208 protein-coding genes, 6 tRNA genes, 3 pseudogenes and 1 riboswitch (1 of these 218 only partly in view) are annotated in these 221051 nt (G+C 69.6%); of the genes and pseudogenes, 96 read left to right on the top strand and 121 right to left on the bottom strand.

Going from position 1 to position 221051, the window contains the following annotated elements:
• The 5 genes from ftsH to dacB form a co-directional block, all read right to left on the bottom strand.
• Positions 1-1489 carry the 5' portion of an ATP-dependent zinc metalloprotease FtsH gene (gene ftsH, locus DQ384_RS21415; RefSeq protein ID WP_114030650.1) on the bottom strand. It extends 527 nt beyond the left edge of the window, so the window shows 1489 of its 2016 coding nt (coding positions 1-1489); the start codon lies at positions 1487-1489; its stop codon lies beyond the left edge, outside the window.
• Between the two features lie 294 nt (positions 1490-1783).
• Positions 1784-2341, bottom strand: coding sequence for a hypoxanthine phosphoribosyltransferase (hpt, locus tag DQ384_RS21420; protein WP_220183054.1), 558 nt, complete (start codon positions 2339-2341; stop codon positions 1784-1786).
• Positions 2342-2354: 13 nt separating this feature from the next.
• A complete protein-coding gene (gene tilS / locus DQ384_RS21425) occupies positions 2355-3332 on the bottom strand; it encodes a tRNA lysidine(34) synthetase TilS (RefSeq protein WP_114030652.1) in 978 nt (325 codons plus the stop codon).
• A gap of 143 nt (positions 3333-3475) precedes the next feature.
• Positions 3476-4573 carry a zinc-dependent metalloprotease gene (locus DQ384_RS21430; protein WP_181871323.1) on the bottom strand — a complete coding sequence of 366 codons (1098 nt, stop codon included), beginning with the start codon at positions 4571-4573 and terminating at the stop codon, positions 3476-3478.
• A gap of 28 nt (positions 4574-4601) precedes the next feature.
• Positions 4602-6011, bottom strand: a complete 1410-nt coding sequence (gene dacB / locus DQ384_RS21435) for a D-alanyl-D-alanine carboxypeptidase/D-alanyl-D-alanine endopeptidase (RefSeq protein WP_114030653.1) — start codon at positions 6009-6011, stop codon at positions 4602-4604.
• 98 nt (positions 6012-6109) lie between these two features.
• On the opposite strand from dacB, the gene DQ384_RS21440 reads away from it, so the two are divergent.
• Positions 6110-6640, top strand: coding sequence for an inorganic diphosphatase (locus DQ384_RS21440; RefSeq protein WP_114030654.1), 531 nt, complete (start codon positions 6110-6112; stop codon positions 6638-6640).
• On the opposite strand, the gene DQ384_RS21445 is transcribed toward DQ384_RS21440, so the two are convergent.
• The 7 genes from DQ384_RS21445 to DQ384_RS21485 all read right to left on the bottom strand — a co-directional run bounded on the left by DQ384_RS21445 (position 6586) and on the right by DQ384_RS21485 (position 14536).
• Entirely contained in the window at positions 6586-7227 is a 642-nt protein-coding gene (locus tag DQ384_RS21445) for a C40 family peptidase (RefSeq protein ID WP_114030655.1), read from the bottom strand. The two genes, DQ384_RS21440 and DQ384_RS21445, sit on opposite strands and share 55 nt — an antisense overlap.
• Positions 7228-7284: 57 nt before the next feature.
• Complete coding sequence (locus DQ384_RS21450) at positions 7285-7974, bottom strand: hypothetical protein (protein ID WP_114030656.1); 690 nt, start codon at positions 7972-7974, stop codon at positions 7285-7287.
• Positions 7952-9601 (bottom strand): RNA polymerase sigma factor, encoded by a 1650-nt coding sequence (locus tag DQ384_RS41380; RefSeq protein ID WP_181871324.1) that lies wholly within the window; start codon positions 9599-9601, stop codon positions 7952-7954. The genes DQ384_RS21450 and DQ384_RS41380 overlap by 23 nt, the downstream gene beginning before the upstream one ends.
• Before the next feature lie 423 nt (positions 9602-10024).
• Positions 10025-11131: a saccharopine dehydrogenase family protein gene (locus DQ384_RS21470; protein WP_114030659.1), complete on the bottom strand. Its 1107-nt coding sequence runs from the start codon at positions 11129-11131 to the stop codon at positions 10025-10027.
• Between the two features lie 98 nt (positions 11132-11229).
• Positions 11230-12000, bottom strand: a complete 771-nt coding sequence (locus tag DQ384_RS21475) for an FxLYD domain-containing protein (RefSeq protein WP_114030660.1) — start codon at positions 11998-12000, stop codon at positions 11230-11232.
• Positions 12001-12164: 164 nt separating this feature from the next.
• Positions 12165-13775 (bottom strand): ABC-F family ATP-binding cassette domain-containing protein, encoded by a 1611-nt coding sequence (locus tag DQ384_RS21480; protein ID WP_114030661.1) that lies wholly within the window; start codon positions 13773-13775, stop codon positions 12165-12167.
• A 143-nt stretch (positions 13776-13918) separates the two neighbouring features.
• The gene (locus DQ384_RS21485; protein WP_114030662.1) at positions 13919-14536 is read right to left on the bottom strand and encodes a TetR/AcrR family transcriptional regulator; all 618 of its coding nucleotides are present in this window, start codon (positions 14534-14536) and stop codon (positions 13919-13921) included.
• A gap of 111 nt (positions 14537-14647) precedes the next feature.
• Between DQ384_RS21485 and DQ384_RS21490 the strand changes: the two genes are divergently transcribed.
• Positions 14648-14902, top strand: a complete 255-nt coding sequence (locus tag DQ384_RS21490) for a hypothetical protein (protein WP_147268855.1) — start codon at positions 14648-14650, stop codon at positions 14900-14902.
• Here the strand turns inward: DQ384_RS21490 and metE are convergent.
• On the bottom strand, positions 14875-17238 hold the full coding sequence (metE, locus tag DQ384_RS21495) for a 5-methyltetrahydropteroyltriglutamate--homocysteine S-methyltransferase (protein WP_114030664.1): 2364 nt from the start codon (positions 17236-17238) through the stop codon (positions 14875-14877). The two genes, DQ384_RS21490 and metE, sit on opposite strands and share 28 nt — an antisense overlap.
• 176 nt (positions 17239-17414) lie before the next feature.
• Here metE and DQ384_RS21500 point away from each other — a divergent pair, with 176 nt between their 5' ends.
• Positions 17415-18362: a LysR family transcriptional regulator gene (locus tag DQ384_RS21500; RefSeq protein ID WP_220183055.1), complete on the top strand. Its 948-nt coding sequence runs from the start codon at positions 17415-17417 to the stop codon at positions 18360-18362.
• Positions 18363-18437: 75 nt separating this feature from the next.
• On the opposite strand, the gene DQ384_RS21505 is transcribed toward DQ384_RS21500, so the two are convergent.
• Positions 18438-20930 carry a terpene synthase family protein gene (locus tag DQ384_RS21505; protein WP_220183056.1) on the bottom strand — a complete coding sequence of 831 codons (2493 nt, stop codon included), beginning with the start codon at positions 20928-20930 and terminating at the stop codon, positions 18438-18440.
• A 424-nt stretch (positions 20931-21354) separates the two neighbouring features.
• On the opposite strand from DQ384_RS21505, the gene DQ384_RS21510 reads away from it, so the two are divergent.
• Positions 21355-21744 carry a hypothetical protein gene (locus tag DQ384_RS21510; protein ID WP_147268856.1) on the top strand — a complete coding sequence of 130 codons (390 nt, stop codon included), beginning with the start codon at positions 21355-21357 and terminating at the stop codon, positions 21742-21744.
• A gap of 128 nt (positions 21745-21872) precedes the next feature.
• On the opposite strand, the gene DQ384_RS21515 is transcribed toward DQ384_RS21510, so the two are convergent.
• Positions 21873-22400: a DUF1697 domain-containing protein gene (locus DQ384_RS21515; RefSeq protein WP_114030667.1), complete on the bottom strand. Its 528-nt coding sequence runs from the start codon at positions 22398-22400 to the stop codon at positions 21873-21875.
• 288 nt (positions 22401-22688) lie between these two features.
• Here DQ384_RS21515 and DQ384_RS43670 point away from each other — a divergent pair, with 288 nt between their 5' ends.
• The 4 genes and pseudogenes from DQ384_RS43670 to DQ384_RS42980 form a co-directional block, all read left to right on the top strand.
• Positions 22689-23387 (top strand): TetR/AcrR family transcriptional regulator, encoded by a 699-nt coding sequence (locus DQ384_RS43670; RefSeq protein ID WP_114030668.1) that lies wholly within the window; start codon positions 22689-22691, stop codon positions 23385-23387.
• Positions 23380-24291, top strand: a complete 912-nt coding sequence (locus DQ384_RS21525; protein ID WP_114030669.1) for an ABC transporter ATP-binding protein — start codon at positions 23380-23382, stop codon at positions 24289-24291. The genes DQ384_RS43670 and DQ384_RS21525 overlap by 8 nt, the downstream gene beginning before the upstream one ends.
• Positions 24288-25895: an ABC transporter permease gene (locus DQ384_RS21530; RefSeq protein WP_114030670.1), complete on the top strand. Its 1608-nt coding sequence runs from the start codon at positions 24288-24290 to the stop codon at positions 25893-25895. Before DQ384_RS21525 ends, DQ384_RS21530 begins: the two co-directional genes overlap by 4 nt.
• Before the next feature lie 120 nt (positions 25896-26015).
• Positions 26016-26171 (top strand): annotated as a pseudogene (locus DQ384_RS42980) (hypothetical protein); the annotation flags it as partial.
• Here DQ384_RS42980 and DQ384_RS42985 read toward each other — a convergent pair.
• From DQ384_RS42985 to DQ384_RS44365, 6 genes are all read right to left on the bottom strand, one after another.
• A complete protein-coding gene (locus DQ384_RS42985) occupies positions 26135-27226 on the bottom strand; it encodes a glycosyltransferase family 2 protein (RefSeq protein ID WP_245966670.1) in 1092 nt (363 codons plus the stop codon). The pseudogene DQ384_RS42980 and the gene DQ384_RS42985 sit on opposite strands and share 37 nt — an antisense overlap.
• On the bottom strand, positions 27223-28215 hold the full coding sequence (locus DQ384_RS21545; protein WP_114030672.1) for an iron-containing redox enzyme family protein: 993 nt from the start codon (positions 28213-28215) through the stop codon (positions 27223-27225). The genes DQ384_RS42985 and DQ384_RS21545 overlap by 4 nt, the downstream gene beginning before the upstream one ends.
• Positions 28216-28328: 113 nt before the next feature.
• Positions 28329-29084 carry a hypothetical protein gene (locus tag DQ384_RS21550; protein ID WP_114030673.1) on the bottom strand — a complete coding sequence of 252 codons (756 nt, stop codon included), beginning with the start codon at positions 29082-29084 and terminating at the stop codon, positions 28329-28331.
• Positions 29085-29289: 205 nt separating this feature from the next.
• Positions 29290-30237: a DUF2218 domain-containing protein gene (locus DQ384_RS21555; protein ID WP_114030674.1), complete on the bottom strand. Its 948-nt coding sequence runs from the start codon at positions 30235-30237 to the stop codon at positions 29290-29292.
• A gap of 281 nt (positions 30238-30518) precedes the next feature.
• Positions 30519-32132, bottom strand: a complete 1614-nt coding sequence (locus DQ384_RS21560; protein ID WP_114030675.1) for a choice-of-anchor I family protein — start codon at positions 32130-32132, stop codon at positions 30519-30521.
• A gap of 112 nt (positions 32133-32244) precedes the next feature.
• On the bottom strand, positions 32245-32484 hold the full coding sequence (locus tag DQ384_RS44365) for a sigma factor (RefSeq protein WP_484378258.1): 240 nt from the start codon (positions 32482-32484) through the stop codon (positions 32245-32247).
• Between the two features lie 12 nt (positions 32485-32496).
• Between DQ384_RS44365 and argG the strand changes: the two genes are divergently transcribed.
• The 3 genes from argG to DQ384_RS21580 all read left to right on the top strand — a co-directional run bounded on the left by argG (position 32497) and on the right by DQ384_RS21580 (position 35504).
• Complete coding sequence (gene argG / locus DQ384_RS21570) at positions 32497-33945, top strand: argininosuccinate synthase (protein WP_114030677.1); 1449 nt, start codon at positions 32497-32499, stop codon at positions 33943-33945.
• 154 nt (positions 33946-34099) lie between these two features.
• Positions 34100-34801: a helix-turn-helix domain-containing protein gene (locus DQ384_RS21575; RefSeq protein WP_114030678.1), complete on the top strand. Its 702-nt coding sequence runs from the start codon at positions 34100-34102 to the stop codon at positions 34799-34801.
• A gap of 481 nt (positions 34802-35282) precedes the next feature.
• Positions 35283-35504: a hypothetical protein gene (locus DQ384_RS21580; protein ID WP_114030679.1), complete on the top strand. Its 222-nt coding sequence runs from the start codon at positions 35283-35285 to the stop codon at positions 35502-35504.
• Between the two features lie 179 nt (positions 35505-35683).
• Here the strand turns inward: DQ384_RS21580 and DQ384_RS21585 are convergent, their stop codons facing one another.
• From DQ384_RS21585 to DQ384_RS21635, 11 genes are all read right to left on the bottom strand, one after another.
• Positions 35684-37075 carry an MDR family MFS transporter gene (locus DQ384_RS21585; protein ID WP_220183057.1) on the bottom strand — a complete coding sequence of 464 codons (1392 nt, stop codon included), beginning with the start codon at positions 37073-37075 and terminating at the stop codon, positions 35684-35686.
• A 298-nt stretch (positions 37076-37373) separates the two neighbouring features.
• On the bottom strand, positions 37374-38801 hold the full coding sequence (rox, locus tag DQ384_RS21590; protein WP_114030681.1) for a rifampin monooxygenase: 1428 nt from the start codon (positions 38799-38801) through the stop codon (positions 37374-37376).
• 301 nt (positions 38802-39102) lie between these two features.
• Positions 39103-39993 carry a fumarylacetoacetate hydrolase family protein gene (locus tag DQ384_RS21595; RefSeq protein ID WP_220183058.1) on the bottom strand — a complete coding sequence of 297 codons (891 nt, stop codon included), beginning with the start codon at positions 39991-39993 and terminating at the stop codon, positions 39103-39105.
• Positions 39990-40868, bottom strand: a complete 879-nt coding sequence (locus tag DQ384_RS21600) for a beta-keto acid cleavage family enzyme (RefSeq protein ID WP_181871326.1) — start codon at positions 40866-40868, stop codon at positions 39990-39992. The genes DQ384_RS21595 and DQ384_RS21600 overlap by 4 nt, the downstream gene beginning before the upstream one ends.
• A gap of 145 nt (positions 40869-41013) precedes the next feature.
• Positions 41014-42036: a Gfo/Idh/MocA family protein gene (locus DQ384_RS21605; protein WP_114030683.1), complete on the bottom strand. Its 1023-nt coding sequence runs from the start codon at positions 42034-42036 to the stop codon at positions 41014-41016.
• Positions 42033-42911 (bottom strand): sugar phosphate isomerase/epimerase family protein, encoded by an 879-nt coding sequence (locus tag DQ384_RS21610; RefSeq protein ID WP_181871327.1) that lies wholly within the window; start codon positions 42909-42911, stop codon positions 42033-42035. Before DQ384_RS21610 ends, DQ384_RS21605 begins: the two co-directional genes overlap by 4 nt.
• Before the next feature lie 73 nt (positions 42912-42984).
• Positions 42985-44097, bottom strand: coding sequence for an alcohol dehydrogenase catalytic domain-containing protein (locus tag DQ384_RS21615; RefSeq protein WP_147268857.1), 1113 nt, complete (start codon positions 44095-44097; stop codon positions 42985-42987).
• A complete protein-coding gene (locus tag DQ384_RS21620; RefSeq protein ID WP_114030686.1) occupies positions 44094-45155 on the bottom strand; it encodes an arginase family protein in 1062 nt (353 codons plus the stop codon). The genes DQ384_RS21615 and DQ384_RS21620 overlap by 4 nt, the downstream gene beginning before the upstream one ends.
• A complete protein-coding gene (locus DQ384_RS21625) occupies positions 45152-46978 on the bottom strand; it encodes an ABC transporter permease subunit (protein ID WP_114030687.1) in 1827 nt (608 codons plus the stop codon). Before DQ384_RS21625 ends, DQ384_RS21620 begins: the two co-directional genes overlap by 4 nt.
• A 45-nt stretch (positions 46979-47023) precedes the next feature.
• Positions 47024-48133 carry an ABC transporter substrate-binding protein gene (locus DQ384_RS21630; RefSeq protein ID WP_114030688.1) on the bottom strand — a complete coding sequence of 370 codons (1110 nt, stop codon included), beginning with the start codon at positions 48131-48133 and terminating at the stop codon, positions 47024-47026.
• Positions 48134-48215: 82 nt separating this feature from the next.
• A complete protein-coding gene (locus tag DQ384_RS21635; RefSeq protein ID WP_114030689.1) occupies positions 48216-49373 on the bottom strand; it encodes an ABC transporter ATP-binding protein in 1158 nt (385 codons plus the stop codon).
• Positions 49374-49653: 280 nt separating this feature from the next.
• Here DQ384_RS21635 and DQ384_RS21640 point away from each other — a divergent pair, with 280 nt between their 5' ends.
• Together DQ384_RS21640 and DQ384_RS21645 are read left to right on the top strand one after the other, a co-directional pair.
• Positions 49654-50418, top strand: a complete 765-nt coding sequence (locus DQ384_RS21640; protein ID WP_181871328.1) for an IclR family transcriptional regulator — start codon at positions 49654-49656, stop codon at positions 50416-50418.
• Positions 50419-50663: 245 nt separating this feature from the next.
• Positions 50664-50864, top strand: a complete 201-nt coding sequence (locus DQ384_RS21645) for a hypothetical protein (protein ID WP_425451481.1) — start codon at positions 50664-50666, stop codon at positions 50862-50864.
• Between the two features lie 271 nt (positions 50865-51135).
• Here the strand turns inward: DQ384_RS21645 and DQ384_RS21650 are convergent, their stop codons facing one another.
• Both DQ384_RS21650 and DQ384_RS40500 read right to left on the bottom strand, forming a co-directional pair.
• Positions 51136-51576: a GNAT family N-acetyltransferase gene (locus DQ384_RS21650; protein WP_181871329.1), complete on the bottom strand. Its 441-nt coding sequence runs from the start codon at positions 51574-51576 to the stop codon at positions 51136-51138.
• Between the two features lie 44 nt (positions 51577-51620).
• Positions 51621-53291, bottom strand: coding sequence for a tetratricopeptide repeat protein (locus tag DQ384_RS40500; RefSeq protein WP_147268858.1), 1671 nt, complete (start codon positions 53289-53291; stop codon positions 51621-51623).
• A 503-nt stretch (positions 53292-53794) separates the two neighbouring features.
• On the opposite strand from DQ384_RS40500, the gene DQ384_RS21655 reads away from it, so the two are divergent.
• The 3 genes from DQ384_RS21655 to DQ384_RS21660 all read left to right on the top strand — a co-directional run bounded on the left by DQ384_RS21655 (position 53795) and on the right by DQ384_RS21660 (position 56407).
• The gene (locus DQ384_RS21655; RefSeq protein ID WP_114030692.1) at positions 53795-54382 is read left to right on the top strand and encodes an ATP-binding protein; all 588 of its coding nucleotides are present in this window, start codon (positions 53795-53797) and stop codon (positions 54380-54382) included.
• A gap of 6 nt (positions 54383-54388) precedes the next feature.
• Positions 54389-54461: transfer RNA gene (locus DQ384_RS41385), tRNA-OTHER, on the top strand.
• 830 nt (positions 54462-55291) lie between these two features.
• Entirely contained in the window at positions 55292-56407 is a 1116-nt protein-coding gene (locus tag DQ384_RS21660; protein WP_245966671.1) for a methyltransferase domain-containing protein, read from the top strand.
• 509 nt (positions 56408-56916) lie between these two features.
• Here DQ384_RS21660 and DQ384_RS21665 read toward each other — a convergent pair.
• The gene (locus tag DQ384_RS21665; RefSeq protein ID WP_114030693.1) at positions 56917-57804 is read right to left on the bottom strand and encodes a GntR family transcriptional regulator; all 888 of its coding nucleotides are present in this window, start codon (positions 57802-57804) and stop codon (positions 56917-56919) included.
• A gap of 117 nt (positions 57805-57921) precedes the next feature.
• Between DQ384_RS21665 and DQ384_RS21670 the strand changes: the two genes are divergently transcribed.
• Positions 57922-59451, top strand: a complete 1530-nt coding sequence (locus tag DQ384_RS21670) for a replication initiator (protein ID WP_245966672.1) — start codon at positions 57922-57924, stop codon at positions 59449-59451.
• A gap of 507 nt (positions 59452-59958) precedes the next feature.
• On the opposite strand, the gene DQ384_RS21675 is transcribed toward DQ384_RS21670, so the two are convergent.
• The gene (locus DQ384_RS21675; protein ID WP_114030694.1) at positions 59959-61521 is read right to left on the bottom strand and encodes a recombinase family protein; all 1563 of its coding nucleotides are present in this window, start codon (positions 61519-61521) and stop codon (positions 59959-59961) included.
• Between DQ384_RS21675 and DQ384_RS21680 the strand changes: the two genes are divergently transcribed.
• Positions 61468-62421 carry an ATP-binding cassette domain-containing protein gene (locus DQ384_RS21680; protein ID WP_425451498.1) on the top strand — a complete coding sequence of 318 codons (954 nt, stop codon included), beginning with the start codon at positions 61468-61470 and terminating at the stop codon, positions 62419-62421. The two genes, DQ384_RS21675 and DQ384_RS21680, sit on opposite strands and share 54 nt — an antisense overlap.
• Positions 62418-63254: an ABC transporter permease gene (locus tag DQ384_RS21685; RefSeq protein ID WP_114030695.1), complete on the top strand. Its 837-nt coding sequence runs from the start codon at positions 62418-62420 to the stop codon at positions 63252-63254. Before DQ384_RS21680 ends, DQ384_RS21685 begins: the two co-directional genes overlap by 4 nt.
• Positions 63255-65297: 2043 nt before the next feature.
• Here DQ384_RS21685 and DQ384_RS42995 read toward each other — a convergent pair.
• Positions 65298-66233: pseudogene (locus DQ384_RS42995) on the bottom strand (BTAD domain-containing putative transcriptional regulator); the annotation flags it as partial.
• Between the two features lie 525 nt (positions 66234-66758).
• On the bottom strand, positions 66759-67781 hold the full coding sequence (locus DQ384_RS21700; protein WP_114030697.1) for an aldo/keto reductase: 1023 nt from the start codon (positions 67779-67781) through the stop codon (positions 66759-66761).
• 261 nt (positions 67782-68042) lie between these two features.
• Here DQ384_RS21700 and DQ384_RS21705 point away from each other — a divergent pair, with 261 nt between their 5' ends.
• The gene (locus tag DQ384_RS21705; RefSeq protein WP_114030698.1) at positions 68043-68885 is read left to right on the top strand and encodes a helix-turn-helix transcriptional regulator; all 843 of its coding nucleotides are present in this window, start codon (positions 68043-68045) and stop codon (positions 68883-68885) included.
• Between the two features lie 860 nt (positions 68886-69745).
• Here DQ384_RS21705 and DQ384_RS21710 read toward each other — a convergent pair.
• The 3 genes from DQ384_RS21710 to DQ384_RS41390 all read right to left on the bottom strand — a co-directional run bounded on the left by DQ384_RS21710 (position 69746) and on the right by DQ384_RS41390 (position 72526).
• Positions 69746-70996 (bottom strand): hypothetical protein, encoded by a 1251-nt coding sequence (locus tag DQ384_RS21710; protein ID WP_114030699.1) that lies wholly within the window; start codon positions 70994-70996, stop codon positions 69746-69748.
• Between the two features lie 581 nt (positions 70997-71577).
• Complete coding sequence (locus DQ384_RS21720) at positions 71578-72297, bottom strand: hypothetical protein (protein WP_147268859.1); 720 nt, start codon at positions 72295-72297, stop codon at positions 71578-71580.
• Positions 72298-72367: 70 nt separating this feature from the next.
• Complete coding sequence (locus DQ384_RS41390) at positions 72368-72526, bottom strand: hypothetical protein (protein ID WP_181871330.1); 159 nt, start codon at positions 72524-72526, stop codon at positions 72368-72370.
• A 62-nt stretch (positions 72527-72588) separates the two neighbouring features.
• Between DQ384_RS41390 and DQ384_RS21725 the strand changes: the two genes are divergently transcribed.
• Together DQ384_RS21725 and DQ384_RS21730 are read left to right on the top strand one after the other, a co-directional pair.
• Positions 72589-72936 carry a site-specific integrase gene (locus DQ384_RS21725; RefSeq protein ID WP_114030701.1) on the top strand — a complete coding sequence of 116 codons (348 nt, stop codon included), beginning with the start codon at positions 72589-72591 and terminating at the stop codon, positions 72934-72936.
• A gap of 431 nt (positions 72937-73367) precedes the next feature.
• Positions 73368-73919, top strand: a complete 552-nt coding sequence (locus tag DQ384_RS21730) for a hypothetical protein (protein WP_114030702.1) — start codon at positions 73368-73370, stop codon at positions 73917-73919.
• Between the two features lie 172 nt (positions 73920-74091).
• On the opposite strand, the gene DQ384_RS21735 is transcribed toward DQ384_RS21730, so the two are convergent.
• Both DQ384_RS21735 and DQ384_RS21740 read right to left on the bottom strand, forming a co-directional pair.
• Positions 74092-74167, bottom strand: a tRNA-Arg gene (locus DQ384_RS21735).
• A 159-nt stretch (positions 74168-74326) separates the two neighbouring features.
• The gene (locus tag DQ384_RS21740) at positions 74327-74560 is read right to left on the bottom strand and encodes an RNA-binding S4 domain-containing protein (protein WP_245966673.1); all 234 of its coding nucleotides are present in this window, start codon (positions 74558-74560) and stop codon (positions 74327-74329) included.
• A 565-nt stretch (positions 74561-75125) separates the two neighbouring features.
• Between DQ384_RS21740 and DQ384_RS21745 the strand changes: the two genes are divergently transcribed.
• On the top strand, positions 75126-75695 hold the full coding sequence (locus DQ384_RS21745; RefSeq protein ID WP_114030703.1) for a sensor histidine kinase: 570 nt from the start codon (positions 75126-75128) through the stop codon (positions 75693-75695).
• A gap of 175 nt (positions 75696-75870) precedes the next feature.
• Here DQ384_RS21745 and DQ384_RS21750 read toward each other — a convergent pair whose 3' ends face one another.
• Positions 75871-76425 (bottom strand): hypothetical protein, encoded by a 555-nt coding sequence (locus tag DQ384_RS21750; RefSeq protein ID WP_114030704.1) that lies wholly within the window; start codon positions 76423-76425, stop codon positions 75871-75873.
• A 132-nt stretch (positions 76426-76557) separates the two neighbouring features.
• Here DQ384_RS21750 and DQ384_RS21755 point away from each other — a divergent pair, with 132 nt between their 5' ends.
• Together DQ384_RS21755 and DQ384_RS21760 are read left to right on the top strand one after the other, a co-directional pair.
• Positions 76558-77784, top strand: coding sequence for a sensor histidine kinase (locus DQ384_RS21755; protein WP_245966674.1), 1227 nt, complete (start codon positions 76558-76560; stop codon positions 77782-77784).
• Positions 77781-78413 (top strand): response regulator, encoded by a 633-nt coding sequence (locus DQ384_RS21760; RefSeq protein WP_114030706.1) that lies wholly within the window; start codon positions 77781-77783, stop codon positions 78411-78413. Before DQ384_RS21755 ends, DQ384_RS21760 begins: the two co-directional genes overlap by 4 nt.
• On the opposite strand, the gene DQ384_RS21765 is transcribed toward DQ384_RS21760, so the two are convergent.
• The gene (locus tag DQ384_RS21765; RefSeq protein ID WP_114030707.1) at positions 78403-78858 is read right to left on the bottom strand and encodes a MaoC family dehydratase; all 456 of its coding nucleotides are present in this window, start codon (positions 78856-78858) and stop codon (positions 78403-78405) included. The two genes, DQ384_RS21760 and DQ384_RS21765, sit on opposite strands and share 11 nt — an antisense overlap.
• Before the next feature lie 80 nt (positions 78859-78938).
• A complete protein-coding gene (locus DQ384_RS21770; RefSeq protein WP_281274086.1) occupies positions 78939-79394 on the bottom strand; it encodes a TIGR03668 family PPOX class F420-dependent oxidoreductase in 456 nt (151 codons plus the stop codon).
• A 473-nt stretch (positions 79395-79867) separates the two neighbouring features.
• On the opposite strand from DQ384_RS21770, the gene DQ384_RS21775 reads away from it, so the two are divergent.
• Positions 79868-80614 (top strand): HAD family hydrolase, encoded by a 747-nt coding sequence (locus DQ384_RS21775; protein WP_114030709.1) that lies wholly within the window; start codon positions 79868-79870, stop codon positions 80612-80614.
• A 20-nt stretch (positions 80615-80634) separates the two neighbouring features.
• On the opposite strand, the gene DQ384_RS21780 is transcribed toward DQ384_RS21775, so the two are convergent.
• The 3 genes from DQ384_RS21780 to DQ384_RS21790 all read right to left on the bottom strand — a co-directional run bounded on the left by DQ384_RS21780 (position 80635) and on the right by DQ384_RS21790 (position 82555).
• A complete protein-coding gene (locus DQ384_RS21780; protein WP_147268860.1) occupies positions 80635-80925 on the bottom strand; it encodes a hypothetical protein in 291 nt (96 codons plus the stop codon).
• A gap of 143 nt (positions 80926-81068) precedes the next feature.
• A complete protein-coding gene (locus DQ384_RS21785) occupies positions 81069-81416 on the bottom strand; it encodes a hypothetical protein (RefSeq protein ID WP_114030711.1) in 348 nt (115 codons plus the stop codon).
• 53 nt (positions 81417-81469) lie between these two features.
• Positions 81470-82555: a DUF418 domain-containing protein gene (locus tag DQ384_RS21790; protein WP_114030712.1), complete on the bottom strand. Its 1086-nt coding sequence runs from the start codon at positions 82553-82555 to the stop codon at positions 81470-81472.
• Between the two features lie 184 nt (positions 82556-82739).
• Here DQ384_RS21790 and DQ384_RS21795 point away from each other — a divergent pair, with 184 nt between their 5' ends.
• From DQ384_RS21795 to DQ384_RS21805, 3 genes are all read left to right on the top strand, one after another.
• The gene (locus DQ384_RS21795) at positions 82740-83432 is read left to right on the top strand and encodes a formylglycine-generating enzyme family protein (RefSeq protein ID WP_114030713.1); all 693 of its coding nucleotides are present in this window, start codon (positions 82740-82742) and stop codon (positions 83430-83432) included.
• Positions 83433-83741: 309 nt separating this feature from the next.
• Positions 83742-84905, top strand: a complete 1164-nt coding sequence (locus tag DQ384_RS21800; protein ID WP_114030714.1) for a hypothetical protein — start codon at positions 83742-83744, stop codon at positions 84903-84905.
• The gene (locus DQ384_RS21805; RefSeq protein ID WP_147268861.1) at positions 84823-85299 is read left to right on the top strand and encodes a hypothetical protein; all 477 of its coding nucleotides are present in this window, start codon (positions 84823-84825) and stop codon (positions 85297-85299) included. The genes DQ384_RS21800 and DQ384_RS21805 overlap by 83 nt, the downstream gene beginning before the upstream one ends.
• A 377-nt stretch (positions 85300-85676) precedes the next feature.
• Here DQ384_RS21805 and DQ384_RS21815 read toward each other — a convergent pair whose 3' ends face one another.
• Positions 85677-87152 (bottom strand): SulP family inorganic anion transporter, encoded by a 1476-nt coding sequence (locus tag DQ384_RS21815; protein WP_220183066.1) that lies wholly within the window; start codon positions 87150-87152, stop codon positions 85677-85679.
• Positions 87153-87629: 477 nt separating this feature from the next.
• Between DQ384_RS21815 and DQ384_RS21820 the strand changes: the two genes are divergently transcribed.
• Positions 87630-88079, top strand: coding sequence for a MerR family transcriptional regulator (locus tag DQ384_RS21820; protein ID WP_245966696.1), 450 nt, complete (start codon positions 87630-87632; stop codon positions 88077-88079).
• Positions 88080-88679: 600 nt separating this feature from the next.
• Positions 88680-89213: an RICIN domain-containing protein gene (locus DQ384_RS21825; protein WP_114030716.1), complete on the top strand. Its 534-nt coding sequence runs from the start codon at positions 88680-88682 to the stop codon at positions 89211-89213.
• Between the two features lie 425 nt (positions 89214-89638).
• Here the strand turns inward: DQ384_RS21825 and DQ384_RS21830 are convergent, their stop codons facing one another.
• From DQ384_RS21830 to DQ384_RS21905, 19 genes are all read right to left on the bottom strand, one after another.
• Positions 89639-89974: a hypothetical protein gene (locus DQ384_RS21830; protein WP_147268862.1), complete on the bottom strand. Its 336-nt coding sequence runs from the start codon at positions 89972-89974 to the stop codon at positions 89639-89641.
• 5 nt (positions 89975-89979) lie between these two features.
• Positions 89980-90894 (bottom strand): hypothetical protein, encoded by a 915-nt coding sequence (locus DQ384_RS21835; protein WP_114030718.1) that lies wholly within the window; start codon positions 90892-90894, stop codon positions 89980-89982.
• Between the two features lie 5 nt (positions 90895-90899).
• Complete coding sequence (locus tag DQ384_RS21840) at positions 90900-91151, bottom strand: hypothetical protein (protein WP_147268863.1); 252 nt, start codon at positions 91149-91151, stop codon at positions 90900-90902.
• Between the two features lie 115 nt (positions 91152-91266).
• The gene (locus DQ384_RS21845) at positions 91267-91569 is read right to left on the bottom strand and encodes a hypothetical protein (RefSeq protein WP_114030720.1); all 303 of its coding nucleotides are present in this window, start codon (positions 91567-91569) and stop codon (positions 91267-91269) included.
• Between the two features lie 101 nt (positions 91570-91670).
• Complete coding sequence (locus DQ384_RS43000; protein WP_245966675.1) at positions 91671-91847, bottom strand: peptidoglycan-binding domain-containing protein; 177 nt, start codon at positions 91845-91847, stop codon at positions 91671-91673.
• On the bottom strand, positions 91823-92452 hold the full coding sequence (locus DQ384_RS21850) for a peptidoglycan recognition protein family protein (protein WP_245966676.1): 630 nt from the start codon (positions 92450-92452) through the stop codon (positions 91823-91825). The genes DQ384_RS43000 and DQ384_RS21850 overlap by 25 nt, the downstream gene beginning before the upstream one ends.
• Positions 92453-92473: 21 nt before the next feature.
• Positions 92474-92782, bottom strand: coding sequence for a hypothetical protein (locus DQ384_RS21855; protein WP_114030721.1), 309 nt, complete (start codon positions 92780-92782; stop codon positions 92474-92476).
• Positions 92779-93288: a hypothetical protein gene (locus DQ384_RS21860; RefSeq protein WP_114030722.1), complete on the bottom strand. Its 510-nt coding sequence runs from the start codon at positions 93286-93288 to the stop codon at positions 92779-92781. Before DQ384_RS21860 ends, DQ384_RS21855 begins: the two co-directional genes overlap by 4 nt.
• Before the next feature lie 37 nt (positions 93289-93325).
• Positions 93326-93844, bottom strand: coding sequence for a hypothetical protein (locus DQ384_RS21865; RefSeq protein ID WP_114030723.1), 519 nt, complete (start codon positions 93842-93844; stop codon positions 93326-93328).
• 8 nt (positions 93845-93852) lie between these two features.
• Entirely contained in the window at positions 93853-94011 is a 159-nt protein-coding gene (locus DQ384_RS41395; RefSeq protein WP_181871331.1) for a hypothetical protein, read from the bottom strand.
• Positions 94012-94211: 200 nt separating this feature from the next.
• On the bottom strand, positions 94212-94718 hold the full coding sequence (locus tag DQ384_RS21870) for a hypothetical protein (RefSeq protein ID WP_181871332.1): 507 nt from the start codon (positions 94716-94718) through the stop codon (positions 94212-94214).
• The gene (locus tag DQ384_RS21875; protein WP_114030725.1) at positions 94655-94978 is read right to left on the bottom strand and encodes a hypothetical protein; all 324 of its coding nucleotides are present in this window, start codon (positions 94976-94978) and stop codon (positions 94655-94657) included. The genes DQ384_RS21870 and DQ384_RS21875 overlap by 64 nt, the downstream gene beginning before the upstream one ends.
• Positions 94975-95601: a DUF4326 domain-containing protein gene (locus DQ384_RS42240; protein WP_220183060.1), complete on the bottom strand. Its 627-nt coding sequence runs from the start codon at positions 95599-95601 to the stop codon at positions 94975-94977. The genes DQ384_RS21875 and DQ384_RS42240 overlap by 4 nt, the downstream gene beginning before the upstream one ends.
• A gap of 80 nt (positions 95602-95681) precedes the next feature.
• The gene (locus tag DQ384_RS41400; protein WP_181871333.1) at positions 95682-95858 is read right to left on the bottom strand and encodes a hypothetical protein; all 177 of its coding nucleotides are present in this window, start codon (positions 95856-95858) and stop codon (positions 95682-95684) included.
• Positions 95855-96067 (bottom strand): hypothetical protein, encoded by a 213-nt coding sequence (locus DQ384_RS21885; protein WP_114030726.1) that lies wholly within the window; start codon positions 96065-96067, stop codon positions 95855-95857. Before DQ384_RS21885 ends, DQ384_RS41400 begins: the two co-directional genes overlap by 4 nt.
• An 84-nt stretch (positions 96068-96151) precedes the next feature.
• Positions 96152-96955, bottom strand: coding sequence for an ATP-binding protein (locus tag DQ384_RS21890; protein WP_114030727.1), 804 nt, complete (start codon positions 96953-96955; stop codon positions 96152-96154).
• On the bottom strand, positions 96955-97824 hold the full coding sequence (locus DQ384_RS42245) for a hypothetical protein (protein WP_220183061.1): 870 nt from the start codon (positions 97822-97824) through the stop codon (positions 96955-96957). The genes DQ384_RS21890 and DQ384_RS42245 overlap by 1 nt, the downstream gene beginning before the upstream one ends.
• A gap of 1 nt (position 97825) precedes the next feature.
• Positions 97826-98635: a phage antirepressor KilAC domain-containing protein gene (locus DQ384_RS21900; RefSeq protein WP_114030728.1), complete on the bottom strand. Its 810-nt coding sequence runs from the start codon at positions 98633-98635 to the stop codon at positions 97826-97828.
• On the bottom strand, positions 98635-98916 hold the full coding sequence (locus DQ384_RS21905; RefSeq protein WP_114030729.1) for a helix-turn-helix transcriptional regulator: 282 nt from the start codon (positions 98914-98916) through the stop codon (positions 98635-98637). Before DQ384_RS21905 ends, DQ384_RS21900 begins: the two co-directional genes overlap by 1 nt.
• Before the next feature lie 399 nt (positions 98917-99315).
• Between DQ384_RS21905 and DQ384_RS21910 the strand changes: the two genes are divergently transcribed.
• Entirely contained in the window at positions 99316-100410 is a 1095-nt protein-coding gene (locus DQ384_RS21910; protein ID WP_114030730.1) for a helix-turn-helix domain-containing protein, read from the top strand.
• 302 nt (positions 100411-100712) lie between these two features.
• Complete coding sequence (locus DQ384_RS21915; protein ID WP_281274087.1) at positions 100713-101852, top strand: tyrosine-type recombinase/integrase; 1140 nt, start codon at positions 100713-100715, stop codon at positions 101850-101852.
• Positions 101853-101948: 96 nt separating this feature from the next.
• On the opposite strand, the gene DQ384_RS21920 is transcribed toward DQ384_RS21915, so the two are convergent.
• A tRNA-Ser gene (locus DQ384_RS21920) sits at positions 101949-102038 on the bottom strand.
• Positions 102039-102853: 815 nt separating this feature from the next.
• Entirely contained in the window at positions 102854-103417 is a 564-nt protein-coding gene (locus DQ384_RS21930; RefSeq protein WP_114030733.1) for a YceI family protein, read from the bottom strand.
• A 104-nt stretch (positions 103418-103521) separates the two neighbouring features.
• Between DQ384_RS21930 and DQ384_RS21935 the strand changes: the two genes are divergently transcribed.
• A complete protein-coding gene (locus DQ384_RS21935) occupies positions 103522-104016 on the top strand; it encodes a MarR family winged helix-turn-helix transcriptional regulator (RefSeq protein ID WP_245966677.1) in 495 nt (164 codons plus the stop codon).
• An 84-nt stretch (positions 104017-104100) separates the two neighbouring features.
• The gene (locus tag DQ384_RS41405) at positions 104101-104355 is read left to right on the top strand and encodes a hypothetical protein (protein WP_181871334.1); all 255 of its coding nucleotides are present in this window, start codon (positions 104101-104103) and stop codon (positions 104353-104355) included.
• A 30-nt stretch (positions 104356-104385) separates the two neighbouring features.
• Here DQ384_RS41405 and DQ384_RS21945 read toward each other — a convergent pair whose 3' ends face one another.
• A complete protein-coding gene (locus tag DQ384_RS21945; protein ID WP_114030735.1) occupies positions 104386-104916 on the bottom strand; it encodes a SigE family RNA polymerase sigma factor in 531 nt (176 codons plus the stop codon).
• Positions 104917-105209: 293 nt separating this feature from the next.
• Between DQ384_RS21945 and DQ384_RS21950 the strand changes: the two genes are divergently transcribed.
• The gene (locus tag DQ384_RS21950; RefSeq protein WP_114030736.1) at positions 105210-106148 is read left to right on the top strand and encodes a hypothetical protein; all 939 of its coding nucleotides are present in this window, start codon (positions 105210-105212) and stop codon (positions 106146-106148) included.
• A gap of 3 nt (positions 106149-106151) precedes the next feature.
• A complete protein-coding gene (locus DQ384_RS21955) occupies positions 106152-106982 on the top strand; it encodes a MauE/DoxX family redox-associated membrane protein (RefSeq protein WP_114030737.1) in 831 nt (276 codons plus the stop codon).
• 180 nt (positions 106983-107162) lie between these two features.
• On the opposite strand, the gene DQ384_RS21960 is transcribed toward DQ384_RS21955, so the two are convergent.
• Positions 107163-108335 (bottom strand): ATP-binding protein, encoded by a 1173-nt coding sequence (locus DQ384_RS21960; RefSeq protein WP_425451482.1) that lies wholly within the window; start codon positions 108333-108335, stop codon positions 107163-107165.
• A gap of 484 nt (positions 108336-108819) precedes the next feature.
• Between DQ384_RS21960 and DQ384_RS21965 the strand changes: the two genes are divergently transcribed.
• Complete coding sequence (locus DQ384_RS21965; RefSeq protein ID WP_245966678.1) at positions 108820-109503, top strand: M15 family metallopeptidase; 684 nt, start codon at positions 108820-108822, stop codon at positions 109501-109503.
• A gap of 106 nt (positions 109504-109609) precedes the next feature.
• Entirely contained in the window at positions 109610-110644 is a 1035-nt protein-coding gene (locus DQ384_RS21970) for a sensor histidine kinase (protein WP_114030740.1), read from the top strand.
• A gap of 60 nt (positions 110645-110704) precedes the next feature.
• Here DQ384_RS21970 and DQ384_RS21975 read toward each other — a convergent pair whose 3' ends face one another.
• The gene (locus DQ384_RS21975; protein WP_181871335.1) at positions 110705-111094 is read right to left on the bottom strand and encodes a peptidase inhibitor family I36 protein; all 390 of its coding nucleotides are present in this window, start codon (positions 111092-111094) and stop codon (positions 110705-110707) included.
• Positions 111095-111243: 149 nt separating this feature from the next.
• Here DQ384_RS21975 and DQ384_RS21980 point away from each other — a divergent pair, with 149 nt between their 5' ends.
• The 5 genes from DQ384_RS21980 (at position 111244) to DQ384_RS22000 (ending at position 114543) form a co-directional block, all read left to right on the top strand.
• Positions 111244-111567, top strand: a complete 324-nt coding sequence (locus tag DQ384_RS21980; protein WP_114030742.1) for a MazG-like family protein — start codon at positions 111244-111246, stop codon at positions 111565-111567.
• A gap of 73 nt (positions 111568-111640) precedes the next feature.
• Positions 111641-112528, top strand: a complete 888-nt coding sequence (locus tag DQ384_RS21985; RefSeq protein WP_114030743.1) for an NUDIX hydrolase — start codon at positions 111641-111643, stop codon at positions 112526-112528.
• A gap of 75 nt (positions 112529-112603) precedes the next feature.
• Positions 112604-113632: a permease gene (locus tag DQ384_RS21990; protein ID WP_114030744.1), complete on the top strand. Its 1029-nt coding sequence runs from the start codon at positions 112604-112606 to the stop codon at positions 113630-113632.
• 5 nt (positions 113633-113637) lie between these two features.
• Positions 113638-114387, top strand: coding sequence for a TIGR03943 family putative permease subunit (locus DQ384_RS21995; protein ID WP_181871336.1), 750 nt, complete (start codon positions 113638-113640; stop codon positions 114385-114387).
• Between the two features lie 66 nt (positions 114388-114453).
• Positions 114454-114543: transfer RNA gene (locus DQ384_RS22000), tRNA-Ser, on the top strand.
• Between the two features lie 13 nt (positions 114544-114556).
• Here the strand turns inward: DQ384_RS22000 and DQ384_RS43005 are convergent.
• Complete coding sequence (locus tag DQ384_RS43005) at positions 114557-116941, bottom strand: MinD/ParA family ATP-binding protein (RefSeq protein ID WP_245966679.1); 2385 nt, start codon at positions 116939-116941, stop codon at positions 114557-114559.
• A 114-nt stretch (positions 116942-117055) separates the two neighbouring features.
• Between DQ384_RS43005 and DQ384_RS22010 the strand changes: the two genes are divergently transcribed.
• Both DQ384_RS22010 and DQ384_RS22015 read left to right on the top strand, forming a co-directional pair.
• The gene (locus tag DQ384_RS22010) at positions 117056-118012 is read left to right on the top strand and encodes an NAD(P)H-quinone oxidoreductase (RefSeq protein ID WP_114030746.1); all 957 of its coding nucleotides are present in this window, start codon (positions 117056-117058) and stop codon (positions 118010-118012) included.
• 15 nt (positions 118013-118027) lie between these two features.
• Complete coding sequence (locus DQ384_RS22015) at positions 118028-118543, top strand: bacterial proteasome activator family protein (protein WP_114030747.1); 516 nt, start codon at positions 118028-118030, stop codon at positions 118541-118543.
• A gap of 144 nt (positions 118544-118687) precedes the next feature.
• Here the strand turns inward: DQ384_RS22015 and DQ384_RS22020 are convergent, their stop codons facing one another.
• Positions 118688-119485, bottom strand: a complete 798-nt coding sequence (locus DQ384_RS22020; RefSeq protein ID WP_114030748.1) for an HAD family hydrolase — start codon at positions 119483-119485, stop codon at positions 118688-118690.
• Positions 119486-119720: 235 nt separating this feature from the next.
• Between DQ384_RS22020 and DQ384_RS22025 the strand changes: the two genes are divergently transcribed.
• Positions 119721-119924: a cold-shock protein gene (locus DQ384_RS22025; protein WP_114030749.1), complete on the top strand. Its 204-nt coding sequence runs from the start codon at positions 119721-119723 to the stop codon at positions 119922-119924.
• 158 nt (positions 119925-120082) lie between these two features.
• Here the strand turns inward: DQ384_RS22025 and serS are convergent, their stop codons facing one another.
• From serS to DQ384_RS22045, 4 genes are all read right to left on the bottom strand, one after another.
• A complete protein-coding gene (serS, locus tag DQ384_RS22030) occupies positions 120083-121345 on the bottom strand; it encodes a serine--tRNA ligase (protein WP_114030750.1) in 1263 nt (420 codons plus the stop codon).
• Positions 121346-121408: 63 nt separating this feature from the next.
• The gene (pheA, locus tag DQ384_RS22035) at positions 121409-122332 is read right to left on the bottom strand and encodes a prephenate dehydratase (protein WP_114030751.1); all 924 of its coding nucleotides are present in this window, start codon (positions 122330-122332) and stop codon (positions 121409-121411) included.
• 172 nt (positions 122333-122504) lie between these two features.
• Entirely contained in the window at positions 122505-122921 is a 417-nt protein-coding gene (locus tag DQ384_RS22040; RefSeq protein WP_114030752.1) for a DUF4446 family protein, read from the bottom strand.
• Positions 122922-122934: 13 nt separating this feature from the next.
• Positions 122935-124188 carry a glycosyltransferase 87 family protein gene (locus DQ384_RS22045; protein ID WP_245966680.1) on the bottom strand — a complete coding sequence of 418 codons (1254 nt, stop codon included), beginning with the start codon at positions 124186-124188 and terminating at the stop codon, positions 122935-122937.
• A 549-nt stretch (positions 124189-124737) separates the two neighbouring features.
• On the opposite strand from DQ384_RS22045, the gene DQ384_RS22050 reads away from it, so the two are divergent.
• On the top strand, positions 124738-127068 hold the full coding sequence (locus tag DQ384_RS22050; protein WP_114030754.1) for a hypothetical protein: 2331 nt from the start codon (positions 124738-124740) through the stop codon (positions 127066-127068).
• On the opposite strand, the gene mptB is transcribed toward DQ384_RS22050, so the two are convergent.
• The 5 genes from mptB to DQ384_RS22080 form a co-directional block, all read right to left on the bottom strand.
• The gene (mptB, locus tag DQ384_RS22055; protein ID WP_245966681.1) at positions 126959-128566 is read right to left on the bottom strand and encodes a polyprenol phosphomannose-dependent alpha 1,6 mannosyltransferase MptB; all 1608 of its coding nucleotides are present in this window, start codon (positions 128564-128566) and stop codon (positions 126959-126961) included. The genes DQ384_RS22050 and mptB overlap by 110 nt on opposite strands.
• 58 nt (positions 128567-128624) lie before the next feature.
• A complete protein-coding gene (locus tag DQ384_RS22060; RefSeq protein WP_114030756.1) occupies positions 128625-129527 on the bottom strand; it encodes a glycosyltransferase family 2 protein in 903 nt (300 codons plus the stop codon).
• A gap of 470 nt (positions 129528-129997) precedes the next feature.
• Entirely contained in the window at positions 129998-130348 is a 351-nt protein-coding gene (locus DQ384_RS22065) for an STAS domain-containing protein (RefSeq protein ID WP_114030757.1), read from the bottom strand.
• Positions 130349-131016: 668 nt separating this feature from the next.
• Positions 131017-132156, bottom strand: coding sequence for a sensor histidine kinase (locus DQ384_RS22075; protein WP_245966682.1), 1140 nt, complete (start codon positions 132154-132156; stop codon positions 131017-131019).
• The gene (locus DQ384_RS22080) at positions 132153-132872 is read right to left on the bottom strand and encodes a response regulator transcription factor (RefSeq protein ID WP_114030758.1); all 720 of its coding nucleotides are present in this window, start codon (positions 132870-132872) and stop codon (positions 132153-132155) included. The genes DQ384_RS22075 and DQ384_RS22080 overlap by 4 nt, the downstream gene beginning before the upstream one ends.
• 278 nt (positions 132873-133150) lie before the next feature.
• Between DQ384_RS22080 and DQ384_RS22085 the strand changes: the two genes are divergently transcribed.
• The 4 genes from DQ384_RS22085 (at position 133151) to DQ384_RS22100 (ending at position 135693) form a co-directional block, all read left to right on the top strand.
• Positions 133151-133369, top strand: coding sequence for a hypothetical protein (locus DQ384_RS22085; protein ID WP_114030759.1), 219 nt, complete (start codon positions 133151-133153; stop codon positions 133367-133369).
• Position 133370: 1 nt separating this feature from the next.
• On the top strand, positions 133371-133640 hold the full coding sequence (locus DQ384_RS22090; protein WP_114030760.1) for a DUF6412 domain-containing protein: 270 nt from the start codon (positions 133371-133373) through the stop codon (positions 133638-133640).
• Positions 133641-133737: 97 nt separating this feature from the next.
• On the top strand, positions 133738-134403 hold the full coding sequence (yidC, locus tag DQ384_RS22095) for a membrane protein insertase YidC (protein ID WP_114030761.1): 666 nt from the start codon (positions 133738-133740) through the stop codon (positions 134401-134403).
• A 90-nt stretch (positions 134404-134493) separates the two neighbouring features.
• Complete coding sequence (locus DQ384_RS22100; RefSeq protein ID WP_114030762.1) at positions 134494-135693, top strand: arginine deiminase; 1200 nt, start codon at positions 134494-134496, stop codon at positions 135691-135693.
• Here DQ384_RS22100 and DQ384_RS22105 read toward each other — a convergent pair.
• Both DQ384_RS22105 and DQ384_RS22110 read right to left on the bottom strand, forming a co-directional pair.
• A complete protein-coding gene (locus DQ384_RS22105) occupies positions 135676-136110 on the bottom strand; it encodes an ATP-binding protein (RefSeq protein ID WP_245966683.1) in 435 nt (144 codons plus the stop codon). The genes DQ384_RS22100 and DQ384_RS22105 overlap by 18 nt on opposite strands.
• A gap of 152 nt (positions 136111-136262) precedes the next feature.
• A complete protein-coding gene (locus tag DQ384_RS22110; protein ID WP_425451485.1) occupies positions 136263-138149 on the bottom strand; it encodes a sensor histidine kinase in 1887 nt (628 codons plus the stop codon).
• A gap of 304 nt (positions 138150-138453) precedes the next feature.
• Here DQ384_RS22110 and DQ384_RS44220 point away from each other — a divergent pair.
• A pseudogene (locus tag DQ384_RS44220) lies at positions 138454-138897 on the top strand (methylated-DNA--[protein]-cysteine S-methyltransferase); the annotation flags it as partial.
• Here the strand turns inward: DQ384_RS44220 and DQ384_RS22120 are convergent.
• The 4 genes from DQ384_RS22120 to DQ384_RS22135 all read right to left on the bottom strand — a co-directional run bounded on the left by DQ384_RS22120 (position 138857) and on the right by DQ384_RS22135 (position 143188).
• Positions 138857-140257, bottom strand: a complete 1401-nt coding sequence (locus DQ384_RS22120; protein WP_245966684.1) for a purine-cytosine permease family protein — start codon at positions 140255-140257, stop codon at positions 138857-138859. The pseudogene DQ384_RS44220 and the gene DQ384_RS22120 overlap by 41 nt on opposite strands.
• Positions 140248-140374: riboswitch (TPP riboswitch) on the bottom strand. It overlaps the preceding gene by 10 nt.
• Positions 140375-140398: 24 nt before the next feature.
• A complete protein-coding gene (locus DQ384_RS22125; protein WP_114030766.1) occupies positions 140399-140731 on the bottom strand; it encodes a rhodanese-like domain-containing protein in 333 nt (110 codons plus the stop codon).
• Between the two features lie 100 nt (positions 140732-140831).
• On the bottom strand, positions 140832-141710 hold the full coding sequence (locus DQ384_RS22130; RefSeq protein ID WP_114030767.1) for an Fpg/Nei family DNA glycosylase: 879 nt from the start codon (positions 141708-141710) through the stop codon (positions 140832-140834).
• Positions 141711-141934: 224 nt separating this feature from the next.
• Complete coding sequence (locus DQ384_RS22135; protein WP_114030768.1) at positions 141935-143188, bottom strand: LCP family protein; 1254 nt, start codon at positions 143186-143188, stop codon at positions 141935-141937.
• 343 nt (positions 143189-143531) lie between these two features.
• On the opposite strand from DQ384_RS22135, the gene DQ384_RS22140 reads away from it, so the two are divergent.
• Together DQ384_RS22140 and DQ384_RS22145 are read left to right on the top strand one after the other, a co-directional pair.
• Positions 143532-144896 carry a hemolysin family protein gene (locus DQ384_RS22140; RefSeq protein ID WP_114030769.1) on the top strand — a complete coding sequence of 455 codons (1365 nt, stop codon included), beginning with the start codon at positions 143532-143534 and terminating at the stop codon, positions 144894-144896.
• Complete coding sequence (locus DQ384_RS22145) at positions 144893-145945, top strand: hemolysin family protein (protein WP_114030770.1); 1053 nt, start codon at positions 144893-144895, stop codon at positions 145943-145945. The genes DQ384_RS22140 and DQ384_RS22145 overlap by 4 nt, the downstream gene beginning before the upstream one ends.
• 469 nt (positions 145946-146414) lie before the next feature.
• Here the strand turns inward: DQ384_RS22145 and DQ384_RS22150 are convergent.
• A tRNA-Leu gene (locus DQ384_RS22150) sits at positions 146415-146497 on the bottom strand.
• Positions 146498-146589: 92 nt separating this feature from the next.
• Between DQ384_RS22150 and DQ384_RS22155 the strand changes: the two genes are divergently transcribed.
• The 7 genes from DQ384_RS22155 (at position 146590) to pknB (ending at position 155361) form a co-directional block, all read left to right on the top strand.
• Positions 146590-147330, top strand: coding sequence for an FHA domain-containing protein (locus DQ384_RS22155; protein WP_114030853.1), 741 nt, complete (start codon positions 146590-146592; stop codon positions 147328-147330).
• 17 nt (positions 147331-147347) lie between these two features.
• Positions 147348-147815, top strand: coding sequence for an FHA domain-containing protein FhaB/FipA (locus DQ384_RS22160; protein WP_114030771.1), 468 nt, complete (start codon positions 147348-147350; stop codon positions 147813-147815).
• Positions 147812-149107 (top strand): Stp1/IreP family PP2C-type Ser/Thr phosphatase, encoded by a 1296-nt coding sequence (locus DQ384_RS22165; protein WP_114030772.1) that lies wholly within the window; start codon positions 147812-147814, stop codon positions 149105-149107. Before DQ384_RS22160 ends, DQ384_RS22165 begins: the two co-directional genes overlap by 4 nt.
• A 30-nt stretch (positions 149108-149137) precedes the next feature.
• Positions 149138-150487: an FtsW/RodA/SpoVE family cell cycle protein gene (locus DQ384_RS22170; RefSeq protein ID WP_114030854.1), complete on the top strand. Its 1350-nt coding sequence runs from the start codon at positions 149138-149140 to the stop codon at positions 150485-150487.
• On the top strand, positions 150484-151932 hold the full coding sequence (locus tag DQ384_RS22175) for a peptidoglycan D,D-transpeptidase FtsI family protein (RefSeq protein ID WP_114030773.1): 1449 nt from the start codon (positions 150484-150486) through the stop codon (positions 151930-151932). The genes DQ384_RS22170 and DQ384_RS22175 overlap by 4 nt, the downstream gene beginning before the upstream one ends.
• On the top strand, positions 151929-153431 hold the full coding sequence (locus DQ384_RS22180; protein WP_245966685.1) for a serine/threonine-protein kinase: 1503 nt from the start codon (positions 151929-151931) through the stop codon (positions 153429-153431). The genes DQ384_RS22175 and DQ384_RS22180 overlap by 4 nt, the downstream gene beginning before the upstream one ends.
• Positions 153432-153513: 82 nt before the next feature.
• The gene (gene pknB, locus DQ384_RS22185; RefSeq protein WP_114030774.1) at positions 153514-155361 is read left to right on the top strand and encodes a Stk1 family PASTA domain-containing Ser/Thr kinase; all 1848 of its coding nucleotides are present in this window, start codon (positions 153514-153516) and stop codon (positions 155359-155361) included.
• 183 nt (positions 155362-155544) lie between these two features.
• On the opposite strand, the gene DQ384_RS22190 is transcribed toward pknB, so the two are convergent.
• The 3 genes from DQ384_RS22190 to DQ384_RS22195 are packed head-to-tail and all read right to left on the bottom strand — an operon-like array spanning position 155545 to position 156939.
• Positions 155545-156117: an anthranilate synthase component II gene (locus DQ384_RS22190; protein WP_114030775.1), complete on the bottom strand. Its 573-nt coding sequence runs from the start codon at positions 156115-156117 to the stop codon at positions 155545-155547.
• On the bottom strand, positions 156114-156272 hold the full coding sequence (locus DQ384_RS41410; protein WP_181871337.1) for a hypothetical protein: 159 nt from the start codon (positions 156270-156272) through the stop codon (positions 156114-156116). The genes DQ384_RS22190 and DQ384_RS41410 overlap by 4 nt, the downstream gene beginning before the upstream one ends.
• A 43-nt stretch (positions 156273-156315) precedes the next feature.
• Positions 156316-156939 carry a class E sortase gene (locus DQ384_RS22195; RefSeq protein ID WP_114030776.1) on the bottom strand — a complete coding sequence of 208 codons (624 nt, stop codon included), beginning with the start codon at positions 156937-156939 and terminating at the stop codon, positions 156316-156318.
• Positions 156940-157249: 310 nt separating this feature from the next.
• On the opposite strand from DQ384_RS22195, the gene DQ384_RS22200 reads away from it, so the two are divergent.
• On the top strand, positions 157250-157495 hold the full coding sequence (locus tag DQ384_RS22200) for a cell division protein CrgA (protein ID WP_114030777.1): 246 nt from the start codon (positions 157250-157252) through the stop codon (positions 157493-157495).
• A gap of 88 nt (positions 157496-157583) precedes the next feature.
• Here the strand turns inward: DQ384_RS22200 and DQ384_RS22205 are convergent, their stop codons facing one another.
• On the bottom strand, positions 157584-158315 hold the full coding sequence (locus DQ384_RS22205) for a rhomboid family intramembrane serine protease (RefSeq protein WP_245966686.1): 732 nt from the start codon (positions 158313-158315) through the stop codon (positions 157584-157586).
• 349 nt (positions 158316-158664) lie between these two features.
• Positions 158665-159198 (bottom strand): peptidylprolyl isomerase, encoded by a 534-nt coding sequence (locus DQ384_RS22210; protein ID WP_114030779.1) that lies wholly within the window; start codon positions 159196-159198, stop codon positions 158665-158667.
• A gap of 216 nt (positions 159199-159414) precedes the next feature.
• Here DQ384_RS22210 and DQ384_RS22215 point away from each other — a divergent pair, with 216 nt between their 5' ends.
• Together DQ384_RS22215 and DQ384_RS22220 are read left to right on the top strand one after the other, a co-directional pair.
• Positions 159415-159864 carry a hypothetical protein gene (locus DQ384_RS22215; protein ID WP_147268865.1) on the top strand — a complete coding sequence of 150 codons (450 nt, stop codon included), beginning with the start codon at positions 159415-159417 and terminating at the stop codon, positions 159862-159864.
• A gap of 232 nt (positions 159865-160096) precedes the next feature.
• The gene (locus tag DQ384_RS22220) at positions 160097-161338 is read left to right on the top strand and encodes an AI-2E family transporter (RefSeq protein WP_245966687.1); all 1242 of its coding nucleotides are present in this window, start codon (positions 160097-160099) and stop codon (positions 161336-161338) included.
• Positions 161339-161614: 276 nt separating this feature from the next.
• Here DQ384_RS22220 and DQ384_RS40505 read toward each other — a convergent pair whose 3' ends face one another.
• The 4 genes from DQ384_RS40505 to lpdA form a co-directional block, all read right to left on the bottom strand.
• Positions 161615-161818: a DUF6203 family protein gene (locus tag DQ384_RS40505; RefSeq protein ID WP_147268866.1), complete on the bottom strand. Its 204-nt coding sequence runs from the start codon at positions 161816-161818 to the stop codon at positions 161615-161617.
• 105 nt (positions 161819-161923) lie between these two features.
• Positions 161924-162472: an RICIN domain-containing protein gene (locus DQ384_RS22225; RefSeq protein ID WP_114030782.1), complete on the bottom strand. Its 549-nt coding sequence runs from the start codon at positions 162470-162472 to the stop codon at positions 161924-161926.
• A 104-nt stretch (positions 162473-162576) separates the two neighbouring features.
• The gene (locus tag DQ384_RS22230; RefSeq protein WP_114030783.1) at positions 162577-163077 is read right to left on the bottom strand and encodes an RICIN domain-containing protein; all 501 of its coding nucleotides are present in this window, start codon (positions 163075-163077) and stop codon (positions 162577-162579) included.
• Between the two features lie 170 nt (positions 163078-163247).
• On the bottom strand, positions 163248-164648 hold the full coding sequence (lpdA, locus tag DQ384_RS22235; protein WP_114030856.1) for a dihydrolipoyl dehydrogenase: 1401 nt from the start codon (positions 164646-164648) through the stop codon (positions 163248-163250).
• Positions 164649-165253: 605 nt separating this feature from the next.
• Between lpdA and DQ384_RS22240 the strand changes: the two genes are divergently transcribed.
• From DQ384_RS22240 to DQ384_RS22250, 3 genes are all read left to right on the top strand, one after another.
• Positions 165254-165664, top strand: a complete 411-nt coding sequence (locus tag DQ384_RS22240; RefSeq protein ID WP_114030784.1) for a hypothetical protein — start codon at positions 165254-165256, stop codon at positions 165662-165664.
• Positions 165665-165822: 158 nt separating this feature from the next.
• Positions 165823-166368: a DinB family protein gene (locus DQ384_RS22245; protein WP_114030785.1), complete on the top strand. Its 546-nt coding sequence runs from the start codon at positions 165823-165825 to the stop codon at positions 166366-166368.
• Between the two features lie 32 nt (positions 166369-166400).
• On the top strand, positions 166401-166751 hold the full coding sequence (locus tag DQ384_RS22250; RefSeq protein WP_114030786.1) for a DUF1801 domain-containing protein: 351 nt from the start codon (positions 166401-166403) through the stop codon (positions 166749-166751).
• A gap of 56 nt (positions 166752-166807) precedes the next feature.
• Here the strand turns inward: DQ384_RS22250 and DQ384_RS22255 are convergent, their stop codons facing one another.
• Together DQ384_RS22255 and DQ384_RS22260 are read right to left on the bottom strand one after the other, a co-directional pair.
• Complete coding sequence (locus DQ384_RS22255; protein WP_245966688.1) at positions 166808-167809, bottom strand: RNA polymerase subunit sigma-70; 1002 nt, start codon at positions 167807-167809, stop codon at positions 166808-166810.
• A 9-nt stretch (positions 167810-167818) separates the two neighbouring features.
• On the bottom strand, positions 167819-168610 hold the full coding sequence (locus DQ384_RS22260; RefSeq protein ID WP_114030787.1) for an SDR family NAD(P)-dependent oxidoreductase: 792 nt from the start codon (positions 168608-168610) through the stop codon (positions 167819-167821).
• 344 nt (positions 168611-168954) lie between these two features.
• On the opposite strand from DQ384_RS22260, the gene DQ384_RS22265 reads away from it, so the two are divergent.
• The 4 genes from DQ384_RS22265 (at position 168955) to DQ384_RS22280 (ending at position 173124) form a co-directional block, all read left to right on the top strand.
• Positions 168955-170058 (top strand): zinc-binding dehydrogenase, encoded by a 1104-nt coding sequence (locus DQ384_RS22265; protein ID WP_114030788.1) that lies wholly within the window; start codon positions 168955-168957, stop codon positions 170056-170058.
• Between the two features lie 183 nt (positions 170059-170241).
• Positions 170242-171858, top strand: a complete 1617-nt coding sequence (locus tag DQ384_RS22270; protein WP_114030789.1) for a phosphodiester glycosidase family protein — start codon at positions 170242-170244, stop codon at positions 171856-171858.
• Positions 171859-171930: 72 nt separating this feature from the next.
• Positions 171931-172491, top strand: a complete 561-nt coding sequence (locus DQ384_RS22275; protein ID WP_114030790.1) for a GNAT family N-acetyltransferase — start codon at positions 171931-171933, stop codon at positions 172489-172491.
• A 111-nt stretch (positions 172492-172602) separates the two neighbouring features.
• The gene (locus DQ384_RS22280; protein ID WP_245966689.1) at positions 172603-173124 is read left to right on the top strand and encodes a hypothetical protein; all 522 of its coding nucleotides are present in this window, start codon (positions 172603-172605) and stop codon (positions 173122-173124) included.
• A 25-nt stretch (positions 173125-173149) separates the two neighbouring features.
• On the opposite strand, the gene DQ384_RS22285 is transcribed toward DQ384_RS22280, so the two are convergent.
• Positions 173150-174001 carry a DUF72 domain-containing protein gene (locus DQ384_RS22285; RefSeq protein ID WP_114030791.1) on the bottom strand — a complete coding sequence of 284 codons (852 nt, stop codon included), beginning with the start codon at positions 173999-174001 and terminating at the stop codon, positions 173150-173152.
• A gap of 267 nt (positions 174002-174268) precedes the next feature.
• On the opposite strand from DQ384_RS22285, the gene DQ384_RS22290 reads away from it, so the two are divergent.
• The 4 genes from DQ384_RS22290 (at position 174269) to DQ384_RS22305 (ending at position 179098) form a co-directional block, all read left to right on the top strand.
• Positions 174269-175276, top strand: a complete 1008-nt coding sequence (locus DQ384_RS22290) for a GNAT family N-acetyltransferase (protein ID WP_114030792.1) — start codon at positions 174269-174271, stop codon at positions 175274-175276.
• Between the two features lie 229 nt (positions 175277-175505).
• Positions 175506-176414: a polysaccharide pyruvyl transferase family protein gene (locus DQ384_RS22295; protein ID WP_114030793.1), complete on the top strand. Its 909-nt coding sequence runs from the start codon at positions 175506-175508 to the stop codon at positions 176412-176414.
• Positions 176415-176560: 146 nt separating this feature from the next.
• The gene (locus tag DQ384_RS22300; RefSeq protein ID WP_114030794.1) at positions 176561-177817 is read left to right on the top strand and encodes an epoxide hydrolase family protein; all 1257 of its coding nucleotides are present in this window, start codon (positions 176561-176563) and stop codon (positions 177815-177817) included.
• 123 nt (positions 177818-177940) lie between these two features.
• Positions 177941-179098, top strand: coding sequence for a baeRF10 domain-containing protein (locus DQ384_RS22305; protein ID WP_114030795.1), 1158 nt, complete (start codon positions 177941-177943; stop codon positions 179096-179098).
• 316 nt (positions 179099-179414) lie between these two features.
• Here the strand turns inward: DQ384_RS22305 and DQ384_RS22310 are convergent, their stop codons facing one another.
• From DQ384_RS22310 to DQ384_RS22330, 5 genes are all read right to left on the bottom strand, one after another.
• On the bottom strand, positions 179415-179960 hold the full coding sequence (locus DQ384_RS22310) for a dihydrofolate reductase family protein (RefSeq protein WP_114030796.1): 546 nt from the start codon (positions 179958-179960) through the stop codon (positions 179415-179417).
• A gap of 329 nt (positions 179961-180289) precedes the next feature.
• Positions 180290-181855, bottom strand: coding sequence for a hypothetical protein (locus tag DQ384_RS22315; RefSeq protein WP_147268867.1), 1566 nt, complete (start codon positions 181853-181855; stop codon positions 180290-180292).
• A 606-nt stretch (positions 181856-182461) separates the two neighbouring features.
• Positions 182462-185335: a bifunctional YncE family protein/alkaline phosphatase family protein gene (locus tag DQ384_RS22320; protein ID WP_114030798.1), complete on the bottom strand. Its 2874-nt coding sequence runs from the start codon at positions 185333-185335 to the stop codon at positions 182462-182464.
• Between the two features lie 3 nt (positions 185336-185338).
• A complete protein-coding gene (locus DQ384_RS22325; RefSeq protein WP_114030799.1) occupies positions 185339-186694 on the bottom strand; it encodes an ABC transporter permease in 1356 nt (451 codons plus the stop codon).
• Positions 186691-187677 (bottom strand): ABC transporter ATP-binding protein, encoded by a 987-nt coding sequence (locus DQ384_RS22330; RefSeq protein ID WP_114030859.1) that lies wholly within the window; start codon positions 187675-187677, stop codon positions 186691-186693. The genes DQ384_RS22325 and DQ384_RS22330 overlap by 4 nt, the downstream gene beginning before the upstream one ends.
• Before the next feature lie 364 nt (positions 187678-188041).
• On the opposite strand from DQ384_RS22330, the gene DQ384_RS22335 reads away from it, so the two are divergent.
• On the top strand, positions 188042-188368 hold the full coding sequence (locus DQ384_RS22335) for a GntR family transcriptional regulator (RefSeq protein WP_114030800.1): 327 nt from the start codon (positions 188042-188044) through the stop codon (positions 188366-188368).
• A gap of 234 nt (positions 188369-188602) precedes the next feature.
• Here DQ384_RS22335 and DQ384_RS22340 read toward each other — a convergent pair whose 3' ends face one another.
• A complete protein-coding gene (locus tag DQ384_RS22340) occupies positions 188603-189898 on the bottom strand; it encodes a hypothetical protein (protein ID WP_114030801.1) in 1296 nt (431 codons plus the stop codon).
• Between the two features lie 1026 nt (positions 189899-190924).
• Between DQ384_RS22340 and DQ384_RS22345 the strand changes: the two genes are divergently transcribed.
• Entirely contained in the window at positions 190925-192067 is a 1143-nt protein-coding gene (locus tag DQ384_RS22345) for a serine hydrolase domain-containing protein (RefSeq protein WP_181871338.1), read from the top strand.
• A gap of 318 nt (positions 192068-192385) precedes the next feature.
• Positions 192386-193024: a class I SAM-dependent methyltransferase gene (locus DQ384_RS22350; protein WP_114030803.1), complete on the top strand. Its 639-nt coding sequence runs from the start codon at positions 192386-192388 to the stop codon at positions 193022-193024.
• Between the two features lie 334 nt (positions 193025-193358).
• Here the strand turns inward: DQ384_RS22350 and DQ384_RS22355 are convergent, their stop codons facing one another.
• Together DQ384_RS22355 and DQ384_RS22360 are read right to left on the bottom strand one after the other, a co-directional pair.
• Positions 193359-193913 carry an SMI1/KNR4 family protein gene (locus DQ384_RS22355; RefSeq protein ID WP_114030804.1) on the bottom strand — a complete coding sequence of 185 codons (555 nt, stop codon included), beginning with the start codon at positions 193911-193913 and terminating at the stop codon, positions 193359-193361.
• Positions 193914-195619: 1706 nt separating this feature from the next.
• Positions 195620-196081, bottom strand: coding sequence for an NUDIX hydrolase (locus DQ384_RS22360; protein WP_114030805.1), 462 nt, complete (start codon positions 196079-196081; stop codon positions 195620-195622).
• A 76-nt stretch (positions 196082-196157) separates the two neighbouring features.
• On the opposite strand from DQ384_RS22360, the gene DQ384_RS22365 reads away from it, so the two are divergent.
• From DQ384_RS22365 to DQ384_RS22410, 11 genes are all read left to right on the top strand, one after another.
• Positions 196158-196943 (top strand): GntR family transcriptional regulator, encoded by a 786-nt coding sequence (locus DQ384_RS22365; protein WP_220183062.1) that lies wholly within the window; start codon positions 196158-196160, stop codon positions 196941-196943.
• A 594-nt stretch (positions 196944-197537) separates the two neighbouring features.
• Positions 197538-197918, top strand: a complete 381-nt coding sequence (locus DQ384_RS22370; protein WP_114030807.1) for a hypothetical protein — start codon at positions 197538-197540, stop codon at positions 197916-197918.
• Between the two features lie 348 nt (positions 197919-198266).
• Positions 198267-199007 (top strand): GntR family transcriptional regulator, encoded by a 741-nt coding sequence (locus tag DQ384_RS22375; protein WP_114030808.1) that lies wholly within the window; start codon positions 198267-198269, stop codon positions 199005-199007.
• 110 nt (positions 199008-199117) lie between these two features.
• The gene (locus tag DQ384_RS22380) at positions 199118-199534 is read left to right on the top strand and encodes a plasmid replication, integration and excision activator (protein WP_114030809.1); all 417 of its coding nucleotides are present in this window, start codon (positions 199118-199120) and stop codon (positions 199532-199534) included.
• On the top strand, positions 199534-199824 hold the full coding sequence (locus DQ384_RS22385) for a hypothetical protein (protein WP_114030810.1): 291 nt from the start codon (positions 199534-199536) through the stop codon (positions 199822-199824). Before DQ384_RS22380 ends, DQ384_RS22385 begins: the two co-directional genes overlap by 1 nt.
• Complete coding sequence (locus DQ384_RS22390) at positions 199821-200141, top strand: hypothetical protein (protein ID WP_114030811.1); 321 nt, start codon at positions 199821-199823, stop codon at positions 200139-200141. Before DQ384_RS22385 ends, DQ384_RS22390 begins: the two co-directional genes overlap by 4 nt.
• A gap of 98 nt (positions 200142-200239) precedes the next feature.
• Positions 200240-201664 carry an FtsK/SpoIIIE domain-containing protein gene (locus DQ384_RS22395; protein WP_114030812.1) on the top strand — a complete coding sequence of 475 codons (1425 nt, stop codon included), beginning with the start codon at positions 200240-200242 and terminating at the stop codon, positions 201662-201664.
• On the top strand, positions 201661-201819 hold the full coding sequence (locus DQ384_RS41415; RefSeq protein ID WP_181871339.1) for a hypothetical protein: 159 nt from the start codon (positions 201661-201663) through the stop codon (positions 201817-201819). Before DQ384_RS22395 ends, DQ384_RS41415 begins: the two co-directional genes overlap by 4 nt.
• Positions 201816-203501, top strand: a complete 1686-nt coding sequence (locus DQ384_RS22400) for a replication initiator (protein WP_114030813.1) — start codon at positions 201816-201818, stop codon at positions 203499-203501. The genes DQ384_RS41415 and DQ384_RS22400 overlap by 4 nt, the downstream gene beginning before the upstream one ends.
• The gene (locus tag DQ384_RS22405) at positions 203498-203749 is read left to right on the top strand and encodes a helix-turn-helix domain-containing protein (RefSeq protein WP_245966690.1); all 252 of its coding nucleotides are present in this window, start codon (positions 203498-203500) and stop codon (positions 203747-203749) included. The genes DQ384_RS22400 and DQ384_RS22405 overlap by 4 nt, the downstream gene beginning before the upstream one ends.
• Entirely contained in the window at positions 203746-204903 is a 1158-nt protein-coding gene (locus DQ384_RS22410) for a tyrosine-type recombinase/integrase (protein ID WP_114030815.1), read from the top strand. The genes DQ384_RS22405 and DQ384_RS22410 overlap by 4 nt, the downstream gene beginning before the upstream one ends.
• Before the next feature lie 51 nt (positions 204904-204954).
• Here DQ384_RS22410 and DQ384_RS22415 read toward each other — a convergent pair.
• The 4 genes from DQ384_RS22415 to DQ384_RS22425 all read right to left on the bottom strand — a co-directional run bounded on the left by DQ384_RS22415 (position 204955) and on the right by DQ384_RS22425 (position 206717).
• Positions 204955-205027, bottom strand: a tRNA-Ala gene (locus DQ384_RS22415).
• Positions 205028-205042: 15 nt separating this feature from the next.
• Positions 205043-205768 (bottom strand): HAD-IA family hydrolase, encoded by a 726-nt coding sequence (locus DQ384_RS22420; RefSeq protein WP_245966691.1) that lies wholly within the window; start codon positions 205766-205768, stop codon positions 205043-205045.
• A 61-nt stretch (positions 205769-205829) separates the two neighbouring features.
• Positions 205830-205949, bottom strand: a complete 120-nt coding sequence (locus tag DQ384_RS42250) for a DLW-39 family protein (RefSeq protein WP_211264163.1) — start codon at positions 205947-205949, stop codon at positions 205830-205832.
• 294 nt (positions 205950-206243) lie between these two features.
• The gene (locus DQ384_RS22425) at positions 206244-206717 is read right to left on the bottom strand and encodes a hypothetical protein (RefSeq protein WP_114030817.1); all 474 of its coding nucleotides are present in this window, start codon (positions 206715-206717) and stop codon (positions 206244-206246) included.
• A 44-nt stretch (positions 206718-206761) separates the two neighbouring features.
• Between DQ384_RS22425 and DQ384_RS22430 the strand changes: the two genes are divergently transcribed.
• Positions 206762-207763 carry a helix-turn-helix transcriptional regulator gene (locus DQ384_RS22430; RefSeq protein ID WP_114030818.1) on the top strand — a complete coding sequence of 334 codons (1002 nt, stop codon included), beginning with the start codon at positions 206762-206764 and terminating at the stop codon, positions 207761-207763.
• 6 nt (positions 207764-207769) lie between these two features.
• On the opposite strand, the gene DQ384_RS22435 is transcribed toward DQ384_RS22430, so the two are convergent.
• Positions 207770-208162, bottom strand: coding sequence for a DUF3224 domain-containing protein (locus DQ384_RS22435; protein WP_114030819.1), 393 nt, complete (start codon positions 208160-208162; stop codon positions 207770-207772).
• A 204-nt stretch (positions 208163-208366) separates the two neighbouring features.
• Here DQ384_RS22435 and DQ384_RS22440 point away from each other — a divergent pair, with 204 nt between their 5' ends.
• The 3 genes from DQ384_RS22440 to DQ384_RS22455 all read left to right on the top strand — a co-directional run bounded on the left by DQ384_RS22440 (position 208367) and on the right by DQ384_RS22455 (position 211419).
• Entirely contained in the window at positions 208367-209344 is a 978-nt protein-coding gene (locus DQ384_RS22440; protein WP_114030820.1) for an acetylxylan esterase, read from the top strand.
• A gap of 328 nt (positions 209345-209672) precedes the next feature.
• Positions 209673-210509 (top strand): MBL fold metallo-hydrolase, encoded by an 837-nt coding sequence (locus tag DQ384_RS22450; RefSeq protein WP_114030821.1) that lies wholly within the window; start codon positions 209673-209675, stop codon positions 210507-210509.
• A 4-nt stretch (positions 210510-210513) separates the two neighbouring features.
• On the top strand, positions 210514-211419 hold the full coding sequence (locus tag DQ384_RS22455) for a DUF72 domain-containing protein (RefSeq protein WP_114030822.1): 906 nt from the start codon (positions 210514-210516) through the stop codon (positions 211417-211419).
• A 30-nt stretch (positions 211420-211449) separates the two neighbouring features.
• Here DQ384_RS22455 and DQ384_RS22460 read toward each other — a convergent pair whose 3' ends face one another.
• Entirely contained in the window at positions 211450-212244 is a 795-nt protein-coding gene (locus tag DQ384_RS22460) for an arylamine N-acetyltransferase family protein (RefSeq protein WP_114030823.1), read from the bottom strand.
• Positions 212245-212409: 165 nt separating this feature from the next.
• Here DQ384_RS22460 and DQ384_RS22465 point away from each other — a divergent pair, with 165 nt between their 5' ends.
• Positions 212410-212985 (top strand): SigE family RNA polymerase sigma factor, encoded by a 576-nt coding sequence (locus tag DQ384_RS22465; RefSeq protein ID WP_114030824.1) that lies wholly within the window; start codon positions 212410-212412, stop codon positions 212983-212985.
• Positions 212982-214331: a hypothetical protein gene (locus DQ384_RS22470; RefSeq protein ID WP_114030825.1), complete on the top strand. Its 1350-nt coding sequence runs from the start codon at positions 212982-212984 to the stop codon at positions 214329-214331. The genes DQ384_RS22465 and DQ384_RS22470 overlap by 4 nt, the downstream gene beginning before the upstream one ends.
• Positions 214332-214461: 130 nt before the next feature.
• Here the strand turns inward: DQ384_RS22470 and DQ384_RS22475 are convergent, their stop codons facing one another.
• The 3 genes from DQ384_RS22475 to DQ384_RS42255 form a co-directional block, all read right to left on the bottom strand.
• Positions 214462-217977: a S8 family serine peptidase gene (locus tag DQ384_RS22475; protein ID WP_114030826.1), complete on the bottom strand. Its 3516-nt coding sequence runs from the start codon at positions 217975-217977 to the stop codon at positions 214462-214464.
• Between the two features lie 789 nt (positions 217978-218766).
• Positions 218767-220407 (bottom strand): fucose isomerase, encoded by a 1641-nt coding sequence (locus DQ384_RS22480; RefSeq protein WP_114030827.1) that lies wholly within the window; start codon positions 220405-220407, stop codon positions 218767-218769.
• On the bottom strand, positions 220404-221051 hold a 648-nt coding region (locus DQ384_RS42255; RefSeq protein ID WP_245966692.1), incomplete at its 5' end, for a xylulokinase. The genes DQ384_RS22480 and DQ384_RS42255, both read right to left, overlap by 4 nt.

The raw sequence follows: 221051 nt of genomic DNA on the forward strand, positions 1-221051 counted from the left end.
GGAAGACGAGCTCCTCGGCGGTGCGCCCGCCCAGCAGCATCGCGAGCTGGTCGTTCATCTCCGAGCGGGTGGCGAGGAACTTGTCCTCCATGGGAAGCGTCATCGTGTAGCCCAGGGCCCGGCCGCGGGACAGGATCGTGATCTTGTGCACCGGGTCGGAGTTCGGCAGGGCGTGCGCCACCAGGGCGTGGCCGCCCTCGTGGTAGGCGATGATCTTCTTCTCCTGGTCGGACATGACCCGGCTCTTGCGCTCGGGGCCCGCCATCACGCGGTCGATGGACTCCTCGAGGGTGTTCATCGAGATGAGCTTCTGGTCCTGCCGGGCGGTCAGCAGCGCGGCCTCGTTGATGACGTTGGCGAGGTCGGCGCCGGTGAAGCCGGGAGTCCTGCGGGCGATGACGTCCAGGTCGACGTCCTGCGCGAACGGCTTGCCGCGCCCGTGGACCCGCAGAATGCCCTTGCGGCCCTCCAGGTCGGGGCGGTCGATGACGACCTGGCGGTCGAACCGGCCGGGACGCAGCAGCGCCGGGTCGAGGATGTCGGGACGGTTGGTCGCCGCGATGAGGATCACGCCGCCCTTGACGTCGAAGCCGTCCATCTCGACCAGCAGCTGGTTGAGAGTCTGCTCGCGCTCGTCGTGCCCGCCGCCGAGGCCCGCGCCGCGGTGGCGGCCGACGGCGTCGATCTCGTCGATGAAGATGATCGCCGGGGCGTTCGCCTTGGCCTGCTCGAACAGGTCGCGGACGCGGGAGGCGCCGACGCCGACGAACATCTCGACGAAGTCGGAACCGGAGATCGAGTAGAACGGCACCCCGGCCTCGCCGGCCACCGCGCGGGCCAGCAGCGTCTTGCCGGTGCCGGGCGGGCCGTACAGCAGCACGCCCTTGGGGATCTTCGCGCCGATCGCCTGGAACTTGGCCGGGGCCTGCAGGAACTCCTTGATCTCCTGGAGCTCCTCGATGGCCTCGTCGGCGCCCGCGACGTCGGCGAAGGTGGTCTTCGGCGTGTCCTTGGTGATGAGCTTGGCCCGGGACTTCCCGAAGTTCATGACCCGGGAGCCGCCGCCCTGCATCTGGTTCATGATGAACAGGAAGATGAGGACGATGACGACGATCGGGAGGAAGCTCACCAGCAGGCCGACGAGGAAGTTCTCGGTCGGCACGGTGACCTTGTAGCCGTTGGGCAGCTTGCCCGCGTCCGCCTGGGCCTGGAGCTGCTTCTGGAGCTCGACGCCCTGGCCCTGGACCCAGGACGCATAGAAGCGATCCTCACCGCCGATCTTGGTGAGGGTCTTGATCTCGATGCGCTGGTCTTTGTCGACGATCACCGCGTTGTCGACATTGCCCTTTTCGATCTGGCTGACGACGAACGAAGTGTCTTTCTGGGCATAGTTGCTGTTGCCGCTCCAGAATGTGGAGGCGAGCAGGAGCAGCACGACGATGCCCAGGATCCACAGCAGTGGCCCACGTGTAAATCGCTTGAGATCCATCCGATGCGGAACCCCTGCGGGCCCGTCCCTTCCTGAACACGGCCTGACACCCCGGGCGGACCCGGGGCTAGCGGCATCCAACCGCTCCTACTGACAACCTGACAATCTGACAACCCGGAGAAAAGTGGCTCCCTCCGAGACATCCGAAGGTACACCGGGGCGCCGCGCAGGGTCACTGCTCCGGCGACACCGGCTTTGTCCTACCAACGTACGTCAGGCGGCCCGGTGTTCCCCACGGCGAGACCGAATAAGGGGGCGACTCACCGGTAATGGACCCGGAACTTCGCTCAGGGCTTACTCGGCGCCGTACACGTGACGCGCGAGGGTGCCGATGAAGGGGAGATTGCGGTACCGCTCGGCGTAGTCGAGGCCGTACCCGATCACGAACTCGTTGGGGATGTCGAAGCCGACGTACTTCACGTCGATCGGCACCTTCACCGCGTCCGGCTTGCGCAACAGGGTGCAGATCTCGACCGACGCGGGGTCGCGCGAGCGCAGGTTGTGCACGAGCCACGACAGCGTCAGCCCGGAGTCGATGATGTCCTCGACGACCAGGACGTGCCGCCCGGCGATGTCGGTGTCGAGGTCCTTCAGCGTGCGCACGACGCCCGAGGACTTGGTGCCCGCCCCGTAGGACGACACGGCCATCCAGTCCATCTCGACCTTGATGTGCAGCGCGCGCGCCAGATCGGCCATGACCATGACCGCACCCTTGAGCACCCCGACGATTAAGAGATCCTTGCCCGCGTAGTCCGCGTCGATCTGCCCGGCGAGCTCCTTGATCTTCGCCTGAAGTTCTTCCTCGGGAATGAGGACCCTTTCCAGGTCCTTGCCCATGTCAGCTGCGTCCACCTGGGGATTTCCTTCACAAGAGGGTGCTGGCGAACACCAGGGTGCCATACCGCCGGACCACTCCCACCCCCCCGGGCAGTTCGACCATCCGCTGCCCGCGCCACTGCGTGACCAGCCGGTCCACCTCCGCGATGTGGACGGCCGCGAGCGCCGACGCGTTCGCCCCCGCCGCCAGGGCCGCCCGCTGGATCACCCTGCGCCGCACGGCGGCGGGCAGGTCCTTGATGCCGTCCACGGTCAGCTCGACCCCGATGCCCCTGACCTGCCCGTACACCTCGTCGGCCCAGTCGTCCAGCGCGTCGGCGTCGTCCCTGCACAGGGCGGCGGTACGGGCGAGCGCCTCGGTGACACCGGGCCCTAGCGCGCCTTCCAGCACCGGCAGGACGTCGTGCCGGACGCGCGAGCGGGCGTAGGAGTGATCGGTGTTGTGCGGGTCCTCCCAGGGCGCCAGGTCCAGCGCGACGCAGGCCGCGCGGGCCGTCGCGCGGGAGACGCCCAGCATCGGCCTGCGGTAGAGGCCCGAGACCGCCGCCATCCCGGCGAGCGACCGGGTTCCGCTGCCCCGCGCGAGCCGCAGCAGGACCGTCTCGGCCTGGTCGTCGAGGGTGTGCCCCAGCAGCACGGCCGACGCGCCCAAGCGGCGCGCGGCGGCCGAGAGCGCCTCGTACCGGGCGTCGCGGGCCGCGGCCTCGGGACCGCCCTCGCGCCCCACCGTGACGGTCAGCACCTCGGCGGGCGCCAGCCCCAGAGTCCCCGCCAGGCCCGCGACGCCGAGCGCGCGCTCGGCCGAGCCCTCCTGCAGGCGGTGGTCGACGGTGAGCAGGCCCGCGCGCAGGCCCACGCGGGGCGCGGCGAAGCCCAGGCAGGCCGCGAGCGCGAGAGAGTCGCCCCCGCCGCTGCACGCGGCCAGAACGAGCGCCCCGGCCGGCAGGTCGCCCAGCGACAGGCGCACGGCACGCCGGATCTCGGCGACGGCGGGATGCGGACCCATGCTCCTAGTCTGTATTCATGGCCGCGCCTCCGGCACGGCGGTTCATGAGGCTGTGCCTATGGCCTCGCTCCGCTCGGCGTGTTCGGGGCGCCTATGAGCCTGCGCCCCGAACCTCGTTCACGGCCTCGCTCCGCTCGGCGGGTTCAGGAGGCTGTGTTTCCGTTGGACGCGGGCAGTTGGGGGGCGTTGATCACGCGGTTGATCCAGAGCTCGGGGTCCTTGATCTCGGCGTGGGAAGGCAGGGTCGCGGGCGAGCCCCACACGCGGTTGAAGCCGTCGATGCCGGTCTCGCCGACGACCTTGCGGACGAACGCGGCGCCCTCGGCGTACTGCTTCATCTTCAGGTCGACGCCGAGCAGCCGCCTCAGCGTCTTGTCGAAGCGCGAGCCGCCCTCGCGCCGGTGCTGGAACCTGGAGCGGATCTCGGCCACCGACGGCACCACGGCGGGCCCGACGGCGTCCATCACGTAGTCGCCGTGCCCCTCGACCAGCGTCATCACGGCCGTGAGCCGGTCCAGGATCTCCTTCTGCTCGGGAGTCTGGATGGCGTCGATCAGGTTGCCCTCGCCGCCCTTGATCGCGTCGGCGACGGCGTCGGAGGCGGCGCGCATGCGTTCGAGCAGCGTGCCGAGATCGAGGTCGGAGGCCAGCAGGAACTCGGTCATCTGCGACCGGACGTACTCGCGCAGCCAGGGCACGCCCGTGAACTGCACGCGGTGGGTCTCCTCGTGGAGGCACACCCACAGGCGGAAGTCACGGGGGTTGACGCCGAGCTCGCGCTCGGTGTTGACGATGTTGGGCGCGACCAGCGTGAGCCGGCCCGTGGGCGACTGCCCGCTCGGGTCGGGCGGGAGGAACAGCTCGTACTGCCCCAGCACGCGCGTCGCCAGGAACGCGAGCACCGCCCCCACCTCGACGCCGGTCACCCGCGACCCGACGACCCCGACGATCGCGGGGATCTGCGAGCGCCGCGCGTTCATACGCTCGGTCAGCGGTTCGAGGACCACCCGGAACCCGTCGACGTTGGCGCGGATCCACCCGGGGCGGTCCACGATCGTGGCGGCCTCCGGCTCGGCCGCCCCGTCGATGCGGGCGAACTCCTGTACGTGCCCCTCGGCCTCGCGCGACAGCCTCCGGAGCTCGGAGACGGCGTGCTTCGCTTCCTCCCGGCTCACCTGCGGGCCGGGGCGGACTAGACGGACACCGGTCGATACGGCCAGATCCCAGTCGATCACCTGCATGTTCACCACCGTACGTCGTCCGGGGTCGTCATGAGCACCCGCATCCGGAGACGAGGGCGGCCAGCCTGTCGAGCGCCGCCACGGCCCCGTCGGGATCGCGGACGTCGTCGGCCATGAACGCGAAGGCCACGAGCCGGCCGTCGGCGGTCCGCGCGAGACCTGTCAAGGTGTTCACCCCGTTCAACGTGCCCGTTTTGGCCCTTACCACTCCCGCCCCGGCCTTCGCCTCGCCCTTGGCGTAACGATGGCCGAGGGTTCCGGTGAATCCGGCGATGGGCAGGCCGCTTATCGCCGCCCGCAGGTGGGGGTTGGCGGGGGACGCCGCCAGCGAGACCAGGCGGGCGAGCGCGGCCGGGGTGATCCGGTTGCGGGTGGAGAGGCCGCTTCCGTCGTTGACGACGACCCCGGCGTCGGCGCCCAGCCGCTTCAGCGTGGCCCGCACGGCCTGGGAGGCGCCCGCGAAGCCGCCGGGCCGGCCTTCCTTGATCGCCACCAGGTGGGCCAGCGCCTCGGCGAGGTCGTTGTCGCTCTCGGTCAGCATGTGCTCGACCAGCTCGTACACCGCCGGGGACTCCACCCGGGCGACCTCCTTGGCGCCCGCCGCGGCCTTCGCCCGCTTGATCGACTTACCGACTCTGACGCCGTACCGCTGGAGCTGGGCCGCGAAGGCCTCGGCGGCCGTCCGCGGCGGGTCGGCGTACCGGGGCGAGTTCTCGTTGCGCGGGTCCTGGCGGCCCTCGTCGATGGTCAGGGCCGTGACCGGGGCCACGCTGCCCTCGGGGATGTACCCGGGCTTCCAGCCGGGCGCCGTGCGCGGGCCGGAGAACAGGGAGTCGTCATAGGTGAGCGAGACCGCGGTGACACCGGCCGCCTTGAGCGCCTGCGCCGTGCGGGACGCCAGGGTGGCCAGGGACGCGAACCGGGGGTACCCGGGCCCGCGGGCCGACCTCGGGCTCGCCAGCGTCGGATCGCCCCCGCCGACCAGCGTCAACGTGCCCGGCCTGCCCTGGAGCACGCGGGTCGCGATCTTGGTGTCGGGGCCGAGCTCGGTGAGCGCGGCGACGGCCGTCACGACCTTGGTGGTGGAGGCCGGCGTGATGCCGATGTCGGCCCTGCTGGCGAACAGCGTGGCTCCCCCGGAGACGTCGACGACCACGGCCCCCACGTTGCCGCCCAGCGCGGAGTCACCCATCGCGCGGGTGAGCTGGGCGGCCAAAGTACCCTTTCCCGGGAGAGATCCTTCAGGGGCCGGTGGCAGGACGGGACCCGAGGTGACGATGGCGACGGGAGCCCGCGTCGGCGTGGCGGCCTTGACCGGCGGGCTCGCGGTGGCACCGCTCAGCCCTCCGGACGCGAGGACGTACGCGCCCACGGCGCAGACGAACGCCTGCAGCAGGGCGAGAGTCGCCACCGCCGCCGCGCGCTCGTGTCGTACCACCTCGCCGGCCCCCTTCTCACATGCGTCATCCTGGAAATACGTCTACGAGACATTAACGCCCGTCCGGAGTGCCCGGACGGCTGAGCGGAGGAACCGCAGTGGAGTTCGACGTTGTCGTTGAGATTCCGAAAGGACAACGCAACAAGTACGAGGTTGATCACAAGACGGGCAGGATCCGCCTGGACCGCCTGCTTTTCACCTCCACGCAGTACCCCGCCGACTACGGCTTCATCGAGAACACCCTGGGCGAGGACGGCGACCCGCTCGACGCCCTCGTGCTCCTGCAGGAGCCGACGTTCCCCGGCTGCCTCATCAGCTGCCGCGCGGTCGGCATGTTCCGGATGAAGGACGAGAAGGGCGGGGACGACAAGGTCCTGTGCGTGCCGGCCACGGATCCCCGCATGGAACACATCCGTGACATTCATCACGTCCCCGAGTTCGACCGGCTGGAGATCCAGCACTTCTTCGAGGTCTACAAGGACCTGGAGCCCGGCAAGTCGGTCGAGGGGGCGAACTGGGTCGGCCGGGTGGAGGCCGAGCTGGAGATCCAGCGGTCGGCCAAGCGTCACCTCGATCACGAGGAGCACGCCGCCCCGGAGAACCCGCTGATCAACGGGGAGGAGCACTGACGCCGCCCACCCGCGAAGAAGACCGGCGGCCGGGGGCGCAGGCCCCGTGACGGCCGTGGTCTGACCACGCCCACCATGTGCGGGCGCCAGATGGACGCGACGCGCACCACGTCCCCGGTGCTGGGGGCGTGGACCATCTGGCCCGCGCCGATGTAGATCCCGACATGGCGGATCGTGCCCGGGTCGCGCGTCCGGCGTCCGAAGAACAGCAGGTCGCCGCGGCGCAGCGAGCTGAGCGCGATCTTCGGCCCCGACGTCCACTGCGTGCCCGTCCAGTGGGGAAGGGCGATCCCCGCCCGCTGCCAGGCGCGCATGGTCAGCCCCGAGCAGTCGTACGCGCGGGGGCCGGCGGCGGCCCAGACATAGGGCTTGCCGAGCTGGGTCAGCGCCCAGTTGGCCGCCAGGTCGCCGAGCCTGGCTGCGGCGCCGGGGGGCCCCGCCCACGCCCCCGCCCACCGGCCACCGCCCGTCGCGCCCAGGCCGGGCGTCCAGTGGTTGCCTCCGGCGGGCCGGGGACCGGCCAGGGCCGAGGAAGCGTACCCGAGGCCCATGACCAGGGCGCAGGCGAACACGATCACACGCCGCATAGCCTCCAGGTTTCCCACCGGTCACACGGCGCACACCCGCGCCGTCACTATCCGTGATCAGCCGAGGCGGAACAGGCGGGATATCCACGGACGAACCCCCGCCAACGTGGGCAGCGGTCCGCGCGGATACGTGAACACCGGTACCTCGTGCCCGTACGCGGCGCGCAGCTCGCCCGCCTTGCACCAGTCGGCGATCGTCCGGCCGACCGCCCAGGCGGCGCCGAGGGCCGGGCGCGCCTCCGCGTGCCGTTCCCAGATGCGCAGCAGCGTCACGGTGGCCTGCGCCGCCGCGTACCCGTCGTCGGGGTAGGCGGTGCCGGCCAGGTACGGCGCCGTCACCTGGCTGGCGAACCGCGTGTCGAGCACCCACGTCCAGTTCGCGACCACGAGCCCGAGCGCGGCTCCCGGGATCGCGCCCGCCGCGTCGTACATGAGCCGCTGCCTCGGGCCCGTGAGGCGGCGGCCGGACCACAGCCAGGCGATGTCCTCGGGAGCCCGTCCGGCGGCGAGCCAGGACAGCACCGCGAGGCCGCGCGAGGTCTGCAGGCGGCACAGCTCCCGCACGTCGCGCAGCAGGCGGGGGCCCGGGTCCAGCCAGACCGGCCAGTCGGCGCGCAGGACGCGGGGCACCAGGGCGGCCAGTTCGGGCGTCACCGGCTGCGGGAAGACGCGGCGGCCGAGGTGGGGGTCGTCACGGGCGGTGAACACCGGGGCGACGGGACCGCTACCGGCCGGCTCGTGCCCCATGACCCTCGCGTCCCTGGCGATCGCTACGCCACTGATCGCCTCCCCAGTGATCGCGGCCCCGGTGCCCCTCGTGCCGGGGACCCCGGGTCGTGCCCGGCTCGGACGGCGGCGGGGCCGAGGGGGGCGGGGCCGAGGGGGGCGGGGCCGAGGGGGGCGGGGCCGAGGGGGGCGGGGGCGCGGGGGGCGGGACGGACGGGTCCGCCGGCGGCGGGACGGAGGGCGCGGGCGTGGTGGCCGTGTGGGAGGGCCTGTGCTGGTGGCTGCTCGTCGGGGCGGGACGGACGGGCGGGCGGGGCCTGGGCGGCCGGGGGTGGCCCATCCACGGTGGGGCGGTCGGCGGGACCACCGTGGGCGCCGACGCGGGAGGGCGCGAGGGCGGCGCGGTGAGCGGCGGGGGCGGGAAGGGGATCGTGGACACCGACGGGCGGGGCGCGGGCGGCGGGACGGGCGCCGGACGCGAGGGGACGGGGGCCGGACGCGGTGACACGCCGCCCGCCGGGCGCACGGACACCCGCGCGTCCGGCCGCACCACGCCCACCGGAACCGCGGCCCCGGGTAACTCCGTACGCCCCCGCGCTTCCTCCTCGGCCTTCGGCCCCAAGGGCTTCGCCGATCCGGCGCGCCCCGGCACCACCCCCGCCGGGGGCGCGACGCCCGAGGCGGACGAGGACGGCGGGAACGCCCCGTACACCGCCTGGGCCAGCCGGTCGTCCCGGTCGTTCAGCGCGCTGACCAGCACTAGGGCGGCGAGGGCCATCGCGACCGCCGCCACAGCGCCCGCAAGAACCTGAGGCCGCCACCGAGACCCTTTGATCTCCTGTAAAGGAAACCCGTCCGCGTCGAGCAGCCCGGTGCGGCGCGCGACGAACTGGCGGTACGGGACGAGCTCGGGGTCGATGAAGCAGCTCATCACCCGGACACGGAGGGTCTGGGGCAGCACGGGACGGGGAAGCAGGTCGAAGACCTTCGTCGCCGACACCTGACGCTCGCGGTAGGGGCCGCAGACGGGGCAGTGGCCGGCGTGCTCGATCAGCCGCTCGCGGGTCTCGTCGTCCAGGACCTCGGTGAAATCGGCGAGAATGCCCCTCCTGTCCGGGCACTCCTGCGCAGGGTCGCGGGCGAGGACCTCGGTGGCGACGAGGTCCTGGAGACGGGAACAGGCGTCCCGGTGGAGCTCCCCGGCGCGGGCCGGCGTGGTGCCGAGTACGTGGGGAAGCTCCTCCTCGGGGATCGCGTGGCGGGTGAGAAGCTCCAGCACCTCGCGTTCGTCGTCCGGCAGCGCGGCGACGGCGTTGATCGCCACGCGCCGCAGATCGCCGTCGGACCGCTCGTCGGACGCGCCGGCCTCCGGATCGTCCTGGGCAGCCGGCGGCACCGAGCGCCGGCGCAGGGACTCCCCCCGGGCCAGGGCGTAGAGCCAGGCACGCAACCGCCCCGGATCGGCCAGGGCCTCGATGTGCGCCTCGGCCGCGATCAGGGTGTCGCGCAGCGCGACCTGCGCGCCGTCGGGGCTCCCGAGCATGAGCGAGGCGTACGCGTGGAGGCCTTCGGCGTAGTCGTCGTAGAGGGCAGCGAGGGCACCAGGATCGCGGGCGCGGAGTGCCTCGACCAGGACGCTGTCATTCATGTGACCGACAGTAAAGGATTCGTAACTGCCTGCCCCACCGTTTCGCGGACAATGACCTGCGTTGTATTAATACCGTAATGAAATCCAGCAAGATTGTTCGCGGCGCCGCGCATGGCATATGGCCATCAAATTCGACATATCACTAGATAGCCGAGCCAGGCGGACGCACAGGTGAGAGGCGCCCCGATCTCACGGCGCCGCCGCACAAGACGCCACCGGGAGGACCGTCGGCGGAAACTCATTTCATATATGAGTTCCGTTCACGCCCAGCGGGCTCGACAAATAACGCCCTCCGGCGGAAGCCGTCCCCCACGATGGCCGTCCCGGCGTCCACACCACGGCGTGCGGGCGACGGGCCGTCCGGCGGTCAGGCCAAGGTGTGCGGTGGTTCAGGCTGTGCGGTGGTTCAGGCTGTGCGGTGGTTCAGGCGACGGCGTGCAGGCCCGCCTGGGCACAGCCGCGCACGAGGGCTTCGAGACCGAAGCCCTCCGCCGGGCCCACGGCCCCCTGCGCGTCCACCCCGGAGGTGCCGGCGGTGATCGCCCCCCACGCCAGCAGGCGCGCGGTGAAGTCGTACGGGTCCCCGCCGTGCAGCTCGATCGCCGTGAGCCGCTCGCCGTCGCGGTCGAACGCCTCGGCGACGACCTGGATGCTGATCCCCTCGCCGGACGGCTCGGGGGACGCGTCCCGCCCCGCCGTGTGGATCACGCGGTCGGCGACGGCCTCGGTGACCCGCTTGGCGCCCGGGATCGCCGCGATGAAGGGCGTCGCCCTGGCAAGCGCCCCGGCCGCCTTGGTGAGCGCGCCGAACCAGCCCAGGTAGACGTTCACCTCGCGCAGCCCGGCGTGCGTCCTCGGCAGCGCGAAATGCTCCGAGGCCCCCACGGAAAGCGCGGGCCTGCGCCGGCCGTTCACGGAGAAAATACGCGTTCGCCCGTGTTCACGAAGAATGCGGCCTTCGCGAAAGCCGTACATCGGCTCCAGCACCATTCCCAGCGCGGACGCCCGCGTCCCCGCGCTCGCCCGCCGGAGCATATCGCCCTGCATGAAATACCCGACGTCCACGCGGACCGCCGCGGAACCGGCCTTGCGCAGCGCCAGATCCGCCGCCAGATTCCCCGGCACGTAGTCATATCCGAAGGCGGTCAGCAGCGTGGCCCCCGAGGCCGCCGCCGCCGGGCCGTACCGCTGGAAGATGCGCCTGATGAACGTCGGCTCGCCGGTCGAGTCCAGGTAGACGCCCCCGGCCTCGATCGCCGCCTCGACGGCGGGCTCCCCCCAGCGGGCGAACGGCCCCACCGTGGAGATCAGCACGCCGCCCGGCTCGACGATCCGCCGGAGCGTCGCGGGCCGGCTCACGTCGGCGACGGCCGTCGGCAGCTCCACCGGCAGCGAGGAGGCGAGCGCCTCCAGCCTGGCCGGGTCGCGTCCCGCCAGAACCGGGCGGGCGCCGCAGGCCAGAAGAGCTTCGGTGGTGAGCCGGCCCGTGAAGCCGGTGGCACCGAAGAGGACTATCCGGGGGGAAGTCATGTAAGTACCGTAACCCGCGGGTGATTTCAAGATCCATAGTGGGGCGGGCCGGTCGCCTTCGTGGGCGGGTCCGGATGCGGACGCGGATAGCCCGGCGCTCACGGCCGGCTGTCGACGGGCATCGCTTGATACCCGCGGTCTCTGGTGAACGGTGGGGTCTTCGGCTTGACCGTGCTCGGCGGCATCGCCCCGCTCATGGCCAGTTCCTCGTACGGCCGCGCGCTCGACCCCCACGTGCGCGCGGCGATGTCCGTGCGCGCCACCGGACCGCCGCTGCTCAGGCTGTCCACGGTGAGCACGAACCGGCGCGGCGAGCCCGCGCGCACGTCGTCCACGTACGTGCTGGCGCCGCCGATCAGCTTGCCGTCCTTGTCGCGCAGCAACGCGGTGATCACGAGGCTGGTCGCGGCCTTCTGGTACGGGTTGCCGACCGCGCCGGTCACCAGGTAGGAGCCGTTGCCGAGCTTCTCGGTGATGGGCGCCGTGATCGGGAACGGCACGAACGCCGACGGGATCCGCCCGGCCTGCCGCCAGCGGGCGGGGCGGAAGGACACCTTGACGTCGACGGGCGCGGCGGCGGCCGTGGCCTGGCCGGTGAACTTGAGCGACCCGGCCGGAGGCACGGCGTCCAGGGGCTGCTCCATGCGCACCACCTCCTTGCCGGAAGCGTCCTTGCCGACCACGGTGGCGGCGACGTTCTCGCCGAAGTGCCACCGGTTCGGGTTGCTGATGACGCCCGCCCAGGTCACCACGTAGCCGCCGGTCCCCTGGGCGACCGACGAGGTCTGCTCCTTCATCACGAGCGGTTTGAGCGCCTGCTCGCGCCGCGGCTCGTCGCCGCCGCACCCGGCGAGCGAGGCGGCCGCCATCCCGAGAGCGAGTCCTAGTGCTGTCGTGTTTCGACTACGCTGGGTCACAAGGCCGTCATAGCCCGGTTAGTCGGGGGTGATTCCTCCGACACGCGCAACCCGTACGAAGTCTTTAACGGCGGCACACCCGCGCCGCGCCTCCGCGCCCTCCCGCAGGCCGGGGCTCAGCGCTCGCGCGCCACCCGCGCCTCGTCCCAGACCGGCTCCGGCGGCTCGTACACCCGGCCGTCGGCGCCGAACACCAGATACCGGTCGAAGTCGGCGGCGAACCAGCGGTCGTGGGTGACCGCGAGCACCGTCCCGGCGAACTGGTTCAGTCCGTCCTGCAACGCCTCGGCGCTGGCCAGGTCGAGGTTGTCGGTCGGCTCGTCCAGCAACAGCAGCGTCGCGCCCGACAGCTCCAGCAGCAAGATTTGCAGCCGCGCCTGCTGGCCGCCGGAAAGCGTCTCGAACCGCTGCTCGGCGATGGCGCCCGCCAGCTCGTAGCGGGCCAGCGCCTTCATCGCCTCGTTCTTCAGCCGGGCGTGCTCGGTCATGACGATCTCGCAGGGTGACCTGCCCTGGAGCTCCGGCCGGGCGTGCGTCTGCGCGAAGTGCCCCGGCACGACCCGGGCGCCCAGCCGCGCCACACCCGTGTGCCGGATCTGCTCGCCCGCGACCAGCCGCAGGAAGTGGGACTTGCCCGAGCCGTTGGACCCGAGCACCGCCACCCGCTCGCCGTACCAGACCTCCAGGTCGAACGGCTTCATCAGGCCCGTGAGCTCCAGGTTCTCGCAGATCACGGCCCGCTTGCCCGTACGGCCGCCGCGCAGGCGCATCGAGATCGACTGGTCCTTCGGCGCCTCCTCGGGCGGCCCGGCCTCCTCGAACTTGCGCAGGCGCGTCTGGGCGGCATGGTAGGCCGCGGCCATGCCGTCGTTGTACTTGGCCTTCTGCTTGAGCATCACGACCAGGCGCTTGATCTTGTCGTGCTCCTCGTCCCAGCGGCGGCGCAGCTCGTCCAGGCGGGCGTTGCGGTCGCGGCGGGCCTCGGCGTACGTCGCGAAGCCGCCGCCGTGCACCCAGACGTTGCCGGACTCGACCGTGACGATGCGGTCGGCCGCGTTGGCGAGGAGCTGCCGGTCGTGCGAGACGAGCAGTACGGTCTTCGGCGTCTCCCTGAGCGCCTGTTCCAGCCACTGCTTGCCGGGCACGTCGAGGTAGTTGTCCGGCTCGTCGAGCAGCAGCGTCTGGTCCGGCCCGCGCAGCAGCGCCTCCAGCACCAGCCGCTTCTGCTCGCCGCCCGACAGGGTGTTGACCTCGCGGTACTTGACCCGGTCGTACGGCGCGCCGAGCGCGGCCATCGTGCAGGTGTCCCAGAGAACCTCGATCTCGTAGCCGCCCGCGTCGGTGTAGTCGGTGATGGCCTGCGCGTAGCGCATCTGCGTCTTCTCGTCGTCGCGCTCCATCATCGCCAGCTCGCTCGCGTCGAGCCTGCGCGCGGCCTCGCGGACGCGGTCCGGGGCCACCGACAGCAGCAGCTCGTGCACCGTGCGGCCGTCGCGGATGCTGCCGATGAACTGACGCATCACCCCGAGCCCGCCGGAGGAGGCCACGCTGCCCTCGACCGGCTTCACGTCGCCCGCGATCAGCCGCATCAGCGTGGTCTTACCCGCGCCGTTGGGCCCGACCAGCGCGGCCTTCAGGCCCTCGCCGACCCGAAAGGAAACCTCGTTCAGCAGCGGACGCCCGTCGGGCAGCACATACGTAAGTCGGCCTACCTCGACATGGCCCACGACGATCCCTCCCAGCCTTCCCGCGGAGGGTACCCAGTGGGGGCGTTTCCCCGCATCCGGATATCGGCCGTGGCCAGGCACGCACGGTGACCCGGTCCCAGGCCGCCGCCCGTGCTCCCAAGGTACCGGCGGGCCGCTCCCGGCTAGGGCCTTGGGCGGAGGCCGTCGAAGACGATGGCCAGGGCCTTGGCCCGCACCTCGCCGTCGGACGCGGCCCGCTCGGCGGCACGCGAGACGCCGGCCATCAGCGCCAGCAGCTCGGCGACCCCGACGTCCTCGCGCACGGCCCCGGCCCGCTGCGCGCGGGCGAGCAGCTCGGCGACGGCGGCCCGCACCCGCTTCCCGTACTCGGCGGTCGCGGCCGTGACGTCGACCCCCGCCTCGTGGAGCACGTCGGTGAAGGCGTTCTTCGTGCGCCCCTGCTCGACGACGCGGGCGAAGAACGCGAAGAACACGGCGCCCGGGTCGGCCGCGCCGGCCTGCGCTTCGGCGTCCTCGGCGAGCCTGCGCAGGCGGTCGACCAGAACGGCCGTCAGCAGCGCCTCCTTGGTGGGGAAGTGCCGGAACACCGTCCCGATGCCGACCCCGGCCTCGCGGGCGACCTCCTCGGTGGAGGCGCCGGTGCCCTTGGCCGCGAAGACCGCGTCGGCGGCCGCAAGGACGCGGGCGCGGTTGCGCCGGGCGTCGGCGCGCAACGGCCGCTCGGCCCCTGCCCCGGCCTCGGACGGGGCGCCGGGCCCGTCTGACGCGTCCGGAGTCACGGACCGATCCTATCGGCGGCGTCGCGGCCGATGCGGGGCCGCGAGCCCCGCGGCCCCGCGAGTGACCATAAAGTGGGTCCCCTACCTGCGGATTGCTTTGGAGTGGCGACGGTGGAAGACGATGACTACGTCTCTGTGGGCGAGGCCTTGTCGGGGCTCACTGTCTCGCCGCTCCCCGAGGGCTGGACGGCCCTGGGCGCGATCATCCTGGTCAAGTGCTTCGACGACGAGGGCCGCTCGTCCTGGGCCTTCCGGCGCACGGACGGGCTGAACGACGAGGAGCTGCTCGGCGCGCTGATGGTGCGCACCGACCTGCTGCGCCGCGAGCTGTTCGAGGCCTACACCGACGACGAGGAAGAGGGCTGAGCGAGCGTCTCGCGCAGCCGGCGCGCGGCCGTCACCACGTTGGCCAGCGCCGCCTCCACCTGCGCGTACGTGCGGGTCTTCAGCCCGCAGTCCGGGTTGACCCACACCCGCTCGGCGGGCAGCGCGCGCAGCACGGCGTCCAGCAGGTCGCCGACCTCCTCGGGGCCGGGCACGCGCGGTGAGTGGATGTCGTACACGCCCGGCCCGAGGCCCCGCGCGAAGTCCCGCACCATGGGCTCGCCGAGGATGCGCCCGCGCGACCTCGCCGACTCGACGCTGGTGACGTCCGCGTCCAGCGCGTCGATCGCGGCGAGGATCTGATCGGCGTCCGAATAGCACAAGTGTGTGTGGATCTGCGTGCGGTCGTCCACTCCCGAGGTCGCCCTCCGGTACGCGGCCACGGCCCAGTGCAGATAGGCGCCCTGCCCGGCGCGGCGCAGCGGCATCAGCTCGCGCAGCGCCGGCTCGTCGACCTGCACGATGGAGATCCCGGCGGCCTCCAGGTCGGCGATCTCGGCACGCACCGCGTCGGCGACCTGGAACGCCACCTCGCGCAGCGGCAGGTCGTCCCGGACGAACGACCACGCGACGATGGTCACAGGGCCGGTGAGGATGCCCTTCACCGGCCTGCCGGTCAGCGACCGCGCGTACTCGGCCCAGCGCACGGTGATCGGCGCGGGCCTGCCGACGTCGCCGTGCAGGATCGGCGGGCGCGTGCAGCGCGAGCCGTACGACTGCACCCACCCGTGGCGGGTCACGGCGAAGCCGTCGAGGTGCTCGGCGAAGTACTGCACCATGTCGTTGCGCTCCGGCTCGCCGTGCACGAGCACGTCCAGGCCGAGCCGCTCCTGGAGGCGGACGGCCCGCTCGATCTCGGCGCGGACGCGCTCCTCGTAGGCCCCCTCGTCCAGCTCGCCCGCCGCGAACGCCGCGCGGGCGGCGCGTAGCTCGCCGGTCTGCGGGAACGAGCCGATCGTGGTGACGGGGAGCGGGGGCAGTCCCAGGTGCTCCGCCTGCGCGGCGGCCCGCACCGCGTACGGCGAGCGGCTCTCCCACACCGGGGGCGTGACGGCGGGGGCGGGGTGTGCCTCAGCCGGAGGGACGGGCCCGGCCAGTACCTCCCCGCTCCCCCCGGTCCTCCTCGTCCCGCCGCTCTCCTCGGGCTCTCCGGGCTCCTCGGGGGCGCCGCTCTCCCCAGGCTCGCCACCGGCGACGGGCGGGGCCGTCGCGAGCAGGGCGGCCAGCTCGACGACCTCGGTGACCTTCTCGTCGGCGAACGCCATGCGCGCCACCAGCGCGGGGTCCAGTCCGGTCTCGGGCTCCAGACTGTGCGGGACGTGCTGCAGGGAGCACGAGGTGGAGACGACGACCCGCTCCACGCGCTCGCGCAGGACGCGCAGCCGGTCGAGGGCACGGTCGCGGTCGGTGCGCCAGACGTCCCGCCCGGACACCACCCCGGCGACGACGGTCTTGCCCGCCAGGGCGTCCCCGAGGGCCTCGACGGGCGTACGGCCGCGCACGAGGTCCACGCCGACGGCCTCGACCGGCGTGCCCGCGAGGACCGGCAGCGCCTCCCCCAGGTCGCCGAAGTACGAGGCGACGAACAGCCCGGGCCGGTCCGCGCGCGAGCCCAGCCGCTCGTACGCCTGCCGGACCGCGTCCAGCTCCGCGCCGGTGCGGTCGGCGACCAGGGCCGGCTCGTCGAGCTGCACCCAGGCGGCGCCCTCGGCGGCGAGCGCGGCGAGCAGCCGCTCGTAGGCGTCCAGCACGTCGCCCAGCCGGTCCAGCGGGGCGAACCGCTCCGGGGCTCCCGGCGCGGGCTGGGACAGCAGCAGGAAGGTCACCGGGCCGACCACCACGGGCCGCGTCTCGAACCCGAGCGCCCGCGCCTCGCGCAGCTCCGCGACGGGCTTGCCCGGATCCGGAGTGAACACGGTGTCCGGCCCGATTTCCGGGACGATGTAGTGATAATTCGTGTCAAACCACTTGGTCATCCGCAATGGGGGCACGTCGCGCGTGCCGCGCGCCATCGCGAAGTACGTGTCCAGCGCCGACGCGCCGCGGTGGCGCCCGGGAACGGCGCCGAGCATCACCGCCGTGTCGAGCACCTGGTCGTAGTACGAGAACGTGTTGCACGGCGCTGCGGCGAGACCGAGGGCGTCCAGGCGGCGCCAGGTCCGCTCGCGGATGCGCGCGCCGGCCGCCCGCAGCTCCTCGGCGGTCGAGCCGCCGTCCCAATACCGCTCCAGCGCCCGTTTCAGCTCCCGGTCCGGCCCGATCCTCGGGTAGCCGAGGATCGTCGAGGCGGGGAACGGCGTGGTGGGTACGGCGGGCATGCGGGCTCCTTCACAGGCGGACGAGTGGCCTGCCCATGGACGGCCGGCATGCGGGCACCTCACGGGCGGACGGGTCGGCCCCACCCTGCCCGCAGACGGGACACAAGGACGCGATCTATTGGTTTAGCTTATGGATGGAGGCGCCGCTCACCGCGCCGAGAGGGCCATACTTGAGCATGGATCACGGCCCGCACCCGCGCGACCTGCGCTGCTTCGTGAGCGTCGCCCGCCACCACGGCTTCTCGCCCGCGGCGGCCGAGCTCCGCATGTCGCAGCCGGCGGTCAGCCAGGCCATCGCCCGTCTCGAACGCGTCATCGGCGTCCGCCTCTTCGCCCGCACCAGCCGCGAGGTCCGCCTCCTCCCGGCCGGCGAGGCCCTCCTGCCGTACGCCGAGACCGCGCTGGACACGCTCGCCGCGCTCTCCTCCGAGGCCGCGCGGCTGGCCGTTCCCGAGCGACCGTCCATTCGATTCGCTTATCCACCACTTGTGGGAGCCCTCGCCGCACGCGCGGCCCGGCGGCTCGCCCGCCGCGTACCGCCGATCGGCGTGGACCTCAGCCCGATGGGACGACGGGCCGCGACGGCGCTGCTGGAGCGCGGCGAGGTGCCGGCGGCGATCCTCGCCTCGCCCTTCCCCCTGCGGATGACGACGGGCACCCGGTTCCACGTGACGGTCGGCCACCTCGCCGTCCCCGCCGGAGACCCGCTCGCCGCCCCCGCCCGGGCCCCCCTCGCCGCCCCGGCCGAAGACCCGGCCGCGGCCCGGGCGCCGCTGCGGCCCGAGCAGCTCGCCCGGCACAAGATCCTCATGCCCCGCCACCGCCCGCCCGGCGGCATGTGGGAACGGCTGGCCGCCCGGCTGCGCGGCCCCCACCAGCTCCACATCGTTGCCGACGAGATCGACGACTTCGCCGCCGCCCTCGACCTCGTGGCCGCAGGCGCCGGCCTGCTGCCCGTACCCCGCCTGCTCACCACGACCATCCGCCGGGACGACATTCGCTTCGTCCCCTTCGACGCGGGCGACCTGCGCATCACCTACGGCCTCGTGTGGTCCCGCGACCGCATGCCCCCCGAACTCATGCCCCTGGTCCAGGCCGTCCAGGAGGTGCTGTGGACCCGGTGAGCGCTCAAGGGACCGCCTGGTGCGACCCCTCCGCCACGCTGTCCGCCGGCGGCCGCGCCACCGGCAAGATCGTCCTCACCCCGTGACGGCCTCCGCCTCGGACGATCGCTCCCGGAGCAGCGCGGACAGGTCCGCTGACATCCCCGTCCACTGAGGAAGCGGCCCGGCACCGCCGTCGCCCTCACCGGCCTCCGTGGTTCTCGTGCCGGTTTCCGTGGTGGCCTCACTGGTCTCTGCCGTGTCGCGAAGTGCGAGGATTGCCGAGATCGAGGGGATCTCTCCGATCGGGGCCGTGACAGAGGGCGCGCCGACTCTGGCGGCCTGGGCGGTGGGCTCGACCGGTATGCCCGTGATGTGGGCGGCCGAGGTGCCGAGGCCGGTGGGCAGTAACGAGAAGCCGTGCGGGACGCTGGAGTTTCGGTGGTGCCGGAGCTCGGCCTCGGTGTAGCGGCCGCACCTGCGGTGCCATTCGAGGATGCCGGACATCCAGTTCTGCAGAGACTCGGCGTAGTCGCCGAGAGCCCGGCCGACGGGCTCCTCCAGCCCGAGGTCGTCGCACATGGCCGGCAGGTCGTTCTCGACGATGTGCGCGAACTGCTCGATGCGCGCCGCCATGAGGTCGGCCACGACGTCGCGGGCCCGGTGGCGGTCGACCCCGAGGAAGTTCTCGACGACGAGGACGAGGTTGTGCAGCTCGCCCTCGAACTCGATCTCCTTCTGGTAGGAGAACAGGTCGTTGGTGAAGCAGGCGTAGTCTTCGGCGGCGGTCTCCAGCTCGTGCATCACCCGGTTGTGGTAGATCTCGGCCGGGACGATGTCGGCGTGCGCCAGCCGCGCCAGGCTCTTGGTCAGCTCGGAGCCGAAGGTCTTACGGCGCATCTCGACGTAGTCGACCGGGTCGGGCACGCGGTTCTCGGTGTGGTTGATCAGCTCCCACAACCAGCTGGCGGTCATCTCTTCGACGGCGTCGCGCAGGTGGCGCCGGGCGTCGGGCGTCATGGGCCCGGCGGTGCGCCGCCAGAGGTCATCGAGCCCGCGCTCAAGCGTGTTCGCGGGCTCGGGCGTCTCGCCGGCGTCGAGCGGCATGAAGGCAGCGAGCCGGTCGTTGCAGAGCTTCGCCCCCGCGAGGTCGCGGGACGCGCCGAACACGGCCGGGTAGACATCGTCGGCGTACGTGCCCCAGGAGAGCCAGTCGGCCGACAGGTCGAGCTCGTCAGGGGTGGCGTCCGGGTGGATCATCGCGGCGCAGTGGGCGAGGTCGTAGACCCGGCACCGGCGCTCGTCCCACACACCCCCGAGCCCGACGCCCGGCGTCGCGTCCAGGAAGCCCATGCGCCGCGCCCACTCGACCGTGTGGTCGCGCGCCGCGTCGATGTGCGGGCTGGTGCGCAGGGCGTAGGGCATTGGGACATCGGGCAGGCGGAGGTGTCCCACCGGGGTGAACGGCACGTGGGAATGCTGCCGTGCCCGGCGCCGCACCCCCGGCGCGAGCGACGAGTGCGTCAGCGCGGCGGCGGAGGTGCCGAGCCCGGTGGGACCGCCGAGCACCCCGCCCTGCCGGGAGGTGGCGCCCTCGTTCATGTACCGGCTCGACCGGGCGTGCCACTCGTGGCCGCCGGACTGCCAGTCCTGCAGGCCCTTGACGTACGCGGCGACCGCGGCCTGTTCGTGCGGCGGGACGGCCTGCTCGGCGAACAGCGCCGGCACCTCCGTGAGCGCCGTGGTCTCGAACTGCTCCATGCGCGACGTCAGCAGGTCGTTGACCATTTCGGCGGCCTCCTGCGTGGAGCAGTCGAAGAACCGCTCGAAGACCAGGACGGCGTTGGAGTTCTCGCCTTCCTCGCGGACTTCGCGCTGGTAGGAGAACAGGTCGTTGCGCAGGTGGACCGCGTCGGAGAAGGCGTCGACCAGGACCTGCATCGGCCGGGTCGCGGCCAGGGCGTCCGGGACCTCGGCATGGGCGGCGTACTCGACCAGGCCGGCCGACCAGGGCGCCCCGCCGACCCTGCGCCGCATCTGCACGTACTCGATGGGGTTGGCGATGCGGCCGCGGTTGATGTTGTCAAGTTCCCACATCGACTCGACCATGAGGTTGTGCGTGCTGGCGATGAACCGCCGGCGCCATCCGTCGGACATCGCCGGCACCGTGCGTTCCCAAAGGTCTTTGAGCCCGGCCTCGGCCGCGTTCCGGGGCTCGGGCGGCGCCTCGCCGTCCGCGGTCATGAAGAGCTCCAGCCGGTCCAGGTGGGCCTTGGCGCCGGCGAGGTCGCGGGAGTGCTTGAACAGCTCCAGGAAGTTGTCGTCGAAGAAGAACACCCAGACGTACCAGTCGGTGATCAGGTCGAGCGTGGGGCCGTCGCAGTCGGGGTGGGTGTACGCGCACATCAGGGCGTAGTCCATGGCGGCGAGCGCCTCGGCGTCCCAGACCACCCCGCCGGACGGTTTGGGCGTGTCGAGCATGCCCATGCGCTCGGCCCATGCCGCGCTGTACGCCCGGGAGCGCTCCAGATGCGGGTTGAGCCTGGCGGGATAGGCCAGGTAGAAGTCCGGCAGCGTGAAAGCCTGCATGAGCGTGCCTACTCTCGTGAGCCGAGCCGACCGCGGGTCTCACCAACGGTGATTCCCCTGACACCTGGAGTAGTTTGCCGCAACTTTGACCGCAGCGATACCCCGCGAAATTCTGTTCCCCGCTGCCTGGCACGACGATTTCCGGCAAATTCGCCAACGCTTCTTCAGTCGGACATTCCGTCCATTCTTCGCCCTACACACGCCATCGGGTCAAATGCATATTTTATTCGGACGGCGTCGCGCTATCGGAAAGGACATCCGCGACGTCCCTCCTCAGCGGGACGACAAAAAGCCGGTAAGCATATGGGCCGTCGATCACTCGGAACGCGAGGCGCTCGTGGTCGGCGGGTATGGACGCGGTGTCGCCGAGGCGAGACGAACGTAAGGCGGCTTCCGGACGACCTGAAGGCAGGTGCGCGACGCAATGACTCGTCACCGCGCGGACAATCCGCTCCTATCCCTGGCCGGGACCGCGGCGCGGCTCACGACCGCCGTACTGGTGATCGGGCTGGCGGGCGCCGTCGTGTCGTCACCGGCGGCGGCGGCCGGCGTGCCCGAGACCCGCCACACCGTCCGGGCGGGCACCGACCCGGGCGATCCCTACCTGGCCAGGATGGGAAACGGCAAGCACAACTCGTTGTACCTTCAGGTGTCGAGCCCGACCTACATGTTCGGCGTACAGCACAAGTCCAACGCGTCCGTCCAGGGAAGCGCCCCCTCCCAGAGCGCTTTCTGCAAGAGGAAGCGCGTCTGCTATATCCGGGAGAGCCAGACGATATTTCACGGCCACGGCCGCGGGAAGAGGCGGCACTGATCTCCGCCGGTCGGCGATGACGCCGCCCCGCACCACGCCGGTCCGCGCGCGGGCTCGTCCGGGGCGGGGGTCACCGGTCCAGGACACACCCCCGATGGCCGGCCTTGACGTGGCCGATTCCCGGCGGCTCAGCCCTCCGCCAGCTCCAGCAGCCGCGTGACGGTGTTCCAGTTGCGCATCGTGGCCGGGGCGCTCGACCGCTTCTCCACCAGAGGCGGCAGCTTGGGGCGGCGCAGGCCGTCGGGGAAGTACATGTAGAGCTCCCGCCTGCCGACGGCCATCTCCTCCGGCGCGTACTCCGCCGGGTCGATGCCCTCCAGGACCGCCCTGTCGGGAGCCTCGGCCAGGAACACCACGACGAACTTCACCGGGTCCCGGACCTCCAGCGGGTTCTCCTCGACCACCGCGCGCAGCTCCGGCACCGTCCGGACGATCACCGCGGGGGACAGGCCCAGTTCTTCGGAGATCCGCCGCTCCACCTCGGCCGCGACCTGCTCCGCGGACCTGCCGTGGGCCGTGAGCAGGGCGTTCCCGCTCTGCAGATGCGTGCGGACCCCGGTGTACCCCAGCCCTTCCAGCACGGCGCGTAGATCGGCCATGGCGACCCTCGTGCGGGGGTTGATGTTGATTCCGCGCAGCAGCGCGACGTAGCGCATCGGATCACCTGTCCCATCGGCGATTACCAGGCGACGCTACCGCCCGTACCTGTCAGGGGATGTCGGCTTTCGCGCCCTGGACGGGCACCAGTGGGTCGTTCCTCCACCTGGGCTTCACCGCCACGGGTCTGGACGGGGAGCGGCCGGACGGGCACGCGTACACGCCCTCCCGCGTCAAGAAAGCGTATGGATTCATGACGCGGAATGGACAGTGACTACACACGCGTATAGCGTCCTTGTCCGCGCGAGTAGTGGGCTACACGCCCGGACAGGAACAGGAAAGTGGCGATGATCCAACCGGACCCTGAGGACCTCACCGCCCGTGCCCGCATCCGAGACGCGGCATTGCTGCAGTTCGGCGAGCACGGGTTCGAGCGGGCGACGATCCGCGAGATCGCCAAGGCCGCCGGGGTGTCCTCGGGGCTGGTACGCCACCACTTCGGCTCCAAGCAGGAGCTACGCGACGCCTGCGACGAGTTCATGTACCGGACGGTCCGCAAACTCAACGACCAGGCCCGCGCCGGTCTCATCAAGGGCGCGTTCGGCGACATGACCTACGTGGCCGCCGCACGCGCCGTGTTGCTCCCCTACCAGAAGTACCTGGCACGAGCTCTGGCCGACGGAACCGCCGCGGCGCTGTTCGACCAGATGGCCGACATGACCGAAGAGTGGCTCGCGATGGCCGACGAGAAACGCGCCGACCCCCCGGCGGCCGGCCTCAAGACCCGGGCGACGGTACTCACCGCGATGGCGCTGGCCGTCCCGGTCCTGCACCAGCACGTCTCCCGCGGCATCGGCGCCGACCTGTTCACGCCGGAGGGCGACCGTGAGGTCGCCTACGCCCTCCTCGACCTCTACTCGCACGCGCTGATGACTCCGGACGATGCCGCCACCGCGCGCGCCGCCCTCGACACCGTCTGGAGCAAACCACCCCCAGCGGATCGCGACGCCGTGATCCGCTCATTCGAGGAGCAAAACGATGACTGACGCCATCTCGGTGACAGGGCTCGTCAAGACGTTCGGCGCCACCCGGGCGCTGGACGGCCTCGATCTCTCTGTGCGCACCGGGGAGGTCCACGGCTTCCTGGGCCCGAACGGCGCGGGAAAGAGCACCACCATCCGCATCCTGCTCGGCATGATGCGCGCGGACTCGGGCGCCGCGCGGCTGCTCGGCGGCGACCCCTGGGCCGACGCGACCACGCTGCACAAGCAGCTCGCGTACGTGCCCGGCGACGTCACGCTGTGGCCGAACCTGTCCGGCGGCGAGGTGATCGACATGCTCGGGCGGATGCGGGGCGGGCTGGACAAGCGGCGCCGCGCCGACCTGCTGGAACGCTTCGACCTCGACCCCCGCAAGAAGGGACGCGCCTACTCCAAGGGCAACCGGCAGAAGGTCGCCCTGGTCGCCGCGCTCGCCTCCGACGTGCGGCTGCTGCTGCTCGACGAGCCGACATCCGGCCTGGACCCGCTGATGGAAGAGGTGTTCCGCGAGGCCGTCCGCGAGGAGCAGCGCCGCGGCGACCGCACCGTGCTGCTGTCCAGCCACATCCTCTCCGAGGTCGAGGCGTTGTGCGACCGGCTGACGATCATCCGTGACGGCCGCGCCGTCGAGAGCGGCACGCTCGCCGACCTGCGCCACCTGAGCCGCACCACCATCCAGGCCGAGCTGGCCGCCCCCGCGGACGGCCTGGCCCAGCTGCCCGGCGTCCACGACCTCCACGTGGAGGGGGGCCGGGTGCGCTTCGACGTCGACGCCGACGCCCTGGACCCGGCGCTGCGCCACCTCACCGCCGTCGGCGTGCGCAGCCTCGTCAGCAGGCCGCCGACGCTGGAGGAGCTGTTCCTCCAGCACTACGACCGCACCCAGCGGACCGCCGAGGTGCCGCGATGAACACCCTGACCGGCACGGTCCGGCTGGCCCGGCTGATCCTGCGCCGCGACCGCGTCCTGCTCCCGCTGTGGGTGCTGCTCCTCGGCCTCATCCCCCTGTCCTACGTCGCCTCCTTCAACGAGCTCTTCCCCACGGAGGCCGGGCGGCACGGCTACTTCGCGGCCAGCGAGCACAACGCCGCCTTCGTCGCGCTGTACGGCCGCCTGTTCGGCTCCAGCCTGGGCGAGCTGGTCGCCTGGCGCGCCGGCTTCCTCCCCGTCGCGGTCGGCCTGCTCAGCATCCTCACCGTCGTCAGGCACACCCGGACCGAGGAGGAGAGCGGCCGCCGCGAGCTGCTCGGCTCGACCGTCACCGGCCGGCACGCCGGCCTGGCGGCGGCGCTCGTCACGACCTTCGCCGCCACGCTGGCGCTCGGGGCGATCCTGGCCGTGGGCATGATCGCCCAGGGCCTCCCCGCCGCCGGCTCGTGGGCCTTCGGCATGGAGCTGACCGCCTCGGGGTGGGTGTTCGCGGCGGTCGGCGGCGTGGCCGCGCAGCTCACCAGCAGCGCGGGCGGCGCGCGGGGCATCGCGATCATCACGCTGGGCGCCGCCTACGTGCTGCGGGTCGTCGGCGACATCAGCGGCATCGGCGACGGCACGCTGGCCTGGCTGACGTGGCTGACACCGTTCGGGTGGGTCCAGCGGATGGTGCCCTACGGCGGCGACCACTGGTGGCCCGCCCTGCTCGCCGCCCTCGTCAGCGCGGTGCTCGCCGCGACGGCCGTCCTCCTCTCCGCGCGCCGCGACGTCGGCGCCGGCCTCCTGCCGCCCCGGCTCGGCCCCGCCTCGGCGACCCCCGGCCTGCGCTCGCCCCTGGCACTGGCCTGGCGGCTGCACCGCGGCCTGCTGGCCGGCTGGCTCGCCGGGTTCGCCGTCCTCGGAGTCGTGCTCGGCTACCTCGCCGCGGGCGTCGGCGACCTGGTGCGCGACAACCGGCAGCTCAACCAGGTGTTCGCCAACCTCGGCGGCGCGTCCGGGCTGATCGACAGCTACATCGCCTCGATCATGGGGCTTTTCGGGCTGATCGCAGGCGGTTACGCCATCCAGGCGACGCTGCGCGCGCGGGTCGAGGAGACGAACGGGCACGCCGAGCCGGTGCTCGGCACGGGGGTCGGCCGCGTCGCCTGGCTGGGCGGCCACCTGACCTTCTCGCTGCTCGGCCCGGCCGCCGTCCTGGCCGTCGCCGGAGCCGCCGTCGGGCTGACCCACGGCCTGAACACCGGGGACGTCGGCCGCGAACTGCCGAGAGCGGTGGCGGGCGCGCTCGTGCAACTGCCCGCGGTGTGGATCCTGTCCGCGGTCACGATCGTGATGTTCGGCCTGCTGCCGCGCCTCGCGGCCGTGAGCTGGGGCGCGCTGGTGATCTGCCTGCTGTTCGGCCTGGTCGGCAGCGCTCTCGGGCTGGACGACCGGGTTCTGGAGGTCTCGCCCTTCACCCACCTGCCGAAGATCCCCGGAGGCCAGGTCACCGTGGCCCCGCTGATCTGGCTGACGGCCATCGCCGCGGCCTTGACCGCGGCCGGCCTCACCGCCTTCCGCCGCAGGGACGTCCCGGTCACCTGACGTCTCCGACGGGTCCGGCCCTTTCTGAGGCCGGACCCGTCCGCGTGCCCGGCCTCGGCGTTTCGCGCCGCTCGGGGCGGCAAAGGGTCAGGGCGAGGGGTGTGACGGGAGGGGTTCCGCATGGAGGAGCAGGACACGGGGGCAGTTCCCGCGCCGCCAGGCCGCCCGGCGCCGGCGGTCACGGTGACGCCCTGCCGCGACGGGCCGCTGCTGGTGAGGGGACCGTTCACCATCGTCACTCAGGACGGCCGCACCATCGACCCCGGCCGGTCGACCGTGGCGCTGTGCCGGTGCGGGCGTTCGGCCGTCAAACCGTTCTGCGATGGTTCGCACAAGGTCGTGGGCTTCCGCGCCCCCAGCGAGCCCGAGACCCCGGCCTGACGCCGTCGCCTGAGCCGGCGGGCCGAGTGCGCGGACACACGGATCGTGCGTCCGGTGTAGCGGACGCCGCCGCGGGCGCGCCAGTACAGCGCCGCCCAGACGCACACGCCGCGTTCGAGGACCCAGACCGGGGCGAACAGCGAGCAGGACGCGGGGAAGACCCGGCGTCCCCCGGCCCGGCGCCGCCCCGCTTCCGCCAGGCCGACCGCCAGCCCGGCGCAGGCGAGAACCGGCCACGGACGCCGCCGCGCGAGCTGGGCGGCCAGACCTGGCACCACGGCGAGGAAGACGGCCAGGCGCGCGGGCTGCGCCAGGTCGTCGTACGCCTGGCGGACGCGCTGCGCCCAGAAGCGCCGCGCGTCGGGCGGCAGGCGGCGGACGTAGAGGTCGTGCGCGCGGCGCTCGCGACCGCCGTGCGCGCGGACGGTGCGGATGAGCTCCAGGTTCTCGAACATCACATCGCCGTCATAGCCGCCCATGGCCTCGAAGAACGACCTGCGCACGCCGAGCGTCCCGGGGTGGTCGGCGCCGATGGCCCGGTTGACGAGGGTGCGGGCGGTGTCCCAGCGGGCGTGCCAGGGAAGGGGCCTGAAGTGGTTCTGCGGCCGGACCAGCTCGGCGTCCGCGAGGAGGTCCCTGAGGCGGGCCAGGCCCACGGCGTCGTAGCGGACGTCGTCGTCAGCGATCACCACGTACTCCGACCTCGCCCGGCGGATGCCGGTGATCACCCCGGCGACCTTGCCGTTCGCCGCCATGACCTCGGGATCGGGCGGCAGGTGGAGGGCGATCCCACGCCAGGCGCGGGCGTGCCGGTCGAACAGCCCCGGCGGCGAGCCGTCGACCACGATGACGCGCGCCCACCGCGCCAGCCGGCGCAGGTAGGCGGTCAGCTCCTCCAGGCCGTGATCCCTCTCCCAGCGGAGAGGCAGCACGTAGTCGAGGTCGATCATCCGGCGCCGGCCCGCAGGGACGTCCGCCCCGAGCCCCAGAGGCGCATCACGTGCTCGGCGAAGAGCCGGTCCAGCGTCACCGCGCAGGCCGCCCCGTACAGGACGTCGCCGGCGAGGTCCGGGTGCGCGACCGCGAAGGCGCCGCACATGTCGTTCACGGCGATCTGCTCGTGGACGGCGTCGGCCTGCACGTGCTCGTCGTAGAAGCGCCGCGCCGCCGCGTCCCCGCCCAGCCTGCGCAGGCCCTGGCTGTAGCGGTGGTTGGGCAGCGATGACGTCAGCTCGAGGGCCGCCAGGTGACCGAGCAGCGCCCCGCGGTGCCGCCGGTGGAGGCCGAACATCGACATGGCGTTGCCGACGGCCAGGGTGATCGCGGGCACCCGGTCGGCGTAGGCGCCGTAGGAGTCGTCAAGGCCGAGCGAGCGCATGGTGGCGCGGAACAGCTCGGAGTGCATCCGGCACACGCGGCCGCCGCCGTACTCGTCCGCCTGGATCTCCACGAGCGCCGCCTTGGCGGGCCCGCGCAGCCGGGGGATCGCCCAGGTGTGGGGGTCGGCCTCCTTCAGGTGGTAGAGCGAGCGGTGGACGACGAACTCGCGGAACTGGTCCAGGTCGGCGGTCCTGTGGAGGAAGATCGCGATGGACGCGCCCTCGTCCTGGGAGGAGATGAGCTCGACCAGGGCCTGCGGCGTGTCCTCCACCGGCACGGCGGGCGGCGGGGGGATGACGTCGGCGAGGTGCGCCGCGAAGCGCTCCTCCAGCCGCGCCCGCAGCCCCAGCAGCGAGGCGTTCCACTCCCAAAGGTCGTCGACGTCCTCGAAGCCCTGGTAATGCAGCTCGTAGCAGGCGAACAAGGCGAGCTGGAGATCGTCGTCGGCCAGGGGGGATTCCGGCGAGAACGGCGGGGCCTCGTCCAGTGCGTGAGGCGCCGTCACCAGCTCCGCGAAGAGCCAGGTGGTGATCGGACCTCTCGGAGACGGCAACCACACCAGCCGAACAGCCTTTCTGTGGTGATTTGTCGTGCTCTATCTGTTTCTTCTCTACCCCTCAGGTCTGCGGGCATGCCCTGACCGGCCCGGTGAACCGGTTCCCGGTGGTCCCCTCAGCCCAGCACCACGCTGACGAGCTGCCCGATGCCCCCTGCCAGCACCACGGAGATGACGGACAGTCCGATCGAGATCAGGCAGCCGCTTCCGCCCTCCACCCGCTTTTCCGGCACCGGCACCTCGCCGAGGCCGCGCCACAGGGGTCTCGGTTCCAGGACGAAGTACAAGATCGCCCCAATCTGCCCGACCGTGAACATCCAGAACCACGCCCATCGGTTGGCCAGGCGAGGTGGGGGGCCCAGCAACATGACGACGAACGCGACCACCCAGGCGGTGGCCAGCCACCAGAGCTTCTCGCCCCCTAAGAACGTGAAGGGCCAGTCGGGGAAGATGCCTCCTCCGGAGTCGCGCCCGGAGTCGACCGTCAGGGACGGCCTGACAGGCGCACGGCCGACGTCCGCCCTGAGCAGATCGACCGTGTAGGCGACACCCCGAGTGTCGGTGATATCACCTGGCACCTCATGCCAGACCAGCGGCGACTCCGACCACTTCAGGGTCATCAGGTCATGCGGATCCTCCATTTGCACGACGTCATGAGAATCGTTTATCAGGGTGCCGACGCCGCCCGCCCGGTAGCTCACGCGATCGACCTCCCCGGCCGCCACGGCCGCACGGAACTGCTCGACCGTGCGCGCGGAGGGCACGCGGCTCGCGCAGGTGAGCAGGGCGCCCGCGAGCAGAAGAAGGAGAAGTGACAGCCGGAGGACGAAAGGGACCCAGCGCAGGACGTGCCTAACCAGCCCGGTATCCACCTCTCATTCCTACCGTATTACCAAAGACGGTGGTTATCCTTTTCGCTCGCGATTCCCGGCGGCGTGCCGCCTGAGAGTATTTCGGCGTTACGTGCAGTCGCCGAGGTGAACTCCTCCGTGAGGCGCGATACTCGAGAAAATGCCGGTCGCTCCTCATAAAGTGACCACCGGGGGCGAACGGCCCGGCCCGGCGGCCCGGGCCGAGTCAGCGTTTGCGGGCGAGGGTGACGCCGTCGCGTACGGGCAGCATGACCGACTCGACCCGCTCGTCCCGCACGATGAGGTCGTTCAGGCGGCGCATCTCGATGTGGTGTTCCTCCTGGAACGCCGGGTCGAACACCCGCCCGCCGAGGAACACGTTGTCCAGGACGACGAGCCCGCCGGGGCGCAGGCGCCGCACGATCTCCTCGTAGTACGCCGGGTAGTTCACCTTGTCGGCGTCGATGAAGGCGATGTCGATGGACGGCTCGTCCGGCAGCGCGCGCAACGTGTCGATCGCCGGGCCGATCTCCAGGTCGATGCGGTCGGCGACCCCGGCGCGCTCCCAGTACTCCCTGGCGATGGCGGTCCACTCGTCGCTCACGTCGCAGGCGAGCAGGCGGCCGCCCTCGGCGAGTCCCCGGGCGATGCAGATCGACGAGTAGCCGGTGAACACGCCCACCTCGACGGCGCGGCGCGCGCCGACCAACCGGACCAGCATGGTCAGCAGGGCGCCCTCGTCGTGCGAGACCTGCATGCCTGACGCGTCGCCGGTGGCCTCCCGGGTCCTGACGACCAGCTCCTGGAGCACGTCGTCGGCCGGGGTGCAGTGGGTGAGCAGGTAGTCGCTCGCGACGGGGGCGACGATGTCCATGCAATCGCCCGCGGCGGGTTCCGTCCACTCGACCTTGAGCTCGTCCTGCGTGGCGAAGCCCAGCAGGTGGCGGGTGACGACGTCCCGGACGGTCGCCAGCCCTTCTGCGTCCGCCGCCGTGATGATCATGTCGAGCCGGCCCCGGGAGGGCGTGAGCACACAGGTGCCCTGGCCGAACGTGAGGGTTCCCCGGCCGTCGCCGGCGAGCTCTGCGGTGACCCTGTTCCCCATGTGGGAGACGAGCTGCTTGATATAGCGGGACGGGCGGGCGGTTGCGACATGTGCCGTCGTGTAAGGCATGAAGGTCCTTCGGCTAGGCGCTACGACTCCAGACGAACCGGGCTACGGGCACGCCGAGGCCTGCCACGTGTCCAAAATAGTCAACCCTTCAAAAAGCGCCCTGTGAGGGCACCCGCCCCGACCCGCCCGGCGACGGTCTCGTCACCGCACGGCGTCCAGGCCCCCACCGCGCGGCATCCGCACGCCACCCGCCGAGGGCCCTCCCACACGCCCACGCTAGGCCCGCGTCGTTTCGGCGGCCGTCGAAACGACCGCCGAGAACGACGCCCGCATGCCCCGGGTCAGCGGATCTCGTAGATGGTGGTGGTGCCGCTCACCTCGTGGCCGACGACGAGGAGGGGCCGCCGGGTCGGGCTGTCCCCGGCGGGGACGAACAGCACGCCCTCGGGTCCCACGTCGCCCGCGGTGCCGTCCTCGACGGAGCCGGCGAAGTCGCGCGTGTTGAGGTAGTCCGCGAGGACGGGGCGCCGGGGGTCGCTGACGTCGTAGGCGACGATGCCGCCGACCCGCTCCAGCCCGGCGAAGGCGTACGTGCGCCCGCCCACCTCACCGACGGTGACCCCCTCGGGCTCGGGTCCCTTGTTGTCGCTACGGCTGTCGAACGAGCCGTTCTCCGCGTTGTCGGCGTTGAACTCGGCCGGCAGCTCGCGGGCCACGAGCTGCTCCAGCTCGTCGCCCGAGTCCCAGACCAGCTCGCCGGTCGCGGACCGGACGGAGATCGACCGGCCGCCGAAGCCGTAGAGCTCGGTGTACGCGCCGGAGGCGTCCTTGGGCGAGTCGACGGCCACGTTCAGACGGCCGAGCTGGTCGTCCTTCTTCAGCGCGGCGGCGTCGGGGAAGGCGGTCGCGGACAGGTTCAGGCTCTTGACCCGCACCTCGTCGGCGTGGCAGCCCCAGTCGCGCCCGTCGCCCTCGTTGGCGGTGACGAGGTAGGTCTGTCCCCGCGAGCGGAAGTGCGCGATGGCGTCGGGCATGTACAGGCCCTTCACGCCCGGACGCGGCCGGATGTCTATCTTGCCGTCCTTGTCCGAGGCGTCCATGCCGGCCTTGCCCCAGTCCTTCAGCCCCAGCGGCACGATCCGCTCGACCCGCGCGCGGTCGAGGTCGATGATCGCCACCGCGTTGTTCTCCTGGAGGGTCACCCAGGCGGTGTCGCCCTTGACGGTGATGTACTCCGGCTCCAGGTCCTGGGCCACGGTCGCGCCGGGACCGGAGATCCGCACGCCGGACGCGCGCAGCTTGTCGGCCTGGGCGTTGTACGCGCGGAAGTCGGCGGTGCGCACGCTACCCCGCGCGATGTCGATGACGCTGACCGATCCCTCCGGATCGTCGACGGCGCCCGCGCAGTAGGAATTGGGCTCGCCCTCGTTGGCGACCACGAGCCGGCGGCCGTCCGACGTGAAGGTCACCATGTCCGGCAGCGCGCCGACGGTGTACTCCTTGAGCTTCTTGCCGGTGCGCGCCTGGAACAGGGTCACCTTTCCGGGGGCGGTCTTGTTCTCCGCCTGCTGCGCCACGGCGACCAGCCCGTCGCTGACCGCGACGCTGTTGGCGCCGGGAGCCGCGAGGGACGTCACCCGCGCGGGGTTGCGTGGGTCCCGGATGTCCAGGACGTCGATGGTGCCGGCCTGCGCGTTCACGACGAAGACGCGCCTGGTGGCCGGGTCGTACGAGGTGATCTCCGAGGCTCCGGTGCCGACCGAGCCGGTCACGAACCGGCCGAGAAAGTTCAGGTGAATTCCCTTGTCGTGGCCGCCGTGCGGGTTCCCGCCGCGGGAATTGGCGCCGTCGCGGTCACCGTCGGACGTCGTGGCCTGCGAGGGAGTGGCGACGAGCACCATCGAGAGGGCCGTTGTGGTGGCCGCGGCCAGCCGGAGAAGATTTCTGGAGAGCATGCGGCAATCTTCAGGAAACCGTGCGACCACCCACCTTCGCCAAGATTACGAGCCAGTGAACAGCCCGTTATCCGAAACTGTCGGCTGTTTGTCGGGGTTCGCACCGAAAGCCTCATGCCGACGTACGACGTGCGAAGGACCGCCGACCTTGGACGCTCTCCCCGGACGCCGGCTCCCGAACCGACCCGCGGTCGTCGAACCGGGCCAGGCCACGCCAGGCCCGCACCAGCGCCGCCTGCATCGCGTCCTTGGCCTTCCAGGGGCACGCGGCACCGTCCGCGTTCGATGCCGGAGCTTGATCAGAGGACGGCGACCACCGACATGTATTGCATGCCCATGCACTGGTGTGTATATAGTTCTACTCGTGTCCAAGGTGCTCACCTCCCTGCCTGTCAGTCAACGTGTCGGGATCGCCTTCTCCGGAGGGCTCGACACCTCGGTAGCGGTCGCGTGGATGCGCGAGAAGGGTGCAGTGCCCTGTACCTACACCGCTGATATCGGGCAGTACGACGAGCCCGACATCGCCTCGGTGCCCGGGCGCGCCCAGGCGTACGGCGCCGAGATCGCCCGCCTGGTCGACTGCCGAGCGGCCCTCGTCGAGGAGGGGCTCGCGGCCCTGGCCTGCGGGGCCTTCCATATCAGATCCGGTGGCCGCACCTACTTCAACACCACCCCGCTCGGGCGGGCCGTCACGGGCACACTGCTCGTGCGCGCCATGCTGGAGGACGGCGTACAGGTGTGGGGGGACGGCTCCACCTTCAAGGGCAACGACATCGAGCGGTTCTATCGCTACGGCCTGCTCGCCAACCCCTCCCTGCGGATCTACAAGCCGTGGCTGGACGCCGACTTCGTCAGCGAGCTGGGCGGGCGCAGGGAGATGTCCGAGTGGCTGCTCGCCCGTAGCCTGCCCTATCGGGACAGCACGGAGAAGGCCTACTCCACCGACGCGAACATCTGGGGCGCGACCCACGAGGCCAAGGCGCTCGAGCACCTCGACACGGGTATCGAGATCGTCGAGCCGATCATGGGCGTGCGGTCCTGGGACCCCGCCGTCGAGATAGCCGCCGAGGACGTCACGATCGGCTTCGAGCAGGGACGCCCGGTCAAGATCAACGGTAAGGAGTTCCCCTCCCCCGTCGACCTGGTGCTGGAGGCCAACGCCATCGGCGGCCGGCACGGCATGGGCATGTCCGACCAGATCGAGAACCGGGTCATCGAGGCCAAGAGCCGGGGCATCTACGAGGCGCCGGGAATGGCGCTGCTGCACGCGGCGTACGAGCGGCTGGTCAACGCGATCCACAACGAGGACACTCTCGCCAGCTACCACAACGAGGGACGGCGACTGGGCAGGCTGCTGTACGAAGGCCGCTGGCTGGACCCCCAGGCGCTGATGCTGCGCGAGTCGCTGCAGCGCTGGGTCGGGATGGCCGTCACCGGCGAGGTGACCCTGCGGCTGCGTCGCGGTGAGGACTACTCCATCCTGGACACGTCCGGGCCGGCGTTCAGCTACCACCCGGACAAGCTCTCCATGGAACGGACCGAGGACTCCGCCTTCGGGCCGGTCGACCGCATCGGCCAGCTGACCATGCGCAACCTCGACATCGCCGACTCTCGCGCCAAGCTTGAGCAGTACGCCAGGCTCGGCATGGTCGGCAGCCCGCAGCCCATGCTCATCGGTGCCGCCCAGGCGGCCTCGACCGGGCTCATCGGCGCGATGCCCGAGGGAGGGGCCGAGGCCATCGCCTCCCGCGGAGAGGTCCCCGCCGACGACGAGCTGCTCGACCACGCCGCGATGGAGTCCGGCACCGACTGACCGGCTGGAACGTCGGGGGTTCGAGCTCTCCCGGCCGCACAGCGCCGAGCCCGCCCGGCGGCGCCGCCGGGTGGCATGAGACGCGCTGACCGCGGTTCAGAGCTGATGCCTCCCGCGGAAGGCGGGCCATGGTGAACCGCGAGGGGGAACTCGGATGGGCTTGCAGGTCGAGAGTCGCTCGTCCGATTCCCCGTACATCGAGCGGGTGTGGCGGAGCAGCAGCGATGACGTCGGCCGGATGACGTCGATCGCCACAGCGCATTGGGACCTGGTCTTCTGGGAGCACCGCGGCCGGGTCAACGTAGCCGTTCAGGGGCCGGAGTCGAAGGCGAGTCCGGCCCCCGTCCCCGAGGACGCCACCTTCTTCGGGATCATCTTCTCCCTCGGCACCTCGATGCCCCATCTTCCGGCCAGTCTGCTCGTCGACGCTTCCGTGGAGATCCCCGACGCGACGCGCCGATCGTTCCATCTGAAGGGCTCCGCCTGGCGCCTTCCCGATTACGACAACGCCGGGGCGTTCGTACGGCGGATGGTCCGTGAGGGTGTCCTGGTCCACGACCCGATCGTCGCCGCGGTGCTTCGGGGCGCGTCGCCGGACGTGTCCGAACGCACCATCCAGCGGCGCTTCGTGACCGCGACCGGACTCACCCGCGGCGCCGTCCGGCAGATCGACCGTGCGCGGCAGGCGGCGGTCCTGATCCAGGAGGGCGTACCGGCCCACGACGTGGTCCACCGGCTGGGCTACTTCGATCAGCCGCACCTGGCGCGGTCGCTGACCCGCTATATCGGGCGGACCGCCACGCAACTGAGCGATCGAAACCCGCCGGAGCCGCTGTCACTGCTGTACAAGACCTGAGCGCTGGTTCCTCCTGACCGTCCGGTCGCGGTTGCCGCCCCTGCCACAGGACTGGTCGGCTTACTGGTCGGCGCAGGGAAAGCCATGGCGAGCCCGCGACGGTTCCGCATGGGTACGGACGGTTCTCGGATCGACGTCACAAGTCAGTTTCCTTGCCTGTGATTTTCCGTCCTGGTGGCACCGCGGTGAAACCACCGGGGAAAGACCCGTCCAGGCTTACGTCGGCGGTGCGAATCCGCGGTGTGAAGGCTCGCAGCGGCCGGCTGGGGTACAGTGCCGCATTTCTCTGGTGAATGCGGATGATCCCATTTATGCAGTGAGGTGCCAGGAATAATCTTTTGCCGCTGGCTGGGAGATTTCGTCTTATGCCGCGATTAGTCTGGGTGATGTCGGCGCCGCAGCGGCGTGTCCCGGGACCCGAACCGACGCTCGTCATCCCCGTCAACCGGGGTTCGGTCCTCACCTCAGGGAGTGATCTCTGATGCTCAAGCGTTCGCTCTTCGCCGTCGCGCTGGCGGCCTCCACGCTCCTGGTCACCGGAACCGTCACCGGAACCGGGCATGCCTCCGCGCCGAGCGTCTGCTCATCGGCCCAGCCCAATCCCGGCCTGTGCAAGTGGCGGGATGACGGCTGCTACTACTGCTACAGCTACAAGACCGCGACGTGGGAGCAGCAGTATTGCAACGGCGGTTCGGGCGAGTAGCCACATCGGCTTCTAGCCCGATGGACAACGGCAGATACGGCGTCCACGGTGAGCGCCCACTGCGGCTGCCTGGTCTCCACGGCCGGCGCCCCGGCCTCGGCGGCGGCGACGCCCCCGAGCCGGGTGTCGGTGAGCCGCGCCGCCGTCGTCGCCCCCGCTCCACCGCCGTCACGCCGGTTTCATCGGCCCGGTCCCTCCAGCTCACCGGCGCTGTCCGCTCGGGCCGGTAGGAGCAGGGCGGTGACGACCACCGCCACGGACATCACCGCGCCGATGATGAAGGCCAGCCGCATGCCGCCAAGGTTGGCGACCGCCTCCGTGGCTCCTGCGGATCTCAGGACATCGGCTCGCGCGCTCATCACGGTGATCACGAGTGCGGTGCCGATGGCCGCGGAGACCTGCTGCAGCGTGCTCAGGATCGAGCTGCCGTGGGAGTAGAGCCGCGAGGGAACCGCTCCGAGCCCGATGGTGAACACCGGGGTGAAGGTCGCGGCCAGGCTCACCATCAGCAGCGCGTGCAGACCCAGGAGCTGCCAGAACGGCATGGTCATCGTGACCTGGGTGAAGCCGGCGAGCGCGAGCATGATCCCGACCGCGCCAGGGATGACCAGAACCCGGCCGCCGAACCGATCGAACTGGCGGCCGATGGTCGGACCGAGCAGCCCCATCGCGAGGCCGCCCGGCATCACGAGGAGTCCGGTCTGCAGGGCGCTCAGCTCGCGGACGTTCTGCAGGTACAACGGCAGCAGGATCATCGAGCCGAGCATCGCCATGAAGGCCACCGACATCAGGATCAACGCGACCGTGTAGGTGCGGTGGCGAAGGGTGCGCAGGTCCATCAGCGGCACGCCGCGCTTCTGCAGCGACAGCTGGCGGAAGACGAAGACGGCGATGGCCACCAGCCCGGCCACCACGATCACGACGGCAACGCGGACGTCGCCGCCCTCGAACCGGCTGAGCCCGTAGACCAAGCCGCCGAAGCCCGCGGCGGCGGTCACCACGCTCAACCAGTCGATGGTGCTGAACTGGGGCTCTCCGACGTTCTTGAGCTGCTTCAGGCCGCGCCAAGTGATGACGGCGGCGATGGGAAGCACCACGGCGAACAACAGCCGCCAAGACCCGAAATGGAGGATCACCCCCGAGACCGTCGGCCCCATCGCGGGCGCGACCGAGATGGCCAGAGTGACGTTGCCCATCACCCGGCCCCGGTCCGCCTCGGGCACCACCTGCATCAGCGTGGTCATCAGCAGTGGCATCATCACAGCCGTCCCGGACGCCTGGATGATGCGGGCGCCCAGCAGCACCTCGAACGACGGCGCGACGATGGCCAGCGCCGTGCCGAGCAGGAACAAACCCATCGCGGTGGCGTACGAGCGGCGGGTGGACACCCGCTGCAGGAACCACCCGGTGATCGGGATGACAGCGGCCATGGTCAGCATGAAGGCGGTCGAGAGCCACTGCGCCGTCTGCTCGGTGATGGCCAGCGCGCCCATCAGCCGCGGGATCGCATTGATCATGATCGTCTCGTTGAGGATGACCACGAACGTGGCGAGCACCAGCAGTCGGATCACGGCCGGGGTGCGACCTGGGACCGCGGTCGCGGGCTTGGCAGGTGAGTCGAGCTGTGGAATGGACACGGCACCTCGATCGGGGTTATCGGACATGACGTCGTGATTGCCGGCGTTCCGGCCACGGGACGCAGAAGAAGTCGCGGGCATGCTCATACTGACTGGCACCACCGACAAAACTCATCGCCTGTGCCCAGCCTTCCGGTAGGTGATGCGAAATGTCACCCGGTTTTCCCCGGCGGCGGACAAAGACCTCCAGGTCACGCGAGGGAGCACCCGTATCGCTCCATGGCCTGCGAACTCAGCGGACGGCGGCGCCGAACCACCGGGGCAGCTGGTCGAGCAGATCCTGCTGATCGTCACCGACCCACGCCACGTGGCCGTCCGGCCGTAGCAGCACGGCCGGCACGTCCAGCTCCTCGCTGACGTCGGCGACGTGATCGACCCGATCAGCCCACCCCGCGACCGAAAGCCGGCCGGTCTGGTCGAGCAGCAGTCCGCGGCCGCCGTGCGTCAGCTCGTAGAGGCGCCCCCGCTGCAGCCCCACGTCCCGCATCCGCCGGCCGAGCAGGTCATGCCCCTCGCCGAGGTCGTAGCGGACCCCGATCGCGGTGATCTTCTCGATCAGGTACCGGTTCACCTCCTCGAATTCCATCAGTTCCGCTACCAGCCGGCGCACTGACCGGGCGCCCGGCTCGAGGGACAGCAGCTCGGTCTGCGCGCGGGTGTTGTCCAGCACGGCGGCGGCCACCGGGTGCCGTTCGGTGTGGTAGCTGTCCAGCAGCCCCTCCGGTGCCCAGCCGCCGACCTCGGCGGCCAGTTTCCAGCCGAGGTTGAACGCGTCCTGGATGCCGAGGTTGAGACCCTGCCCACCGTTCGGCGGGTGGACGTGCGCCGCGTCGCCGGCCAGCAGCACGCGGCCGGTCCGGTAGCGCTCGGCCAGCCGGGTGGCGTCGCCGAAGCGGGACAGCCAGCGCGGTGAGTGCACGCCGAGGTCGGTGCCGGCGATCGCCCGCACCGCCTGCCTGAACTCGTCGAGGGCCGGCGGGACCGTGCGGTCCTCGGCCACCCCCTCGGCGGGCACGATGACGCGGTACACCCCGTCCCCGAGGGGCATCGCGCCGAACCGCAAATTGGTCTTGCGGACTTCGGCCACCACGGCGGCCACCGTCTCCGGTGGCACGGCCACCTCCACCTCGCCCAGCAGCGTCTCGACCCTGGTGGGCTCGCCGGGGAAGCCGACGCCGAGCAGCTTGCGCACCGTGCTGCGGCCGCCGTCGCAGCCGACGAGGTAGCGCGAGCGCAGGTGCGTGCCGTCGGCCAGCTCGGCGGTCACCCCGTGGTCGTCCTGGCTCAGCCCGACCAGCTCGCAGCCGCGCCGGATCTCGGCCCCGAGCTCGGTGGCACGCTCTGCCAGCAGACGCTCGGTGGTGCTCTGCGGGATGGCAAGGACGTAGGAATGCGCGGTGTCTAGCCGGTCGGGCCAGGACTTGACGATGCCGGCGAAGAAACCGCCGGCCACGATCTGCCGGCCGTGCGCGAGGAACCGGTCCAGCACGCCCCGCTGGTCCAGCACCTCGATGCTGCGCACGTGCAGGCCGAGCGCACGGACCTGCGCGGTCGGCGCCGCCTCCCTCTCCAGCACGAGCGCGTGCACGCCGTGCAGCCGCAACTCACCGGCCAGCATCAAGCCGGTCGGTCCGCCGCCGGCAATGATCACGTCGAACATGAACCGCCCATTCACCGAGGTTGCGTTTCGGCCAGCTGCCGCGCGCGGTCCGGCGGCCCACACCCGCGAGCACACGTACCTCGCGAGCCCCTTTTCCGCAGGTTCTGGCTTCGGCCGTAGATTCTGCGGCACGACCCGGGTCTTGCCGCAAGCCCCCCAGTGCGCTATAGGTTGAGAGTGGAAGGGGGTCGGCTTGTCCGGCGCGACGACGACCCGCCCTGCCGTGATCCGCGTCAGTCAAACGCACCGGCGTCGGAACTCGTCCGGTGCCACGACCACCGTTGGTCGGCTGCCGCTCATCTCATGCGACGAGCACCCGGTTGGCGACGCTGCCGATGCCCTCCACGGTCACCGTGACCACGTCGCCGTCCCGGATCAGTAGCGGGGGCTTGCGTGCGAAGCCCACACCTGGCGGAGTGCCCGTGAGGATCAGGTCCCCCGGTTCGAGCGTCATGTACCGAGAGGCGTAGGAGATGATCTCCGCCACGGAGAAGATCATCTCGGCCGTCGAGCAGTCCTGGACGACCTGGTCGTTGAGCCGGGTGGTGATGCGGAGTGCCTGAGGGTCTTCGACATCCTGGGCGAGCACCACGACCGGCCCGACCGGGCAGAAACCGTTGGCGGACTTGCCGCGGAACCATTGACCATCGGAGAACTGGGCGTCCCGCGCCGACAGGTCGTTCGCCGGGACATAACCGAGGACATGGTCGAGAGCCTCGTCCGCGTCCACATTGCTCGCCCGGCGCCCGATCACGACGGCCAGCTCACCCTCGTAGTCGAGCTCGCCGGAGAGGTCGCTTGGTACCTCGACGACAGCGCCGTCGGCTCGCAGCGTGTTGGGGAACTTGGCGAACAGGAGCGGCTTGGCGGGGGCCTGCACTCCTGACTCGTCCGCGTGGTCGCGGTAGTTGAGGCCGACGCACAGGATTTTCGAGGGGTTCGCGACCGGAGCGAGCAGTTCGAGGTCATCGACCGGAACCTTCGCGTCACCGACCTCATCGCGGTCCGCGCACCACGCACCGGTGTGCAGCGCCTCCCGCAGGACGTCGGCGGCGGGATGGTCGGACTCGGTCGCGAGCACCGTCGCGTGGCCCTGCGAGATCCGGACGAGCACGACGCGGCCGTAGAGGCGGGCGCGCGCCAGGCCTCCTACCGTGGGCGGGGTCGAGGCGCCCGGGGTCACCGAAGTCACCGGCTCACCCCGGCGATACGCCGAGCCTCGTCGACGTTCGCGATCGGGCGGCCGATCTGCTGGGCCATCTTGACCACGACCTCCACCAACTCGGCGTTGCTGCGCGAGGCCCCACCGCCGGGCAGGTAGGGGTTGTCCTCCCAGCCGACGCGGACGTGGCCGCCCAGCGCGATGGCCAGCGGCAGCAGCTTCCACTGCGCGACCGGGTCCATCACACTGATGTTCCAGTTCGTGTTCGGCGGGAGGTGCTTGACCATGTACATGAGCGCGTCCGGGGTCGGAGGCGTCCACGCGCCGCCCTGCCAGCCGAAGAACAAGGTCGCCCACGCCTTCTCCTTCAGCAGGCCCTGCCGTCGGACGAACTCAAGGTTCCAGAACGCTCCGGTGTAGAAGCACTCGATCTCCGGCTTCACACCGTTCGCCTCCGCCGCGGTGACGAACTCGATGAGCTCGTCCCGCGGATGCAGGGAGTACATCTCGTTGGCGGGGTAGGCCGGGTCGGGCTGGAAGTACTCGTCGTGCACGTTGAAGGCGTAAGACATCATGTCGGGCTTGAGTGACATCAGCTCGACCTTCTCCGGAAGCCGGGCACTGGCGATGCCGAACTGCATGATCGGATCGGTGCCCACGGTCCGGATCTTGTCAGTGAGATTCTTCCAGCCCTCAAAATCGATCTTGGACAACTTCTTGCCGTCGTCCTGGATGGCGTCCTCCAAGTAGTGAACACCGTGGTGGTGGCACAAGGTCGCACCCGCGTTCACCGAGTCGATGTACTCCTGGCCGACCTTGTCGGTGTCCTCGATGGCCGGCATGCCCTGGTAGCCGGGATAGGACATCGTGCTGTCGACCGTGACGGTGATGACGAGCGGATCCATGGGGTCTCCTTGTCGTTTTGTCTGCATGTTGGGGTGTTGCTCGGGAGTGACGGACGGCTGCGTCGTGGCGCGTTGACGCAAGCGGCCACGCGTTGCGCCACGCCCTGGGCGGCGGAGGAGCCTCCGGCGCCTGGGGTCGGACTGCTCAGACCGTGACGGGCAAGCCCGTGGCCACCGACTCGTAGGCGAGCTCGATGATTCGCACCGCGTACGCGCCGTCCTCGGGCGCGACGGCGGTCGGCTCGTCGTTCGCGATCGATCGGGCGAAGCTCTCGATCCCGGCTGCGATCGAGTTGTACTTCCAGGTTCCTGGCTCGTAGGTCGTGCCGGGCAGCGGCGATCCGGCATGGTCGCGCTTGCCGCGGAAAAGCGTGGCCGGAGGGTTCTGGTGCTGGTCGACGACGATGAGCCCTTCGGTTCCGTGCACCTCGAGGCGCTCGTTCCACGGCCCCCCGGAGGTGAAGGTGGACTCGATGGAGAACAGTGCGCCCGATCGCATTCGGCCGCACACGACCGACCAGTCCTCGACCTGGCTGGCGTCGACGAGCCGCTCGGAGAGAGCCCGCAACGAGGCGACCTCGCCGAACATCCACTTCAGCAGGTAGAAGGAGTGTGCGCCGGCGTCGATGATGGTGCCGCCGCCTGAGCCGTCCTGGCGTCCCTTCCACAGTTGCGCGTTGCCGAGCCGCTCGAACTCATTGCCGCTGATCAGGGTGCGGACGAGTGTCACGTCCCCCACCTCGCCGCTGTTGATCGCGTCGAGAGCCGCCTGATAGGCGGGGATGAACCGCGTGTTCTCGTTGACGGTGAACTTGAGACCCTTGCCGACCGCGAGGGCGACGAGTTCGCGCGCATCCGCGGCATCGACGGTCATGGGCTTCTCGATCAGAACGTGTTTGCCCGCTTCCAGGAACTCGCGCGCGACCTTGTAGTGCACGTTGTGGGGAAGCACGAGGTCGACGGCCTGGACCCGCTCGTCCTCGAGTAGCCGGCGGTAGTCGGTGCATGACTCCGCGCCGAGTGACCGCCCCGTCCGCGCGGCGACGGCCTGGTCGAGGTCGCAGACGACCACGGCCTCCAGGCCGTCCGCCCGTTGATAGGCGAGGTGGTGGGCGAGCTGGTAGATCTCCCCAAGGCCAACGACGCCGAAGCGTACCGATCCGGTCACTGGTCAACGCCCCCTTCGAGGCGTTCGCGAATGACACGCCGGTTGTGGGTGAGCGATTCCATCACCCGTGACTCGTGCCGGAAGACAGCCACCGATGCGACGCCGCCGAACCCGACCTCCCGTAGAGCGCCGAACACCTCGTCCCAGTCGATGTCGCCCTGGCCGATGTCGAGGTGCTGGTGGTTGCGCACCCCAGGACTCCCGGGATTGAGGAAGGTACGTCCAGGCAGCAGGGTGTCCGCCAGATGGATGTGGTCCATGGTGTCGCCCGCGTAGGTGATGATGTCGCGATTGACGGCTTTGAGCTGACCGCGTTCGTCCTCTACACCTGTGAGGTAGTAGGTGTGCGGCACGCAGTGCAGGTAGGTGACGTGATCGCTCTGCAGGCCCCGGATGAAGTTGACGGCCTCGATGCCGGACTCCACCCAGTCGCCCGGATGCGGCTCCAGCGCGATCGTGATGCCCTCCGACTCCGCCAGCGGCAGCACCTCCTCCAGGGAGCGACGCATCGCGGCCTCGCCGGCCTGTGGGGCGCTTGGGTGTCCGGTGAACTCGGAGTTGATCCGGTCGCAGCCCAGGTCGACGGCCAGCTGGATGGTCTGTTTCCAGTAGCCGACCGCCGCCCGCCGGATGTTCTCCTCCGAGCTTCCCCAGGCTTGCTCGATGAAGATGGACGCCACCTCGACGCCGTGGGTCTTCGACGCCTCCGCGATCTCGGCGATCGTCGCCTTCGCCGCCCGCCTGCCCCCGTAGCTCGGCATCACGTCGGGCCGTGGCGAGAGCTCCAGGTAATCGAAGCCTGCCGTCCGTACGGTCGAGAACACTGTGTCGATCGGCTGTGGACGCAGCATCCATGTGTCGGTCGCGATCTTCATCTCGCTCCTCACTGCTTGTCGTGCCTGTCTACGAAGGCTTGTCTGTCTCAGGGGTTTCACACGGCGCCGCTGGTCACCGGCCGGCCCCGCGACGCGCGTCGTCCTGCCGGTCGCCCTGGTGCCGGCGCAACGCCTCGTGCGTGATGAGGACCCGCCCGTGCGCTCGACCGCTTCGCAGGCGAGCGAGTGCTTCATTGGCGCACTCGAGGGGGTACTCCCGGTCCAGCGACGGAGTGACGACACCCTCGGCGAGCAGCCGCAGTGCGTCGTGCTGATCGCTTCGATCACCGTTGCGCGAGCCGACGATCTCCAGCTCACGCTGGGCGAGGGTCGTCGAGCTGATACCGGGAAAGTCTGGTTCCTCGCCGACCACGACGATCCGACCCCGACGGCGCACGTACTGCGCGGCGTCGGCCATCGTCGTCGACGATCCCACCAGGTCGATCACCAGATCCACGCCGTCGCCGGCGCTGGTGTCGTCGGCTAGGGACTCGGCCCAGGCACGAAGAGCCGGCACGCGGTCCGTCGCGGACGCCGGCGCGGTATGGCCGGCCCCGTTGCGGATCGCGAGGGCCAGGTTGTCCTCGCTCACGTCGACCGCCGCGGTGGACACGCCGTCGCCGGCCAAGAGCTGGACAAGGATCTGGCCGATACCGCCTGCGCCGATCACGACCGCGGTCCTCACCGGTGCCACTGTGCCGCGGCGGTAGGCGTGCACGGCCGTGACGACCGCGCAGCTGGACAGCCCGGCGATCCTGGGATCGAGCCCCGCGGGAACTTTCAGGAGGTTCCGAGCAGGTGCGCTGAAGTACTCCGCGAAGCCTCCCGGCAGCGTCACGCCAAGGATTCCTCGCAAGTGCAGTGCCTGTGCGTCGGCGCCGGCCCGGGTGAAGCGGCAGTCCCTGTCCGCGACGAACAGATGTGGCACGACCACCTCGCCGACCTCGACCTCTGACACCGCCAGGCCACGTTCGACCACGATGCCCGCGGGTTCGTGGCCCATGATGTGCGGCAGTTCGGGCACATAGGCCAAGCCGTCTTGGATGTGCAGGTCTGTTCGGCATACGCCGCTGGACAGCGTCCGGACCAGAACCTCATCAGGTCCGATCCGAGGCATGGGTACCTCGCGGATCTCCAGCGGCTGACCGATCCCGGTCAGGAGCGCGGCGCGCATGGTGGCACTCACCGCCACTGCTCCGCCCACCCCTCGAAGAAACGGGTCGCCGCTTCGGCGGTCGACTCGTAGTACCCGTAGCACCCCTCGGTGGTCACGAGTGTCGGCAGGCGCAGCCCGGCGATACGGCGACCGAGGACGCCGAAGTCCTCCAACTCCAGGCGGAGCAGGCCGAACCCCTGTTCCCGGTGGGCGTCGTAGCCCAGGGCGAGGACGAGGTACCTGGGTTCGAAGCGACCGATCGCGTCCAACGCGGTCTCAAGCGCGGGTGCGTAGGCGGCGAACCCCGCGCCGGTGGGCAGCGGGAGGTTGAGATTGGCATGGGGCGCGTTGGGGCCTCCGGTCTCCTCCGGGAACCCGGCGACGTGGGGCCAGCCCTCGGCATGGATCGAGATCGTCAGGACCGACGGGTCGTCGTAGAACACGGCCTGGGTGCCGTTGCCGTGGTCCTGGTCGATGTCGAGCACGGCGACCCGGCCGCTGCGGGAAAGCTCGCGTGCCGCGATGGCGGCGTTCGCGAACAGGCAGAGACCACCGCCCACGGAGGGCAGGGCGTGGTGACCCGGGGGACGGCTTGGCACGAGCACCAACGCCGGCGACGGCTGGTCGGCGTGCTCCGCGGTTCGCCCGGTGACGGTGTCAGCGAGCCAGCGAGCCCCTTGCCGGGAGGCCGCCGCGCTGCGCAGCGCTCCCTCGCACACCGCGGGTGTGGCGCGCGTGACCTCGTCGAAGAAGTACTGCGTGTGCCGGCCCTCGAAGGTACGCGGCTCGGAGACCCTCAGCTCGGGGAGCGCGACAACGTTCAGGGGGAACTTCGTGGCCCCCTCCGGTCGCCGGCTGCCCCCCCTGACGAAGTCGACGTAGTCGCGGCTGTGCACGCTCAGTGCCGCCGCACCGTCGTCCTGCTCCGGTACGAGCCGCCTCGCGGTCGGGAACGATCGCCGGAAGGCCGCCAACGTGGCCGTGACCGAGGTCGGATACACGACGTCAGGGAACTCCTGATGTTCGACATAGGGTGCGGTCATCTCGGCGATCATCGTGGTCGGGTCGTTCTTCGGTGTGGTGTTCACGAGTCCCCCAGTCGGCTCAGCGCCACCCGTACGGTGCGCACGAGCCAAGCCGTTACGAATCGGAGGAGTACCGCGGCTGCTCCTGCTCCAAGCAGGACGACGGCGACCACGGCTGTCCTCGGGCTCACTTCGAGTTTGATGTCCTGGAACATTCGCAGTGGCAACGTCACCGCCGTCGGCCCGGACATGAAGGTGGCGACGACGACGTCGTCGAACGCGGCGAGGAAGGAGAACACGAAGCCGCTGACCAGTGCCGGGCGTAGCGCGGGTAGCAGGACGTGCCGGAGCACTGAAAGCGACCCCGCGCCCAGGCTGCGCGCGGCGTTCTCCAGTCGCACGTCGAGGTTGCGCAGCGCCGCCGCCGTGATGGATACCGAGAAGGGCAGGCCCAGGACCACGTAGGGCAGGATCAGGCCCAGACGCGTGCCGACGAGGTTGTGCGGCGCCACGAGCACGAAGAATCCGAGGCTGTAGATCATCGGAGGGACGATCAACGGCATCGCGACCAGGATCGCGATCGGCAGCCGCGGCCGCCGCGGGCCTCGTACGAGACCGAAGGCCCCGAAGCCGCCGATGACGACGCTGACCACGGCGGCGGTGGAGGCGAGGCCCAGGCTGAGGAACGTGGAGTCGATCCACGCCTCATCGGTGAAATAGTCGGCGAACCACCGGGTGGAGTACTCCTCGGGCGGGAACGTCAGGTACGTCGCGTCGCTGAGGGACCAGATGGCCACTACGACCAGTGGCGTGACGAGCAGCACCGCGCCCAGGATCCAACTGCCCAGCAGGATGGGCAGGCGTAGCCGCCCGACGATGTCGAGACCGGTGTCCAGGATCCGCGCACGCAGGGTGCGCAGTTCCTCGTGCCGTTCGGTAGGGCCCGCGGTGCCGCGAGGAGGACGCCGACCAGGCCGTGCGGTGGTGGTCGCCGGCGTCGGCTCGGTGCCCCCGACGGAGAGTGAGGGCGCGAGGTGGCGGAAGAGGATGGCGAACAGCACCAGCACGATCAGCAGGAGCAGTGCGGCCTGCGCCGCGGCCCCGGCGGGATCGACGAGGTTCGAGAACTGCACGAGGATGGACTGTGCGATGAGCGTGTCACCGGGCCCCCCGAGCAACGCGGGCGTCACGTAGAAGCCGAGAGTGCTGATGAAGACGAGGGCGGCGGCCGCCATGACCGCTGATGACGTGGCAGGTCGGTACACATGCCAGTGCGCGACGGCGGGCGAGGCCCCCAGGCTCTGCGCGGCGCGCACCGGAGCGCGGTCGATGCCGCTCATCACGCTGTAGATCGGCAGCAGCGCCAGCGGCAGCAGGATCTGTACGGTCCCGATCAGCATGCCGGTCTGGTTGAACACCAGGTCGGGGGGAGTCTCGACACCGAGCAGTGCGAGCGCCTGGGCGACGAGCCCGTTCGGTGCAAGGATCGCGATCCACGCGTAGGAGCGGATCAGGATGCTCGTGAAGTACGGCACCAGAACCACGACCAGCAGCACGCCACGCACACGCTTGGGCATACGCGTGAGCGCGTATGCCATGCCGTACCCGAGCGCGACACAGATCCCGGTCGAGAGCGCGGCGACGACCAGGGTGCGGCGTATCGCGCGCCAGAAGACCGGCGAGCTCACCTGCTCGCGGTAGTTCTCCAGTGTGAATCCCTGCGCGCTGCGGAAGCTGTCGACCAGCAGCGAGCACAGCGGGACCACGAACAGCAGGATCAGGACCGCGAGGAGCGGCACGAGGGTGAGCCACCGGTGGTCTGGCCGGCGCCGTGGGCGGGTGGCCAGACCATCGGTGAACCGCTCTGGGGAGCTGTCGACCGACATGGATCTCCTAGATCGAGGTCGTCTTGATCGCAGACAGGTCGTGGGCTACTTCGAAGCCCACGCTTGCCAGCGCTCGATGGCGACTTCCTCGTTGGTCTTGTCCGTCCCCGCGGCGTTGGCGGTCCACCAGTCGTAGTTCTGGGTCACGGCGGACGCGACGTTCTCCGGCGAGGTCGGCAGCAAGGCCGCACGGTCGCCAGAGAGCAGGTCGAACGCCGCCGAGTTCGCCGGCGAGTAGGTGATCGCGTTCGCGAAGTCCGCCTGGGGCCGGGGCTCCATCATGAAGGCCAGGAGCTTCTGCGCGTTCTCAGCGTTCTTGGCGCCCTTGAGGATCGCCCAGTTGTCGTACTGGAGGATCGACTGGTTCCACGTGCCGGCCACCGGCGCGCCCTTGTCGTGGGCACCGGCGACGCGGCCGTTCCATGCGCTGGTGACCGTCACCTGACCACCGGTGAGCAGTTGGATGGGCTCGGCGCCGGTCTCCCAGAACTTCACCAGATTCGGCTTGAGCCGGTCCAGGCTCGCGAACACCCGGTCGTAGTCGATCGGGTAGAGGTCTTTCGGTGCCACGCCATCGGCCATTGCCGCGATCTCGAACGTCGCACCGCCGGCTCCCCATGAGCCCGGTGCGAGGGTTCGCTTCCCGGGGAACTTGCCGACGTTCCAGAAGTCCGCCCACGAGTTCAGCGCCTTGTCGCCGAGCTTGTCGGTGCTCCAGGCCGGAACGACGGAGATGTAGTAGGCCGGGACCGCGTCATCGGCGGCCTTCACCGGGGCGATCTTTTCGCGGTCACCGTCCTTCCAGAGCGTGTAGTCGATCGGCTGGAGCGCTGAGCTGCTGCGGAACCGTTGGAGCACCGCGCCGTTGATGTTCACCAGATCGAAGGCCGGGGCGCCGGCCTTGACGCCCGTGAGCACGACGGCGGCATCGAACTCACCCGAGCTGAGCACGACATCGATTCCCGTCTTCTTCTCGAACGGGTCGAAGAAGGCCTTCTTCATCGCCTTGCCCAGGTCACCGCCAGGATCGGGGACGACGACCGTACCGGCGGAAGAGGTCCCTTTCGAGTCGTCGCCGCTCCCGCAGGCGACAGTGGTGAGCAACGTGCTCACCGCCACCACCGTCCCCAGCACGGTCTTCCGAGAAAACTTCATCAGCCGAACCTTTCTGTCATGCGGATCTCTGACGCGGATTGGATTCCTGGTCGGCGACCTGGGCTGAGGTGCCGCCGCGACGTCACGACGATGGGGACGAACCCCGGCCCGCGACGTGGTAGCCGCGTGCCGCCCGGGCGTCCCAATGAACGGCGACCTGGTCACCGACGGCCCATCGGGTCTCTCGGAGGTTCTTGAGCGAGAGGCGCGCGTTCAGGTTCCCGATCGCCGTCTCGACGACATGCAAGGCAGTCGCGCCCTCGTACAGCACTTCACTCACCGTGCCGAGCACGGCCGTCCCGTCGGCGCATTCCACGGGGAGCAGCGAGACCTGCTCCGGGCGCACCCCGACATCGACATTGCGGTCGGGCTTGAGCGACGCCGCGTTCTCCACTTCTCGGCGGTGACCCAGCCGGTCGCCGTCGAGAACGACGCGGACCCGGCCGTCGGCGTCGAGAACGGCGCGGCCACGAAAGAAGTTGGTCTCCCCGACGAAGTCGGCCACGAAGGCACTCGCCGGCCTCTCGTACAAGTCGATAGGAGTACCGAGTTGCTCGACGGCGCCGTCGTTCATCACCGCGACGCGGTCGGCCATCGTGAGCGCCTCGCCCTGGTCGTGGGTCACGTAGATGACGGTCGCGCCGAGATTTCGCTGGAGGCGCTTGATCTCGATTCGCATGTGCTCGCGCAGGCGTTTGTCGAGCGCGCCAAGCGGCTCGTCCATGAGGAGCAGCGCCGGCCGGAACACGATGGCGCGGGCAAGCGCGACCCGCTGCTGCTGGCCACCGGACAGCTGGTCGGGGAACCGGGTCGCGTACCCCTCCAGCTTGACCAGCTCAAGGGCGTGCTGAATGTGGCTGCGCTGTTCCCGCGACGACATCCGTCGCATACGCAGCGGGAATCCCACGTTCTGGGCAACGGTCATGTGCTTGAACAGCGCGTAGTGCTGGAACACGACGCCGATCCCACGCTTGTGCGGCGCCAACCGCGCGACGTCCCGGCCGTTGATCCGGATCGCACCACTCGTGGGCGTCTCGAAGCCGGTCAGCATGTTGAGCAGCGTCGTCTTTCCCGCGCCGGAGGGACCCAGGATCGCCAAGAACTCACCGCGACGGATGCTCAGCGATACACCACATACCGCCTCGACGGTTCCGTACCTCTTCGACAGGCCGTCCAACTCAACCTCACCGCCCGTCGCGACCTGGTCGACGACCTGGACGCCCTCCGATACCTCGGACATCCTCTACTCCTCGGTAAAGTTGCAATCAATGCAACGCGTATGGCTGCCGAACATAGGGAGCACTGGAAGGCGTGTCAAGGGGGTCACCTGCGACGAAGCACAACGCACCTGGCCACTAAGGCCGGTTCGCCCAGAGATCCGAACGCGCCCTAGCCCCGAGCGAGGCATGATATGTTGCCCGGAGCGCAACACCTCTCAGCGCGTGGCACGTCCACGCCATGTTGAGAAGATTCCGAGAACACGGTCAGTCCAGGATCTTGGTAAGGAGAGAATCATCTCTATGCCAGACAAGCGATCAGAGGACAACAGCGACCTCGGGAGCATGTCGCACATCAGGCGCGGCCTCATGGTTCTCGAGCAACTGGCCACCAGGTCCGCTACGGCGGCCGAGGTGGGTCGGCTGGTCAACGTGAACCGCAGCAGCGCCCTGCGAATCCTCGGCGACCTCGTGGACGCCGGCTATGTCGCCCGCGACGACGCCACCAAGGAGTTCACCCTCCGCCCGGAGCGGTTCTACGGGCTGATCGTCAACCACCCCGCCCACGAGCAGCTGATCGAGAAGGTCGGGCCTCTGCTCAAGCGGTTGACCGGCGAGACCGGCGAGGCGTCGCTTTTCGCCGCCCCCGCCAACGACAACATGGTCTACGTCCAGTACCAACCCTCACCGGAGGTGCTCACACTTCGCGAGCGGGTCGGCACTGTGCGGCCCATCCACTGCTCCGCAGTCGGCAGGGCCTACCTGTCGACGCTTGACGGCAACGCCCTCGACGAGGTCCTCGGCACCCTGAACTACTCAGGTGGTACCGAGCATGCCCCCAAGGGGCCGCTGGAACTGCGCCAACGGGTCGAGAAAGCCCGCAGTGTCGGCTTCGCGCTCGATATCGACGAGACCCTCGTCGGCGCTTCCTGTGTCGCGGCACCCCTGAATCACAATGGCAGGTGCATCGGTTCGATCGCCCTGTCCGGACCGACCTCCCGCATGCCACAGAACCGTCTCGTCGAAATCGGAGCCTTCCTCCTCCACGAACTCACGCACACGTTGTGATCCGCATCCGAACTGCCCGTAAGCGCCTGAGGTGGATGCGGCTCTTTCTGAGGGACCGGTCGACCTGGAATGTCGAGGTCCGGCCGCAGTCGGGATCGTCCTTTGACGACCTCTCAACGCCCTGGTCGCCCCTGGTGAACTGACTTGCTTCGCCCGGTTGGTGGAGGGACGGATCCGCGGACTTCCGGCAACCGGTGAAACCGGGTCGAGGGTGCCGTGAAACCGGCGCCATCGAGAGTGAAGACATGAGCATCACTGAACTCGGACGTACCGGGGGCGGCCCGGCCCCCGACGGGGGCGCCGATCTGGCCGTACGTGCGGAAGGGCTTGTGAAGACGTTCGGCGAACACCGTGCCGTCGACGGGATCGACCTGAACGTACGCCCCGGTGAGATCTTCGGCGTCCTCGGCCCGAACGGCGCCGGCAAGCCGACTGTCAATCTATGACCCCTAAACGAGCGGGCTTCCCCTTCGCATGGGTGCCCCCTGCCTGGCCGTCCCGTATGCCGTCATCCCGCCTCGTAGAGGGAGCGGGCCGGGGGCTAGGGCACAAGATGCAGCGCCCCGCTGGACGAACGATCTTGTGCCCTAGCCCCCGGTCTGCTTGGCTCTGCCCGGGTGACGGCGTGCGGGACGGCCAGGCTTCCACAGCAACCCGCTACGGCCTTTCGGCAACGCGCCTTGCCGCTCCCGGAGCCGGATTCCCCCGCCGGAGGCGTCAGACACCGTGTAGCTCCTTGACCATATGGACACTTGGCATATCCATGATTATCTCGCGCTCGGTCACTGTGTAGCCGTGCTTGGCGTAGAGGTCTACCGCAGGATGCTGGTCTTCTCCCGTGAGGAGCCGGATACGTTGATAGCTCAGATCCGCAGCCTTCTCTTCGAGGAGAAGCAGTATGGCCTTGCCGTATCCCCGGCCCTGGAACTCGGGATACACGCGCATCCGTAGCAGCTCGCATATCTCGGTTGTCACGCGGCGAATGCCGCCCATGGCGATGACCTGCCCTGCCACCTCTCCCACTAACAATGCTCCCCCAGCCGCCCGACTGTATGTCCTTTCGATGTCGTCGAAGTCTTCACCGTCGTAGTAATCATCAGAGGGGTCGATGCCTGCCGCTCGCAATCCGTAGGCGTTGAGCTGGAGAATCTGCTCCATGTCATGCGGTCGGTACTCACGAATATTCAAAGCAACTTGGTACATCAATCTGTTTCTCCGCCTGGTGGAAGCGCAAGGGATTGCTGGAGGGATTTAACTTCAGGGGCCTGTCGATATCGAGGGGGAATTGCGGCCCGTATCTCAAGGGCGCGCGTAATGATGATCGGCGATCGACGTTCTGAAGGGAGTTCCGAGATCAGATCCGCCGTGTATCGCGCCGCCTCACCGGGACGACCCTCGCGGGCAAGGCAGAGAGCATGGTCAATGCGGATGAGACTCGGGTCGATGAATTCGCTCGGGTTATAGAGCTGGAGAGCGAGCGATTGGGCCTCATAAGCCGCTGAATAATCACCTGTATTTGTAAGAGTGTTACTACGATAAAAATGCAATTGAGCGGCCGTGTATCCGTAGGAGTGCTGCTCGGTGATCTGGCTGTGGAGCTGATCGAATGCCGCCTCGGCTGATGAGATAGCCGCGTATGCCGCTGCCCTGTCTCCGATCTGGGCTAGTGCGCGTGCTTGGACTGCGGGCGCCCAAAGGGCTGCGACGCATGGCGTTTTCGCTACCAGACCTATTGCTTGTTGGGCGAGGCGGATACTTCCATGCGGATCACCCCAATAGAGAGCACTTACCGCATGGCGAACGAGAACCCACGCCTGCAACGCTCGATCTTCGCTCTCCTGCGCGGCCTGGGTAGCGGTATAAAACCAGGCTCTCGCCTGCCGATGTTTGCCCAGATTGATAAGCGTTGTGGAGAGTAGCCCGGCCATTCTTGCGGCGGAGTGGAATAGGCCACGGCGTTGTCTCGTTAATAGTGGGCGTTCGAGGAGTCCGTGAAGCTCTGCTAGGTCTCCGCCAATGTTGAATAGAAATGCTACGGGGGGAGTGGTGCGGTATGTATATCCATAGCTGTCTGCCACGCTCCGCCAATGGTCGTCGGTTCCATCAGTGATGCTTGTATTAGCGAGAGTGCGATTTAACTCCTGGTGAAGGATTGAAACTGCGTCTACTATCTTTTGGGGGTCGGGCGAGAAACTGGTACTCGGTTCTGTGAATAGGTTTGTGATGCCGCCTATTTTGCGTCCAGCCGAGGAGTCCTTTACATCGGATTTCGGTGAGGGAATTATGTTGGGGGAGATGAAGCCGAGCGTATCGAGTGGCTGGTTGAGATAGCGTTCGATTACGGCGCGATTATCTTTGTGTGGCCAAGGGGTTTGGGCGGTTTCCCAGCGTCGGTATTGTCGGGTGCTGATTGAGATGCGGCGGCGAAGTTCGCCGTCTTGGTACATGCGTTCTGCTACTAGGCTGAGTTCGAGCGCCATGCCCTCTTGTGAGAGGTTGCGGGCAATGCGGGCCTCCCGTAATGGGTAGGTTTTCGCACCGCCTGATATAAGGATGTTGCGGGCGCCCGACTTGGTCGTTGATTCGCTTTGTTTTGTGGCGACGTCTCGTGATGTCATAGACGATGACTGTGGACGGTCGTCATCGTCACAGCTATCTGCCTGCTCGATTTGGGCTTGTGCGACCCGGTCATAGAGTGCGAATTCGTCGTCGGCGAGCAGGGCGCGCACACTGGTCTGGTAGATGCGCGCCATTATTTGCAAGTTGTAAGGAGTTGGCCGGCGTCCCCCCGTTGGCCAGACTTCAAATTGGTAGATTCGACCCTTGGCCATTGTCGGCTCGCCGGGATCAATTTCGTTCCAGCGGTTGGCCACTTCCTCATGTGTGAGGTTGTGTGCCCAGCGATAGGCGCGGCGGGGGGTGCTGTCAGGGTAATCGGCCATCCAAACCTGGGCAATTTGATCCCAGGTGAAACCGCGCTGTCGGAGCTGACTTGTGCGTTCTGCGCGCTGCCGCCGGGTTGGTCCTGGGTTCTGGCTCATGGGTGGCCCTGCCCGTGGGGTCGAGTGATGTGGTGACGGAGGTTGCCGTCTCTGACTGTACGTGTTCCCGAAGTGGGGGGGACTGGTGACTTTCGGGGGACCCGCGCCCTGTTGGTCCTGCTCAGGCGCCCTAGTCGCATGGTAACCAATGCGGTGGCCGTTTTTGGGCTCGATCCCCGTAATGCTTTGACTGCCGGTGGTGCGATGGGCGGGAGGAGGGGCGGGGTCGCACTACACGTGACCGGGTGCGTGACCGGCAGATCCAGTAATGACGGGACCCGCAGGCGCTGACGACGCCGTACGGGTCCCTGAACCGCACATCGGAGGTGCGATCTATGGGTGATCCTAGGACATTGGAGGTACGCCGCAAGTCGGTCATTGCGGGACGACTGTTAGGAGTCGTACAACTGCTCGCAAATCCGGAGAGCGTTGCTTTGGCGCGCGGCTTCGTGCGGCGGAAGCTCGGAGCTGATCACCCGGTGGCCGATGAGGCGACGCTGTTAGTGTCGGAGCTGTTCACGAATTCGGTCCTATATTCGGATTCCCGGCACGGTGGAAGCGTCATGGTCGCGCTCGCTGATTGCTGGGAGTTCATTCACATAGATGTTGTGGACGCGGGAGGAAGCTCCTTCCCGCATATCAAGCGGGAAACTACCACCGAGCTGGAAAGCGTGGCCGAGGGTGGGCGCGGACTCTCGCTCGTTGACCAACTGTCCACCAGATGGGGCATTGTCAACGATGCCGAAGGGCGGACGGTATGGTTCGAACTGATGTATCGGCGGGCCGATGTGGTCAACGAGAGTAATGCGATTCAGGCGACGGCTAGACGAGCTGCTTGCACGGTCGCGGAGAGCCTGGCACTAGAAGAGGCGTCGCATCCTCTCAAGCCTGACGGTCAGATGCGCTGGCTGGGGCGGTTCTAATTTTGTGGGGACGAATAGGCGGAAGCGTCAAGCTCTGCGCCTTGCCGGATTCTCGGAGGTTCGAGTCCTCCCGTCCCCGCGCAGTCCTCGGACTGCATGCTATCGCGGTCCATTGTTTGTACTGCGCCAAAGGGCCGCGAAGGTATCGGGGATCTCGGGGAATGTGATGTCGAGTGCGTGTGGCCTCTACTGGGGCGCCGGGAAATGGAGCCGCCTATCAGTGCGTAGTGGATGACATGGTCAATGATGTGTTCACCTGTGGTGGTCCCCGGCCGCCTGACCTTGCCGGGGACTATCCATTTAACGTACTCGGAAGGGTGATGAGGAAAAGTGGGCATCACAGGAGAGATCAAGTACATGTGTGCGAACAACAGTCATCACAACTGTGCGGGGAAGGAGTGTACGTGCCCGTGTCACACGTCCCAGAACGGCAGTAGTCCTGAGGCGGACGGGGAGGTCCGGGTTCTTGAGCCGCTGTTGATGGTCTGCGCTTGATCGTGACGCCGGGCTTCTCATGCGGGAAGCCCGGCGCGTCCTGCCCATGAGCTGGGCGGCGGCGCGGTGACCACTCCGACCCGTGCCGTCGCCCACCCCTGGAACTGGCATGCAGGGGACATGGCGTGAGTCGATTTTCGTTTGCGACAAATACCATCACTGGTGTCCATTTTCGGGCTCCGGCTTGTTGTTTGAAGGTCTACCCGGCTCGGCTTAACGGAGCTACGATGGCCGAGCAAGCTCCAACGAAAAATGATCGACTAAAGGGAAGGAGAGGCAGTCAATGGGTCAGCATGAGGGCGACAAGCCTTCGGACAAGCCGGTGGAGAAGCCGAAGCCGACGCCTGCGAGTCAGAACGGATCGAGCCCTAAGCCTCCGGGTCAGCATGGAGGAAAAGGGGACAAGGGCGGCAAGTGAACATTGGTGAGCGTATTGCCGCCCTCACCGGTCAGTTAGCGGATCTAGATGGCAGGTGGCGGGAGGCGATGCATGCCGTTCCCCGTCACCTGTTCATCCCGGACAGGGCATGGTGCCATCCCGAAGACGGATCTATGGGATATCTGATCGATCGAACGGCGGACCCAGAGGTGTGGCTGTCTGCTGTGTATTCCGATGCCGCGATTATCACGCAGATCGATGAGGGAACGGTCGATGTGGCGGCGGGGCAAGGTGAGTACACCTCCTCGTCGTCGGCTCCGGGTATCGTCGCGGCAGGCCTAAGCCTTCTCAACCCCTACGAGGGGGATGAGGTTCTGGAGATCGGCACGGGGACGGGATGGACGGCGGGACTGCTGGCGCATTGTCTCGGCGACGACAATGTGACGAGTATCGAAATCGATCAGGCCGTATTCGGTAGAGCCGTCGAGAATTTGAAGGCTTCCGGGCATGTGCCAAGACTGATTCTTGGCGACGGCGCGAAAGGATGCTCTGAGAGAGCGCCGTATGACCGGGTGCACGTCACTTGCGGAGTGAGCGAGGTGCCCTATGCCTGGGTGGAGCAGACCCGGGCCGGTGGGCTTCTCGTTGTTCCGTGGATGCCGTATTGGGAGGGCGGGCACTTGGCCCGGTTGACCGTGGTCGGGGACGGCACCGCTGTGGGGAGGTTTCATCGGGGCGTTGTCTTCATGCCGATGCGTTCACAGCGGTGGAGGGACGTCTCGTTAGAAGGGTCGTTCCGCGATTCGGCTACCGCTCTTGATCCGCGTCGTGTGGTGTGGTCTTCAACGGGGGCTGATGTCGCTGTGGCGGGACTGCTGCCGGATGTGCAAGGCGCGCACGCCGGGGAGGAAGGCGGCGGGTTCCGGTTGTGGCTGTCGTCTGGCGACTCAGAGGCGCAGGTGCACTATGCGCCCGGCTTCAGGCGGGTTTCAGTCTTCCAGCGGGGGCCTCGTGACCTGTGGGATGAGGTGGAGGCGGCTTACTTGCGGTGGGTTTCGTGGGGTGAGCCGGAGCGTGACCGGTTCGGGATGACCATCACGCCAGAAGGGCAACGCGTCTGGCTTGACTCCCCGGATAACCCGATCGGGTAGGTGGGCGCCCTTCTTGCGCTGTGCGATCGGGTGCCACTTGTGGATGGCCCTCACCGGGAGCGTTCCGGTTGAGGGCCTTCTGCATGCTTGCGTGTAGGTCGGCGTGGGCCGTGGAAGACAGGTCTGGGTACCTGCGGTTCTTTCGGCAAAGACGAACTTGGGCGGGGAGAGTTCCGGCAGTGTACGGACTCATGCGCCCCCCTCAGTGCCTAGGAGAGCGGTGGGGCCGGCGAAATGGCCGTAGGCCACCCGTAGGGCGACCGTGAGGGAGTTTGGCCGGCGCCACTGCGGCGGATGGTCGATCTTGGACTGTTCCGCGGCTTGATGCTGAATGATCTTGGTTGGTTCTGGGGTGTGCTGGTGTGTGCCGGGGCCGTCGCCTGAGGACGGCGCGCCCCCGGGACCGGCCTCCAGGCCGCATGCCCGGGGAGCGCTGGCCGCCCGCAGGGCGGCGGCCCCGGGCGGCGCGTCAGCGCCGCCCCTTGAACCAGTAAAGAAACTTTGAGCCGCTATATGACCAGGGCTATGCCTTCTTCGGCCAGTTCCTCGGGGGTGAACAGGCCGTTGGGGTCGTCGGCTATTTCTGCGCCGTGGGCGATCTCGTATCGGTTGGCCGCTGCTTTGACTTCGGTGACTTCTAGCGGGTGGCCTTGGTCGTCGGTCATGGTGCGGCGGATGATCAGGATGGCTTCGGCGTAGTCCATGCCGAGTGTGGTTCGTTCGTCTTCGTAGGCGATGCGGGCGGTGGTGAGGGTCACCCATCGGACCGGGCCTCGGTCGCGTTGAAGCTGCTCGTAGAAGAACTTGATCCGCTTGCGGTACTGGTGGTAGCGCTTCTGATCGTCCCAGTCCGGTACAAGGTCGGCGTTGGTGTAGCTGTTGATCTCGAAGCGGGGTGAGTAGCCCTGGCTCCATGTGGCGTGCCGGTGGATGACCGGGTGCCCGTTGCGCACGCCTAGCATGATCGCGATGTCGCGGTTGGCTGCGATCTTGCCGTCGTCGTAGGGCAGAGAGCCGCCCTCGCGCTTGGCGTCGCGGTGGAAGGTCTCCCAGCCGACTTTGCCGAACGGCCGGATCTCTGGGTGGTAGGCGGGGCAGGCAAGGTCGGGCCTGTCCTGGTTGGTGATCAGGATCACCTCACGCTCGGGGGCGGGCCGGACGAACGACCCTCGGCCACGCATGACGTAGATCAGCCCTTCGGTCACAAGGGTGTCGATGGCCTTGCGGACGGTGGGCCGGGACACCCCGTGCTTGCGAGTCAGTTCCGGCTCGCTCGGCAACGGGCCGCCGGGTGGGTATCGGCCGTCCAGGATGGCGGCGCGTAGCTCGGCGGCGATCACGCGCCACCGGACGTCTTTGTCCTCGGCCCGGTCTTCGGTCCTGTCGTCGGTCTCCATGGGAACCTCTCCCTCGCGCCATCCGTCCTACTACTTGTACTACAGGTTGCATAGACTGTCGATGTCGGGCAGCATGTACTACAGGTAGTGGTGACTGGCGGTGGGAGGTGGTTGGTCATGAGCAAGGGAGAACAGATCAGCGACAACACGGAGCGACAGGGACGGCAGGGGGTACCGGAGTGGATGGCCGAACTGGTGTCGGTGGTCAACGATCCGGGGTTTGAGCGGTGGCGGTCGATGGTGGCCGCGACGGGCGGGTGCTCGAATCCGATCCATCTGGCCGGGGAGTCGATGGTGCTGGATTCGGCAACCGGTGAGGTGCTGCACACCTACGACACGTCGGCCGAACCTTCGGGGTATCTGCTGGTCGCCTGCGGCAACCGGCGCTCGTCGGTCTGCCCGTCGTGTTCGGAGATCTACCGGGCCGACACCTTCCAGCTCATCCGGGCGGGCCTGTCGGGGGGTAAGGGCGTGCCCGGCAGTGTGAGCGCGCATCCTCGGGTGTTCGCCACGCTCACCGCCCCGTCGTTCGGGCCGGTGCATACCCGGCGGGAGAAGAACGGGCGGGTGCGGGCCTGCCGTCCACGTGCCCGCGACAAGGTGTGTGAGCACGGCCGCCCGGTCGGCTGCCACCAGGCGCACGACCCGCGTGACGAGCGGCTGGGGCAACCGCTGTGCCCGGAGTGTTACGACTATGCCGGGGCGGTGCTGTGGCAGGCGCACGCGGGGGTGCTGTGGCACCGGTTCACTCTGGCCATGCGTCAGGAACTCGCCGCGCTCGCGGGCATGAGCCGACGCGCGTTCAACAGCCGGGTCCGGGTGTCGTTCGCGAAGGTTGCCGAATACCAGCGGCGGGGCCTGGTGCACTTTCACGCGGTGATCCGGCTGGACGGTCCGGACGGGGCGAGCGAGCCTCCGCCGGACTGGGCTGATGTGCGGCTGCTGGTCGCGGCGATCCCGGCGGCGGCTTCTCGGGTGGAGGTGGACACCCCGGAAAGCGCCCTGGGGGTGCGGCGGCTGGTGTGGGGTGATCAGCTCGATATCCGGCCGATCATCTTGGGCACGACGTTGGAGGGGGTGAACGAGACGGCGGTGGCGGGTTACATCGCCAAGTACGCGACCAAGGGCGCGGAAGCGTCGGGGACGGTGGACTACCGGCTGTCCTGCGGGCCGTGTAAGGGGTCGGGTCGTACCGGGAGGCTGCGCGGGGTGTGCGGGCGGTGCGCCGGGACGGGGCTGAAGCCGGGGCTTCACCTGGATCTGTTGCCGGTGACCGAGCATGCCCGGCGGATGATCGCCGTGTGCTGGGAGCTGGGGGCGCGGCGGGAGTTCGCCGATCTGCGGCTGCGGCCGTGGGCGCACATGCTCGGGTTCCGGGGGCACTTCTCCACCAAGAGCCGCCATTACTCGACCACGCTGGGGGATCTTCGGGGGGCGCGCGGCGATCATCGGGCGCAGGAGGCGCGGGCTCGGCTGGGGCTGCCTGCTCCGGGGGATGACACGACGCTGGTGATGGGGCATTGGCGGTTCGCCGGGTCGGGGTACACGCCGGGTGAGGCGATCTTGGCCGAATCTATTCGGCAACGGGTGGCTACTGCTCGGGCGATCGAAAGTGAGCGGGCGGGGCGGGATGGGGAGGCTCGTTGATCGCTGACTTCTTACCGGGGATGGATGATGAGAGCCTTGGCTGCGAGACGGCGGGGCTGCTGCACGGTGAGGGTCGCGAGGACAAAGACAGCGCCGAAGGCTCCGATACAGGGGTTAAAGGCGCTGTGGCCTGTGGTTATGCTCCGACGCCGGCCACGACGGCCCCCCGGGTGGGTGGGCGGGCCGACGAGCGCAAGGGGCAGGCTCGGCTGTCTGGTGGGGATCGTGGGCAGGGGGGCCGATCTGGGGCCGGACAGCAGGGGAAGCGTAAGCGGCGCGCCCGTGCAACCCCCGGGGTCGGCCCGGCGGCGGAGTTGCTGGAGGCGGTGCGTAACCAGGCGCGGCGGGATGCTGCGGCGGCGTCTGCGGTTGATCGGGAGGAACGCAACCGGGCGTTGACGGCGTTGGTGCGTCACACGCGGCATGCCAGAGGGGCCGGATAGGTCATCTCTGGCCACAGCCCCGGATCATGCACGGGTCCGGGGCTGTCGTCTGCCTGATGCCGGTCTACCGGCCGATGATCGAAATGGAGTCGGCGGGGTACTTGTCCGGCGTCCACCGTCCCTTACGGGGAAGCGGATGAATGATCACCTGGTCCACGTAGCGGCGCGCAATGGTCGCGCGTGCCTCGGCCATAGAGGGCTCGATGTCCAGCCAGGTCGCGATCAGGTCCTCTTTGCTGGTGGTGACGGCCTGCTCCTTGGCGAACTCCTGGCCAAGTTCCCGCTTGAATCCGTCGATCTCCACGCGTAGATCACGCATGACCTTGCCCGCGTCGGCCACCGTCCATCCGCTGTCGGGGTCCTTGGCCGCGTCCCGCGCCTCGATGATCCGCTGTTCCCGAGAGCTGATCTCCTGCTTCAGGCGGGCGATCTCGGCCGGTGAGGTGGCCGCGACAGCGGTAGCGGCGTACTCCTCCTCGATGCGGGTGAGCACGTAGGTGCTGATCAGGTCGTCTACCCAGTCCTTGTTACGACCGATCTTGCCGCATCCCCCGATGCCCTTGGCGCACACGTACATGTCGGCGCGGGTACCGCCCGGCTTCTTGACCCGTAGCTTGGCCGCGCACAACCCGCACATCACCAGACCGGAGTTCGGGTACTTGCGCATGCCCTGCCCCGGCTTGGCCAACGCCGGGTCCGAATGCCGCCGCAACCCCCGGGCTGCCTGATTCTTCTCACGCGGGGTCTTCGGGAACCGCGTGATCAGCTTCTCCCACTTGGCCGGATCGATCACCGGCGGCCAATTCCCGGCCCCCACGATCTCATACCCATGCGCGACCAACCCGGCGCGCTTGGGCGCAAGGATCGTCGTCTTGACCTCATCCCGGGTCACCCACGGGGTGCCGTTCAACCGGGTGAACCCCTCGGCGTTCCAGTGGTCCATGATCGCGGTCCACCCCAGACCGTCAAGCGCCATGTCCGCGCCCGTGTCGAGATACCCCTGTGCCCGCTCGTCCACGTGGGTCATGTAGCCGATGCCCTTGTCCGGGTCGGGCGGCAGATAGCCCAGAATCGGGCTCCCGCCGTGCGGCAGACCGTTCTCCCGGCGCTCCTCGTGCTTGCGCTCGACACGTTCCCCGATGCGCTCGGACTCGGCCGCGTCGGCGGCGGCAAGGATGCGGCCGAGCATCCGCCCGTCTGCGGTGGTCAAGTCGATGTCACCCGACTTCACCGATACCAGACGAACCCCGGTCCGCTCCACAAGCGAGATGATCCGCTCATACTCGGCGGGCCTGCGGGTGAGCCGCGCATTGGTCACGTACCCGATCAGGTGAAGATGACCGGCCTCGGCATCGGCTATCAACTGCTCAAAGTCCGGCCGACGCTTCTTGCTGCGGGTCGACGCGCCGATGTCGTTGTCACAGTAGCGGCGTACCTCGGTCGCGCCCTTCTCGATGACCTTCGCTGTGGCGTCCATGTCCTGACGCTTGACCCCCAGCTCAAGCCCTTCGTCATCATCGGAGATCCGTAGATAGATGCCCGCGACCATGGGAGGAACGACAGGCGGCGGGGCCTGCCCCTCCTCCAACGGCCATACCTTGATGCCTCCGCCGATGATCTCGCTCACCTGGTCGCCCCTTCCTCCCGAACTGCCCTTAGGGGTCCTAGTCTAGTTGTCGGCAAGACCACCACGCTACGGATGCTGGCCACCCTGTTGAAGATCGACGCGGGCCGTGCCGAGATCTTCGGGGTCGACGTGGCCGGCAACCCGCACGTGATCCGCCAGCTCGTCGGCGTCACCGGACAGTACGCGTCGGTCGACGAGAACCTGACCGCCCGCGAGAACCTGTGGCTTTTCAGTCGCCTGCAGGGCATCGCCGCGCCGCGCGCCCGGCGCATCGCCACCGAGCTGCTGGGCCAGTTCGGCCTGGAGGAGGCCGCCGGCAAACCGATCGCGCAGTTCTCGGGCGGCATGCGCCGGCGCCTCGACCTGGCGGCCAGCCTGATCACCAGGCCACCGCTGATCTTCCTGGACGAGCCGACCACCGGTCTCGATCCGCGCACGCGCGGCCAGATGTGGGACACCATCCGCGGTCTGGTCGCCAACGGCTGCACGGTGCTGCTGACCACGCAATATCTGGACGAGGCCGACCAGCTCGCCGATCGCGTCGCCGTTATCGACCACGGCCGCAAGGTCGCCGAGGGCACCCCCGACGAGTTGAAGACCGCGGTCGGCAACTCCGCCCTCCAGTTGCTGCTCGCCGACCCGGGCGACGCACCCGCCGCCGTGGAGGTCGTGCGGCGCGTCCTCGGCTCCGACCCGATCGTCAGTCCGGAGCGAGGCCGCCTCAACGTCGCCCTCGACCAGGCCGACCTGGCCGCGGACGTACTGATCGCGCTTCGCACCGCCGGAGTGTCGATCTCCTCGGTGAGCGTGGCCAAGCCCAGCCTGGACGAGGTGTTCCTCGCCCTCACCGGCCGCGAAACCGGCAGGGACGACGAAACCGGCACGGAGGAGAACCGATGAGCACCATGATCGCACCCGCCCGCGAGGCGGTCCGGGCCGCCGACCGCGTGGCGGCCGCCCGGCAGCGCGTCTCCATTGGGGAGACGCTCGGCCAGACCCTGATGATGGCGTGGCGGGCGCTCAAGAAGATGCGCCGCAACCCGGAGCAGTTCTTCGACGTGGCGCTGCAGCCGATCCTGTTCACCGCGATGTTCGCCTTCATCTTCGGCGGCGCCATCGCCGGCGACGTGGAGAGCTACCTCCCCCAGATGATCCCCGGCATCCTCGCCCAGACCGTGCTGACGACGTGCATGGCCACGGGCACGCAACTCCGCGAGGACATGGAGAAGGGTGTCTTCGACCGGTTCAAGTCGTTGCCGATCGCCCGCATCGCGCCGCTCGCCGGCCCGATGGTGGCCGACCTGCTGCGCTACACGATCGCGGCCACTCTGACCTTCACCATGGGTCTGGTGCTGGGCTACCGTCCGGGCGGCGGAGCGGGCGGCGTGCTCGCCGCGATCCTGCTGGCGATCTTCACGGGCTGGTCGCTGGCGTGGGTCTTCACCTGGGTCGGCACGATCGCCCGGAGCGCCCAGGCGGTGCAGGGCATCTCCATGATGATCTTGTTCCCGCTGACGTTCCTGTCGAACGCGTTCGTCCCCGTCGAGACCCTGCCCGACTGGCTCGCCGCGTTCGTAAGGATCAACCCGGTCTCACACCTGGTCACGGCCGCCCGCGACCTCGCCAACAGCGCCCTCGTCAGCGGAGAGGTGGCCTGGACGCTCCTGGCGTGCCTGACCGTTATCGCGATCTTCGCGCCGCTGTCGGTACGCAGCTACAAGCGGCACATGTGACCTCCGTCCGTCACGGCCGGAGACCTGCTCGACGAGACTCCGCGCCTCGTCGAGCAGGTCGGAGCCGCGTCGATCGCCGTACTCGGCCCGCACGGCGGCGATCATCCCGGGCGCGGCCCGCTCCGCGTACGGTTCGATCCCCTCGAAGGTCATGCTGGGCATGATGCTGTTGTACGCGAACCGCTCGGCCAGCACCAGCAACCGGATCGAGTCGCGGGAAGCCATGGCACCCCGCAGCAACCCCCAGGCGCCGAGCGCGAAGAGCATGGAGCCGCACAGCGGGTAGTCGAGGACGGGGTTGTGGATGTCCAGCAGGTCGTAGCCCCGGACGGCGGAGAACAACTCCTCGCCGTACCGGACGTCCTCCGGCGGGGCGTGGTACGCGTACGCCGTCAAAGAGACCGAAATCGCGACGATCATCCATGGCGTGAACTCTGCGCGTGAGAACCCGGGCAGGCGCAGATCGCGTGCCCGCTGGACGGCCAGGCGGTACTCCGCGAGCGCGGCGGCCGTCTCGCCACGGGCGAGGGCGAGCTCGGCCGCGCACAACGAGACGATGGCCATCCCCCCGAGCACCGCCTCGCTCTCGTTGATCCGGCTGATCTCGGCGAGCTCGGCCTCCGCGGTGTCGAGGTCGCCGTCGGCGAGCGCGGAGGTCAGCAGCACCGCGCGTAGCTGGGTCTCGTCGTCGGTCGCGCCGACCCGGCTCAGCACCGGGATGGCGGTCCGCGCGTGTCCGACCGCACGCCGGCGGTCGCCGAGCCGCATGACCAGGTGGGCCAGCAAGGCGCGCATGATCGCGGCGAACCATGGCCCCTCATCCTCGCCGATCATCGTCAGGGTCCGCTCGGCGGCCTCGATCGCCCCCGTCACCTCACCCGCGTTCTCCAGGACGTGGACGCTCATCTGCGTCGCCGCCAGGGCGACGTCAGGGTCGGTGCTCCGGCACAACTCCGCCAGCCGGCGGTGTACCTCGGCGCCGTCGGCCGCGTCGCACGCGAGCATCACCGTGGCCATCGCCGCCAGGCGGGGATTCGTGGTGTCACCGGTGGGCAGCGTACGGAGGAGATCGCGCAACGGGTCGCCGCTGCGATCGGTGACGATGGCGTGGTTCATCAGAGCGATCACCAAGGCGGCCCTGGTCACCTCGACGAGGTGCGGCGGCGGCATCCAGCCGCTGATCACCTGGGCGATCGCCTCCCAGTGAACGAGGATCCGGACGTGGTCGCCGCGGATCGACCACAGCGCGCCGAGGCCGGCCAGCAACTGGACCGTCGTAACGGGATCGGACTCGCCGAGAGCCTGCCGGAACAGATCGGCGAGGTTGCCCTCCTCGACGCGCAACGCGTCCACCGCCGCGAACTGCGCCGGGCTGAACAGCTTGAAGGCGTGTTCGAGGGTGTACGCCGTCGCCCATGCCCGCTGCGCCGCCCGAGCGGGCGTCTCCTCGCCGGCCTCCTTCAACCGCATCCGCCCGAACTCCCTGACGGTCTCCAGCATCCGGTAGCGGAGGCCGTACGTCGTCTCGCGGACGCTCAGCATCGACTGCTCGGTCAGCGCGTCCACGACGTGCAGGGCGTCCGGCCCCAGTACGTGCTCGGCCGCTGCCAGCGTGAAACCGTCGCCGAACAGCGACAACCACCGCAACGCCTGTCGTTCTGGCTCGCCCAGCAGATTCCACGACCAGTCGATGACCGCGAGCAGCGTCTGGTGCCGATCGGGGGCCGTACGATTCCCGCCGCGCAGCAGGGCGAACCGGTCCGCCAGGCGCCGCGCGATCTCCTCCACCGACATCACCCGCACCTTGGCCGCGGCCAGCTCGATCGCGAGCGGCAGACCGTCGAGGCGGGCGACCACCTCCTCGACCACTCCCTCGACGATCCGCGCACCCGGGCGAGCGGCCGTGGCGCGCTGGCGGAACAACTCCACCGCGTCGCCCGTGGGCAGCTCGCCGAGCAGGTAGACGCGTTCGGCCGGGATCGACAAGGGGGCGCGCGAGGTGATGAGCACGCGCAGGTCGCGGGTCGTCACGGTCAGGAACGCCACCAGATCGGCGACGGCCTCGATCACGTGCTCGCAGTTGTCCAGGATCAGCAGTGCCGGAGCCTGGTCGAGATGCTGGGCGATCCGGGCGCGAACGTCGGAACGCTGCTCGGCGGTCAGGGTACGACGCCCGCTGACCGAGTCCCGGACCCCGAGCGCCGAACCCACCTCGCCCACCACGCCCTCCGGCGAGGAGACGCCGACGAGCTCGACGAAGTGGGCGATGGGCTGAGCGGCGTTCCTGCCGACCACATGAGCCAGCCGCGTCTTGCCCAGCCCGCCAGGGCCGATGATGGAGATCACCCGATTGGTCCGCAGCAAGGCGTGCACCGCCCGGAGGTCGCCGTCGCGACCGAGCAGCGAGGAACCGTCGAACAGGATGCCCTCACGCACCGGCCGATCGGCGACGAGGAGTTCGGCGTACACGCGGGCAAGCTCAGGCCCCGGTCCGGTACCGAGCCGCGCGGCCAGACCCGCGCGATACCGCTCGTAGCGCTCCAGAGCGGCGGCGGCACCTCGTACGGCGGCCTCGCTGCGCAGCAGGCAGGCGAGCAGTTCCTCGTCGTGCGGCCGGTCGGCCGCGGCCTCCTCCAGCAACGGCAGCGCGCCCTCGTGAGCGCCGCTCCGGCCCCGCGCGATCGCCGCCACCCGTCGCGCCTCGGCCACCCACCCTGCGGCGACGCCCCTCAGCTCAGCGAGCGGCCCCGTGGCACCATCCAGGTCAGCGAGAGGACCCCTGGCGCCATTCAACTCGACGAGAGGACCGCTGGCGTCATCCAAGCCGCCGGCCACAAGACTCATGGCCTCTTCAGCGCGGCGAACCGCGAGCGCCATGTCATCTTCTCCCAGCGCGGCCCGTGCCTGCTCCACCAGCGCGCCGACCAGCAGCGCGTCCACCTGACCGGCGGGCAGCCCGAGCCGATAACCACGCGGCATCCGCACCACGACGTCGGCGGAGGTCGCGGCCCTGGTCCGCGAGACGACCACCTGCAACGCCTTCGTCGGGTTGGCCGGCGCCTCGTCGGGCCACAACTCCTCGACCAGGCGCTCGTCACCGACCCCCGCACGCCCGTGCAGCGCGAGCACGGCCAGCAGGGTTTGCGCGCGATCGCCGACCACGCGCGCACCCTGCCAGCGAACGCCGTCGAGCAGGACCAATGCGGGGGACACACCTTCAGCTTACGGACGAGTCGCATTCGAGGAGCGTGACCGCGTGTGTCTCTACGAGCGGATCGAGGCCCACACGATCGAGATCAAGCCCCTCGGCGGTGCGGCCCTCGCCGGCTACACCAGCCCCGGCCGCGACCACACCGTGCGGTTCTTCTTTCCGCGTACGGGCCCAGGCCCGGCTGCGGCTGCCGAGCCTGCGGAACGACGCCTGGATGGCCGAGACGCTGCTGCAGCCCGCCTCCCGGCGCCCGTGGGCCCTCGAAGCCGTCCGGAACACTGTAGGGAGACGGGTCAGGCGGCGGCCCGTTCACTGACGGGCCGGCGTCGGAGGCGCGAACTCTGGAGGGCCGGGGGCACGTAAGCCTGGTCGAGCGTGCCGACGTCGGTGCCGGGCGGGACGATCTCGTCGATCCGGCCGAGGATCTCGTCGGTGAGTGTGACCTCGACACCGGCGAGAAGGTCGTCGAGGTGGCTCATCGTGCGTGGCCCGACGATCGCGCTGGTCACGCCAGGATGAGCGATCACGAACGCCATCGCGAGGTGGGTCAGCGGCAAGCCCGCCTCTTCGGCGAGCGAAATGAACTGCTCGACGACGTCGAGGCGGCGCTCGTCGTTGAGGTGTTTGAGAAGGCCCGCGCGGCGAAGTTCGTTCTGCCGACCCTTGCGGACGCGCCCGGTGAGCAGTCCCTGCCCGAGCGGGCCCCACACCAACGTGCCCATCCCAAAGCGTTGCGTGATCGGCAGCACCTCGCGTTCGACGCCGCGGTCGAGCAGCGAGTAAGGCGGCTGCTCGGTGCGGAACCTTTCCAGGCCGCGCCGCTCTGCGACCCACTGGGCGTCGATGATGTCGGACGCGGGCATCGTGGACGACCCGATCGCACGGACCTTTCCGCTGTGGATCAGGTCGGAGAGCGCGGAGAGCGTTTCCTCGATGTCAGTGGTGGGGTCCGGCCGATGAATTTGGTAAAGGTCGAGGTGGTCGGTCCGCAGACGGCGCAGCGAGTTCTCGACCGCGGTCATGATCCAGCGCCGCGAGGCGCCTTGCTGATTGGGGTCCTCACCCATCGGGCGGCTCACCTTGGTCGCGATGACGACGTTCTCACGCCGCCCCTTGAGCGCTTTGCCGACGACCTCTTCGGAGTCGCCGTAGGCGTCGGCGGTGTCGATGAAGTTGATCCCCGCGTCCAGCGCTTTGTGGATGACACGGGCCGAGTCGTCGGGGTCGGGGTTGCCGATTGACGTGGCGAACATCAATGTGCCGAGCGCGTAGGGGCTGACCTTGATACCGGTCCGGCCGAGCGTGCGGTACCGCATGCGATCCATACCTTTCTTCGGAGGGTTATCCGGATCATTCGAAAGCCCGGCACACCAGGGATTCCGGATGCGACTGTCATGTAGGTACCGCGTGGGGCACGTGGCCCCTCCCTGTGATCGTCTCGTCGCACCCGCGGGGTGCCGCCGGTCCGCCGGGGCGGCTTCCAGCGTGCGGCGGTGCGAGCGCCGGCGGGAGAGACGCCCTTATCCCGGGACCGGTCGTCCCTGGCTGCGTCCGGCGTCCCGGGGCATGGTAGAAGCGTGGACAGATCCGAGCTGGCCGACTTCCTGCGCCACTGCCGCACCCGCCTTGCCCCCGCCGCCGTGGGGCTACCGCACGGCCCCCGGCGCCGCACCCCGGGGCTGCGCCGCGAAGAGGTGGCACAACTGGCGGGCATGTCCACCGACCACTACACGCGGCTGGAGCAGGCCAGGGGCTCGCGCCCGTCCCGCCAGATGCTCGCCGCCGTCGCCCGCGCGCTGCGGCTGGCGGGCGACGAGCGGGACCACCTCTTCCATCTGGCCGGCGAAGAGCCCCCACGGGACCGGCCGGCCACGGAGCACGTCCGCCCCGGCCTCCTCCTCGTCCTCGACCGGCTCACCGACACTCCCGCCCAGGTGGTGAACGACCGCGGCGACATCCTCGCGCAGAACGCGATGGCCAAGGCGCTCAACGGCGACGCATCCGCCCGCCCCGAGGCGGAGCGCAACGTCGTCTGGCGCTACTTCACGGACCCGTCCGCGCGCGAGATCTTCCCGGCCGAGGACCGTGACGGCGGCGCTCGCGCGGCGGTGGCGGATCTACGCGCCACACTCGCCCGCCGCGCGGATGACGCGCGGCTGGCGGGGCTCGTCCGCAGGCTCCGCGCCAGGAGCGAGGAGTTCGCGGCGCTGTGGGACGCCCACAACGTCGCCGTACGCCGTTCCGACGTCAAACGCTTCCTGCACCCCGTCGTCGGCCTCCTGGAGCTGGACTGCGAGGTGCTGCTGAGCCCGGAGCACGATCAGCGGCTGGTCGTCTACACCGCCCGCCCGGGCAGCGAGTCCTACGAGCGACTCGAACTGCTCCGCGTGATCGGCCTACAGGACCTGACCCGCGCCTGAGCCCCTACCCCGGATCCGTCGGCACCCGCCACCTCCGGGACGACCTCGGCGGCGTCTGAACGACCCACCGGCCTCAGAGCCCTGGGTGGACGTCCTCGGCTCCCACGCAAGCTCGGAGCTCCGACGCGTGATGCCCGCAGACGATCATCTGTATGCGACCGCACGTTGCCGCACTTAGGAGGCTGATGTTTTCGCGTGGGGAAACTTGGTCCCTCCACTGGGACCGCGAAAAACTAGAATCTGGCACACGTGCTCCACTCGAGAGCGAAACCAGCCTCGAAGCCGGCCAGGTTGTGTGCCGGCACTCCACCATGATCACTGGAAGGCCGCTTAACACCAGCCACCTAGGGCGGCGACGCGTCCGCGCCGTGGTCGGCGCCCATAAGGTCACGGTCGATATTCGGGTTGCCGTGCCCCGGGGGGTCGCCGAGCGTCATGGGGCAAGGAGGGCCGGCCTGCAGTACGTCCAGCCGTACAGTTGGCCTTGGCCTTCTCGGAGCCGCAGCGCTCAAGACCATCACCGACGTACCCATGCGCGGGTACGCGCGCACTTCGCCTGCTGATCATCCTGTCTGCCGTCGACCCGCCCGCAGGGGAAGCTGGTCAAGGCCAGGGGGTCAAGGTGGAGCGCCCCACCGGACGAACGACCTTGACCCCCTAGCCTTGGCCGGCTCGGCTTGTCCCGGGCCGATGGCGGGCGGGATGATCAGCTTTCGCCTCAGCCACCTACGGCTCTGCTCTCAGCACAGCGATCATCCCGGAGCCGGGAGCGCCCCCGCCGGAGGCTTCTTGTCACCCATCAGTCGCCTAGCTATCTCCGACCCGGCCGCGCGGCCTCGCCGCGTGACGAGGCCCGGCACTCACCTCTCCCGGCTCCTGTAGGTGGCCCGCAGGTCGATCAGCTTCTCCCTGGCCACTTCGTCCAAGGCCCGGCGCTGATCCGGGTCCTCCTCCCAGGTGGCCTCCGCGCACAACACCCTGGCCGCCTCGTGCGGCTCGGCGTCGCGCACCACGTACCAGACGGTGTCGCCACAGCCGCGCCTGTCGTGATCGCGGCGCAGGACCGTGACGATGCCGGAGACGAGGATTTGCCTGGTCCACGGGTTCCTGGCCAGAATCTGCCGATCTACTGTCAACCCGTCGTCCATGAGCTCGCCGCCGAGCATGTCGTCCTCCCACCGCCACACGCGGCGGCTGACACCCGGTCGTACATATAGGGCGCCACGGCCTTCGACGGGCACCGAGAACGTCTGCGTGCCGCTGCGGCACAACTCCTTGGCGATGCGCTCGCTGTCGGCGTACTCGCGCAGCCGATCCTCGCCCAGGTCGCGCCTGGACAACAAGCCTCGCCGCGCCTGCTCGGCGTAGTAGCGGTCGATCAGCGGATCCTCGAACCGCCCCGCACGCGCCCTCGGCGGGGTGCAGGAGGCCGGGGTGAGGTCCACGCCGTCCTCGATGTCGACCCCGGCCCCGCGCAGCAACTCGTGAACGGTGACGCCCCTGCCCTCGGCCTTGCCGCGCAACATACGCAGCCAGCCGTCGAAGGTGTCCAGGTCCGGGTCCGCGCGCAGCGACGCCCAGTCCGCCACCCCCGAAACCGGCACCGGCACCTCCCGCCGCGCCGGCGGTTGCACGAGTTGTTCGGGCTCGAGGTCGATTGAGTAGTACAGCACCCCGCGCGCAATATAGGAGAACGGCGCCGCGTGCGTGATCGGGTCGAAGACATCCCGGATCGGCCAGAACCGCAGGAGCCACGCCTCCTCGCACTCACCCGTGGCATGCCCGTCGCCCGGCTCGGGCTCACGCAGGTACATGCGCACGCCGTACTCGAAACGCGGCGGCCCGATCAGGAAGTCGTGCCCCCTGCCGTCCATCATCGCGACGATCGCGACCACGCCACTCTCCGCGACGAACGTCGCCGAACTGACCGGCGTCCACGAGGCGTCCGCGGGTTCCGGCTCGGCGTCCCAGGACTCCAGCCGCACGCCCGCGACGAAGTGGTAGATCTCGTCGGTGGGGGAGCCCCACTGCGGCAGGTCGGTGCCGTCCAGCCCGAACGTGTTGTACTCGACGTAGATCTCGTCGTCGAGCCTCCGCAGCAACTGTGCCATGTCAACGCCTTCGCCTTGTTTGTGATCACCCTGGCTTGGCGGAGTATGGCCCACCGCACTGACAATCCGAGCCGCGCCGCACACATCTTGATCTTGAACGCTTCAGACCACGGAAAAGTGCGGCACCACCTCCGGGAAGGCAACCTCGATGGACGCGCTGCGCACGGCACTTCGCCGCATGGACCCGGCCAGGGTGCCGCACGGCCGGATCATGCACCGGATTCACGACTTCGGCGCCTTTCCCGACGATTGGCGCGGCGAGTCATCTTCCGGGCCACCGTCGATCCGGCGGGCACGGTGCGCTTCGTCCGGGCGGACCGATGAACAGCCGCACCCCCGTACGGGGGAAGACCTGTCTGGCCTGGCACATCCCCGCGTTCAGGGATGGGGGGATGGTGGTGCACTGGCAGGAGCCTGCCCACCGGTTCTCCAAGGTGAGGGCGACACTGACCGTCGAGGAAGCACCGCACGTGCACCCCCCAATGGATGGGCGAGGCCCGGCACAGCGGGGGCTGTGCGCCGGGCCTCGCGATCGTGGGGTGGGGTGGGGTGGGGTCAGTTCAGCGGCGAACCTCGCCCCGCTACGAGGCGAGCAAGTCGAAGTGGAATCCGGCCACGAGCAGCACCAGGCTGCCGGTGCGCCACCATTGCAGCGACCTTGGGTGTTCGAGCACGCGAGCGACGCCGTTCAGGGCTGCCTCGAACAGCTTGGCCCGGGTCAATGCCAATACCATCCAGGCGGCCCCGAGCAGCAGCAGACCTGTGAGTGCGATCAACGCGAGCCGAGCGCCGGTAGGGCCTGCGGCGATGTCGGTGGTCGCGCCTGCCAGCCCCGAGAGGAGCGCTACCGCCACGGTGGCCGCGCCGGCGAGACCGCTTCGTGTCCGCGAGTCGGAGAGCCTTCGGATGCGGCCTCCGTATTCTCGGATCCGTTCTGGGCCGAGGACGTCGAGGACTGCGGTCATTCCGCCGAGAAACGCGCCGATCTTTCCCAGGCGCCCCCACCACAGCATGTTCAGCCCGAAGAGGTCGGCGTCCCGCAGGGTGGGGTTCCCCGACAGCCACATCTGCCAGGCGTCAAGGTAGCCGATGTCCGCCATGATCGGAGCGTAAGCGGCGCCGACGGCACCGTCAGCGGCTATGCCGAATCGGCGTCGCCGTACATGCGGCAGCCCGGCGCGACGGCCGGGCTGGTTTGGGGAAAGCTCACCACGGCCGAGCGGATCACCCAGATCATCGGCCTCCTCGACGCCGTCGCCCCCATCGACGACCTCTCCGAGCACGTCAGCGACGAAGCCCACCGGATGCACCGCCAGGCCCGCCGAGGCCTCGGCGACACCGAACCCGTGCGCCGGGTCGACGAGCCCTTGGTCAGATCAGGCGGTAGTCGGGCCAGCCGGAGCCAACGCTGAGCAGGCAGGCCTGTACGCGGCCGTTGGCCAGGGTGCGCCTGAAGATCGGCAGGCCGGTCCCCTCGAAGGAGCGGCCCTGCTCCATGCATAGGCGGCACGGTTCGATGACCCCGGTCATGAGAGCTCGTCCCACGCGCCGGCCGGGCCGCCCCGAGGCCACACCCGACGCCGGCGGGGGCCGTGCTCGTCCAAGAGGAAGCGCGCAAGCGGGCAGGAGATCGGTGGCAGGAGTCCGATCTCGTCTTCACGACCCGCAATGGCACTCCGATTGAGCCGCGCAACTTCAACCGGGCCTTCGAGGCGCACTGCCGAAAGGCCGGCGTCCCGCGTATCCGCGTCCACGACACCCGACACACCTGCGCCTCGCTCCTGGCCGCACTCGACGTCCATCCTCGGGTCGCGATGCGCATCCTTCGCCACTCGCAGATCTCGATGACCATGGACGTCTACACCCAGATCCCTTCACCCGAGACCCGCAAGGCGCTCGACCGGCTGAATCAGAGCCTCGACGGTACAGCCGAGGCCTAGCTCATCGCCCCCGCCACAAAGGCCCTTTGGGATCACCCTAAAGGGCCTTATTCACATGCAAGAGCCTTTACCCATAGCCAAACAGCCATGCGTAACTGACTATCAGGACAATTTCACTGTCTGTTATTTGTGATTTAAAGAGTAGGTCTCCGGCGAGCCAACAAGTGCACCTTCGAGCCGAACGCAATGGAGGGCGAATGGCACACCCCGTGAGTTGCGAGCGCGCCAAGCGGCATCAGTGCCGATGTTCCGACTGCGGCGGAGCACAGCACGGCTGGCCCTACGGCATTACCTTGGCCCGGGACCCGTCTCCTACAGGGCGCCAGGAGGCGAGAGAGCGCAGCGACTCCGCGTGGGCAGCCACCCAGCCACCCAGGGGGCGCCGAGGGCCGTCCAAGCCCAGACAGGCGGCCGCCACCGATAGCGCAACGATGGATCTCATCGACTGGCTGTCCGAAAACCCGCGCACCATCGAACAAATTCAGGAAGTGGGCGACCTCCTCACCGGCCCTGTCATCGCAGAACTGGATAAAAGGTTCGGCGGCAGCAAGCCACGGGAAACCAGAAGAAGTCTCACCAATCATTTCTGGTGCGACCTCCTCGTCGCCCTGGCCGAGGGCATCGAGAAGTTATCGCAAGCGATGGACCAAGTGCCCGACCACGTGACCGCAGCCATCATCAAGTCCCGGAAGGTCGAGGGCCGCAGCTCTCTTCTAAGAGCACTCGTGGCTCTTGCGGTACGGACAGCGTGGGAGCCCATCAAAAGCATGATTCACATCAGTGGGGTTGAAGATCTGCAACGGACGTGCCGGATCCTCGCCGTCCTGATCTGTCCGGCGCCCGAGAACCACGCAGCAGTACAGAACGGCGCCCTCCTTCCCCTGGCGAAGGAGGGGCTGTTGGAGATCAGCAAAGAGCGACTGGAGCAGGTCTTCCCCGCCGACTGGGTTCGCCGCCTCCGAGATGACCTCGGCGGTGCCTGAGCGAGCGTCGGCCTTGGCCGCCCGAGGACCGTTCTCAGCTCCCACGAAAGTCACGCGTCTCAACGAGCGGCGTCTGCCGTCGGCCGTCTACGTGTGGCCGCGTTGCTTTACTTCGCTGCTGTACGCATAGCAAAAGGGCCACCTCCGATGATCGGAAGTGGCCCTTGAGCTGTGGCGCGGCCGAGAGGACTCGAACCCCTAACCTTCTGATCCGTAGTCAGATGCTCTATCCATTGAGCTACGGCCGCCTGCTTGCCTCGATAAGCATAGCGGGTCTTGGGCGGTGCGCTGTACCGGATTGTGGAGCCGGTGGGTCGTGTGGCCGGCGGACGGAGGGCAGGGCGGGCGCGGGGCGGCAGGCCCAAGGCGGGGGGGCAGGCCAGTCATGGGGTGGCTGCGGGGGTTGGTCAGGGGGCGGCTACTACGCGGATTTCGAAGTCCATGCCGCTGACCACCTGGCCGGCTCTGATCTTGCGGGTTTTGCGGAGTTCCACGTCGCCGTCTACCAGGACGTTGCCCTCGGCGATCAGGTGCTTGGCTTCGCCGCCGCTTTCGGTGATGGAGCAGTACTTCAGCAGGTCGCAGAGAGGGATGTACTCGTCGCGGAGCTGGAAGGTCTCCTCCAGGAAGGTTTCGTCCACGAGGCCAGCATAAGCAGGCGGTGAGCTGAGGGCGGACGCTGAGGCGGAGTGGGCGGAGCTGAGGCGGAGTAGGCGGTCAGGCGCAGGCAAGCGGTCAGGCGCAGGTACGCGGTCGCGCGGAGGTGGATGGTCGCGCGGAGGTGGATGGTCGGGCGGAGGTGGATGGTCGGGCGGACGTGGCGGTCAAGTCGGTGGGCGGGTTACTTTCGGCGGGAGGGCCACGCCTATGGGTCCCTCAGGTGGGCGTCCCTGCGGGTGGGCTACCCCTCTGGGCGGGACACCTGTCCGAGGAGGTTCCCGTCCAGGAAGGGGGGCTTCCGTCTAGGAAGGGGAGGCTTCCGTCCAGGGAGGCTTCCGTCCAGGGAGACCTGCGTCCAGGGAGGCTTCCTTCACGGAGGCGTCCTCCAGGGGGCTTCGCAGGGGATGTGGGTGGACTATTCGGGCGAGCGGTTCTATTGGGACAAAGGGTGTTTAAAGTTTCTCGCGTCCGGGCGTGGCGGGGGTGGGTGTCGGCAATGAACCTCGGCAACGTTTCCGCGCGTGGCGAGTAGTTCCGGATCGAGGCATGAACCAGCCATCCCTGTACGGCGTCGCCGGGCTTTCGACGCAGATCGTCGTGGGCATCGGGCTGGCATTGGTCGGCGTCGTGGTGATCGTGGCGGCGCTGCTGGCCAGGCGGCGGCACCGGGTGGTCGCCGCGGACGAGCACGCGCGTCACGTCACACAGCTCAGACGGCTGCTGCTGAGGACGCAGTACGACTACCCGCGTCCGACTTTGTCCGATCTGGTGCAGTGCTCCAGGCATGAGGGGCTGACGATACGGCTACATGTGGCCGGAACCCCCACGGAACTGCCCGATCCGGTTGATCTAGCGGGTATGCGGATCATCCAGGAGGCGCTGACCAACGTGCTGCAGCATGGGACGGCGCAGGCCACCGTCGTCCTCACCTACCGTCCGGACCGGCTCGTCCTCACCGTGGACAATCCCCTGAAGGGGAGGATTCCGGGCTCTCGGGGACGGCGTGAGGGGTTGGAGACGATGCAACGCCGGGCCGGCAAGCTGGGCGGGGCGGTGACGGCCGGGCTGTACCAGGGGGGCTGGCGGGTACACGCCGAACTCCCCTTCCGACCATAGGACGAGCAAGCACAGGGGGATGGACTCTCCCGTCCTACACGAGCTCGCCCCCTCGACACCCCTTCGCACCGTAGGCAGTAGTTCGTCCCTTGGGTGGCCGTTGCCCGTCGGAACCGCCGCCAAGCCGCCTGACAGCAGGACCAAGCGGGCAGCGGGGAGCTTAGGAGCGGACGCGTCACGTCCCCGACGCGGGCTGCTTCGTGGCCTTCTTGGGGAACAGCGTGTAGGACAGCGGCCACAGAACCGCGATCGCCGGCACGCGGGCCAGGCTGAGCATGAAGTCCGCGAGTGCCGCGGTGCGCGTGGCGTCACCGGTGATCCAGATCGCGAGGCCCAGCAGGCCGCACGCGATGCCGTACGCCAGGACGATGCGCAGCCAGATGCCCCATTCGTACCGAGCCCTGGCCATTCCGCCCGCAGGCGGCTTCCAGGGCGGCGGGCCGCCGGAGAGCCGGTGCGCGGCGACCTGGTCCGCCCAGCGGATCGTCCGGTGGCCGAACACGACGGAGTACGCGAGGTATGCCGCGGCGAGCCCGTGCGTCCACGCGGCCGTGCCGCCGCCGCGCAGGTCGATCACCGTGGCGACGAGCAGCACCACGTCGATGAGGGGGACGCACAGCAGGAGCGCGCCGCCCAGGCGCCGGCGGCGCAGCGTGTAGCGTGCCAGCAGGCCGAGTCCGAGCAGCACCCAGAACCCGATTTCACATCCGATGATGATGGCTACGATCACCCTTCCAGCCTGGACATGTCCGAGGCGGCCGTCGTCGTCGGCGATGATGAACCGGACTACACCGTTGTATGTACGAGCAGGTCATGACGGGGACGGTGTCGCGGGGAGTTCGGACATGATGCGATGAAGGGCATGAATCCGGTCCGGCAGGATGCCCTGATGGCGGGCGTCGTGTTCGCCGGCGGCCTCGCCCTGCTGGCCAGCGGCGCGTACGTCCAGCGGGGTCAGTATGTGCCGCTGCTCGCGGTCCCTCTGGCGGTGACGTGCCTCGGGGTGGTTCTACGGCGACGCCGGCCGGTGGTGACGCTGGCGCTCGGTGTGGCCGCGGTCGTGGGTGACGTCCTGCTGGGGCCGTCCCTGGGCACAATTCTCATATTCACCGACAACCTGTACGCGGCCACCCTGTACGGCCCGCGTCGCCTGGCCACGTGGCTCCTGGGGATCACCTCCGTCCTCGCGATCGTCATAGGCGTCATAGCCGGATTCGTCGCCAGGAACTGGGGCGCCCTGGCGATCGCCGGCGTCCAGGCCGGGCTGGTGCTGACGACTCCGGCCGTCACGGCGCTGATCATCCGGCAGCACCGCGACCAGGTGATCGCCGAGCGCGCACGCGCGGAGCAGGTCGCGCGGCTGGCCGAGCTGGACCGCCAGGCGGCCGTCACCACGGAACGCACGCGCATGGCGCGTGAGCTGCACGACATCATCGCCAACCACTTCAGCGCCGTCGCGATCCAGTCGGCCGCGGTCATCGCGCGGCAGGACCTCGACGCGGCGTCCGTCCGCAAGGTGCTGGAGTCGATCAGGGAGAACAGTGTGCGCGGGATGGCGGAAATGCGCACGATGATCGGCCTGCTGCGGGCGGAAGCCGAGGACGAGGAGGCCGAGCCGACCCGCCATCGCCTGCAGGACGCCCCCGACCTGGTCGCACGGTCGCGAAGGGCGGGAATGGACATCGACCTGTCGGTGTCCGGTACGCCGCATGACCTCCCGCCGTCCATCGAGCTGGCGGGTTATCGCATCCTCCAGGAATCGCTGACGAACGCCCTGAAACACGGCACCGGACGCGCGGATGTGAGCATCCAGTACAAGTCCGACGAGGTGGTGCTGAGGATCGAGAACCCGTGCGGGGCTGATTCGACTGGTCTGCCCGGTTCGGGTGCGGGCCTGGTGGGGATGGCCGAGCGGACGGCCCTCGTCGGCGGTACGTTCGCCGCCGGCCCATGCGCAGGTCCCTCGCTGGAATGGGCGCAAACACAGGTAATGGGTGAAACAGACCGGCTCTGGCGCGTCGTGGCGACGCTCGCTGTGGAGTCGCAGCCGTTCGAGGCCAAGCTGATCTCGGTCGAGGACGCCAGATGATCAGGGTCCTGGTCGCGGACGACCACGCCGCGGTGCGCGCGGGCGTCGTCTTGATCCTCGAAGGCCAGCCCGACATCGAGGTGGTCGGCGAGGCGGCGGACGGGGAGGCGGCGGTCCGGGCGGCCGTGGAACTGCGGCCGGACGTCGTCCTCATGGACATCCGCATGCCCCGGCTCGACGGCATCTCGGCGACGCGCGAGCTGGCGGGCGTCTCGGACGTGCTGATCCTGACCACGTTCGACCTGGACGAGTACGTTTTCGGCGCGCTGCGCGCGGGCGCCGCCGGGTTCCTCCTCAAGAACACCGACGCCGACGCCCTGATCCAGGCCGTACGGGTGGTCGCGCGCGGCGACGGGCTGATCTCCCCGTCCGTGACCCGCCGCCTGATCAGGGCCTTCGCCAGGACCGGCGAGCCCGAGCCGCACGACCTCGGCGTTCTGACGCCGCGCGAGCGCGAGGTGCTCGCCTGCGTGACGCGGGGCATGTCGAACGCCGAGATCGCGCGGGCCCTGGACATGAGCGAGGCGACCGCGAAGACGCACGTCAGCCGCATGCTCGGCAAGCTCGGCCTGCGCAGCCGGGTCCAAGCGGCGATCTTGTACGCCGGGCTGCCCCCGCTCAGTCGGTGACGATGAGGGAAAGGGTTTCGGCAACGCAGGCGGGCCGTTTCGCCCCCTCCACCTCCACGGTGATCTTGAAGTTGGCGAGCGTGCCGGACGGCGTTCCCTTCACGTCGACGACCTCCGCGCCCGCGCGAACCTTCGCGCCGACGGGGACCGGCGCCGGGAAACGCACCTTGTTGAGCCCGTAGTTGATCACCATCTTCGGGCCGTCGACCCGGAAAAGCTGCGTCGTGAACGAGGGGATGAGGGCCAGGCTGAGGTACCCGTGGGCGATGGTCCCGCCGAAGGGGCCGCTCGCCGCGCGCTCGATGTCCACATGGATCCACTGGTGGTCGTCGGTGGCGTCGGCGAACAGGTTCACCTGGTCCTGGGTGACCTCGCGCCACTCGGTATATCCCAAGTGCTCGCCTTTGGCCGCTTTGAGCTCGCTGAGGTTGGCGAAGATCCGCATAGTAGAAGGTTATTCCGCGCAGCCGTGATCCGCGTGCCGCCGGTCACCCTCCTGTGTACGACCAGGCGGCGTACCGACGGTCACCCCTCTGTGAAGGACCAGGCGGCGTACCGCAGGACGTCGATCCTGATCACCGGGCCCTCGGGGACCCGCTCGGCGTACTGCGAATACTTCGCGATCAGCGGCTCCAGCGCGGCGACGCGTTCCTCGTTGCGCTCCAAGATCGCCGCCAGGCCGTCGGCCCGCACCCACCACAGCCGCGTCCAGTCGTCCTCGTAGTGGTCCACGAGGATGGACACCTGGGGGTTCGCCCGGATATTTCGGATACGGCGGAGATCGGTGGTCTTCTTTGGCTTGTGGTCGACAGCGGTCACAATCCGCTCGCCGTCGAACGCGAACGTGATCGGGACCAGATGCGGAGCCCCATCGTCGCCCACGGTCGCGAGCCTCGCCACGCGCGCTCCGCGCATCCTCGCGCGCGCCCGCTCGTCCGTACGTCCACCCGCCGCGGGTACGCCTCGCTCAGCCTCTGCCACCCGCGTATCCAAGCACGTCACGCCCGGCGGGACCGCGAGGTGGCTCAGGTGTCGGGCTGACGGGGGAAGACGTGGTCACCGGGGTGGTCTAGGGGCAGGACGCAGCGACGGCCGGCGTCGGCTTCGGCGCAGCGCATGGCCTCGTCCCGCCGGGGAAGCGGCGGCGATTCGGAAGGGGGGATTTCCATGGGGTGCTGCCTGTTCTCCAGGTTGGGCGCCTGGACCGAGAGACATAATCGCACGGGGCGGTCCGATATTCCTCCCCTCAAAGCCCCAGGACGATCTACCTCAAAGGCAATCGAATCCGGACGAAGCCCCGACCGCACCGGGTCGGCGGAAACGTCCAGCATTCCGCCATCGTTCGCGACACCCGTCCCGAACCTGGCATCGAGGCGCGCGGGCGGGAAACGATCGTGAGGAGGGAACGGCGTCACGGCACCAGCCACAAAGCCACATGAGATGAGGCCATCAGGATGGAACCGACAGTCCGGGCACTGCTGTTCGACCTCGACGGCACACTGATCGACCACGACGCGGCCGCGTCGCTCGCGCTGGCCGAAACGCTCGCGACGACCCCTGATGTCCCTTCCGACCTGAACCGGGAGCACGCCGCCCGCCGGTGGACGGAGCTGGAACGGCACGCCATGGACCGCTACGCCGCCGGTGAGCTCACCTTCCCCGGCCAGCGGCGCCTGCGCATCGTCTCCCTCGCCGCCGAACTGGGCCTCGGCGCGTGGGACGACACGCGGGCCGACGTCTGGTTCGCCACATATCTACGCCACTACGAGGCGGCATGGCGCCTCTTCCCCGACGTACGCCCGATGCTCGACACCTTGATCGAACGGCAGCCGCACGTACGGCTCGGCGTGCTCACCAACGGGGACTCCGAGCAGCAGCGCCACAAGCTGCGCGCGGTCGGCCTGGCCGCCGACCTCCCCCACGTGATCATCTCCAGCGAGGTGGGAGCGGCCAAACCCAGCCCCGTGATCTTCGAGCGGGCCGCCGACCTGCTCGGCCTCCCTCCCGGCCGGATCGCCTACGTCGGCGACCGCCTCCGGACGGACGCGCTGGCCGCCACGAAGGCCGGAATGCACGGCATCTGGCTGACCCGCCACGGCGAACCGGCGCCACCGCCTGTTTCCGTCATCCAGACCCTGCACGACGTGCCCGCGCTGCTCACCAGCCTTGGAGAAAGAGAACCCGGCACCGAAACGGCCTGACCTCCTCGGCCGGCGGACCGTCAGAGCGACGCCACGGGTTCGTACGTCTCCCGGAGCACGTCGCCGTCAATCGGATAGAACTCGCCCCTCACCCCTCTGATCACCCACTGGCCGGTCTTGATGCCCACCCAGGTCGAGTGCAGGACGTCCAGGACCTCGGCGGTGACGTCCGTGCCGTCGCCGTGGGCGGCCCCGGCGGCAACCGTACGGAAGCGGAAGCCGGTGAACGAGATCAGTTCGGCTGCGTTGTCCCCGGCCCACTGAACGGCCTCGACCTCCACAGGACGCTTGCGAAACCTGTGAACACCCACCGGTCATCCCTCCTTACGAATCAGTTCATGGTGCACGACGACCGCACCGACATGGCAGACCAGGGTTCCGTGCGCGACGCGACCAAAAGCGGAAAGGGCCCTCCCCGCCGAACGGGGAAGGCCCTTGAACGCGGAAGGGGAGGTCAGTCCTGCGGCTCGTCCGTGGACGGCGAGACCTTCTTGCAGTCCGTCCCCGAGATCGAGAAGGGCGCGTCCGTCCCGACGCGGTCCACCTTGCCGCAGGTGTAGACGCTCCGGTCCCGGGCGAAGGAGACCTGGCCGACGTTGCCGAGGGAGTTCTCCCAGCATTTGGTTCCGGCGACGTCCGTGCCGACCTGCCAGGGGCCGTTCTCGCAGACGTACTGGGAGGACGATGGCACGACCTCGGCGTGGGCTCCGGGTGCGAGGGCGAGACCGCCTATCGCGACGGTGACGGTCGCCGCGACCAGAGCGGCGCAGCGGCGGCTGAGCATGGGCATGGGGCTGGGCATGGATGGCTCCTGGGGGACCGAACCAACTATCGTCGCTTTAAGTTATCACTCAACTACTTTAGGTGAGTGATAACTAGCGGTGAGGGATGGCGCAGAGGTGGACGGCGGGCCCAGGTCGCCCAGCGCCAGAGCCACTCCAGGGGGCCTTGGCGGTACCGGCGCAGCCAAAGGGTGGAGAACAGCCACTGGACGGTGAGAATGGCGGCCGCGAGCAGGAACACCGCGGTCCACGACGAACTGAGCGGCAGGCCGAGAACGCGCGCCGCCACCAGAACGAGGACCGTCGCGGTCAGGTAGTTGGTCAGCGCCATCCGGCCCAGCGGCGCGAAGACGACCTGCATCGCCGGCCGCAGCGGCGTCCTGAGCAGGACCAGCAGCGCGCACACGTACACCCCTGCCAGCAGAAGCCCGGGCACGGCCAGCGTGAGAGCGAAGCCCAGGGTGTCCAGGTCGCCCGGATGTGGCTGCGCCTGCCACCACAGGGCGGGCGCGGCGCCCGCCGCGAGGACCAGGCCGACCACGGTCGGGACGTGGGTGGATCGATCGATCCGATCGATCACTCCATACCGAGTCAGTGCCGAGCCCAGCAGGAACAGGCCGGGAACCAGCGTGCTTCCGCCGCCGTACACGACGAACGACGCCCCGAGCAGCACGACGCCGAGGCCCGCCACGGCCCACCGCGGCAGCCAGGTGGACGGCAGCAGGACCAGCAGGCCGACGATGGCGTAGACGGTCAGGACGTCGCCCCGCCACAGCAGCATGTGCACGAGCCCGAAGCCGAGCAGCACCAGGAGCCGGCGTAGCAGGATCAGCCGTGGGCGGGCGGCGCGGTTCCCTGCCGATTCCAGCAGCAGTGAGAATCCGATGCCGAACAGCAGGGAGAAGATGGGGAAGAAGCGCTGCTCGACCAGCAGCCCCACCCACGCGTTCCCCGAATCCACCGCCGAGTGCTGTACGGCGTCCCCGACGTTGGCTATCGGCTGTACGTTCGCCACGAGGATCCCGCAGAGCGCGAACCCCCGCACGACGTCCAGCGCCCCGATCCGCTGTCGCCCGGACGAACCGCGCGCCCCGCCTCCCGGCCCCCGAGCCCTGACCGGCCCCTCGACGGATACCGCACCTGGTTCTTCATTCGACATGCGCCTTATCGTGCGACCCCGCCCATGTACAGACATCAACCGAAAGCGCGATCCACACCGCCCAGGACCATACTTTCGGCGGCCTCGCCCACGCGCACACGTAGTCGGAACCGCGACTAGGGTCGCCCACAGAAAGAGGGCCGTTCCCGTGTGCGGGGGCGGGGATTCGACCTGGGGATCTGCGATGAGTCCTGAATCGACGCCGGGCCAGGCGAGCGCCCAGCGCATGGTGGAGATCCCTGCCGGGGAGATCGTCCTGCGGGACGAGGGCACGAAGACGAACTGGAAGGTCGAGGTCCGAGCCTTCCGGCTGGCGTCGTATCCGGTGACCCGCGAGCTCTACCGCGCCGTCCGAGGCGAGGCGCCCGCGAGCCCGGCGGGGCCGCGGACGCCGGTGACCGACGTCTCCTGGAAGGAGGCCGTCCGCTTCTGCAACCTGCTCTCGCAAAGGACCGGGCTGGACTCCTGCTACTCGCCGGGCGACGACCCCGACGGACAGGACGTGGTCTGCGACTGGGGGGCCGGCGGCTATCGCCTCCCGTCCGAGGCTGAGTGGGAGTACGCGTGCAGGGCAGGGACCTCCGGCGTCCGCTACGGAGAGCTGGACGAGATCGCCTGGTACCGCGAGAACTCCGGCGGCGAGGTGCACGACGTCGCCACCAAGGCGCCGAACGCGTGGGGTCTCTACGACATGATCGGCAACGTGTGGGAGTGGTGCTGGGATCTCTATGACCCCGGCGTCTACGGCCCGTACCGCGTGTTCCGCGGCGGAAGCGGCCATGATCTCCCCCGAGGCTGCCGCGCGTCCTGCCGCCGCAAGAGCCACCCGACGTTCCACATCGACGACCTCGGCTTCCGCCTCGCCCGATCACTATGAGCCCGAGGACGCGTCAGAAGAGCACGAAAGACGGCGCAGCCGATCTTCTGGCGTTGACGGAGGGGCGCGGCTATCGGCAGGGCTGCCGGGGAGGGCCTCGCTCGGCATGACCGTCACGAGTTCGACTGCGAAATCTCCGGTTATCAACCGCGATACTTGAGCGGCCGCTCAGCGATGGCTGCAGCCGTTCGCCGGGGCAGGCCGTCGCCGGGGGCGGGAGCGGGAGGCCGTTCCTCGTTCGTCCGTACAGTTTGATCTTTGCCGATAAGGTGCCTCAGGTCTGTTCGAGCGGCGAGGAGTCGGCCTCACATGTGGCGGTCACGCGGGTTCCGGCTCTGGGCGGTCGCGACCGTGATGGCCGTGCTGCCTCTGGCGCTGTCGGTGCTCCCCGATTCGATGCTGACCACCGGTTTCGCGCTGATCAACCCGCCCACCTGCCCGGCCTTCGTGTTCCAGACCGAGGTCTACTCGCCGTCGATCATGCCGACGGTCCTGGGGTGGAACTTCCTCGTCGTTCCACTCGCCTTCGCGCTCTGGCTGGTCACCCGCAGGGGACGGCCAAGCCGCGTCGCGGCCCGCACCGTCGCGGCGTACGTGCTGCTCCCCGCCCTTCTCGATCCGGCGCTCATCGTGTACGACCTTTCCACGGTCGGCGCCGGATGCTGGGAGGTGTGGCTGCATACCGCTGACTGGAACCTCGCCCTGGACGCCTACCACATGACCTGCGCGGTCCTCATCCTGCTCGCCGTACGGCCCGCAGGCCGCGCCACTCCCCGCCGGATCCGGCTGCGCCGTGCGGCCGAGGGCGTCCTGGTGTGCTGCCTCCTGCTCGGCCTGATCGGGGCGGACCGGGGACTGGACGACCGCTTCACGGGAGTCGACGTCGCGGCGCGGTCCATCGACGACAGCGGCCATCTGGTGGCGGAACCCGGCGCGGACCTGTACTGGGACTCCATGATGACCCAGGCCGGCGATGGGCACCCCGAAGAGGCGGACTGCGATCCGTGGAAGATCATCCACCGCTCCTACGGCGACACCGCGCCCGGTGACCGCGAACTGGCTTTCCTCTGTCTCGCCAGGGATGTCGACGGGTACGCCCCCCGGCTGGTGGCACTTCCCGACCGGGAACTGCTCGGATTCGGCCGGGCGCTGTGCGGCGTCGCCGGACGGCCCTCCACCGAACGCCGCGTCCGCACGCTGCTCGACCAGGCCGGCGCGTACGACTGGAGCTACGCTCTGATGCGCGCGCTGGTGTTCCTGTGCCCCGACGCGGTCGCGCGTACGCGGCCCGACCTGGTGCTGTCGGACGCCGAGTCGCAGCGGAAGGAAGAGCTGTATCAGGCGGAACTGACCTCGCACTGCACGGACTCGGCGCGGCGGCTGCGGGGCTGTGCGGCAGGCGACCACCGCCCTGATCGTCAGCGAGGGCGGCGGCTACTTCATCGAGGACGGCGAGACCGAGGGCGACGCTGAGGTGCCGCGCGCGCTGGACGAGGCTTTCGGTGCGAGCCTCAGCGACGTGTCCGCCCACAGGGTCTCGGTCAACACGGCGGTGGAGAACTATCCCATCTGCCTGACGGTCAAGGTGCTGCGCCACGCTCCCCGCTTACGCCTCGACGGCTGGGACACGGTCGTTGAGACCGGAATCGGCACCCCGTCCGGCAGGCTCGGGCTCACGTCATGGGAGACGGGCGACCCCCTGCCCAACCTCGCCGCTTCCGGGCCCGGCGACTACCGCGTCCGTATCCATGTGCGCAACCAGGAGGAAGCCGCGAAGTACGCGTCCGATCTGCCGGTCGAGGAGCACCTGGTCATCGTCTATCCCGGCACGTCGAGAAGGACCGTCTTCCTTAGCGCGGGCAGGTAGACCAGCGTCAGCGCCCGGACGGCGCTGAGATAGTGGTGGATCTCGTCGGTGTACGGGTCCACATAGACGGTTACAAGATCAGCCCGGCACGTTGTATCCGACATTGCACCGGCGTGGAGCAGGTGGTCGAGGGACGGCGGCGGCGTGTGTACACCGCGACCGGTGCCGGACGTGCGGCGCCGGCCGAGGACCGGGCCGCGCCGGCTCCAATGTGGTACTGCAGCACGCCGTTCTCGTTGTCGCCCTTGGTGCCGATGATCCGGTCCAGCGCCGCGGTGTCCAGGTTGATCGCCGGTTCCTTCCCTCTTTCTGGTTGAGAGGGATGTGGGTATAGGCGAGTGCGGTGTGCACGGTGCGGGCGATCTGGCCCGCCGGGATCAGTGGCCGCCGGTCAGTTCGCCAGAGAGGGTGGCGTGCATCTTGGCGCTGGCTCCGTTGAGGCCGATGATCTGCACGGCCTTGCCGCGGGCGGCGTACTTGGCCTGGACGGCGTCCAGGGCGGCCACGGTGGAGGCGTCCCAGATGTGGGCGTCGGACAGGTCGATGACGACCTGGTCGGGGTCGCCGGTGTAGTCGAACTGGGTGACCAGGTCGTTGCTGGAGGCGAAGAACAGCTGGCCGGTGACGGCGTAGATGACCTGGCGGCCGTCGGGGTCGGTGACGGCGGTGACCTCGGCCAGGTGGGCCACCCGGCGGGCGAAGATGACCATGGCGGTCAGCGATCCGGCGACCACGCCGATGGCCAGGTTGTGGGTGGACACCACGACGGCGACGGTGAGCGCCATGACGGTCAGCTCGCCGGCCGGCATGCGCTTGAGGGTGGCCGGGGCGACCGAATGCCAGTCGAAGGTGGCAAACGAGACCAGGATCATGACGGCGACCAGGGCGGCCATCGGGATCCGGGAGACCAGTGGACCGAAGGCGATGCACAAGACCATCAGGAAGGCGCCGGCGCAGAAGGTGGACAGGCGGGTGCGCGCCCCGTTCCTGACGTTGATCATGGTTTGGCCGATCATGGCGCAGCCGCCCATGCCGCCGAAGACGCCGGTGACGATGTTGGCGATGCCCTGGCCGATGGACTCGCGCGTCTTGCCCGAGCGGGTGTCGGTGATGTCGTCGACCAGTTTGGCCGTCATCAGCGACTCCATGAGCCCGACCAGGGCGAACGCCAGGGCGTAGGGGGCGATCAGGGTGAGGGTGGCCCAGGTGGGGGGCACGTCCGGCAGGCCGGGCACCGGCAGGGCAGAAGGCAGGGCGCCGCGGTCGCCGACGGTGGGCACCGCCAGGTGGGCGCCGACGGTGAGCGCGGTCAGCGCAATGATGGAGATCAGCGGGGCGGGGACCACCCTGGTCAGCCGGGGCAGCGCCACCATCAGCGCCAGGGCGCCGGCGACCAGCGGGTAGACGATCCAGGGCACACCGGTGAGTTCGGGCACCCGCGCCATGAAGATCAAGATGGCCAGGGCGTTGACGAAGCCGACCATCACGCTGCGCGGCACGAACCGCATCAGCCGGGCCACCCCGAGGGCGCCGAGCGCGACCTGGATGAGGCCGCCGAGGATGACCGTGGCGATCAGGTAGCTCAGGCCGTGCTCGCGGACCAGGGGCGCGATCACCAGGGCGATGGCGCCGGTGGCGGCCGAGATCATCGCGGGGCGGCCGCCGACGACGGCGATCACCACGGCCATGGTGAAGGAGGCGAACAGCCCGACCCTGGGGTCGACGCCGGCGATGATGGAGAACGAGATCGCCTCGGGGATCAGCGCCAGGGCCACCACCAGGCCCGAGAGGATCTCGGTGCGGGCGACCTTCGGCGACAGCCAGGCCGGGCGCCCCGGGCGCGCCGAGCGCAAGAAGGCGGGCAGGCGGACAGCGGATGCTGAGGTGGGCAAGAGGAATCCTTCGCATGAGCAGGTGGCGGGCGCGTGGCGGCGCGCCCGCGCCGGGTGAAGCGCACCGGTGCGCGGCCGACGTCGGTGGGCCGGGCCGGTGGAAGACCGGGGAGTGAGGAATCCCCGCGGCGGGCGGTCACGGGTAGTGCGGCGCCGGGCCGTCTGCCACCCCGGGGCAGGTCACGGGGGGCAGCAGGCGGAGCGGTTCCAGGCCATGCGCGCGGGGTGTCCTTTGCTGTCTTCTCCGATGAGGGGCCGGCCGGTCCGACCGGCGGGTGGGCGGGTGCAGCGCCCGCAGGTGGGGCCTGCGGGATCGCCGGTGATCTTCCCGCCTCGGCAACTCTATCGTAACGTTAGGGTAGAGATCGGGCCGGGGGTGGCCGCCGGGGCGCACCGCGCCGGTCGGTGCATCAGTGAGGTCGTGACGACATGGACGAAATGGCGGCAATGACGCCCGATGCGGCTGCTGCGGCCGCTGTGGGGCGCGTCGCAGATCACATGCACATCGGGCAGGTGGCCGCGCGCACCGGCTTGTCGCTGCGCACCATCCGGCACTACGAGGAGGTCGGGCTGGTGGTGCCTTCGGCCCGTACCCGAGGCGGGTTTCGCCTGTACACCGAGGCGGACGTGGCCCGGCTGATGGTGATCCGGCGGATGAAGCCGCTGGGGTTCACCCTGGGGGAGATGGGCGAGCTGCTGGCCATCACCGATCGGCTGGATGCCGGCATCGACGCGGCCGAGCGCCAGGCGCTGCTAGCGCGGCTGGGCCGCTTCGAGCAGGCCGCCGCCGACCGGTGCCAGGCGCTGCGTACCCAACTGAGCCAGGCCGAGGAGTTCGCCGCCGACCTGCGCCGGCGCGCCGGCCAGCTGACCGGCGAACCCGCCTAATGGGAGCACCGGGTCGGCTGATCGGGCAGACGGTGCCTGGTAGCCGCCGGTGGGTGAGCACTTACACCGCCTGGACCCCGCCGTTGGCGATCTGGGTGTTGAGCGCGGCCCGGAGGTCAGAAAGGTCTGCACCTCGACGAAATCCCCGACGGCCAGGTAGGGACGGCGGCTGAGGCTGATGCCCACGGATCCGGAGGCGGCGGCCTGGATGGACGCCCACCCGACGGCCGTCGTGCCGTTGATGAGGAAGAATGCCTGTCACAGGCCGGTGCCGTTGGTGACCCAGATGACGTTGCTCAACACCGCATAGTGGCCTGCGGTCTTGGCGTGATCGCCTGCTGAATGGTCTGGCAATGGTCCGGCAACGCCGTCGTGTCTCGATTCCGGGCAGAACAAAGGGCCTTCAGCGAATCTTGCGAAAGGGCCTTCGAGGTGCGAAGGCTCGGAGATTTGAACCCCGGATGCCCGACGACCGCCACAGCTTCGTCTCTGCTCGGGATCACACTGCGGCACGCGAGTCTGAATACAGACAGTGATTGCTAGTGACTGTGCGTTGTGGCATGGTGCTTGAGTCTTGATCAACTCTTCTGGGAGGCAACCATGCTCGCTCGCCGTCTGCTGGCCACCGCCGTCATCTCCGCCGCCGTGGGCGCGGTCACCCCCCTGCCTGCGATGGCCTCTGCTCACGACCCCGACAGCCGCACCGCCCTGGTCAAGACCCCAATGTGCGTCGACGTCAGCAACAACCGTGGCAACGGCACTCTGATGTACCAGTGGCTGTGCGACAACAACAACACCAACCAGAAATTCGCCATCGAGGACGGCCTGATCAAGGTGCAAGACACCATCGGCAAAGGCCAGGTGATGTGTCTGGACTCCTCCAACGGCCGCACCAACGGCACCCGGGTCTACCAGTGGCAGTGCGTGGGTAACGCCAACCAGGTCTGGGTCATCCGGAGAGGCGCGATCATCCTCAAGTCCACCCTCAACTCAAGCAATCCCCTGTGCCTGGACGCCACCAACGGCCGCGGCAACGGCACCCAGGTGTACCTGTGGCAGTGCGACAACAACAACACCAACCAGAAGTTCGTGATCGACGACGGCCAGATCGCGATCAAGGACACCCTGTCCTGATCTCTGGTCACACCCGCCAGCTTCCCGATGTACCGCAGGGCGTCAGAGGCAGGCAGGACGGCGAGCGGCGGAGGGCCGGGTGCGGCGGCGCGGCGCGCCGCGAGGTCCATCGTCAAGCGGGCTTGGGTTCGGGACGCCCGACTGCACGATGCGCGGCACACCGCCGGACGCTCCTCGAGGGGCAGGGGGCGCTCACATCCGCGTCAGAGATCGAAAAGGCCCTCGTCCCGGAACCGGGAGAGGGCCTTTGAAGTGCGGAGGCTCGGGGATTTGAACCCCGGAGGGGCTGTAGGCCCAAACCGCATTAGCAGCTCGGATCTTGCCCGTTCAATGCGGTTCAAGCTCGACCAACGCGCCCGGCCAGTCCCCCTGGAACGGCATGGTACGGGGCGAACTGCAACCCAATCCGGCCAGAGCGCGAACGCTCATGTGATGATCATCTGAATAACGGCGGCTGCGGCGAGCCCGGCGCCGATCCCTGCCGCCGCGTTCCCCGACACGAGGCCGACAGCGATCGAGATCGCGAACTGAACCCTCGTCGGCCACACTGAATCCGTGGAATACGTCGGCCGGGTGCCCGCACCGCCGGCGGCGACATCGCAGCCCTGGCGATCGCCGCCCTCTTCACCGCGGGCTGCCTTGGACTGGCGTGGCTGGCACACCGCGACAGCCCACACGATCCCGACGAGGATCCCGACCGTCTCGACTGGTAAGCGCAAAAAACCAGGGCTCGCGTTTCCAAAATCGAAACGCGAGCCCACGCCTACTACAGATAGTCCAGCCACTTGGGCGGATAATCTAGCCGTATTTCCAAAGGCCCATCGGTAGGCGCGTCCTCCAGTTCACCGCCGAGCACGATGTTGTCGGGGAAGTGCAAGTTGACATCACATCCGGCGCCGGGGAATCGATCGAGAGAATAGGCGAGATACGGCCGGGCATCGAACAGGAACTTCCCTGATGGCAGCGGCTTCGGCCGGGCAACCACAACGACTCTTCTGAGCAGCTCTACCCCTCCCAGCTTGTCCAGGCCGTGATGCTGGGTGAGCTGGTCGAGCAGAAAACACAGGTTGTTACGGGCACGGACCGAGAGATGCTCTCCGAGTAGAGCGGCGGAGAACCCTTGGACCGCTCGGAGGAAGTACCCCAGTTCGTCTGTCGTCATCGTGGTTGGAGGTACCAGTGGCGCCGGGTCGCGACTGGTTGCCGTAAGCGTCCCATCGGCATCCACGTTGAGCTGGCCATGTACAACGGAATGACGCAGGTCCACGGTGTTGCCGTACAGGTGCATGAACCGCTTCCACAGCTCGGGCTCTCTGTGGAATGGCTTGACCCCCTGCGGCCCGAGCCCGTTGAGCGCGGTCCGCACCTTTGCCTCGATCGTTTGCGGTCTACCGTCTGTGCGGGGCGACAGTAGGGGCTCTATGACCAGATCCAGGATCTTCCACGCCATACCGAAGATGAGCGGGGTGACGTTGACGGTTGCGGGTTGACCGCCAATAGTCACAACGGCTTTGACCGGGCTAGTGCCGACGATGGCATGAATACGTGGCTGGTCTCTGGTCTCGTCGAGATAGTCGATGACCTGAAGCCCGGGACTAGCAGTGATCGCCGGAGCGAGATCACCGAGAGCATACCGCTCGAAGCCGGAGTCTTCCGTGAACTGCGTTAAAGAAAATGGCACGAGGTTCAGCTCCTGACGGCCCGCCGAGCCTTCTCCGTGACTCGGCAGACACCATCGATACTGCCCACCAGGGTTTCACCCGTGACCTCGAAGTAGTCACTGTGCCTCAGAGAACGAAGCGCTTTCTGGACGGTCGCCTGGTCCAGCCCGCTCACCTGCTGGATCGCCTCCGTGGAGACGACTCCGGGGTTATCGCCGTACAGCTGCACGATTGCGGTCAGGACGGGTAAGTCCCGATCGCTCCAATAGTAACTCATGGTGCACAGCGTCCCACCGGCCACTGATCATTTGCAGCCGAAATACCGGACTTGGCACGCTCCTATCGGCAGGAACGCCTCCCTCAGCGGACCGCATACCGCAGTGCTTCGTCTGTCACTCCCCGAAGCGCCGCATGTGAGGCTCGCCCGCTGGCTCAGCCTTCGGCGGCTCGTACACCGGCTGCTTGCCCGACCACAGCATCAGCTTCCCGATCCACGGGTAGGCGCGCTCCAGCCACCGGGCGGCCACGTAGTAGGCGAGCTGGCCACCGACGACCAGCGCACTGGACACGGCCAGGGTCGCGGACTCCGACAGGTCTGCGGGGACGGCGACGCCGAGCCCAGCGGCCAGACCGACCACCCCGCCGACGAGTTTGGACGCGGCCATGCGCGCCAGGGAGGTCAAGAAGTTGGACATGATGTCCTCCTCAAATGAGGTCGGAAAAGCAGAAGACCTGCGGGCTCTCCGCAGGTCAGAGGCGATCTGGTATGTGAGCCGGTATGAAATCGGGCCGGATGTCAGGTGACCGGCAGCGCGAACGCCGCGCGCCAGGTGTCGCGGCCGACGACGCCGTCGGCGTCCAGGCCCTTCTCCTTCTGGAACGCCATGCACACCGCCCGCGAGGCGGCCCCGTAGGCGCCGTCCACGTCGATCGCCCAGCCGCGCCGCTTCATCTGCGCCTGCCAGACGCGCACGTCCTCGCCGCGGACCACCGGCGGGTAGGCGAGCAGCCGCCCCGGGAACGGCGGCACGTCACCGCCAGCGGCCGGGACAATCGGCGCGGGCGACTTCCCGCCCGGCCGGGGCGCGCCCTTGCGCACCCACCCGTACAGGGCGTCCCCCGGGCAGCCGGTGGCGTAGCCGTCGCGGTGCCCTTGATCTCTTTGCCTGCGCCGCCGTGCTCGCGCAGGTAGTCGATGGCGTCCATGACGCCGAGCAGCAGCTCGTCATTCGGCTCGACGAGCCCGGCGTTGCCGACCAAGGCGAGGACGGCGAAGTGGGCGGAATTCAGGCCGCCCCCGTTGGCCGCGCACACATGCCCGGGACCGCGGCCGACGAAGACCTTGCGGTGCGGGCAGGCGACCATGCTGTAGCCGATGTCGATCCAGCCGTTGCCGTCCATATGGAACGCCTGCACCTGCCGCACCTTGGCGACGCACCGGTCGTGGTCGTCCAGGAGAGCCGGGTCGACCCTGTCCCCGGTGTAGTGGACCTTGACGCCCCTCGTCGACAGCAGGGGCGAGTACGAGCCGCGGGGTGCGCGAGCGCCCCAGGCGGCACGGGTTACCAGATCGATCACGGCTTCTCCTCACGGTGTCTTCTACACGAGCCAGACGATGACTGCGACGGCGATCGGGCCGATGAACGCGGTAAGCGCCACGCCCAGCGCCCATCTGGCGTTGCCCCTGATCCGTTCGATGTCCTTCTCGGTACGGCCGACCCGATCGAGCACCGCGGACCGCTCAGCGTCGTAACGGTCGCGGGTGACGAACAGGTCCAGGCGTGTGGCGATGACCTGGAGGTCCCGGTCGTGCTGGACGCGCATCTCGGCGATGTCGTCGCGGATGTCGCGGCGGGCGTCCTCCAGGCGGCGCGCCAGCTCGCTCAGGGACGGCTCCTTGGCCATCACGCGGCCTCCATCGTGTAGGACACCTTGAACTCGGCCGACTCCAGGCGCATGGGCAGCGCGGCGTCGTGGTACACGAGGTAGCCCAACGGAGTGCCGGGGTGAACGAAGATGGGCCAGGTCTTGGTCCGGCAGGTGCCACCGGTCCCGGCCGGGCGCGGCCGGTGGTCGCTGGTGGCCGTCGAATCGTAGCCGGTGACCAGGTTCAGCGGGTCGCGGACGAAGCGGTGCCGCACGTGGGTGGGGCGGTCGGCGGCGTCCAGGTCGGCGATGTCCTGCCAGACCATCATCGCGGCCAGGTGTGCCCAGGCGTCGTGGCGGGGCCAGATCAGCCCGGCACGCGGGTCGGAGCTGGTCACGGTGCGGCCGGTGTCGGGCTGCTGTGCGGGGTGGAGCTTGTCGGGGTCGTAGGACTCGGCGGCGAAGGGGAACCGCACCAGGGTGTACTCCCTGGGCGGGATCATCTGAGGCCCGCCGGTTGTCAGTGAGCAGATCAGCCATCTCGTCATGGGTCGATGCCTCCTGATGTTCGGCTGTGCCGGATGGTCAGGGCAGCGGTTCGACCAGCAGCCACGAGTCCTGAATGGCGTGCGTGGATGTCGTGCCGGAGGAGATCCGCCCCTGGAGCTTGAAGGTCGTCGTCCCGGGCGTCAGGTCGGTGTAGACCTTCGTCCTGCTGGTCGATCGCGGCACGGCCACGGGGTCGGTTGCGGCGCCATTGTTGTCGCCGGCTGCGCTGGCGCTGTTGGCCGTCGTGGGGGCGGCTGTGTTCGCTCCGCTCAGCACGGGGGCGACGCGAAGGGTTGAGGTCCCTGTGGCGTTGTTGTAGCCGGAGAACCCCCCCGACACGCGAACTTTTCCGCTGGCGGGCACGACGATCGACACGGTCGGCTGGCCGGTGTAGTCGAGGAAGGCACCGGTCGAGGCAACGGTGCGGTTACCGCCGCTCTCGTCGTGGGCGTACTGTCCGCCGGTCATGATGACCTGCATGGCGCGCAGGCGCTTCTCCAGGGCGGCGATGCGGCGCAGCAGCGTCGCGGTGTCGGTTGGGTCCAGGGTGCCCATGGCGCGGCCTACTTGAGCGGCGTGGGGACGGCCGGGATGGCGGGCGGCTCTCCGGCGTGCTGCGCGGGGGGCTCGGGGTCGGGCTCGGGGATGTTGACGACGATGACCGCTTCGGCGCCGGGGTAGTCGGCGGGGACGAATCCGCGTTCTGGGGTGCATGAAGGCATGCCGGGTGCGGCGGGACAGGTCGAGGTCGGCGATCTCCCAGGGCGTCAGGCCCTGGTCGGCCAGGTAGGTCTCGGCCTGAGCGATGGCGTCGGCGCGGCGGGTCTTGGCCTCTGCAACCTTGCCCGCATTGTCGGGCCTGGCCAGCGGACCCTGGTCGACGACGAGGCCGTGTCCGGGCAGGTGCTTCACAGGGGACCTCCTAGATCTGGTAGACGCCGGCGAGCACGAGCTGGCAGCCGGACGCCCAGGCGAACGGGATGGTGCCGCTGGCGCCGGTGCCGGTCTGCACGGGGATGCGGTCGACGCCGGCGGCGCCGCTGAGCAGGCCGCTGGACCAGGCGCCCGAGCCGTAGGTGGTGGTGGTGCCGGTGACCAGGCGGATGCGGATGTGCACCGTCTTGGCGGTGTCGGCCACCTTGTACGCCCCGGCCAGGGTGCCGTTTCCCAGCACCGGGTTGGTGGTGGCGCCTGTCCAGGTCGGATGCACGGGCTCGACGTCGCCCAGGGCGCGGGCGGCGGTCCGCGCCAGCCGCAGCGCCTCGGCCTCGACGTGCTCCGCCAAGTCCTGCTGCTCCTCGACCCTGCGGAGCAGGCCGACGATGCGCGAGAGCCGCGCGCCCGTGGACGCGCCGACAAGGGCGGTCAGGCCGAGCCGGTCGGCGATGGCTCCCTCCAGTTCGGCCACCGACACCTCGAGGTCGGCCAAGACGGCGAGGAGGTCATATCCAGCGGGGCCCGGCCGTCGCCGATGACCGTGATGCCGGCCGTGATGTTCGCCGTCTTGGCCTCGCGCTCGGCGACGGCCAGGGCGTCGAGGCGGGTGCGCTGGTCGGCGGTGAGGTCGCGCTGTGCCCAGCGCCGGGGCGTACCCGGGACCAGCGCAGCGCGCAGCGCGGGCAGCCGACCGCGCAGGGCGGCCAGCTGCTCGTAGGCGCGCTCAGTGGTACCGGCCGGGTGCTGGGTCACGGGCTCTGCCCGGCGACGACGTCGAGCAGCACGGCCCCGTGGCACAGGTCCGGCTCGGCCCACCAGTCCGCGGGCAGGCGGCACCAGCACGCCAGGTCGCGCCCGGCCAGCTCCCGGCGGGCCTGCTCGACCAGCTCGGGACGCGCGCGCAGGCGGGCCCGGTACAGCTCGACGGCCTCGGCCGTGGTGTGGACCTGGCCGCCGCACGCGCGGCATCCGTTGGGTGAGGTGCTGTGCGGGTTGGCGTAGGGCGAAGCGGGCAGGCCGGGCGCGGCGCGGCCGACGTACAGCGCGCTGTCGGGGACGCGGCCGTGGAAGAGGTCGCCCTCGACCTGGACGCGCTGCCTGGGGGCCGGGACGCCGACGAGCTCATCGTCGAGCTCGGCCAGCAGCGCCATGGTGGCGCCCTCGTCGTACAGCCGTTGGTCGTACGTCTCGGCGGTCTGGGTGAGCAGGCGGCCGATGTGCGCGGCGCGGCCGGGCGTGAGGGTCAGCCTCACGGTCCTGCCGTCATCGAAGGTGGCGTTGAGGATGGTGACGTCCCGGTCCTCGTTCATCTGGACGCGGACCTCGGTCGGGTCGTCCGAGCCAGTGATCGTCTCGGGCTCGTGGTCGCTGTTCATCGTGGTCCCTTCGTGGAGCGTGCGAGGCTTGGCTGGGACCACCCGGATAGCGCCCGGGTGGTCCCCTCGCGTGGTCGTGGTCACGGCCGGGCGAGCTTGCGGAGGTTGGCCAGGATGAGCCTGAGCAGACGCCCCTGCTCGGTGTCGGCGATCTCGTCGACCACGTCGAGCGCGCCGCGGATCTGGTCGAGCTCGCGGGCGTCGTCGAGCTGGTCGGCGATCCGCCGGGCCGTCCGCGCCCTGGCCGTCGCGGTCATCGGTCGGCCTGCCCGTCCGGCTCGGGCCGCTCGATCAGGGCCGTCACCTCGTCGAGCCGGGCGTTGACCTGGACTCCGAACCGGTCGACCCGGGCCTGAAGGTCGCGGACCTCCTCGGTGGTCGGAGTGTCGGGCTGCTGGATGCCGAGGAGCTGGTCGAGCTTGCGCTCGATCCTGTCCAGGGCCTCGATGTGCTGCTGATCGGTCATGTCCGGTTCCCTTCTGATCGGGATGGATGGGTCAGGCTGAGGCGTCGTCGGGGAACGCCCCCGTCCCAGCGATGGACGGGCGGGTCATCCGGGAGCGACTTCCTCGTAGTAGGGCGCCCAGTTGCCAGGAGCCCTCACGGGCCGAGGCGGGACCATGAACGTCAGCGGCGGGGACGCAACGCCGCCCTGGCGGCGCCGGTCGTTGCCGTCGAAGACGACCCGCTGGGCCATCTCGTTCAACCGCCCGGTGATCCGGTCACCGAGGCGTTCCTTGATCTCGTCGAGCTCCAAGTTCGAGACGAAGACCGTGGGGGCCATGTGCTCGTAGCGGTAGTTCACGAGCCGGAACACCACCTCGTTCACGGTCCAGTCGCTGGCCTTCGCGCTGCCGAGGTCGTCGAGAACAAGCAGCTCGGCCTGCGCGACCCGCTCGAACTCCGCTTCGGAGTCCACGCCGGGGCGTGGCCGCAGCCGGGCGAATAGGTCGCCCTCGGTCAGGGCCGCCCAGTGGGCTGCGATGCCCGCCTCGGCGACGGCCCGGATGACTCCGTACGCCTCGAAGGTCTTGCCCCGGCCCGTCGCGCCGAGCAGGAACAGAGACCCGCCACGGGCCAGGCCCCGACCGGGTACCGCGTTGGTCGCCGAGATCAGCGCGTCCGTCCAGGCGGCGATCTCCGCGTGAGTGATCGCGGCGTCGCGGTAGCGCAGCGGGATGCGGTCGCGGGTCCGCTGGACCAGGTCGCGCCGCCGCTCCAGCTCGAACTCGCGGCGCTGCTGGTCGGCGTCCGAGGTCACCGAGCGGAGCGAACGGTCGGCGACGTTGGCCAGGCAACGCTCGGCGAGAACGCCGATGCTCTGCGGTCTCCTGTCGTGGATGGGTGCGGTCATCACAACTCCCCGTAGTAGCCGGATGAATCTGTGGGGTCGCGGTACGGCTGGTGGCCTGGTGCGGCCTTGGTACCGTCGCGCTGCGCCTGGAGGCGCAAGGTGTCGTACTTCTCGCGGAGCTTGTGCATGGAGAGCACGTTCGACCGCCAGAACTCCGAGTCCTGGCACCAGTCGATGGCCTTGTGCACCTGCTCCTCGGTCCGGCCGTCGGCGTCGATCATCAGCCGGACGGCGTCCCTCCATCGCTTGCTGATCGTGGGCCGCTTGCTGTCGTTCTGCTCGATGCGGTCCGCGAGGTGCTCGCAGATCCGTTCGACGTCTTCGCGGACTGGGTCGCCGTCGCGCGGCGAAGCCGACGACGAAGAAGTAAGAAGTACTTCTTCTGTGGGGTTGGGGTTGGGAGCACCCGTTACGGGGCCGTTAGTAACGCCGTTACGGGTGCCGTTACGCTTCTCGGCCTTCTGGCGGTCACGCCATGCCCTCTGACGTGCGGCGTTGCTCTTGCGCCCGGCCTCGATCTGCTCCTTCGACCCCTGGTAATCGAGGTAGTCGTGGACGCGATACCCCCCCTCGACCTCATGCCAGAGACGGGCCTCGACCAGTCTCCTGATGACGATGCGCGCTATGGCGGGCGTTAGGTCGTCGTTACTGCTCCCGTTAGTAACGGCGTTACGGTCGGCGTTACGCACTGCCTCGACCGCGTCCTCGAAGTCGAGCAGGCGAGCCGCCGTCCTGCGCGGTATGAACCCATCGCTCAGGTTCCTGTTACACCAGGCGAGCGAGGCGGTGAACAGCGCGATCCCCAGCGACCCGACCCGGTCGAACTTCGGGTGATCGTAGAAGTCGTCGCTGAGGCGTACCCACGCCACCTCAGTCCGCCGCGGGCTCGATGGTGATCAGGGCCATCTGCCGGAGCGGAGGCATCCGACCGGCGCGGACTCCGGCCGCGACCAGTCGCCGCCAGATGAACGCCTCTCCTCTCGGGGTGACGTAGGTGACGGACCGTTCGAGCGGCGCCCGGTCGGGGTCGACGTTCACCAGGGCGACCTTGACCTCGAAGTAGCCGGCCTGTACGTACATGGCCATCGGCTCGTTGCGACGCGATCCTGTCTGGATCAGCACGTGTTCCGCGAACAGGAACTCCCGGAGCGCCTTCTCTCTCAGCCCGAACCTCTTGGCCACCGTGCCGACCAGGGCGAGCCCGTCGGCGTCCATGGTTTGGCGGGCACGGGCGGCCTCCGGCTCCAGCTCGGCGATCTTCGCCTGTTTGGCCTCGATCTCCCGGGCCTGCCTCGCGGCGAGCTCCAGCGCCTCGGCGTACGACGCCGGGATGACGTGCTGCGGCTGGACCGTGTACGAGCCGGTGTGACGGATCGCGGGCAGCACCTCGTGCGTCACCCACCGCTTGAACGCCTTGGCCTCCGGCTTGCGGCTGCGGAGGATCAGCGAGTACAGGCCGGGCTCGTTGATGACGATCGTCGACTGCTGACGTCCCATGGAGTCGATGACCGGGACAGTGTCATGCTCATCGTCGTCCAGCAGGTTGAGCGAGGCCCTCGCGTCAGCGATGCCGAGGATCTCGGCAGCGTCGCGGCCGACGAACCACGACTCGCCGTTGAGCAGGATCGCGCGGATCGTCTGTCCCGTGTCGGGACAGACGAAGCGCTGCAACTCGCTCATCAGTGGGTCTCGGCGAAACGCGCGGCCTCGATGTGCGCCAAGACGTCGCTTTCCCAGGCGACGACGCGGCGGCCGAGGCGGAAGTAGTAGCTGGCCTGGCCCTGGTGGCGGAGCCACCGCTCCGTGGCGGGTGAGGTCCGCTTCATCGCCGCGACCTCGTCGATGGTGAGCCAGCGGTCGTTGCTCCGCTTCTCGCGCAGCTGCTCGGCTACCTGCGGAGATAGGGAGGTGCTGACGGAGAGATCGCTGCGAACCTGAGAGAACTCAGTGGTACTTTTCACTTGCGCGTCCTTGTTGGCATCCGTTGGTAGCGGTAGACGTCGGGGATCAACGCGCTCTGGGCCTGGCGGGGGTAGGAGCCCGCCGGGCCCATCTCATGAGATGAGCCCTTCGGCCGTTGCTGCTAGATCAGCGACTCACCAGCACCATACGACACGCGGCGCCCACGTGTCACCATCAACGGGAACGAACAGACACCCAATGTGCAACACAGAGCCTCCCCGGTCAGGACGCGACATAGCAACAGCGTAGAAGCCATAGGAAGCATCGCGCTTGTACACAACTCGGGCATACATATCGTTGGGCATTGTTGACAATGCTTGTGCATCGTGGGCTATCGTGGGTTGCACACGGAAGGGTCGCCCTGTTGGAACTCCCCCAAGCACAGGAGCAGTCACCCCATGTCAGACCCCACCCTCGAAGCTCAACTCGGCCTCGGAGTCCATCTGCGCAACCGGCGCGAGGAGATTCGCATCAGCCAGGCAACCCTCGCCTGGCTCGCCAGAGTCTCCCGGAACACCGTCAGTAACTTGGAGCGGGATGCGGTCGCGGAGCCGGACGACCGGGTCCTTAACAACGTGGAGGCCGCCCTCGGACTCGATCACTGGTACGCGTACAGCTCCACGCACCATCCTCGGGACGCCATGCTGCTCGTGCAGCCGCGAATCGCTCACCGCCTGATCGAAGTCATCGAACGGCTAAAGCGCGAGGATCCGAAAACAGCAAGGGACGCTGCCGATGCGTACGTCGCATTCATGGCAGCTCTGCGAGACGCGCGGGATGATGATTCCCGGCTGAGTGCTCATCAAGCTCTACAGGAAGAGGCGGGCCGCCTGGCGCAGTTCATTGTCCCGCGCCTCGACCTGGCTACTGAGCTGGACTCATCCATTCGCGCGTTTCTGGAAGACCAAGGGTGGTCCCCGGAAGACTCCACCTTTCTCGGGGGCGGCGCTGCTCTCATCTCGGTGCGTGCTTCGACTACCGATTCCGCGCGGATGACCGAGACCGCAGCGAGGATCCACAGCGAACTGGACAAGCTGCGCGAGCAGATCGGGCAAATGACCGAGACATTCGCTCCGGCGCTGTTCGTGCGTCACGATGAAGCGAACGCATTCGGCCGGCTGCCTATCCGCGTGCAAGACGCGCTTCTTTCAGGCCAGGTGATTGATGCGGACATCGTCAAGCCACCACACACTGAAGGTATTTCACTGCTCACGATGGTGGTCCGGCAGGACGACTCAGAAGCACCGCTCACTGCGGAGGGTCGAAAGGCACTCATCAATTCTCTGCACATATGGCACCTATCCCTCGTCGCTGCGGCTGGCATGTTCTCATTCATGCAAAAGCATTCCTGGATGGCCCCCGAGGTGGTTGAGGACAGGATTAAGGAAGCGCTCGCGGTCATCACCGAGTCCCCGCAAACCGGCCTGGCAACACATCCCGGACAGTCGGATAGCGCGACCGAGCCCGACCACAGCTCGGAGGAGGCTCGATGAAGCGTGCCGGCGTTGTGAAGAAGCGATGCGACTGCCGTGACCCGCAGACGGGTAAGCAGCTGGGCGACCGTTGCCCCCAGCTCAGAGTCCATGTGAAGGGCCGCGACGGCGGGCCCAAGCTCGGCAAAGATGGACAGCCCGAATGGCGCTGGAGCCGCGATCACGGCACCTGGTGGGCTCGATAATCGGCGCCACCTGGCCCTGATGGCAAGCGTCGCCAGCCCTGGATCGGCCCGTTCGAGAACGCGACCGAGGCGGAGAAGGCACTCCGGAAGGCGCTCACCGTCGCGGATGAGGGTGGCATTGCTGCGGAGCGGACTCTCACGGTCGGGTCTTACCTGCGCTTGTGGGTTGAGGGAAAGAACCGGCTCAAGGACTCCACGCGGGCCTCCTACGTGGAGGCGATCAACCTCTATCTCGTCCCTGGCATCGGCCATGTGCGGCTTCAAGACCTGAGCGAGCATCACCTTGCCCAGCTCTCCGCTGCGATGGTGCAGATCAACAACCTGCCGGAGGACCAGAAGCCTTCGGAGATGCTGCGCCGTCTACTGGGGGCCCGCTCGCTCGCCCCGAAGGTCCGCCTAGCGGAAGGCGAGAAGCCGGGGCTGAAGCGGAAGCAGCCGCTGTCGGCCTCGCGTATCCAGCGCGTGCATCGGGTGCTTTCGTCCGCACTCGGCACGGCGGTGAAGACGAAGAAGATCGGGCGCAACCCTGCCGAACATGTCGAGCTGCCGCGCGTTCCGAAACGCCGCCCCCTGGTCTGGACGCCGGAGAGGGTGGCGCGCTGGCGGGAGACTGGCAAGGTTCCGGGCAAGGTCATGGTCTGGGGACCGCAGCTGTGCGGTGAGTTCCTGGACTTCGCCGAGGCCCGGAAGGAACGGCTATACCCGCTGTACCACCTGACGGCGACGCGCGGCCTTCGCCGCGGCGAGGTCTGCGGCGTGCGGTGGGAGGACAGCGACTTCGACGGCACGAAGACCGTGAGCCTTCTGGAGTCGCTCGACGAAGACGACGACGGCCTGAAGTCAGAGGCGTCCTGGCGAACTGTTGCCCTGGACGACATCAAACTGACGTTGCTGAGGGCGTGGCGCGCGAATCAGCGGCGTGAGCGCCTGGCGGCTGGCGCCGATTGGACCGACACGGGCCTGATCTTCACGACCGAGGATGGGAAGGCGCTTCGCGAGGAATACGTCTCCGAGAGGTTCGCAGCGATCGTCAAGGCTGCGGGGCTTCCCCCGATCCGGTTTCATGATCTGCGGCACTGCGCTGCGACGCTGATGCTCGCGGCGGGCGTGGACATGAAGGTCGTCAGCGCGACGCTCGGTCACAGCAGGTACTCGTTCACCGCCGACGTCTACACCTCAGTCGTCCCCGAGGTGGCCCAGGCGGCAGCCGAGGCGACGGCCGCGATCATTCCGAGGAGGCGCGCGATGAGCACATGACACGGGCTTGTGCTCATCGCGTGCTCACGTTGGCCTTGAAACGCAAATCAGGGGATCCCTACGGAAGATCCTTCCGAGAGAAACCCCTGATCAGAGCGGAGGCTCGGGGATTTGAACCCCGGATGGGCTGTAGACCCAAACCGCATTAGCAGTGCGGCGCCATAGACCTGACTAGGCGAAGCCTCCTGATCGGCCCGTCGGCTTGGTGTTGCCGCCGACCGGCTCAGCACAGAGTACCGGCCTTGATGCCGGGCGGCAAAGTGGATTCGCCGTCGCGAGCAATCATGTCTGGGGCGGAGGGCTGTGCCGGGTGCCGCGTCCGGAGTTGGCAGGTGGTCGGGGCATGGGTGGGCCGGTGGTCGCGCTCGGAGTGGGCCGGTGGCTCCGGCCGGAGTTGGGGCTTGCCGGGGTTTCCACACCCTGTGTCCACAGGCTGTGGAAGCAGGGTGTGGAAGCAGGGTGTGGAAGCAGGGTGTGGACGTGGGAAGTGGGGAAGCCGGAAGGGGGCGGGCCGCCGGGGCAGGGAGTCCGGCGGCCCGCTTCCGCGCCTTGGCGGTCTCGCCGAAATGACCGCCGCGCTTCCGGGGAGGAGGTATCACCGGCCATCCGGTCCCACGGTGTCCGGATGGCCGGGAGTTGAGAGGGGCGACGCGATGGGGACGCGTCGCCACGCACGCGCGGCCCAGGTGCCGACGAGGGCCGACGCCGCGCGTGGCCGGGAGCCCAACGAGCCAGCGGCCGCCAGGGGGCCCCGCGGGGCCGGCGCGCGGCCTAAGCCCTGCAGAGGCGGACGCGCGGCCTGAGCCCTGGTGAGGCGGAGGCGCGGCCTAAGCCCTGCAGAGGCGGACGCGTGGGAGGAGGCGGGAGAGGCCTGCGGCGGGGGCCCGCAGAGGCCGACGCGGCGACAGGAGCCGGGAGAGGCTTACGCGCGGCTGGGGGCCGGGGCCGCGCATGGAGGAGCCCGGTGGGCTGCCGGCATGCGCGGTCCGGGGCGTGCGGGGTCAGGCGCGGCGGGCGGCCTGGCCCTCTACCTCGATCTTGACCTTCTTGCTGACCAGGACGCCACCGGTCTCAAGGGCGACGTTCCAGGTCAGGCCGAACTCCTCACGGTCGATCTCGGTCTCGATGGAGAAGCCGAAGATCTCCGCGCCCCAGGGGTTGGTGCCGGCGCCGCCGTACTCGACCTTGAGGGTGACCTCCTTGGTGACCTCGCGGATCGTGAGGTCGCCGACGAGCACGAAGTCCTCGTCCGAGTGGCTGACGACGCGGGTGCTGCGGAAGGTCAGCTCGGGGAACTTGTCGACCGCGAGGAAGTCCTCGCTGCGCAGGTGGTTGTCGCGGTCGGTGCTGCCCGTGTCGATGCTGGCGGTCTGGATGGTGAGCTCGGCCGACGAGTCGAGGGGGTTCTCACCGATCGTGACGCTTCCCCTGAAGTCGCCGAACCGGCCGCGGACCTTGGTGACCATCATGTGCTTCGCCATGAAGCCGATGCGGGTGTGTGCGACATCCAGGTCGAAGGTGCCGGGCTCGGGGATCGTGAGGCCTTCCCAGGCGCGAGTGCTCATGATTTCCATCTCCGTGGGACTAGTTGCTGGGCGGATGTCTGCTGCAACAGATGTCTACACGAGGAATATTCCGCTCGTCAACTATCGTCGGCTAGACTGAGAGCGTGATCCCAACTGACGACGCCCGACTCACCGCGATAGGCCTTCTCATGGAGGTCCACTCGGGTCTCACGAGCAAGATGACGCCCGCCTTCGCGGAGAGCGGGCTGTCCGAGGTCGACTTCGAGACACTGATCCGCCTCGCACGCTCTCCTGAGCGGCAGCTGCGCATGAGCGACCTGGCGGCGCAGACGTCGCTGTCCACCAGCGGGGTGACCCGGGTGGTGGACAGGCTGGAGCGCGAGGACCTGGTCCGGCGCGTGGCGTGCGCGAGCGACCGCCGGGCGTCCTACGCGACGCTGACGGACGCCGGCCTGGCCCGCCTGCAGGCGGTCCTGCCCAGGCACCTGGAGGACATCGAGACCTGGTTCACGGGCCTGTTGACCCCCACGCAGCTGGAGACGCTGCTCGACACCCTGCGGATCATCCGCGACGTCGTACGGCCCTGCGCCACGGCGGGCGCGGACGTGCCGACCCAGGTCACTCCTGCACGATCATGAGCTCGCCCCGGGCGTGCATCTCGCGCAGCGCCCGCTTCGCGAACTTGCCAACGCTGGTCTTGGGCACCGCCTCGACGAACGCCCATGCTCGGTGTTGTTCCAGCAGAACGTCGCGACGCGCTGGTCGCCGTCCACGCCGAGCGCGCGCAGGGCGCCGGCCAGGCGGGCGGCCTCCCCGGCCGGCTCGCCGTACGACAGGCGCCGGTAGCGTCGCCGGTGTTCGTGGCCACCTCGTGGTCGGCGAACCGGCCGGTGCCATATCGCATGATCGAGGTGACGGTGAGCGGGAACTCGGGCATCGTGCTGCGCATCAGTGCCACCTGCGCTTACCGAGTCTGAACCCGCCTCCGGTCCTCGACAAGCGCTCGGTCAGCCTGCGGATCCCAACTGGGGTCGCGTCTCGGGTACGCACGGCTCGACGACGACCAGGTCGCCGCGGAGCTTCGCCATCGCGCGGGAGACCGTGCTCTTGACGGTGCCGATGCTGATCCCGAGCGTCGTGGCGATCTCCGTCTCGGTCATGTCCTCGTAGTAGCGCAGCAGGATCGCCGTGCGCTGCCGCGCAGGGAGCCGGTCGATCGCCTGCTCCAGCAGCTCGTGGATCTCCCCGGGCGTGGGGCCGTCCCGCACCGGGGTGTCCGGCAGTTCCTCGGACGGATACTCCTCCAGCTTCCTGCGCCGCCACCACGAGATGTTGATGTTGACCATGGCGCGGCGCACGTACCCGTCCAGCGAGGCCCGGTCGTTGATGCGGTCCCAGGCGAGGTAGGTCTTGGCGAGGGCGGCCTGGAGCAGATCCTCGGCGTCGGCGGGCTGACCGGTCAGCTGATAGGCGACGCGCAGCAGCGCCGGGCCGCGCGCGACCACGTACTGGCGGAACTCCTCATCTTTACCGCTCATGCGACCACCGGTGCCGTGACGAAGGGCATGATTCGTTCGGGTCTCGTGGTCAGAATCGCAGCCGGACCCCCTAATGCGGCTGAACCTTCATCCAGGTTTCGCCCCACCGAATGCAAAGATCGTTACATTCGGACGGCAGGCGGGGACGGCGACTAGTTCCTCCGAGAGTGGGTAATTTGCTACCCGCGCCCTGCGCGGGGGAAATATCTGCCCCGCCGGAAACGCTGCCCCCGGCAAAACGTGTGACGCTAGCGGGCATCTAGGTGACTCGCCGCAGTTGCTGGGGAGGGCCCATGGGAGTGGAGCGCCGCCACGCGCTGGCGTCCAAGGCACTCGGCCGCAGCCTGGTGCCACCACAGGCGGAGGAGGAGAACCCCGCCCTGACGGCGGTGACGGGCGAGATCCTGGATGTCAGCCCGCACCTGATCATCGTGGAAAACCCCGAGGGGGTGGAGGAGCGCCTCGTCATCGCCCCGTGGGCCACGGCCTGGCGTGGCAGCGTGATCACGCCGGCGGACCTGCCCACCGGGAGCCGCGTCGTCATCCGCGCCCGGCAGTCCGGCCGCGTGGCCGACCGGCTGTGGGGCGACGTCACCCGCGTCACAGGCGTGATCCTCTCCATGGGCAGGGACGGCCGGGACCGCACGGTGGAGCTGCACTGCGGGCCGCACCGGGGCACGCGCGAGGTCGTCATCCCGTACGGCGCCTCCGGCCGCATCGCCGTACGCCATCCGCGGCTCGAACCGGGGTACCTCTTCGACGCCATCGGCACCCGCGTGGAGGGCGTCACGACCGCCTACCTGCCGGCGACCTCGCAGCCGCCGTACCGCGCGACGGCCGTACCGCCTCCGCCGCCCGCGTACAACGGCGTGCAGTCGAGGATCTCGGGGGCGGCCGCGTGGTCGGACGCGTTCGACGAGGGTGAGGCCGGGGTCGCGTACCCGATGTTGGAACGTGCCGATTCCCAGTGTGACGACGCGGGGGTGTCGTGCACTGGTTTGCCCTACTTGTCGCTTGGGTCGATGCTTTACGTCGGCAATGTGTGCGAGAGCCGCGCCGCCGTGTTGCCGATCGTGGCCTGCGGGTGCATGGCGGGCCGGTTCTGTGATCGATGCGTGGAATGTGGCACGTCACCGCGGGGGCGGATCGCCGAGCTGTCTCCGGCGTCCTTCGTGGAGCTCGGGGGAGATCTCACCAACGGATGCTTCAACGCCCGTGTCGGATTGGGGTGACCCATGGCGCCTGAAACCCTCGCCACCGCCGCTCTCGCGCTCGTCGTGCTCCTCCTGTTCCTCGGAGGCTCCGCCAAGGCCGCGACCGCCGGCTCGCACGCCGAGCCGGGAGGGCTCGCGCGCCTCGGTCCGGGAGTCCTGGTGCCGGAGCGGTGGCGCAAGCCCGTGATGATCTTCTGTGCCGGGGCGGAGGTCGTGCTGGCCGCGGGCCTGGTCTTCACCGCGAGCCCGCTGCCCCGGTGGGGGACGGTCACGTTCTTCTCGGTGGCGACCTACGTCCTGTGGGAGCTGCGCCGCCGGCGGCCGGACGTCGGGTGCGGGTGCTTCGGCGACGCGAGCGGCTCCCCCGTCGGCCTGCGGTCGATCGGCCGGGCCGTGGTGCTGACCGGGGCGGCGGTGCTGGTCGCGGTCGTGCCGGTGACCGGGAGGAACCTTCTCTCGCCTTCGTGGCACACGCTGATCGCCTTCGGGGCGGGGCTCGCGCTGCTGGCCGTCCTGTCCCCCGAGATGGAGGAGAGCCTCGCCCGCGTCCGGCACCGGGCACCGTGCGAGCAGCGGCCCATCGCGGCGCCCAAGGCGCTCGCCCGCCTGAGGTCGAGCAGCGAGTGGCGTTCCCATCTCGACCTGCTCACGGCGGCCGAGCCGTCCGACACCTGGCGCGAGCTGTGCTGGCGGTTCTTCGTGTACCCGGCGCGCGTGGCCTCGGGAGCCGAGGCGGACGTCGTGTTCGCCGTGTACCTCAGCGGGCGGCGGCCTCCCGTACGGGTGGCCGTGGTCGAGGGCGAGGCGGCCGGTCCTCTTCGGAAATCTATCGGTGTATCGGCTGGGCACTAGAAAGCCCTAGACAGCCGCAGACGGGCGGCCGGCATCGCCGCGCCACGGGTGAGCATGGGGAGCACGGTGCCGGACGGCGGGGGCGGCCGCCCGGCACCGCGCATTCAACTCTCTACGGCTCTCTAGCTTCCCCTCTAGAAAGCCGTAGAGAGGTCAATGGGGTGTCGCGTCCCGTCTCTACTACAAGGGCTGGGCCCGGAGGAACCTGCCGAAGTGCGGCACCGTGAAGGCGATCAGGCCGCGCTCGGCGCTGAAGATCAGTCCTTTCTTGATGAGGCTGTCGCGGGCGGGAGAAAGGCTGGAGGGCTTGCGGCCGAGCAGCTCGGCGACCTCGGACGTCGGCACGGGCTCGTCGCCGACGGACGCCATCGCGTGCATGTACTCACGCTCGGCGGGGGTGGCGCGCTCGTACCGGCTGCCGAAGAAGCCCACCGCCAGTTCCTCCTCGGCCTCGGGCGAGGCGACCCGGATGTCGTCGGCCGTGATGGGCGACTTCGGCGCGACGTCCCAGGCGACCTTGCCGTAGGCCTGGACGAAGTAGGGGTAGCCGTCGGCGGCCTCGTACAGCGCGTCGAGGGCCTCGGGGGTGAACTCCACCTCTTCGCGCTCGGCCGGGGCGATGAGGGCCAGATCGGCCGCCGCGCGGTCGAGCCGGTCGATGCGCGCGTACCGGAACAGGCGCTCGGAGTAGCTCTTGCTGGCGCTGAGCACGCTCGGCAGGTGGGGCAGGCCGGCGCCCACGACGATCAGCGGGCCGCCGCTCTGCGACAGCTCGTGGCAGGCGGCGCACAGGGCCGAGATGTCGGGCGGCTGGACGTCCTGCATCTCGTCGATGAACAGGGCCACGCCCACGCCGAGGTCGGTCGCCACCGAGGCGGCGTCCACGAACAGCTCGGTGAGGTCGATCTCCAGATCGCCGGAGTCGGCGCGGCCCCGGCCCGCCGGGACGTCGATCGCCGGGGACCAGTGGGACGTGCCCTTCGCCGCCGACGGGTCGCGCATGGCGAAGGCCTTCAGCACGCCGAGGAACTCTTCGATGCGCTCGGGCGCGCGATGGCGGGGGGCCAGCTCGCGGATCGCCATGTGCATCGCGGCGGCGACGGGACGGCGGATCGACTGCTCGGGACGGGCCTCGATCTTGCCGGTGCCCCACAGGCGCTGCATCGCCATGGACTTGAAGGTGTTGAGCAGCACGGTCTTGCCGACGCCGCGCAGACCGGTGAGGACCATGCTGCGCTCGGGCCGCCCACGGGCCACGCGTTCGAGCACGACCTCGAACTGTTGCAGCTCACGATCGCGCCCGGCGAGCTCTGGGGGGCGCTGCCCCGCACCGGGGGCGTAGGGATTGCGCACGGGGTCCACGCTCTCGGACTTTATGACCGGATATAGCGGCCGTCCTAGATTTCCATAGAAAGCGCTACGGCGTGTCGCCGGTCGGCGGGGCACGCGCGCCGGGCGGGACGCCGGCCGCGAGGGCGTCGGAGGCATCGAGACCACCGCCATGGGCACACCACCCCTCACCTGGAACTCCTCCGCCCGAACGCCCGTTCGATCCGATGCCCAGAACTGTAGCGCGCAGTCGAACACGTGCGCGAGCGGTCTCGGGTAAAAGCTGCGACACAGATCCGGCATCGCCGCGCCGGGGGCACGTGACCAGCGACATCACGATTGCGTCACGAGCGGGGTCACGAAGGCCTTACTCTGACGTATGTCCGAGAAACGAAAGCCACGTCACCTGGGCGTTCTCCTTCTCGCGTGCGCGTCCGCCGTGGTCACGGCATGCGGCGGCGCTGCGACCGGCACTGCGACCGGCTCAGCGGCCGACGCGGGGTCCGGCGTGACGGGCGAGCCCGCGGCCGACTCGGTTCCGCCCTCGACCCCCACCGTCACCACCTCGGCCCCGCTCGACTCCCCCTCGACGGCGCCGAGCGCGTCCGCGTCCGCCACAGAGCCGCCCGCGTTCACGTCGAAGGTCTCCGACGTCACGCCCGGCACGCTCAAGCAGTCCTGGCGCGAGGGATGCCCGGTTCCGCCGCGGGACCTGCGGAAGATCACGATGACCTACTGGGGCTTCGACAAGAAGCCCCACACCGGTGAGCTGGTCGTCAACGAGGCGGTCGCCGACGACGTGGTCTCCATCTTCAAGCAGTTGTACGACTGGCGGTACCCGATCACCCGCATGGAGACGATCGACAAGTACGGCGCCAGCGACTTCGACTCGATCGAGGCCGACAACACCTCGGCCTTCAACTGCCGCAGGGTCGCCGGCTCCAGCAGCTGGTCCAAGCACTCGTACGGCAAGGCCGTCGACATCAACCCGCGCGAGAACCCGTGGGTGGAGCCGGACGGCTCGGTCGCCCACGACAACGCCAGGCGCTTCGCCGAACGTCCACTGCACAAGCCGGGCGTCATCAACGACGGCGACCGCGTGGTGCGGCTGTTCGAGAAGTACGGCTGGGAGTGGGGCGGCTACTTCAACGGCGCCAAGGACTACCAGCACTTCGCCAAGGGCGGCGGGTGACACCTGGCGGCCCTTTACGCCGGGTCCCACGCGGAGAGCGGCCGGAGGCGGCAGTTCATGGGATGCTGCAGTTCAGCCGATTCGGCGGCTCACGTACCGTCAATACATGGGTATAACGCCTCTCAGGCTGCGCCCACGGTCCATCCGCGGACGGATCGCCCTGCTGACGGTCGCGACCACCACGCTGGTCCTGGTTCCCATAGCAGTGATCACGATTCTGGTCATCGAGAGCACCGGCCTCGTGAACCTCGTCATCACGGGCGACACCATCATCCTGATCGCGCTCACGGGTTCGGCCACCTGGGCGCTGGTCGGGCGGGCACTGCAGCCTGTCGATGCCATTCGCGCCCAGCTCGCCGACATAACCTTCAACGACCTGAGCGGCCGGATCCCGCAGCCGCCAGGGAGCGACGAGGTGTCCGAGCTCGCTCGCACCGCCAACCTGACGCTCGGCCGGCTGGAGCTCGCCGTGCGGGGGCGGCAGCAGGCCGTCACCGACGCCACGCACGAGCTGCGCACTCCCCTGGCCGGTCTACGGCTCCAGATGGAGGAGGCGCAGCTGCACCCGGCGGACACCCACCTCCCGGAACTGCTGGCCAACATGCTCGGCGACGTCGACCGGTTGCAGCGGATCGTCACCGATCTGCTCTATCTCGCCGGCATCGAGGCCACCGGCGCCCAGGGCCGGAAGAGGCTGGACCTGGCCCGGCTGGTGCGCACGGAGCTGGCGCACCGCCGCGACCGTCATCCGGTCGGGCTCGCCCTGGACGAGGAGGTCACCGTGGACGGCGTACCGGAGCAGATCGGCCGGGCGCTGGCCAATCTGCTCGACAACGCCCAACGCCATGCCCAGCACGGCGTGGACGTCCGCGTGTGCCTGGACGGGGACTCCGCCCTGCTGGCCGTCTCAGACGACGGCCACGGGATCGCCGAGAACCGCGCGCAGGAGATCTTCAATCCCTTCGCCCGGGTGGACACCGCCCGCAGCCGTGACCGTGGGGGCGCCGGCCTGGGCCTGGCGATCACGTCCGCCGTGGTGCGCGTCCACCACGGGACCATCCGCGTGCGCGAATCGCCCACCGGCGGCGCCTGCATCGAACTGCGGTTCCCCTGTGAGGGCGCCTTCACCGGTGTCCTTTGAAGGGGCCGGACGCCGTGGCCCGGCCGCCGTTTCGCACGGGCGGCCGGGCGCCGGGCCGTTTCAGCAGGGGCGCAGCGAGGAGGCCTGGTCGTTCTCCTGCGGCAGGACGTTGACCCGATAGCGGTTCTCCATCACGTGACGGTCACCGGCGTAATTGGCGTCCACATACCAGCAGTAGCGCCTCCCGGAGTCGTTGGCCCACGAGGACATCTGGTCGTTGAAGCCGACCTGGCCGAGGAACCCGATCGAGTGGCCGGCGGCGACGCCGTAGCCGCCGCCCTGGAACTCGTAGTCGCGGAACAGGCAGACGTAGCCGTCGGGACAGCGCGTCTGACCTGCGGGGATCGTGATCACCGGTGGCCCGGCCACGGCGTCGGCGTGGGCGGCGCCCGCACCGGCGGGCAGCAGGGCGGTGGTGGCGAGGGCGAGTGCGGCGAGGTAAGCCTTCACTGGAGGAAACCTTTCGATCGTGATCAAGGCCAACGCCACACATTGTGACAGAGCAACTACGGAGAGTTGGAGTCCTGTTGCGGCCAGCGTGTCCGCGCCCGCGGTCGTCAGGTCCGTCGCCCGGGGTACGCGCTGTAGCGTGGACGGCCATGGACGCCGAGACCTGGGAGACCGTCGAACGGCTCGTGGCCTGGCTCGACGCGCGAAGCGCGCTGGCGCCCGACGTCGAGCTGATGTCCCGGCTGATGAAGCTGTCGGAGGAGACCGGCGAGGTGGCCGCCGCCGTGATCGGCGTCCTCGGGCAGAACCCCCGCAAGGGCTTCACCCACACGTGGGACGACGTCGACCGCGAGCTGTGCGATGTGATCCTGACGGCCATGGTGGCCCTCAGGAGCCGCACCCCCGACGCGGCGGCCGTCTTCAGGTCACACCTGGCGGCGGTGGCGAGCCGGGCGTCCGGTGCCGGCCGCTGATCCTCCTGGGGCATACCCCTATGGGCGCACCGGCCCGGCCGTGCGAGGAGGGCCTTGAGGCAGGATGGAAAGCATGGCGGCGAAGGACGGCGACGGGTGGGCGCTGTGTGAGCGGGGGCACCGGCATTGGGGGGTGCACGGAGCCTCCGGGCTGCTCGCCGTCCACTTCGACGCCCTCGGCACGCCGCACATCCTGATGCAGAAGCGCGCGCTGTGGAGCCATCACGGGGGCACGTGGGGCCTGCCCGGCGGGGCTCTCGACAGCCACGAGGACGCCGTCACGGGGGCGATGCGCGAGGCGCTGGAGGAGGCGGCGCTGGAGGCGGACATCCTGCGCGTGCTCGGCGTCTACATCGACGACCACGGCGGCTGGTCGTTCCAGACGGTGATCGCCGAGGCGGACGCGCTGTTCCCCGCCGCGCCCGCCAACGCCGAGAGCACCGACATGCGGTGGCTGCCCGCGGACGATGTCGGGGGTGAGACCCTGCACCCGGGGTTCGCCGAGACGTGGCCGGTGATCAGGCAGACGCTGCCGCCGTCCGTCGTGATCCTGGACGCGGCGAACATCCTCGGGGCCCGGGCCGAGCACGGCTGGTGGCGCGACCGGGCCGGCGCGACCCGGCGCCTGCTCAAGGACGTCGAGGACCTCGCCGTACGGGGTCTCCATCCGCCGGAGGGGTTCCCCGCGCCAGAGAAGTGGTACCCGCGGGTGCTCATGGTGGTCGAGGGCCAGGCCAGGAGCGTGACCTCGGAGGGGCCTGTGACGGTGGTCCCGGCCCGCGGCAGCGGCGACGACGCGATCGTGGACGTCGTGCGGGAGATCCGCGAGACCCGGCCGTGGGAGCGGGTGCTGGTGGTGACGGCCGACCGGGAGCTGCGCCGCAGGGTCAAGGAGCTGGGCGCGGAGGTCACCGGACCGCGTTGGCTGCTTGGGCAACTGCGACCGGCGGGACGGGTGTAGCGTTCAGGAAGTCGAACACAGTGGAAGTCTTAGCCCTGTAAACGGAAATATCGGGAAACACCCCTAAAAACCCATATGAGCGACCGAACCACACTTGACTGGGCCGCCGATCCTGACAGTCCGGTTCCCCCGCCGTCATGGGGACGGCGAGCTCCCGAGGCGCAGGTCCTTCCTTGGGTGTTCGCGGCCCTCGTGGGTTTCCTTCTCATAGGCAACCTCCTCCTCGCCCCCCACCTCACCGCCCCGGCCCTGCGCACCTGGTCGACGATCTTCGTGGCCATCTGCGTCCAGGCGATCCCCTTCCTCGTGCTGGGCGTCGCGCTCTCGGCGGCGATCACGGTCTTCGTGCCGCCGTCCTTCTGGACCCGCGCGCTGCCGAAGCGGCCGTACGCCGCCGTGCCCGTCGCCGGCGCGGCCGGCCTCGTGCTGCCCGGATGCGAGTGCGCCTCGGTGCCGGTGGCCTCGGGCCTGATGGCGCGCGGCGTGACCCCGGCCGCGGCCCTCGCCTTCCTGCTGGCGTCCCCGGCGATCAACCCGGTCGTGCTGGTCGCCACCGCCGTGGCCTTCCCCGGGCAGCCCGCGATGGTCCTGGCGAGGTTCGCCGCGTCCCTCCTGGTCGCCGTGCTGGCCGGCTGGGCCTGGCAGTGGCTCGGCCGTCCCGGCTGGCTGCGGATCCCCTCCCGTACGACCCCGCCGGACGGGTCGCGCGTGGCGGCGTTCATGGCGGCGATGCGGCACGACTTCCTGCACGCGGGCGGGTTCCTGGTCGTCGGAGGCCTGACGGCCGCGACGCTCAACGTCACCGTCCCCCGCTCCTGGCTCGCGTCGGTGGGCGACGTCCCGGTGCTGTCGGTGATCGTGCTGGCGCTGCTGGCGGTGATCCTGTCGATCTGCTCGGAGGCCGACGCGTTCGTGGCGGCGTCGCTGTCGGCGTTCTCCCCCACGGCCAAGCTGGCCTTCCTCGTCGTCGGTCCCATGGTGGACCTCAAGCTGATCGCGCTTCAGGCGGGGACGTTCGGCCGGGCGTTCGCCGCACGGTTCGTCCCGCTGACGTTCGTGCTGGCCATCGGAGTGAGCCTTCTCGTGGGATGGGTGCTGCTGTGAACCGTATGGCGCAGAGCCTGGTGCTGACGCTGCTCGGCGGGGCGATCCTCCGGGTCTCCGCCCTGTCCACGATCTACCTGAACTACGTCAAGCCGGGCTTCCGTCCGCTGCTGGTGATCGCCGGGCTGGCGCTGTTCGTGCTCGGTGTGCTCGGCGTGATGCAGGAGTGGCGCAGGCCGTACGCCGACGGCGCGCCCACCGCCCCCGCGGCCGAGGAGGAGCCCCGGCACGAGGACGGGCACGGGCACGTGCACGGCTTCGGCCCGAAGGTGGCCTGGCTGCTGTGCCTCCCGGTGATCGCCATCTTCCTGATCTCCCCGCCCGCGCTCGGCGCGGACGCGGCGCAGCGGGACGACGCGCCCCCGCCGCGCCCGGCGCCCCAGGACGCGTATGTCCCGCTCACCACGGACAGGGCGACGGCGATGCCGCTCGGGGAGTTCATCGGCCGCGCCTGGGGGGACGCGAACCAGTCGCTGAAGGACCGGAAGGTCAAGCTGGTCGGCTTCGTGGTGCCGTCCAAGAAGAAGGGCCAGTGGTACCTCACCCGCATGCAGCTACGCTGCTGCGCGGCCGACGCCTTCCCGCTGAAGGTCTCCGTCCTGGGCCTGTCCGCGCCGCGCCCGGACACCTGGGTCGAGGTGACCGGGACGTGGGTTCCCACGCCGTACGACCAGCTCCCCAAGGGCACCGTGGCCCCCGAGATGAAGGCCACCGGCCTGGCCAAGGTGGCGCAACCCGCCGAACCGTACGAATGACGCCGAGCCGCCCGCGCCGCTCGCGCGCGCGTGTCCGTCCGGCACCGCTATCGTTGGTGTCGCACAGGAGGGTTCGCATAGTGGACGAGTGCAGCCGCCTTGAAAGCGGCCAGGTCGGCGACGGCCTCGTGGGTTCGAATCCCACACCCTCCGCCAAGCCCGGGCGTCGTCAGAGGCGCACCCCGCCGAACCCGTCGCCCACCGACGCCGCCAGCAGCAGGTACGCCTGACGGGTGGCCGGCTGCAGGCGGTCGAGGTCGATCTCGGCGCCCTCCTCCAGGTGAGGGTCGTACGGCACGCGGATCACCGCGCGGCAGCGGGCGGCGAAGTGCGACTCCAGCTTGTCCAGGTCGACCGTCGACTTCGAACGCGGCCGCACGCTGCACAGCACCACGGTCGCGGCCTTGACCAGGTCGGCGTAGTCGTGCGCCTCCAGCCAGTCCAGCGTCGCCGAGGCGGCCCGCGCGCCGTCCACCGACGGCGAGCTGACCAGGACGAGCTGGTCGGCGAGGCCGAGCACGCCCGACATCGCCGAGTGGAGCAGGCCGGTGCCGCAGTCGGTGATGCAGATCGAGTAGAAGTTCTCCAGCACCTGCGCGACGGCCTGGTAGTCGCCCGAGCTGAACGCCTCCGACACCGAGGGGTCGCGGTCGGAGGCCAGGATCTCCAGCCGCGACGGAGCCTGCGAGGTGAACGCGCGGATGTCGACGTACCGCTTGATCTGCTGCCGCTCGTTGAGCAGGTCGCGGACGGTCGCCGACGTCTCCAGCTCGACCTTGTCCGACAGCGTGCCCCGGTCGGGGTTGGCGTCCACGGCGATGACGCGGTCGCCGCGCACCGACGCCAGCGTCGCGCCAAGGCCCACCGTCGTGGTGGTCTTGCCCACCCCGCCCTTGAGGCTGAGGACGGCCACGCGGTGATGGCCGGTGGCGACCGGCGTACGGGCGCGGGTGACGAGCTCACGCCGCCGCCGCACCTCGGGGGACTCGCCCGGCTTGATCAACCCGGCGGACGCCTTGTAGACGATCTTGCGCCAGCCGCCCGCGGGAGCGTTCCTACGGCCGCGCAGCAGCGACACCGGGTCGAGGCTGTCGGCCGTCGGGCGCGTGCCGGGCGCGGTGGCCGCCGCGCCCTTGGCCCGCGCCGGGCGGGCGGGCGGCGAGAAGGCGGGCTGGAACTCCTCGGAGGCGGACCGCTGCGACTGCCTGCGTCGCGCGCGGTACGGCTCGCGCTCCTCGGCCTTGTCGTCGGCGCCCGGCTCCGCGGAGGGCGTCGTACGGGCCTCGGCGGCGGGTTCGGGGGCCGGGGCGGGTGCGGGGGACGCGGGCTGCGGCGCGGGGCCGGTGGGCTGCTGGATCGAGGGGGAGGTCTGCTCCGGGCGCTCGTACAGAGGGTGCTCGACCCGGGGGACGACGACCTCCTCGGTGTCCATGGCGGTCGCACCGCCGGTCACGCCGCCTGACCCGCCGCCGTTCACGAAGGCGTTGAAGCGTTCCTGCTCGGGGTCGGCCTCGGCGGTGTCGGCGGCCGGCAGCGCGGCCTCCAGCCAGCCGCGTACGGGCTGGTCGCCGGTGAGGTCCGGCTCGGGCTCGGAGCGCTTCGGCGGCTCGGCGGCGCCGGCCTTGACGGCCCCGTCTTCCTTGTCCTCTCTGGCGGGAGGGGCGACGGGGATCCATCCCGAGGCGGTTTCGCCGGAGGGCTTCTCGGTGAGGGGGCCGAAGGTGAAGCTGTCGGTGTCGTCGCCGGCGGACGGCTCGGCGGGCGCGGGGCTCGGGCTCGTCCGCCCGGACCCGGGCGGCTCGGCCTGGGCGGGCGCGGCGGGGGAAGCGGGGGGCGGCGGCTGGGTGAGCGACGAGGACGCCTGCTCGCCGAAGGCGCTGGTGATCCGCTCGCCGAACGCGCCGGTCGTGCGCTCACCGAAGGCCCCGCCGGACGAACCCTGACGCTCCCCGAAGGCCTGGCCCGAGGAGGCGGGACGGTCCCCGAAAGTCTGGCCGGACGAAGCGGGACGGTCGCCGAAGGGGCCGGAGAACGCACCCGCCGAACGCTCGCCGAATGCGCCGCCGGACGAGGCGGGACGCTCGCCGAAAGCCCCGAGCCCACCCCCCGGGGACGAGGGGGAAAGGCCGCCGAACGCGCCGCCGGAGGGTACGCCCCTCTCACCCGTGCCGCCGGACGACGTGCCGGTGCCGCGTTCGCCCGCGCCGCCGTTGTCGCGGTCCCCGGACGGCGATGAGTCGCCGGACGCCCACCGGTCGAACCCTTCGAGCGCGGACGGGCGGATCTCCGTCGTCTCGCTCTGGGCGCGCCCGGCCGGGTCGTCGGGCTGCGCGCCACCGTGCGAGGGGTCGCCCGCCGCGCGGAACAGAGGGGACGACGGCGGCGCGGACTCGGTCGGCACGAGCGACCACGGGTCCTTGGGGTACGGCGAGACGACGGACTCGTCCACGGTGATCGTCACCGGGGCGGGCGGGTCCTCGTTCTCCTTGATGGCGTCCAGCCAGGCGAGCTGCTCCTCAAGCGAATGAGGATCCTCGCGATCGTGTCTTGCCACCGTGTTCCCCCTCGGGACTGGACTAAAGGGGCAGCAAATAGCTTGAAGATTACCGCCCGCTATCACGGCGAACGCGGTCAACCGCCGAGTTGGCTACCCGGATAGTTTGGTCGCATGCGCGCGATCCTTGTTTCCGAGCCCGGCGGGCCAGAGGTGCTGCAGTGGCGTGAGGTGCCCGATCCCCGTCCGGGGCCGGGCGAAGTCCTCATCGACGTGACGGCCGCGGGCCTGAACCGCGCCGACCTGATGCAGCGCCAGGGGATCTACCCGCCTCCCCCCGGCGCCTCCGAGATCCTCGGCATGGAGTGCTCCGGAGTGATCACCGAGGTGGGCGAGGACGTCGAGGGGTTCTCCCCCGGCGACGAGGTGTGCGCCCTGCTCGCGGGGGGAGGGTATGCCGAGAAGGTGGCCGTGCCGTGGGAGCAGGTCCTGCGCGTGCCGGAGGGCGTCTCGACGCGGGACGCCGCCGTCCTTCCCGAGGTCGCCTGCACGGTGTGGTCGAACGTGTTCATGACGGCGCGGCTGCGGCGCGGCGAGACGCTTCTCGTGCACGGCGGCGCCAGCGGGATCGGCACGTTCGCCATCCAGCTCGCGAAGGCGCTCGGATCGCGGGTGGTCGTCACCGCGGGCACGGCCGAGAAGGCCGCGCGCTGCGTGGAGCTGGGCGCGGACGAGGCGATCAACTACCGGGAGGAGGACTTCGCCGAGAAGGTGCGGGCCGACGTCGTCCTCGACATCATGGGGGCGAAGTACCTCGAGAAGAACGTGTCCGTCCTCAACACCGGAGGGCGGCTCGTGGTGATCGGGCTCCAGGGCGGCACGAAGGGCGAGCTGAACCTCGGCGCGCTGCTCGGGAAGCGCGGTTCGATCCACGCCACGGCGTTGCGCGGGCGTCCTGTCGCGGAAAAGGGCGCCATCGTCCGCGGAGTGGACCAGAATGTGTGGCCGTTGGTGGGCGCGGGCGCGGTGCGTCCGGTGGTGCACGCGACGGTGCCCATGGCGGAGGCGGCACGAGCCCATCAGATGCTCGAATCCGGTGAGCACATCGGGAAAGTCCTGTTGACCAGGTGAGCTAGGTTGAATGTCATGAATGCTGAGGAGAGCACCCCCCAGATCGTCGTGGTGGGCCCGAACGGACTCACGATCGAGGGAAACAACGACGGAGAACCCGAGGAGCGCTCGGTCGCCGAACTGGTGGAGCAGCCGGCGAAGGTCATGCGCATCGGCAGCATGATCCGTCAGCTCCTCGAAGAGGTCCGGGCGGCGCCTCTCGACGAGGCCAGCCGCAAGCGCCTCAAGGAGATCCACCAGAGTTCGATCAAGGAGCTGGAGGACGGGCTGGCGCCGGAGCTGGTCGCCGAGCTCGAACGGCTGTCGCTGCCGTTCTCCGGGGGCGACGACAGTCCCGCGCCCAGCGACGCCGAGCTGCGGGTGGCGCACGCCCAGCTCGTCGGCTGGCTCGAAGGCCTGTTCCACGGAATCCAGACCACCTTGTTCGCCCAGCAGATGGCCGCGCGGGCCCAGCTGGAGCAGATGCGGCGCGCGCTCCCCGGAGGGGTCGCCAACGAGCAGCCCCAGCGCACCTCCGGCCCGTACCTGTAAGTCGCCTGTAAGCCCCTCCAGCGCGTCCTCGGGGCCGTCTGGAGATTTCCACCCCGCGCCGTGATCTCGGGGCCGTTGTGGACGACTCAGCGGCCCCCACGGGACGAACCGGAAGGCACGCCGCCTCCTCGCGGCGTCGTCCCTTCACGCGAAGAGCTTCTCCAGGATCACGGCCACGCCGTCGTCGTCGTTGGCCGCCGTCACGTGGGTGACGGCGGCGAGGACGTCCGGGTGGGCGTTGGCCACCGCGTACGACGTCCCCGCCCAGGCCAGCATGGGCAGGTCGTTGGGCATGTCCCCGAACGCCACCACCTCGCCGGGGCCGATCAGATGGCGCCTCGCGAGCGCGGCGAGGGACGAGGCCTTCGTCACCCCCTGGGCGCTCATCTCGATCAGCGCCTTGCCGCTGGAGTGGGTGGCCGTCACGAGATCTCCGACGAGGTCGTTCACGATCACGTGCAGCAGGTCCGGATCCATGCTCTGGTGGAAGGCCAGGAGCTTGGCGCAGGGCCGCGAGGTCAGCGTGGAGGCGCCCACACGCGGCCCCGAGCCCTCGGCGACGTCCCAGCGCCTCAGGCCGAACCCGGTCTCGTGGGCGAACCCGCCCTCGTACTCCACCGAGAAGCTCAGCTCTGGGAGGCGGTGGCGCAGGCGGCTCACCGCCTCGGTCAGGACCTCGGCGCCGATGAGGTGGGACTCGACGACGCGCTCGGTGTGCAGGTCGTAGACCAGCGCGCCGTTGGCGCAGATGGCGAGCCCTTGGTGACGTACGGACTCGGCCACCGCGCCGATCCATCGCGGGGGCCTGCCGGTGACGAATACGAGGATCGCGCCCGCCTGTTCGACGCGGGCGAAGGCGGCCGCGGTGCGTGGGGAGACGCTGCCGTCCGACCGGAGGGCGGTTCCGTCGAGGTCGGTGGCGACGAGTCTGGGGCTGACCATAACAAGCTCTAGTTTGCCTTGGCCGGAGTGGCACCGGTGTCAGCCCTGGGAGTAAAAGAATCTGGCCGTGGGGGGGAACAAAGGCGCTCTGATGGTGTTAGATGTGGTGGCGTTGTATTAGCTGAACCCGATGTGCAGAACCAGCTTGACTGTCTGAGCGGCCCCGGGAAGCTGTGCGACACAACCCGGGGTTCGCGAGGTGTGAACCCCAAGATCAATTGCAGGGAGAGCTTTAATGGCTCAGGGAACCGTCAAGTGGTTCAACGCGGAGAAGGGCTACGGATTCATCGCCCCGGACGGCGAGGCTCCGGACGTCTTCGTGCACTTCTCCGAGATCGTCGGAAACGGCTACCGCAGCCTCGAGGACGGCCAGCGGGTCGAGTTCGAGGTCACGCAGGGGCAGAAGGGCCCGCAGGCTTCGCAGGTCCGCGCCATCTGACCACTGACACACAGAAGGCGGGGTTCGCTCAGGCGAATCCCGCCTTCGTGTCATATATAGACCTAATGTCCTGACAAAGCGGACATCCGTGATAGATAGGGCCGAAGTAAGCCACTTATCACTTGACAGCGACAAGTGGCCGACTTCCGTTCAAACGCCTACTTCAGCGGTTCGAGGACGTCCAACCCGACGAACGGGCGCAGGGCCTTCGGCACCACGACCGACCCGTCGGCCTGCTGGTGGTTCTCCAGGATCGCGACGATCCACCGCGTGGTCGCCAGGGTGCCGTTGAGGGTGGCGACGTGCCGGGGCTTCTCGTCGGTGTCCCTGTAGCGCACGGCCAGCCGCCGGGCCTGGAACTCGGTGCAGTTCGACGTCGAGGTCAGCTCCAGGTAGCGGTTCTGCGTCGGAAGCCACGCCTCGCAGTCGAACTTCCTGGCCGCGCTGGAGCCGAGGTCGCCCGCCGCCGTGTCGATCACCCGGTACGGGAGCTCGGCCTTCGCCAGCATCTCCTTCTCCCAGGCCAGCAGGCGCGCGTGCTCCTCACGCGCGTCCTCCGGGCGGCAGTAGGAGAACATCTCGACCTTGTCGAACTGGTGGACGCGGATGATGCCCCGGGTGTCCTTGCCGTACGAGCCGGCCTCACGCCGGAAGCAGGACGACCAGCCGGCGTACCGCAGCGGCAGCGACCTGCCGTCCAGGATCTCGTCCCAGTGGTAGGCCGCCATGGGGGCCTCGGAGGTGCCGACGAGGTAAAGATCGTCGGCCTCCAGCTTGTAGACCTCGCTGGCGTGCGCGCCGAGGAAGCCCGTGCCCGCCATCGCCTCCGGCCTGAGCAGCACCGGGGTGATCATCGGCGTGAAGCCGACCTCGATGGCCTGCTGCATCGCCATGTTGAGCAGGCCGAGCTGGAGGCGGGCCCCCACGCCGGTCAGGAAGAAGAACCGCGCGCCCGAGACCTTGGCCCCGCGCTCGGTGTCGATCGCGCCGAGCATCTCGCCCAGCTCCAGGTGGTCCCGCGGCGTGAAGTCGAAGGACGGCTTCTCGCCGACCTCCTCCAGGACGACGTAATCGTCCTCGCCGCCCACGGGGGCGCCGTCCTCGACGATGTTGGGCACGGACATCAGCAGCGCGTCGAGCTCCTTGGCCAGCCTCTCGGCCTCGGCCTCGGCGCCCTTGACGCCCGCGGCCAGTTCCTTGGCCCGCGCCAGGAGCGCGGCGCGCTCGTCACCGGAGGACGCGGAGACCGACTTGCCGACGCTCTTCTGCTCTGCGCGCAGCGACTCGAAGCCGCTCAGCGCACTTCGGCGGCGTTCATCCAGGTCGAGCAGCGTGTCGACGACCGAGTCGTCCTCACCGCGGGCACGCTGCGACGCCCGTAGCCGGTCGGGGTCCTCACGAAGGGTACGCAGGTCAATCACGTAACAAAGGCTACCGATGTCCGGCCGCCGCTCGCGCGCCTATAGGGGCCAGAAGTGATCGGGTCATACCCGGCCGGCGCGAATGCGGGCGAGCCAGCCGGCGGCCTCGGCGAAGTCCGGCCCGCTGGTGCCCCGCCTGAGCTCGGGAGACACGCCGTCGGCGCGGGGGTAGCTGCCGAGGAAGCGCACATCGTCCGACAGGCGGTGGAGGCCGGAAAGCGCCTCGCCCACGCGCGCCTCGGCCACGTGGCCCTCGGCGTCGAAGTGGAAGAAATAGCGCCCGATGCCGTCGCCGGTCGGCCGGGACTCGATGCGGGTCAGGTTGACGCCGCGCACCGCGAACTCGCTCAGCATCTCCAGGAGCGCGCCGGGGTGGTCGTCGCGGAGGAAGGCCACCAGCGACGTACGGTCGGCGCCGGTGGGCTCGGGAAGCGCCCCCGGACGCGAGACCCGGACGAACCTCGTCACCGTGTCGTCGCGGTCGCCTATGTTGGACGCCAGCTCGGCCAGGCCGTAGTGCTCGCCCGCGATGGACGGGGCGATCGCCGCGTCGTACGGCGAACCCGGCGAGGAGACCTCCTGCGCGGCGGCCGCCGTGGAGGGCGCGGCCACCACCACGGCGTCGGGCAGCTCGCGCGCCAGGTAGTTGCGGCACTGGGTGATCGCGGCCGGGTGGGTGTACACCCGCTTGATGTGCGGCAGGTCGGTGCCCGGCCGTACGAGCAGGGCGAACTCGACGGGCAGCAGCAGCTCGGCGCCGATCAGCAGCGGCTCGCCCCACGCGAGCTCGTCGAGCGTGACGGTGATCGCGCCCTCGACCGAGTTCTCCAGCGGGACGACGGCGCCGTCGGCCTCGCCCGCCCGCGCGGCGTCCAGCGCCGCGGTCACGTTCGCGCACGGCAGACGCTCGGCGTCCGGCGCGAGGATCCGCAGGGCGGCCTCGCAGAAGGTGCCCTCGGGACCCAGGTAGGCGAGCTTCGTCGGCATACCAGCAGGCTACCGGCCCAGGACCGGGCCTCACCCGGGATATCTACCGGTTCCACCGAAATCACGACGCGAGACGGCGAAAAATTGCCCACTCCCGTCTCGGCCGCACTCTGACCTGCGCGAACGCGACCCTATGGGCTCCCTGCCCGCTCGGCCTTCGCCCCGGGGCGGGTCAGCGGCGGGGCCGGAGGGCGATGTCGGGGCCGTTGCCGAGACGGGCGGCGCGTACGGCCTGCTCCTCCTCGGGTGACAGCGGCTGGATGCCCCGCCCTCCCCTCACCGGACGGACGTAGGTGCGGGTCTCGGTGCGGCCGTTGATCGACGTCAGCACGATGCCGTCGCCCAGCCCGTTGATCATGGCGACCGAGAACGAAAGCCGGCCCGTCATCTCGGCAAGGGCGTCGTAGCGGCAGACCGCCACGTCACGGATCGCCTTGACGTCCGGCAGGCCGCCGAGCGCGCACTGGCGGGCCAGCATGTCCAGACAGTCCTCGACGGCCCTGCGGGCGCTGCGGAGGGCCAGCAGGCCGATGGCCACGCCGGTGATCCCGGCGATCGCGCCGACCAACGCCATGACGGTGCCCACCATGTGCCGAGGGTAATCAATCGATCACGCCGGCGCTCCGGAATCCCTGGGGTGGCACGGTTTGCCCGGCTTCGCCGTCGCGGCGGGCGAGCAGCCAGACGAGCGCGAGGGCCCCAAGCCCGAAGGCGTCCTGTACGACGCGGCCCAGGACAGGGCTGAGCACCGGGATCTCGGCCGCGCGCAGCGAGACCCCCCACCAGGGGATCGGCACCACGTAATAGAGCCAGGCGGCGGCCGGCACCAGTGACGCGGGCCATGCCGTCCGTCCCCTCGCCAGGTCGTGGCGGTGCCGGCGTGCGGGAGCGGCGAGGGCGGCCAGCGCGATGACGAGCCACGCGAGGTGGTGGATCCAGGCCACCGGGGAGATCAGCACGGCCATGAGGCCCGTCAGCGCCACCGAGGTCATCCGGTCGCCCCGAAGCAGGGCGCGGCGGGCGTGGCGGAAGCCGTACCAGGCGACGAAGCCCGCGATCGCCGTCCACAGCACGGCGGTGAGCCAGCCCGGCAGGTAGAGGCGCAGCAGCATGCCGCGGATCGACTGGTTGGTGGTGGCGGTGTTGGAGCCCAGGCGCTCGGAGTCGAGCAGGGCCGAGAACCAGAAGTTCGCGGCGTCGTGGGGGATGACCAGGAAAGGGACGATCGTGAGCAGCGCGGCGGTGAAGGCGGCCATGTAGAACGTCCGGCGTTGCTCGGGGAGCGCGTCCCTGCCGAAGCCGGTGATCAGCAGATATATCAGGAAAACGCCGGGGGTGAGCTTGACCGCCGTCGCCAGACCGATCAGCATGCCGCGCGGCCACCACGGGCGCCGGGCGAGGCAGTCGACCACGCACAGCATCACCAGCAGGATGTCCACCTGGCCGAAGCGGAACTGGTCCCTGATCGGCATCAGGTACAGGCACGCGGCCGCCACCACCCCGAACAGCACCGGCGGCGCCCAGGCCGGCAGCCCTTGTCGCGCCGGCAGGTCACGGAAGCAGAACCGGACCGACACGGCCAGGCAGACCAGGACGCCGGCCGTCCACACCCACTGGGCCACCGGCCAGGACATCACGGCCAGCGGCGCCGCCAGCAGCGCGGCGATAGGCGGGTAGGTGAACGGGAGCAGCTGGGGCGCGGGCGTGATCACGTCGTAGACCGGGAGGCCGAGCAGCACGCTCTCGCCTCCGGTCCGGTACACATCCAGATCCACCAGGCGCTGGTCGGCCGGATTGGACAGCCAGTAGTCCACCAGCGGAACGGCCGCCACCCCGATGATCGCCAGCGCGACCACCCAAGCCCACCACGGCCCCGGGCCCACGGCTCCCCGCCCGCCTCGATCGCTCCCCGCCGATCCGGGCACGACACCACCCCTGCCACGTGCCGCCCCGCCGGGCGCAGCCGCCTCCACACGACGATCTCCGGTTCCGGCTCCACCGGAGACGGACGCCACGGCACCGCCCCTCGTACGGCCCGCTCCGCCGGACACGTGCGCCTCCGCACCACCACCATCCGCGGCGCGGTCGGCCCTGCCGGGCACGGGGGTCTCACCAGTGCTCACGACCTGGCAGGCTACCGCCTAACCCGACCCCGGCCCCTCCGTTCGCGCCCCTGTGCCCGGCCGGGCCCCGTCAACTGGATCGGCCGGCTTCCACAGGCACGCCCCCGGCAGACCGCACTCCGGGATGCGACACCGTCTCGGCAGGCGGCACTCCTGGGGGTGGCTAGGGTTTCCAGGAGCGAGGGCATCGAGACGTCCGCGGACGTCTCACCAGGTCCACAGACGTCTGCAGGGGTGGAAGCGAGGTTTCCGGTGGGCATGCGAGGAACCGTCCGGGCTGCCGTGGCCCTCGCGTTGGGCGTGCTCGCCATCCTCGGCTGCCTCATCGGTCCGGCCCTGGCCGCGACGGGCGGCGCGAGCCCCGCGGGCTTGAACGCCGCGGATCGATCGGGCACCCTCTCCGCCGCGGGCTCTGTCTCCGGCACCACTGGCGCCGGGCGTGTCGTGGTGATCGGCGTACCCGGGCTGCGGTGGGCCGATCTGAGCGCGGAGGGGACGCCCAACCTCTGGGCGCTGGTGGGCCGGGGGGCGTCGGCGTCGATGTCGATCCGCGCCTACCCCCGGCCGGATCGCGCGAGCACCTGCCCCGTCGCCGGATGGCTGACCGTGTCGGCGGGCCGGCGAGCCGGGTCGGCGGCGCTGGAATGCGCGCTTCCGCCCGTTCCCGTGGGTTCCGGGGACGGCGGACCGGCGACCGTCCCGGGCTGGGCCGACCTGAGGTCCTTCAACGCCGCCACGTCCTACCGCGCCGCGCTCGGCACGCTCGGGCAGGCAGTACGAGACGCGGGCGGCACGGTGGCCGCCGTGGGCCCGGGAGCCGCCCTCGCCGCCGCCGACAGATCCGGAAACATCCAGAAATACGCGGACACCATCACCAAACTGGGCGACCTGAGCCGGTACTCCCTCGTCATCACCGACATCGACGACCTCGCCCAAGCCTGGCAAAACCCCACGGCGACCCGACCGGCATCCCGGCCCGGCGACCCGGCCCCGGGCACCACCACAACCCCGCCGGCGGAGCTTGAATCGCGGAATGAGGCGCCGCCGCAGGGGGACCTTGTCGATCCCGCGCGGGCGGCGGCGCTGGCGGGTGTCGATCGGCGGGTCGGGGAGGTTCTGCGGCTCGTGCCGGCCGGAGCCACCACGCTTGTCGCGGGGCTGTCGGATGTGTCGGCGGCCGCCCACCTGCACGTGGCCCTCGCCGCCGGGCCGTCGCCGGCCGGGCGTCCGTACGAGCCGGGGCACCTGACCGCGTCCTCCACCCGCCAGGACGGTCTGGTCACCATCACCGACCTGACGACGACGGTGCTGGACACGCTCGGCGTGCCGGTGCCCACCGGGACGGTGGGGCGGCCATGGCTGCCGGGCGGGCCGGCCCCGGCTTCGATCCACGAGACCGTCAGGGAGCTGGCCGACGCCGACCTCGCCAGCCGCGTCCTCGTCGAGGTGCGCGGGCCGTTCTTCGCGGTGTTCGTGGCCGTCCAGTTGCTCTTCTACGGCCTCGCCGCGCTCGCGGTCCGCCGCCGCAAGGGCGGCGCGCGCGTGCTCGCCGCCACCCGGGTCATGGCCGTCGCCAGTGGCGCCGTCGCGGTGTCCACGTTCCTGGCGCAGCTCGTCCCCTGGTGGAACCTCGGCCACCCGATGGCGGCGCTCATCGTCACGATCATGTGCCTGGCGGGGCTGCTCGCGGCCCTGGCGTTCGCCGGGCCCTGGCGCTCGCACGTGCTCGGCCCGCTCACGGTCGTCGCGGGCGTCACCTCGCTCGCCCTGCTCTTCGACGTGCTGACCGGCTCGCGCCTCCAGGTCAACGCCGTCACCGGGTACGAACCGGTCACCGGCGGCCGGTTCTACGGCTTCAGCAACATCGCCTTCGCCGTGTACGCGACCGGCACGATCCTCGCCCTGGCCGGGGTCGCGCAGGCGCTGGTCGACCGCGGGCGGCGAAGGCTCGCCCTCGTCGTGTGCCTGGCGTACGGGCTGCCGGCGATCTTCGCGGACGGGTGGCCGAGCTGGGGGGCCGACTTCGGCGGCGTGCCCGCGTTCGTCCTCGGGTTCGCGGTCTTCATGATGCTGCTCTCGGGCCGCCGGATCACCTTCAGCAGGCTCGTGGTCGTCGGCGTGGCCGGGGTGGCGCTGATCGCCGTGATCGCGTTCGCCGACCGGCTTCGGCCCGCCGAGCAGCGCACGCACCTCGGCGCGTTCGCCCAGCAGGTGGTCGACGGCGAGGCCCTGCCGGTGGTCGGCCGCAAACTGGGCGCGATGCTCGGCATCACGATCGGCAACTGGCAGCTCTCGCTGCTGTCGCTGGTCGCCCTGGCGTTCCTCTACTTCGTCCTCGCCCGCCCTTCGCGGTGGGGCGCCTCGGCGCTGAGCCTGGCCTACGAGCGGGCTCCCGCGCTGCACGCCGGGCTGTTCGGAACTCTGACCGCCGCGCTCGCCGGGTTCCTGCTCAACGACTCCGGCATCGCGATCCCCGCCATGGCGCTGACCGTCGCGGTCCCGCTCACGCTCGCGGCGTCCGTGCGCGCCGTGCTGCTCGCACAGCCCACCACACCAGGGCGGCCGTCAGCGTCAGCAGAAGCCACGGCACCACCTGGCCCCTCCACACGGTGACCAGCCACTGGAGGTCGTCCGGCAGGAGCTTCTGACGGGCCGGGACGTAGGCGAGCGACAGCACGGCCAGCCGCGCGGTCATGAAGCCGTCGAGCGGGGTGGCCGTGATCATCGCCAGCAGGGCGAACCCGAGCCCGTCGTACCAGGGCAGAGCGTACGGAGTGGCCACCAGCCATGCGGCCACCACCGCCACGGCCACCCGAGCCGCCTCCTCCCGCTCCCCCCAAGGCCCGACCACGGACGCCCAGACCCCGGACGACGTTTCGGGTGACGAGGCCCCTCTGGGCGAGGTCCCGGAGATCGGGAGCCCACGGGACAGGAGGACACGGGAAAGGGTCACGGCGAGGATCGCGAGCAGGAGCAGGGACCCGGCCTGGATCCACCCGCGGTAGGCCGACCCCTTCCCGACCACGGCCTGCAGGCCGTATTGGAGCAGCCGCCAGGGGGTGGCCAGGGAGAGGGACTTGCTGGCGTGCAGCACCTGGTCCAGTGAGTGGCGCCCGGCCAGTACGTAGGCGACCAGTACGGTCACCGTCGCCGAGCCCGCCACGATCGCGAGCCGCTTCGGAGACCCGCGCAGCAGCCAGGCGGGGCCGAGCGCCACCAGACCGGCATTGGCCTTGACCGCGATCCCCAGCCCGAGCAGCGCACCCGAGACCCACCGCGAACCCGCCCGGCCACCGACGGCGCGGAGGCGCGAGGACGTCTCGTCGAGGAGCGGCGGAGTCGAGGGGGGACGCGAGCCGAGGCCGCCGATGGTGAGGGCGCCGACCACGAAGACGACCGCCAGGGTATCGACGTGCATGCCCGCGAGCAACTGGTAGATCAGCAACGGGTTCGCCGTCCAGAGGAGGGCCGCCCGTGCCTGCCGTGCCGGGTCGTTACGGGTGTGTCTGTGGAGGAGAAGGGCCGTGGTGACGAAGGCGGCGGCGTTGAAGAGGGCCAGGACGAAGACGGTCAGCCGTACGGAGTCGCCGCCCACGAGGCTCGCCAGCGCCTGGACGGCGGTCGCCACCGGGCCGTAGACGCTCGGCTCCTCCCTCCAGGGGAGTTCCACGGAGTCCGCGATCGGATCCCCGGGCAGGTCGACGGCGCCCGTGGCATAAGGATCATGGCCGAGGGCGACCATTCGGCCGTACGCGGCGTAGTTGAGGTGGTCGGCCGAACCGGAAGGCGGCAGGAAGGCCAGCACGACGGCGGCAAGGCACCCGGCGAGAAGGAGCAAGCGCGGGTCGGGCCTCCAGCCGCGCCGGAGCGCGAGCAACCCGGCGGCGAGGCCCAGCGCCCCGAGCAGAACGGCCGCCGCCTCCAGCCCGACCACGAGATGGCCGTCCGGACGCGCGTCCAAGGAGTACGGCGGCTGCCAGGCGGGCCCCGGCAGCCGCGGGACCACCACGGAAGGCCCCAGCGCGCCGATGGCCACCGTCACCACGACGCTGAGCACGCCCCCGGCCACCGCGACGCGGGCCCACCACCCCCGCCCCACTCCCCAGTCCACCGCTCGATTCCAGCACACCCCAGCCCCTTCCCGAGCCGGGCACCGCGGAGGGGTGGGGTCAGCGGGGGGTGCGGCGGGTGGATTTGAGGTTCGTGAGCACTGGTTCGCGGGATGCGATGGCCAGGGCGACGTCGCGGAACTGGCGGGCTCTGTGCAGCTGGGCGTGCCAGTCGGTGCCGGTCGCGCGGTGCGCCATTTCGACCTCGACCTCCTGGACGCGGAAGCCCTTGCGGATCAGGTCGATGGTCATGCCCGTCTCGACCCCGAAGCCGTACGCGAGCGGGCGGGCCGCCTCGAAGGCCGCACGGGTCAGGCAACGCTGGCCGTTGAGGGGCTGGGTGGCCTGCCAGCCGGAGGCGCGTTTGATGCCCTCGCGCGCCAGCCGGACGACGAGGCCGTGGCCGCCGAGCTTGACGCGCGTGGTGAACTTGGCGATGGTCATGTCGGCCACGCCCGCGCGTACCGGCTCGATCAGCGCCGCCGCCGCGCCGGCGGTCGCGGCGAGGTCGGCGTCCAGGAACAGCAGGTGGCGGGCCCTGTGGCCATCCCCCGAGCCACCGGCCACGCTGTCATCCGGGCCACCGGTCCGGGCGTCGTTCGGATCGGTCGACTGCTCGACGTTCGATCCGTTGCTCTGGTCGTCGGCGGGGTCGACGTTCCGGACGTCCGCAGGGGGGGTGCCGTTGGTGCGGCGAGTGGTCAGGCCGTCGAGGAGGCGTACGGCCTCGGCGCCGCTTTCCATCGCCGCCGCCTTGCCGCGGTTGCGGCTGTGCCGGACGACGTGGGCGCCCGCGGCCTTGGCCACCCGGCCGGTGTCGTCGAACGAGCCGTCGTCGACGACCACGACAAGGTCGACCCCTGGGATGGCCAGCGCGGCCCTGACGGTCGCGGCGACGCGGTCGGCTTCATCCTTGGCAGGGATGATGACCGCGGTGTCGGGCTGTGCGGATGGGTCGCTCATCGCTCCTCGTCCGGTTCGCTGCCTGTGGCGGTCGATCGAAGCTAGCCGGGATTCTCGGCCTTCGGCAACTTCGCCAAGATTCCTGCGAGCGCACGTGATCACCGCCCATGACGCTCTTGAGCGCGCGTGAGGGCGGTGGGGATGGAGCGCGCGTGACAGCCCTTCGGGATCCTTTGAGCCACGTGACGGGCGGTTCGCGCGCGTGTGGCGGCCGGTCGGGCGGCCCGGCCGGGGACGGTCGGTCGCCGGCGGCCTCGTCAGCGGCGTGTCGTGCGCGCTGGACGTCGAGCTCGGGTGTCGTGCGTGGCCGGCGTCCGGTTTCGGACAACCCGACGCTCGGCCGCCGCGCGTCGTCGGCCCAGGGCGACCCGACCGGTCCGGACGAGTCCGCCGAGGTGTCCGGCCGCCGGCCCAATTGATCGCCGTGAGGCCGGTGATCGCCGTAAGCCCCGGGTGTCCGGGGGCGGGCGTCAGCCGGGGTGTTCGGCTGTCAGGAGGTTCGCCGGGATCGTGTCGTGGACCGTGAAGACCGAGTCCAGGCCGGTGACCTGGAGGATCTTGCGGACGGCCGGGCGTGGTGAGGCGACCTCCAGGGCGCCGCCGCGTTCTCGCATGCGCTTGAGCGCGGACAGCAGGACGTTCATGCCCGTGGAGTCGCAGAACTCCACGCCGGACATGTCTATGACGACCAGATCCGGGCCGGTTTCCAGCAGGCGGGCGAACTCCGCTTGCAGGCGCGGCGCGGTATATAGGTCGATTTCGCCGACAACCGTCAAGATGGCGTGTCCGGCATGTGATCGAGTCGAGACCTTGAGCTCCACAGCGGGCACACTAGCGCCGCTCGGCCGCCGGGTCACGTTCTACCGCGATAACCGAAGAGTCGTCCGCCCTTTGTTCCCGGTTCCCGCCTCACGGAAACGCTGGGTACGCAAAGCTTGACGCTATGCGACACCGGCTCGGCCGGAAGGGGGGGAGGCCCGGAACCTCCGCGTCCGGTCGTCACTTCGAGGAGGAGGGGCGGGCGAGGAGTTCGACGGGCCCGACAGCGCCAATGAACAGTGAGATTCCTGAAGATCCCCAACGCCAGTGCATGCGTGAACGTCTGGAGGGCATCCTCGCCCGGACCGAGAGGGCGCGCGCCTGGGGGGACGCCGCCCTGCCGCTCCGGCCGCTGGTCAACCGGGATGGATACGTCCCGATCAAGACGCGCCTTTCCGTGGACGATCTGGCACTGCTCACGGGAGCGCGCACCGAGTTGCTGTGCTTCTCCGAGCTCGGCCTGCGCCTGCTCGACCTGCACCAGCCCCGGGACGCGGGCGGCATCACGAGCGACGCCGCGCATCCGATCCTGCGATGCAGGAGCTGCATGTGGCGCTGGCCCTGCCCGACGTTCCGGGCGATGTCGGAGGCGCTGGCGGCGCTCCCGGGCTACGAGCCCGGGTCCGGATCCATGCCGTCGCCCGAGGCGGGCACGGCCGAGGAGACGCTCTCAGATCGGGTCGGCGAGCGCGGGCCCGGAGACCGGCAGGCTGATCTCGAAGCGGCAGCCCGCGCCTTCGTTGACGACGGCGATGGCGCCTTCGTGGGCTTCGACGATGCCGCGCGCGATGGCGAGGCCCAGCCCCGCGCCGCGATCGGGGCCAGGGGACCGCGCGGCCTCTCCGCGAAAGGCCACCTCGAAGACGCGTGGTAGGTCGTCCTCGGGGATCCCGCCGCAGCAGTCGGCGACCGAGAGGCGGACGGCGTCGTCGGCGGCGACCGCGCGCACCACCACGGTGCCGTCCTCGGGGGTGTGCCGGATGGCATTGATGACGAGGTTGCGCAGCGCGCGCCCGAGTTCGGCGGCGTCGGCGTACACCGGCAGCACGGGCTCGGCCTCGGCGGCGAGGCGTACCCCTTTGGCACCGGCCAGGGCCTCCACGCCCGCGAGCACGTCGGCCACCAGGTCGCCGAGGCCGATGGGCCGTGGGGTGAGCCGCAGCGCGCCGGCGTGGATGCGCGACAGCTCGAACAGGTCGTCCACCATGTGGGACAACCGGTCGACCTCCAGCCGGATCTGATTGTGGTAGCGGGTGACGGTGGCGGGGTCCTGGACGACGCCGTCCTCCAGTGCCTCGACCATGGCGCGCATGCCGGCGAGCGGGGTGCGCAGGTCGTGGCTGACCCAGGCGACGAGCTCGCGCCGCGCGCCCTCCAGCGCCCGTTCCCTCTCGCGGCCTTCGCGCAGCCGCCGGTACGCCTGTTCCAGGGCCTTGGAGATGGTGTCCAGCTCGGCGGGGAGCCTGCCCGGCGGCGGCACGAAGTCCTGGGACGGCGACACGGCCTCGACGGCGGCGACGAGCCCGCGGCTGACCTTGACGAGTCGGCGGGCCACGACCAGGGCGACGCCGAGCCCCACCAGCCCGGCGATGGCGACGACGGTGAGGACGACGTTCTTGGGGTGACCGTCGATGATCATCTCGATGGTGATGGCGACCACCCCCGCCAGCGTGGCGGCGACGGTGACGACCGCGACGACGGCGAGCGTGATGCCGATCGAGCGCCCGCGCAGCATCCACAGCAGGCCCAGGCCGAGCGCGGCGATGACGAGCCCGAGCCCGCCGGTGACCGCGACGATCTGGAGGATCACCGGGCGTCCCCGTCGGACGGGCCGTCGGCGGGCTCGTACCGGTACCCGACTCCCCAGACCGTGACGATGCGCCGGGGCGTGGTCGGGTCGGCCTCGATCTTCTCGCGCAGCCTGCGGACGTGGACGGTGACGGTGGAGGTGTCGCCGAAGGACCATCCCCACACCTGGTCCAGCAGGGCGGCGCGGCTGAAGGCCTGGCGGGGGTTGCGCATGAGGTAGGCGAGCAGGTCGAACTCGCGGGCCGTCAGGGTGATCTCCTCGCCGCCGAGCCGCACCTCGTGGGCGCCGACGTCGACCACCAGGTCGTCGTCGCGCAGCACGCCGGTGCCGTTGGTCACGAGCGTCCCCCTTGCCCGCCGCAGGACGGACTGCACGCGCAGGGCGAGCTCGCGGGGGCTGAACGGCTTGGTGACGTAGTCGTCGGCGCCGGTCTCCAGTCCGACGACGCGGTCGATCTCCTCGCCGAGCGCCGTGAGCATGATCACGGGGACGGGCCAGCGCTCCCTGAGCTTCTTACAGACCTGGAGGCCGTCCATGCCGGGAAGCATGAGGTCGAGGACGAGCAGGTCGGGCGGGTTGGCGAGAGCCCTGCGCAGGGCCTCGGCGCCGTTGCCCACGCTCTCGACCACGTGTCCATCACGTTCGAGGTACTTGACGATGACTTCGGCGACGGTGGGGTCATCGTCCACGACGAGGATGCGGGGAGGGTGTGCCATGTTCAATCTTCAGCCCTCCATCACGCCCGATTTGTCACAATTTACCGCTTCAATCGGGACACGCGGCGCGGAAATCACCGCCCGCGCCATGGACCGCCGGACCGGGCCGGAGCCCGCGTTCCCGAGGAGCCGATGTCCCCACGTTAGGCCCCGACCGGCGCTTTACACGAACCGTGTCACCCCTCCGTAAGGCCGCGTCATCACTTCGTAAGAAGGCACACCACGGCGTTTCCGGCAAAGACCTCGGTAAGCCGACGGAAAAGTCACGATCTCCACCAATGATCGGGCATTCGCTCGCAGCCGGGCCCGCCGCGACGTACCTTCTGGATATGGCCCGCATCGTGCTTTCCGTCCTCGGAGTCCTCCTCGCACTCTACGTAGTGTTCGGGCTCCTGATCCCCGCCATCTTCGGGATCTTCAAGATCCTGCTGATCGTCGGCCTCGTCGGCCTCGCGATCTTCGCGGCGGTCACCCTGGTGAGCAAGCTGTCGAAGTGACATGACCGTCTTCCACGCGACCGTCGCGCTGCTCGCGCAGTTCGTCGCCGGGCAGTCGGGCCCGGCGGCGCTGACGGCCGTCGGTCTCGTGGGGGTCACCCTTCTCGTCCTCGCCTGGGCCCTCGGACGGCTGGCGTCCATTCCCGCCGTCGCGCCCACCGGCGCGGGCCGTCCACGCGCCGCCCGCCCCGTGTTCGTCCGGCTGTGCCATCCGGACACGGCCGGCCGCCCGAGGCCCAGAGCGCCATCCGCAGGCCCCGCGCCCGTCTAGCGATCCGTACGGCCGTCGCCGTGCCCGGTCCTCCGGCGGGCGCTTTCGTCATGTCCGTTCAATACAGACGAACCAGACGAAGGGGCTCAGTCTCATCATGTCCGCGATTCTCGACGCCGTCCTCGGCTCCGCCTACCGGCTCATCGACGCCCTTGGATCCCTCACGGGCGCGGCGTTCGCCATCATCCTGTTCACCCTGGCCGTGCGCCTGCTCCTGCTGCCGCTCAGCGTCCGGCAGGCGAGGGCGGCGAGAGCCCGCCTGCGCGTGGCGCCGAAGGTCCAGGCGCTGCGCGAGCGGTACGCGCGCGACCCCGAGCGCCTCTACCGCGAGACGGCGAAGCTGTACGCGGCCGAGGGGACGTCCACGTTCGCGGGCATCGGCCCCGCGCTGGCCCAGGCGCCGTTCTTCATGATCGCCTACCGCGTGTTCGTGTCCGCCACGATCGCCGGTCACCCGAACCTGCTTCTCGCGCAGAGCGCCCTCGGCGTGCCGCTGGGCGAGCACTTCGCCGCGGCGGTCGCGGGCGGCGGCCTGTTCGGCGCGCCCGCGCTGGTCTTCCTGGGCCTGTTCGCGTTGCTGGCGGTGCTGGCGTACGTGACCTCGCGGCACATGGGAGAGGCCCAGCCCCGCCTGCTGCGGCTGCTGCCGTTCGGGACCATCCTGGCCGCCGCGTTCCTCCCCCTGGCGGCAGGGCTGTACCTGCTGGTCAGCACGGCCTGGTCGGCGGCGGAGCGGGCGGTCCTGTACCCGAGGCCGGCCTGACCCCCACCTCCCCCCGCCTGCCGAGGTCTTGTGCACCATTACGGTTGAATGTCGGAAGTGCTCAGACGAGCCGGGAACGGGGGCCGAACGATGAACGGTGCCGACAGCGAGGTCGGACGCCTGGAGACGGTGCTCCTCCACCGGCCGGGTGCCGAGCTGAAGCGGTTGACCCCCCGCAACAACGACAAACTGCTCTTCGACTCGATCCCCTGGGTGGGCAGGGCCCAGGAGGAGCACGACGCGTTCGCCGAGGCCCTGCGCGAGCACGGGGTCGAGGTGCTCTACCTCACCGAACTGCTCCAGGACACGCTGGAGTACGAGGCGGCGCGCGAGGAGATCGTCCCCGCCGTGCTGCAGGAGCGCCAGCTAGGCGACAGGCTCGCCGAGCTGACCCGGCGGCACCTGCTCGACCTCGACCCCGAGCAACTCGCCCAGACGCTGATCGCGGGCCTCGCCCGCGAGGAGCTGAAGACGGGCCGCGGCCTGGTGTACGAGCTGCTGGACCGGCACGACTTCGTGATCGACCCGCTGCCCAACCTGCTGTTCACCCGCGACTCCAGTGTGTGGATCGGCGACAAGGTGGCCGTGACCAGCCTCGCCATGCCGGCCCGTACGCGCGAGAGCAGGCTCACCCGGCTGATCTACACCCATCACCCCCGCTTCGCCGGCGCCGAGCACCTGTACGAGCCGTGGCTGGAGCACGTGGAGGGCGGCGACGTGCTGCTGATGGGCCCGGGGGTGATCGCGGTGGGCACCGGGGAGCGTACGACGCCCGCGGGGGTGGAGCGCCTGTGCCGCCGGGTCTTCGCGTCGGGCCTCGCGCACACCGTGCTGGCCGTGCCGGTCGCCCAGCAGCGGGCCACCATGCACCTCGACACCATCTGCACGATGGTCGACGTGGACACCGTGGTCATGTACCCGCCGGTGGCATACTCGCTGCAGGCGTACACGGTGACGGCGATGGAGAACGGGGAGCTGCGGGTCTTCGAGCCGCGCCCGTTCCTGGAGGCGGCGGCGCAGGCGATGGGGATCGAGCGGGTGAAGGTCATCGACACCGGCCTGGACCCCGTCACGGCCGAGCGCGAGCAGTGGGACGACGGGAACAACACGCTGGCCCTCGCGCCGCGGGTGGCGGTCGCCTACGAGCGCAATGTGGAGACGAACGCCCGTCTGGAGGCTGCGGGCGTGAAGGTCATCCGAATTGCCGGAAGCGAACTCGGCAGCGGCCGGGGCGGCCCGCGGTGCATGTCCTGCCCTATCAGCAGAGAGCGTCTAGCCGCACTCGCGTAGTGCCCCTATTTCGGGTGTCCTGACTTGTGAATTAAGGACCATGACCGGGGCGTGGATAACCGCCCATACCGTCGTCACGTCCCCGTCGTGGCGCACACCCCAGCGCTCCGCGAGAAACTCGACGATCCCGAGCCCCCGCCCGCCGAGCGACGAGAGTGCCGGCCGCCCCGCGCGGGGCTCCGTGGCCGCTCCCCCGTCACTCACCGTGACCTCGAGGTGGTCGTCCGCCCAGTCCCATGTGGCCATGATCTGGCCCGATGGGAGCGGATGGGCGTGACGGAGCGCATTGCTCAGCAGTTCGCTCACCACCAGGACGGCGTCCTCTATGGCGGCGGCGAACACCCCACACTGCTCGAGATCGGCGCTGAGACGCTGGCGTGCGACGGCGACGCTGGTCGGCGCATACGGCAACAGCACGACGCCCTCACTTCCCCGTTCTCCTGCATTTCCCCCAGAGGAAAACACATCCCAGTACGACCGAAATGCCCCGATCGAAGGTTGCGGAAACCGCGCGGCGATCATTGCTTGTGCAGATTCGACAATAGGCGCGTTCATCCGTTACCGACCCGTTACCGGTTCGGTGTGTCGGATCCGATATAGGCGTGCGCGGTACGCAGAACGAATCTCATTCGGGTGCCCCCGCCGGGCCGGGGATGCGCGGTCACCTCGCCGCCCTGAGCGCGTGCGAGGTTCCTGGCGATGTAAAGCCCGAGCCCGACGCCGCCGAACCTCCGGCGGTCGCCGCTGTCGGCCTGGACGAACCGCTCGAACACCCGCTCACGGTCGTCCGGCGCGATGCCGACCCCCTCGTCGTCCACGACGAGGACGACCCGGTCGGACTCCGGCCACGCCAGCACCCGGATCAGCCCGCCGTCCGGCGAGTACTTGAACGCGTTCTCCAGCAACTGGCCGAGCAGGATGTCGGTGGCCAGCGCGTCCCCGTCCACCCACGGCAGGTCGACGGGGATGTCGACCTCCACGCGGTGCCGGTCGGACAGCACCGGCAGCCCCAGCGTGGCCGCTCGCGCCCGCTCGCCGAGGTCGAAGCTCTCGACGCGCACCTTCAGCTCGTCGGCGCCCGCCCGCGCCCCGAGCAGCAGGTGGTCCATGAGCTGGCCGAGCGCCCGCGACCGCTCGGCGATGGTCCGCACGGCCGAGCGGCGCTCGACCTCCGAGAGCTTGTCCCAGCGCGCGTCCAGGGTGCCCGCGAACCCCTGGACCACGGTGATCGGGGTGCGCAGCTCGTGGCTGGTGGTGGCGAGGAACAGGTCCTTGGCCTCCTCCAGCTCCTTGGCCCGGGTGACGTCACGGAAGTCGACCACGATCTCGCCGGTCTCGCTGATCTCGGCGCTCACCACGTCCAGCCAGCGCCCGGACGGGAGCTGGGTCATGAGCTTCTCGCCCGGCTCAGGCAGCGGGAACGGCGGGAGCCCGCCGATCACCTGGGCGGCGCGCACGCCGGTGATGTCCTCGGCCGCGGGGTTCCACTGCCGGACGCGCCCGTGGTCGTCGAGCACCGCGATGCCGTCCGCGCTGGCGTCCACGACCGCGCGCTCGTGGGCCCGCTGCCGGACGGCGTCCTGGTAGGCCATCGCGTTGCCGAGGGCGATGCCCGCGTGACCGGCGAGCAGTTCGAGCAGCTCCAGCTCGATGTGCCCGGCCGTCCGCTCGGCGAACAGCGCGTACAGTGCCCCGTACGGACGCCCGCCCACCGCGGCGACGCCGAGCGCGATCGTGTGCAGGCCGGGCAGCTCCGACCAGATCAGCTCGTCCAGCGCCGCATGCTCGCCCGTCTCCAGCAGCACGGTCTTGCCGGTGCGCAGCAGTTTGCCGACGAGGCTGCTGCGCAGGTCGGCCGTGGCGCCCTTCAGTCTGCCGGGCAGCCCGTGCGCGCTGACCAGGCGCAGGCGGTCGTCCTCGATGAGCACGAAGCCGCCCGCGTCGGCGCCGGTCAGCTCGGTGAGGCTCGCGGCGATGCGGTCGAGGACGGCCGGCAGTTCCAGCTCGGCGTTGATGTCGCCCACGACGTCGGTGAGCCGCCGGACCAGCCTGGCCCTGCGCGCGCCCCGCTCGCGGGCGACCGAGTCGTTCGCGACGGGGTGGTAGACGGTGACGTACCCCAGCAGCGCGCCGGAGTCCGCGCGCAGGGCGCTGATGTCCACGCCGACGTCCAGCAGGGAGCCGTCGCGGTGGCAGCGCTTGGTGCGCAGCGCGACCGGGCCGCCGGTGCGGACGCGTTCCAGGACCGCGTGGTGCTCGACCATCAGGTCGTCCGGCACGAGCGGCACCCGGCGGCCGGTGACGTCGGCCGCGGCGAAGCCGAAGAGGCGCTCCGCGGCGGGGTTCCACATCAGGACGTTGAGGTCGCGATCGAGGGCCACGACGGCGTCCGCCGCGCTCGCGAGGACAGCGCGAGCAAAGCCTTCATCGGCATTCTCTACCCTGTCGTCACTCATGACCCCCATCGTGCCCGTTTTTGTCCCCGCGTCTTGGCACTTTCGGTGTGCGAATAGTCGCATTCGCCCGTCCCGTAGCGTCGCGGAGCTCCCCGGGGAACCGGTTCGCTCGCCGCCGGAGCATTTCTCCCCCGCTCCGGCCCGGGTAAAGCAACCCGAACATGGGCGACATGGACTTCGCCAACTGCGTCGTGGCCGGTAGGAGGCCGCACTCCGCTACGCTGCCGGTAGCGGGACCGGGAGGGGTGCGGCGATGACGACAGGTGATCTCGACGCCCTGGTGCGGGTGACCTCTCCCGGCTACATGGGCGAGACCCCGCCGGACGTCGCCTTCGGCGTGACCGACACCCCCGTCGGGCGCATGGCGCTCGCCGTCACCGCGCGCGGGGTCGCCGCGTGCAGCTATGAGGACGAGCACGTCGTCTTCGCCCGCGTCTCCCGCGAGATCGGCACGTTCATCGGCAACGACCCCCGCCGCCTCGACCCGATCCGCCGCGAGCTCGACGCGTACTTCTCCGGCAGGCTGCGGGCGTTCACGACTCCGGTGGACCTGCGGCTGGCCACGCCGTTCGCCCGCACGGTGCTCCAGATGACGATGGCGGTGCCGTACGGCAGCGTCACGACATATCAGGACATCGCCGACCGGATCGGCCGCCCGCAGGCGTTGCGCGCCATCGGCAACGCCCTGGCGGCCGACCCGGTGTGCGTCATCGTGCCGTGTCACCGGGCGATCGAGGCCCCTGGGCATCTTGGGGGGTACGCCGGGGGGCCGGCCGCGAAGGAGCGCCTGCTGCGCCTCGAAGGCGCGTCAGCCGGCCCAGCGCCAGCGTGACCAGCGCCGAGACGACGAACGCCGCCAGCGCCGCGTTCATCCACGGCCGATGCTCGAACCCGAGCGCCTCGCGCGCCGCCGCCCAGGCCGCGTCCCACCAGCCCACCGTCGGCGTCACCGTCACGAGCCAGTAGGCCACGAAGCCCAGCACCCACGGCACGATCATCAGCCACCGGGAGGGCGCGTCCTCCGAGGTGTCCCAGCGGCCGGCGGCGCCGAGCAGGAAGTAGTCGACGGCCAGGACGGCGAACATCGGAACGAAGACCGCGCCGATCACGCCGAGGAACGCCCCGTAGGAGTTGACGTCAACGAACAGGGCGACGCCCGTGGTCAGCACCCCGACGCCGATCGAGAAGACGCGCCGGTCCACCCGGGGCAGCAGGTTCTGCAGCGACATCGCCGTGGAATACACGTTGGCGAACGACTGGTCGGCCTCGCGCAGCACCAGGACGCCGAAGAACAGCGCCCCGAGGGGCACGGCCACGAACGCCTCCCAGACCCGGCCGACGTCGTTGCCCACCAGCGACAGCGCGAGCACGCCCATCACCAGGCACGCGACCTGCGCGATCGTGTACCCGCCGACGACGCCGCCGAAGGCCGCCCGGCTCGAACGCGAGTGCCGCGCGTAGTCGGCCGCCACCGGCACCCACGAGACCGACAGCGCGATCACGTAGTCGACGGCGGGCGCGAACGCGTCCCAGCTCCCCGCTCCGAGGGAAGGACCCTCGCGCAGCAGCGCCACGGCCAGCCATACCATCGCGACGACCACGCCCGCCGTCACGAACCGGCGCAGCAGCCGGATCGCCCCCAGCGGGCGTATGGTCAGCGCGATCGTCAGCGCGCCCGCCGCCAGCACCCAGACCTGGTACGGCACCGCGTCGCCGAAGATCGCCTGGGCGCCGGTGGCGATCACCCACAGCTCGAAGGCGCCCCAGCCGAGCATCTGCACGATGTTGAGCACGGTCGGGACGTACGACAGCCGCACGCCGAACAGGCCGCGCAGCAGGACCATCGCCGGGGCTCCGGTGCGCGCGCCCGGCACGGCCGCGAGGCCGACCATCACCGTGCCCACCAGGCTGCCGACGACGGCCGCGAGAACGGCCGCCACCAGGCTCAGCGGCCGGTCGCCCAGCGGGTTGAGCAGGTACAGCGCCCCGGAGAAGCCCAGCAGGCTGACCCCGAGGTTCGCCCAGAACGCCCCCTGGTCGAGCGCCCCCAGCGTCTTCGGCGGAGCCTCGTCGAGGGTCAGGGGGACTTCGTCGACGGCGGACGACATCGCACACTCCCTACGCCGGCATTACCCGGACAGGTTCATGCGGTCGGCGGCGCGCCCAGCGTTCCTGGGAACCGCCCTCTCAGCCCGGTCTCGCCCGAGCTCCCGCGGTATGGATTTTGACTGGATTATTACATCCAAGGGTCATGCGACGTAGGGCTGGGCTCCGTTTTCCGCGATCATCGGCCGTCCGGCGGCGGCCCAGGAGTACATTCCGCCCTCGACGTTGACGGCCTCGCGGCCGATGTGGTTCAGCCACGCGGTGGCCTGCGCGGACCGGCCGCCGACGCGGCAGATGACGTACACCGGGACGCCGGCCGGGACCTCGTCGACGCGCTGCTGCAACGTGCCCAGCGGGATATGGACGGCCGTGGGGGCGTGGCCCGCCTGCCATTCGTCGAGCTCGCGCACGTCGAGCAGGAAGACGTCGTCGGGCACGGCCTTGGCATCGATCTCTGGGACGGTCATGCCCACCATTGTCCCCGTTGGGCGAGCACTCTGCCCGCTAACGGACAGTTGTCATCGATGACAGACCGTCGCTTTTCACGAGAAGGCAGGTCAGGCGGCGCATCCCGCCCTACTTGAGCAGGCGCGACAGCCTGCGGTCGGCCAGCGGCTTGCCGCCGGTCTGGCACGTCGGGCAGTACTGCAGGGAGGAGTCGGCGAACGAGACCTCTCTGATCGTGTCACCGCAGACGGCGCACTGCTCGCCCGTGCGGCCGTGCACCCGCAGACCGGACTTCTTCTCGCTCTTGAGGTCTTTCGCGGCGATGCCGTGCGCGCGCTCGACGGCCGCCCGCAGCGTGTCGACGATCGCCTCGTACAGGTCGGCGACGGCCTCGTCCGTGAGCGAGCCCGCGATCTTGAAGGGGGACATCTTGGCCGCGTGCAGCACCTCGTCGGAGTACGCGTTCCCGATGCCCGCGATCACCTTCTGGTCGCGCAGCAGCCCCTTGATCTGCGTGCGACTGCCGTTCACGATCCCCTTCAGGGTCTCGCGGGTGAACTCCGGGGCCAGCGGGTCGGGGCCGAGCGCGGCGACGCCGGGCACCTCGGCCGGGTCGCGCACGACGTACACCGCCAGCCGCTTCTGGGTGCCGGCCTCGGTCAGCTCGAACCCCGGCTGGAGGCCCTCGTCGTCCGGGGCGAACCGCACCCGTACGGCCAGCGGGCCCTTGCCTGGACGCACCGGGCGGGCGCCGGAGAGGTCGTCGCGCCAGCGGAGCCAGCCCGCCCTGGACAGGTGGGTGACGAAGTGGATGCCGTCGACGTCGAGGTCGAGGAACTTCCCGTGCCGGGCGACGCCGGTCACCGTCAGGCCCAGCAGAGAGGTCACCGGGGGATCGACCGTCTTCAGCGCCTGGAACGCGACGACGTCCACGGCCGCGACCGGGCGGCCGACGGCCCGCTCGCGGAGGAACTCCGCCAGCGACTCCACCTCGGGTAGCTCCGGCATGCCCTCACACTAACCTCTCACCACGCCACGAAACCGGCGGCGACCCCGTACGACCCCTGAACCGGCCGGCCGCCCCCTGCCGGTCTCCTCTTCGCACCGGGCCTGTGGACAACCACCTGTGGAAAACCCGGGAAGGCGGGCCGAGCGTCCCGGGGCTCGCGCGGTGTCCCGGGACGCTCGGCCGGCATTCTCAGGGCTGTTTCGAGAGTAGAGCTGTTTCGGGGCTACTTGGCGAGGACGTCCTTGGGGACCGGCTTGTCCTCGGCGAGGGCCTTGAACAGGCGCAGGGCCTTCTGGGTGTCCCACTTCACGACCGAGGCGCCGTTGATCGTTGGCAGGGAGCCCACGGGGACGGCCGTGGTGACCGGGTTGCCGCCCATCGCCATGGCAAGGGACAGCAGGTCGAAGGTGCCCGTCCCCGGGTCGACCGCGACCGAGTCCGTCGCGCTCATCGCCAGCGGGATCGACCGGAAGGGGTTGATCAGCACACCGGGGTTGGCGACCTTCTTGACCACGGCCGAGAAGAACTGGCGCTGGCGCTGGGTACGGTCGAAGTCGGGCAGCGCGCCGGTCGCGCGGGTGCGGACGTACCCGAGCGCCGTGCCGCCGTCCATGTCCTGGCACCCCTTCTTCAGGTTGATGCCGGCCTTCTTGTCCTTGATGTTCTGCTTGACGCAGATGTTCACGCCGCCCACCGCGTCCACGATGCCGACGAAACCGCCGAACCCGATCTCCATGTAGTGATCGATGCGGATGTCGGTGACCTTCTCGACCGTCTTGGCCAGCAGCTTGGGCCCGCCGAAGGCGTACGCCGCGTTCAGCTTGTCGCTGCCGTGCCCGTCGATGGGCACGTAGGAGTCGCGGGGAAGGCTGACCAGGGTGGGCTGCCCGTCGCCGCTCGGGATGTGCAGCAGCATCATCGTGTCCGTGCGCTTGCCGACCGCGCTGCCGGTGCGGAGCTTCTTGCGCTGGGCGGCCGTCAGCCCGGCCCGGCTGTCGGAGCCGACCAGCAGCCAGTCCTCACCGGGGGTGGCCGCCGGGCGCCCGTCGTAGTCGGTGAGCGACTCCACCGAGTTGATGCGGGAGTTGATCCAGAAATAGCCCGCCACCACGAGGACGAGCAGCAGCGCGAGCACGATCACCAGGACCCTGACCACGATGCGCCCGGTGCGGCGCGGCGTCCGCGCCCTCGGCGGGCCGCCGTCGTCGTTCCTCGACCGGCCCCCCGCCGACAGCGGCCGTACGGGCGACTCCCCCGACCGCGGCTTGCCGTACACGCGCCCCTTGCTCCGCGAGGAGTCCGGAGGGCCCGCGGGCGGCGCGCCCCCCGGATACACCTCCAGCCGCGTCGCGTCGTCGTCCTCGCCGCCGCGGCCACGGCCACCGGAGCCCTGCGGGAGGCGGTGGGCGGGCTGGCCGGCCGAGTATGGACCTCCGGCCGGAGGGTACGGATCACCGGCCCCGGCGGGCCGCCGCATGGCGCGGGTCGGCCCCTCTCGTGAGCCGCTCTCGTCGGACCCCCCCGCCCGCTCACCAGGCCAATCACCCACGTCGTCGTCCCCGTCCTGTGGCTGGAACAGCTCTGCTTCGAAAGTACGCCGTCGCACGCGTGCGGGACGTCCGTCGCCCAAGGTTTTCTCATGTAAAAGTACGCAGAGTCACACTAAGTCACCAATGTGGCCCCACGGGAAACATTGGCAGGGGCCCGACCGTTAGCGTTACGACGACCTCTAGCGAAAGGACAGTCGTGTCTACTCCCGACCCGTGGAGTACCTGCCCGTGCCTCGGCACGGGACCCATTGAATCGGGGAAGGCAGACCAGTGACGTCAGTTCTCGGTCTGCCGGCCGTACTTCTTCTCACCCTCCTGACCGGATACTTCGTCGCTCAGGAGTTCGCGTTCGTCGCGGCCGACCGGTCCGCGCTCCGGGAGCAGGCCGCGGCGGGGGACGCCGCCGCCGACCGGGCCCTCGAGGTCACCGGCAGGCTCTCGTTCATGCTGTCGGGCGCGCAGCTCGGCATCACGGTGACCACGCTGCTCGTGGGATTCATCACCGAACCCGCGCTCACCCCGCTGATCGCCCCCGGCCTGTCCGCGGTGGGCGTGCCCGAGGCCGCGGTTCCCGGCATCGCCGTGGCGCTCGGGCTGGTCGTCGCCACGGTCGTCCAGATGGTGCTCGGCGAGCTCGTGCCCAAGAACTTCGGGATCGCCCGCCCCGAACCGGTGGCGAAGTGGCTGTCCCGGTCGACGTTGATCTACATGGCCGTCGCCGGCCCGGTGATCCGGCTGTTCGACGCCTCGGCGACCCGGCTGCTGCGCCTCTTCGGCGTCGAACCGGTCGAGGAGATCGAGCACGGCGCCACCCCCGAGGAGCTGTCGCGCATCATCGCCGAGTCCGAGGCGGCCGGCGACCTCTCCGAACGGCTCTCGGACCTGCTGGAGCGCGCCCTCGAGTTCGGCGACCGCACCGCCGAGGACGTCATGGTCCCCCGGCCGCGCGTCGTCTCCCTCCACGCCGACCGTCCCGTCTCCGACCTGCTGAGCGCCCTGAAGACCTCCGGGCACTCCCGCTACCCCGTGCTCGGCGCGGACGGCGACGTCATGGGCGTGGCGGGCCTGCGCGAGCTGCTGCGCGCGGAGCCGGGCGAGGCGCCGATCGAGCGCATCGCCGCCGCTCCCCTCCTGGTCCCCACGACGCTGCCGCTGCCCACGCTGCTGGACCGCATGCGCGCGACCGGCGGCGAGCTGGCGTGCGTCATCGACGAGTACGGCGGCCTCGCGGGCGTCGTCACGATGGAGGACCTGGCCGAGGAGCTCGTCGGCGAGCTGATGGACGAGAACGACCCCGAGGCCGCCGAGGCCGTGGCGCGCGACGACGGCACCTGGGAGGTGCCGGGCACCCTGCGGCTCGACGAGGTGGAGCGGGCGACCGGCCTGCGGCTGCCCGAGAGCGAGGACTACGACACCGTGGCGGGGCTCATCATGGCGCGCCTCGGCCGCCTGGCCGAGCCCGGGGACGAGGTCCCCGTTCCCCTGGTGGCCGAGCGCGACCTCTTCGAGGACGACGAGCCGGCCGCGGCGGGCGTGCTGCTCACCGTCCTCGGAGTCCAGCGCAGGATCCCCGACCGGGTGCGCATCGCGCCCGGGCTCCCCGACGCGGCCGTCGTGGGCGGTGAGACCCGATGAACACCGCCACCGCGCTGCTGCTGGGCGTCGTCCTGCTGATCGGCAACGGCCTGTTCGTCGCCGCCGAGTTCGCCGTGGTGTCCTCCCGGCGTCACCGCCTGGAGGAGGCCGCCGCGGGCGGGCGCCTCGCCAGGGCGGCCGGACGCGCCGCCCTGCGCAACGGCCGCCAGCTCTCGCTCATGCTGGCCGGAGCCCAGCTCGGCATCACGCTGTGCTCCCTGGGCCTGGCCATGGTCACGGAACCGGCGATCGAGCACCTGCTGGAGCCGGTGTTCGGCCTGGTCGGCCTTCCGGAGTCGATGCGGATCGCCGTCGCGTACGTCATCGCGCTGACGATCATCACGTTCCTGCACATGGTCGTGGGCGAGATGGCGCCCAAGTCGTGGGCTCTGACCCACCCCGAGCGGGCCGCCATGGGGCTCGCGCTGCCCTTCCGCGGGTTCACCTGGATCGTCCGGCCGATCCTGGCGGCGCTGAACGGCCTCGCCAACGGTCTGCTGCGCGCGTTCGGCGTCCGTCCCCGCGACGAGCTGGCGACGACGCGCACGCCTCCGCAGCTGGCGATGCTGGTCGGCGAATCGGGGCGGATGGGCCTGCTGGACAGGGCCGAGCACGACCTGCTGACCCGGGCCCTGAAGGTCCAGTCTCAGCCGGTCGAGAAGCTGATGGTGCCGATCGCCGAGGCCACCGCCGTGCCCGCGGGCGCGCCGGAGAACCTCGTCCGCGACGTCGCGGCCGCGAGCGGCCACCTGCGCCTGCTCGTCAACGGCGGCTCGCCCGAGGACGTCCTCGGCGTGCTGCACGTCCGCGACACGCTGACCCACCCCGGCGCGCCACCCGAAGATCTCATGACCTCCGTGCCGCGCCTGAAGCCGTCCACGACGGTCCCCGAGGCCGTGGCCCACCTCCAGGACGCCCGCGCGCACGTGGGCCTCGTCACGGACCCCACCGGCGCCGTAACCGGCTTGGTGAGCCTGACCGACCTGGTGGGCGAACTCCTCGACACCCGCACCCCGGCCACCCCCAGAAAGCGCCCCGCGCCCCGCTGACAGCCGCCCCCGGTGCCCGCCCGCCACGGGCACCGGCCCCGGCTGCAAGCGCCCCGTAAGCGATCTGAAAGCCGCCCCAACTACACATCCGGGTAAAGAAACCGCCGAGAACCTAAAGAATCTCCAAAGAATCGGCCGCCATCCCGGCCGTCCCTCCCAAGCCCACCCGTCCAGGGAAGGCGAGGAGATCCAGGGGAAGGCGACTCGCCCGAAGACGAGAACCACGAAGCGACCAGAACCGAGAAGCGATCGCCCCGATGAAGAAGCCACCAGAACCAGGCCCTCGAAGCCCACAAGCCCAGGCCAGCGACGTGATCGACCAGTGACGAAGGCGAAGTGATCGACCAGTGACGAAGCCGCCAAGGCTTCGAACCCGGCGCAGTGACGTGGGGGTCCGGGGGGTCGCCCCCCGGGTAAACACAAAAGCCCCGGGAAGAAGCCCGAAGGGCTTCGAACACGGGGCCGTTCGTGGGCGAGGAGGGATTTGAACCCTCACATCCTTTCGGACACACGGACCTGAACCGTGCGCGTCTGCCGTTCCGCCACTCGCCCTCTTTGAGTGCGTGGAAAGGCTAGCACGGATCCGTGCATGCCACCGAACCCGGATACGATCCTCCTAGACGATGGAGGAAGGGAGGTACCCGGTGGGAGTCCTTCAGCGCTTCGAGCGCAGGCTCGAAGGCTTGGTTGAGGGGGCCTTTGCGCGGGCGTTCAAATCTGACCTTCAGCCGGTCGAGGTCGCCAGCGCGGTGCAGCGCGAGATGGACGAACGTGCCGCGATCGTGGCGCAGGGCCGCACTCTCGTGCCGAACGACTTCGTGGTGGAGCTTTCGACGACCGACGCCGAGCGGCTGGAGGTGTACGCCGACAGCATCAGCCACGAGCTGGCCAACCTCGCCAGGGAGTACGCCAAGGAGCAGGGGTACTCGTTCGTCGGTCCCGTCCGGGTTCGCTTCGAGACCGCCGACGATCTGGCGGTCGGGCTCTTCCGCATCCGCTCGGGCGTGATCCGCGGCGCGACGGTGGAGCAGGACGAGATCCGGCATCCGGTGAGCGATCTGCCCCCGAGCAAGCCGAGCGCGTTCGGCGGTCGTCCGCGCCTGCTGGTGTCCACTCAGGACGACCCGCAGGGTCAGCGGTCGTACGAGCTGACAACCCCTGTGACGCTCCTCGGGAGGGGCACCGACTGCGATCTGCGGCTGGTGGACCCGGGCGTCTCCAGGCACCACGCCGAGCTCAGGGTCGAGGGTCCGACAGTGGCTCTCGTCGATCTCGGCTCCACGAACGGCACTTTCGTCAACGGCCAGCCGGTTCGCCGGATCGAACTCCAGGACGGCACCCGTGTGACCTTGGGTCGCACAACTCTGGTGTTCCGGCGCGATTAAGGGTAGACAAACGGTCCATGTCCGAGCTCACTCTGCTGCTGATCCGGCTCGCGTTCCTCGCGGTGCTGTGGTTCTTTGTGATTGCCGCGGTGGGAGTGATCCGGACAGACTTGTTCGGATCGCGTGCGACGGCTCCGGCGGCCGTGCGCAAGCCGGCCAAGCCCGCCCGTCAGCCGGCCAAGCCGAAGAAGGGGGAGCCGCGGCAACTGGTCGTAACCGGTGGTCCCCTGCAAGGAACCATCATCAACCTCACGGAGACGCCAATCACTATCGGTCGGGCGAATGACGCCACGCTGGTACTCAGCGACGATTACGCTTCCAGCCGGCACGCCCGGCTGTTCCCCCAGGACGGTCAGTGGATCGTGGAAGACCTCGGCTCGACCAACGGCACCTACCTTGACCGCTCAAAAGTGACCCGCCCGACTCCGGTGCACCTCGGCCAGCCGATCCGCATCGGTAAAACCGTCATCGAATTGCGCAAATGACAATCGCACTCCGCTACGCCGCCCGCTCGGACGTCGGCCTCCTCCGCGAAGGAAACGAGGACTCGGCGTACGCGAGCCCGCGCCTGCTCGCCGTCGCTGACGGCATGGGCGGGCACGCTCACGGTGAGGTGGCCAGTTCGGTCGCCATCACCGCAATGTCGTCCCTCGACCGGGACGCGGCCGGGGCTGACCTGCTCGGTGCCATCGAGGCCGCGGTGCGCGACGCCAATCGCAAACTGCACGAGATGGTGGGTCGCGATCCCAGCTTGAAGGGCATGGGCACCACGCTCACAGCCATGCTGTGGTCGGGCACCCGGGTCGCCCTGGTCCATGTCGGCGATTCCCGCGCCTACCTGCTCAGAAACGGCGAGCTGTACCAGATCACTCATGATCACACCTTGGTGCAGTCGCTGGTGGACGACGGGAGGATCACGCAGGAGGAGGCCGCCAGCCATCCCCAGCGTTCGATCCTGCTGCGGGCCCTCGACGGAAGCGGCGAGGTCGATCCCGACCTGTCGCTGCGCGAGGCGCAGATCAACGACCGCTATCTACTCTGTTCCGACGGCCTGTCCAGCGTCGTCAGCGCCGAGACCCTGCACCACACGCTGACCACGGTCGACGAACCCGACGCCGTGGTCCGCCAGCTCATCGACCTGGCCAATCGGGGAGGCGGTCCCGACAACATCACGTGCATCGTCGCCGATGTCGTCGAGATCGAGGAAGGCCAGGTGGTGGCGGGTGACGCCGCCGTGGTGGGCGCCGCGGGGTCGAGCCGGCTGAGATCCCAGCCACCTGACACTCCGGCGGGGCGGGCGTCCACGATCACCGCCCCGCAGCCCGTGCTCGTGGACGACGACCTGGACGACGAACCCGTGGGCGGCCCGGCGGCGAATGCCGTGGCCGCCCCGCGGCGTGTCAGGCGGCGGCGCATGTGGCCTGCGACGGTGACCGTCCTCGTGCTGCTGGTGGTCCTGCTGGCGGGGGGTGGTTACTACGGCTGGAAGTGGACGCAGGATCAGTACTACGTCGGGGCCCTCGGAGACGAGCTAGTGTTGTTTCGCGGGGTGGGCACCACCATCGGACCGATCCAACTGAACTCCGTCGTCCAGCGCACCGGCCTGTCGGTGTCCTCGATCCCCGAGCCGGAGCGCGACCAGGTGCGGCGTGGTATGCCGGTTGCCGACCTCAAATCGGGGCAGACGAGGATCAACGACTTGAAGGCCAAATCGGGTGGCGACCAGAAGTCCACCCAGCCGACCGCTTCCCCCACCACCACTCCGGAGTCCTCCTAAGTGAGTGCCGTCGACGTCGCGGCCGTCCCCATGACCGCCAAGAGGCGGGGGGCGCAGCTGGTCATGCTCGCCTTCGCCGTGGCGATCGTCATGGTGGCCTACGCAAGCGTCGGGCTGGGCCTGAACGGCCAGGTGCCGGCGGGCATGCTGGGCTACGGCCTCGGTCTGGGCGCGCTGATGCTCGCCGCCTATCTCGTGCTGGCCAAGTTCGCCCCCTGGGCGGACCCGCTGCTGCTTCCGCTGGTCACGCTGGTCAACGGCCTCGGCCTCGTCATGATCTACCGCATCGAGCAGTCCGCCCCGAAGCTCGCCTCCGCGAGCAACCAGCTCTTCTGGACCGCGCTCGGTATCGTCATGTTCTCCCTCACGCTGATCGTGCTGCGCGACCACCGCGCGCTCCAGCGGATGACGTACACCGCCGGCTTCGTGGGCATCGGCCTGCTGATCCTCCCTCTGTTGCCCTTCCTGGGCAAGGAGATCAACGGAGCCCGCATCTGGGTCGGCGTCGGGGGCTTCTCCATCCAGCCGGCGGAGTTCGCCAAGCTGGCGCTGGTCGTCTTCTTCGCGGGATATCTGGTCGCCAAGCGCGACATCCTGGCACTCGCCGGGCGGCGCCTGCTCTTCATCGACCTGCCCCGCGCGCGTGACCTCGGCCCCGTGCTGATCACGTGGGTGTTCAGCGTGGGCGTCCTGGTCCTGGAGAAGGACCTGGGCACCTCGCTGCTGCTGTTCGGCGCTTTCGTCGCGATGCTCTACATCGCGACGCAGCGCACGTCCTGGGTGCTCATCGGCCTGGCTCTGTTCCTCAGTGGCGCGTTCGTGGCCGGTCAGCTGTTCAGCCATGTGAAGGCTCGTTTCGACGTCTGGCTCGACCCGAGCGACCCGGTGCTCTACGAGCGGTTCCCCGGTGGCAGCGCCCAGCTCATGCAGGGCCTGTTCGGCATGGGCTCGGGCGGCATCCTCGGCACCGGCCTCGGCCAGGGCCACCCGAACCTGATCCCGCTCTCCTTCTCGGACTTCATCTTCGCCGCCACCGGTGAGGAGCTCGGGCTGACCGGCCTGATGGCGGTGCTGATGGTGTACGCGCTGATCGTCGAGCGCGGGCTACGCACGGCGATCGCCGCGCGCGACCCGTTCAGCAAGCTGCTCGCGGGCGGCGTCTCGTTCATCCTGGCCTGGCAGGTCTTCATCATCGTCGGCGGCGTGACGAACCTGATCCCGCTGACGGGCCTGGTCACGCCGTTCATGTCCCAAGGCGGGTCGGCCCTGCTGGCTAACTGGATTCTTATCGCGTTGCTGGTACGCATGTCAGATGCCGCGCGCAGGCCGCCGCCGCAAGCCATCCAGGACGAAGGACTGACGCAGGTGTTTCAGCGATGAACGGCACGCTCAAGCGGGCCTCGGTGGCGTGCCTCCTCATGTTCGGCCTGCTGATGATCAACATCAACTACCTGCAGGCGGTGAAGGCCGACGAGCTGCGGACGGACGCCCGCAACCAGCGCACGTTCTACGCCCGCTACCAGAACGAGCGCGGCATGATCACCGCGGGCGGCCAGACGCTCGCGAAGTCGGTGGACGTCGGCGGCACGTTCCGGTTCCAGCGCAAGTACACCAAGGGCGAGGTCTACGCGCCCGTCATCGGCTTCTTCGCCCCCGAGAGCGCGCAGGGCATCGAGGGCGCCGAGAACAAGTACCTCGACGGCACCCACCCCGACCTGTTCGTCCGCCGCACCGTCGACCTCATCACCAGCAAGCCGACCCGCGGCGCGGCCGTCGACCTGACGCTGGTGCCGCAGGCCCAGGAGGTCGCCTACCGCGCCCTGGAGAAGAGCGGCAAGCGCGGCGCGGTCGTGGCGATCGAGCCGAAGACCGGCGCGATCCTCACCCTGGTGTCGGTGCCGAGCTACGACCCGAACACGATGGCGGCCCCGGACAAGTCGAAGGCCGCGCGGGTGTACGACAAGCTCGTCGCGGACCCGAACAAGCCGCTGATCAACCGGGCGATCCAGGACACCTACGCGCCCGGCTCGACCTTCAAGGTGATCACCTCGGCCGCCTACCTCAGCGAGGACGAGTCGCGGGACGTCAACACCACCGTGGACGCGCCGGACGTCCTGCCGCTGCCGGGCACCACGATCGGCCTGCGCAACTATCACGGCGAGTCGTGCGGCGGGCGCGCGACCCTGCTCGACGCGCTGACGATCTCGTGCAACACGGCGTTCGGCACGATGGCCCTGGAGATGGGCTACGACAAGCTGAACGAACAGGCGGCGAAGTTCGGCATCGGCACCCAGCTCGCCATCCCGCTGAGCGTCACCAAGAGCGACATCGGCCCCGACGTGGACAAGCCCGCGCTGGCCCAGACCGCGATCGGCCAGCGGAGCAACCAGATGACGCCGCTGCAGATGGCGATGGTCGCCGCCGGCGTCGCCAACCAGGGCAAGGTCATGAAGCCCTATCTGGTGAACAAGATCGTGAGCCCGGACGGCGACGAGATCGACAGCGCGCGGCAGGAGGAGCTGAGCGAGGCGGTCAGCCCCGACGTCGCCGACAAACTGCGCCAGATGATGGTCAGCGTCGTGCAGAACGGCACCGGAAAGGCCGCCCAGCTCCCGGGCATCACCGTGGCGGGCAAGACGGGCACGGCCGAGACGGCCAAGGGCCAGGCGTCCCACGCGTGGTTCATCGCCTTCGCCCCCGCCGAGGACCCGAAGGTCGCCGTGGCGGTCTTCGTCGAGTCCGGCAGCGCGGGCAACGACGCGACCGGCGGCGCGGTCGCCGCGCCGATCGCGCACGACGTCATGCAGGCGGTGCTCGACAAGTGACGCCGCGGCTGCTGAACGACCGCTACGGGCTGATCGCCCGTATCGCGGCCGGCGGCATGGGCGAGGTGTGGCGCGCCACCGACGTGCTGCTGGCCCGCGAGGTCGCGATCAAGCTGTTGCGCCGGCACGTGGCCGCCGACCCGGAGTTCCGCGAGCGTTTCCGCAACGAGGCCCGCATCACGGCCGGCCTGACCGATCCCGGCATCGCGCAGGTCTTCGACTACGGCGAGCATGACGAGCTGGCCTACCTGGTGATGGAGCTCGTGCCCGGCGAGTCCCTGGCGGCGGTCATCGCCCGCAACGGCACGCTGAGCGCCGAGGTCACGCTGGACGTGATCGGCCAGACGGCCCGTGCGCTGCACACGGCCCACCGGTCGGGGGTCGTCCACCGCGACATCAAGCCGGGCAACCTGCTGGTCACCCACGCCGGGGCGATCAAGATCACCGACTTCGGCATCGCGCGGGCCCTTGAGGGCGCCCGCATGACGATGACCGGCACCGTGCTCGGCACCGCGCAGTACGTCAGCCCGGAGCAGGCGTCGGGCAGCGTGCTCACCGGGTCCACCGACATCTACTCCCTCGGCGTGGTGGCGTACGAGTGCCTGACCGGGCGGCCGCCGTTCACCGGGGGCAACCAGGTGGCGATCGCCCTTCGGCATCTCAACGAGCAGGTGCCGCCGCTGCCGGAGTCCGTGCCGAAGCCCGTGCGCGATCTGGTCATGGCGATGCTGGCGAAGAGCCCCGAGCACCGGCCCGCCGGCGGCCGCGAGCTGGCCGACCGCGTGATGGTGCTGCGCGGCTCGCTCGCCACGCCGGACGTCCCCCAGTTGGGCATGCTGACCGACCCGACCGGCCTCGTGGTGCGCCAGGCGCTCCAGCCCGAGGCCGCGCAGCGGGAGACGGCTCAGCGGGAGGCGGGCCAGGGCGCGATCGTGCCACCATCCGCCCAGCCGCCCGCCCAGCCGTCCACTCCGCCGTACGACGGCCTGTACGAGAGGCCCGGCCCGGACGCCCCGACGCCCACGCGCATCGGCCGCCCGCCGTCCGGCCGCCCCGCGACCCCCCGCCCGGCGACCGCGCCGCACACCCGGCGGCGCAGGCGCAACGCGATCGGGTTGTTCGCCGCGGCCGGCTGCGCCGCGGCGGTGGGCTTCGGCGCGCTGGCGGCGAACGGCTTTCCCCCGCTCGGCCTGGAGAACGGGCCGACCCAGCCGGTCGAGCCGTCCACCGGAGAACCCGCGTACACGCCCTCCCCGGCACGGACGCCCCGGACCTCGCCACCACCGAAACCGGTGAAGTCTGTCAAGCCGTCGGTGTCACGGTCGGCTACGGTAAGCACGTCGGCGATTCCAACCCGGCGGCGGACGCCGAACCCAACTCCGTCTCCTACCCCGACCCCTACTCCGACGCCCACACCGACTCCCTCACCTAGTGAGACGACGACGCCAAGCCCCACTTCATCCGCAAGCACCACAATCACCCCGAACGGGGAGACGTAATGCGGCGCGGGGTCGATGATGGACACCGGCAGCCGCACCGCGGGCCGGTACCCAAGATGAACGGCAAGGGACAGTGCAGGAAATGACTCAGCCTCGGCTACTCGGTGGCCGCTATGAGCTCGACGGCGTCGTCGGCCGCGGCGGCATGGCCGAGGTCTATCGCGCGCGGGACATCCGACTGGACCGAGTTGTCGCGATCAAGACGCTTCGTGCAGATCTGGCGAGAGATCACGTCTTCCAGGCCCGTTTCCGCCGTGAAGCCCAATCGGCGGCGTCCTTGAACCACCCCTCGATCGTCGCGGTGTACGACACCGGCGAGGACACGACCGAGGGCACCCCCGTGCCGTACATCGTCATGGAGTTCGTGGACGGGCGGACGCTGCGCGACCTGCTGCGCCAGGACCGCCGCCTGCTGCCAGAGCGGGCGGTCGAGCTGGTCGACGGCATCCTGCGCGCCCTGGACTACAGCCACCGCGGTGGCATCGTCCACCGCGACATCAAGCCGGCCAACGTCATGATCACGCTCGCCGGCGACGTCAAGGTGATGGACTTCGGCATCGCCCGCGCGATGGCCGACTCGGCGGCCACGATGACGCAGACCGCGCAGGTCATCGGCACCGCCCAGTACCTCTCGCCCGAGCAGGCCAGGGGCGAGCGCGTGGACGCCCGCAGCGACATCTACTCCACGGGCTGCGTCCTGTACGAGCTGCTCACCGGCCAGCCGCCGTTCACGGGCGACTCCCCGGTGGCCATCGCCTACCAGCACGTGCGCGAGGACCCGATCCCGCCGTCGCAGATCGACCCCGACATCCCCCAGTGGGCCGACGCCATCGTGCTGAAGGCCATGGCCAAGGACCCGGCCCACCGCTACCAGAGCGCGGCGGAGATGCGGGCCGACATCCAGCGGGCGATGTCCGGCATGCCGGTCGACGCCGCCCACACGATGGTGGCCGGCAACGCCTACACCGGCCAGCAGACCCGCACGCTGAACGCGCCCGGCGGCCCCGCCACCCAGCGCACCACCGCCGTCCCCCCGTACGAGTACGCCCCCACGCAGGCGGGGGGCGGCGGCCGCTACGAGCGCAGGCGCGGCGGCTCCCGGACGAGCGGGCTGGCCATCGCGGCGTGGATCATCATCCCGCTGCTCGTGATCGGCGCCTTCATCGGCATCGGCTACGCGTTCCTCAGCTCCCCCGGCGAGCCGACGGCGGGCGCCGACGTCCAGGTCCCCGCGGTGGCCGGGCAGACGGCCAAGGGCGCCCGGGCGACGCTGGAGGGCCAGGGCCTGAAGGTCAAGGTCACCGAGGAGTTCAACTCCGACGTCGAGAAGGGCACGGTCATCTCGTCGGAGCCTGCGAGCGGCACCAAGGTGCCGAAGAACACCGAGGTCACGATCCTGGTCTCCAAGGGCGTCAAGCAGGTCACCGTGCCGACACTGGTGGGGCTCACCATCGACGACGCGACCAGGACGCTGGAGGCCAACGGCCTCAAGGCGCAGGTCGTGAGCGTCGTGTCCAGCAAGGCGCAGGACAAGGTGTTCCAGTCGAAGCCGGCCGAGGGTGAGAAGGTCGACGAGAACAGCATCGTCAAGATCTACGTGCCCAAGCAGAAGACCGAGGTCCCCGACGTCACCGGCCAGACCTTGGCCGACGCCCGGTCCACGCTGGAGTCCGAGGGCTTCAAGGTGAAGACGCAGCAGCAGCCGAGCGACAGCGTCCCGAAGGGCAGCGTGATCTCCCAGAGCCCGGGAGCCGGCGTCAAGCTCAACCCCGGCATGACGATCACGCTGGTGGTGTCCTCCGGGCCGCCACAGGAGACGTTCCCCACCGACACGCCGACCGACGAGCCGTTCCCGACCGACCAGCCGACGGACACGCCGACCGAGGACCCGCCCTTCAGCGACCCTCCGCCGGACGGCTTCACCAACTGACGCCGTACTGCACGCTCGTACGCGCCTGAAGGCCTCTTCCCGCCCGGGGAGGGGCCTTCTCGCGTGCAGGGCACCCCAGGACACGTCACGGCTTCGGAGCGGGGGCACAAAAAGAGGATCTCCGCCGCTCGGGGGCGACGGCGGAGACCCTCAACCGGTAAGTCGTTCTGAGGCCCCTCGGCGTTACACGATCTGAGCCAGCCAATTCCGGAAAAGTTCATGGCCGTGTTCGGACAGCACGGACTCGGGGTGGAACTGCACGCCCTCGACCCGCGCGAGCCTGTGGCGCAGCCCCATGACGACCCCGGTCTCGCTGACGGCGCTGACCTCCAGCACGTCCGGCACGGACTCGGGGACGACGGCCAGCGAGTGGTAACGGGTCATGGTGAGCGGCGAGGGCAGCCCCGCGAACACGCCCTTGCCGTCGTGCGAGATGGCGCTGGTGCGCCCGTGCATGAGCTCGGGCGCCCGGGTCACGACGCCTCCGCAGGCGACGGCGATGGCCTGGTGCCCGAGGCAGACGCCGAGCAGGGGCAGGTCGCGGGCGACGCACGACTTCACCAGGGGGATGCTGACACCGGCCGCCTCCGGCGTGCCCGGGCCGGGGCTGACGACCACGCCGTCGAACCCCTCGGCGTCCCGCACCTGGACGTGGTCGCGCGGCCGGACGTCGCAGTCGGCGCCCAGCCCGCGCAGGTACTGGACGATCGTGTGGACGAAGCTGTCATGGTTGTCCACCACGAGGACGCGGGTCATCGCCCTACGGTCACCCTGTCGAGAGGCATATGCGGCTCCAGCATCGGGAACACGACATACCAGAGTACGACCCCCGCCACACCGGTCAGCGCCAGCACCGTCACCAGCTTGACTCCCGTGCCTCCGGGGATGGCCCGCCAGATCCATCCGTACATCGGTCCTCCTCGTCGTCCACCGCCCGGAACGGGGCGCGGGCCTCTACCGGCGGTCCTGCCGGGCCGACAGAACGCCGAATACGATCAGGCGCTGCCGGGCCGAGTACTCCGGGTGGCACGTGGTCAGCGTGATCATCGCCTTGCCGGGCCGGCGGCCGGGGTGGCCGGGCACGGGGGCGATGACCTCGACGTCCGCGGGGTCCACGACCTGTTTGCCGGAGACCCGGTAGGTGTAGCGGGCCTCGGGGGCCTCGACGACGATGGCGTCGCCGCGGCGCAGCTCGTCGATCCGGTTGAAGGGGGCGGCGTAGGTGGTGCGGTGCCCGGAGAGGACGAAGTTGCCGACCTCGCCCGGCGTGGCCGTCCCCGGGTAGTGGCCGGGCCCCCGGCGCAGGTCCTCGGCGGTGACCCCTTCGAGGACCGCGTACTCGTAGTCGCGGCCGAGGCGGGGGATGCGGATGAGCGCCACCGCGTCGCCCAGGTCGATCTTGGACAGCTTGCCGCCCGGCCCGGCGGCGCGGGAGTGCTCCAGGAGCTGCCGCTTGAGGATGCTCTGGTACCACTCGGTGTAGGAGCTGGTGCCCCAGAGCAGGTAGGCACAGAACAGCAGCATGACGAGCCCGCCGGTGACGCTGAGCTCGCCGCAGGTCCGCAGCAGCATCCTCATGCCGTCTCTGGCCGCGTGGCGGCCGGGCCCCCTCTCGGGCGGTCGCCGGGCGTCCCCATGCGCCCTGCGCGGTCAGGGTATCGACGGGCGCGCGTGCGGCGGGGGCGACCGGCGGCGCCTTGACCGGGACTTTGCCCGGCCGGGCCGCGGCCGCGGCCGGATTCGGGCGAAGGCGGACGAAAGCGTGTTCACATCGGAATCGCCGATCGCGCCCGCGCCGACTAGGCTTGCTTCGGACTTCCTACGCCAGCGATTAGGCTGGCTGCCAGAACCCGCGCCGCCTGCGCGGGTCCCCACCAGGAGAGCTGCCGTGCCCAAGTCTCACACTCGCAAGAAGGCGGTCTACACCCCGCCGCAGAAGACACAGCAGGTCAAGGTGAGCCCGCGGTGGCTGGCACCGGTCATGGTCGCCGCATGGATCATCGGCATCCTGTGGATCGCGGTGTTCTACATCGCTCCGACGCTCCCCGGCATCGCCACGCTGGGCAACTGGAACCTTCTGGCGGGCTTCGTCTTCATCATCTTCGGCGTGGTGCTGTCCACCCGCTGGCGTTGATCCCGGCCTGACGAGCGCTCTTCCCGGCCGGGGCGGACTTTTTCCACAGGCTTTATCCACAACCTGGGGAAGCAGCCCGCCCCTCCGGTCAGCCGGTCAGCGAGGTTCCGATCGGTGACAGCGTCACCAGGATCACCGCGTAGAGGGCCAGCATCCCGATGACCGTCGCGAGCTGGACGGCCTTGCGGTTGGCGGCGGGCGCGTACGCGAACAGCGCCGTCGTCACCACTCCCGCGACCAGCCCGCCCAGGTGGCCCTGCCAGCTGATGCCCGGGATCACGAACGTCAGCACCACGTTGATGCCGATGAGCCAGAGCACTCCGCGCGCGTCGTAGCCCATGCGGCGGGCGATCACGAACATCGCGCCGAACAGGCCGTAGATCGCGCCCGAGGCCCCCACGGCCCAGGTGCCGAACAGGTAGATGGCGACGGAGCCGCCGAGCGCCGAGAGCAGATAGACGGCGCTGAACCGCAGGGAGCCGAGCATCCGTTCGAGCTGCGGGCCGATGGCGTACAGCGCCCACATGTTGAACAGGATGTGCCAGTACGACGGCGGCGGCGAGTGCAGGAACGCGCCGGTGAACAGCCGCCACCACTCGCCGGCGGCGACGTAGTCGGCGGACATGGCGAACCGGTTGACGACCTCTTCGGTCCGGAACACCTCGGCGAGGTAGGCCAGCACGTTGATCGCCATGAGCGTCCACGTCACCACCGGGGTGGTGACGGGCCTGCCGCCGAAGGCCGCCTCGGCCCTGCGCACGGTCTTGTTCCCCTCGCGCACGCACTCGGGGCACTGGTAGCCGACCGAGGCCGCGTTCATGCAGTCGGGGCAGATGGACCGGTCGCAGCGCTGGCAGCGCACATAGGTCTCGCGGCCAGGGTGGCGGTAACACGTGGGGATCTCGTCCCCGTCCTGAGGCCCGGGCGGGACAGGCCCCTGAGGCCGGTCCGCCGGATTCGGGTGGTCTGGCTGAGTGGTCATCGCCTGTTCGCGGCCCCTTCGCCCGTGCGCTTACTCCACAGACTGCCACCCTATGCAGCCGGCCGAGCGCCCCACGCCGTCAGACCCGCGGAACCCCGCCGGTTGTCACGGCGGGAGGACCGCCGGAGCGGCCCGCGCGGCGGGGGCCGGGTACGCCCCGGACCCCGCGCTCGCGGCGTGCGCGCCGTCAGGACTGGACGCGCTCGATGACGACCTCCTGCAGGACGACGTCGGTGACCGGCCGCTCCTGCCGGGTGGGGGTCTTGGAGATCGCGTCGACGACGTCCTGCCCCTCGATCACCTCGCCGAAGATGGTGTGCTTGGTGTTCAGGTGCGGCGTCGGCACGACGGTGATGAAGAACTGCGAGCCGTTCGTGCCGCGCCCGAACCGCTTGCCGGCGTTGGCCATGGCCAGCAGGTACGGCCGGTTGAACTGCAGGTCGGGGTGGATCTCGTCGTCGAAGTCGTAGCCCGGCCCGCCGATGCCCTGCCCGAGCGGGTCGCCGCCCTGGATCATGAAGCCCTCGATCACCCGGTGGAAGATCGTCCCGTCGTACAGCCGGTCGTTGGACTTCTGCCCGGTCTCGGGGTGGGTCCATTCCCGGGAGCCCTCGGCGAGCTCGACGAAGTTGCGCACCGTCTTGGGCGCGTGATCAGGGAAGAGGCGGAGCTTGATCTCTCCGAGAGAGGTCCGCAGCTTGGCGATGAGGTTTTCAGCCACGAGAGTACTGCCCCCTTCGATGCCCGTTCTATGGGACACATTTGTCGTGTTTCAAGGTCTCTGGCGCATTGGCCTATCTGGCATCCTCCCACGCCACTTGGATTGAGCCGCTTTCGATCGGGAAGGTGAGCCTGCGGGGCCCCAAGGACAGGGGAGGCAATCGTGTCCCTGAGAATGAAGAAACGCCGTGTCACGATCGTTGTACCGGAGACGCGGATGGGTCGTGTGAAGACCAAGGCCATGCGGACGGCCGACCAGGTCCGCCCGATCGCGAGCACCGCCCGTGAGGTCGCCTCGCACCGCATCGAGGACGCCCGCGTCTGGGCCGCGCCGCGGCTCGACCGCGCGGCGCAGTCGGTGGAAGAGCAGATCGCGCCGAAGGTCAGCGCGTTCCTCACCCAGGCCGCCGAGGTCATCGACCCCTCACCGTCGATCCGGCGCCGTAGCGGCCGGGCGCGCTGGTCCACTGTCGCGCTGCTCGCCGGGTTCGCCGCCTGCGCGGTGGGCATCGTCATCTACCGCAACAACGCCCGCCAGTGGGCCGACTCGATGAAGGACACGTCGGCGGACGCCAGCAGGTGGTCCGGCGAACGGTCGGAAGAGTCGGCCAGAGGGATGGACGAGACAGGTGCGACGGCCGATGAGGCCTCGCGCCGCATGTACTGACCGCACGGCCCCTGGCACGCGCCTCCTGGACGATGATCCGGGGGGCGCGTCGTCGTGTCCGCTGAGCGCGCCTCAGAGCGTCCTGGGCGTGGACGGCCACCGAGGGAAGGGACGACGCGGCGCCGCACCCGGCGTTCCCGGCCGCCCGACCCGGGAGCGCCGGATCATGATTTTTCGGTCTTTATCAGGGCGAAAGCGGACTAGACCCCGCTCCCCTGGGCAGCGGAGGCGCGTGTCCGAGACTGGCAGTTCCGAGCGCGCCGACATGTCCAGCGTGTTCCCCTCGTTCCCGGCCGGCGGCGACACCGGCTCAGCGTCAGGGGACGGCGCGCCTCCAGCCGCTTCCCTCGCCGAACCGCCTCCGCACGACGCCCCCTCGACCGCCGGGCGTCGGCGCGACGGAGACGGCCCCCAGGAGCCCGAGAACCCGTTCGGCCGGCCGGGACGCCCGCTGCGCGGCAATCCCTTCCTGTTCGGCCTCACCGCCGCGCTCGGCGTCCTCACCGCGTGGCTGCTGGTGCAGGCCATCGCCACCGCGGGGTCGGCCCTCGTCCTGATCATCGTGTCGCTGTTCCTCGCCATCGGCCTGAACCCGGCCATCGAGTGGCTCCAGCGCCGGAACCTTTCGCGGCGACTGGCCATCCTGATCGTGTTCGGCGGCGTGATCGCGTTCTTCGTGGTCTTCGGGCTGGCCGTCGTGCCGCCGCTGACCGAGCAGACCACCGGCTTCGTCCAGCACCTGCCCGAGTACGTCCAGCAGTTGCAGAACCACCCGCTGATCCGCTCGGTCGACGAGCGCTACCAGGTCCTGGAGAAGCTCCAGCAGTATGTCACCAGCGGCAACCTGGCGAGCCAGATGTTCGGCGGCCTGCTCGGCGTGGCCAGCGTCGTGATCAGCGCCCTGTTCAGCGGCCTCACCGTCCTGGTGCTGACCCTGTACTTCCTCGGCTCCCTGAACTCCATCAAGGAGACCGGCTACCGGCTCGTCCCGCGCTCCCGGCGCACCCGCGTGCGGCTGCTCGGCGACGAGATCATCAAGCAGATCGGCGGCTACGTCGCGGGAAACCTGATCATCTCGCTCATCGCCGGCGTGGTGACCTACATCTTCCTGTCCGTGATGGGCGTGCCGTACGCGCTGCCGCTCGCGATCTTCGTGGCCGTGACCGACCTCATCCCCATGGTGGGCGCGGTCCTCGGCGCGGCGGTCGCCTCGGGGGTCGGGTTCCTGACGTCCGTGCAGGCCGGCATCGCCTGCGTGATCTTCTTCGTCATCTACCAGCAGATCGAGAACTACCTGATCTCGCCGCCGGTGTTCAAGTCCTCGGTCGCCGTCCCGCCGGTCGCCACGATCATCGGCGCCCTGCTCGGCGGAGCGCTGCTCGGCATCGTCGGCGCGCTGCTCGGAATCCCCCTGGCCGCGGCGGTCCTGCTGCTGGTCAGGGAGGTCGTCTTTCCCCGCCAGGAACGCCTGTGACCGCGGGGGGCGGACCGCTCGTGCGCACGCCTCCCGGCCGCCGGAACGGCCCCGGCCACGCGGTTGCTCCATGAGAAACCCCCGGACGGCGGGCTTCAGGGCCGTCCGGGGGTCAATCGGGTAAGAGACGCGGGGGCGCCACGCCCACGGGATCGCCGATCTCGCGGGGGCGCCCGGGTAAGCGGCGGCTCGCGGGCCACCGGCACGCGGGGTCCGCGCACGGCCGTCCGGAAAAGGCCCGTCCGTGAAGCGGCCGCCCGTGAAGGGGTAATGACGCTACTTGCGGCCGCGGGCCGACGGGCCCGTCCACGTGTAAGGGCCGGCGGACCGGCGTCCGGGCTCGCGCTGCACGTCCGGACGTTCCGCGGCCCTCGCGGCGCGGCGCCTGCGCGTGAACCACCACCCGGCACCGAGGACGACCAGCCCGAACGGTGTACGGGCAAGCCAGCGGGTGACCAGGAGTCGAAGAATCTTTTTCATGGCTCCTCCTCGTTCCGCCCCCCTCTACCCTCACGACGGGCCGCCATTCCGCCGCGGGGACGCCCGGCCGGGCGGTCGCGTGGCCGCCGGCGGGGCGGAACGGGGTCACAGCTTCCACCTCTGGTTGGCGCCGCGGTTGCAGTCCCACAGGTGGACGCGGGCGCCGTTGCTGCCCACGCTCTTCAGATCGGCGTCGAGGCAGCGGCCGTTGGCGAGGTTGCGGATCGTGTGGCCGGAGCGGTCGTACTTCCACTGCTGGTTGACCCGGCCGTCGCAGTCCCACAACTGGACGCGGGTGCCGTTAACACCGAGGTTGCCGCGGTCGGCGTCCAGGCACCGCCCGTTGGACAGGCTGCGGATCGTGTGGGACGCCGGGTCGTACGTCCACGCCTGGTTCGCCCAGCCGTTGCAGTCCCACAGCTGGATGCGCGTGCCGTTGGAGCCGATGCGCCCGAGGTCGGCGTCCAGGCACCGGTCGTCGGCCCGGTTGTGGATCGGCCGGGCCCCCGCGGGAGGGCCACCCGCCGGCGCGGGTCCCGCCGAGGGGGCGACCGTCCCGGCGTCCGCCGACGCCTCGGCCGGAGCGCCGGCCAGGGCCGCCCAGCCCAGCGCCGCCGCGACCACGCCGGTAGCGGCGGTGATGTTCCGTCGCATGCTGCCTCGTCTCCCTTCTCATGGGCGGGTGACGCGGAGGCGGCGTCCACGGACGGACGCCGCGCTGACCGCACACCTTCCGGGCCGCGACCAGGGCGCCCCGGTCACACCGTCCATTTCTGGTTGGCCCACCCGTTGCAGTCCCAGAGCTGGACCCGCGTGCCGTTGGAGCCGATGCGGCCGAGGTCGGCGTCGAGGCACCGCCCGTTGTAGAGGCTGTAGATCGTGCGGCTGACGGCGTCGTAGATCCACTTCTGGTTGCTCCAGCCGTTGCAGTCCCAGAGCTGGACCTTGGTGCCGTTGTCACTGATCGTGTTCAGGTCGGCGTCCAGGCAGCGGCCGTTGTACTGGCTGCGGATGGTGTGCGATTTGACGTCGTACGTCCATTTCTGGTTGGTGAAGCCGTTGCAGTTCCAGAGATGGACCTTCGTGCCGTTGTGCGCGATGGTGTTGAGGTCGGCGTCCAGGCACCGTGAGCTGGCGCCGCTGCGAATCGGCCCGGTCTTCGCCTCGGCGGCGGCCCCGGCCGTCGACCCGGCGACGACGGCCGCGCATCCGAACACCGCGATGAGCCCGCGGGCCGCTCGGGTGATGTTCCTTCGCATCGCGTCTGGTTCTCCTCTTCACGCACGCGTCAGCTACTCTCCGTAGTTGAACTTACACGCGAGGTGATCGATTCGAGCCGGACGACACGACGGCGGGTGATCAGGAACCGGCGCGGACGACGCCGCGCCGGCGACCTGGCGAACGTGACTGCGGGACGCGCCCGGGCGCGTCACATGTTGATCATGTGGCCGGCGAGGCCGTGGACGGCCTCCTTGACCGCCTCTCCCAGCGTGGGGTGGGCGTGGACGTTGCGCGCCACCTCGTTGACGGTGAGGTCCCACTGCTGGGCCAGGGTCAGCTCGGGCAGCAGCTCGGTGACCTCGGGCCCGATGAGGTGGGCGCCGAGCAGTTCGCCGTACTGCGCGTCGCTGAGGATCTTGACGAAGCCGTTGGCGTCGCCCAGGCCGTGCGCCTTGGCGTTGGCCGTGAAGGGGAACTTCGCGACCTTGACGTCGAAGCCCTTCTCCCGCGCCTGGGCCTCGGTGTAGCCGAAGCTCGCGATCTGCGGCTGGCAGTACGTCGCCCGGGGGATCATCACGTACTCGAGCTCCATGGTCTCGGCGCCCCCGATCGTCTCGGCGGCGATGATGCCCATGGCCTCGGCCGCGTGCGCCAGCATGAGCTTGGCGGTGACGTCGCCGATGGCGAAGATGTGCGGCACGCTCGTGCGGCACAGGCCGTCCACGTCGATGGCGCCGCGGTCGGTCAGGCGCACGCCGGTCTTCTCCAGGCCGTAGCCGTCGACGCGCGGCTGGAAGCCGATGGCCTGCAGCACCTTGTCGGCCTCCAGCGTCTGCCGCTGGTCGCCGCGGGACACCGTCACGCGGACCTTGTCGCCGGACTCGTCGATGCCCTCCACCCGGGTCGAGGTCATGACCTCGATGCCGAGCCGCTTGTAACGCTTGGCCAGCTCGGCCGAGACCTCCGCGTCCTCCAGGGGGACGAGGCGGTCGAGGAACTCCACGATCGTCACCTTCACGCCGTAGGCGCTCAGGACGTAGGCGAACTCCACGCCGATGGCGCCCGCGCCCGCGATGATGATGCTCTCGGGGAGCGCGTCGGTGAGGATCTGCTCCTCGTACGTCACGACCCGGTCGCTGAGGGAGGTGCCCGGCAGGAGCTTGGTGGTGGCCCCCGTCGCGATGATGCAGTTGTCGAAGGTCACCGTCTCGGTGCCGCCGCCGTTCACGGCCACCTGGAGGGTGTTCGGGTCGGTGAACGTGCCCCGGCCGTCGTACTCCGTGATGCCGTTCTTCTTCATGAGGTAGTGGACGCCCTTGACCCGGCCGTCGGCGACCTTGCGGCTGCGCTTGAACGCCTCGGCGTAGTCGAAGGTCACCTGGCCGTCCACACGGATGCCGAACGTCCTGGCCTCGTGGGTGAACAGGTGGGCCAGTTCGGCGTTGCGCAGCAGCGCCTTGGAGGGGATGCACCCCACGTTGAGGCACACGCCGCCCCAGTAGCGTTCCTCTACTATCGCCGTGCTGAGCCCGAGCTGTGCGGCCCGGATCGCGGCGACGTACCCGCCCGGACCGGCCCCGACGACAACGACGTCATAATGAGCAGTCATGCTCCGGACCATATGGCTTCCGGACGGGTGCCGCCCAACCGGGGTGCGCGGCGCCCCCGGCCGTCCACCGGCCCGCCGCGGGCGGAACCTGTCGGGCGAAGCACCCGTTCAGTACGCAACGGACACAGCCCCCGAAAAACGGCTTAATCTCCATTAAAGCCCGGCTTTGACATCAGATCCCGGCTTTCCCCCTTCTCTCTCTTTCTTCCTCAAATGCTGCGGAACCCCGACGCGTCGAGCAGTTGGCCCGTTGCGCGCATATGCCCCCGATCCCCGCGAGACCGCACCGCGCCTTTCGCCACCTGCCTCCGGAAAGGCCTGTGGCGTCGGCCTTTTCGCCGGGGCGTACGCGCGCCGCGCCTCGTTACCAGGTACATCGGCGTACGGGACGATCAAGACGATCATGTCGGCGGAAGTCGGGAAATTTCGAACCGAAGGCCACAACAAGAGCTTAAGCACATAGCAAAAGTAGTAGTTATTCGTTTGTCGCTCGTCTCGCCCGGAAAAAAGACAACTGTGAAGACCTACGCAGTCATCACAGCATTCACGGCTATCTGCGTGGATGCCATCGCAAGGGAACCGATGTCGTCCCAGGGGGATACGCAATGCCCAAGCTCAAGAGATTCGTGAGCACGCTCACGATCGGCGCCGCACTCACCACCGGCATGGTCGGCCTGGGCGCCGTGGCCACGACCACCGGCGCCGACGCGGCGACCGTCATGAGCCTGCCCAGCGGAGGCGACTACAGGGACTACGCACGCAACCGCAACCGCGCCTACAACCGCAACTGGAGCCCGAGCCGGGCCTGGGCCCGCAACTGGAACCGCTCGCTGGCCCGCAGCTGGGCGCGGAACTGGGCCCGCCACTTCAACCGCAGCCACAGCCGCAGCCACAACACCAACCGTCAGGCCCAGACCGTCAACATCCGGCTCATCTTCCCCAACTCCATGGGGGGACCGGTGACGGCCACGTCCAACTCCGATTCCCTCTCCCGCACCCGCACGCCGAAGGCCTGAGCACGGCCACCCTGTTCCCGCGCCGCCATGTCCGCCTCGTCCGTGTGGGCGGCGCCCGGCATGGCGACGCGGGGAACACGGGCACCGGCCCTCGTCACGGGCGGTTTCCGCTGGATTGCCGAGCCGGGTTTGTCGGTGGCCTCTGGCAAGCTCGGGGCATGGCCGAGATTCCCGCCGAGAACTACTCCCCGTCCTGGGGTGGCGATCTTCGTACCCCACTGCCGCTCACCGGCGACGAGCGCGAGACCCTGACCAGTTCTCTCGACTGGCACCGCCGCACGTTCGAGCTCAAGTGCGCCGGCGTCCCGGCCGAACGCCTGTCCGAGAAGGCCGTCCCGCCGTCCGGGCTGAGCCTGCACGGCCTCCTCCGCCACCTCACGGGCGTCGAGCGCTGGTGGTTCCGCATCCAGTTCGCCGGCGAGGAGGTCCCGCTTCTCTACTACTCCGACGACGACCCGAACCAGGACTTCGACTCCCTGGACGGCGATCCCGCCGAGGCGTTCGAGCTCTGGCGGGCGGAGTGCCGACGCTCCCGCGAGATCGTGGCCGCGGCGCCCTCCCTCGACGCGACCGGTGTGCGCAAGTCCACCGGCGAGCCGATCTCGCTGCGCCGCATCCTGGTGAACATGCTCGCCGAGTACGCCCGTCACAACGGCCACGCCGACCTGCTGCGCGAACGCATCGACGGCGCCACCGGTTACTGACCCCCTATACGGCATGAGCAAGGAGGCTCGCGATGAGCAGCAAAGAAGTAGACGAGTTCGTGAAGACCAAGGTGCTCCCCCAGCACCAGGGCATCGTGGAAAAGCTGCGCTCCCTCATGAAGGAGAACGCGCCGTCCTCCGAGGAGATCATCAGCCGCGGCTCCCCGGCGTGGAAGGCCAACGGCAACCTGGCGATCATCAGCACCAGCAAGACGCACATCACGTTCGCGTTCATGCGCGGCGCCGAGTTCAAGGACACCCACGGCCTGCTCGACGGCATCGGGAAGACCACCCGGCACGTCAAGATCAAGACTTTGGAGTCGCTGAACGAGGCCGCCCTGCGCGACTACATCAAGCAGGCCGTGAAGCTCGACGAAGAGTAGGACGCGTGGTCCCCGCGCCCGCCGGGCCGGACACGGCGGGCTTCTCTCTGGGGACGTCAGGCCTCCGGGTAGACCGGCGGAAGGCCGAACCTCGGGAACAAGGTGTGGTCGAAGGTCGTGATCTCTGCCACGAGCCCGTCCTCGACGCGCAACACGTCGATCTTGAACGCTCTGAACTCCGTCTCGCCGTGCGGCCGCAGGTAGCTCGCGGCCGCCGGCATCCGGTTCGCCCGGGTGGGCAGCAGGCGCCAGTGGCCGGGCCCGGCGAGTCCCTCCTGGAGCAACGGCGCCACCATCGCCACCCCCTGGTACAGCATGGGCAGCGGCGGCATGGTGATCCTTATGTCCTCGCGCATCATCGCGATGGCCGACTCGGCGTCCGCGCGCTCGTGCGCGTCGATCAGGCGCCGCAGCAGCACCCGCTCGGTCTCGCTGGGCTCCGCGACGGGCCGCACTGGGCGGTTCTGCTTCACCGTCGCGCGGGCCCGCTGTAGCGCGCTGTTGGCCGAGGCCACCGTCAGTTCCAGCGCCTCGGCCGTGTCGGCGGCCGACCATTCGAGCACGTCCCGCAGGATCAGCACCGCCCGCTGCTTCGGCGGAAGCAACTGGATCACCGCGAGGAAGGCGAGCTCGATGGTCTCCCTGGTGACGATGGTCGCCTCGGGCTCGTCCCCGTCCGAGGCGATCTGGTCGAGCAGCCGGTCCGGGTACGGCTGCAGCCAGGGGATGTCCGCGAACGACGTGATCGACCGCACCCGGTGCCGGGAGTGGTCGATGCACGCGTTCGTCGCGATCTTGTAAAGCCAGGCCCGGAACAGCGGCCCGCCGTGGAAGCCGTCGCGCCGCCGCCACGCCCGCAGGAACGTCTCCTGGACCAGGTCCTCGGCCTCCTCGAAGGAGCCCAGCATGCGGTAGCAGTGGACGTGCAGCTCCCGGCGGTGCCGCTCGACGAGGGCGGCGAACGCCGACTCGTCGCCCGCCAGCGCGGCGGCGACCACGGCGTCTCCCTCGGCGTCCCTCACGGTCTCGGTCCCGCCGTCGTCAGGAGCCCATCGCACGGTCAAACCCTAGCCCGCGATGAGGCCGCAGGTCACGTTGACGATCGTCCCGGTGATGCCCGCGGCCCGATCCGACGCCAGGAACGCCGCGGTGTCGGCGACCATGGCGAGCCTCGGGGCCCGCTTCAGCATGGTCATGCTCGCCATCATCTGCTCGAACGCCGCCGGGTCGAAGTCCGTCATCCCCTCGTTGACCTCGACGACCTTGTCCCGGGTCATGGTCTCGACCACCCCGGCCGTGTGGATGCCGACGACGCGCACGCCGCTCGGCCCGACCTCGGCCGCCAGATACCGCAGGAACGTCTCCACCGCCGCGTCCGCCGGGCCGGTGCTGCCCATGCCGGGGGCGGCGCCGCGCGAGGATCCGCTGGTCACCGTGAGGATGACGCCGGAGCCGCGGGGCGCCATATGACGCGCGGCGGCGCGGGCGGTGTAGAAGTTCGACAGCAGGCCGTTCGTCACCGCCCGGGTGAGGTCGGATCCGGACATGTCCACCAATGGGATGCCCTGGACGTCCCCGCGCGTGATGAGGTTGAACGACACGTCGATGCCGCCCGCCGCGGAAACCACGGCCTGGGCGTGCTCGTCGACCGCCCGCTCGTCGAGCGCGTCCACCTCGGCCACGTCGGCCACGCCACCGGCGGCCCTGACGTCCTCGGCGACCGCTTCGAGGGTCTTGAGGGTACGCCCGGCGAGGAAGACCCGGGCCCCCTCCTGGGCGAAGGTCCGCGCCACGCCACGGCCGATGCCGCCGCCGGCGCCGTAGATGATGACGTTCTTGTCCTGAAGAAGTTGTGTCATGCCCCCTGTAACGACGGCATCCCACCGAACTCATCGGTCCGGCGAAAAAATCTCGAAAATCTTGAAACCGCCACGACCACTGCCCTCACCTGCGCGGAAGCCGGCAACCGCCCCCTTCCGGAGCGACCTCGCGGGTGGAGATCGCGGTCGCGGTGTCCCGGCTGCCGTCCGGTCAGCCTGAACCGGACACACCGGTTCACGGGGCGCGCTGAACGACGCGGAGCGCGGACGACCGCAGGCCCCTTGCAAGCCGTCCGGGGCGCAGGTACCTCTTAAGCACCCTTTTTCGGCTTCAGCACCCTTTCAGCGTCGTTCGGCGCCCGACCAGAGAGCAGGAACCCACGGTGATCTCCGCAGTCGTCATGACCGGGCCAGGTGCGCCGCTGGAGGTGCGCGCGTTCGAGCGGCCCGAACCTGAGCCCGGCGCGGTGCTGCTGGAGACGCTGGGCAGCGAGGTGTGCGGCACCGACGCTCACCTGTGGAAAGGGCAGCTCGCGGGCGTCCCGTACCCGATCATCCCCGGGCACGTCAGCGTGGGCCGGATCGCCGCGCTCGGCCCCGCGACGGCGTCGGGCGTCCCGAAGGACGTGTCCGGGGCACCGCTCGAAGTCGGCCAGGTGGTGACGTTCCTGGACGTGTACGGCACGTGCGGTCGGTGCTGGTACTGCACCGTCGGCCACGCGACCACCCGGTGCCCGTCGCGCAAGGTGTACGGGATCACCCTGTCCGCCGACGAAGGGCTGCTCGGCGGCTGGGCGGAGTACATCTACCTGCGTCCGGGCGTCCACGTGATCCCCCTGCCCGCCGAGCTCGACTGGCGAGCGTTCCTGGCGGCGGGCTGCGGCATGCCGACCGCGCTGCACGCCGTGACGCTCGGCGAGATCGCCTTCGGCGACACGGTCGTCGTCCAGGGCGCGGGACCGGTCGGCCTGTCCGCCGCCGTCCTCGCCCAGCTCCGCGGAGCCGGGTCGGTGATCGTCGTCGGCGGGCCGGAGGTCAGGCTGGACGCGGCGACCCGGTTCGGCGCCGACGCGGTCCTGGACATCGCCACGACGACCCCCGAGGAGCGGCTGGCGGCCGTCCGGGAAGCGACCGGCGGACGCGGCGCCGACGTCACGATCGAGGCGACCGGCGTGCCAGCGGCGGTCCCCGAGGGCATGCGGCTGACGCGGGACGCCGGGCGGTACGTGGTCGTCGGGCAGTACACCGACGCCGGGACCGCGACGTTCAACCCCCACCTGGACCTGAACCAGAAGCACCTGGAGGTCCGCGGGTGCTGGGGCAGCGACGTGGGCCATGTGTACCGGTCGGTGCGGGTGATGGCGCGCTACGCCCGGCAGTTCTCGTGGACCGACCTCATCAGCGGGGAGTACGCGCTCGCCGAGGCGCAGAAGGCGCTGGAGGACGTCGCCGCGCAGCGCGTGGTGAAGGCGCTCGTCGTCCCGTGAGGTCCCGCGGGCCCGGCGGTCGGCGGGGCGCGCCACCGAGCATTCACCTTCCCGGTCACGTGCGTACCCGCGCGTCCGCCCCGGCGTTCGTCTCGGGGCGCTGGACTTCCGACTTGGTCATTTCCCCCGGAACTCGGATTTATCCGGACACTTCCGGCCTCCGCCGACCCTGAAGGACGTGCCATGAACCACCGCCCAGCCCCCGGTCGCGGCGCCCGTACACGGCTCGCGCTCAGCGTGGCCGCCGCCCTCGCGGTCGCCGGGCCGCTGACGGTCTCCGGAGTCGCCGCGGCCGACGCGCCCACCGCGGCCCCGGCCGACCGCGTCACCGCGGACTGGACGACGCGGACCGTCGCGCCCGGCGTCGAGGTGCGCACGGGCACGCTCAGGAACCCCGCCGCCGCGCCGAGCTGGACCGTCACCGTGCAGGCCCCCGTCAAGGCCCGTTTCACCGGCGCCCAGGTCTGGGCCGCCGTCGGCACGGAGGCGTGGGCCACCGAGACCGCGGACCGCCTGCGCGCCACCGGATTCGAGCCGGTCGTGACCCAGGTGCCGTGGCCGGACTACTCCGACACGCCGCGCGGCCCGATGGGCGTGCGGGTCCGCGTCGGCACGTACCCGAACCAGGCGGCCGCGAGCGCCGCGGCCTCCCGGGTGACCGCGGCCGGGTTCCGCACCGCCGTCGAGTGGACCGGCTACGACGCCGACCAGCCCGCCGACGTCGAGAACATCAACATCGCGGTGATCGACCCGCACCGGTTCCGCGGCTCGGTGATGGCCACCCACGACGGCAACGTCGCCCAGCGCGAGACGACGTCGTCGGTGGCCGCCAAGCTGGGCTCGCTGGTGGGCGTCAACGGCGGCTTCTTCCTCACCTCCGACGCCGACGGCGTCCAGGGCACCCCGGCGGGCGTCAGCGCCCACGACGGCGAGCTGGCCTCGATGGCGGCGGGCTCCCGCGCGGCGCTGATCCTGGAGGACGGCGGCCGCCGCGGCCGTATCGCCGACCTGACCACCACCGTCACCGCCCGCGCCGGCCGCTCCTCCTACGCCGTCCAGGGGATCAACCGGACGCCGGGGCTGGTGCGGAACTGCGGCCGTCCCGGCGCGCTCCCCACCGCCGAGCCGCGCCAGGACCTCACCTGCACCCTCGCCGACGACCTGGTCAAGTTCACCGGCGAGTACGTCCACGCCCTGCCGTCCGGCGCGGGTACCCAGGTGGTGCTGGACGCCAAGGGCCGCGTCGAGTCGGCCGGCGACCGGGGCGGCGCCGTCCCGCCCGGCCGCACCGTGCTGCAGGGCACCGGCACTGCGGCCGGCTGGCTCACCGCCCACGCCGTCGTGGGTGAGCGGGTGTCCGTGACGGAGGAGGTCCGGGACGGCGACGGCCGCCGGGTCAGGCTCGGCCGCGGCGACAGCATCGTCAGCGCCGCGCCCACGCTGGTGGAGGACGGGCGGATCCGCATCGACGCCTCCACCGAGGGCACCGTCGACCCGCTGGACCTGTCCTTCGGATACGCGTGGGCGAACAACCGCCAGCCCCGGACGATGGCCGGCATCGACCGCCAGGACCGGCTGCTGCTGGTGACCGTGGACGGCCGGCTCAGCGGCGGCAGCGAGGGCTTCACGCTCGCCGAGGGCGCGGCCTTCATGCGGTCGCTCGGCGCGGTGCAGGCGCTGAACCTCGACGGCGGCGGCTCCTCGGCCATGGTCGTCGGCGGCGCGCTCGTCAACCGTCCGTCCGACGCGGCGGGCGAGCGTCCCGTGGGGGACACGATCCAGGTGCTTCCCCGCGGCTGATCTTCGATTGCCGCCGCGCACGGGCGGGAAATGAGATGCCGGCGGTCGCGAGCGATTGCTACCGTCGGCGTCATGCCCAGTCCGGAGACCCGGAGCGTCCGGTCCATCACATGGCGTCGCCTCACCGAGCGGGACTTCCCCCTGCTGCGCGCATGGCTGGAGCAGCCGCACGTGGCCCGCTGGTGGCACCACGAGACCACCCCGGAGGCGGTGGCGCGCGACTTCGGCCCCGCCGCCAGGGGCGAGGAGCCGTCCGAGGACCTGCTCGTCTTCCTCGACGGGCAGCCACTCGGCCTGGTCCAGCGGTCGAAGTACGCCGACTACCCGGAATACATCGCCGAGCTGGCGGCCATCGTCGCCGTCCCCGAGGGCGCGATGAGCATCGACTACCTGATCGGCGACCCGGAGCAGGTGGGGCGCGGTCTCGGGCCGCTGATGATCCGGTCGGTCGTCGAGAGCACCTGGGCGGAGTTCCCGGCCGCCTCCTGCGTCCTGGTCCCGGTGTCGGCGGCCAACCGCGCGTCCTGGCGGGCGCTGGAGAAGGCCGGGCTGCGCCGGGTGGCCGAGGGCGAGCTGGAGCCGGACAACCCGATCGACGACCGCGCCCACTACGTGTACCGGATCGACCGGTAGGGCCCGGAATCAGGCGCGGGTGGCCCGCAGCCGCTCGTCCGGGATGATCAGTGCGGGACGCCTGGACGGCGCGAAACGAACTTTTCCGGATCCACGCGAGTCTCAGGAACCGTGAAGACTCTCCTGCGCGCGCTCATCGCCGGCGGCGCGGCCACGGCCGTCGCCCTGTCGTCCGGTACGGCCGCCGAAGCCGCGTCCATCCCGAAGTACAAGGCCCCGAAGGTCTTCGGCACCACCTTCCAGGCCGACCCCCAGCACGACTTCACCAAGCACATCAGCCCCCGCCACAACGGCATTCTGCGCGGCTGGATCACCTACGTCGGCGGCACGACGGCCGAGTACGAGCCGATCAAGTGGAAGAAGGGCGAGATGACCGAGGGCTGGTTCGTCGGCCCGCCGGAGGGCAACGCCATGGCCTACTCCTCGCACGTCGCCAAGAAGGTCGTCTTCCTGTCGGCCTACGGGTGCAAGGTCACCCCCGGCGATCTCACGGTGAGCCAGGCCACCGCACTCGGCGCCAAGAAGTGCTCACGCGGCGTGCTGCTCAAGCGGCACGCCAAGGGCCGCCACCCCTCGCTGATCACCGTCTACCGCGGCGAGATCGTCAAGGTCCAGGAGATCTACACCCCCTGATCCGCTTGCGGGTGGCCGCCGGAAGTCAGAAGAGCGTCAGCGGCTCGGACGGCATGGGCTCGGGCAGCGGCTCCACCGCCGGCACCCTGCTCCGCACCTCGTCGTGGAAGCGCCGGGCGAGCGTCAGCGCTTCGGCGTTGTCCGGCGTGTGGACGAACACCGTCGGCGAGCGGCCCTCGCGCAGCCACTCGCCGACCGTTTCGACCCAGTACCGCCAGCCCTCCACCGTCCGCGCGACGTCGTCCCGGCCCATGTAGCGGACGATCGGACGGTCGGTGAGAGCGGCCGACCGGCGTGGGACCCGCGGTTTCCTCGTCCACGCCTCACGCTCGGCGTCGGTGGTCGGAGGGCTCTCGAAGAAGGCCGTGGTGTCGAACGGCACCCATTCGGCGCGGGCGTCGACGAGGACCTTTTCCAGCAGCCCCGCGGCCCGCGCGTCCTCGAAGAACGCCCGGTGGCGCACTTCTACGGCGTATCTGAGCGAGCCCGGCAGCCCGCGCAGAAAACCCGCCAGCGTGCCGACGTCGTCCGGCGCGAACGAGCCCGGCAGTTGTACCCAGAGGGCGTGGAGTCGCGGGCCGAGCGGCTCCATCGTCTCCAGGAACGACCGGAGCTCGTCCTCGATGCCGGTGAGGCGGCGCTCGTGCGTGATCGTCTTGGGCAGCTTCACCACGAACCGGAAGTCGGACGGTGTCTGCCGCGCCCACGACTCCACCGTGCTCCGCGCGGGCACCGCGTAGAACGTCGTGTTCCCCTCCACGGCGTTGCACCAGCTCGCGTACCCTTTCAGGCGCTCGCCGGGCGGAAGGGGCTGGGGGAGGAAGCGCCCCTGCCACGACGCGTGCGCCCACATCGCGCATCCCACATGAAGCCGCATCCCCCGACGCTATCCAAGGCCGCCACCGGATGACACCGAACCCCTGGACCCGGCAAGGACGCCACGTCGCCGCGGAAACCCGGTTGCGGACCGGCCGATTCTTCGCCTACACCTGAGGGCCATCGTCTGCCGCCCGATGGCGGCCTCGATTCAGGAAGGAGGGTGACGATGTCGCACGGCAACCGCACGTTCGCCACGCGTACCGCCTCTGGGGAGGCACGGCACTGAATCCCCAGGTGCGGCGCCCAGCACGATCCGGAGTTCGACGTGACCGCAGACCTGATCTTCCGCCCCATCGGCGGGCCCGACGAAATAGACCTCTTCAACGCGTTCCCCGGCCCCTACAACGACAGGCTCGCCGAAGACCTGGAAACGGGGCGGCGCCGATACGAATGGCTGTGGCTGGCCCTGCATGACGGCCGGCCGGTCGCCAGGGTCGGCTGGTGGTCCTCCCGCGCGGGCGGCCCGCCGGAAGTCCTCGACACCATAGACATGGGGGAAACCCTCGACGGCCTCACATCTCACGACACCGGCCGAGCCCTCGCCCGGCCCACCCCGCTCGATGCCGGCGGCGATCCTGGCGCGGTCGACCTCGCCGAGCGCCTGCTGCGCGCCGCGATGGGCGCGGTGCTGCCCCCGGGCACGCCCCCGCCTCCCTGCGTCCTCCAGCCGGTCCCGGTCGACTGGCGGGACGACGAAACAGCGGGCCGCCTTACCAAGGCCCGCGTCGAGGTCGTCGAACGCACCGGCGGGAGAATGTTCGTCGAACGACTCCGCTACCGCTGGACGGCCGGCACGCCCCTGCCCGAGCCGTCCCGCCGGCTGACCTTCCGGGAGGCCGGCGGCGACGAGGAGACCGTCGCCCTGCTGGAGGGCATCCTGTCCGGCACGCTCGACGCGTACAGCCGCGCCGACATCGCGCGGTCCTCCATCGAGGAGTACGCCCGCGAGCAGTACCACTCCGAGCTGCTGACCTACCCGAGCCCTCGCGAGTGGTGGCGCGTCGGCCTGACCCCCGGCGGCGAGCCGGTCGGGCTGGTGGTTCCCGCCCGGAACTCCTACGCCTTCATCCTGGCCTACATCGGCGTCGCCGAGGGCCACCGCGGCCACGGCTACGTGAACGACCTCCTCGCCGAGGGCACCCGCCTGCTGGCGGGGCACGGCGCCACGCAGATCATGGCCGACACCGACCTCGCCAACACCCCGATGTCCAAGGCGTTCACCCGCGCGGGCTACCAGAACCACGCCCGCCGCCTGGACCTCACCTGGGGCTGACCGCCCCGCATCCGATACCCCACCGACGACACGGCGTCCCGACGGGCCCGGACCGGGCGAAACCCGCCGTGTCGGCGGTGGAGGCATCTCGACCGGCCCCCACCTGGCATGACGCGCCACCGTGGTGCTCCGGCATGGTTGCTCACCGTAGGTAAGCTGGCCTGCCGCGGGCGTCGCGCGCGGCAGGGGCAGACGTGGGCGGCGAGGTGCGCATGGGGGTGCTCGGCTCATGGCGACAACGGCCCACCGACCGGTGACGGCGCTCGTCGTCGGATGGTTCAGCTTCTCCCGCGGTGAGGCCACCGCGGGCGACGTGCTCAGCATGGAGGCCGTCCGCGCCCGGCTGACCTCCGCGGGCGTCCGGCACGACGTCGCCTGGAGCTCGGTGATGTGCCCGGACGGCGGCCTCCGCCTGGACGACGCCCCGCCCGAGCGCTACACCCACCTGATCTTCGTCTGCGGCCCCGCGCACGGGCGGCCCGTCCGCGAGCTGCACGAGCGGTTCGCCCACTGCCGCCGCATCGCGATCGGGGTGACGGTGGTGGACGCGGCCGATCCGGCCGTGACCGGGTTCCACGAGGTCCTGCCGCGCGACGCCCCGGACGGCTCCGCGTGGCCCGACCTCGCCGGCGGGCCGGTCATGGGAGCGGTGCCGGTCGTCGGCGTCCTCCTCGTCCACGCGCAGCCCGAGTACGGCGACGACCAGCGGCACGGCGACGTGACCCGCCTGCTGTCCTCCTGGCTGAACGACCTGGACTGCGCACGGCTGCCGCTCGACAGCCGGCTCGATCCCCGTGACTGGCGGTCGAGCGCGACGCCCGCCCAGTTCGAATCGCTGCTGCGCAGGGTCGACGTGGTCGTCACCACCCGGTTGCACGGGCTCGTGCTCGCGCTCAAGAACGGCGTGCCCGCGCTCGCGGTCGATCCCGTGGCGGGCGGAGGCAAGGTGACGGCGCAGGCGCGCGCCTGGCGGTGGCCGGCCGCGCTGCCCGCCGAGGAACTCCGGCGGCCCACCCTGGACGAGCACCTGACGTGGTGTCTGTCCGACCCGGGCCGCCTGGCGGCCGAGCGGGCCGCCGGCCCCGCGCGGGACTCCGTCGAGGCCCGGCTTCACCACCTGCTGTCGTTCCTGCGATGACGGGAAGAATCTACGTTCACGAACTTCGGCAGACCGACGGCACCCTCGTCCTGAACGCCCGGCTACGCTGCCGCCTGCACCCCCGTAACCAGTTCTCCCAAGCCCTGGATCACGTCACAGGGTGAGGCCGGTCGCAGGAGACGACGATGAGTCACGAGACCACCCCATCGGCCGGCGCCGACGCCCGGCCGTTCCCGTTGGAGCCGACGCCGATCCACGTGCCCGACGACGTGCTCGCCGACCTCCGGCGGCGCCTGGAGCTGACCCGCTGGCCGGACGACGTCGGCAACGAGGACCAGTACTACGGCGTGAACCGCGCCTACCTGCGAGAACTCGTCGACTACTGGCGCGTCGGCTACGACTGGCGCAAGGCCGAGGCCGCGATCAACGCCTACGAGCACTACCGCGTCGAAGTCGAGGGCGTGCCTGTGCACTTCATGCGCAGGCCCGGGGCCGGCCCGGAACCGACCCCGTTGATCCTCTCGCACGGCTGGCCCTGGACGTTCTGGCACTGGTCCAAGGTCGTCGACCCCCTGGCCGACCCCGGCGCGTACGGCGGCGACCCGGCCGAGGCGTTCGACGTGATCGTCCCCTCGCTTCCGGGGTTCGGCTTCTCCGCTCCGCTGCCGGACGACCCGGACATGAACTTCTGGAAGATCGCGGACCTCTGGCACACCCTCATGACCCGCACCCTCGGCCACGAAAAGTACGCCGCGGCGGGCTGCGACGTCGGGGCCCTGGTCACGGGCCAACTCGGGCACAAGTACGCCGGCGAGCTCCACGCCATCCACATCGGCTCGGGCCAGAAGCTCACCCTGTTCAACGGCGACCGGGCCTGGGACCTCAGCGGCGGCCGGCCCATCCCTGATGGCCTGCCCGCCGGGATCCACGCCGGGATCGTCGCGCTGGAGAAGCGGTTCGCCGTCCATCTCGCCGCGCACGTGCTCGCCCCGAGCACGCTCGCCTACGGGTTGTCCGACTCACCCGCCGGGATGCTCGCCTGGATCCTGGAGCGCTGGGTGAACTGGAGCGACAACGGCGGCGACATCGAGACCGTCTTCACCAAGGACGATCTGCTCACCCACGCCATGATCTTCTGGGTGACCAACACGATCGGCACCTCGATGCGTACCTACGCCAACAACAACCGCTACCCGTGGACCCCGTCCCACGACCGGCGGCCCCCCGTCGAGGCGCCCACCGGCATCACCTTCGTCGGCCACGAGAACCCTCCCGGCGTCACCACCGACCAGCGCGTCCAGCACTTCCTCGCGGGTGACCGCGCCCCCTGGTACAACCACGTCAACCTCACCGCCCACGACCACGGCGGCCACTTCATCCCCTGGGAGATCCCCGACCAATGGGTGGACGACCTCCGCCGCACCTTCCGCGGCCGCCGCTAGCGACGGGCCCCGCTAGCGGGCGGGCCCCAGGGGGTGGGCACCGCCGCGCGTCCGGGGGGCGTCCACGACTCGGGCCAGGTGGGGGGCGAATACTGGTTCCAGGACCAGCCACGGGGGTGACGCATGATCACTACAGAGACGATCAGCCGGCTCATCCGGTTCAACGGGGGCGATCTGCCCGTGGTCTCCTTGTACGCGAGGGCGGGGCTGGACGGCCCCGCCGCCCTGCGCACCCAGGTCAACAGCCTCCTCCACGAGATCCGCCCGGTCACGGACGACGAATCCCTGGGGCGACGGGCACGGCTGTCGATACGAGGCGACATCGAGCGAATGGAGGCGATGGAGGGCCTCGAACGCGTGGAGAGCGGCGCGGTGGCGATCTTCTCCTGCAGCGAGGGCGGCTTCTTCGAGCGGGTCGACCTGCCGCGCGCCGTCCGGTGCCGGGTCGTGATCGACGCGACCCCATGGGTCCGCCCGATGCTGGCGGTGCTGGACGAGTACCACCGTGCGTGCGTGCTGGTGGTCGACCGGCGTTCCGCGCAGGCCTGGGAGCTGTGCCAGGGCGAGATGCGGGAGATCCGCGAGCTTCGGGATCCGGCCCTGCGCAAGCCGAACTACGCGGGCTGGTACGGGCTGATGGAGCATCGCGTGCGCAACCGCGCCGACGACCTGACCAAGCGACACTTCCGCAACGCCGCGCGGGTGCTGGACGAGCTGTTCCGCGCCGGTGACCACGAGCTGCTGATCGTCGGCGGCCACCCGGAGGAGGTGCCGAACTTCCTGGAGTTCCTCCCGCACGATCTCCGGCCGAAGGTCGCCGGGACCTTCACGATCGATCTCCGGACGGCCACGGCGGCAGACATCCGGCGCAGCGCCGAACGCATCATCGAGCGGTACGAGCGGGACGAGGAACGGCGGCAGGTCGCCGAGGTCATGGAGCACGCGGCGATGCGCAGGCCGGTCGCCCTGGGCCTGGACGAGTGCCTGTGGGCCGGCTCCGTCGCCGCGGTGCGGACCCTTCTGGTCCAAGAGGGGGCGACCGCCCCGGGGGTCGTGTGCGACGAGTCGGGCTGGCTGGCGACGTCGGGAGACACCTGCCCACTGTGCGGCCGGGCGACCCGCCGGACGCCGGACGTCATCGACGAGCTGGCCCAGGCCGTGATCGACGAGAGCGGCTCTGTCGAACACGTTCTCGCCGACACCCAGCTCAAAGACCACGGCGTGGCGGCCGCGCTCCGCTTCCCACTTCCTCGGCGAACGCCGCAGGAGGCCCTTTCCTAGCGCCGTACGACGCTCTTCACCGACACCTGGGTGCGCTGTCATCCGGAGCCGGGCCCCGTCGAGCGGGGGTGAGGGCGCGGCGGACGGTGCGGCGCCCCCGCCGACGGCCGGCCCTCGGCGAAACCGGCCCACAGGAACAGGTCAGGGTGCCCGGGAACAGGTCGGGGAGGAGCGGCCGCGCGCCTCCGCTCCGCTGCACTTGGCCCTCCACCGCCATGGCCGCAAGGACACATCCCTTGCGGATTCGGCCACGGTGAAGCGCCGCAGGCCACACCGAGAAGCTCCGCCGGGGCCGGCCGCGTCCCGCGCGTATCGGTCAGCCGGCGTCCGGAACGTAGGCCAGGTTGAGCACGCCGGTCTTGAACGTTTCCGATTTGACCAGCTTCAGCGGGTGGGTCGGGGTGTCCTCGAAAAGCCGTTGACCACGGCCGACCGCGATCGGGTGGACGAGCAGGTTCAGCTCGTCGAGCAGCCCGTTGGCCAGAAGCCACCGCACGGTCGTCGCGGAGCCGGACATCTGGATTCCGCCGTCGGTCTGCTGCTTGATCTCGCGCAACTTGGCCGCGACATCACCTGAGATGACGGTGGTGTTGTTCCAGTCCGCCTTCTCCAGGGTGTTCGACAGGACGTACTTGCGGGCGTTGTTGATGAACTCGGCGAATTCCTGGTCCTGGTCCGTCGTCGACCAGTACGCCGACCACTCGTCGTACAACTTGCGGCCCATCAGGAACCCTGTCGCGCGCTGGACGCCCGCCTCGACCGCGGCGCCCATCTCCTCGTTCCAGTACGGGAAGTGCCACTGATCCGGCGACTCCACCACGCCATCCAGGGAGATGAAGAAGTTCGAGATGATCTTAGCCATTGCTCTGATCCTTTGTCGTTGGGGTTACAACCCCGCTCCAACGCTCCGGCCGGCACCCCGTCGCAGGCACGACGGCCGAGTAGCACCCGGTCCTGGGTGCTGATGCCGACCGCGAAATCCTCCGCCATGCCGACGGCTGTGACAGACAGGCTAGGTGGGAAGAGCGCTCGGGTCTTGTACAGAAGCGACAGTGGCCCCGACGGGGCGGTGTGCAGGGCGATGGTCAAGCCGGCCGATCGGGGTCGATCTGTGGCCGGGCTGCGGTGGCGCCGAGGGCTGCTCCAGCGGGTGCCGGGGTGGGCCGGCACCCGCTGGAGTACCTCAGACGATCATTGGTCGACGAAGAGACCCTGACCGAAGCCCGCGCCCGTGCTGTCGTTGTTCGGCTGCACGATCACGTTGTCGCCGCGCTGCGGCACGCCGGCGACGGAGGGCTCACCGTCGACGGTGTACTGGTCGTCCGCGGTCCCTCGGTCGAGGAAGACGCCGACGCCCTGGTTGTTGCCGAACCCGAGGCTGCCGGCACGGGTGCTCGGAACCTGGATCGGGCCTATGAACTGGCCGGCGAACGCACCGTGGTAGTGGTCTGCGCCCGCGTCGTCCAGAAAGATCCCGGTGGCGCTTGCCACGTTCCCAGCCCCCTGGGTGAACCGCGGGATCCGGTCGCACAGCCCCTCGCCTTCGTCATCCCGCACACCGCCCGCCCCCTCGGTCTGGTTGGGAGCGTTCGGGTTGATCGCGGCGGGCATGTAGAAGCCGTAACCGTCATCGCCGGCCTCGTCACGAAGCACGCCGACGCCGCCGACCAGCGCGAACCCCTGGCTGTTACGAACAGCGCCGTAGGTGTCGTCGCCCGCGCCGTCGGACAGTATGCCGACACCGAAGATGTGACCGGCGCCGAGCGAGCCCGTCTTGCCGGTGTAGGTGTCGTTGCCCTCCGCGTCACGCAGGATGCCCACGCCGAGGAATCCAGCGCCACCCGTCATCATCCGGCGGACCACCGGGTCGTTGGTGCACCCGGTGTCGTGGTCGGGGGTCTGCTTGACGCCGTAGACGTCGTTGCCCTGAATGTCGAGAAGGACCGCCGCGGCGGGGACGCAGTCGAGTGCCGTCAGCCCGGGGATCGCCCGCTGGCAGCCCTTGGCGGGCCCCGTACCGCGCAACCCGGTGACAGCGGAGCCGACGGGCGAGAAGTTCACGTCGACCACGTTGCTACCGGCGTTGTTGGCATAGGTGTCGTTGCCGCCGACATCGAGGGTGAGAAGGTAGTCGTTGTCGTAACGATTGTCGCGACAGCCGCCGTCGACCCGCAGCACCGGCCAAATGTCGAGGTCGACCTGGCCGAGCGGCTGACAGCCGGGCGCGGCGGTGTCCGGCAGTTCGTCGAGCACGGCCAGTTCGAGCTCATTGGTGGACTGCCAGGCCGACTCACCGCAGAGCCGGATGCCGGTGTAGGCGGCGGGGTTCAGGCCACCGCCGGTCGCGAGCACCTGGGAGAGCAGAGCGGGCGGAATCGCCGAGAAGGCCGGCTTGGTGAGCCGGTAGCAGGTGAGCAGGTCGGTCAGCACGTTCGCCAGCCGCCCCGCCACTTGGGGCGACAGGTCCGCGCCGAGGATCTGCGCGGGGTTCTGGGCCAGTCCCAGCTCTGTGGACAGCGAGGAAGCGGCCTGGAACAGGGCCTGCTTCGGCACCGCGGGGAGCGCCCGGGTCGCCGTGGTAGTCCGCTCGTAGAGCTTTTCGTACGGCGCGACCTTCGCGCCGATCACCGGGCTGGCGCCGGTCACAGCCGCGGTGACGGTCCCGGCCGCCGAGGCGAGGGACGCGCCGGCGACCACCATCACGGCGGTGGCACCGACGCAGCCGAAAATGCGGACCAGGCGTCTCACATGATTCATGAGCGTCTCCACACGGTACGGGTGGGGTGACTGAGGCGACATTCCCACTAACCGCCTGCCGGCCAGGACAAACTCGCCGAGCGGGCATCGCGAGTCTCAATTCAATATCGTCACAGCCGTAAGGGAGATTTATGCGAGTCCTGACCAGCGGTTACTCGTACGAGTGGTCACGTCAAGACCGTCCGAAGCGGGGAGTAGGCGAAACCGGACGTTTGTCCACAGCCATGACTTCTTGCATTGTTCGCCTGTTCAGATTGGTGCTCGCTTTCGCCTTGTCCATGGCCGGGTCCGAGAGAAAGAGGTTCGATTCCGTGCGCGACATTCCGATGCGGGTCGGCATCGGCCGAACCGCTGGTGCTCACGGTCGCCCAAGTCCACGAACTCACGGACGTGATCGAGCCGCGTTACCGGGGACGCCGGTGCTCCTGGTGACCTTCTGGACCGGCTTACGAAGGAATCGGGCACGAAAGCCGAAACAAGCCGGACGAAACGCGAGGCCTGGACTGCACATCTGGTGGCGGCGCCTGGTCGAACTTCAACTTCACCACTCTTGGGCAGACGGCCCGCCGGAATCCCCGGCGAGCCGTCGTGTGCGTTGTGCGGAGGTCAGCCGTCGGATTCCGGCGACGGCAGGTAGCCACCGGGCACCTCGTCCGGGGTGAGGATCTTCTCCTCACCGGGGTAGGGCGTGGTCCAGTTGTGCGCCTGGTACCAGGTGAAGTGGTTCATCAGCGCGGGGTGGGCGAAGTCCGGGACCGCGTTCGACCCGCTGAGATGCTGCTCCTTCTGCCAGGCGGTCCAGACGTCGATGACGTGCTGCGTCTCGGCGGGCACGGTCGACGCCGTGGCCTGCGCGGGAGCCACCGAGGCGCCCGCCGCGGCCGGGGTGTCGTTCCCGCAGGCCGGCGGGGTGGCCACGCCTTCGGTGAGCGGCACCTGGTTGGGCACCGCGTTGAACGGCGTGAAGTCGGGCTTGTCGGTGAAGGCCCGGCTCATCGGGGTGGCGGCGCTGTCCTTCTGGTTCATCGGCTTGATCCCGAGGATCTGCTCGATGGTGCGGACCATGGTGATCTGCGTGTAGTAGTGGCTGTCCACGGTGCCGTGCTGCGCCCAGGGGCTGATGATCTGCACGGGACCGCGCGCACCGTCGACGTGGTCGACGCCGTCCTGGGTGTCGTCCTCGATCACGAAGATCGCGGAGTCCTTCCAGTACTTGCTGTGCGAGATGGTGTCGACGATCTTGCCGACGGCCAGGTCGTTGTCGGCCACCTGCGCGACCGCGTTCGGCGCCCCACCGGTGTGGTCGCTGGAGAGCCAGAACATGTTGAGGTTGGCCGGGCCGTTGGCCTCGAAGTCACGCTTCCAGATCTGGTACCGGTAGATGTCCGGAATGTTGGTGTCGTACTTCGGGTAGTTGTGCACCGTGATCGCGTTGAGCGACGGGATCGGCGACTGGGTGTCCGTCTTGATGCTGGTGTCCTGGCCGGTCGCCTCCATGTTCCGGGCGTCGCAGTAGAACTTCTGCCACGACGAGCCGGGCGGCACGGTCAGGAACTGGGTGAACTCGCCGAAGTTGCGGGCGGTCTTGCCCGCGGCCTGCGCACCGGTCCACAGGAAGCCGGAACGCTGGTGGCCCAGCGCGTCGTCCTCCGTGTCGTAGCTGCGCTGGTACTCGCCGGCGGTGGACTCGGTGTACTCCGGGTTGTCGCCCTGCATCAGCCAGTTGTGGCCCTCGGCGGAGTTGGTGCCGATGTCGTAGGTGTTGTCGTACAGACCGAACTGACGCGCGAGCGCGTGCTGGTTCGGGGTGACCTTCTCCCCGAACTGCGCCAGCGTCGGGTCGCCGTTGCCGCGCGGGTCGTCGCCGAACACCTGGTCGTAGGAGCGGTTCTCCTTGACCAGCAGGAAGACGTGCTTGATGGTCGAGGGGTCACCGAGGCGCTTGGGGACCGGCACGGCATGCTCGGGCTTGCCCTTGCCGTGCCCGTCGTCCTTGCCGTGGTCGTCGTTGCCGTGGTCGTCGTTGCCGTGACCGTGATCGTCGTTGCCCTTGCCGTGGTCGTCGTTGGCCTGCTTGACGTCGTTCTTGCCCCAGCCGTTCTGGGCGAAGACCGTCGCCGTGGACTTGGCGATCTCCCGGTCGTCCGGCAGCTTGAACCGAAGCAGCGAGCCGGTCGAGTCGTGGGTGTTGTGGCCCGTCGCCGGCGTGGTGCCGGCGCCCTTGTTGATCGTGCGCGTCGGGCCGCGCTCGCCGATGCCCCGGGTGTTGGTGACGACCACGTCGTCGCCGACCGTGGTCACCTCCTCCGGGTAGTAGTCCGTCGGGAGCAGGCCGACGAAGCTGACCGGCTCCTGCGGCCTGGTGTAGCGGTAGACGGCGATCGCGTTCGCCCGGCCGAGGGTGACCAGCAGGTGGCCGTCCTTGGTCAGGGTCACACCGTTCGGGGCGTAGCCGACCTGAGCCTCCGGCCACGGCTGGGTGGCGATCGTCTGGACGACCTTGTCGCGGTTCGTGTCGATCACCGAGACCTGGTCGTCGAACGTGTCGGTGACGAAGAGCACGCCGCGGGCGGCGTGCATCGCGGTCGGGTGCAGGCCGACCTCGATGGAGGCGACCGGAGCGGCCGTGTCGGCGACGTTGATCACGCTCACGGTACCGGTGGTCGTCGCACCCGTGACCGGGTTGGCCGGCACCTGGGTGCCGTAGGAGTTCATCGTCGTCTCGCCGGGCTTGGCCGGGCGGCCGCCCTCGTTGCTGACGTAGAGCTTGTCGCCGACCAGCGCCAGACCACGCGGCGCGGTGCCCACGGTCCAGCTCTGCTGGATCGCGCCGGTCGCGGCGTCGATCGCCACGACGCGGTTCTGCCCGTTGACGGCGGCGTACACGATCTTGCCGTCAGCGGAGAAGACCGCCTGGGCCGGCAGCGCCCTCTTCGTGCCGTCCGCGGCGATGTTCACCAACGTCGGCGTGCCGAGGGTGCCGTCCGCGTTCACCGGGAAGCGGGTGAAGCCGTTGATCTGCGGGAGCCACAGGGTTTTGCCGTCCGGAGAATAGGCCGGCCCCTCCTGCCCGACGTTGTTGTTGGCGATGCGCACACCGGCGGTCGAGGCGGTCCCGGCCTGCTGCAGCACCTTGTAGTTCTGCAGGTCGACGATGGTCAGGGCGATCGACCGGTCGTTGGTGAGCGCCGCGAGGAAGCGGCCGTCCGGGCTGACCGTCGAGGCGAGCAGCTTGCCGTTGTCGACGAGCAGGCGCTCACCGATCGGCTTGATGACCTGGTCGCTGGCGAGTTGCAGGCCGGCCTTGTACGTGGTGCCGACCAGGTTGGTGCCGAACACCTCGGTGGAGGCGTAGGCGATGCCCCCGCCGGCGACGGCGATGGCTGCGGTGCCGGCCGCGACCACGCGGATCCGGCTGCCGGTGCGTCCGTCGAAGAGCGCGAGACGGCTCTTCGTAGCGCGCTGGCGCTTGACGTGCATGAGTCATTCCTTCGGGGTGCTTGCGAGCAGGTCGACGTTCCCGTCGAACTGCCACAGGGGGTTGGGTGCGTCTCCGGTCGGGGTGCGCACCTGGAAGTAGCCGTTGACCTCCTTCGGTCCGTCTCCGTCGGCGACGTACCGCCCGTCCGCGGTGACGTCGAGCTGGTAGATGGCGGTGCCCACGGCGGTGGCGCCGGGGAGGTGCCAGGACACGACGCACCGCCAGTCGTTGCCCGCTCCCTCGTCGACGACCCGGGAGCCGCCCTTGTCGCAGGACGCGGTGGCCCGCAGCTGGGCCTCGGTGACGTCGGGGCGATTCAGCTCCCGCGTCTGCAGCCGGTAGAGGTGGGCGTACGCCGTGGCGAGGGAGGCCTGCAGCTTCTCCTTGTCGATCCCCGAGCCCGTGGCCGGGGTCGCGCCGGCGATCACGCCGACGGCGAGGGCGACCAGTGCGGCCAGCGGCAGGACCGCCGCCACGAGGACCTGCCGGCCCGACCCGTCGTAGGTCACGTCGGTGAAGTCGCGGCGCAGGAACAGGCGGTAGGCCAGCGCGGTGGCGATGACCGCCCATGCGAGGCTCACCACAAGGCCGACGAGGAGGGGACCCGCCTGCGCCGGGCTGGTGAAAAGCCCGCGCCAGGCGAGGAAGGCGTGGCTCGGCAGGGACAGTTGCACGGCCACCGGCAGCGGGAGCAGCTGCGCGAGCTGCAACACGAAGGCGAGGAGCGCGGGCATCAACAGCCCCATCGGGGAGCGGCCCAACGCGATCGAGCCGAGGAGGCCGACCGCGGCGAACGCCAGCGTCGGCGCCAGCGCGCAGGCCCACGCGAGCAGGACCGTGCCGGCCGCCTCCGCCGGGGCGAGGATATGGCCGTCCAGGCCGGCGAGCGGGTGGTCGCCCACCGCGGCCAGGCCGCCGGCGATTCCCGACGCGGCCAGCCCGGCCACGAGCAGCAGGATCACGGTGAGGCTGGCAAGGGTCTTCGCCACGAAGATCCGCCGCGGGGAGCGCACCGCCACGAGCAGATGGCGCCATGTGCCCAGCCGGTCCTCGACGGCGAAGACGTCGCCGGCGACCAGCGCCGTCAGCAGCGGGAGCGCCCAGCTGCACGAGAAGTCCAGCACGACCAGCGACCCCGCCCAGCCGGTCGCGTTCATCCAGCGGCCGAAGACCGTGTCGGCGGGAAGCGAGCTCTGCAGGCTCACCGCGGCCACGAAGACCGCCGGGCCGATCCAGCAGGCCGCGATCAGCAGGCGGATCCGCCACTGGGAGAGCAGCTTGACCAGCTCGAACCGGTAGCCGTGCAGCACGGGCGCCGGCCGGGCGGCGGCCCTGGGTTCGGTGATGGTCGCGGTCATCGCATGTCCTCCTGGTCTGCCTGGTCCTCCTGGTCGGTCCGCGCGGGCGGGGCGCCGGTCCCGGTCCCGGTCAGGGCCAGGAACGCGGCCTCCAGCGGCGCCACTACGGGCCCCAGCTCACGAAGCGCCACGCCGTCTCGCACCAGCCGCACGACGAGCTCGTCGACCGCCGGCACCGGCCCGCGGACCACCACGTCGGCGTCCGCCCGTTGACCGGGGTCGCGGGGCACCACGCGGAGCCCGGGCGTCTCCGACGCCAGCCGGTGGGCCTCCGCCGGGTCGGAGGTGACGAGCCGGTAGTCGAGCTCGCCGCTCTCGGCGGCGAGCTTGCTCAGCGGCCCCGAGAAGACGACCCGTCCGGTGGCGAGGATGGTGACGTCGGAGCACAGGGCGGCGAGGTCGTCCATCCGATGGCTGGAGAGGACCACCGCGGTCCCGTCCGCGGCGAGTCCGGTGATGACGCGGTGCACGTGGTGCTTGCCGGCGGGGTCCAGGCCGTTGGCCGGCTCGTCGAGGACGAGCAGGCGCGGCTTGGTGAGCAGCGCGGCGGCCAGCCCGAGCCGCTGGCGCATTCCCAGTGAGAAGCCCCGGACACGGTCGTCGGCCACGTCGGTGAGCCCGACCTGCTCCAGCGCGTCGTCGACGTCGGCGGTGCCTCCGGCGTCGTACCGGCGCAGTGAGGCCAGGGCCGAGAGGTTCTGCCGAGCGGTGAGCGAGGGATAGAGCCCGGGTCCGTCCACGAAGCCCGCGACTCCGTCGGGTACGGCGAGCGTCCTCCCGACCGGCGTACCCAGGATCTCCAGGCGACCGCTGTCCGCGACCGCCAGGCCCAGCAGCAGGCCGAGGAGCGTCGTCTTGCCCGCGCCGTTCGGGCCGACCAGGCCGTGAACCTGCCCGCTCGCCACGTCGAGGTCGAGGCCGTCGAGTGCGACCACATCACCGAAGGACTTCGTGATCCCGCGAGCCCGGACTGCGGAGGTCATGTGCATGTCGGTCTCCCTTAGCTTGATCCTCAGCAAGAGCTGAACCTAGAGATCGCGGCTTGCCTCGGTGAGGCGCACAGCCGAACGTTGGGCGAACCTCACACAACCCGGCGATACGCCATATAAAGCACTGATACGTGACGTAAAACGTCGATATGCCACCCAACCGGCCAATATGCCCCTCAACCCGGCGACCGCACTGGCCAACACGCTCGCACCCTGGATCTCACGTGGCTCAGGGCGACGGCCCGCGTAGATCACTGCGGCACACCCGGGGGACCTTGGCCGTCCCACCGATCCCGGGGCCCTGGGGGCCTTATGGGCTCTTAACGGGTGCCAGGAGACTAGGCAAACGGAGGGAACAATGATCGAGTTCCATCTGGACGGCCGGTCCGGGGTCCCGCCGTATCTACAGCTGGTACAGCAGGCACGGCACGCGCCGCGGCTCGGCTTGTTGCGCGAGGGCGACCAGTTGCCGACGGTCAAGGACGTGGTGGCCGGCCTGGCGATCAACCCCAACACGGTGCTCAAGGCCTATCGCGAGCTCGAACACGAGGGCCTGGTGGCGGCTCGGCCGGGGGTGGGGACGTTCGTGACCCGCACGCTGACCGACACGACGCCGGCCGCGCACAGCCCGCTGCGCAAGTGTGACTACCTGATCGTGCTCGCGACTCGCGGGTCCGGCCGCTGATCGGTGAGACCCAGCCTGAGCTGGAGGCCGCTCATGCCGAACATCAGCGGTCGCCCCGTTGTGTCCAGGACCGCATATTCGAGAGGACTACCGGACTCCAAACCAGTTAGCTCCCAGATCGCCAGTTCGCCCAGCACGGCCGGACGTGCGGGGGCTACGGGAATACCGGGAGTGCGGGCGCGCGGGCCTGGCCGCCGAGTGCGGCGATCCGCACGCCCGCGCCTCACAACTCGTTCATTGCGCATCGATGCGGGCCGTCACGCTCCCGATCCCATTCCGCCCATTGGGCGAGTACACGGTTATCCCCGAATCGTGGAGGTTAATAGACCCGCTACCGACCCCGTCCTTCGCGTAGACGTTCTCGGTGTACACGACGCCCTGCTGGGCGCTGTCCGTCCCGCCCCGGGATACCTGGATCCCAAAGTGGGGGAAGCTGATCCATCCGTCGTCGGCGCTTCGTCCCTGTACCCACCTGGTGTTCACACCGTTGAGGTCGGCCTTGTCGGCGAACAGGGTTCCCCGTTCCTGGGAGCCACCTGCGCGCCGTACGGTCGCCCCGCCCTGGGAGAAGGCGACGGCTCCTTCGCCGCCGTTCGGTCCTCCTATCCACGGGGTGTACACGGTGTTGAAGTAGGCATTGTCGGCCGTCACGGTCCCCTGCCCGCCGGAGCCGTTGGAGATCGCCACCCCTGCGCCGGTGAAGGTGACACGCCCTCTCGTCGCGTTCGCCGTCCCCTGGATCCATGGTGTGTCGATGCCGGTGGTAGCGATGAGGGTTTCCAGGACGGGATTGCGCACCTGAACGGTCGCGGTGAGGAAGTGCTGCTGCTGGGGCGTGGTGCGCGAGGTGGCGACGAGAGTGTAGGTGGTGGCCCGCTTCGGGGCGTCGGCGGCGGCCGGTGACCAGGAGTACGCGCCCTGGGTGATGGCCGCCTGCCCGCCCGGGAACAGGATCTTGTAGTCGAAGTCGTCGGACCCCTCCCACTTCAGCACGATGCTCGTTCCGGCGTTCACCATGGTGTCGTCCGGGCGGAAGTTGCGCGGTGCCGGAATCTCCTTCGGAGCGGTCTTCACCAGCGCCACCGCCGCGAAGCTGTTGCTCAGGAGCCCGGTCTTGGTTCTGCCGGTGTTCTCGGTCACCCGCAGCACGGCCAGCCCGGCGGTGGGGGCGACGGTGACGTTCTCCAGCGTCAGCACCATGTGGTCGCCGGGGGCGAAAGAGGCTCTGCCGCCAGGGGCGGTCGCCTGGAAGGCGTTGGAGCCCTGTGGTCCCGGCTGAACGTTCGCCGGTGACCGGGGGCCCGACCGCGCGCCGTACTCGCCCTTGGGCTTGATCTTGTTGAAGTCCGAGGTGAGGTCACCGGCGCCGTTGCCAACAGGCACCTCCACCTTGATCGTGGACCAGAACGCCGCCTGCTGCCCGGTGTTGGTGACGACCAGATACACCGTCCCCGTGGACGGGGACCGCCCGGGTGCCGACGCCTCCAGGGGCGCCGGGTCTGTGATGAGGGTGTAGGTCAGCAGGGTCATGGTCACGACTCCTTCTCTTCGAGGACGGCACGGGCCGATGACCTGCCCACGGCAAGAGGACCGCAGCCGGGGCAGGACAGGCGGCGACATGGCGATGCATCCGGAATCTGCTGCTTGCGATGCACCGCAGGAGATCACCCTTTAGATCCAAACGTCAGCATTGGACCGCTACAAGAGCACTCAAGGAGGCCATACCAGGACGCTTCGGCAATAGCCTCAGAATCTTGACAAGCGCCCGGACCTGAACCCGCGCCGGATCAGTTGGTGAGCATTGACCGACGGTCGGCCTCCGCCGACGATCGCGAGCGTGCGTCTTGGCTGGTGGAGCCTGGGGGATTCGAACCCTTGACTTCATGCCACAGCGCTTGGCCGCCCTCGAACAGGGGACGTCGCGCTTGCGGATCCCTTCGGCTCCGACAGTGCGTAGGCATCTACGGCCTCGGCCAACCCGGTCTGCTAAGTCTTCGAACCGGTTGTCAGCCATACCATTGGTCACGATCGCCACGCGCCACCTGGACGTCCATAGCGCGAGATTTCACAGAGTGTCGTCCAGGCCCAAAGAGTCAGCCGTTGCACGGTGCGATCTAGGAGGCTACCTTCATGCCTCTCCTCTGAAGGGTGCGGAGCCCATCGGCTCAGACCCGGTGGCGGCATCTCGGTCCCGCGATTTCCCCTCTATGGCACCTTTCGTGGCGCGTGATTCCGGGCGGCTGCGAACGACTCCGGAAAATGCTGCCATTTTTGCTGAAGGGGTCGGCGACCATCGAGCAGCGTTAACAAAAAGACATGTGGAAGGAAAAAGGCGTCGATCGTCGATCGTGACTACTAGGGGCAGAAGGCGAGCCCTCATAAGAATGGTCGCCGAGGGGTTCTCACACGAGACTTGCCTCGATTCGGGGAAATGCCGGAATTTCGGGACAGCGGTATGTTCAAGGGGGAGAAATGCCCAAGTGGCCGATTTTTGTCGGGTTTCTCGCGATCAGCGCAGCACTGACCGGCGGAGCCATACCCTCAGCCACTCCTGCCATGGCCGTATCCGCCGGGGGCACCGTCGTGACCGGCCTCGGTGTCGATCGCGGCGCGGCCACCCAGGAATCGGAGCCGCCGGCCACCTCACCGGCACCGGACGGTGGTCAGACCGCTGCGGCGATGCTGGAGTACCTACAGGATCTGGCCGCGAAAAAGGAGTTCACCGGCTCGGCGCTGGTGGTACGACGCGGGAAGGTGCTGGTGCGTTTCGCCGCCGGCGAGGCCGACGAGGAGAAGCACATCCCCATTCGGCCGGATACGGTCTTCCGGATCGCCTCGGTCACCAAGCAGTTCACCTCGATGATCGTGCTGAAGCTGCGCGACCGTGGGCTGCTCGGCCTGGACGACCCGGTCTGCCCCTACCTCGTCCCGTCATACATCAAGACCTGCCCGAAGGCGTGGCGGCCCATCACGATCCGCGAGATCCTCACCCACACCTCCGGCATCCCCGACATCCAGGGACTGCCCGACTTCTATGCCAAGCTCTCGCAACCGACCACGACCCGAAAGCTCATCCAGCGGTTCGTGAACCTGCCACTGGACTTCAAGCCCGGCACCCGCTGGGAGTACAGCAACTCCGGCTACATCCTGGCCGGGGCGATCATCCAGCGAGTGACGCACAAGCCATACGGCACCGTGCTGCACGACGAGATCACCGGCCCGCTCAACCTCCAGCACACCGGCTACAGCAGGGGAAATCCGCCCGACGGGTACGCCAAGGGCTACTTCACGCTCGGATCACCGGCCCCGCCCATCAACGGCTCCCAGGCGTTCTCCGCGACCGGCATCTACTCCAACGCCGACGACATCGCCCGCTGGGACCGGTCGTTCGGCGCGCACGTGGTCGCGCCACCCGCCACCGTCAAGAAGGCGTTCACGCCACAGGCATCGTGCCCCTGCAAGGGCTGCCTCAACTTGCCATCGAGCGCATACGCCTTCGGCTGGCTCGTCGACCGGCTCGAGGGGCACCGACTCCGCTACCACCCAGGTCTTCTCCAGGGCTACGCGGCGAGCAACATGTACCTACCCGATGACGGCATAGCGGTGGTCGTGCTCAGCAACGTCCAGAACACCGACACCAACGGCATCGCCCGCCACCTCGCCACGATGGCCCTCAACTCCTCCGAGTGCGCCTGCTGAGAGCTGACCGCGTACCCCCACGACCTCGCCGCCCAAGTGGACGGACATGGCATCGTCAACCACGCCGTCAGTCCAATGACAGGCGATCAAGCTCAGCCACCTGGCCGAACAGTGCTATGAGCTACGGCGCCAGCCGGTCCGGTGTGCTCGTCCGCGCGAACGGCGAGACGTGTTGACGACCTTCTCGCGCGGGCGAGTGCTCAGGTTCGCGGGGGTCTGGGGGCGGCGGCCCTCTCAGCTGAACGCTCGGAAGTCCAGTCGACGTTCACCTTCGCAATTGGTACGCCCGCGCCGGCCGATGAACTACAGTCGTCCGCCGTGACCGAATCCTCCTCCTATATAACGGCGACGGCAGAGGCTTACGATGCCATCGCAGTTCGCTACGCCGAGTTCGTCCAGGGCAGCCTCGACCGCCTGCCCCTCGATCGCGCAGTGCTCGCCGCGTTCGCCGAGTTCGTACGGACCGCCGGTGCCGGGCCCGTCGCCGAGGTCGGATGTGGCCCCGGATATGTGACGGCACACCTGCGGGACCTGGGACTGGATGCCTTTGGCGTCGACCTGTCGCCCGTGATGATCGACCTTGCCCGCGAGGCCTACCCCGACCTGCGCTTCCAAGTCGGTTCAATGGACGCCTTGGACCTGGCCGACGGCGAACTGGGCGGCATCGTGTCCTGGTACTCCGTCATCCATACACCGCCGCAAGAACTGCCGCCGTACTTCGCCGAGTTCCGCCGGGTGCTGGCCCCGGGCGGCTACCTCCTGCTCGGCTTCTTCGAATCTGAAGGCGGGCCGGTGGTGGCATTCGATCACAAGGTAGCGCCGGCCTACCGGTGGCCGATCGACGACCTCGCCGAGCTGGCACGCAAGGCAGACTTCGTCGAAGTGGGGCGAATGCTGCGCGAGCCCCAGGAAGAGGAGCGCTTCCGCCGAGGCCATCTGCTGATGCGTAGACACTGAGTTCGACAGCCGCCCGGCACGCTGGTCCCTGCGGGCTAATGGCACACGTCAATGGCTACGAACGCCGCGTCCCCTGATCAGGAACGCGGCGTTTCGACTGGTGGAGCCCAGGGGATTCGAACCCCTGACTTCCTCCTTGCCAAGACGCACGCACATCTTGCTAGACCTGCGAAAACGCAGCTCCCAGCGCTGACCGCGTTCCCGTGATTTCCGCTGTTCCTCCTCGTTTCCGCCTCATCGGGCACACGATGGGCACAGTCTGAGACCCCGCGTCGACGCGCACCCTCTGCCCGCCTGCTCATCCCGGAGCCGGAGCGCCCCGGCCGGAGACGATTCAGTATAAGTGTCGTTGAGGATGGTCGAGCCAGGTCATGTACCACTCGTAGAAGTCGAGTTCTCGGACTATGCCGTCGTCGGCGCAGCGGTCGTCGAACCAGACCTCGCCGGCAATCTCGCCGCTCACCACTAGACGATGGAATGCTCCGCAGCCGAACTCGGCCAGGACCAAGGAGCCGGTTATCCAGCGGCTTTCTTCGTAGTCCGCAGGCTGTGCTTCGAGCGGGGGATTCCAGCTTGCCGTGTGAGGGAACGGGGAGGCATAAAGGTGCGGCGGACCCGCATGGGTTTCCATCGCGTCTAGGCGGAACGCCTCTTCGATGTCGTACAGCCCGTAGGAGGGGCCTGCTCCGCCGTTACCCACCTCCGTGAGGAAGGTCCGGAAGGATTCGGGCAATTCGACGCCGACTTTCGTCTCGAATGCGGTGACCTGACGTGTTGAGAGTCGTGGCCCGAGGCGGTGATGATGGCGCTGTGCGCCGAAGAACTTGCGTTCCGGATCCTGTCGTCGGATCTCCGCAAGCCGACGATGGATGAGGTCAGCGTCCCACATGGTCAACTCCGGCCGGGCTGTTGAGAGGAACAAGCACGGTACACCGCGCGAACGCGCCCCGGGCCGCGGCGGCCGGAACCGACCCAGGTCGCATGCCCGGCCGCCGAGCGGCAGGAGGGCCGCCGCCTGGCAGCCTCGCCAAAGACCAGCTCACGAAGGACCGGGCACGAAAGGCGAAACAGGCTGGTTCAAACGAGCACCCAGGTCGGGGAATGTACCCTGACCTGGGTTTTCTGGCGGTGGAGCCTAGGGGATTCGAACCCCTGACTTCCTGCTTGCAAAGACGCGTGCCGATCTTGCTCGAACTGCGAAGACACAGGTCATGGTACTGATCGCATTCCCCGTGACTCCCCGCTGCTCCCCCTTGATTCCCGCCCCATCGGGCACGCGACGGGCACGACAGCGAGGACCTGACTCTTCCTTATCAGGACCATCCGGCACGTCATCAGAGGCTCGTGTCCTGCTCCGGGATGGTGCCGGGCGGTCGTGATCGTAAGCGGGTATGTGGTGCTGTTGCAGTACGCGTTGCAGTAGCCCGCCCGTCGCCTGGTTCTCCCCCGTCCTCCTCGTAGCTGCCGACCCCCAGGGTGAGGGCGCCGTGTCAAGGGTCAACGAAGTTGATCGCGTAGCGACGCCGAAGGCGCCCTTGACTCGGTGGACTCGGGACACTCGACCAGCGAGGAGGACGGGAACTACACCAGTCCAGACAAAGGGGACTTATCCCTCTCGCTCATATCCTTATGAACAAGGTTGATGGACACACTTTAAGAGTGACGCTACTCTGGGTTCCAGATTAGCGTCAGGAGCGACATGAACGTTCGTACCGACGGCCTAGGCACGGCTGCCAACTTCATCGCCTACATCGAGAAGTCGGACAAGCCTAGTCGTCGTGGCCAGTGTGTGCAGGTCTTGAAGGGTGCCTACGGACCCAATTGGCGGTCGGTGAATCTTCTAGAGCATGACGTAGAGGATGCCATCGGTAGGTTCAAGCAAGTCAGGAGTGGAGAACTCGCCTCCACCACCACCGACTCCTACGGATCGACATACCGAGCTGCCGCCCGTGAGTATCTGAACCATGTGCGGATGACACGAAGTGCCTCCGCAGGTGGAGCCCCGTCTGTAGGAGTGCCTACCCCGACACAATCGACATCTCGCCGAACCGCCGTAGCTGGTCAGCGTGAGATGCGCGAGCTACCGGTGCCACTAAGCCGAGGGACGACTGCGCGACTCCACGTTCCTGTCGATATCACACTCTCAGAGGTTGAGCTGATCTGCTCAATGCTACGTGTTCAGTTGGAGGGCGTGTAGACGACTCAGCGCGCGGCCCAAGCCGCCGGCGGCCGGGACCGGCCCCCAGGCCGCACGCCCGGCCGCCGAGCGGGCGCAGGGCCGCGAGGCGGCGCTCCGCGCCGCCGCTTGATCCCTAAGAGAGCAATTCGGCAACGAGCTCGACAGGACAGATCTAGAGTGATCGTGGGATGGTGCTGAGCCCAACTCGATCCCCGAACTGATGACAATCTTCGCAGCACTTTTCTGCATGGCCTTCCCGAACGTCTCGTACGCCCATAAGCACGAGTACGCGCGAGACAAGAAGGGCAAGGTGGTGCGTGATGAGCGTACGAAGGACCTACAGGTCTCGATCGGTAGCCGGACGGCGGCAACCCTCGTGACTGCGATGTTCACATCCCTTTGGGGGTGGTCGCAGATTAGCGGGGGGTCGGGTTGGGTTCAGCAACACCTCCTAACAAGCGGGTACCGTCGTGGTACCGAATGGCTGGCGTGTGGTTGCTGCGCATAGCGTCCAGGACACGCACGCCGAACGCCTCGGAGGCGAGGGCGCGGACCTCATCCGCGGTGACCCACTGGAAAGAGCGGGTTTCGTCGGTTTCGGTGAGGTGGCCGCCGATGACCTTGCAGCGGAAGACCAGGGCGACGATTCCGCGGGTCATGTTCTTGTAGACGCCGGTGAGGGTGACGGGCTCGACGTCGAGGCCGGTTTCCTCGCGGACTTCGCGGAGTAGGCCGGTGATGATGTCCTCGTCGCGTTCGAGGACGCCGCCGGGCGCTTCCCAATGGCCGTTGTCGCGGCGCTGGGTCAGGAGCGCACAGCCTTGGTCGTCGATGATCACGCCTGCCACGCTGACCGAGTGCGTGTTCTGGTGATCCATCGGGACTACCTCCGGCGGTGCGGGTCGCTATCCTCAAGACCGTAGTACACGTATGTACGAGTTGAGGAGTTGGGTCGTGGCCGAGCTGCCGTTGCCGGATCTGGACCCGACCAGCGATCGGGCGGTGTTCCGTCAGATCGCCGATCACATCCGTGACGCGATCGAGCAGGGCGTCTTGGCCGAGGGTGAGAAAGTGCCCTCGGAGGCTCAGCTCATGCAACATTACGGCGTCGCGAGGATGACCATCCGCAACGCTCTCCAGGTGCTTCAGGGTGAAGGGCTGACGGTCGCGGAGCATGGGCGTGGTGTCTTCGTCCGTTCGCATCCTCCGGTCCGGCGGTTGGCTTCAGATCGGTTCGCCCGTCGTCATCGTGAGCAGGGCAAGGCCGCGTTCATCGCAGAGACGGAAGGGGCCGGCGGCAGGCCAACCGTGGACTCGATAAAGATCACGGAAGAGGCGCCTCCAGGGAGCGTGGCCGAGCTGCTTGGGCTTACAGCAGCGGACTCAGTAGTCCGTCGCTCTCGTCGGTACCTGATCAACGGTCAGCCGGTGGAGACGGCGGTCTCGTACATCCCGGCCGAGATCGCTCGCGGTACGCGGATCGCTCAGCCAGACAGTGGGCCAGGTGGGATCTACGCCCGGCTAGAGGAGTTGGGGCACCGACTCGATCACTTCGTGGAAGAGATCAAGTCGCGTATGCCGCTGCGTGAGGAGATGCGGTCGCTCAAGCTCGCGCCTGGTATCCCGGTGTTTCACCTGGTCAGGACGGCGTACACGACGGATGGCAGGGCGGTTGAGGTCTGTGACACGGTGATGTCCACTGACGCCTACGTACTGTCGTACGAGCTTCCTGCGCGATAGGGCTTGACGAACTCCTCTAGAGGAGTCATAAATGACTGAGCAAAGAACTCCTCTAGGCGAGTAGACGCCTAAGTGAGCGGATGGCAACGCATCTGATCGGGGCGGAGTCGAGTCTTATGTCAACTGACCCTTGCAAGTCGTGTGAGGGACGCGGATGGAAGTACGTGAGCCCTCGGCGTGGACTTCTGAGCGTGCCCGGCGGGGCCGTCCGGCCTGGCCGTGTCCGTGAGGCGTGCTCGACGTGCTGGCGTGCTCGGCCTTCGGCTGACACCGAGGGCGGGGACTCGTGAGCGTCGGGCGTGGGCCGGCCAAGGGTGGTGGCTCGCATCGGTCATCAGGGCGTCACCGGGAAGGCGGGCGTCTTCCGGAGACACCTTCTCGGGGGGTCGTTGACGCTGCGGCCAGGGCGGAGGCGGCTCTCCTCGATCAGCTCGAACCTGGCTGGCTGATATGGTACGGCGCTTATGCTCGGCGGTTTTACGCAATCGCTCTCACCTGCGCAACTGAGCCTTGCTGCGTGGAGGCGCCTACCCCCGATGAGTTGCGCGAGGTCATGCGCGACGCGGAGGCTACGGCGCGGCTTGGCAGGGCGTCATGACGTCGCCGCAGGGGATCGGTCAGCGAAGGGCTTACGCGCAACGCGATGCCTTGATCGGATTGCGGGCCAGCATGAACGGGGCTGGCCTGCGCTGTCTCATCGTGGAACGTGTCCGCGTGGTGATGGCCGCCAAGTTCGGTCCGCGTATCTATCTGCCGCCTTACATGGAGGTGCGGCGCGGTACGCGCTTGTTGGTGACCATTTCCGTCAGCGAACGGATGGGGAGAGATCCCCACTTCGTGATCACCCCGCCTGGCCGTCAGGGCTTCGGGTTTGGTGTCGGTGACATTCAGGACGCCGCATCGACGGCCAAACATCTTCGCAGTGTTCGGCAACTGGCCGACGTCACGACGGATGAAGGTAGTGAGCCGGTCTGACGCGGCGACCTTGGCCGAACTGGTCGCCAAGTATGGTCGGCGCTGGGAGATCTTGGACGCTGCGGGTGGTGGCTGGATCGCTGTCCGCCGTCACGGTGTGTCGGTTCGGGCGCTTGCTCGGGGGCTGTCCAATGTGCGGTGCGGGGACACGCTGAAAGAGCTCGGCGGCTACCTGGCCGCTGAAACCGAGATCGAACAACGGTCTCTGTTGATCGGCAGGAAGCCCGCGCTTCCGGTCCCTCCACCCCGGGTGCAATCAGAGCCCTCGTCCTGACGCAGGAACGCCCAGCTATGCAAGCTGGGCGTTCCTGCTATGCTGACGACAAGTCGAGTAGTGGGGTTATTGTCATGTCCGTATCTGATGACGAGCAGTACGCGCCGCCGAAGTACGCGCAGATCGTAACGGCCATCCGGCGCAAGATCGCGGACGGCACCTATCCTCCGGGCTCGCAGTTGCCCTCTGAGACGGCGCTGGTTCGTGAGTTCGCGGTGAGTCGTCCGACCGTGGTCCGGGCGCTCCAGGTGTTGCAGCTTCGCGGCATCATCGACCGCGAGCACGGCAAGGGCTCGTACGTGAAGGCGATTCCCCCGGTCGGTGAAGAGGAGTCGTCCCGGACGGGCCGCGCGGTGCTCGATCGGGTGGAGATCGGGGAGGGTGCGGCGGTGCTCGAAGCGGGGGCGCGTCCTGCGCCGGCGAACGTGGCGGGGATGTTCGGCGTGCCGGAGGGCGCCCCGGTGGTGATGCGCCGAGTGCTGCTGAGTGAGGCCGACGAACCGTGTGAGCTGGTCACCGCCTGGGCTCCGATTGAGCTGGCGGAAGGGACCGACCTGGGGCGTGCGCAACCGTTGACGGTGAGCATCCGCCAGCACCTGCAAGGGGTCAAGGGACTGCGGTTTGATCACGTGGTGGAGCGGTTGTCCGCCCGTCATCCGCTGCCGCACGAGATCGACGTGTTCGGCCTGAGCAAGACCGCTGCGGTGCTCGGCGTCGTCGCGCGGGTGTTCGACGGATCGGGCCGTGTGGTGCTGGTCATCGATGTGGCGCTTCCGGGCACGATGCATGAGCTGGAAGACGCTTACTCGCTGTGATGTGATGTAGCTCACACTTATCCTCGGCAACTCGTATTGTCGAGTGGTCGTTGTGAGAGGTAGAGTCAACTCGACAGTACGAGTTAGCGACAGAACGACAGGAGAACAGGATGGCGATTCCGCGAGCGTTCAAGGTCGAGTTCGGGGAGATGTTCCCGCTCGGCTGCTACATGGTCGGCGAGGTCGACCAGGTCAAAGACTTCGAAGCCTCCACCCCCGCCAAACCCGTGTGGGCGCGTGACAAGGACACCGGTGACTTCGTCTGGCAGGTCACGGTGCTCGACTGCGACCCCGAGGCGCGAGACAAGACGCTCAAGGTCAAGGTCTCCTCGCCGGTTCAGCCGGTCCCGCCGGCCCCGATGCCGGGGCTGCCGTTCATCCCGGTGGAGTTCGACGGCTTGACCGTCACCCCCTGGCAGAACGGGCAGCGGATCGCCTACTCGGTCCGGGCGCGCGAGATGCGGGCTCCCCGGACGACGGCCGCGCCGGTCCGCACCCCTGCCGCGAGCAAGCAGGACGCGGCCTGATGGGCAGGCCGGTCAACGGGTCCTGGCAGACCACGACCCTGCACGTGGACGGGCGCGGCCGATCGGCCTGCTTCGCCTACCCGCACCGCACGCCGGTCTTCGAGATCGCGGCCGGGAACGCGGTCATGAAGGTCACCTTGCACGCCAACCACGTGGACGACGCCTCGGTGACCTTCGCCCGTGAGCTGGCCGACCAGGCGCGCACCTTCGCCGAAGAGGTCGAACGGCTGCACAAGGGCCAGACCCGGCGCGCATCCCGGCGGCAGACCAGTCAGGAGGACGCCGCATGAGCGGCTACAGCTACACCACGATCAGCATGCGTCCGGGACAGTCCCCCCGGGTGGGGGTGAGCATCCACCCCGACGAACACGTGAGCGTCCACTACTACCCGGCCGAAGACGACCCGCACGCCTTCATCGGCATCGACTACGGCGACGCACAGGTCAACATCGGCACGACCAAGGACACCACGGTCACCGACACGCACGTGAAGTTCGCCCGCAACCTGTTCGAGGCTGCGGCGCGGTTCCTGGCCGACTGCGAGCGCCTGCGCGACCAGCACACCCGGCAGACCACCGAGCAGACGACGCCCGAAAAAGCGGCCTGAGCGGTTGCAGGCGGGGCCGCTGGAAGCGCCAACTCCCGGCGGCCCCCGGGATTCCTCTCCCCATCGACTCTCACATCACGAGAAGAGGCGTTCAGTTTATGCTGCGTAAACTCCCCGGGGACTACACCCGGGACATCGTCTCCACCGCCCCCGACTCCCTGGTGTTCCGCCCCACGGTGGTCAACACCCCCGCCATCTTCACCATCACCGCGATCGTGTTCCGCGCGGTCGTGGGCCTGGGCCGGATGGTCTGGCGTCACCCGATCGCCTGCCTGACCGTCGTCACTCCGCTGGTGCTGTGGGTGCTGTACGGCTGGCGCGTCGCTCTGGTGGCCGTCCTCGCGTCGGTCTCGGCGCTGGCCGGGTGGCGGCTGGCCGAACCGGTGTCCTTCTCGGCCTGGGTCGGGCTTCGGCTGCGGGCGTGGTGGCGGTGGATGTGGATCTACCGGCGGCACTGGCAACCGGTCATGGTCGTCTCCGGCCTGGGCAAGCACATCGGTGGACGGGAGTACCTGCCCCGGCTGCTCAAAGTGACCTGTACGCCGACCGCTGACGTGGTGGCGGTGCGCATGCTGTCGGGGCAGTCTGCGGCGGACTGGCAGGACCGGACCGACAATCTCGCCCCCGGGTTCGCCGGCCACGAGTGCCGGATCGTGGCGGCCAAACCTGGCCGTGTGACCTTGCTCTTCCCTCGGCGTGATCCGCTGGCCTCGCCGATTCCCGCGCTGCCCATCTCGGGGGAGGTGCAGGTGTCGGCGGTCCCGGTGGGCCTGCGTGAGGACGGCTCGCCGTACCGGCTCAAGCTGCACGGTACTCACGTCCTGGTGGCCGGTGCCACGGGCGCGGGTAAGGGGTCGTGGCTGTGGTCGGCAATCCGCGGCTTACTCCCCGCACAGCGCGCCGGGCTGGTGGAGATCTGGGCGCTTGATCCCAAGCTGATGGAGCTGTCCTACGGGCGGGGACTGTTCGGGGACCGGTACGCCGCCGACCCGGCCGACTGTGCCGACCTGCTCGAAGCGGCGGTCAAGGTCATGCAAGAGCGCGCGGGCCGGTTCGCCGGGGTCCAGCGCAACCACGTTCCCACCGTCGATGACCCGTTCATTCTGATCATCGTGGATGAGGTGGCGTTCCTGACCGCCTACCAGACCGACCGCAAATGCCGCGAACGCATCCTCGCCGCGCTGGCGACCCTCACCACACAGGGCCGCGCGGTCGGCGTCGGTGTCCTGGCCGCGTTACAGGACCCGCGTAAGGAGATCTTGTCCATTCGCAACCTGTTCCCCGACAAGATCGCCCTACGGCTGGATGAACCGAGTCAGGTTGATCTCGTCCTCGGCGACGGCGTCCGCGACCGTGGAGCGCTGGCCGACCAGATCTCATCCAACCCCGCAACAGGTGCCGGCGTCGGGTACGTGCGCCTGGAAGCCTCCCCCGAACCGGTCCGCGTCCGCGCCGCCTACGTCTCCGACACCGACATCCGCGCCATGGTCGCCGAGTACGCCGGGGCCGGTGAGGCGGCATGACCGCGCTGGCCGAATGCCTGATGGGCCTTCGCTGCTCGGTGTGCGGCTGCCTCGATGTGCTGTGGCTGGACCCGATGCGGGGCCTGGTCGAGTGCCGCGAGTGCGGACAGACGGCGCTCACCCTGCCTTGTGCGGACGGCGGTGAGGCCCGGTGACCCATCCGGACGACCGTTCCCTGCCCCGGGCCGTGCGCGCGGCAATGCCGCTGGCCATGGACGTGATCGAAGAGGCATGCAAGGTCAACGGCGTCTGCCTGCGCCCGGTGGTGCTCAAGCGCACCGACACCACCACGGGCAAGGTCGAGTACGTCAACGTCCCGTGCGGCGCCACGCTGGCGGCCAAGTGCGAACCGTGCGCCAACCGGGCCGTACAGCTCCGCAAGGCCCAATGCCGCGAGGGCTGGCATCTGGAGGCCGAACCGGTCGCCGAAGCCGCCGAACCGACCGACCGTCAGCGCTGGCTCATCGAAGAACGCGCCGACGTCGAAGCACTGCGGGACCTGGCCGAACAGGACGGCGGCGACCTGGCCGTCTGGGATGAGGTGGCCACCACCCTGGAAGACGAGTTGGCGCAGTCCGGGGTCCGGGGTCACGTCCTTCCGGGGGAGGGCAGGCCTCGCCGGTCGCGCTCTACCCGTCGCCGTCAGGACGCCCCGGACCTGCCCAAGCGGCAGCGTGAGAACCGCACCGTTGGACGCGCTTTCACCGCCCCGGACGGGCGCGTCTACCGGCCGTCGCTGTTCGTCACGCTGACCTGCGACAGCTACGGCAAAGTCCGCGCTAACGGCACCCCGGTCGATCCCTCGACGTACGACTACGTGCGGGCCGCGCGGGACGCGATCCACTTCCCCAAGCTGGTGGACAGGTTCGTGCAGAACCTTCGCCGCGTGGCCGGGTATGACGTGCAGTACTTCGCCACCGTCGAACCACAGAAGCGCCTCGCGCCGCACCTGCACATGGCCGTGCGGGGCGCCATGCCGCGCGCTGAGGTCAAGGCCGTGGCGGCTGCGACCTATCACCAGGTGTGGTGGCCTGCTGCGGATGAGGTGCGCTACGAGGGTGCGCACCTGCCGGTCTGGGTCGGCGACGAACACGCCACCGACCGCAGCGACGGGCAGGCCGGCGACTACCTCGACCCGGAAACCGGCGAGGTGCTGCCCACGTGGGAACGGGCACTCGACCAGCTAGACGCGGATGAGGACGCCGAACCTCTGCACGTGGTGCGGCTGGGCCCTCAGATCGACGTCAAGGGCGTCATGGCGGGCTCTCCAGGGGCGGACTGGGGGCTTTACTACCTGACCAAGTACCTGACCAAGTCACTGACCGACTGCCACGAGCCGACCAGCGATGCCCAGCGGGCGCACGTGGAACGGCTCATGAACGTACTGCGCTACGAGCCGTGCGCGCCGACCTGCCCGAACTGGCTGCGCTACGGCATCCAACCCAAAGGCGCCAAAGCCGGGATGCGTCCGGGCGGCTGCCGGGGCAAGGCGCACAAGCCCGAACACCTCGGCTACGCCGGGCGGCGGGTCCTGGTCTCGCGCAAGTGGTCCGGCAAGACCCTGTCCGAGCACAAGCAGGACCGGCGGGCCTGGGTCCTGGAACAGCTCGGCCTGTCGACAACCGACGACCAGACGGCCCCCATCGACCCACACCGCTACATCTGGCGCCCGGTGACCTCGACCGACCGCGGCGTACCTCCCCGCGCCAAACGACTCCTAGACGAACTCGCCAAACGCCACCAATGGCGCGCCGCACTCAAACAGGCTCAAGCACGCGCGGACGGACACCCCATCGGAGAACTTTCGGCAACTCAGACAGCGAGGAGGGCGGCGTGACGAGAAAGGCCAAGCAAGAGCCGGTGTCGCTCCTTCCAGAGTCGGCGCAAGGCCGGTTGCTCACCGTGGAGGAGGCGGCCGAACGGCTGAACACCACCGTTCGCTTCCCTCGTCGCCTGATCGAGGAGAGGCGGATCACCTTCGTGCGTGTCGGCCGGAACGTACGTATCCCCCAGGCGGCGCTAGAGGCATTCATCGCTGCCGGGGTGGTCGAGCCCATCACCGCCCGGCGCGGGAGGGCCGCGTGATGGCTGAGAAGAAACGGCGGTTCGGGCGTGTTCGGCAACTGCCCTCGGGACGGTTCCAGGCTCGCTATGCGGGGCCGGACGGCATTGATCGCCCGGCGCCGAACACCTTCGCCACCAAGCGGGAGGCCGATATTTGGCTGACCAAACAAGAGGCGGAGATCCTCAACGGCGACTGGCTCGACCCCGACGCCGGGAAGATCAAGTTCGGGAAGTACGCGGGGGACTGGATCGAGGAACGGCCGAACCTGCGTCCCCGGACGGTCGAGTTGTACGGCTACCTGCTGCGGGTCCACCTTCAGCCGACGTTCGGGGACAAGGCGCTCAGCGAGATCAAGGACCCGCATGTCCGGCGGTGGCGTAAGAGCCTCCTCGACGCGGGTGTTAGCGCGGTCACCGTGGCCAAGGCGTACCGGCTCCTCAAGGCCGTTCTCACGACGGCCGTGGATGACCAGCTCATCCGGCGTAACCCCTGCCGGATCAAGGGCGCGGGGCAGGAGAAGTCACCGGAACGGCCGGTTCTCACCGTCGCACAGGTCTACCAGCTCGCGGACGCGATCGAGCCGCGTTACCGGGCGCTGGTGCTCCTCGCGACCTTCGGCAGTCTGCGATGGGGTGAGCTGACTGGCCTTCGCCGGCGAGACCTCGACCTGGAGGCCGGAACCGTGCGGGTGGAGCGGCAACTCATCCGCATCACGGGCAAGGGCCTGGTCTTCACCGAGCCCAAGTCGGCGGCGGGAAAGCGAACGGTCGTGATCCCGCCCCTGATCATCGCGGACGTGGAAGCGCACCTGAAGGACTTCGCCCAAGAGGGAGATGAGGGGCTGATCTTCGCAGGGCCAGATGACGGGCCGCTGTGGAACAGCAACTTCAATCGGCGGTTCTGGGGCAAGGCACTTGCCAAGGCAGGATTACCGAAGATCCACTTTCACGACCTTCGGCATACGGGCAACACGCTCGCCGCGAATGCCGGGGCGTCCATTCGAGAGCTGATGGACCGGATGGGGCACTCCAGCACTCGCGCCGCGATGGTCTACCAACACGGCTCGCACGAACGTCAGCGTGAGGTGGCGGAAAAGCTCGACGGCCTCGCCAAAGACCAGCTCACGCGAGCATCGGGCACGCAGCGGGCACGGAAGTCGAAACAGGGCGGTTGAAACGAGAAACCCAGGTCGGGAAATGTGCCCTGACCTGGGTTTTCTTGTCGGTGGAGCCTAGGGGATTCGAACCCCTGACTTCCTGCTTGCAAAGCAGGCGCTCTGCCAGCTGAGCTAAGGCCCCTTGTCTGCGGACAGCTTACCGGGAGGAGGTGGCGACTGGGGCCTGGGTTTGGTGGCTGTCGAGGATCAAGGTGGGGAAGTCGGCGAGGGAGTCGATGATCCGGGTGGCGCCGCCTCGGATCAGGCGTTCGCGGCTGTGGACGCCGGTGAGGACGCCCGCGACGATGGAGGCGCCAGCGCGGCTGCCGCAGAGCATGTCGCTCTCGGAGTCTCCCGCGACCGCGACCTCGCGGACGTCGTCGATGCGCAGGCGGAGCATGGCGGTCAGGACCATGTCGGGCCAGGGGCGGCCGCGGCCGGCGTCCTCCGGGCACAGGGCTAGGTCGATCTTGTCCATCCAGCCGAGGGCGCCGAGCACGCGGCCGAGCGTGCGGCGGCTGAAGCCGGTGATCAGGCAGATCTTCACGCCGGCGGCGCGGAGCTTCTCCATGGCCTCGACGGTGCCGGGCGCCGGGTAGAGGCCCGCGCGCTCGATGGAGTCTTCGTACGAACGCTCGAAGGTCAGGTTGGCGGCCTGTGCCTGGGCCTCGTTGCCGGGGAAGATCCCGCGGAAGACCTCGATCTTGGGACATCCCCGGGACCGATGCACGTGCACCATGGCACGCGCGTACGCCCCGGTCCCGGGGACTATGCCCTGTGTGGCGATCGCCTCGGCGAACGCCCGGTCCACCATCGCGATGTCGCCGATGGTGGTGCCGGCCAGATCGAGACAGGCAAGCTTGATGGGTGAGGCGCTCGTCATGCCGTCACCTCCGCCCTGACCCAGAATCATTGACGCACCCGCACCGGCGGTTATGAGGTGGTCAGTTCTCGCTGCCGGTTGCCTCGGTCCACAGGTCCAGTTCGGCGCGGTCGGCCTGCACCTTGCGCCAGACGAGCAGCCCCCCGAGGGCAACGAGCGCGAGAACGAGCAGCTTCTTCACGGTGTGACCCCACTTCTCAACGGTCTCGTCAGCCGAGGACGAGACGACGCCGGGTTCCTAACAGATGCTTGCAGCCTAGCAAGGGATCGGCTTCCACCCTGGGTCGCCCGGAAAGCGGTTGTCCACATTCTTGCGATACGGACCATGCTTCCCGGCATCGGTCACGAGGTTCGGCCTCGGAGGTAAGAGTCCGCCCTAGCTCTGACCAGGCGGTACACCTGAGAAGTACCGCGCCGGGACATCTCACGGCGCAACTTTCGTCTGATTGCGGACAATCAGCGGTTGCCACATTCGTCACCCGCCGACGAGGCCCTCGGGAAACGCGTCGGCCAGGTAGGCGGGGAGGCGCGGCTCGTCGGGGACGAGAATGTGCCGTACCCAGGCCGCCCGCTCGTGCTCCAGCGGGGGGAGTTCCCACACGCAGCCGATCCAGGGCCTGCCGATCTCCTTGAAGTGGGCGGGATCGGTGTCCTCGCTGCCGAGGAAGGGCACGCCGGCGACCGCCGTGCGGCACTCGATGACGTTGTCCCACACCCACGTGTAGGCGTTCAGGTAGCAGGCGGTGTCCCTCCCCCGGTGCAGTACGGTGAACGCGGCCGGCGGGGTCTCGTCCGGGCCGGGCAACAGGCGGGGCAGGAAGGCGTACGCCGCACGCTGGATCTCCTGCTCGATCTCGGCGTCGACGGTGTTCACGTGGTAGCGCTTGATCTGGCGGCCCGCGAGTTCGATCACTCCGGGAACGCGAAGAAACTTCTCGTTGAAAGCCACGATTGGACGGTACGAGGGGCACACTGACACGTATTGTCAGTGGAATGCGCGCGAGTCGCCTGCTTTCCATCCTCCTCCTGCTGCAGGCCCGCGGCCGGCTGACCGCACGCCAGCTCGCCGAGCTGCTGGAAGTGTCCGTCCGCACGATCTACCGCGACGTCGAGTCGCTGCACGCCGCGGGCGTCCCTCTGTACGGCGACGCGGGGCCCGCCGGGGGCTACCAGCTGCTGGACGGCTACCGCACCCGCCTGACCGGCCTCACCAGCGAGGAGGCCGAGGCGCTGTTCATGGCCGGGATGCCGGGACCGGCCGCGGAGCTCGGGCTCGGGGCCGTGGTCGCCGCGGCGCAGCTGAAGCTCCAGGCGGCGCTCCCGCCGGAGCTGCGCGACCGGGCGGCGCGCATCCAGGAGCGCTTCCTGCTGGACGCCCACGGCTGGTACTACGACGGCGACCGCTCGCCGCACCTGGCGCCGATCGCCGACGCCGTGTGGAACCAGCGCCGCGTCCAGGTGCGCTACCGCCGCTGGAAGCACCCGACGGACGTGACCCGCGTCCTGGACCCGTACGCCATCGTGCTCAAGGGCGGCAAGTGGTACCTGGTCGCGCGCGGCGGCGAGAACATTCGTACATACCGCGTGCATCACGTGCTCGACCTGGAGGTGCTGGACGAGACCTTCGACCGGCCGTGCGGCTTCGACCTGGCCGCGTACTGGCGGTCCTTCCTCACCGAGTTCCGCTCCCGCCTCTACCAGGGCACGGCGACGATACGGCTCTCTCCCGCGGGCCGGCGGCGCCTGCGGGAGGTGATGAGCAGCGCCGTGATCGACGCCGTGGACCAGAGCGCCACGGCCCCGGACGAGGCGGGCTGGGTGACGGCCGTCGTGCCGATCGAGTCGCTCGACCACGCCGAGACCGAGTTCATGAAGCTCGGCGCGCAGGTCGAGGTGCTGAAGCCGCACGAGCTGCGCGCGCGGCTTGAGGCCACGGCGCAGGAGCTCGCGGATATATATCTGTCCTTGTCGCCGGCCGGGCGGCCCGCTTCGTAGAACCGGTCAGCTCAGCTCGTAGTCGAGGGTGTAGGAGTGCGCGCCGTCGTCGTTGACGATGTTCCCCGTGCCGGTGATGCCCTGAAGTTCGCCCGTGCCCGAGTCGGGGAGGATCGTCCAGCTCAGCGACCGGTCTCCGCCCTCGCTGGTGGCGTTGTGGTGCAGGACGAAGGTGCCCTTGCGCCCGTGGACGCTGCCGGTGAACCGCTCGAACCCCGCATAGGCGGCCGAGGTCTCCACCCGGCCAACGGCGGTGACGATGTCGGTGGTGCTGGTGCCCTCCAGGTCGCCGTGGAACGCCTTGGTGATGTGGACCCTGGTCAGCGTGGCGCCCTCGCGCTCGTCGTAGGTCTGGGGCTCCCAGCTCTCGATATCGAAAGTGCCCTCGGCACGTGGCATTACGGTCTCCTCAGATCGGGATACGTCCCCAATCCTGGCCCCCAAGGCTGACGTCCACTGTCAGGTATGCCATCTGCCCCTGGGAATTCCGCCAGGAAACCGCCGCGCTTACGATGCGGACGTGGTGCGCCTCACCGCCCGCCACCGGCGAGGCGGCCAGGCGGCGAGGCCGAGCACCGGCACCCCGACCAGTTTGGAGCGGCAATGGCCCTGTTCGACCTGCCCCTGGAACGCCTCCGCGACTACCTTCCGGAGCGCGACGAGCCCGCCGACTTCGACGCCTTCTGGAAGCAGACGCTGGAAGAGGCGTCCGCGCACGACCTGGCGCCGGACTTCGCCCCCTATGACGCCCCGCTGAGCGGGGTGCGGGTCTACGACACGACGTTCGCCGGGTGGGGCGGTCATCCCGTCAGGGCCTGGATGCTGGTCCCGGCGGGTGCGGACGGCGTGCCGTGCGTGGTGCAGTACATCGGGTACTACGGCGGCCGCGGCCTCCCCATCGACCATCTCTCCTGGACGGCGGCCGGTTTCGCTGCGCTGATCGTGGACACGCGCGGCCAGGGCGCCAGGAACGCGCACAACCCGGGCGCCACCGGCGACCCGCACGGCGGCGACTTCCCGGAGGTGCCGGGCGTGATGACCCGGGGCATCCTGAGCCCGGAGCAGTACTACTACCGGCGCGTGTTCACCGACGCGGTGCGGGCCGTGGAGGTCGCCGCCGCCCACCCGGCGGTGGACGCCACGCGGATCGCCGTCGCGGGGGCCAGCCAGGGCGGCGGCATCGCCCAGGCGACCGCGGCGCTCCAGCCGAAGGCCGCGGCCGCGCTGATCGACGTGCCGTTCCTGACGCACTTCCGCCGGGCGGTGCAGATCACCGACGAGGAGCCGTACCAGGAGCTCGTCCGGTTCCTGTCCGCGCAGCCGGAGACCGAGGACGAGGTGTTCCGCACGCTGTCGTACTTCGACGGGCTGAACTTCGCCGCGCGCGGCCGCGTGCCGGCGCTGTACTCGGTGGCGCTGATGGACCTGGTGTGCCCGCCGTCGACGGTCTTCGCCGCGCACAACCACTGGGCGGGGCCGAAGGACATCGAGGTGTGGTCCTGGAACGGGCACGAGGGCGGCGCCGGACGGCAGCGGATGATCCAGCTCCGCTACCTGCGCGAGCTGTTCTCCGTGGGGTGAGCCCTCCTGATCAAACGTCCTCGCTGTAGGCACGGGCGATCTGGGCGGCGCCGGCCGGCAGCGGGTCCACCAGGTGCGGCAGCTCGCGGGCCCGGCGCCGGGACAGGACCACGCCGAGCGAAGTTCTCCCCCGTCGCCGCGTACAGCTCCTGGAGCCACGGGTGGGCGATCTCGGGCAGCCGCCCCGGCGCGAGGTGGCCGATCTCCGGGAGCCGTAGGCCGATACGGTGTTGCTGGGCTCCTGGCCTGCGCCGGGGAGGCCCCCCGAGCCGGAGCGGCGTCCACCCGTGTGCTTAACCTGAAATATCAGGAGACGGGAGGGATTCCGATGGCCGATCCTGCCGAGGCGAGCGTCTTCTTCATCGGGAACGCGACCACCTTGATCCGTTGCCGGGGCTTCACCGTTCTGACGGATCCGAGCTTTCTGCACCGCGGACAGCGCGCCTATCTGGGCTGGGGCATAACCACCCGCCGGCGCACGAACCCGGCGATCGAGGTTGATCAGGTACCTGAGCTCGACGCCGTCGTGCTGTCCCACATGCACGGCGACCACTGGGACCGCTACGCCACCCGGGGCCTGGACAAGAGCGTGCCCGTGATCACCACGCCGCACGCCGCGGTACGGCTCGCGCGCAAGGGGTTCATGAACGTCGTCGCCCTGGAGACCTGGGGAGAGCACCTCCTGCGCCGGGGCGACGCCACGCTGAAGATCACGTCCCTGCCCGCCCGCCACGCGCCCGGCGCGGCCGAGCGGCTACTGCCTCCCGTGATGGGCAGCATGCTGGAGTTCGGCCACGACGGCCTGGAGGGCGGCCTGGACCTGCGTCTGCACATCAGCGGGGACACGCTGCTGGACGACCGCCTGAACGCGATCCCCCGCCGGTTCCCGGACATCGACCTCGCGATCGTCCACCTCGGCGGCACGAAGATCCTCGGCACGCTGCTGGTGACCATGGACGGCGCCCAGGGCGCGCGCTGGCTGGAGCTGATCGGCGCGAGCCACAACCTGCCCGTGCACTACGACGACTACCAGGCGTTCAGCTCTGGCCTCGACGACTTCCGCCGCCATGTGGACCTGCTCGGCCTGTCCGACCGGGTCCGGTACATCGGCCGCGGCGAGACGTACCACATCCTCGGCCGCCGGGCCGGGCACGGGGCACGCTGACCGCATGGGGGAGATCCTCCTCGGCACCGCCTCCTGGACCGACAAGACGCTGCTCGCGTCCGGCTGGTACCCGCCCGAGGTCACGACGGCCGAGGAGCGGCTGCGGTACTACGCGCGCCAGTTCCCGCTCGTGGAGGTCGACTCGACGTACTACGCGACGCCGGGGGAGGAGACGGCCCGGCTGTGGGCGGACCGCACGCCGCCCGAGTTCACGTTCGACGTGAAGGCGTTCTCGCTGCTCACCTGCCACCCGACCCGGCCAGGAGCACTGCCGGAGGACCTGCGGGGCCAGGTCCCTGCGGACAAGAAGAACGTGTACATCCGGGACGTGAAGCCCGAGGTCGCCGACCAGGTCTGGGAACGCTTCGTGTCCGCGCTGCTGCCACTGCGGGACGCGGGCAAGTTCGGGGCCGTGCTGTTCCAGTTCCCGCGCTGGTTCCCGATCGGCAGGGCCAACAAGCACTACATCCTGGAGTGCAAGCGCCGCGCCGAGCCGCTGAGGATCTCGGTCGAGTTCCGCAACCGCACCTGGATGTCGGAGGAGAACCGGGCCGAGACGCTGGACTTCCTGCGGTCGTACGCCATCCCCTACGTGAACGTCGACATGCCCCAGGGCTACCCGGACTCGATCCCGCCGATCGTCGCGGCCACCGCGGACCTGGAGGTCGTCCGTTTCCACGGGCGCAGCGACAAGTGGACCAGCCACGACATCCACGAGCGCTTCGGTTACCTCTACAGCCTGGAGGAGCTGAAGGAGTGGACGCCGAAGCTGCGCGAGCTCGCGGAGGAGACCTCCGTCACGCACGTGCTCATGAACAACTGCTACCGCGACTACGCCCAGACCAACGCCCGGCAGCTCGCCGCCCTGCTCGCCCAGGTCGGCGTCCCGGTGAGGCCACCCGCGGCCTGATCAGGCCGGTGTGATCAGCCGGCCGCGTGATCAGCCGGTCGGCACCGGCGGGTTCGCGACGACCGGCACCCGGTCGAGCACGATGCCGAAGTGGGTGCGGTAGGCGTCCAGGATCTCCGCGTCGCTCTCCAGCGGGACCTCGTCGCGCTCACCGCCGACCGTGTGGATCAGCTTGGCGCCGCTGAGCGTCACGCGCCCGGTCTCGGTGAGCCGCGAGCACGTCAGCGAGCGGGTGAAATGGGAGTCCGGCGAGGTCTGGTGCCACCAGCAGTTCGGCCTGAAGTCCCCCAGCTCGTACGGCCGGGCGTCCAGGCGGTACTCGGCGTTGCCGTCCTGGTGGATGTCCAGGTCGCCGTACTGGCCGTCCGGAGTGATCAGGAAGGCGCCGCCGGGGTCGTGCTGCTCCTCCCGCGCCGCCAGGCGGAGGGGGTAGTGGGTGAAGGCGCCGAACCCGACGTCGACCAGCCAGGGCTCGCCGTCCACGTCGACCCGCAGCGCCATGTGGTCGAACGGCAGGCCGGGGCGCCGGTCGCCGCCGAAGACCCGGGCGGCCAGCCGCGTCACGCGGTATCCGAGCGCGGTCAGCAGCGCGGCGAGGGCGCCGTTGAGCTCGTAGCAGAAGCCGCCCCGCCGCCGGTCGACGATCTTGGCGACCAGCAGCTCCTCTTCCAGGACGATGGGCTGTCCCAGGTGGATGCTCAGGTTCTCGAACGGGACCGCCATGAGATGCGCGCGATGGATCTCCCGCAGCGCCTCGATGCCGGGCGCCGCCGGCCGCGGGACGCCGATCCGCGCGAGGTAGGCGTCCACACGAGATTCATCCATTGACTACTCCGCCTCCGGTCCGCCATTTCACCATTTATCCATTCATACAGGCCTAACGACGTCCTGACCCGACTCCGCCCGGCCCGATCACCACGAGTTGGCCGGACCTCTCAACCTTTTCCACCCCGCGCGGTATCGGAGTGGGTGAGGAGCGATGGAGGGCATGTGAGCGCCAAGGCGGAGGAGCAGTTCCGTGATTTCGTCACGGCCCGGTGGCGCGCCCTGCTGCGCACGACCTACCTGCTCACGGGCGACCACGGCCGCGCCGAGGACCTGCTGCAGGTCGCGCTCGTCCGCGCCCACCGCCGCTGGAGCCGCATCGACGACCCCGAGCTGTACGTGCGCCGGATCGTGATCAACCTGAACCACTCGTGGTGGCGGCGCAGGCGGATCGCCGAGCACCTCACCGACGCGCCCCCCGAGACCGTGCCCAGGAGCGTGGACGGCGATCCCCAGGCCGGTTACGACCTGCGGGACGAGTTGTGGACGGCCGTACGGACGCTGCCGCCGCGCATGCGCGCCGTCCTGGTGCTGCGCTACTTCGAGGATCTGCCGGAGGCCGAGGTCGCGCGCGTCCTCGGATGCTCGCTCGGCACGGTCAAGAGCCAGTCCTCGCGCGGCCTCGTCCGGCTGCGGGACCTGCTCGGACCCGACTCCGGCGGAACCGACTCCGGCGGACGGGACGGATCAGGCGGGAACGGAAAGACCGGCAACTCGGACATGGCCGGGAGGAAACCATGAGCGACCAGCTGGAATCCAGACTGCGGCGGACTTTGGCGTCCCAGGCGGAGCGGATCCCCGGCGACCCGGACCCCTACCCCGCCGTCGCCCGGCGCATCGGCCGTGCGCGCAGGAACCGCCGGGCCGCGCTGGCCGCCGCGCTGGTGGCCGTGGTGGCGCTCGGTGCCGGCGTACCGGCCGGCCTGCGCGCCCGCGACCGTACGGACATCGCGGCCGTCGAGTCACCCAGCCTGCTCGACTGGCCGACCCGCGGTTCCCTCGCGGGCGACGCGCGCTTCCTCGCCGGGGTGCGTGCCCGGCTGGCGGGGTCGAACGTGCACGTGCTGTTCGCGGGCGACGGCGGCGGGCGGCGTCTGGTCCTGGTGGCGGTCGGCCACGACACCGCCGCGTACGGGTGGGTGCTGTACGGCGCGGCGGGGACACCCGCCGACCGCCTGGAACAGGAAGAGGTCTTCGGCCCGTCGTCCCTCGGGCGGGAACGTGCCCCGATCGTCTGGTTCGGCCCGGAGCAGGGGAACGTCCTGCTGGTGGTCGGCCCTCCCCGCATGACGGCGGTGAAGGTGCTGTCGTCCATCTCCTATCCCGCGGACGGCACTCCGGTACCACGGCCCCGCGTCGTGCCGGCGGACCACGGCGCGGTCCTCCTGGCGGTGCCCGACGCCAGGCCCGGACGGTTGTTCGTCAAACCGCGCATCGGCGACATGTACCTGTCCGCGACGGAACCGGCGTGGTCGCTCGACTCCACCGCCGACCCCGCCTTCTGGGATCGCGTCGACAAGGACGCGGCGTCCGCGCGGGTCGTGGCCGCCGACGCGCGGGGACTCATGCACGGCCTCGGCGCGATCGCCACCCCGCCCGAACGGCTGACCTACCGGTTCCTCTGGGGCGGAAGCCTGGGTCACCGCCGCACGGCGCTGGTCGCGACGTTCTCCGGGCCGGACACCCCGACCTTCCTCGTGATCCAGACGACGTACACGCACCCGGACGGAAGCACCGAGCAAGATCGGCTCGGCAGGGCGCTGTGGGACCCGGAGGAGGCCAAGGCGCCGGTGGGCTGGACCACCGTCACCGGGGAGAAGAGCAACGACGACAGCGCCCCCGCGACGGCCGCCGTCTACGTTCCCGGGCGTCCGGGCACGCGCGTGGAGCTCTGGGACGGCGAAACCCGATTCGCGGCGGGCACGACCGGCCCGGAAGGCGTCGCGGTCTTCCCCACCGGGGTCCCGCGATCCCGGCTCCGGACGTTCGAGTACCACGTCTTCTCCGACGCGGGGACGGTGTTCCATCGCGCAGAGCTGGGCCTGGGGGACCTGTCCACCGCCGTCGTCGGGCCCCGCGACTGGTGACCCCGGACCGCTGGTCTCACCGGCGAGCCCATCGCGTCTCGCAGGAATGCCCCCCTGGGTCTCCCCCGGAAAGGCCACCGGCCCGTCCCGCGCCGTGCCAGGCGGGACGGGCCGGTGGGTCCGGAGGCCGTTACGGGGTGGCCTTGTCCGGACGCTCGGAGATGCGGATGGCGTTGACGATCGTGTCACCGGCCCGCTGCGCGAACCGCACGTTGAGCTGGCCGTCGGTGACCTTCACCGTGTACGACCTGGTGGTGGCGGTGTACGTGCCCACCTCCAGGGCCAGGTCGAGCGCCGGGATCGCGAGCTGACCCTCGACGATGACGTCGAAGACGCGCTTGCCCGGACGGGTGTCCCTGATGTCCGCGAAGCCCAGCTCGACGGTGTAGGTGCCGTTGGGCACCCCGTCGAACCGGTACTCCAGCATCCCTTCGCGGGCCTTCTTGAACAGCTCCTGCTCGGTGGTGCCCTTGATCGTCTTGGTGGTAGTGGCCGTCTTGTTGCTGGAGGCGACGTAGCCGGAGCCGCCCGTGGTGTACTTCCGGTCGGCGGTCCACCGGTCGCCCACCGCGTCCACGAGATCCTTGGTGGCGCCGGGGTCGATGGCGACCTGGTGCTTGGGCACCACGACGTTGACGGCGATCTCGATCTGCGGGTTGCGGCCGCTGGCCGAGCGCACCAGCAGCTTGCCGGCGCGGACGGTGCCCGGCTGGACGCCGGTGCTGGAGGCGGTCACCTTCAGCGTCACCGACGCGCCCGTGGCGAGGTCACCCGCCACCGGGGTGACGGTGAGCCAGCCCTGCGCCGGGTCGGTCACGACGGTGTACGCCGTGGCGCCGCCCAGGTTGGTGAGCTGGACGGTCCCGGTGCGGGTGGCGTTGGCGGGCATGACCAGCGTCACGTCGGCGGCCGAGGCCGTCACGCGGCCGGTGGCCAGGGCGGTGTTGACCGGGGTCACCGTTCCGGCGGTGACGGTGATGGCCTGGGTGAAGGTGCCGTAGTTCGCCTTGGACACCGTCACCTGGTAGTCGCCCACCGGGATCTGGCCGAGCCACGTGCCGCTGTCCCCGGTCGTGAAGGTGGCCACGTCGCCGACCTTCACGGTCGCGCCCGCGAGCGGCTTGCCGTCGTTGGCGTCGGTCACGAGGCCCGACAGCAGGCCGTGCCGGCTGGCGGTGAACGTCAGGTTCTGGCCCTCCCGCAGCGCGGCGGCGTTGAAGGAGTACTGCAGCGCGTCAGTGCCGCCGGGGTTCTCGATGCCGACCGTGGCGCTCGTGCCCGCGATGCGCTCGCTGGTGACGCCCTTGTACCGGTACGAGATGGAGCCGTCCTCGCCGAGCAGCGCCGAGAACGTGATGCGCAGGCCCGCGTCGGAGTAGAAGCGCGCGTTGCGCCACTCGATGACGAACGTGCGCCTCGGGGCGGTGCCGGTGGTGGCGGTGTAGACGCCGGACTGGTCGTCCAGCACCAGGTCGTCCCAGTACGGGTACACGGCCGCGTTGGGCGCGGCGGCCGAGGGCAGGGCTCCGTTGCTGGCCGCGGTGCTGCTGGCGGTGAAGCTCAGGAACCCGTTGCTGCTGACGAAGCCGCTGGTGTAGCCCGTGCCGTAGAACGGGAAGGTGAACGGCAGCGTGATGGGCTGGGCGACGTCGTCACCGGTGATCGCCTGCTTGTCGGTGCCCGCGACGAACGCCGAGGTGGCGTCGGCGCAGGTGTAGCCGAAGGTGTCCATGCGGCGCGGCAGTTCGACGTTCTTGGTGACGGTGCCGCTCACCGCGACCTGCACGGTCAGGCCGTCCGCGCAGCGGGACAGCGGGGTGACCTTCAGGTCGTACGTGCCCTCCGGCAGCGTGAGCGAGTACCGGCCGGCGGCGTCGGTGGTGGCGCTGACCGGGGTGCCCACGGCGGTGACCGTGGCCCCCACCTCGGGCGCGCCCGCGGCGGTGACCGTACCCGACACCGTCCCGGAGGCCAGCACGGTCAGTGTCACGTCCTGCGTGACCGTCTGGTCGGCCACGATGGTGACGGTCGCGGTGGCCGGCTGGTAGCCGTACTTGGTGACCGTGACCTGGTAGTCGCCGGTGAGCAGGCGCGGCAGCGCGTACGTCCCGTCCGCGGCGGTGGTGACCGTGCGGTTGATCGGGCCGGTCACGCTGAGCGTCGCCGAGGCGACGGGGGCGCCGCCGGAGGTGACGGTGCCCGCGAGCGCGCCGAGCGATCCGACCGGGGCGGCCCGCACGGCGGCGTAGGCGTCGAGGCGGCCCTCGCCCCAGACGTTGTTGTCCGCCGCGGTGCCGCCGCAGCGGGTGTCGTCGACGTCGATCGCGGTGCCGTCGAGCAGCTCACGCGTGGTGGCGATGTCGCCGCGCAGGGCGGGGGAGGCCGACCACATCAGCGCCACGGTGGCCGCCATGTGCGGGGACGCCATCGAGGTGCCGGAGAAGAAGTCGTATCCGCCGGGGATGGACGAGCGCACGTTCACGCCCGGCGCCGCGAGGTTGGGCTTGATCTCGCCGTTCTCGCCGGCGCCGCGGGTGGAGAAGGTCGCGATCGTGTTGTTGATGTCGAACGCGCCCGCGCTGTAGCTGGAGACGTACATACCGGGCGAGCCGCTGGAGTTGCAGCCCGCGCCGGTGACGTTGCCGTTGGCGAAGGCGGGGAAGATGCCCGCCGCGACCCACGCCTCGACGGTCTCCTTGTACCAGGGGTCGAAGCCGGCGCCGCCCCAGGAGTTGTTGACGATGTCCGGCGCCAGGTCCGGGCGGGGGTTCTGCCCGTTCAGGTCGGTGGGCGCGAGGACCCACTGGCCCGCGGCGAGCAGCGAGGCGTCGGAGCAGGAGTTGGTCTCACAGCCCTTGGCGGCGATCCACCTGGCGCCGGGGGCGACGCCGATCGCGTTGGCCCCGCCGTCGGAGCCCACCATCGTGCCCATGGTGTGCGTGCCGTGGTCGTTGTTGTCACACGGCGCGGGGCTCGGGCAGACGCCCGCCGGGTCGAACCAGTTGTAGTTGTGGTTCACGCTGCCGTCGGCCTGCTTGCCCCGGTACTGGGCGGCGAGCGCGGGGTGGGTGTAGTCCACGCCGCTGTCGATGTTGGCCACGACGATGCCCTCGCCGCGGGTGCCGAGCTCGCTCCACACCTGGGGGGCCTTGACGCGGTCGATGTTCCACTCCACCGCGTTGACCTGCGCCACCTGCGTGCCGTGGATCGGCTCAGGCAGCTTGGTGACGCGGGTCGGCTCGATGCGCTGCACCTCGGCCAGGTTCGCGATCTCGCCGGCCAGCTTGGCGTCGCCGGTCACCAGGACGGCGTTGGAGATCCAGAAGGGGGTGAAGTCCGCGCCCGCCGACGTGAGCAGCTTGCGGAGGTCGGCCTGGGACGACGCGGCGAGGTCGGTCTTCGCCTTGTAGACCTGCTGCGCCTTCTGGGTCTTGGTGGTGGCCCTGCGGGCCGCGCTGAGGTCGGCGTTGCTCTTGAGGCGTACCCAGAAGGTCGCCTTGTCGTCCGCGGACAGGTCCGCGGCGACTGCTTTGTCGATCTTGTCGGGATCAGGCGCGGCCTGGGCCGCGGTGTGGGGAAGCATGAGCGCGAGGGTGGCGACCGCTCCGGTCAGAATCGTTCGCCAGTGCCGGGTTGTGCGTGACACACGTTCTCCTTCACGCCGGGCGGGGGTGAACCGCCGGGAGATGGCGTGAGCTGAGGCGATCTTTACAGCCCACGTGGAGAATCGTGAATCGATCATGTCTGCTTTGCAATGGTTGAAATCGACAAAGCACGTTATGTGACCGGATTTAACATGACGGGCTTGTCTGACATTAAGGATGTTTCCCGGACATCAAGCCTCTTTTCCGACTTTCTTACTGCGCTAAGGTAACAACCCGTCAGGTCGCGGGGACGTTTCGCGCGCACCCGGCATGCGGGGCGCCCGTAGGCGCGCGCGAGCACGGAAGGGCGTACCTGCGAGCCCAGACCACGGAGCCTTCGGAACCCGGCGATCGAGGACCGCCCGGCACGGGGGAACACGGGCCCGGCGCCGCTGACAGCGCGTGACTCCGACGGTGACCGGACGTACCGCGCCCGCGCCTTCTTTCCCTTTGATCGCACGCGAACGGGCCCGAGGCGGGAGCGCGTTCACTTCTCATTTCGAAATGCAGCTGAAAAGCCCGGTGACGATTCCGAAACCACATTCTCGCCGACCTGTTATAGAAGCGTTATCGGGCGAGGGTTTTGACACCCACCCGGCCACGACCACTCTCCTGCGGGAGAGATTTCCAAGGACCCGTACCTCCCAGAGCCCCCAGACTGACCCGCCACGCGAGCGCTCTCCGGCCTGCGCGCCGGAGAGCGCTCTTCGCCTGTCCTCGCACGGGCTACGCGAGACCGGGTACCGGACCGAGGACCCGGCAAGGTGACGTCATCGCCGCCCACGCGGCCATCAGGCCAAGGGGCACTCGCCACACAGGTGTACCTCCACGCCCAGTTCCGCGAAGAGGGCGGCCTTGGCCACCAGGGCCCTGTCCGCCGTCTCGGCGTCGGGGGCGTAGGCGACGTTGAGGTGGTTCGCCTTGTGGCGGGCCATGAACTGGTCGCGGGTCACGCCGTGCAGGACGGCGTGCATGATGGGCCACGCGGGGGTGGTCGCCTGCGAGCGGCGTTCGGTCTCCTCGTCGGGAAGGGAGACCGCCGACGCCCGGCCCAGGTCGACGTGCAGCGCGCCGCCCTGCACGAAGACCCTGCTCCAGACGATCTCGCCGGGCTTGCAGACGCCCTTGATGGTCGATCCGCCGAGCGGGAAGTACACCGGGTCCTGCCGCCGGCCGACCGCTTCCGCGTATCCGCCGGCGAAGTGGGACGGCGGCACCGACCCCGAGATCTCGAAGACCCAGACGAACCGTCCGCCGTACTCCTCGCCCCAGCGCACGTCGTGGAGGGTGGTCGCCGGGTCGAGGCCCATGGCCGTCCAGATGCGGTTCGTCACGAGCGCGTCGACAGCGACCCCCTCGTCGGCCTCGTTGAAATGCGGCAGGGCCTGCCCGTCCCACAGGACCCGCGCCCCGTCCCGCGAGGTCACCGGCGGGCGGTCGACGTTGTTGAGGATGCCCTCCGCGAGGTCGGACGCCGGCGAGAGGTCCTTCAGCCCCTGCTGGTACTGGATTCCGACGGCGTCGAGGCCGAAGTCGTCGCTGATGCGCAGCGCCGCGATGTACATCTTGTACTGCCAGCGCAGTTGCGCCTCGGTGAGCTCGGTCGCCTCGTCCGTGCCGAGGCGAAAGGTCATGCCCTTGTCGGCGAGCCAGCGGCCGACCGCGTCCGCCTCCTGGTCGGACACGGTCTGCATCTCGGCCCAGAGCGCGCTCTGGGAGAGCCGCTCCTTGTAAATGCCGATGGGGTTGAGCAGCTCGTCGTCGATGATGGCGTTGTACATGCCCATGCAGCCCTCGTCGAAGACGCCGATGATCGCCTTGTCGGTGAGGAGCTGCCGAGCGAGCGCGCGGCCGAGGTCCCGTTCGGGGCTGCCGGGCAGGTCCGGCAGGTCACGCACGTGCGACTGGTCATGGGCGATGGTCCCGGTCTCCACCCAGCTCCTGATACCCGCCTTGAACCAGTCGTCGGTGAAGTCGACACTCCAGATGGTCGAGTACTCGACGCCCATCTTCGCCATGCCGGCGTTGAGGCCGAGCAGGCCGACCAGTCCCGGCCAGTCCCCCGCGAAGTTCGCGACGGTGAGGATGGGGCCCCGGTGCGTGCGCAGCCCGGCGAGCACGTGGTGGCTGTACTGCCAGACGGCCTCGGCGACGATGAGCGGCGCGTCGGCCGGGATGTCCTTGAAGACCTCCAGGCCCATGCGCTGGCTGGAGATGAATCCGTGGCCGGTGGCCGGGTCGACCGGGTGCGCCCGCCGTACGGTCCAGCCCAGCTCGGCAAAGGCGGCCGTGACGTCGGCCTCCATCTTCGCCTGGGTGGGCCACCCGGCGAGGTTCGCCGCCGGGCGAAGGTCGCCGCTCGCGATCAGGTAGGCGGTGTTCGGCTCCGCCGTCGGGCGGCTGGGCGGGGCTGGGACGGCGTAGGTGTTCAAGGTGTGTCCTCCGTTGGTGCTGGTGCCGCGAGCGTCCGTTCCCGGGCCGCGAGCGTGTGGGCGATGCCGCGAGTGGCCGGATAGAGCTGGCGGTACATCGCGTACAGCTCGTCGTAGCCGGATCGCAGCGCGGCGTTCGGCGCGATGGTCTCCGCCGGTGGGTTCCAGTCCGTGATGTCGGCCGCGACGGTCGTGCGCGCCGCGAGGTAGGCGGCGCCGTACGCGGCCCCGATCGTGGTGGTCGGGACGATTTGGGGCAGGCCGGTGACGTCGCTGACGATCCGCGTCCACAGCCCGCCCCGCGTGCCCCCGCCGACGGCGACGACGCGTTCGACGTGCGCGCCGGCGGCGTGGAGCGCCTCGACGTTGTGCCGGACGCCGAGGGCCGTCGCCTCCAGCGCCGCGCGATACAGATCGCCCCTGGTGTGGCTGAGCGTGAGGCCGGCGATGACGCCCCGGGCGTCCGGGTCCTGTAGCGGCGTGCGCTCACCGGCGAAGTAGGGCAGGACGAGCAGGCCGTGCGCGCCCGGACCGGACGCCTCGGCCTCGGCGAGGAGCGTGGCGTAGTCCGGCGCGCCCACGAGGTCGCGCAGCCAGGTGGTGAGCGCGCCCGACGTCGCCATGCCGCCCGCCAGGTTGTGCGA

This window comes from Sphaerisporangium album (assembly GCF_003323745.1).
Lineage (GTDB): Bacteria > Actinomycetota > Actinomycetes > Streptosporangiales > Streptosporangiaceae > Sphaerisporangium > Sphaerisporangium album.

Coding starts and splice junctions, on each gene's coding strand:
- tilS (WP_114030652.1), bottom strand. CDS start 3,332: ATGGGTCCGCATCCCGCCGTCGCCGAGATCCGGCGTGCCGTGCGCCTG.
- DQ384_RS21430 (WP_181871323.1), bottom strand. CDS start 4,573: ATGCAGGTGATCGACTGGGATCTGGCCGTATCGACCGGTGTCCGTCTA.
- DQ384_RS21445 (WP_114030655.1), bottom strand. CDS start 7,227: ATGCGGCGTGTGATCGTGTTCGCCTGCGCCCTGGTCATGGGCCTCGGG.
- DQ384_RS21450 (WP_114030656.1), bottom strand. CDS start 7,974: ATGGGGCACGAGCCGGCCGGTAGCGGTCCCGTCGCCCCGGTGTTCACC.
- DQ384_RS41380 (WP_181871324.1), bottom strand. CDS start 9,601: ATGAATGACAGCGTCCTGGTCGAGGCACTCCGCGCCCGCGATCCTGGT.
- DQ384_RS21470 (WP_114030659.1), bottom strand. CDS start 11,131: ATGACTTCCCCCCGGATAGTCCTCTTCGGTGCCACCGGCTTCACGGGC.
- DQ384_RS21475 (WP_114030660.1), bottom strand. CDS start 12,000: ATGGCGGCCGCCTCGCTCGCCGGGTGCGGCGGCGACGAGCCGCGGCGC.
- metE (WP_114030664.1), bottom strand. CDS start 17,238: ATGCCCGCCGTACCCACCACGCCGTTCCCCGCCTCGACGATCCTCGGC.
- DQ384_RS21500 (WP_220183055.1), top strand. CDS start 17,415: ATGGATCACGGCCCGCACCCGCGCGACCTGCGCTGCTTCGTGAGCGTC.
- DQ384_RS21505 (WP_220183056.1), bottom strand. CDS start 20,930: ATGCAGGCTTTCACGCTGCCGGACTTCTACCTGGCCTATCCCGCCAGG.
- DQ384_RS21510 (WP_147268856.1), top strand. CDS start 21,355: ATGACTCGTCACCGCGCGGACAATCCGCTCCTATCCCTGGCCGGGACC.
- DQ384_RS21515 (WP_114030667.1), bottom strand. CDS start 22,400: ATGCGCTACGTCGCGCTGCTGCGCGGAATCAACATCAACCCCCGCACG.
- DQ384_RS43670 (WP_114030668.1), top strand. CDS start 22,689: ATGATCCAACCGGACCCTGAGGACCTCACCGCCCGTGCCCGCATCCGA.
- DQ384_RS21525 (WP_114030669.1), top strand. CDS start 23,380: ATGACTGACGCCATCTCGGTGACAGGGCTCGTCAAGACGTTCGGCGCC.
- DQ384_RS21530 (WP_114030670.1), top strand. CDS start 24,288: ATGAACACCCTGACCGGCACGGTCCGGCTGGCCCGGCTGATCCTGCGC.
- DQ384_RS42985 (WP_245966670.1), bottom strand. CDS start 27,226: ATGATCGACCTCGACTACGTGCTGCCTCTCCGCTGGGAGAGGGATCAC.
- DQ384_RS21555 (WP_114030674.1), bottom strand. CDS start 30,237: ATGCCTTACACGACGGCACATGTCGCAACCGCCCGCCCGTCCCGCTAT.
- DQ384_RS21560 (WP_114030675.1), bottom strand. CDS start 32,132: ATGCTCTCCAGAAATCTTCTCCGGCTGGCCGCGGCCACCACAACGGCC.
- DQ384_RS21575 (WP_114030678.1), top strand. CDS start 34,100: ATGGGCTTGCAGGTCGAGAGTCGCTCGTCCGATTCCCCGTACATCGAG.
- DQ384_RS21580 (WP_114030679.1), top strand. CDS start 35,283: ATGCTCAAGCGTTCGCTCTTCGCCGTCGCGCTGGCGGCCTCCACGCTC.
- rox (WP_114030681.1), bottom strand. CDS start 38,801: ATGTTCGACGTGATCATTGCCGGCGGCGGACCGACCGGCTTGATGCTG.
- DQ384_RS21600 (WP_181871326.1), bottom strand. CDS start 40,868: ATGGATCCGCTCGTCATCACCGTCACGGTCGACAGCACGATGTCCTAT.
- DQ384_RS21610 (WP_181871327.1), bottom strand. CDS start 42,911: ATGAAGATCGCGACCGACACATGGATGCTGCGTCCACAGCCGATCGAC.
- DQ384_RS21625 (WP_114030687.1), bottom strand. CDS start 46,978: ATGTCGGTCGACAGCTCCCCAGAGCGGTTCACCGATGGTCTGGCCACC.
- DQ384_RS21630 (WP_114030688.1), bottom strand. CDS start 48,133: ATGAAGTTTTCTCGGAAGACCGTGCTGGGGACGGTGGTGGCGGTGAGC.
- DQ384_RS21635 (WP_114030689.1), bottom strand. CDS start 49,373: ATGTCCGAGGTATCGGAGGGCGTCCAGGTCGTCGACCAGGTCGCGACG.
- DQ384_RS21640 (WP_181871328.1), top strand. CDS start 49,654: ATGCCAGACAAGCGATCAGAGGACAACAGCGACCTCGGGAGCATGTCG.
- DQ384_RS21645 (WP_425451481.1), top strand. CDS start 50,664: ATGAGCATCACTGAACTCGGACGTACCGGGGGCGGCCCGGCCCCCGAC.
- DQ384_RS21650 (WP_181871329.1), bottom strand. CDS start 51,576: ATGGAGCAGATTCTCCAGCTCAACGCCTACGGATTGCGAGCGGCAGGC.
- DQ384_RS21655 (WP_114030692.1), top strand. CDS start 53,795: ATGGGTGATCCTAGGACATTGGAGGTACGCCGCAAGTCGGTCATTGCG.
- DQ384_RS21665 (WP_114030693.1), bottom strand. CDS start 57,804: ATGGAGACCGACGACAGGACCGAAGACCGGGCCGAGGACAAAGACGTC.
- DQ384_RS21670 (WP_245966672.1), top strand. CDS start 57,922: ATGAGCAAGGGAGAACAGATCAGCGACAACACGGAGCGACAGGGACGG.
- DQ384_RS21685 (WP_114030695.1), top strand. CDS start 62,418: ATGAGCACCATGATCGCACCCGCCCGCGAGGCGGTCCGGGCCGCCGAC.
- DQ384_RS21700 (WP_114030697.1), bottom strand. CDS start 67,781: ATGCGGTACCGCACGCTCGGCCGGACCGGTATCAAGGTCAGCCCCTAC.
- DQ384_RS21710 (WP_114030699.1), bottom strand. CDS start 70,996: ATGGCACAGTTGCTGCGGAGGCTCGACGACGAGATCTACGTCGAGTAC.
- DQ384_RS41390 (WP_181871330.1), bottom strand. CDS start 72,526: ATGACCGGGGTCATCGAACCGTGCCGCCTATGCATGGAGCAGGGCCGC.
- DQ384_RS21730 (WP_114030702.1), top strand. CDS start 73,368: ATGGATCTCATCGACTGGCTGTCCGAAAACCCGCGCACCATCGAACAA.
- DQ384_RS21745 (WP_114030703.1), top strand. CDS start 75,126: ATGAACCAGCCATCCCTGTACGGCGTCGCCGGGCTTTCGACGCAGATC.
- DQ384_RS21755 (WP_245966674.1), top strand. CDS start 76,558: ATGAATCCGGTCCGGCAGGATGCCCTGATGGCGGGCGTCGTGTTCGCC.
- DQ384_RS21760 (WP_114030706.1), top strand. CDS start 77,781: ATGATCAGGGTCCTGGTCGCGGACGACCACGCCGCGGTGCGCGCGGGC.
- DQ384_RS21765 (WP_114030707.1), bottom strand. CDS start 78,858: ATGCGGATCTTCGCCAACCTCAGCGAGCTCAAAGCGGCCAAAGGCGAG.
- DQ384_RS21775 (WP_114030709.1), top strand. CDS start 79,868: ATGGAACCGACAGTCCGGGCACTGCTGTTCGACCTCGACGGCACACTG.
- DQ384_RS21785 (WP_114030711.1), bottom strand. CDS start 81,416: ATGCCCAGCCCCATGCCCATGCTCAGCCGCCGCTGCGCCGCTCTGGTC.
- DQ384_RS21790 (WP_114030712.1), bottom strand. CDS start 82,555: ATGTCGAATGAAGAACCAGGTGCGGTATCCGTCGAGGGGCCGGTCAGG.
- DQ384_RS21795 (WP_114030713.1), top strand. CDS start 82,740: ATGAGTCCTGAATCGACGCCGGGCCAGGCGAGCGCCCAGCGCATGGTG.
- DQ384_RS21800 (WP_114030714.1), top strand. CDS start 83,742: ATGTGGCGGTCACGCGGGTTCCGGCTCTGGGCGGTCGCGACCGTGATG.
- DQ384_RS21820 (WP_245966696.1), top strand. CDS start 87,630: ATGGCGGCAATGACGCCCGATGCGGCTGCTGCGGCCGCTGTGGGGCGC.
- DQ384_RS21825 (WP_114030716.1), top strand. CDS start 88,680: ATGCTCGCTCGCCGTCTGCTGGCCACCGCCGTCATCTCCGCCGCCGTG.
- DQ384_RS21840 (WP_147268863.1), bottom strand. CDS start 91,151: ATGAGTTACTATTGGAGCGATCGGGACTTACCCGTCCTGACCGCAATC.
- DQ384_RS21845 (WP_114030720.1), bottom strand. CDS start 91,569: ATGTCCAACTTCTTGACCTCCCTGGCGCGCATGGCCGCGTCCAAACTC.
- DQ384_RS21860 (WP_114030722.1), bottom strand. CDS start 93,288: ATGACGAGATGGCTGATCTGCTCACTGACAACCGGCGGGCCTCAGATG.
- DQ384_RS21865 (WP_114030723.1), bottom strand. CDS start 93,844: ATGGGCACCCTGGACCCAACCGACACCGCGACGCTGCTGCGCCGCATC.
- DQ384_RS41395 (WP_181871331.1), bottom strand. CDS start 94,011: ATGCCTTCATGCACCCCAGAACGCGGATTCGTCCCCGCCGACTACCCC.
- DQ384_RS42240 (WP_220183060.1), bottom strand. CDS start 95,601: ATGAACAGCGACCACGAGCCCGAGACGATCACTGGCTCGGACGACCCG.
- DQ384_RS41400 (WP_181871333.1), bottom strand. CDS start 95,858: ATGACCGCGACGGCCAGGGCGCGGACGGCCCGGCGGATCGCCGACCAG.
- DQ384_RS21885 (WP_114030726.1), bottom strand. CDS start 96,067: ATGACCGATCAGCAGCACATCGAGGCCCTGGACAGGATCGAGCGCAAG.
- DQ384_RS21890 (WP_114030727.1), bottom strand. CDS start 96,955: ATGACCGCACCCATCCACGACAGGAGACCGCAGAGCATCGGCGTTCTC.
- DQ384_RS21900 (WP_114030728.1), bottom strand. CDS start 98,635: ATGAGCGAGTTGCAGCGCTTCGTCTGTCCCGACACGGGACAGACGATC.
- DQ384_RS21910 (WP_114030730.1), top strand. CDS start 99,316: ATGTCAGACCCCACCCTCGAAGCTCAACTCGGCCTCGGAGTCCATCTG.
- DQ384_RS21930 (WP_114030733.1), bottom strand. CDS start 103,417: ATGAGCACTCGCGCCTGGGAAGGCCTCACGATCCCCGAGCCCGGCACC.
- DQ384_RS41405 (WP_181871334.1), top strand. CDS start 104,101: ATGCTCGGTGTTGTTCCAGCAGAACGTCGCGACGCGCTGGTCGCCGTC.
- DQ384_RS21945 (WP_114030735.1), bottom strand. CDS start 104,916: ATGAGCGGTAAAGATGAGGAGTTCCGCCAGTACGTGGTCGCGCGCGGC.
- DQ384_RS21950 (WP_114030736.1), top strand. CDS start 105,210: ATGGGAGTGGAGCGCCGCCACGCGCTGGCGTCCAAGGCACTCGGCCGC.
- DQ384_RS21955 (WP_114030737.1), top strand. CDS start 106,152: ATGGCGCCTGAAACCCTCGCCACCGCCGCTCTCGCGCTCGTCGTGCTC.
- DQ384_RS21970 (WP_114030740.1), top strand. CDS start 109,610: ATGGGTATAACGCCTCTCAGGCTGCGCCCACGGTCCATCCGCGGACGG.
- DQ384_RS21980 (WP_114030742.1), top strand. CDS start 111,244: ATGGACGCCGAGACCTGGGAGACCGTCGAACGGCTCGTGGCCTGGCTC.
- DQ384_RS21985 (WP_114030743.1), top strand. CDS start 111,641: ATGGCGGCGAAGGACGGCGACGGGTGGGCGCTGTGTGAGCGGGGGCAC.
- DQ384_RS21990 (WP_114030744.1), top strand. CDS start 112,604: ATGAGCGACCGAACCACACTTGACTGGGCCGCCGATCCTGACAGTCCG.
- DQ384_RS21995 (WP_181871336.1), top strand. CDS start 113,638: ATGGCGCAGAGCCTGGTGCTGACGCTGCTCGGCGGGGCGATCCTCCGG.
- DQ384_RS22010 (WP_114030746.1), top strand. CDS start 117,056: ATGCGCGCGATCCTTGTTTCCGAGCCCGGCGGGCCAGAGGTGCTGCAG.
- DQ384_RS22015 (WP_114030747.1), top strand. CDS start 118,028: ATGAATGCTGAGGAGAGCACCCCCCAGATCGTCGTGGTGGGCCCGAAC.
- DQ384_RS22020 (WP_114030748.1), bottom strand. CDS start 119,485: ATGGTCAGCCCCAGACTCGTCGCCACCGACCTCGACGGAACCGCCCTC.
- DQ384_RS22025 (WP_114030749.1), top strand. CDS start 119,721: ATGGCTCAGGGAACCGTCAAGTGGTTCAACGCGGAGAAGGGCTACGGA.
- pheA (WP_114030751.1), bottom strand. CDS start 122,332: ATGCCGACGAAGCTCGCCTACCTGGGTCCCGAGGGCACCTTCTGCGAG.
- DQ384_RS22040 (WP_114030752.1), bottom strand. CDS start 122,921: ATGGTGGGCACCGTCATGGCGTTGGTCGGCGCGATCGCCGGGATCACC.
- DQ384_RS22060 (WP_114030756.1), bottom strand. CDS start 129,527: ATGAGCGACCCATCCGCACAGCCCGACACCGCGGTCATCATCCCTGCC.
- DQ384_RS22080 (WP_114030758.1), bottom strand. CDS start 132,872: ATGGCACACCCTCCCCGCATCCTCGTCGTGGACGATGACCCCACCGTC.
- DQ384_RS22085 (WP_114030759.1), top strand. CDS start 133,151: ATGATCGGGCATTCGCTCGCAGCCGGGCCCGCCGCGACGTACCTTCTG.
- DQ384_RS22090 (WP_114030760.1), top strand. CDS start 133,371: ATGACCGTCTTCCACGCGACCGTCGCGCTGCTCGCGCAGTTCGTCGCC.
- yidC (WP_114030761.1), top strand. CDS start 133,738: ATGTCCGCGATTCTCGACGCCGTCCTCGGCTCCGCCTACCGGCTCATC.
- DQ384_RS22100 (WP_114030762.1), top strand. CDS start 134,494: ATGAACGGTGCCGACAGCGAGGTCGGACGCCTGGAGACGGTGCTCCTC.
- DQ384_RS22110 (WP_425451485.1), bottom strand. CDS start 138,149: ATGAGTGACGACAGGGTAGAGAATGCCGATGAAGGCTTTGCTCGCGCT.
- DQ384_RS22120 (WP_245966684.1), bottom strand. CDS start 140,257: ATGTCGTCCGCCGTCGACGAAGTCCCCCTGACCCTCGACGAGGCTCCG.
- DQ384_RS22125 (WP_114030766.1), bottom strand. CDS start 140,731: ATGGTGGGCATGACCGTCCCAGAGATCGATGCCAAGGCCGTGCCCGAC.
- DQ384_RS22130 (WP_114030767.1), bottom strand. CDS start 141,710: ATGCCGGAGCTACCCGAGGTGGAGTCGCTGGCGGAGTTCCTCCGCGAG.
- DQ384_RS22135 (WP_114030768.1), bottom strand. CDS start 143,188: ATGCGGCGGCCCGCCGGGGCCGGTGATCCGTACCCTCCGGCCGGAGGT.
- DQ384_RS22145 (WP_114030770.1), top strand. CDS start 144,893: ATGAACACCGCCACCGCGCTGCTGCTGGGCGTCGTCCTGCTGATCGGC.
- DQ384_RS22160 (WP_114030771.1), top strand. CDS start 147,348: ATGTCCGAGCTCACTCTGCTGCTGATCCGGCTCGCGTTCCTCGCGGTG.
- DQ384_RS22165 (WP_114030772.1), top strand. CDS start 147,812: ATGACAATCGCACTCCGCTACGCCGCCCGCTCGGACGTCGGCCTCCTC.
- DQ384_RS22170 (WP_114030854.1), top strand. CDS start 149,138: ATGACCGCCAAGAGGCGGGGGGCGCAGCTGGTCATGCTCGCCTTCGCC.
- DQ384_RS22175 (WP_114030773.1), top strand. CDS start 150,484: ATGAACGGCACGCTCAAGCGGGCCTCGGTGGCGTGCCTCCTCATGTTC.
- pknB (WP_114030774.1), top strand. CDS start 153,514: ATGACTCAGCCTCGGCTACTCGGTGGCCGCTATGAGCTCGACGGCGTC.
- DQ384_RS22190 (WP_114030775.1), bottom strand. CDS start 156,117: ATGACCCGCGTCCTCGTGGTGGACAACCATGACAGCTTCGTCCACACG.
- DQ384_RS41410 (WP_181871337.1), bottom strand. CDS start 156,272: ATGTACGGATGGATCTGGCGGGCCATCCCCGGAGGCACGGGAGTCAAG.
- DQ384_RS22195 (WP_114030776.1), bottom strand. CDS start 156,939: ATGAGGATGCTGCTGCGGACCTGCGGCGAGCTCAGCGTCACCGGCGGG.
- DQ384_RS22205 (WP_245966686.1), bottom strand. CDS start 158,315: ATGAACGCGGCCTCGGTCGGCTACCAGTGCCCCGAGTGCGTGCGCGAG.
- DQ384_RS22215 (WP_147268865.1), top strand. CDS start 159,415: ATGGGTCGTGTGAAGACCAAGGCCATGCGGACGGCCGACCAGGTCCGC.
- DQ384_RS40505 (WP_147268866.1), bottom strand. CDS start 161,818: ATGAAAAAGATTCTTCGACTCCTGGTCACCCGCTGGCTTGCCCGTACA.
- DQ384_RS22225 (WP_114030782.1), bottom strand. CDS start 162,472: ATGCGACGGAACATCACCGCCGCTACCGGCGTGGTCGCGGCGGCGCTG.
- DQ384_RS22230 (WP_114030783.1), bottom strand. CDS start 163,077: ATGCGAAGGAACATCACCCGAGCGGCCCGCGGGCTCATCGCGGTGTTC.
- lpdA (WP_114030856.1), bottom strand. CDS start 164,648: ATGACTGCTCATTATGACGTCGTTGTCGTCGGGGCCGGTCCGGGCGGG.
- DQ384_RS22240 (WP_114030784.1), top strand. CDS start 165,254: ATGCCCAAGCTCAAGAGATTCGTGAGCACGCTCACGATCGGCGCCGCA.
- DQ384_RS22245 (WP_114030785.1), top strand. CDS start 165,823: ATGGCCGAGATTCCCGCCGAGAACTACTCCCCGTCCTGGGGTGGCGAT.
- DQ384_RS22250 (WP_114030786.1), top strand. CDS start 166,401: ATGAGCAGCAAAGAAGTAGACGAGTTCGTGAAGACCAAGGTGCTCCCC.
- DQ384_RS22260 (WP_114030787.1), bottom strand. CDS start 168,610: ATGACACAACTTCTTCAGGACAAGAACGTCATCATCTACGGCGCCGGC.
- DQ384_RS22270 (WP_114030789.1), top strand. CDS start 170,242: ATGAACCACCGCCCAGCCCCCGGTCGCGGCGCCCGTACACGGCTCGCG.
- DQ384_RS22275 (WP_114030790.1), top strand. CDS start 171,931: ATGCCCAGTCCGGAGACCCGGAGCGTCCGGTCCATCACATGGCGTCGC.
- DQ384_RS22285 (WP_114030791.1), bottom strand. CDS start 174,001: ATGCGGCTTCATGTGGGATGCGCGATGTGGGCGCACGCGTCGTGGCAG.
- DQ384_RS22295 (WP_114030793.1), top strand. CDS start 175,506: ATGGCGACAACGGCCCACCGACCGGTGACGGCGCTCGTCGTCGGATGG.
- DQ384_RS22300 (WP_114030794.1), top strand. CDS start 176,561: ATGAGTCACGAGACCACCCCATCGGCCGGCGCCGACGCCCGGCCGTTC.
- DQ384_RS22305 (WP_114030795.1), top strand. CDS start 177,941: ATGATCACTACAGAGACGATCAGCCGGCTCATCCGGTTCAACGGGGGC.
- DQ384_RS22310 (WP_114030796.1), bottom strand. CDS start 179,960: ATGGCTAAGATCATCTCGAACTTCTTCATCTCCCTGGATGGCGTGGTG.
- DQ384_RS22315 (WP_147268867.1), bottom strand. CDS start 181,855: ATGAATCATGTGAGACGCCTGGTCCGCATTTTCGGCTGCGTCGGTGCC.
- DQ384_RS22320 (WP_114030798.1), bottom strand. CDS start 185,335: ATGCACGTCAAGCGCCAGCGCGCTACGAAGAGCCGTCTCGCGCTCTTC.
- DQ384_RS22325 (WP_114030799.1), bottom strand. CDS start 186,694: ATGACCGCGACCATCACCGAACCCAGGGCCGCCGCCCGGCCGGCGCCC.
- DQ384_RS22330 (WP_114030859.1), bottom strand. CDS start 187,677: ATGACCTCCGCAGTCCGGGCTCGCGGGATCACGAAGTCCTTCGGTGAT.
- DQ384_RS22335 (WP_114030800.1), top strand. CDS start 188,042: ATGATCGAGTTCCATCTGGACGGCCGGTCCGGGGTCCCGCCGTATCTA.
- DQ384_RS22340 (WP_114030801.1), bottom strand. CDS start 189,898: ATGACCCTGCTGACCTACACCCTCATCACAGACCCGGCGCCCCTGGAG.
- DQ384_RS22345 (WP_181871338.1), top strand. CDS start 190,925: ATGGCCGTATCCGCCGGGGGCACCGTCGTGACCGGCCTCGGTGTCGAT.
- DQ384_RS22355 (WP_114030804.1), bottom strand. CDS start 193,913: ATGTGGGACGCTGACCTCATCCATCGTCGGCTTGCGGAGATCCGACGA.
- DQ384_RS22360 (WP_114030805.1), bottom strand. CDS start 196,081: ATGGATCACCAGAACACGCACTCGGTCAGCGTGGCAGGCGTGATCATC.
- DQ384_RS22370 (WP_114030807.1), top strand. CDS start 197,538: ATGACGTCGCCGCAGGGGATCGGTCAGCGAAGGGCTTACGCGCAACGC.
- DQ384_RS22375 (WP_114030808.1), top strand. CDS start 198,267: ATGTCCGTATCTGATGACGAGCAGTACGCGCCGCCGAAGTACGCGCAG.
- DQ384_RS22380 (WP_114030809.1), top strand. CDS start 199,118: ATGGCGATTCCGCGAGCGTTCAAGGTCGAGTTCGGGGAGATGTTCCCG.
- DQ384_RS22385 (WP_114030810.1), top strand. CDS start 199,534: ATGGGCAGGCCGGTCAACGGGTCCTGGCAGACCACGACCCTGCACGTG.
- DQ384_RS22390 (WP_114030811.1), top strand. CDS start 199,821: ATGAGCGGCTACAGCTACACCACGATCAGCATGCGTCCGGGACAGTCC.
- DQ384_RS22395 (WP_114030812.1), top strand. CDS start 200,240: ATGCTGCGTAAACTCCCCGGGGACTACACCCGGGACATCGTCTCCACC.
- DQ384_RS41415 (WP_181871339.1), top strand. CDS start 201,661: ATGACCGCGCTGGCCGAATGCCTGATGGGCCTTCGCTGCTCGGTGTGC.
- DQ384_RS22420 (WP_245966691.1), bottom strand. CDS start 205,768: ATGACGAGCGCCTCACCCATCAAGCTTGCCTGTCTCGATCTGGCCGGC.
- DQ384_RS22430 (WP_114030818.1), top strand. CDS start 206,762: ATGCGCGCGAGTCGCCTGCTTTCCATCCTCCTCCTGCTGCAGGCCCGC.
- DQ384_RS22435 (WP_114030819.1), bottom strand. CDS start 208,162: ATGCCACGTGCCGAGGGCACTTTCGATATCGAGAGCTGGGAGCCCCAG.
- DQ384_RS22440 (WP_114030820.1), top strand. CDS start 208,367: ATGGCCCTGTTCGACCTGCCCCTGGAACGCCTCCGCGACTACCTTCCG.
- DQ384_RS22450 (WP_114030821.1), top strand. CDS start 209,673: ATGGCCGATCCTGCCGAGGCGAGCGTCTTCTTCATCGGGAACGCGACC.
- DQ384_RS22455 (WP_114030822.1), top strand. CDS start 210,514: ATGGGGGAGATCCTCCTCGGCACCGCCTCCTGGACCGACAAGACGCTG.
- DQ384_RS22460 (WP_114030823.1), bottom strand. CDS start 212,244: ATGGATGAATCTCGTGTGGACGCCTACCTCGCGCGGATCGGCGTCCCG.
- DQ384_RS22470 (WP_114030825.1), top strand. CDS start 212,982: ATGAGCGACCAGCTGGAATCCAGACTGCGGCGGACTTTGGCGTCCCAG.